Source organism: Paenibacillus sp. JNUCC 34 (assembly GCF_058269055.1).
In genome coordinates this window covers 2,040,931-2,271,616 of the sequence record NZ_CM177770.1, presented here as the reverse complement: position 1 = coordinate 2,271,616, position 230,686 = coordinate 2,040,931, and the positions used below count along the sequence as shown (strand labels likewise).

The window sequence follows — 230,686 nt, the reverse complement described above, 5'->3', positions numbered from 1 at the left end:
TTCACTACCGATTTAGCCGACTTTCGCTGGGCAATCTGAAGTGAGATGTTCACCGCTTCCTCTGCTGTATCAGCAAAATGAACATGTACTCCGTTAGCACGGGCATTATCCGCGAATAAATTTAAGTAATAATCCAAATTCGCTATCGTATGCAGCCGGATTTGCCGCCCCCGTTCCCGCCACGTATCCCAGTTTCCATGATCAGCAGAGGCCTGAAGTTTCCCACTCCGTAACCGCTCCGTCGTAAAACGGACCGCACTGCGGAGAAAATCATTATTGAGTGCCAGTCTGGAGCGCTGTTTCACGCTCATTTTTGTCGATTCAGACGTACTCATGCCCCCTTCACCCCTTCATGTAGAAGCTCGGCTAAATGCATTACTTTGACCTTCTCCCCTCGGTAACGGAGGTTCCCGGCTATATTCATTAAACAGGCCATATCAAGACCCACAAGTACCGATGCCTCGGTCTCAATAATATGATCCACCTTCTCGGTAACCATGGCTCCTGAAATGTCCGCCATTTTGACTGCGAACGTTCCACCGAAGCCGCAGCAGTCCTCAGCGAATGGCAGCGGTACGAACTCCAGACCCTCCACCTTCTTCAGAAGTTCCATCGGTTCGTCCTTTACACCAAGTAGCCGGCTGCCGTGGCAGGATGGATGATAAGTTACCTTGCCCGAGAAAGTAGCGCCAATGTCTGTTACGCCAAGAACTTTGACGAGGAACTGCGAGAATTCATACGTTTTCATTTGTAAATCTTCAGCCTTTTTCAAATAAATCGGGTCACTTTTAAACAAGTTCGGATAATGATGAATCATATAAGTGCATGAGCCCGAAGGCGAAACGACAAAGTCGCTATCTTCAAAGGCATCCAAAATGGTCTTCGCGCTTGTCCGGGCTTCATCCCAATAGCCGCTATTGTAGGCAGGTTGCCCGCAGCACGTCTGTACATCAGGAAACTCCAGTTTGATGCCGTAACGGGCAAGCAGCCGAACCATCGCTTCGGATACCCGTGGGAACATTGCATCACTTAAGCATGTTACAAATAAGGAGATTTTCATTGTGCACCCCGCTTACCACTCAAATTGTAGTCTCTATTTACAAAAAGAAACGGATTCACCTTCCCCATCAGGCGGCTTTCGTTTCTGTTAACGTTTACATCATTATCTTTTAAAAAACCCCCGTGATCGGGGGATTGTGGTTACACCGAAATGATATGGATTCCGCGGTCCGTAAAAGGCGTTGCATCATGTGCAGGCAGACGTCTGTCAGTAATAATCGTATCCACGCGCTGCAAATCTGCGACCTGTGTAAACGCCTGAACACCGAATTTACTTGCATCCGCTAGCAGGATCACCTGATCTGCCATTCCAATCATTTTATGTTTAATTCTAGCCTGAAGCTCATTGGATTCACTTAGCCCTCTCTCCAAATGAACTCCTTTAAAGGAAAGAAAAGCTTTATCCACGTGATAGGATTCCAAAGAGCGCTCAGCTAACGGGCCTACAAAAGATAAGGAACGATGAGCCATTAATCCACCGGTAGAGATAACTTCAATCTTCTCTTTTCCACCTAGCTCAGCCGCTGCCTTGATCGAATTGGTCAGTACCGTTAGTGGAAAATCGGGAATAAGCCTCGCCATATACCATGCTGTGGAGCTTGCATCCAACAGGATCCGCTGATTCGGCTCGATGAGCTTTACCGCCTCCTCTGCAATCCGCTGCTTCTCCTCGGCATGCATAATTTCACGTTCTGTAAAAGGGATTTCGGGTTGAGAACGCCAAGGAATAGGTTGATCTTTAACACTAACCGCGCCACCATGGGAACGGCGAAGACGTCCCGATTCTTCCAACCGATCCAAATCTCGGCGGATGGTCTCCTCCGTTACCCCGCACAGCTGACTCAGCTCGGTGACCCGGATACTTCCTCTTTCATTGACCAACTGCACTATCTTCTCATAACGTTCTGCAACCAACATAAATCACTTCATCCTTACTGTTGTATTTTATGAGTCAAATCTATGACTTGACTAAATTCTCCATATGTTTTTTCCCAGGCTGCCTAAACATCTGAACGCCGAAGCCCCTTCAGCCATCTTAACCAATTCGGGAAATGAATACAAAAGTCCTTTTTCCCCAAAACATATTAGCTTTCCTGCAATAACTACAGTCCATAATGTTCTACTGGAGACGGTATGTAGCGTAGGCGCCGAATCCCCGTCCGACTGAATAATTCTGACGCCGGAATACGCTTCAACTACTACCGGGTAAATGCCGCCGGTACTCCACCGTCAATTGTAAGCATGCAGCCTGTCGTTTTCTCAGATTGGGATGATGCAAAGAACGCAATTCCTTCAGCAATATCTCTTGGATAAATATTTACAAGCAGCGTTGTACGTTTGCGGTAATATTCTTCAAGCTCATCCGGTTCAATACCATAGGCCGCTGCCCGTTCATTACGCCAATTGGAATTCCATATCGCAGATCCTTGAAGGATCGCGTCCGGAAGAACCGTGTTGACACGAATCCCGTACGGACCACCCTCGGCCGCAATGCATCGAGCCAAATGCGCTTCCAGTGCTTTTGCAGAGCTATATGCGGATGCATTCTTGCCGGCATACACAGAGTTTTTCGAACCCACAAACACCATGCTGCCACCGATACTCTGTTGTCTCATGATTTTGAATGCTTCACGCGCTACCAGGAAATATCCTGTTCCGAGCACGTTCATATTTAGATTCCATTCTTTCAATGATGTTTCCTCGAAAGGACTTGATGTTGCCAGTCCCGCATTGTTAACAATGATATCGACACCACCGTAAAAAATAGAGGAAGCTTGATATGCTGCGTAAACCGCATCTTCGTCCGTTACATCCATTTTAACGGCAATCGCCCGATTTTCTCCATATTTCTCGTTTATATCTCCGGCTACCTTATCTGCTCCTTCGAGGTTCAGGTCCGCAAGCACCACATGGGCCCCTTCAGATACGAGCCTTCTTGCCGTTTCACTCCCGATTCCGCCTGCTCCGCCAGTAATAAAAGCAATCTGACGTGAGAATTCAGCTTCCTTCGGAGCAAGTGTCAGTTTATACAGCTCCAGCGGCCAGTACTCCACATTATAAGACTCGTTCTCACTAAGGGACACGAAATCACCAAGAGCTGTTGCACCACGCATAACTGCAATCGCCCGGTGATACAATGCTCCGCTAACTTTGGAGTTCGACCAGCTCTTGCCGGAGTTGACCATACCCACCCCCGGAATCAGTATGACACGTGGAGCAGCTTCGAACATGACATCGCCTTCGTGCTTGTTCCGGTTGAAATAGTCTTCATATTGTTCTTTATATGATGAGATACCTTCAATAAGTATAACTTTGAGACCTTCAATATCGTCGGCATCAGGTGTCCAGTCGATGAATAGAGGAACCATTTTGGTATGTACCAGATGATCTGGACAAGCTGCACCAACCTGAGAGAGCTCGGAAGAATTTTTTCCACCAACAAAAGCCAGTACGTCGTCCTCATCATCAAAAGACAGAATCATTTTCTTGACATCACTTACTGCACCACGGATCGTAGGCATCACCTCTGCAGCAATTCGGCGGCGAACTGCGGCTGGCAGCGGACTCTGCTTTACACCACCAAACAATTGCTCCTGCTCAAATTTTGCTTCAATAAAGGCCTCCGCTTCACTAATTATTTTGATCGTCTGGGCATAACATTCTTCTGATGTATCGCCCCATGTCACAAGGCCGTGTTTCTCCATCAGAACAAGCTCTGCATTTGGATTGGCCAGAACACCTTCAGCAATCATCTTGGATAATGTAAAGCCCGGTCTTACATAAGGAACCCATACAAACCTGTCACCAAAAATTTCTTTGGCCAGTTCTTTACCGTTATCAGCGCAGCATAGACTGATGATGGCGTCGGGATGTGTGTGATCCACATGTTTGAATGGAAGAAATGCATGCAGCAGAGTTTCGATTGAGGCTCTTGGATGTTTGGCATCGATCATGCAGTGAGCCAGGTAAGCTACCATTTCTTCATCTGGCATGGAATCACGTTCGAATAGCGGTTTAATGTCATCCATTCGCAATCCGGTAAAATTACCTGCTTTCATCGAAGCCAGATCTGACCCACTTCCCTTGACGTACATGACTTCAACATCACGTCCACGGAAATCCTTCACCATCGTTTTGCTGGAGGTGTTACCTCCGCCCCAATTGCACACTCTACGGTCTGTACCAATCATATTAGAACGATAAACGAGTTCATCTAACGTGTCTTTTGCCTGATCTGCCTTTGATTTGTCCCACAAGCTTTGAACCATGAAATAATCTCCCCCCCGAATACGTTTAATCTTAGATATAAACGGAAACCCTTATAAGTTGGCACCGTTTTCAACGTGTTGATAACATAATAACATGCCCGTTTATTTTTGAATATATAAAATTCAAAAATAAACGGGCGAAAATGTGAGGGGATTTATTGTTTATGATGAAATAAATGTCTAGTCCAGGCTAAAAGCTTCTTTAAGATCTTCGATTTTGGAATCATCGATATGTTGAACTGGACCCAGAATAAAGGTATCTATGAAGGCCTTGGCGCTGTATTCAGCCACTTCAAGACGATCAAATGCATTGAGCAATGAAGAACCTGTGACGATAATACAATCGTTCTCGGCAATGGCGAGCGGCGTATTCTTCTTGAAACGTGCTGCGGCTTCTTCGGCCTGATGCACAACCATCCCAAACGGAAGCTTTGGCATATCCCTGAGCAGAATATAGCTTTCCGGAATCGTCCTTGAATCAAATCCCGTATCTGTTACGGCGAACGCCATGATATTCGGCGGGTGGGCAATAATAATCGATTCCACATGCGGTTGAGTCTGATAAATGAGCTCGTGGAACTGGACGGAACGGCTCGGCACCTTACCGGCTTCGTGCTTCCCCTCTTTCACACGGACCAAATCACCGGGCTGCAAATACTTCCGGTCATCACCGTAAGGGGTAATTACGAAAGAGCCATCAGACAGGCGCTGTGAGAACGTTCCTTGTGTACTTGTAAACAATCTCTGGTCATAAGCTCTTGAGATCAGTTTGCACATTTCTCTGCGGACTTCCCGCTCTTCGGTTGTGTAAGACTCTGTCTGAAATTTCTCTAACAACAGCTGCGGCTCGTCACGATTTACAGACTGAAGTGTAATCGGTTTGCCAATCCGGTTGGCGTTAATTTCAAGCCTTGCACAGTACTCCAACGTCTCAAAGGCACGAAAAGCCTCAAATAGATTGTTCCCGCCGACGACCACTCCATGATTTTCAAGCATGACGCTGTTAAGTCCTTTAGCAAAAACAGCCGCAATATTCTCACCGAGCTTTTCGCTCCCAGGCAGTGCATATTCCGCCATCCCCACATCACCAACAATAAGCTCCTCGTTCGGAAGAAGCTTCGTATTTGGAATTTTCCTTACAATACTGAATGACACCAACGCCGGTGGATGCGCATGAACTACAGCTTTCAGGTCTGAACGTGTACGATAAATCAGACGGTGGAACGGGTACTCACTTGATGGTTTATGATGACCAACCACTGTGCCATCACCTTTGACACAAACGATATCATTTCGTGTTAATGCACCCTTGTCTACTCCCGCTGGTGTAATCCATATGTCGCCGTTCTCATCTTTAATGGATAAATTACCACCGGATGTGGTAGTCATTCCATAGTCATAAATTCGTTCCATCATCATTAATATTTGGTCCGCAGGATGAAGCAGTTCTGTTTGCATATTCAGCGCCTCCAAAATTAACAAAAGCATTCAAACCACAATATTTTTGTTTGCTTTTGTTTTTTTGTTTTTAAGTTTACTTTATGTTTGTTCATTCGGCAATGATTTATTGCACGCATAGAAAAAAGCTGCCTCTACAACAGAATGCTCTGCTTCAATGACAGCTTTTATGATACCGAAATGACAAAACCCGGTTAGATCAACTTTTAGTTAGCCTGCTCAACTTTTGCAATTCCTTTGACCAATGCATCACGAAATGCAATTTCCTCTTCGTTGACATATCCCTTGAACACGATCTCCGATATATCCTTATGATTAAAAAAGATATTTGAGTCATTTGTTAAGTTACCGTGAGGATAAAAGCATGCAACATAATCCCATCTTTTCAGCGTCTTGGAATCATTCTGCATTCTTCCATATATCATAAGAGTCTGATCCCAATCTTTAAATTTCACAACTGATCCAATCGGCAGAAGATCTTCTTGAATTGGTTCCATACGTCATCAACCTTTCATTAGTTTCTTGCCTACAAAGTACAAAGCCGTAACGAGAAGCGGAATACATACCAAAAATGTTATACATATCACTGCCTTTTCCGCTACAGGTAAACTGGAATCCATGAGATTCGGTATAACGGTGCCCAGAACACCAATGATGGCAATGGCGATCATAATCTGTTTGAATTTGGTTTGCTTATCGCTCAATGACTTCATACTCCTCTCTGATTGTACGAGATCTATTCTACGGTTATTTCTCCGCCGATACCAACCAAACTTGCGCCCGGTCCAAGCGGAATGTGGAATTTCAAGCCGGTCTTTCCCACTTCAGCCGAGGCACCGACCACACCAAGAGAAGCTGATCCGCCAATGATCAATTCATTGTCGGTAAAAGGTATAGGAATCTTAATACCGCCTTCGTATTTATTTAATGTAGCTTCCGCCCCAAGACTAAGAGTACCATCTTTAATCGAAGCCTCTACTTCCGCTTTACCAACACTGACGGACCCTTTTACATAATCATTCTCATAACCCGCTTCCACAATGGCAGCTTCAGCAGAGGCACCATTTATTAGACTAGCTTCGGCGCTTCCGGATATAGCTTTAGTAAACCATCCACCTTCTTTGTTCTCGACCATGCTGCCCTCTACTTTAGCAACGTCAATCATTTTATCCACCGGACTTTTATCACCAGTAGCCTTGGCTGTTCCGCCGACTCCTGCCGAACCTAGTGCCCCTGCTCCGGCCGCCATGACTCCGATACCAGCTCCTGCTGCAGCAGTACCCGTCATCGACGCACCTACCACCTGACCGGAATTGGACTCATCCACAGTACGAAATTTAACAGAAATTTGATTCAGCTCAGTAGATACCGTATGTAAGCATTCTATGAACTTATTCATGGTGATCCGTGCCTGTTGGTATTCTCCGTAAAATCGTTCTCGGGTAATCCCTTCCCATTGTCCCTCCATCTGCTGTATGCTCTGCTGAAGCCGCTGTACAATGTCGCTGCTCTGCTGGCCTGACTGGGAAAATTGCGACGACACTTGATTCAGTTGCTCCGGAGTTACCAAAATACGATTAGACATAGACTAAACGCTCCTTCTTCTGCGTCTCCCAAAATTATCCTGTTCACAGGACATATAACCACATTTTTCTATTTTAAATTTGGATTGAGTTTATAACAATGAATCTCTGGGTCCAATTCGCATCGCCCTCCTGAGACCTGAAATCGGTGCTTTAGTCACAAATTCATCTAACAATGGCATAAACATCATACAAAAGAGCAGCTCTGCTAAGAGCTGCCCAATGAAATCAATCTATTTTATATAAATAAGAACGGTATTAAGAATAACAGCGCGATGGTACTGAGTGCCAATGCGCCCGAAAAAGGGGTACCAAAACCTCCAAAACCAAATCCTGGTCCAAAACCGAATCCCGGTCCAAAACCAGAAATTTCTGCTTTCTTTTTCAAGGCATTCAACTGCTTTTTAGCCTTGTCTGGTTTTGTAGATAGTATATTGACACTCCGAAATGCCTCGTCAAAAAGCAAACCATTTTCATCGATACTTCTCAGTGTTCCTGTTACATGTCTTCCATCATGAAGTACAGCGCAAACCTGACGGCCTACAAAAGGTCTGCAAGAATCTTCTGAAATTGGACTGATTATATGCACCACTCATCCTCCTCACCCGTCGAATTGATTCATTCTATTCTAAAGGGTGAAATGCTGTCAGATACAAACGTCCACTTTTGAAGATTACTTTATGATTTTACGGCATTATCGTGATTTTTCGTAGGCTTTAACCATGAGATTATGATCAATGGCTCCCTGGTAACGGTCCGAAATTACCCCTTGAGCATTCAGAATATAGGTTGTCGGATACGCAACGATCTGATACTGCTCCGTCACCTGCCCTTTCTGATCATACATCGTTGGGAACGTAACACCTACTTCATCAAGGAATGATTTCACATCGTCCGAATTTTTTTCCAAATACGTCATGTTCACTGCTAACACAACGACATCCTTGTCCTTGTATTCTTCATAAAAATCTTGCATATAAGGCATTTCAACTTTACACGGCGGACACCAGGATGCCCAAAAGTTCAACAGAACCGTTTTACCGCGATAATCGGAAAGGTTGATAGTTTCTCCATCTTCAGTCTGAAGTGCGAAGTCAGGCGCACGATTTCCGACCTTAATCCCTATCGGTATCGTTTCATCCGTTTCAACTGTGTTCCCGCTTCCTTGAGTTTGATCCGTCGCTTGCTTATTTAAATAATCAAATATGCCCCAGGCAACCAGACCTGTAAGAATCACAATGGCGATCCAGTTTTTTCTCATCATAGTCACCTCTCTCGCACGTTGTTACCGGTGATCAGCCGTTTTATTCTGTTGTTTGATAAATAACATGTCCAAGATTAATATGGCGAATGCCAGAACGCCAAAGGCTATCTGAACTGAGGTAAAACCAGCCACTACTGTATTACGACCTTCATCAAAGAAAGGAATCAGCACAGAGCCGATACTGTACCACAAGGCGATAGAACCGAATATCCGAATGGAAGCATCATACTTGATCCATGCCCATACAGCCAACACTCCATGAAGAAGAGCATACATAAGCGCCATCTTACCCAAGGATTCATCCCAAAACCATAAAAAGACATGTCTTGCGAAGCCGGCTGCCAAGAAAGCCAGCATTGCTGCTTTCACTAAGAGAACAACAAGAGACCGCTTCTTGTTCAATCGGACACCCACATACGCAAGTGCCAGCGCGGTTCCAAGCCATATTCCTTGATCTCCGCCGGTAAAGTACAGCAGAGACGACGGATGCTGTATCGTCCGAATCGGATCGAATACTATCATGCTGAATTTCCATACGACAAATCCGATAATCAACGCATTCACATAGGTATCCAGCATCCAGCCGGACTCTTCCCGGCCGCGAAGACGAACTTTTAGAACGAGAAAACCCATGACAGCAGATATCAGAAAAACTAAAATATCCGCCCGGATCATCAGTGGACCCAGAGCTATCGTACTCAATTCATCTCCTCCTTAATAAAGGATACCATCCTCATTACCCACTGGGGTATATAAAGATAATAAATAGTTTAGGATAGCATGTCAAATTATCTCTGTACGGTGATTTATCTTTTATCCGAGATTACAAGAATGAATGTTGCTAACGGTCCCAACAGTAACGAAAGCAAAAACCAGTTTAAGCCACTTCTATTTTTACCTTGAGCAAGCCCTGCATTAATTAGAGCGAGTGTACCCCAGCCTACAAAATATCCATTTTCCATTATATATCCCTCCAATCAGCAGTACATTCCATCATCAACTTTTACGTTTGAAGAAACAGTTCGTTTCAACTCTAACTCTAACTATATAATCATATGGCTGAGAAATATCATATATTAATGTAAAAAGGCCGGCATCTGCCGACCTTTTACAAAGAATAACCTTCATATACAATTCCCCAACTCCAAATCCTTATCCGACCATATTCATGGGCAGTTAAAGTTTAGATTCAAAACTCAACACATGCTTTTTAAAAAATGCTTCATATACTCCAATAACATCCGCCATAACCTTTATGTTATCATGTGCATTCCCCACCTCAAGAGAATGTGATCCTCTATTTACTGCGTGTACTTCACTATTCTGAAGTCCTTCAAGTGCTTTGACGCTCTTTTCACTAAAGAGATCGTCCGCTGTACCATAAATGACAGAATTAACTGTGTTTTGAATGTACGGAACCGTTGAATCAAGAGGTGTCAGAAATAGTTGAACGATAGGAGAGCTGGCGTCAACCTCTTCTGCTGCTATCCCTGCTACTACAGTGCCCAAGCTTTTACTCACAAATATAATCTGTTTATATTGATCATTAATCTGATGAATGGCCTTGACCGATTCCTCTACCAAAAGGTGAAGACGTTCGGTTTGAAGCTCGGTTCTTGCACTTTGATAACCATACTCCAACTGAAGAACATCACATTGGTGCTGGAGTGCACCTTGAGTAGCATAATAGAGCAGCGGGAGTTCGCAGGAGTAGTTTTTCCCTGGAAATAAAACGACAAGTGTGGATGAACTCTGGGAGAACAGCCTGTGCTGCACATCTCTCCCCCATACCGATGGTAATGTGATGTATTGGATTTTCATCTTGGTTCCTCCTATACGAACACCTAATTGTTAAAGGAGAAATACTCTCCTCATATTTTTACCGCTTCAAAAGTACACATTTGTTCACCATGTGTTGGCCCCAATTGTTAGTTATGTATAACAATTGAGGTGCAGTTTGATTGAATTGCAGCCCCTTCATCCGTCATTATCCTATTTTCGATATTTTATTTTCACTTCAACATCAAGCTCAAATGTACGATCCCAGGGATAAGTGAACGTCATTTCCGGGTTGTATTTCGGAAAATATCGATTCAACAACAGTTCTATTTCTTCCTGCAAAAGGGGGTTAAGCAGCTTCTCTATGTTTTCCTTGGGCTGTGTAAAGCACCATACATCTTCACCTTGCTGCTTCAATCGATCGTTTACTTTCTGTCTGATATTGCCCTGGTATAAACAATCATCTGTTAATCTCTCCAGGAGAAATGACATGTTCTCCTTTGAACGAAAATGGCTGTAAGCTAAAACGGATAGTTGTCCAGCGATGGTCCCAATTGAATTGGATGCCGTGTTCCAGGCGGAATAAGCCATTAAATGGTCTGAGCCTAATGTGTCGAGTACATATTCTAATAAACATTTGCTGCCGCCATTTGCATAAGTAATATCGAGAAACGCATACGGATGCCCGCTAAATGCTTTTAAATCAACTGTCATTTCTTCCGTTACATTTGGAGGCGCAAGCTCCTCATAAACGACATCTACTTGCTTTTCCGCAGGAAAAGGAGAAACGATCAGAATACAATCACTCTCCTCGATCTCATCTGTAATTAGACAATGGCTGCTGAATATATTTTTCTCGATATTTTCAACTAGTGGCCTATCTTCATACAAAGCGATCAGGTTTGAATCTTTATTCATATAATGAACGTATATTTTGGGCCTTGATCCTTCATATAGATTAGCACAACGTCCAAATAACAGGCTCACTTCTTCATCAGTTCCATTTTTAATCGTTACATATGGTTCAATCTTGGAAGCCTGAATCTCTTTGGCAAGAATCTCCTGCTCTCTCACATGCAAACCGTACTGATGTGAATCCTCTTGGCATAAATCCAAATAACCAATCGTACCATTTCGAACGAGCTCGATACTTGTTTTATTGACGATGTGGTTTCTTTCACGCGCGGTTAAATAATTATCCAGCATTTTTTCCGGTATCCGGCTTGCATAGTCCCTGAAAATATAACCATATTTTTCCGGATTGATATCATTTAAATATGCATATTTACTGTATGAGAAGAGGTTCTCCCAAATCTCCACATTTTTGCTGGATGAAGCAGTGGTCGATAATCTCATAATGACGTTGTAAGCCACAATGGTTAAGCTGGGATTGATTGTCATCATTTTCTCTAAGATTCGAAGCCTATCTAAACAAAACTCAAGGTTGAATTCATCGGAATACTGCCTCGAATGAATTAATCCGCCGTAACACAACATATCAATCGATATAATAGCATAACTCCACTCGGAGGCTCCAGCTATTAAAAAATCTTCAACTGCTTTCAAATCCGCTCTCTGCATGAAATATCCGCAATCTTGCAACGGCAGAATGTCAACCTCGAACTTTTGATAAATCTCTCCAAGACTGTTGCCGAATTTCTGATTGCAAGGACGACCGTCAATTGGCAAAATACCTACTCTCATCTCATGATCCTTTCCTATAAACGATCGATTGCTTCACGGAACTGAGCGATTGCTGATTTGATCGATTCTTCTGATTTTCCGGTCACAACCGCCCCCAGCATAATCCCTTTGACTCCTGTTTGGGCAATAGCCTCGACATCCTCAATACGTATTTTCTTTTGAGAAGGAATAATGATGGGTAGATTGCTTATATGGACCAGCTCTTTATATTTCAATACATCACGGCTGTTGAGATAGGTTCCATATGAATCCGGATGAATGATGGATGCTTCCAAAATATCTACATTCATATGCTGGAACTGTTGTATTTCAGAAGGAAGATACGTGTAATCACAAGCCATCATGCAAGTCAGTTTTTTGCTCGTTAAAACTTCAGGAGGAGTATCGTGCAGATACAAGGACAAGAAATCGAACGGATATTTCGTTATGGTGTCATAATCTTTCAATACATCCTGGGGACTGGCTCCTGCTACAAGGCCAACCGGTACAGGAGACTCATTCAGTATTTTCTCGATTTGTTCTTGTTCTTCGTGAAATGATTTAAACAAAGTTCCACTGGCCCGGTGGGATATATTAATATGAATTTTTACAGCATCTGCACCATTTTCCCAAGCTGCTTTAGCCAAATGATAGCTGTTTTCAGGTAAGCTGGAAATCAATTTCAGTTTTTCGTCCTTTAATTTTTCATATAAAGTTGTCAATTGGATTGACTCCTCTCCTGATTGAAATAAATCCTCAGCACTTCACCGCTTCAAAAGTACACATTTGTTCACCATGTGTTGGCTCTTCACCATATTTATAGTCCGCAGAAATGGTGATTTGACCAAATCCGATCTTCTCCAGCAGAAGGACAAACTCGTATCGGCCATACCAGCTGAGCGGAAATCTCTGCAGCTCGGATTGTACGAACTGACCTTCCTTCCACTTCTCATACTTTAATAGCGATACCATCCGCTGTTCCAGATGATTAACCTCTACAACTTTTTCTTCTAATGTAATCACTTCACCTGCTTCTGTATCCCATGTTCTTGTTGACACAGCATTAGTGTCCCAATTGGTCGGAATAAACAAATCTAATATTAGCCTACCACCCGGCGCAAGATGTTGATAAAAATTGTTAAGAGCTTCAACCGCCGTTTCCCGACCTTCCAATAACTGAAAAGAACCAGCGGGAATAATTATGGCACCATATGATTGTTCCAGCTGAAAATTATGCATTTCATCCTTATACAGTAGAGGCGTTAGTCCCTCATCAGTACATCTACTGCGACAAGAATCAAGCATATCTCCGGAATTGTCCAGTCCATCCACCAGGTTTCCAGACCGTAACAATGGAATTAACACACGACCGGAACCACAGCCAACTTCCAGAATTCTACCCTGTATTACTTTTAGACGTTCCTCATAATACTCCACGTCTCCAAAAGAATGCCCTAACGGTTTACTAAGATCATACACCTCTGTGCAGAGGCTACCATAATGATGCTGCATATTCTCATTCCTTTACTATATATTGTCTTTCAGATCAAGACAATCCCACTTAAACGCCAATTCTTGATGAACTTCACCAGCAATTTCGATTTCTTTTTGGCGAACCATCTTCCCTCCCAAGGCCTCATAAAAATGTATTGCGGGATTGCCTTCCAGCACCCAGACTAACAATGAGGTATATCCCATCGATTTCATCACCTCAAGCATCTGTGTGAAAAGCTGTCTGCCCCAGCCCTTCCCTTGTGCCTCTTGTAATAAATATACCGCGTACAGTTCACCCTCACTATTCCGTTTTTGCTCTCTTTCTGGACCAAAATTCATAAATCCGACTATTCGCTCCATAGGGTCTTCCAGCACTAATATTTCTATATCTGCCGAGGGATTTTCCAGTCTCCACTTCCAACCCTCCAGCCGACTTTCTACCGTCAGAGCATCTAAATAAGCCCCTGATACGATTCCTTTATACGTCGTTTTCCAACTGTTCACATGAACTTGTGCAATTCCCTCTGCATCCGCTGCCGTTGCTTGTCTAATGTTCACTGCTGATCCCCCCATTAGCTTCTTAACTTCTCTTTCCTATCTTGTTATATTATCAAGATACAGGTTGCTGCACCATAATAAGGAACAATTACGAATACAAACACATACAAAAGAGCGCTGCTATCCAGCAGCGCTCAAATTATTTTCGAGCATATTCCCGATCCTACTCGTTATTCGTATTTATTAGTTAGTCCCTCTACATTCAACGAGATTTCTGCAGTACCATCCACCATTTCGCATCAAATCCCGGCATCTGCACCTCCTGCAGTCCGAGATCTGCTTCGTTGATCCATTCTCTGGCAAGCTGGATATAGTTGCTGTGAAACTCAGTGCTGTATCCTATTTTTTCATACCCTGCATAAGTACAGTTATCGAAAATGATGATGCCCTCTTCCTTCAATAACTGATGACAGGTTTCAATGATACTGATAAACTCGCTGTAAACCGCCTGCTTCAGCTCTCCCCGGTTATGATAATCCATAACAGCTTGAAGCATCTGAGGTTCAACAGTCCACCAGTCACTATGAATCGTATCAATTCCTTCACGCTGGGCAATCATGGTCTGTATGATATCATTCAAGGCATGATGAAAAACGATCACATCCATAGATCTCTGGCCACAGTAGTTCAGTATGCGGGCACCATTGTCCTCAATGACCTGGATTTCAATGCTCAACTCCGCAGTTTTATCCCTGAACCCTTCGGTCAAATCCTGATTCAAATTTGCGGTTACGTACCTTGCCCCTTCCTCACCATGAGCATCCAGCGCTTTAGGAATAAAAATCGTATCTCCTGCAGCAATTTCAAATAGCTTGGCATCCTTCGGAACGTTCAAAGCTTCCATCAAATGAACGTAGGAGGATGTATAATACAGTTGAAGCATTTCAGGGTCTGAACGTTCTGCCAATGTAATGGGAGGAGTTATCATTCCGTCTAATCTTCGTTGCAGTTCATCATCAGACAAGCTTGCAATCAGCTCTTTTGTCTCCTCTGAAAACCCTCTCGAAAGCTGATTAATTTTGCTTCGATACATATTAGATTCCGTCAGGTGCATACCAAATTCCTCCTTTTGTCCATCTATGTATTAATTCATTTTATTTTCTAGTCCCGTTATTCAGACCTTCATGAGTTACTACAATATACGTCTGTGAAGGAACCATTAGACTTATCATTCCAGAACACATTCCACTCTGAAGCATTTATGTATCCGCTATCAAGTTAGCTTTTTAAGTAAACCCACTCCTTCGTGAAGATGGTATATTTGCAAAATAATATATCATAACATGGATGAGGTGTCACAAATGATCTGCAACTACAGCTACTTTTCCTGCCAGTTTAACAAACCATTATGACATCCTCTGTCTTATTTTCATGTTAAAATAATTAAACATCATGTCGCCAAGTAAACCGTATGTCTCCTCTGATGAGGAGTGACCCTGAACTTATACTAGAACTTATACCTGAACTTTACTGGAGGAATCTATCATGTCATCAACTTCCCAAACGAGCACGGCCAGCATAAAGATTGCATCGCCAAAAATCCCCAGACAGCTCGAACCTATCTTGCTAGCGGACAGCGGAATAGAGGATGACGCTGCCTTTAGACAAGTCATCTTTCAGGACGAACAAGTTTCATATCTCAATACAAATAAAGTGCTGTTCGATCAGACTGTGTTTCAAAATGTTACGTTTAAACACGTTTCACTAAAACATGTGGAACTGACAGACGTCGTATTTAACCACTGTGATTTGTCCAATGCCGATTTTAGTGATGCTATTATTCACAGAGCTCAGTTTAACCACTGCAAAATACTCGGACTTGATCTCACAGCCGCAACGATTCGAAATACATCCTTTAATCACTGTACCGGAGATTACGCAACTTTACGCTTTGCGAATTTGAAGCAGGTATCCTTCCGTTCCACCTCGCTTCTCAAATCAGATTTCTATCATTCCGAACTGTACAAAGTCGAATTTGATGAAACAATCATCGATCAGGCTCAATTCTCTGGCACGAAATTAGCCGGAATTGACTTAAGCAAAGCGGACTTCCATAACCTGGGCTGTACGCTGGAGGATCTGAAGGGCTGTATTATATCTCCGACACAGGCAGTTCTATTTACAAAAATATTTGGGTTAGTTGTGAAAGAATAACTCTAAACATACTCTTTATCAGCAGTTCATGATCAGTTGATCCAGGGACGTACCGTTCACCAAAGGCTAAGGAATTTCGATTCCTTAGCCTTCTATTTGTATTATATATCCAATCCTTAGAGATATCTTTAGGTCATGACCTTGCATCCCGAGCCCAAGAATGAAGAGTCGCGAACCAAGGATATCCGCATGTTCTCGAGGTATAGCCGTTGTTGATCCGTCAACTTATCGATGTCTGAAAAAAGAGTATGATAGACATTGGAATACAGATGTCTGAAATCCAGGAAAAAATCGACCAAGTGCATCCCTAAAGTATCCCCTTTAGCTTGTGCGTAACCATCCATAAAGGAATCTGTAAACCTTTTAGCAAACTCCCGCCTACCCTCACCAGCCTCAACCGATTGTACAGCATGATATATTGCTACGGCAGCATCATAGGCAAACCAGTGATACTCACTGTCACCGAAGTCCAGAACAGTCAACTGATGCTGCGAGCCAAGTAACAAATTGTGCTGATGCAGATCTCCGTGAATCAAACCGAATTCCTTGTCTGTCGCCGACAGAGTATGCATATGTACATGATATTCCTTCCAGCGCTCTTGAAGTGTAAGGTCCAGCGTCCCCAAATTCCGCCGGAATATTTCATGCTCATGCCATTGACCGCGCGAATGTTTGGGCTTATATCCTACTGCCAAAGCATGTAGAGTCCCCATAGCATGACCCCACTGACGGAATAACTGTGGATTCCACACTTCCGGATCTCTCGATTGGACGTGCCGCCCCTCGGCTTTTTCATAGGTTACAAAACATAGCCCATTCGAGATATCATTCACATACGTCCCTTTGACTTCAATGGGTTTCACAACGTTCATGTTATGCTGTGACAAATAAAGCACCCATTCCATTTCAGACATAATCTGTTCTTGTGAGATTGAGGCGCGGTCAAAGATCTTAACCACCACTGGGTTATCTGGATTGACTTCATACACATTGTTATTGTATCCGCCAAGACACTTTACCCCATTTACGGGACATTTCAAAAGACTGCATATTTCCGGTATCGCAGTAGAATCTACCATATTAGGGTCTCCCCTCCCTATCGACATATACTTGGTTCTATTAGATTGTTATATAATGGATAAGTTGTTGTCAAATCTAACCACCAGTATTGGCATAAAAAAACGCCATGAACATGAATGTTCAGACTTGAACGTACTCATCGTCAACAAGAAGAACATTAAACATCATGATCTCCTTTGTTTTACTTGACAATAATAGATATACTCGATATTATACTGACATAAAGTTAGTGATGGTCTAAAAGTTAGCTATGTCTTACATCATCGTGACCAAATTTAAATATAAGTCAGGAGTCGGTTATAAGTGAAAAGTTATTCATCAATAGGACAAGTTATTCTTAGAGTGGTGTTGGGTATTGTTTTTCTAGCCCACGGTCTGGACAAATTTCAGAGCGGGATCAGTAATATTTCTGGTTTCTTCGAGAGCATTGGTATTCCGGGGTACATGGCTGCCATCGTAGCGGTAATTGAGACTGTCGGAGGTATTGCTCTTATCCTTGGAGCGGGAACCAGAATTGTGTCTTTAGTGTTAACGTTTGTTCTTCTTGTTGCTACTTTTACCGCGAAGATTAGTATGGGATTCCTGGGTGGATACGAGCTCGATCTTGCTCTAATTGCCATTGCCGTCTCACTGGTCTTCACAGGCAGTAATCTGTGGTCTATCGACTCGCTGTTCCGAGCTAAAAAATAACACAAACGTTTAAAGCTGAACATGAAACGTATTTCATACGTTTTGTGTTCAGCTTTTTTATGAGAATGGTTCTGGCTATTCCATACTTCCGTCACTTTCGTTAATGACGATGTCTACACTTTCTTCAAACACATTGGGACACGGAACATTAGTTATTTCCTCGGACTGCCGGACCCAATGACCGATATTACGGTACAATGCTTCATACGACTGATCCAGCACGTCTTCCGGAATATGCTCTGCACTCACAAAGTTGTCTGGTTCCGGTAATTTCATGGTGACTTTCCTCCTGGTAAGTTGGATAATGACTGTTCATAACATCTGTAAAATTACTGTCCGTTTAATTAATATTGTTGATGCCCCGTACTTTTATACAATCTTTCTCATACGAAGAGCCCGCAATCTGCTTATGGACAGACCGCGGGCTTATTCCCAATATACAAAAGACGGAAGCGCAGCATTGGATATGCCACCTCTTCCGTCTTCTATTATTAATGCAACGTACGGTTCAAAAAAGTTCGGGTTCGCTCCACTTTCGGATTATTGAATATTTGATCCGGCGTACCGGACTCAATCACTTCACCATTGTCCATAAATATGACCCGGTCAGCCACATCTCTCGCAAACGCCATTTCATGGGTTACTATTACCATCGTCATATGTTCTTCTGCAATCTGTTTAATAACCTGCAGCACCTCTCCAGTGAGCTCCGGATCCAAAGCCGAGGTCGGTTCATCAAAGAGCAATATGTCAGGATTCATCATCAATGCTCGGGCTATGGCTACGCGCTGCTTCTGGCCTCCGGATAACTTCCCTGGAAAAGCTTCGGCCTTGTCGGCAAGTCCTACCTTTTTGAGCAAAGCAGCACTCTTTTGTCGGACGACCTCATCGGAGTCTTTTTTGACATGTTTAGGTGCTAATTCAAGATTGCGCTGAACGGTAAGATGCGGGAATAAATTAAAGTGCTGAAACACCATCCCCATTCGGGAGGTAATCTGTTTCAACTGCTTGCTGCCGGAATAAACGCCATTTTGAACGAGATACTCATCCTGTACACGAATGGTACCGCCATTGACCTCTTCCAGATAAACGAGACTGCGCAGCATGGTGCTTTTGCCTGACCCTGAAGGACCGATGATTGCGATAACCTCGTTTTTATTTACTTCAAAGGATACGTTTTTCAATACATTCAGATCGCCGAATGATTTTTTCAGATTGGATACTTCGATGATAGCCATTTCTTCGACAGTCCTTCTATTCAAATTTGAACTTGCGTTCAAGGTATTTAAACAATAACGTCAACACTAATGTCATCAATAAATAAATAACACCTGCCACAAAGAAAGGTAACAGTTTGAAATCCCGGTTGACGGCCGTTAGAGCAAAATGCAAGATTTCCGGAACAGCGACCGCATAAAGTAGCGCCGTATCCTTCACCAACGTAATCGATTCATTTGACACCGCCGGGAGGGCAACGCGGAACATTTGCGGAAGAATAATCCGAGTCGTCGTCTGCCAGCGGCTGAGTCCCAGCACCTGTGACGCTTCGTATTGCCCTTTATCGATGGCAAGCAGACCGCCACGGAATATTTCTGCAAAATAAGCAGCGTAGTTTAACGCAAAGGCCAGACTGGCCGCTACAAAGCGATCCATAACGAGATACTCGCCTATAACCGGCAGGATCGGCAGCCCGTAAACAAAAAATACCAATTGCAGCAAAAGCGGCGTTCCCCGCATGACGTAAATAAAAGCATTCGCCAGCCACACGAGTGGTTTGATAGCGCTCTTCACCATTAATGTCAGTCCAAATCCTAAAGGGATAGACACAATAATTGCGATGATAAACAGTAAAATTGTAGCCCTTGCTCCTTCGAGCATAGGGATCGTGATGTCAATAAGATAGTTTATGTCCATTATTTCGATGCTCCCATAACTAAAACATTTATCTGCGTACCTCAAAGAAGACAGACCGCACCTAGCGGTGGCGCCTATTTCAATACTTTATCCTCACCAAACCATTTTTCAGAAATTTTAGCTGCAGTCCCATCTGCATTAAGTTCATCTAAAGCTTTCTGAAGCTCGTTTAAGAGGTCTTCTCTTCCATTCTTGACTCCGATACCATATTCCTCAGGAGCAAGTGACTCTTCGAGCAATGTATAGGTTCCTTCTTCTTTCGCCATATAATACTTCAAGACAACCTCATCGATAACAACGGCATCCAGACGGCCGTTCTTTAAATCACTTAGCGCCAGAACGTTATCTGAGAACTCCGAAATTTTACTGATTTGAGATTTGATCTCATTGGCAGCCAGCGCATCAGCAGCTGAGGAAAGCGACTGAAGTCCTACATTTTTACCTGCCAAATCGCTGATTCCTTTAATATCTGAATCCGCCATAACCGCTACAACCTGACTGTTTTTTAAGTATGGCTTCGTGAACAACACTTTTTCTTTACGTTCATCGGTAATTGTGTAACCGTTCCAGATCAAATCAATCCGGCCACTGCTTAACTCCGATTCTTTCGTCTTCCAGTCGATCGGCTGGAATTTAATCTTGTACCCCATCTTCTCAACTGCAGCACGGGCATAATCGATATCAAACCCGACAATTTCATTCTTCTCATCCCGAAACCCCATAGGCGCGAATTTGTCGTCGATGCCGACAATCAGCTCTTTATCTCCGCTCGCGGAGCTTGCACATCCTACGATGGATAATAACAATACTAAACTCATGAATAATAGCGATAGCTTTCTCATTACAAATGCCCCCTATATACTTGACCAGATCTCATGTTGATCACAGTCTCTTTCTTTCTCGCTTTAATACGTTATCAGAGCTCTATGATACCATATTAGCAGGAAAGAGTCGATACTTTCAGAAAAGAGGACATTTTTCTCTCATAATTCATCCTATTTTAAGGAAACATTAAGGATGATTTCAGCATACCCGGAAACAATGAGGGATAGTACCACATTACAAAGGCCATACAACGAAGAAAGGCGGTATATGAATTGAGAACACAGAACCTATGGATCAAGGGGCTTCTTAGTCTCACCTTGACCCTGGTATTCGCCATGAGCTTCCAGGGAATTTCAAGTGCTGATTCGGCCAACGCTGAATCTGGTACAGCAAGCAACCATACTTCCAAGCACGAGGGAGGAATGCTGAAAGAGCTTGCCACGTTCCTTAAGCTTGAACCAAAAATTATGCATGACAAGTTACAGAGCCAGTCACTCGCTGATATTGCACAAGAACAAGGTATCACCCGTGCCGAACTCAAAACCAAGGTAATGGATCTTATGAAAGCACACGCAGCTTCTCGCCCTACACCTTTGGGAACCAACTTAGATTTCTCTGCTGCAGCTGAAAAGCTTATGGATACCAAAGGCGGGTGGCACCACGGTGGAAAACGGCACCACAGGCGCTTGATGAATGTAGAAGAATTGGCCAAACTGCTGAAGATGACGCCAGATCAACTTAAAGAATCTCTTCAATCCGGAAAATCGCTTGCCAAGCTAGCAGTGGAAAATGGAGTCAATGTGCAGTCGGTCATCGATCAGCAGGTTAAAGCTGTCACGGACCGGCTGGATCGTCATTTAGCAGAAGGAAAGCTTACGAAGGAGCAATACGATGAGCGCAAAGCTAAAGTTAAACAATTTGTTACTGACTTCGTTAACGGTCGGAATATGAAACCGAAAGAAGATCACTTTAGACATCGCAGCATTTCGCAGAACAAGCTTGAGAAGTAAGACCATAATGAAATAAGCTATATGATTCTCGGCTTGAAACTCATACGACAGACAAAAAAACGGCCTGCATAAATGCAGGCCGTTTCATTATTAAGGTGTGTATTGCTGAATAATTTTAACTACGACACCGTCCTCAACGGTAACGTGATATGGGAACCAGCTCATATCAATAATATCCTTCTTATCATAAGCTGACAGGAATTTATCCAGGCTAACTGCTTGATTCCAAAAAATCTCAGCATCTTCCACTCTCCCTGTATGGTCGTACAACTGCAGCAGAACCTCGGCATCATCAGCAACTCGCAAAGTCACCTGCTCTTCTGTATCATTTACAATGTAATAACCATCAGGAGCTTCTGTCATTTCAGGATCCTGCTCGCGTTCACGGAAGATCTCGTTCGCTTCTTCACCTTCATACCACTGAATCGGATCTACGTTCAGATATACATTTCCATCTTTTACTTCTATAGAATTAATGAATACGGCCTCTTGGTTAGAAGCTTTCACAACCGGTTTGTATTCCTCATTGCTCGAAGCCACTCCAACCGTCGTCATCATCATAAATACCAACAGCATTACGGAAGCTAATTTCCAGACTCTTCTTTTCATAATTTCATCTCTCCCTTATGTATAGATTGGAGAACAGACATCTATATAATGATTACCCTTATTACTGGAACTTAAAACCAATTTCTAAGTATGGATCATATTTCTTTGTCGTTCTATATAGCTAGTATATGAAAACTAGAAACAAAAAGGGTTTCATTTCGTCTTTAATTCGTTACAATAATTCAATCTTCTAGACACAAATAACCCGTCTGTCTCTACACATACGTGTTGAAACAGACGGGTTATTACTACAAAAGCTATTCATCTTAAGAGCTTAGGCTATAATTTTACTTATTGAACGCTTCAGTCAATACAGGCACGATCTGGGATTTACGGGAAACGACACCTTTCAAGAATGCCTGGTTATTATTCAGTGTCACATTATAAGCCTTCTCCACTGCCTGAGATTCCTGTCCCAATGCAAGCGCGATAGAGTCGTTGTTCAAAATGTCCGTTACAACGAAAACAAACAAATCCAACTTCTTCTCAGCAATGATTGCGGAGATCGCTTCCTCTAGCTCCGTCTGACGAGAAAGGACATCGTTCGTGTCAACCGCATTAACTTGGGCGATTTCTACCTTTGCTCCACCCATCTGAAATTCTTTTGCATCCAGGGAGATGAGTTGAGCGATGCTCTTGTCGCTTAGATCGGCTCCGGCTTTCAGCATGTCCAATCCGTATGCATCCGCATCAACACCCGCAATTTCAGCCAACTCACGGGCTGCAGCCACATCTTCCTCTGTGCAGGTAGGAGATTTAAAGAGCAAGGAATCAGAAATGATCGCGGACAGCATCAGACCAGCGATTTCTTTAGAGATTGCAACGCCTTTTTCTTTGTAAATTTTATTCAGGATCGTTGCTGTGCATCCAACCGGTTCAGCACGGTAATAAAGCGGATGGCTTGTCTCAAAATTAGCAATACGGTGATGGTCAATGACCTCTACAACGCGCACTTGATCGATATCACTTGCGCTTTGTTGACGCTCATTATGGTCTACCAGAATTACTTCTTTCGCTTCGTTAGCTACCGTCTCAACATAACGCGGAGCCTCCACCTTGAAATAATCAAGCGCGAATCGGGTTTCCCCGTTAATGTCTCCCAAGCGGACTGCTTCCGCTTTAAGACCGAGTTCCTTTTTCAGCTCGGCATACGCTATAGCAGAACAGATTGTATCCGTATCCGGATTTTTGTGTCCAAAGACCAAAGTATTTTCCATAATAATTGCCCTCCGTCGATTGTTATCTTGACTCATGAGAAACTTCTGCTGGTCAAACTCTTATCTGATTATATCGCTAAATTCTTCTTATTCCAATTCATTTACACTGAATTTCAAAAAATCCTTCAAACAAGAACAATTTCTGGCTCCGGTACAAAACCGAATTTCCGATGAACCGCTTCAGTTATCACTTCCATCAAATACACAATGTCGGAAGCCTTAGCCTGATTCTGGTTCAATATCATATTGCCATGATGAGGAGAGATAATCGCTCCCCCATGCTCTGTTCCTTTCAAATTCAGCTGATCCACCAGTGAGCCAGTGGCTACACCATAATCATAATTGTTCTTAAACACAGAACCACATGACGGATAGTCGAAATGGCGTTTGCCAGTCCGATATTTAATAATATCAAGCATAGATTCCGGTGTTGGAATGCCTTTTCCTGCAAGAGCATGAACTTCTCCCAGGAAAAAGGAAAAGAACTGCGGAAGTGATGACGGATGGTTTCCTCTCTCCTTCCAAGCCGGCACCAGGCTAGAGACATACTGGATTTGCTCCTCGGAATGAACAGGAATATTCAGATCAGCCCCGACAATAATCCATGGGTGATGCTGGAAAATAGACTGTTTGTATGCAAAATCACACTCTGCTGAGGGAATGGATTGAACCGACATCGCTCGGGAAGATAAGTCGATATAATAAACGGTATCAATAATATCGCAAATTTGGCGGTGATTGTATTTTGCATTCATATAAATGCCTGCCCCAAGACAACCGGGGAGCAGGAACGTAAAGTCTAACAAATCTGTCCCGCCGCTAAGTCCCATTAAGGAGAGCAGTGACATCGGGGTACCGGCAGATACAAACCACTTATCACCCTTTGTTTTCAGCTCGGTAAATCTCTTGAGAGAGACAAAGACCATCTCCGGATCCGGCTGATCAGGAAATAAAATATTGGATCCCATGCCAAAGGTGTACCAAGGCAACCCTTGCTTCTTGCAATCCTGATACAACGCAGCCAGGTCGTCTGCCGTCTCGGGTAGCGCCACATAATTGGCCGCTCCACCAATGCTATACGTAGAGAAGCTCGACAGCGGTATATTACGCAAGCATAACCGTTCAACAGCGGATGTATGTAAACTCATCGGTGTCATGTCACTCCTCTAAAAATATTTCGTCTTGATTCATCAAGGGTAATTACGATGATCTATCTATATATATTTACGTTTCATAATTATGATGGAAGCTCTTGACCCATGTCAATTCATTCACAGATTGCTTCCCATTAACAAACTAAACAGCCCCTTGAAAAGGGCAACAAGATGCCGACTTCCAAGGGACTGTGTTTCTAACTGTCTGGATTACTTCGGAGTGGATAGAACTCTCAACATCACAACAAATTCTTCTTGTTCCGCGCCCTCGTATTGACTATATTCCTCAAGTGCATTTCCGCATTCACAAGAGATCTGATCCGAGCCATAGTTATCTGTACCGAAAACAAAGATTATTCAAGAAAGTCTTTTAATCGTTTGCTTCGGCTAGGATGTCTTAGTTTACGAAGCGCTTTGGCCTCAATTTGACGGATACGCTCCCGGGTTACCCCAAATACCTGACCCACTTCCTCAAGCGTTCTCGTTCTACCATCCTCAAGTCCAAACCGGAGACGAAGAACATTCTCTTCCCGCTCCGTCAGCGTATCAAGCACTTCTTCCAGCTGTTCTTTCAACAGTTCAAAAGCTGCTGCGTCTGCTGGAGCGAGCGCATCTTGGTCCTCTATAAAGTCGCCCAGATTCGAGTCGCTCTCTTCCCCTACCGGAGTTTCAAGAGAAACCGGTTCCTGAGAAACTTTAAGAATTTCCCGTACTTTTTCGGGGCTGATATCCATCTCTTTACCGATCTCCTCAGGAGTCGGCTCACGCCCAAGATCTTGAAGAAGCTGGCGCGAAATTCTTACAAGTTTATTGATCGTCTCAACCATGTGTACAGGAATACGTATCGTTCGTGCCTGATCAGCGATTGAACGGGTAATTGCCTGCCGGATCCACCATGTGGCATATGTGCTGAATTTAAATCCTTTAGAATAATCAAACTTCTCAACAGCTTTGATCAGACCCATATTACCTTCTTGAATGAGATCAAGGAATTGCATGCCTCGTCCCGCATAACGTCTTGCTATGCTGACAACCAGACGAAGGTTGGCTTCGGCCAATCGGCGCTTCGCTTCTTCATCACCATCATTGATTCTTTTTGCAAGTTCTATTTCCTCATCAGCTGAGAGTAGCGGAACACGTCCAATCTCTTTCAAATACATACGAACCGGATCGCTGATCTTGATGCCTGGAGGAAGCGTAAGATCATCCTGTACCGAAAAATCCTCTGTTGGAGAGCTCGCTGTTTTTTCCGGTTCCACAGCCTCACGTTCCATTGCGAAATCCGCACCGTGACGGTTTTCCATTCTATGCCCCCCTGTTGACATTTCTGATATTTTATGCTAATCTTATTGTAGATTATTATGACTTCAAGACAATAATTGTTTATGCGTCATTCTATCATATTAATACTATGTTTTCAACTTTTAAAAAATGTAAGGACAACAACCGATCTCAATCGAGATCGGTTTTTTTATTGATTAATATGAACCTATGAAACATTAGTATGTTTATATTTTTAATCGCTTACTGATATAGTCATTCATTCCTGTCATTAATCATTTGAGGTTGCTGATTAACTGCTTAGCTTCAGTGTTCAACTGATTTACATCAGGACCTGTTACCGGCTGATCATTGATGTTGTACTTTTGTTTCAGACGTAAAGTGGTCAGTACTCGTTCATCCAACACCTCTTCAGTGATTCGCTTGCTTTTTACAGCTTGAATTAAAGACTTAATTACAGCTTCTTCCTTATCATACTCATGCCCCACCAGAACAATGTTAGTTCCCGCCAATATCGAACGGATGGCTGCCTCACCAATCTCAATCTCGCCCGCTCCCACAGCACCCATCGTCATATCATCAGTAATGACAACCCCCTTAAATCCGAGCTGTTCGCGGAGTAACCCTGTTATGACAGGCTTTGAAAATGAAGCAGGAGTTTTAGGATCGATCTTCGACATAAGCAGGTGGGAGACCATCACAACGTCAGCCCCTTTATCAATTGCATCCTTGAACGGAACCAATTCCAGATTATTCAGACGTTCCAAGTCATGTTCAACTACGGGCAGACCAAAATGGGAATCGACGGACGTATCTCCATGGCCGGGAAAATGCTTCACTGCCGGAACAACACCTGTTTCTTGAATTCCTTTCATGGCGGCGATCCCAAGTCTACCAACCTGTTCGACACTACTGCCAAAGGAACGATCTCCGATGACCGGATTATCCGAATTGCTGTTCACATCAAGCACAGGAGCAAAGGCCATGTTCAAACCGAATCCGAACAGCCTTTTCCCGATTTGACTGCCGATCTCTTGAGCTAGCGCGGGATCATTGTTCTCTCCGACTCTACCGCTCGAAGGCAGCTTTACAAACGGTTCGGGCATTCGAGAGACCCTCCCTCCCTCTTCATCAATACTCATCCACAGCGGAATTGGATTACCGGCATTCGCTTTCTTTAAACTGTTAAAGAGCTCTACCGACTGGCTTGTGCTTTTCATATTGTCCTTGAAAAAAATAAATCCTCCAACATGATATGTATCCAGCAGTTTACGGGAGGAACTGTCCACCGCTGTACCTTCCATACCGACAATAACCAACTGACCTACTTTTTCTTCCAAACTAAGCTCATTCAGCTGTGTAAGCGCAGAATCATTTGAATCGTCAACAGGCTTGTTGGCAACTAGATCTTTCGTCTGTGATTTCCCCTCTTTAACTCCATTTGAAACTATAGGGCCATCACTGGTTTCAGATTTCGGCGGTATCTGTGCTTCGTCTCGAACTGTCTCCGAATTTGCATTACACCCGGCGATCCCAAGAATTAGCAGACACATCAACACACTAATATATATACAACGCTTCATGATACACCTTCCTTTTATGTACCTTATTTGTTGTCCTACTTCTAGAAATATTCTTTGATGTCCTTCCTGACAATAAGAAAAACAGCCTGATAATGCAATTCAGACTGTTTTAGTAACTGATATTCAACTATGATCAGGAAAAAGAGGGCTGATTTTTGATCCATGACATGGCAAGTGTTCCTTCGCCCGTATGAACACCGACAACAGGGATAAACGTCATAATCTCAGTTTTAAGAGACGGATGCAAACCACTCAATTCTTTTTCAATTTCTTTGGCTTCTTCCTCATTGTTTGCATGCATGATACATACCTTTTTAATTTTCTGAATGTCAAACTTAAGTGTTTCCATCATTTTCTGTTTGGCTTTCTTGAAGGTCCGGATTTTCTCTTCGACTACCACTTTACCCTCTTCAAAACGAAGCAGCAAATGAATACGCAGCAGATTACTTAGCAGCAATTGAGTGCCTGACACTCGCCCGCTACTGTGCAGACGATGCAAATTTGCCGGAATAAGATAGAAGGACGTATTTTCTACCATGGTCTCGATCTTTTCCTTAATTTCATGAACCGAATGACCCAGTTTATGCCAGCTTATTCCCGCCATTACCATTTCACGTAGCGGAAACGCGCCGAATCTGGAATCGATCCCAACAGCAGGAACCTCTGCGATTTCTGCTGCCTGCATGGACGTATTTAGAGTACCGCTTAACTCCGAAGAACAGTGAATTGCGATAACATCATCATATTTCTCTTTCAATGACTCATAGAGCTCAATGAATTCGCCAATCGGTGGCTGTGAGCTGCTGACTTTCGATTCATGGCGCATTTTCTCATAGAAATCTTCTGCCGATATATCTATGCTCTCTTTATATATCTCTTGCCCAAGAATAAGGCGTAAAGGAACGATATAAATATGATTCTCTCTGGCAAATTCCGGATCTATGGTGCTTGTGCTGTCAGTTACCCATGCAATGGATCTCATTTCTGATCACGTCTCACTTTCGTGTATTTCAAACATAAGTGTGGCAAGCGATTTATGTTGTTAATAGAAATAATATATCAACCTTACCCCCCATGCAAATGGAAGTAATTATCCATCTACCGTTTCCCCGTGAATATCCATGTTTCTTCTCCTAATCATAAAAAAATGAAGCTGACTCTATGGGTTAATCAAAAGACCCGAGCGCAGCTCCATTATCTTAACAATTTATATTTGTTTAACCGAGTTATAACCGCCTTCACCAAAGGACTGCAGTTCCATAATCCAATGTTCTTCTCTCTTGTTAACAACATCCTTTAAGTTGTAGAACGGATCATTGTTTGGTTTAAACACCTCAAGAATTTCAAACACGAAGGCATCTTCCCCATACTCGTTCCATTCTTGCTGCATACTTTTGTTTATACTTGTTCCCATTTGAAGTTCAAAACGTTTACCGTTAATCGTCTTAAGATTCGGTGTGCCGACTACTAGGATTTTACCGTTTTTCATATTCTTAATCGCATAAACACCGGCTTCAATCTTAATTTCCTTGTACATCTGTTGTAACTCTTCTCTTCGGTTCATAATTCTATTTCCTCCTCATCATAAAGAGTTATGAAATGAGCCAATATTTGCTGCCGTCTGGTTCACGGTCGATAAACCCGTATTCAATCAAAAACCGCCGTACGGTAACATAATCGTCATAAACACCCTTTAAAATCTCATTAACTTCCGATTCTGTATAGGTTTGCCCTGGCTGAAATCGGGTCGCTATTTCACGTAGAACAACGTAGCGCTGCTTTTCCTTCAGTTGAAACTTTGTCAGCTTCCCGTCCGTACCTGACGGAAACAATTTAGTCAAAATTTCCACTCGCTCTTCTTCCGTTACATTGTATCTTTCATCCACCATTTTGGCATTTTTGTGCATAGGCACAAAAGAAGGCGCGTGAGCGTCTTTTTCCTTCAACAATTCCATTAATGTTAACAAAACTTTGGCTTGGCGTTCTTTCTCCTTCAACGCAAACCGGTGGTTCCGAATCGTTGAGGCGCTTCCGATTCCTGTTTCCTTTTGGACCTCCGCATCGCTTTTTCCCTGATAGAACAATTGCAGCAGACGATTTTGGTGATCTGTAAGGCCGGTCAGTTTCTTGTCTAGACCGGTCAGATATTGAAACACAGAGCCATGTTCACGCTCCACATGTAAGGCAATATATCGCTTTGGCTCATAGAGCAGACCGTCGTCTGGATAAATGAGTCCCTTTTCAATCTCTCTGCCGCATAACAAACACACCCATCGATGATCTTCCTCAATAAAACCTTGTTTTAATTCTTCAATTGTAGCATTCCAAAAACGCTCTTGAAGTTCCATGTGACTGACACCTTCCTTCATTGATGATAATTATATAGACACAATATAATTTTGTCTATAGTAACACATCCAAATACGATTTAGTTTTTTTATAGAAACATTATCCTTTCTGAGTGACATGTAACCTGATAGAATAGAGAAGTTGCTGCTGAGAATAGGAGGTACCTACATGCGAATAATGCAACAGTCGGCAAAAGAGTGGCGTGAATGGCCACGCAATATAAAACTCTTTTTTCTAGCCAACGTACTTTACCAGATCGGTACAGGCATGTTCGGCGTCCTATACAATCTATACATAAAAGGTTTAGGTTATCCGGATTCGATGAATGGAACCGTCGTGAGTGTCCAGTCTCTAGCGACCGCCCTCATGTTCATTCCAATCGGATTTTTAGGTGACCGCGGCAGCCGCAAAAAAATCCTGGTGATGGGTGCCTTATTAAGTGGCATCGGCCTTATGGCCAGGTCACTGTTGGAATCTGAATCGAGTTTGCTTAGTCTTGCAGTATTTACAGGACTCTTTTCTTCCTTTTTTCAAGTATTGGCGATTCCATTTCTTGCCGAGAATACAGCAAAATCTGCCCGCATGCGTATATTCAGCTATCATGCTTCGCTCGTCCTCGCTGCGCAAGTGCTGGGAGGTATGGGCGGCGGTTTTTTAGCGGATTTTATACAGCTGTTTGGAGCAGATCATGTGCAAAGTCTAAAAATCGTATTGATGATCGGGGGAGCTTGTACTTTTGCTGCCTTTATTCCACTGTTGTTTACGACCGATTCCAAATTACAAGAAACAGTTGTGCCTGAGCCAGCTGTTATATCTGGGGAAACCCAGTCAAGCAGCGCCCGTGCCGACTTCAAGATTATCGGACAGTTTGCATGCGCACAGCTTCTCATTGGATTAGGCTCAGGTCTGGTCGTTCCGTATCTGAATCTGTACTTCACGAACCGGTTCTCCATATCTTTATCTGCCGTAGGGATTCTTATCTCACTCGGACAAGTTATGACTATCGTGTCTATGTTGATCGGTCCACTACTTGTTAACAAGGTCGGTGCCGTACGGGCCGTAGTCAGCTTTCAGATACTATCCTTGCCGTTTCTGCTACTTACGGGTTTTACGAATATTTTCGGCGTCGCTGCTATCGGCTTCCTCTTCCGTCAGGCGCTCATGAATGCTGCCAACCCGATTCAATCTTCCATTCTGATTGATCGGGTTCCAGACCATCGAAGAGGTATCGCTAATTCATTTACACAGACAGCATTTATGCTTGGATGGGCAACGATGGGACCTGTACAGGCTATGCTCGTTACGAATTATGGGAGCTATTGGGGTTATGCCATTACGTTCTGTATCACCGGTACACTCTATGTGGCCTCGTCACTGCTCTATTACCGGATGTTCCGGGAACGAAAGAAACGGGGCGTCTCTACGCTTCCATCAGCTCTATAGCCAATAAGGGGATGTCCCAAAAGGAGAAGTGACGATGCAGGAATAACCTCCTACACCGTCATTTCTTTATTTTCCGTATCCTTTTTTGATTAAAGTGAGCATACTTCTCGACGAGACGTTTAATTTCTTATCTTGACGTGTATACCGGTCGTTCCGGACTAGGCTCGGCTTGAATCCATCCAAAGGCAAGAAGTAGAATAATGGCTATCATCGCTGCCGGCAGAACCAAGCGCCAAGATTGTGCTAACAACTTCATCGCGGGGTAAGAAAATGCAAGGATCAAAGACGCGATCGCCGAGCTGAACAGGCTAATGCTTGGAGGCATCATGATAAACAAGATATGGAAAAATGATGTAAACATGAGAACCGGGATAAGAAGCGTACCCAAGATAACTACCGGGTGATTTACGATTTCCATCGGTCTACGAGACCAAATTGCCCAAATCAGCGCAATAAAATGAGCTAAAAGCGGTATAGTGAATAAATAACTCGCACCTGGCAGCATCCATGTTGATCCGATAAGAAGCAGAAGGAACAGACACATACCGCTAAGCATCATGTCCACCTCGTTGAATTTCTTGATCACCATGCGGAATAACACAACGTTCACGATCAGAGCAACTAATGTAAAACAAACACTATAAAGAATGGCATCATACGTTGCCCCAGAGAACATGGTCATTTTATGCGCCCAACCAGCAAATATAAGCTGCCATAATCCGTAGGAAAGTCCAACAGAAAGCAGCATAGAACCAATTGTTATCAGAAGCGCAAGCAATGATCCCTTCAGAGTAAGCAACGCTTTACGTGCAAAATAAATAACAAAGAAAAGCCATATTCCCGCAAAAATGACGGAAATAAATACACTCCACGAAGCAGGGTAGTAAATCAAAATCCCAAACAAATTGAAATAAATCTGATTTCCTGATTCCAGATTGGACAAGTCTATATTACCGAAGTGCTTCGCGACGGCCAACGCATTGTCCCCTTGATGCTGCATCGTCTGTAAAGAAACATTATCGACATTATCCATCGGTGTGTGATAAGCAACCCAGCCATCACCGTAGGCGAAATTTAGTCCCGGCAGTCCATTCTCCAGAGCAACCGTCAAATCTGTATCATTCGGTAGCTTCTTATAAAGATCCACCAAAAGTGAATTGCTTACCGGATTCATAACAGCCTTACTATACTCTTCAATCAGACGACCGTTTCCTTCACTGGTCTGAAACATGAAAGACGAACCTTTGGAGCCTCTGGCCTCAAAGTTAGCGACCATTCCTATGCTCTCCCGGTGTTTCAGATCTTGAAAAAACACCTCGGCACCTAGCAGCCCCCTTTCCTCCCCATCCGTCAGCAAGATCCATATGTCATTCTGAAGCTTAGGACCGGCTTGTAAAGCTCTCGCTGTCTCTAGAAGTGCTGCAACACTCACTGAAGCATCGTTCGCTCCCGGACCAGCTGGTACAGAATCATAATGTGACATAAGCAGCAGTGGTTTACCGCCACCAGATCCTTTTATCACTCCCAATATGTTCGTAAGCTCTATATCTGCATCAAAATATTTCGTTTTCAATCGACCATTAAACTCCAGCAACTCCGGATTTAATCCCAAATGCTCCATTTGTTCCATCAGATATACTCTGACTCCATTAATGGCTAGAGATCCTGTAGGGTGAGGGTACTTCGCGATATTTTCTACGTGACGCATTGCCCGCTCTGACGAGAAGACTAAATCAGAGGCTTCTTCGCTCTTGGCTTGAGGCGGTCTCTCTGACCATAAAATCAGAAAAACAGCCAGTATTAAAGTTCCAGCTACGATGAGTGTAAGAATAATCGGCCGACCTTTTCGTGGCTGTTTTCTCGTTACAATCTCCATTTCGGAATCCTACTTCCTAATTTATGAAGTTACTTTCACCTAATGGTGTCAGCCCCCATAGTTTAATTCCAATTTTTACCTCCGTCAAGAACCATAAATATATATATTTTATATTTGCTTTGTTATCGCATTGTTTTCGCTGTGTTAACTTTCAGTTTTCTTTCAGTTGTTCTTAAGAAAGAAATCAGGAATGGTTGATACTATGAATTTCGTACCCGGACACCAAGGTTCCGGCGAGGAAACCAATTGTAATTTTTTTTAGAAAAGAGGTGTGAATTGAATGAATTCAACGTTGAAATATCGACATGAGATGAAATTTTTTGTGAACCAACACCAATATCAGATTATTTCTACACGGCTGAGAAATCTGGTGTCACGTGATCAGCATGCAAGTCCTTCAGGCGAATATCATATCCGCAGCTTATATTTTGATGATATTAACAACAAGGCCCTTCATGAGAAGCTGGGCGGTATTAGAGACCGGGTGAAGTATCGCATCCGAATCTACAATATCGAGGACACCACGATTCATTTCGAAAAGAAGATCAAATTCAGAGACTACATCGCTAAGGTAAAAGAACCTCTCACTAGGGATATGACCGACGAGATTATAGCAGGACAGTTCGAAGGACTAAACGTTCCGGACAAGCCTCTCTTTACGGAGCTTTATTATGAAATGAAACACAATCTGCTGCGTCCGAAGGTCATTGTTGACTATGTTCGCGAACCTTATGTCTGTCATCACGGAAACGTGAGGATCACGTTCGATAAAGAACTGCGGAGTGGCCTGCACTCCACTGAACTGTTTAACAAAAATCTGGATCCTGTTCGGGCGATTGATGAGAATCTCATTATTATGGAAGTTAAATACGACGAATATATACCGGAATATATCAAAGCGGCACTCCAACTGGAAGGCTTGAATAGACAATCCGCAAGCAAGTACGTCATGTGCCGTAAATTTCTAAAATATAACTCTTGGGAGGATTATTAATTCATGGACACCACAACGACCAATAAATCAACCAATTTCTCGGATATTATTAAAAAATCAGTTATGGAAAATTTCGTTTCCGACATCACCATTTCCCAAATTCTAATTACACTTGGTATCGCTTTTGTTATTGCACTCTTCATCTATCTTTTATATAAGCGAGTATTCAGTGGAGTCTTGTATTCCAAAAGTTTTAACGTTTCGTTAATCGGCATGACGATAATTACAGCCATGGTCATTATTGCAATCAACTCTAACCTCGTCTTGTCACTCGGTATGGTCGGCGCATTATCCATTGTTCGATTTAGAACACCGATTAAAGATCCGACTGACCTCATCTTTCTGTTCTGGGCTGCTACGGCCGGCATCGTTACAGGCGCAGGTTTCTACACTTTGGCTATATTAGGTTCTGTCATCATTGGGTTAATCCTGTTCTTCTTCATTAAGAAAGCAACTGTTGATACCCCGTACCTTCTCGTCATTAACTGTGACAATGATTCCAGTGAACAGGAGATTCTCAAGACAATCACGAGTGTAGTCAAACGTTATAACGTGAAGCAAAAAACCGTAACCCCAGGAAACATTGAAATGACACTCGAGGTTCGTCTTCAAGACGAAGAAGGCCGATTTGTAAATCAAATTTCTGAGATGCATGGCGTTAAAAATGCAGTGCTGATCAGCTATAACGGAGACTATGTATCCTAAGACAGGTGGTGTCAGGAAGATGCGATCAAAGCTTAAAGCGATTCTCCTGTTCCTCTGTTGCCTGCTGCTTCTATTTAGCGTAACGGGCTGTGAGCTCACAAGCAGCACTTCGGATACAGCGGAATCAACTGCAGATGGAACAACAAACACTCTTTCCGAGGAGGAACTTGCCGCTAAAGAGGAAGTGTTCCCGAAAGACAAAGTGATTGATGTGAAAATCACGCTGGATGAAGCTGATTTTCAGGACATGCTGGATAATGCCAGCGACGAGGAATTTAAAGAAGCATCCGTTAATTATAACGGTCAGCAGTTTGATCATGTCGGCATTCGTACCAAAGGTAATCTGAGCCTGCGAAGCGTCGTCAATTCAGACTCCGATCGATACAGCTTCAAGATTTCTTTTGACGAATATATTAATCAGCAATTGAATGGTATCAGCAAAATCAATCTGAACAACAACTACAGTGATGCTTCGTATATGCGCGAGTTCTTAACTTATGAACTGGCAGAGACTGTTGGGCTTCCGACACCTGGTTTCTCTTATGTTAATGTATATGTAAATGACGAACTCTGGGGATTTTATCTGGCGATCGAGCAGATTGATGAAGCTTATCTGGCCCGGAATTTCGACACCACGACCGGTGCACTGTACAAAGCTGAAATGATGGGTTCCGGCACTGATCTAATGTGGTATGGAAATGATCCTGATTCCTACACCGGACTCGTCAAGAAATCAAAAAAATCCAATGATAAACTATTGATCAATATGCTGGATGAACTTAACAACGGATCGGATTATGAAAAAGTACTAAATGTAGATAATGTGCTGAAATATGTGGCACTCAACGTGGCAGCTTCCAATATGGACAGTTACATCGGTTCCAATAAACAAAACTACTATTTGTATGAGGATAATGGAATTTTCAATGTCCTACCTTGGGATTACAACATGGCATTTGGTGGTTTTGGAGGCTCAGATCTGCTGATTGATGAACCCACTCAAGGAGCTCTTGCCGAGCGACCGCTCATAGCTAAACTTCTGGAAGTCGATGAGTACAAGGAAAAATATCATCAGATTCTCAGTGATATGATAAATGGATATCTGAAGGAAGAAAATTTCACATCCAGAGTAGAGGAACTTCAAGAGCTGATCTCTTCCCATGTGAAGAACGATCCCAGACCTTTCTTTTCTTACGAAGAGTATGAAAAATCTTTACCCACTCTCACCTCCTTCTCAGCAACCAATGTGGAAAACATTACAAAACAATTGGATGGCACGAGCCCTTCTTCAGGTGACGGCAGCGGAAGCGGTGGCGGTATGGGACCAGGCGACGGTGGAAACCGCGGTATGGGCCGAGGGATGAATAGTGAAGGTGCCGAAGGCAACACCAATACCAATACGGGCAATGCTGCCGGCGCAGACGGTGTGCCAGCAATGAATGGAGCGCCCGATGCTGCTAATGGGCAAGCAGCTCCCCCTACTCCACCAGGTGATATGCCTGAAGGTATGCCGGGAGATATGCCAGCCGATGCTATACCGCAGGTACCGGAAGGTAACAACACAAACAATGCAACACCACAAATACCAGAAGGTAACAATACAAGCAATAATGCGGACAGCAATGTTGATCCAAATGCAGCGAATACACCTAATACTGCTGATACTCAAACTGAGACTCCTAAAACCGGACAGCAGAACAATCGTCAAGGTGGATTTGGCGGTGAAATGAACAATGGTCAAATGGGCGGACAGATGCCGGGAGGCCAAGGCGGCGGTGGCTTTAAACCGGACGGTTTCGGCCGCGAAGGAACTCAGCAGCAGGGCAGCGGTCGTGAAGCACTTTATACAGGAATCGCTATTGTCATACTTCTTTTATCCTGTGTGTTCGTTACGCTCTACAAACGCAAGCGACTATAATCGGATATGAAAATAATAAAAGAACCATCTCTCACACAGCTGTATGAGAGATGGTTCTTAACTGTTTCCTGGCTCCAATCTGCCGAATCTAACAATACATTATAAATCTATCATTATTATACAATACGAATTCCTGATAAGACGACCGGTGTCAGAATCAATACGGTTGCAACCGTTAGACAGCCCCGGGTCACTTTACCAGACAGTTTTCGCTGTGTCTCTGATGAACGATACCAGCCATGAAATTGTAGTTTATTACGATATGCAACGAGAAACAAAAGTAAATTTCCCGCAAGCAAAAAAAGTCCATAAAAATCCTGCCATTGAATCAACATTGATATAATTCGCTGCTCTACTTCCCCTAGAAGCGCTGTAATGATGAACATTATAATCATCATTCGTACTATTTCGAGAGATGCACTCCATAGTTTGGTCATCATTTGCTCCTTTCACATCGGAACACTTTGGGTCTCTTTATTCACTTGAAACCTCTGCAGTCTTGTGTAGTTCATCACTGCCTCTGAGTATATGAGACTCTACTTTCCTGCTAAGCCATAAAAGCACGATTACAACAGCGATTACACCGAGTAACAAAAGCGGTTGTTCCAAAAAGTCTGCAAAGTTAGCTCCTACAAAGGATACACTAAATACCATAATACCCTTGCCTAAAGTAACAGCAAGTAAATAGGATTGAATATGCATCCTTGCTATGCCTGCGGCCATGTTGACCGCTACAAAGGGGCCTACCGGAAGAATTCCAAGTATAAATACATAACTAAACCCGTTACGCTGAATCCACCTCATCCCTTTCTGGACCTTAGGCTTCGAAGCCCATTTATCCAGATAACGAGAGCTAGATATTTTGCGTACCACAAGAAACGTAACCAGACATCCGCTTACCAGACCGAACCAAGAATATATAAACCCAGGCCAGAAGCCATATACCGCAGCGTTGACACCAACAATTAGAGCTGTTGGCAGCGGTGGTATAAACGACTTTAGAAAGGTAAGAAGAATTCCGGGCAAAGGTCCGAATGATCTGAATTTCTCCAGAAACCACTCGAGATTTTCTTCTGTAAATAATGACATGATGTCAGCCACATCAAGCAACCCATTTCACCTACTTTATTATTCAGTTATACATAGTGTAACGGATTAGCGGCGATCATTCATTAAAATTATTTTTACAGAATACCGACCATTATTGATTATTCAATAGAGGCTGAATTTGCTTCATATGATGCTGATCATGCCAGATGAAATCCTTCATGAATACGGCTGCTTGAAATGGATGACCGTCCGCATCCGTATATTCCTTATCATATTGCTCGTCCGACAATGATTGAATGTGGTCTATCAGAGTTTGGCGATATGTCTTTGTTTGCTCTGCCAGCTCTTGAATAGAACAGGTTCGTCCGTATTGCTTAGCCTGTTCGTTAAACACATTATAATCCAGATGTTTAACTGTCAGCTCCTCTCCCTCGTTAACTTTACGAATAGCTTCTTCAAAGAAGTACTGATCCCATTTCATGATATGACTAACGACATCGCGCACAGACCATTTTCCTTCTCCGAGCGGTTGATTCCAAAAATCCTCTTTCTGCTCTTCCAAAACCTCAATAAAATTAATCCATGCCGAGTACTGCTCTATGAGCTGATCTTTCTCATTCATATCCTGCAAGCCTCCATTAATCTTCTTATATAAAAATGTTCTTAATTCATCATCACACCAATCGGATAACATAAGCAATTGTTGAAAAGGATCTCCTTCGATGCCAAGCAGTTTCGCAAATGCCGGTTCCGTTTTCATACCCAACTGTTTGAGAGAAATAATATTTTGACGCGCCTCTTCACCGAGGATTTTTAATATTCGGTGCTCCACCACCATATGTCTAAACCCGTTTTGCAAGATAGTCGGAACTGGCTGAGCAAACAACTCAAAGAGCCAATCTTTATATGTAAATTGTACGACGAGGCTCTCTGCAGCCTCTGCCTTTCCCGGTTCGCAAGAAAATTTTAGAGTAGATATACTTCCTAGACGTTCTGTTATCACTTCTTGGTAATCTTTAAAGTCTGAAACGCAACATATGATATCCAGATCGCTCTCCGGCAGATCAATTCCGATCGGAATCGTTCCAACTAAAATAGGATCAAATTCCCGAAGTCTATCCATGATCTGCAATTCTGCCAACACGTCATACACAGCCTGCTGCCTGTAATTTCCATGCTCTAAATAGGAAAGATCTCTGAAATCTATGAGGGTATTTATAAAATCAACACCTTTCATTTGACCCGTAAATCAGCAGCGGTCTAATCTGTTATCTCTCCGTCCAAGCTGTTCTCACGTATCCAAGCTTCATTCCGACACGTTCCATATTACGATGGCTTGGAGATATAAATGAACACTGACTTACCACCAAACGGCAGCTCTCCCTTGCAGCCTCTGCGATCCGTCTTCTGAGTAATCCTTGCTGCAACCCTTGCCGCCGGTACTCTGGTAACGTGGCGGCAAACGTCAAAGAAGCGACATGCCCCTTGACATACATTACGCCAGCCGCAGCCGGATTATCATGGATATAAGCCATAAAAAATCTCCATCCCGGACGGTCATACAGCACTTCGTTATTTCGTGCTACAGAAGGTATACCCTGCTGAGGCAATCCGGTTCCGATACAGTGAACAGTCGCGTATTTCTCAAACTCATCCCGCTTTAGTGGTTTAATATCGATTGCAGCCCAATGGGATTCATCAGTCAGAGACTCTGGCTTAATATACATAGACGTATGAAAACCGGACTGATACATTCCTTTGTCAGCAAACGCTTTCAATAGTTTCTGGTCGACCAGCGAAGGAACAACTTCAATCTGAAATTTACGATCTCTCGATCGGTAGAAGTGCATTATGTCATCGATGTACGAGATATCTTCAGACCGTATTCCTTTTACTGTGTTAAATGACGACCAAGGCATACTCTTACTGTACAAGCAAACTGCATGGCCTATATGCTTTATTTCAACGCCTTCCGGATTACCGTCCCGTTCCTCAATGGCCTTCATCCGATCTGTCATATAATCAACTTCAGATGACTCGATGTCAACGATTAACGACTCTGACGGGAACGATTGAATCATAAATATATACGCCTCCTTGGTTTAATCATCAACTCTGCCAAATGAATCTATGGTATACCTTCAGAAATATTCCGATAATCACTATTTTAGAACACAGGTTCCCATAATTCAATAGTTGTTTACAACTTCTTCATTCTATAAAAAAAGCACCCTGCCATCATGTTCATGAAAGGCGGGTGCATCTGGAACTTTATTTATTTACCGTTCGTAGGAATATCACATGAGCCGTCTGTGCAAGCACCAGCGGCATTGTCATCATCATTTACGAGAATCAATGGCTTTTCTTCACCATAGGCTTTTTGTAGGGCATCCATAAATACCTCCAACGGTTGAGCCCCTGATACGGCATATTTACCATCCAATACGAAGAATGGAACACCTCGAACCCCAATTCGGTTCGCTGCTTCTTCATCAGCGCGCACTTCTGCGGAAAATGCATCTCCAGCGAGTACGGCGGCTGCCTCATCACGGGATAAACCTATTTCCGCTGCCAAATCAGCCAGAAGCTCTTTATCCTCCAGATTACGTGTTTCTGTAAAGTAAGCTTGGAAAAGCCGCTCGGTCATTTCTTTCATTTTGCCATGCTGTGATGCAAAGTGAATGAGCCGATGGGCGTCAAAGGAGTTCGACGGAAGGATTTTATCCAGATGATATGTAAGTCCCTCTTGGGCAGCCTGTTTTGTAATATTATCGTTAGAAGCCTGCGCCTGTTCGATGCTCATGCCATATTTGGCAGCCAGCAGTTCGTTTATCGATACGCCCGGCTTATAGGAGGCATTCGGATCAAGTTCAAAACTGCGGTAAACAACCTCAACATCTTCTTTATGTGGAAAATGGTTAAGTGCCGTCTCAATACGGCGTTTTCCAATATAACAGAACGGACACATAATATCCGACCAGATCTCAACTTTCATTAAAGACAACCCCCTAAGTTAATAATCGTCACTTACTTATTGTAACTTACGTTCGAGTTTTCCGCAAGTTTTTTACGTATCACGAGAATACAGAAGGAGATCATCCCGACGATTCCAGCCCGCTGCAGACCAAAACCGGCCGCCTGCTGTGTTATCCGCTAAAACCATACATTGACACCTTAATATGCCTCTTTGCTTAAGTTGCTCAAGACAGGATGAAACTAATCCCGACCCAATTCCCTGTCCCCGATATGTACTCTTCACAGCAACATGATACAAGAACCCCCTTCTTCCGTCATGGCCACATAATGCCGTTCCGACAATCTGACCTTCATCCTCACATACAAAGCTCAGGCCCTGATTTCGATCTAAATAAGCTCTGATTGAGGGCTCCGAATCGGATTCACTGATTACAACTCCTGCTGTATTTCTCCATAAATCCAGAATCTGTTCATAGTCTTCGATAACCAGTTCTCTATATAGATGCATTAATTATCCTCCTAAAACCAGTACTTTACTCCGTTCCCACATCAAATGAGATATAAGTACAAGAAAACAGACGGCTAAAGCCGCCTGTTCATTTGTACTTACGCCAATCCATTCCACTATTTTCCAGTAGGTGCTCGAAATCATTATCCAATCGTTTCTGCTCTGCTTTACGTGCTGCTTCCCGCTTGAGACGTTCTTCTTCAAGTCTCTTCGCTTCATCAGCTTTCAGGGAATCAGCCTGGGCTTTTAGGCGTTCAATCACCTGTGGATTTAACAAATCCTTAAGAGTGGCCGGCTTATCTGTAGATTCAGTTCTAGGCGTCTCTTTTCTTCCCTTTTTTTTCGCCATATCGCATCACCTCGGTTCCTCATCATTATAACAGTTTCGACCTTTCACAGCACCCGGTCCTTATGTATCAAGCAAAAGCATAGCTAATATATACCATGATCAGCAGCCCAACTATAAACGAATAGGTTGAAGGGCGCTCATAACCGTGTCCGTGACTCTCAGGAATCAGTTCCTTATACACGATAAACATCATGGCTCCAGCTGCAAATGCTAATCCGTAACCAATCAAAAATTCAATATAACTAGCTGCAAAATAACCAACGACAGCGGAAACAAGCTCCATCATTCCTGTTATGAACACGATCAAAAACGCTTTGAATCTGCTCACTCGGGAGTTAATCAGAAACACTGCTAAGATTAATCCCTCCGGCATATTTTGTGCACCGATCGAGATTGCAACCATGGGTCCCAGTCCAACATTTTCGCTTGCATAACTGAATCCCGTGCTAAGCCCTTCCGGAATGTTATGAAGGAACAAAGCAATAATGACCAGCAATGATGAAGAATCAAAAGACCGTATACGCGACTGGTTCTCCACATCGATGTGGGGAATGTTTTTTTCAATCAGATCCAAGACCACAATACCCAGCAGCAATCCGACTGTAAGCGGTATGATCCCGCCTTCCTGCAAGGATTGAGGCATTAGGCCAAAGGTAGAAGCAGAAACCATAATTCCTGCCGTAAAAGCGATGAGGATATCTTTCCATTTCTCGGACAATGTTTTTACGAATAATAACGGCACCGCTCCAAACACGGTTGCCATGGCTGAAATAAAGCTACCTATGAGAGCCGATTCCATATCATGCTGTCCCCTTTATTTTTCTGTGTTAATCGTCAACTTCTTGATGCTAGGCTATTATTATATAAACATTGATTTACGAATATGAAAATGGGAAGGGCTTCCAACACTACTTATATAAGTTCACCTTATACACTACCTAGACTAAAGTCTAGGTTCTACATTTACCCTCAGACGGAGGACACTTTTTTTAATTCATGATATGCTCACTTTATTGAGTACATATGAAAGGAGATAGTTTACATGATGAAACGGACCATTCTTGCGCCGCTGCTAATCCTACTGGGTGCCTATCTGTTATTCAACCAGGGAGGCACGGTAAGTACAGGATCCATCTTCGCAACGTTTTGGCCTACACTTTTTGTCATTCCACTCGGATTGTTCTTCCATTGGATGTACTTTTCCATGGTTGGTCGCCAAGGGATCGGACTTCTTATTCCGGGTGGAATTTTGCTCACAGCGGGTATTGTCAGCCAAATTGCTTCCTTATTTGATAATTGGGGAACCATGTGGCCGGGATTCATTCTAGCCGTTGCTGCAGGCCTGTTCGAATTTTACTGGTTTGGCTCCCGCAACAAATGGTTGCTCATTCCAATCAATATTTTGACCGTGCTATCGCTATTGTTCTTCGTCGTTTTCTCAATTGGACCGGTTCTGAGTTATTTGTCAATTGTACAGCCTTTGATTGCAATCTTGCTCGTCCTCGGCGGTGCTTGGCTGATCCTAGGACAAAGAAAGCACCGGTAAATTGTTCTTACAACCCAAATCGAGGACATATATTTCCTCAGGCCTGAAATGCAAGATGTGAATGAGTTACTATCTACAAAATACATACAAAACAAACAAAAAAGGAGAGCCCTCTGGCTCTCCTTTTTTGTTGAACTATCAAATTTGCATTATAAGGGCGATCGATGGGACTTGAACCCACGAATGCCGGAGCCACAGACCGGTGCGTTAACCCCTTCGCCACGACCGCCATATCAATCAGTGATTTTTAATTTAACATATGAGTAAGGATTTTTGCAAGTTGTAACTTTTTCCAATACCCTTTTTGCTTACTCGTGCCATAAAACAGCTTCTAATTGTTGCTTGGCTATCGTCATTAAGGGTATAGTCACATTACATCACTTCAACAAAGCACAAAGGCGGTTTAAGCATGATCTATCGATTAACATACTTGTCAGATGATCTCCAAGTTAATGGCTATTTATGCATGCCGACAAACTTTACGCATTACAAAGGTGCTCCTCTGAAACAGTACATACACCAGTCCGTTTCCGATATATCAGAGGTCGAGATATTAGCGTCACCACTGGATATAGATGAAAAGGATACGTCCACTCTTCAAAAAGACAAGCTCCCTCTCCTTATCTATTGCCGTGGAGGCATCGGTAAATATGGTGCCGTCAAGCTAGATTGGCTGCGCCAATTTGCAGCTAAAGGATATTGTGTATTCGCTCCTGCCTATCGCGGAAATGAAGGAAGCCAGGGCCGAGACGAGTTCGGCGGCAGGGATGTCTTGGATGTTTTGTCCGCAATGACCTGGCTATCCAAACTGCCATTTGTAGATACGGAGTCTATGTATATGCTTGGTTTCTCCCGGGGCTCAATTAATGCCGCAAGAGCAGCTGTAGACACTTCAATGATATCCAAGTTGATCCTTTGGAGCGGGGTATCGGACATGATGCTGACATATGAGGAACGCATTGATCTCCGCAGAATGCTGAAAAGAGTGATCGGGGGCACACCAGCAAAATACCCTGAGCGTTACCTTGAGCGATCCCCTCTTCATTTTGCAGATAAAATTCAATGTCCTGTACTTATCGTACATGGTACCCTAGATGAACAAGTCTATGTCCGTCATGGACTTCAAATGTACGAGCGGCTGCTTGAATTAGGAAAGGATGCCAGCTTGCATCTGTATGAAGACCTTGGGCACCACTTTCCTGCTGCCTTGCATGAGACTGCGGTTAACCGAATATTTGATTGGCTGGAGAAGCCTGTTATCTCTTGAGTTAGGTTATAATCCAGTATTTACAGTTTCCATCGTGAATATCTTTCAGCCTGCCCCCGTTGCTCTCAATAATGCGGCGGGATGCAGCGTTATCTTCATCACATGTCAACAGCACCTCCGAGATTTGTTTGTCCTTGGCCATGCCAAGCAACTGTTTCAACAAAAGCTTGCCATAACCTTTTCTTCTCTCTGATGGTCGTATGACATAACCGATATGCCCTCCATGCTCCAACAGCTGGTCGTTTAAGTAATGTCTCAATTTACCGTAGCCAACGGGTATCCCATCGACATATATCCAGTACAAGGTCTGAGGTACATAGCCTTCAGGCAAGTTGATACCTTGTGCCATTTTGTGATTCGTAATAAGTTTCAATTGAAAATCTTCCATTCTCTCACTGTACAGGCTATTTACAAATCCGTTTTGCCCGCTGCCGATTTCAAGGATCATATCATATATATCTCGGCCTTCATCGGTATTCAACGCTCTCAACTCCACTATGTATCACTCCTCCACCTGAAAAATAGAATCTACAATAATAGGCAGATCATCCCGGACCGAGACAGCCCCCAATACGGAACGGGCATGGACGCCGGCTTCGCCGAATACATCCATCAGAAGGTCTGAGTACCCGTTTAACACCTTGTGATGTTCTTCAAAGCTGGATACTGCATTCACGAATCCTTGGATTTTCACAACCCTCTTTACCTTGTCAAGCGATCCAAGAGTTTCCTTAAGTACAGCTAGCACTTCGATCCCAGCCTGACGAGCAAATTCGTATCCCTGTTCCGTCGTAAAAACCTCTCCAAGCTTCCCACGTGGCTGTCCCGCAGGACCTTTCCCCGACACAAACATAAGGCCGTTTACCGTTACAGCGTTTGCGTACTTCGCAGTAGGCCCGCTAGCTTCAGGAAGTGTGATACCGAGTACCGCCAATCGTTCATCGATGGAATCAACCATGCTAACCCCTCCTAATTCCTTGTTATCTGAAATCATTAGCGATACCAAGCTGTCATTTGCGGTACATTGTATCATGAAAAAACTTCTATATGAACAAAAACCTTTTGTCTTACAAATCAAACGTGCCGGCCAAAGAAAAACCTTTGACCGGCACGTTTTTACTTCTGTATTAAATATCAAATGAATAGCTCTTATAGCGTTTCATATTCATGATGGCCTGCCATACATCCGGCGTCTCTGAGCCCGGATACCAATAAGCGAATCCGGCAGTATGCCGATCCTCTACCATGCTATGCTTCACCGACAAAGATCGGGCGTCCTCTGTCCAAATTTTGCGTTGTAATCCGCTACGTGTATACCCTGCCTCATATTGACCAACAACGTCATTCCATACCATTGAAGCTGATTGTTTCCATATACGTTCTCCTTGCTCGATTAAACTGATATCCTCTGATCCGACGACTGGACTAAATCGCCATTCCCGGGTATACAGCGGAAGAGCGATCACTGCTTTCGAAGCTGGAATTTGAGTCAATAGTTTATCCACGGCAGATGATAACCACGGCATTGAAGAAACGGACCCGGCTCTCGGCGAACCTCCCCAATGTTCATCATATCCCATAAGCACCACATAATCGGCGAATTTACCCAAAGCAGCATAATCGAAAGCTGCTGTCCAATCAGTTCCCAGGTCTGGAGAAACGTCAATCGAAGTCACAGCTCCCCGGCGGTGCAGCTCAGTTGATAACTCACGAATAAATGCTGTCAAATTAGAGCGGTCCTCCGGTAGAACATCTTCAAAATCCACGTTAATACCGTTGAGATTATACTTCGTCACATAACCAGCCAGTGTGTTTACCACCGAACGCCTTGAACTGGCATCACTCAGCATTTGATGGGTTACTTCTGCATTCGAACGATTCCCGAGCATCCCCCACACCTTACGGCCGTTAAGCTGAGCCCACTTAAGCAGCTCCTGGTCTGTCCCGTCAGAGACGGTCCCTGTGCTCTCGATATAATACCACCGTGGTACGAGTGTATTCAGGCCCGCTGTCTTGGCATAGGAGATATACTGTTTCGCAGATCCGTTGTACAGCCATCCCATTTGGATACCTGACGCTGATGAGTTATATCCTGCATCCAGAACATCCGATACATTACCGGAACGCAGAACACGGTCCAACAGCATGGCCGTTTCTTCTCTAGTAATAGCATCATATGGACGGAAGTATCCATCACTTCCCTGTATCCAACCTTTTGTTGTAGCAGTTCCCACTTCGGACCGTGCCCAAGACGCCAGGTCCTCCGAATCTTTGTAACGGTCTGCCACAGCCACATCATCACGGCTGCTGTCCAGCTTCATGGCACGGACCATCATTACCGCTGCTTCCTGCCTGGACACAGGATCCATGGGCTTAAATAGCCGCTCTCCTTTACCATTAACAATCCCGAGATTCGTTCCGCTGTGAACCCATCCGTAATACCAAGCCTGGTTCGGAACGTCCCGAAATGCAGGTAGGTCATTCATTACCGGATTCATCCCCAAGAGCCTGCCAAGCATCGCCGTAAACTCTGCTCGTGTAACTTTACCCCGCGGCAGAAAAGCCCCGGCGCCATTTCCGTCTACGATCCCTCTCTTGGCCAAGCGAAGAATAGCTTCTTTCGCATAACTGCCTGAGATATCATTAAATACGGGTTGACTCGGGGCTTGCTTGGCCTCTACTGGAGTGAATCCGCTTGGGATTAACATCAAACACACCATCAGAGACAATATATATTTTTTCACAAGTACGCCTCAATTCTTTCGTCAGATTCATTCACCAGCATATCAGACGAAAGATATTTCAGGCATTAATCATTTCTTGGTAAATCCCCAATTTTTATTACAATGATCTACGGCTTACAGGCGAGAACAATCGTGCCAATCCCGTTGACTTTCAGCATATTATCACATAAATTCTCAACACATTCTTCTCCAAACAACAGATGCCAGGAGCCAAGATCCGGAAGCTTAACTTCTGCTGCTGTTCTGCCGGCATAGTGAAGCACATACAAATGCTTCTCAGGATCTCCGTTCGCATGATCACGAATACTGTAAGCCACCGCATGCTCTGGTGCTTCTTCGAAGAACAGATGATTTCGTATCGCATCAGCATCTTTCATCCGGAAAGCAGGATGTTCCTTGCGAAGCTTGATCAGCTGGCGGATAAACATCGTGCCGTCCTTGTGCTCGGCTGCCTGATCCCAGTTCAGTTGATTTACTTCATCCCCAGATTTATAACTGTTCTCTTCGCCGCCTTTGGTACGGTAATATTCCTGCCCCGCATGAATGAATGAAATCCCCTGGCTGGTCAGGATCATCGATGAAGCCAGTCGGTGCATAGCCCGCCGAAGATCATCGCTTTCCCCTTCGGTGGATAGTACAATTTTATCCCACAGGGTATGATTGTCATGACATTCCACAAAGTTCACCGTTTGATCGGGCTCAACTGCGAATGAAGCAAATTCATCGCTGTAAGTAATACCTGCAACAATTCCTTGCTTCACATGGGATTCGAAGGACTTTCCGGTGCTGATAAATCCTTTCTTGTCATAGACAAAAATATCTCCTTTTACAGCATCCCTGAATCCATCATTAAAATGAGCGATCCTTGGCATTTCCGCAGCTTGAAGCTGATTCGCCCGTTTCTCCTGTGCCAGCTCGGTTTTCATGTTCCAGCCTTCACCGATCATAATGATCGATGGATCGATTTTATCCAACTGTCTGCGGATTTCGTTCATGGTATCTGTATCCATAAGCCCCATGAGATCAAAGCGGAAACCATCAATATGATATTCCTGAACCCAATGCAGTATTGAATCAACAATAAATTTGCGCATCATCGGTCTTTCGGTTGCATTATCATTCCCACATCCGGAGCCGTTAGAGAACTTGCCATCCGCTGTATAGCGAAGATAATAGCCGGGAACCAGCTTCGTAAAGTTCACAAGATACCCGTCATACACATGGTTGTACACCACATCCATAATGACCCGGATCCCTTCATCATGGAACGTCTGGATCATCTGTTTCAACTCTCGGATACGGGCATCCGGCCGGTACGGATCGCTCGCGTAAGATCCTTCTGGTACATTATAGTTCTTCGGATCATATCCCCAGTTATATTGCGGCTCATCCAAGCGAGTCTCGTCTACACTTTCCGTAGCGTAATCATAGGTAGGCAGCAGTTGAACATGTGTCACACCAAGATCCTTGATATGGTTCAGGCCTGTGACCATTTGGTCCGTTCCACGGGTTCCTTTTTCAGTCAGGCCAAGATATTTACCCTTATTCCGTACACCGCTACCAGCATGAATCGTATAATCACGAATATGTAATTCGTAAATAATAGCGTCCACCGCATTCTCAAAACTTGGTTTATCCGAGGTCCACCGATCAGGATGCGTTTCTGTAAGGTGCATAATTGCACCTCGGTCTCCATTTACGCCAACAGCTTTAGCATAAGGGTCAACAGCCTCATTCCATTGGTTGCCGATCCGAACCAGGTATGTATAATACTGTCCCGCCAAATCACCGTCAATCTGAACGGTCCATGTGCCTTTCACATCGCGATTCATAGGGATTTTTTTGCCGGAAGTGCTGTCCCAATCTTCGTAGAGCATGAGAAAGACTTCACTAGATGTAGGAGCCCATAAACGGAACTTTGAGCTAACAAGTGAATAAGTAAGTCCAAGATCTTCACCATCATAATAAAAGGCTTTATCAAACTCCTTAGAGAATACCGAAATTCCTCCGGTTACGGAGAGGTCTCCATAATCAATATTAACATTGCTTTCTTTCTGTACTGACATGCTGTTCACTCCTTATTTACGTTTAAATTTCTTAAGATTGTTGTGTAGCTCATCATCACGAATTGAGCGATCGCCGTATCTGGCTTGTTCATACAGACTGATAAAACCTTCTGACATGGACTCCTCCGCTTCTTTCCATACTTTCAGATCCTGTTCAGTTTCTCTTGGTGTGCGGGATGGCTGCCATTTGTATCCTTCCTGTATTTTACGTGTCAGTATCCTTCTGTATATCTGTCTTATTCTTGCCGCATTATCACCTGACTCATCGTTTCTATGTAAGGACCCGTTTACACGTAGCCTTGTGAGCAAACGTTTGAACAAGTTAATAGCCTTCTCATGCTCAATTTCTATTTCCTCGTCCTCGTAGCCCGATGCTGCTACGTTCTGCGGCGAGCGGGACATCAAACGGTTCAGCCAGGCAGACAATTTTCTGAGCAAGCCTGGAAGAGATTTGGCGAAGCGGTACAGCAGGAATACAATCAAAACTGCAGCCAAAATATAAAAAGCGTAAAATGCCAGCTGCTCTATAAATTTAATCCATGCAGGCGGTGATGATATTTCTTCGGGGAAAGGCATGTTGTTCTCTCCCGAAAGATTCTGCTGAGGAGGCTCACTTTCTTCTGGTGATGTACTCAGAAGACCCGAGATCCAGGACGCGATGCTTCTTCCTAACGCAGTCAGCCATTGCTGCAATTGTGGAAAAAGAACGATCGCACCAATAATCAGCAACATAATAATAATCATCCCTCTATTATGCCTAAGCACACGCTGCTCAATAACTGGGACCTCTGATCCGGGAAGGGTCTGTTCTTCAACAAAATTGCGATTCACAATGAACAAGGTGACGATTAGTGCCGAAGCTCCAGCCAGTGTTAAGATAGATAAAAAAGGCTTAAACGAAACAATAAAACTCAAGACGAAGCTGCTTACGCCATATATGATCAAGCCAATCAAGAAATGTTGTCCCGGAAACATGATGGACCAGCTGATCTGTTCCATTCGAGCTCCCCGATAGCATACAACAATTAAACTGGGAACGGTTACGAGAAGAGCGAGTGAAGTACCGAGCAATGAAATGGATACCACAATAGCTAGCACGCAAGCCCACAATCCTGATTTCAGAAATGTATTTAACTTGAACAGTTGACTGCCTGCAAAACCTGCAGCATATCCAAGAATGAGCACCACCGACCATATAATCATAAATGATTTCGGAAGAAGATACACCATCGGTATGTATAATACCGGAAAAAACAGTAAACATTCAACCATTCCCTGTCCAATAGCTTGAGGCAAATCCTTCAGCATGGATTTCATCATAACACCTCCTTCCTTGATAAACCTGGCTCTTCAAGAAGGGTTACCTGAATTCGATGTCCTTCCTCTTTGAACCGGTTCAACATGGACTGCAAGCGATCGTTCACATATGTGCTTAGCACCAAGATATCATATGATCCCTCCAAACGATAAAGCTCTTGTTCCATATAATCATGAAAAGAGATCGCACGATTTAACTCCAACCTTGCGAGTGATTCATAGATAAGGCTCAGCTGTTCTCTCCCGCCAGATATGGGAATGTCAATGAGTTCATTTGGCTCTTCTTCAAGACTTCCGTTAGAGCCTAAACCTAACTCCATGCCTTGGGACAGAAGATGAGATGCAACACCTGCTGCTAGGCGAATCCCGTGTTCAACAGCTTCTGGTCGAGTTGCCTTACTCCACATGAGTTCATGATCTTCAATGTTCAAATAAAGTTTTATCCGGCAGTCTGCTGTTGCCTCCCGCCTGTGAACCTGCAGAGATCCGCTCCGGGCACTGGCCTTCCAATGAATATTTTTTAAAGGATCACCATCCCGGTATTCCCTGATTCCTGAAATAAGGAACGGATCCTCCACAATCCATCTTCGGACAATTAAATCTCCCATCCAGGTCTGGACCGGCAAACTCATTTCAGATACATCTAACGGCTCAGGATAAACTACCACCTGACCTTGAAGAGGAACGCTCCGTACTACGAAGTTACTTCCCAGAAGATCACCGGAAGTCATCGACACGGTACCCAAACGGTAAATCCCTCGGTGAGCTGCTGTTACGTAATGTTTTCTAACGATCTTTGTCCATGGCATCAGACTGAAAAAGCTTTTGTGGTTCTGGTTATACTGCCCTTCACTGATATCCAGATTCTGTTGTCCCCGAAAGACAAGTCCCATCCGGAATTGAGATTCCACCCGAAGCCAGGGCACAGGAAGAACCTTGCGGTTCTCGATCGTTTCAATCAATTCCAGCGCCTCACCTTCAAAACATGATGAAACCTTAAATGATCGGTTATATGTAATCTTGCTCAGAGCAAAACGCCGAAACAGGCCTGCCTGCATTGAGATGACAACGGCTGCGACAAGAAGTATCCAGTATGCTCCCATATATTTTCCTCCTATGGTAAGATACTGTCTTCTGACGGAACCGGTAACTCCTGCAGAATGCGTAGGATCACCTCTTCTGCAGCTCCCCCTCTGCCGCGAGTACGGGCAGTTCCCCGGAGGAGCATACGATGAGCCCAGGCCGCAGGTACCAACTGCTTAACGTCATCTGGTGTGACGAAATCCCGTCCCTGTAATATTGCCTGTACCTGGGCCGCCTTAAGCAGAGCCTGACAGCCCCTCGGACTAACTCCGGAAGCCACAGATTCATCCTTACGGGTCCGCTCGGCCAGGTCCACGATATATTTCAGCACATCATCGCTAATAAATACTTTGGCAGCAGCCTCTCTCGCATGTAACAGTTCGTGGATAGAAGTTGCAGCTGTAAGCAGCTCAAGCGGCTGTGCCTCTTTAAAGCGCTTTAATATATGCACACTCTCTTCCGAACTTGGATACCCCATGCTCAACTTAAACAGGAAGCGGTCCAACTGGGCCTCCGGAAGCGGGAAAGTGCCTTGTTGTTCCAGCGGATTTTGGGTAGCAATGACAAGAAAAGGATTCTCCAGCATGTGGGTGACACCATCGATACTAATTTGACGTTCCTCCATACACTCAAGCAGGCTGGACTGGGTACGCGGTGTTGCCCGGTTAATTTCATCCGCAAGCAAAATGTGAGTAAACAGTGGACCAGGACGGAACTCAAACTCGGAGCTCTTCTGGTTGAAATAATAAATGCCGCTTAAATCGGACGGCAGCAGGTCGGGTGTAAACTGGACTCTTTTAAACGTGCAATCCACTGATTTTGCTAGCGATTTAGCTAGCAATGTTTTGCCCGTGCCTGGTACATCCTCCAGTAGGACATGGCCTGAAGTTACTAAAGCTATAAACAATTTATCTATCAAATCCTCTTTACCTACAATAACTTTACCGACGCTTGTCCGGACCTGTCCGGCCAACTCGCGAACTGCATTATAATCTGTGATAGGAACCACTCCTTATGTAGATCTGCTGTATATTTATAAAATTCGGCATCTTGCTTAAAAAACCTGTTTATCCGATATCACTAGTTGATACGAAATAAAAAAAACTCCAATTCCATCATGGAACCGGAGCTTTGAGTTAAAGCTTCAGAAGCCAGTTATACACGGCTTCATTAAATTCATCAGGCCGTTCCAAATTTGGAAGATGACCACAATGGGGAAGACAGACCAATTCTGATTGCGAAATACCTTTCTTTAGCATCTGGCAAGTCTTTATATTAAATTTCAGATCGTCACCGGGCTCGATAATAAGCGTTGGCATACGAATTTCTGATAATCGGGCTGCTGCCGGAGGGGATAAACTCTTGTTCAACTTCAAGTCCCATGTGTAGAAAGCTTCGTTAGCCCGAAAAATATCCATAAATCTTTTTCTTCTGTCAGCTTCTTTCGGAATAAAGTACTTCCAGTACCGGTTTCGCTCAAATTGATCCGCAGCCGTATGTATACCTTTTCTTTTAACCGCAACGTAACTCTTAATACTTTCGAGCCGCATTCTAAGAGGTAGCTTGTTTCCATTTACAGCTGGCCCGGCAAGCACTAGCGCTTTGACTCTGTCAGGATACGTAAGAGCAAAATCAATCGCTACACTGCCGCCAAAAGAAGCGCCAATAAGAATCGTTCTCTCAATCATATACTCGTCCAAAATATGCTTTAAATCATCTTCATAAGAAAAAGGTTCCGAAGGAATATCTGTATGTCCATAGCCGCGCTGATCATAAGCAATGACTCTGAAATATTGGGCAAAAAACGAAATCTGTTCTTCCCAAACATCAAGGTTCGTGTGTCCTCCATGCAGAAATACAACGGTTTCTCCCTGACCGCTAACGGTCATTCTGTAATTAATTCCTTGGATGCTGCAAATTTCTGGCGAAATGCTCAAAATCGCTCACTCCATCTTCATCCGAATTATAGTTCTGTCTGCCCTTCGGTTATATTATCCTTTTTCATCCGTTTCTCACGCTCATACTCCCTTCCCTCTACTGGAATATCTATATAATGTTTCACTTCAGGTTGCGGATCGTAGAATGGTTGATGCAGTGCGTTCCATTCCTTATACTCAGGAGAATGGCGCAGTCCGATCGAACGATCATGAATTGCATTCCAACGGATCAGCAATATATATTCATCTTTGTTCTCGATGCATTTATACAGTTCATGGCCTAGGTAACCTTGCATTTTGGAAATAATACCGTACGCGGAACGAAATACACTCTCAAAATCGTTTATAGCTCCTGGCTTGATATACAATGTGGCTGCTTCTAATATCATTTCGAGCCCCCGCTTTCATCTAGAAATATGTTTGTGCAGTATCCATGTATATGCTGATATAATAGGAAAGAATACTGAAACGGGGATGAAACAACATGGCATTTGGCATCTCGAAGCAAGAATTAAAAGAATGGAAAACAGAGGTGAGTCGGGGCGAAATCGCGTATCTGACCCACTATTGGTACGATTCCAGATTTCCAGAATACAAGACGGTAACCAAAGTCGGATGCTCCGATCTGGTACGCCTAAGACAATGGTGTGTGGAACATAACCTCGATCCCAAATATATTCATAACCGCATGCCTTATCCGCACTTTGACCTCATTGGCCCCAAACAGGTCGAGCTCCTTCGTAAGGCTTCTCTGGACAGTCATGTACGTCGATTTAACCTCTGAATGACATGTAGTAAAAACGTTGAAAACCCACCAAGTATCATCTGTAAGGTGATAATACTTGGTGGGTTTCATATATTACATATTATTACTTAAACTCTTCTATTTGTCTATCTTGATTCATTTTTCTCGGGATTGTTTCGTGACTTCGTCTATATCTTTTAACGCTTTGTGAATCCATATTGCAGCAGTCGCCCCATCACCCATCGCTACAGTTGTCTGTTCAGCGTGAACACCAAGATCGCCTGCGATCCATACATTCGTTACGTTGGTCATCTTGGATCTTGGATCAGCCTTTACATGTCTGTTATGCTCAAGCTCCGCTCCGAGCTGCGCTGCTAGTTCAGAATGAACCTTGTTTCCGCCAAAAGAGATAAATCCCCGTTCTGCCGGTAACACCGTCCCGTCCTCCAGCTTTACACCTTGGATCATTCCATCCTCTTGGCACTCTATTTCTGTGATTGTCTTCTCAACATATACTATCCCTTTATTCTTTAACTGCATAAGCAGCTCATCATCAACAGCTGTTTTCTCGTGGTTGATATACGTTAAATCGTCGGTTCTGTCGCGTAGAAGAAGAGCCATGTCTGCACCGGTCTTACCTGCTCCCAGTACGACAGTTTTGCGATTTTGGACTTCGTAACCATCGCAATCCGGACATACGTATACCGTACAGCCTAGCGTTGGCACAAGTCCCGGAACATCCGGAAAGCGATCTGTCAGGCCAGTGGCAAGCAAGATCGTTTTCGCGTTGTATTGTTTACCGCTCTCGCCGATAAGCAAAAATAAACTGTTCTTCGCCTCTGCCTTCTCCACCGTATCATAAGTAAATTGTACACCTACAGACTCAGCCTGCTGTCTCCCCATAGAACGAAGCTCTTCACCAGAGATCCCATCAGGCCAGCCCAATATATTGTGATAATTCCGGCATAATGTCGACCGCCCACTTCCGTTGTCTATCACTAGAATATCGTGGGCACTATAGCGGCCTAATTGTATGGCAGCCTGTAAACCGGCAATCCCTCCGCCGACAATAATACAATCATTCATGGAAATTCACTTCCTTTTGTGAGAATCATTCTGTTTTCAAAACAAGATCATTCTTTACTCCTCCAACTATTCTTTCCATAATTTCATATCCATATAAAAACATCTATCGATGTACCTCATAAAAGACAGACCGCATTTAGCGGTGGTTTAAAATAAAAACGCTAGCGCCAAGGCACTAACGTTCTTAAACTTAATTGAATTATTCATACCTGTTACAGCAACAATTGTCCAACCGCTGCTCCAACAACAACGACAATCCAAGGTGGCGACTTCCAAAACATCAACATAACAAATAGGCCCGCAGCAATGATTAACTCCAATGCGGAGGTAATCGATGATTTCCAAATAGGATCGTACAGTGCAGCGAATAAAATACCTACCACCGCCGCATTCATTCCAGATATAACTCCCTGCAATCTAGCGTTACTTCTAAACCGATTCCAGAAAGGCATAGCCCCTATGACCAACAGGAATCCTGGAAGAAAAACCGCCAGCACAGCCACAACAGCACCTGGTATTCCGTGTATGAGTGTTCCCAAATAACCGGCGAACGTAAACAATGGGCCAGGCACAGCCTGAGTTGCCCCATATCCCGCTATAAAATCCTCTTTACTCATCCAACCGTTCTGCATCATCTCTGTTTCCAATAACGGTAAGACGACATGTCCACCGCCGAATACAAGAGATCCGGTACGGTAGAAGCTATCCACTACAGCGATCCATTCGTTCCCGCTTATCTGACGTACAATAGGAAGCGTTACTAGCAAAATGGAAAACAAAACTAGACAGAAAATCCCCGTCTTCTGTCCAATGCGAAAAGACTTCATTAAACCGGATACCGGCGGCACCTGCTTGAATAGGAACAGTCCAACGATCCCGGCGGTTCCAATGACCGCGACCTGTATCCATGGGGTCTGCCAGAGCAGTACAGCAGCCATCGCACCAAATGCAATGCTTGCCTTGATCCGACCAGCAGCTAATTTGCTGCCCATGCCTGCAACGGCATGTGCCACAACTGCAATCGCGACTAGTTTCAATCCATGAAGCCAGCCGAACACGCTGGCATCCAGGGTATGTATCATATAGGCAAAGGCAATGAGTACCAGCACGGATGGTAAGGTGAATCCAACCCAAGCAATAATTGCACCCCAAATGCCTGCCTGCATGGCACCAATGCCGATTCCAACCTGACTGCTGGCCGGACCGGGAAGAAACTGACATAATGCGACGAGATCGGCGAACGATTTATCATCAATCCATTTTTTACGTGTTACATAAACTTCGTGAAAATATCCAAGGTGCGCAATAGGTCCCCCAAATGAGGTCATCCCTAGCTTTAACGCGGTCCACCAGACACTCCACAATTCACGTCTCTTGCTCGGATTAGAGAAATTCGATTCTAGCTCATCTTGTTGGATTGAGGACATTTCATCCCTCCTGTATCGGTTATTGAACCACAATATAATAAATACTGAACATACGATACAGGTTTGTGTTAACTCTGTGTTAAAAAAAGAGCAGTCGCCTCATAGCGGACTGCTCTCTTTAGACTAATCGTAAATTGTACCTGATCTTCAATAGGTTGTTTCTTCTGATTTCTCCGTCGCGGCAGAAATATATCCCGGTTTTGCCGCACCGAAACCGAATATAAACAACACTATAACTACTCCCGCCAAGATCATCAACGGAACACTCCAGCCGTGTGTAAAATCATGCATGTACCCGATCAGCATGGGACCTACGGCTGCAAGGAGATAACCCATAGACTGGGCCATACCGGACAAGGCCGCTGCTTCATGCGCCGTCCGGGTCCGAAGCGTGAAGAACATCAGCGACAAGCTGAAGTTCGCACCACCGGAAATACCAATCAGAGTTACCCACAGTAAGTTCATCGATTGTATTCCTGATAACAGGCCCACATATCCTATAAACATACATGCAGCAGAGATCAACACCAGAAGGCGCTGATTGGGTCTGCGCCCGGCAAGTACAGGAATAATAAAGGAGAACGGTAAGCTAACAAATTGCAGAATAGAAAGCATCCACCCCGCAGCAGTGTAATCCAGTCCCTGACTATGCAGTATTTCAGGCAGCCAGGAAATATTAACATAGAAGGTGAAGGATTGGAGTCCCATAAACAATGTGATCTGCCAAGCCAGCTTAGACTTCATAACATTTCCGCCCTTCGACACAGAGCTAACTTTGCTAATTGTAGCTCGTCCACGGCGTTGTATAATCCATACGATGCTTGCCAGTACGGACAATACCGACCACACCGCAAGCGATCCCTGCCAGCCCAGTTTCGGCTGTGAAGCCAGAGGTATACTTATTCCTGAGGCAATCGCTGCGAGCATGTTCATCGACATGGAATAGGTTCCGGTCATCAGACCGATGCTGCGCGGGAAGTCCCTCTTGATGAGACTTGGAAGCAGAACGTTGCCTACCGCAATAGCCATGCCGAGGAGTGCCGTTCCCAGCATCAGAGTCCATGGAGATGATATCGAGCGTACCCAGATGCCGACGGTCAATACCATCATACTGAATAGAAGTGCAGATTCAATCCCGAATCTTCTGGCTAATCCGGGTGCGACCGGAGACAGAATCGCAAATGCAAGCAGGGGAAGTGTCGTAAGCATTCCTGCCAATGCATTGGATATACCTGTATCATCACGAATAATACCAATCAACGGACCTACAGATGTAATACCTGCCCGTAAATTAACCGCAACTAAAATAATTCCAACAAAAAGAAGCCACTTGCGTGTCTCCTGTTGTTGGTCAGGGTCTATGGATGAATAACTTGATGACATGATACAAACTCCTCACTCTACATAAATATTAAAAACAAACTTATCACAATTGTAAACTTAACAGCAACCACCTTACAAAGAGGAAAAACCGCATCTTTTCGATGCGGTTCTCCGTTATTGATGCTATTGCTTGGTTTATCGCAGACTCAGAATACGGTCCGAATTAACCAAGCACAAGACGGTCATCAGACAACTTATGTCCGCTGATCTGCTCAAACTCACCCAACAATTGTTCCACTGTCAAGTGCTGTTTGCGTTCCTCGTTCACGTCGAGGATGATCCGCCCCTTGTCCATCATAATCAGACGATTTCCAAGACGTATCGCCTGCTCCATATTGTGCGTTACCATTAGCGTTGTCAGTTTGAGTTCGCGAACAATGTCATCAGTAAGCCGGGTTATTAGCTCTGCGCGAGCAGGATCAAGCGCAGCGGTATGCTCATCCAGCAGCAAAATTCGCGGCTGGGTGAAAGTCGCCATGAGCAGGCTTAATGCCTGACGCTCACCGCCGGACAGCATGCCAACCTTTGCTCTCAAACGGTTTTCCAAGCCGATGCCGAGTCGCATCAGCTGCTCACGGAACATTTTTCGCTTAGCTGTAGTCACGCCTATTCTTAATCCACGAGATTGTCCACGGCGGTAGGCCATCGCCAGATTCTCTTCAATCGTCATATGTGGTGCTGTACCAGCCATTGGATCCTGGAATACCCTCCCAATCCATCGGCTGCGCCGGAATTCCGGCAGGTGACCAATGGAATTCCCATCAATGCTCACCTCGCCTGCGTCAGGCTTCATCACTCCGGAAATGATATTCATCAGTGTGGATTTGCCTGCACCATTACTGCCGATAACGGTTACGAAATCCCCCGGATTTAAATGAAGGTTTATGCCCACGAGAGCAATTTTTTCATCTACCGTACCCGGATTGAACAGCTTGGACACATTATTCAATTGCAACATCAGAGCGCACCTCCCTCTGTCTTGCCTTGAGCTAATAGCTGTGCGGAGCGCTTGCGTGCATGAGACCGCTGTTTCATGGATCTGCGGATTGTTGGGACCACCAGAGCGATAATGACGATGATCGCAGTTATAAGCTTGAGATCTGATGCTTCCAGCCATTCAATTTCGTAAGCCGCGGATACCACAATACGATAAATAATAGAGCCCATTATAACCGCTGCTGTTGTACGGAATACAGAGCCTGTGCCTAAGATGGCTTCTCCAATGATGACGGAGGCCAGACCAATAACAATCATTCCGATCCCTGCGCCGATATCTGCAAAGCTCGACTGCTGAGCAACCACAGCACCGGACAAAGCTACCAACCCATTGGAGAGACTTAAACCCAGTATAGTTGTCGTATCTGTATTCACCCCAAAGCTTCGGATCATCCGTTTGTTGTCACCTGTGGCCCGCAAAGATAAACCCAGATCGGTACGAAAAAATGCATCCAGCAGCAGTTTACCAGCAATCACAATAATAGCCATAAGTAAGATCGGGTCAAGTGTCGAAAATATCGTATTTTCTCCACTTAGAGAAACGTTAGGTTTGCCCAAAATCCTCATGTTAATGGAATAAAGAGCAATCATCATAATAATACCAGACAATAATCCATTGATTTTCCCTTTTGTATGCAGCAGACCCGTACAAGCACCTGCGAGCATCCCTCCGGTGAAAGCACCCAATGTTGCAAGCCAAGGAGAAACTCCGTCTGTGATCAGGATCGCAGCAATCGCGCCACCCATCGTAAAGCTGCCATCAACGGTCAAATCAGGAAAATCCAAAATTCTAAATGTTATATACACGCCAAGTGCCATAAGAGCATATAACAGACCTAATTCGATGGGACCATCCAATTTACTCAGGAATTCAATCATGTCATGCCCTCCTATATGATTAAGCAAGGCGCGGGCATTCATGTCCGCGCCTTACTGCTACTGAATGATGTTATTATCCGGGTCTTTGACTTCCTGTTTCATGGCGTCTGTTACTTCAATTCCGTAATCAGCTGCTGCCTTGACATTCAGAATCAAATCCAATTTATCCGGAATCGTAATTTTCATATCCGCAGGTTTCTTTCCATTCTTCAGTACTTCTACAGCCATTTGACCTACTTGATATCCATGGTCATAATATTTGAATCCTACCGTAGCGAAAGCACCCTTCTCGACCGTGTCCCGGTCACTTGCGAAGAACGGAATTTTGTTGGCTTTAGCCGTTTGGACAATCGTGTCTGCGCCGCTTACAACGTTATTATCGAGAGTAATATAAAAAGCATCCACCTTGCCAACAAGCGATTCCGCAGCTTGTTTTACTTCCGAGGTGTTCGTTACAGCCGCCTTGACCAACTCGATACCATGTTCTTTCAATGCTTCCTCAGCTGTCTTGGACATAACCACAGCGTTCGGTTCCCCTTCATTAATAATGAGGCCGACCTTCTTCACATTAGGAAAATGAGTGCTGATAAATTTCATGAGCTGTTTCGTAGCATCAGGGTTCGTGTCCGATGCTCCGGAGACGTTGCCGCCCGGCTTTTCCAGATCACTCACCAGCTTGGAGTCAAGTGGATCTGTTACCGCCGCAAATAAGACGGGAGTTTCCTTCACTTTATCTGCAATCACCTGAGCCGAAGGTGTAGCAATCGCGATAATCAGGTCATTCTTGGAATCCTTCAGCTTTTGCCCGATTGAAAGGTTATTGGTGGAATCGTTTTGAGCATTGTTGTAGTCCAATTTCAAGGTGTCAGGCTCGGAAATTCCTCCGTCTTTAAGCGCTGCCATAATTCCTTCGCGAGTAGCGTCGAGCGATGGATGCTCAACATATTGCGAAATCGCAATTTTAAACTGCTTCTTATCTGTGTCACCACCGGAACCAGCTGATGGAGTACCTGAATCCGGCTTGCTTCCGCAACCGGCAGCTGTCAGCAATAACACGGACAATGTCAACGATAACCACATTTTTTTCTTCAACGGAAATTAACCCCTCTCTTTATCGAGACATTTGATGATCGACACAAAGCGACACCGCTGAGACGCTTTTATCGACGAAAGTATTAAAGCAAAAAAAATATATGAACAACGGTTTATTATGCATATTCTATATGCAGGTTGCAGGTTACGTCAATTGTGATTTTTGATTAAATAAGGAAAAACATCCTCAGCTCTGCCAAAGATGTTCTCTCATCATTAGAAATTATAATATCATGGTTTATAAAAATGATTTACCTTTAAGTGCTGCGAGCCACGCATCTGCCATTAAAGCGTGCCCTGCCGGTGTGGGATGGACTCCATCCGGGGCATAATACGTCATATCATGCTGTGCACTTGCTGCTGCGAACAACCCGTCTAATGGTACATACAGTGTATTAAACTCACGGGCCAATTCACGCACCGCTTGAATCTTTGGATCCAAATCTTCGCGCCAATGCTTCTTCTCTTCGGTGACAGGAAGCAGGAAAGGCTCCATCAGAATGATTTTTGCACCGGTTTTTTCACGGGTTTGGACCAAAAGCTCTCTGTATCCTTCATAGTAAGCTTGTGTTGAAGTGGGTTCTCCACGGTGATATCTCCAACCTACTTCATTAATACCTACCAGAATCGATACCCATGAAGGGTTCAGATGAATACAATCCTCATCCCAGCGAGACCTTAAATCAACCACACGGTTGCCACTGATCCCGCGGTTAAGAAAGCGCATTCCTTTTTCTGGGTACTTCAAGCCAAGCTTACCAGCAACCATTAATGCATAACCGCTTCCAAGACTATCGGGATCACTGTAATTCCTACCGCAATCGGTAATGCTGTCTCCCTGGAACAATAGTACCTTTTCTTCATCCTTATGTAGCATTTATGCACACTCCTCAAGAAACGAAAAATTCGACTCGAAACGTTAGCCTATTTAATGTTCACTTGTAACATTGGGAGTCCATAAGCTTATCATATACGCTATTCCGTGCTCTTCCAACCCCTCGCGACAAAATATTATTACCTTTAATGTCTGCATAAATACTAGCAAACTTTTTATACATAAAAGTTGACTAAATGACAAGAATTCACTACAATTTTATAGTATGCTCTTAACCGAAATCCCAAAAAGAACAGGTGATCATTCATGACTGAACAACAACAGTCCTATCAAATTTTATTATATTATAAATTCGTCCATATCTCGGATCCCGAAGCCTTCAAGAACGAGCATTTGCAGTACTGCAAGGATCTCGAGCTCAAAGGTCGTATTCTTGTCTCTTCTGAAGGCATTAACGGTACGGTTTCCGGTACGGTTGAACAGACGGAACAGTATATGCGGGACATGAAATCCAATCCACTGTTCGCTGATATGGTATTCAAGATTGACCCATCCGAGGGACATGCATTCCGCAAAATGTTCGTCCGACACCGGGAAGAACTCGTTACATTCCGTGTAGAGGATGAATTAGATCCGAATGTGATTAGCGGTAAACGCCTCTCTCCACAACAATTTTTCGAGCAACTTCAGCAGGACGATGTCGTTGTTCTCGACGGCCGCACGGACTACGAATATGATATCGGTCATTTCAGAAACGCCATCCGTCCGGATGTTGAATCGTTCCGTGAGTTCCCTGAGTGGATTCGTGAGAATATGAGTCAATATAAAGACAAGACAATTCTTACTTACTGTACCGGCGGTATCCGTTGTGAAAAGCTTACCGGGTTCATGTTGAAGGAAGGTTTCCAAGACGTCGCCCAGCTGGACGGTGGAATCGTAACTTACGGTAAAGATCCTGAAATTCAAGGTCGTCTCTTTGACGGTAAATGTTATGTATTTGACGAGCGTATATCCGTTCCGATCAATCATACGGATGAAGATGTTATTGTAGGCAAATGCCATCATTGCGGCGAACCAGCAGACCGCTACATCAACTGTGCCAATGATGCTTGTCATCTGCAGCATATCTGCTGTGAACAATGTGAAGAGCTGCACCAAGGCTTCTGCTCCAATACGTGTGAAGAAACCGTTGCTGCAGGATAATATAGTAACACTTAAACACAAACGGCATGCCGCTTATTAAAGCGAGCATGCCGTTTTGTTATAAACGTCCTGTAGACGATTAATTATCATGAAAGACAGCCAGCTCAGATTCGATGGCAGCTTTGATTTTGTCCACGCATTCTTCAGTTGATTTGCCGAATACGCGTTTACCATTAACCAGAGCATAAGGTCGAAGCTTGCACAGACCGCAAAGGTTCATGCAATCCGCGCGAAGTACCGCAATTTCAGGATACAGTTCTTCTAAATGCTCCAGATCCAAGGCGCTCATCAAGTTGCTGTCGCAAACTTCCACTACAACGATACCCATCATGATTATGATCACCTGAATTCTATTATAGAAATACGTCAGTTTATTATGAGGAATTCAGATGCTTTTGTCAATTTATCTCATGAGACGCTACGAATACGAATCGTTCCTACAATCGCTCTTGCCCCCGAATTTCTTAATTGATTTTTTAACGAGAGAATTTTGGGGACTGACTCTTTGTTATTGTCGATTAATTAGAGTTTAAACACAGCCGGTTTAACACACACCGGTTTGGATTGCTTCGTTGTCTTTCCTGTAAACTGCAGCGTTCCATTCTCAGGGTCAACTGTGAACAGTACAAGATTGTTACCGTCACGGTTCGCCACAATCATAAACTTACCTTCAGGCATCAAAGAGAAATGACGCGGGTGTCCTCCCTCTGTGGAAATATACTGTATCGGGCTTAGCTCACCGGAGCTTGCATCTACAGAAAAGACCACAATACTGTCATGCCCCCGGTTGGAACCGTAAACGGTACGTCCATCTTCTGAAACGGCAATCTCCGCACAATAACTTTCGCCAGTAAAATCAGCAGGTAATGTAGAGATCGTTTGAATTGTCTCCAGTCGTCCCTCTTCTGACACATAATTGAATGCTGTAACCGTTGAATTCAATTCATTAATTACATAAGCGTATTTGCCGCTCGGATGAAAAGCAAGATGGCGCGGACCTGATCCCGCCGTTAGCTGAGTCTCTCCGTGAAACTCAAGCTTGTTCTCAGTTTTATTGATTTGGTATGCGATAATTTTGTCCAGACCCAAGTCCTGAACGAATATGTATTTACCATCGGGACTGAAAAAAGCTGAATGCGCTCTAGGCTGCTGTTCTGCGTCAGCACGGTGTCCTTCGTGGTACTGCTCATCCAATAGTTTATCTGCCACACCGTTGTCATCCAAGGACAATAAACTCACCCGACCTCCGTGATAGCTTGATACGATCAGGTACTTATCTTCCAAATCCCTCTGAATATGACATGTTGAACTACTGCTTCCATGAATGCGGCTTAATTGATTAAGAGTCCCTGTAGAAGGATCGATATCAAACGTCACCACTTCACCGACTTTTCCCCCGTCCTCTGATACCTCTCCAATCGCATATAAACGGTTTGTCACCGTGTCCACATTGAGGAAAGTAGGGTTCTTTATTCCTGAACTTTGATCCAGCAGCTGTAATTCACCACTGTCTTGATCAAATGAATAAACACAAATACCGTTCTCACCCGTTTCTGCATATGAGCCCGTAAATACCAACGTCCGGCTAACCTTTTCTGTATCCATTGTTATACCTCTCCTTTCACACTGCCATCTTGAGATGGGCATGTCCACTTCATTACTCATGTTACACTTCCCGGTTCGAAGAAATCAATCCCACTTCTTCCATATCACCATTCAACCGCGTGGTAGCTATTACTGTTTCTAGCAATAAAAAGACTGCCCGACAGAAATCTGCAGGGCAGCCTTTTACAGTAGTTCATTAACCTTCCAACAAGAGAGATTCCGGATCTTCAAGCAGTTCCTTCACGGTTACAAGGAAACGTACCGCTTCTGCCCCGTCAACGATACGGTGATCGTAGGAAAGTGCGATGTACATCATCGGACGATTCTCAGAACGTTCCGCATCTATGGCCACTGGACGAAGCTGGATCTTATGCATACCCAGAATACCGACTTGAGGGGTGTTCAAAATTGGAGTCGAGAGGAGCGATCCAAACACACCACCGTTGGTAATCGTAAAGGTTCCACCTTGCAGTTCAGACAGAGATAACGTATTACTACGTGCTTTACCTGCGAGATCAACGATCTCCTTCTCGATCTCGGCAAAGCCCAAGCGATCGGCGTCACGAACAACAGGTACAACCAAACCTTCTTTAGCCGAAACTGCAATACCGATATCATAAAATTTCTTAAGAATGATATCCTCGCCATCAATTTCTGCATTCAGCAGCGGATAACGCTTCAATGCTCCTACAACTGCCTTGGTAAAGAAGGACATAAACCCTAAACTTACGTCATGCTTTTCCTTGAAAGCGTCTTTCCGGCGCTTACGAACGTCCAGAATGGCGGTCATATCAACTTCGTTAAATGTAGTCAGCATAGCTGCTGTATGCTGAGCTTCAACTAGACGGTTAGCGATCGTCTGACGGCGACGAGACATACGCTGGCGTTCTGTCGGCTTGGCAGGGTTCTCAGCCGGAGCCGATGAAGCCACTGCCGGTGCTACAGACTTGCTCTCAGTCGCTGCTGCCTTGCTTCCACCATTAGAGTGGTTTTTCACATCTTCATGGTAGATACGACCAATTGGGTCGCGGCCCTGTACCTGGTCCAGATCAATCCCGCGCTCACGCGCTAGTTTACGTGCGGCAGGTGAAGCCGGCGGTGTTGAACCGTCTCCGCTTTCTGCCGGAGGTGCTGGCGATTTAGGCTGCTCTACTGGAGCAGCTTTACTTTCCGCTTGTGCAGGTGTCGGAGTTTCAGCTGCCTTTGGTGCTGCTGGCTCGTTACCTACTCCTTCTTCTGGGGAAATTTGACCGATGACTTCACCGATCGTTACGTTGTCCCCTTCCTGGCGAAGGATTTTTTGCACAACACCGCTTGCCTCCGCACTGATTTCAAGATTGACTTTATCCGTTTCTAACTCGAGCAGAACATCACCGATGTTAACGCTATCCCCTTCTTTAACATGCCATTTAAATATCGTTCCTTCGGTGATAGATTCGCCCATAGCTGGTACAGTTATTTCGTTCACAGCCGCTTACCTCCCCAATGAGATATGTTGATTTATAGTTTTGCGATTCAGGGCAAAAGAAATGATTGTTTGTTGTTCGTACACGTGCACATCCTGATACCCGCTCGCCGGGCTTGAACGTTCCGGACGCCCGCTGTAACGAACCTCAGTACCCTTCGGTGCGATTTCGCGAATTCTCGGTTCCATGTAACTCCATGCACCCATGTTCTGTGGCTCTTCCTGAACCCAGAGGATTTCCTTCACATTCGGATACTGCTTCATAATCCGGGCAATTTCCTCTTTCGGGAACGGATACAATTGCTCTACACGAAGCACATGCAGCCAGGAATGATCCTCATCCTTCTGTTTATCGATCGCTTCTTCCAGATCTACAGCTACTTTACCAGAGCACAGTACGAGACGTTCAACCTTTTTCGGCGATTGTCCAAGTCCAGGTTGCTCAATAACTTCTTGAAAGGAGCCTTCACTGAATGAGGTTACCGGTGATCCTACCCGCGGATTCCGAATTAAGCTCTTCGGAGCCATCAGTACAAGCGGACGGGCATCTTCTGTATTCACGATAGAAGCCTGTCTGCGAAGCAGATGGAAATATTGAGCTGAACTTGTCAGATTTGCAACAGTCCAGTTGTCTTCACCGCCAAGCTGCAGGAATCTTTCAAGTCTGGCACTTGAGTGCTCAGGGCCCTGTCCCTCATAACCGTGCGGAAGCATCATCACGAGACTGGATTTCTGTCTCCATTTGGAGCGTCCGGATGTGATGAACTGGTCAATGATAACCTGGGCACAGTTCGTAAAGTCACCATACTGGGCTTCCCAGATCACCAAAGTTTCAGGAGAGTATACATTATATCCGTACTCAAAGCCCAATACCGAAGCCTCGGAAAGCGGACTGTTGTGTATGGCAAATGAAGCTTTGGCATGTGACAATTGGTGCAATGGACAGAACGTTGTTCCATCAACAGAATCATGCAGAACAAGGTTACGGTGTGCAAACGTAGCACGTTCCGCATCTTGTCCCGTAATTCGAATCGGCTGCCCATCAGCAAGAATGGAGGCAAAAGCCAACGTTTCAGCATGTCCCCAATCTACTTTCTCACCATCTTGAAGCGAAGTGCTGCGGCGTTCAAGAATACGCTGAAGTTTAGGGTAAACTGTAAATCCTTCAGGCCATTGAAGAAGCTCGGCATTTATGGCTCGGAGCGTTTCAGCTGGTACACTTGTGTTAGCCTTCGGCTTGCTGTTGTCGCCGGTCGGGTTCATACTCAGGAGCACATGATCCACTGGCTCTTTCGACTTGACGCTGTCATAAGCATCCTTCAAACCGTTTTGAACTTTTGCCTTTAATTCATCCGCATCTATTTGAGTCATGACTTTTCCACCAACAAGTTTTTTCATATACAGGTTGGCAACGGTGTCATGCTGTTTAACTTTTTGATAAATGAGCGGCTGAGTCGTTTCCGGATCATCTGTCTCGTTATGACCATATCTGCGGTAACCGACGAGGTCAATCAGGAAATCCTTCTTGAACTTGTTGCGGTATTCGCTTGCAAGACGAGCAGCAGCGATACATGCCTCCGGATCATCAGCGTTCACGTGAATAATCGGGATTTCATAACCTTTAGCAAGGTCACTGGCGTAAAATGTGGAACGTGAATCCTTGCCTTCTGTTGTAAAGCCGATACGGTTGTTTACGATGATATGAATCGTACCGCCGTTGCGGAATCCAGGAAGCTTATTGAAGTTGAGCGTCTCTGCTACAATGCCTTCACCAGGGAATGCAGAATCACCATGAATCAGAATCGTCGCTGCTTTGTTAACGTCCTGCTTCGGGTATCCTGGTCTACTGCGGTCTTCTTGGGCTGCACGTGCAAACCCTTCAACAACCGGATTTACAAACTCGAGGTGACTCGGGTTATTCGCAAGTGTAATACGAACATCATGCGCATCTTCTTCCTTAAGGAAGCGATCTGCTCCAAGGTGGTACTTTACGTCGCCGGTCCAACCATAATTAATTCCCATGGATCCTTCAGAAGGCACCAGGTGTTTGTTAGGCGAGTTTAGGAACTCCGAGAAAATTTTGCTGTACGATTTACCCAGAACATGAGCAAGCACATTCAGACGTCCCCGGTGGGCCATGCCCATCAAAATAGATCTGACATCCGCATGGGCCATTTCCCGTACGATCTCATCCAGCATAGGGATGAGTGCATCGTTACCTTCAATAGAGAAGCGTTTTGCACCTACAAACGTGCGATGCAAAAACTCTTCGAATTGCTCTGCTTCAAGCAATCTCTTCAGCAGGTGTTTTTTCTCGTTCCCATTCAACGGTGCAGGGTTGGTGCCTGATTCGGCCTGGCTGTTCAGCCAATTCCGCTCTTCCTCTTCATGTACATGACTGAATTCATAGGCGATCGTTCCTGTATATATCTGATGCAGCCTTTGGATCGCCTCCCACCCATTCTTCACATCGCCGGGAGCTTCTTCCCACACGACTTCTGCAGGCAGGGCTGTCAAATCCGCTTGGCTAAGCTGGTACGTTTCAGGTTGAAGAAGACGGGTGTCTACCTTCGTTCCGATACCAATCGGATCAATGTCTGCGGCAAGATGACCGTAAGTTCTGATGTTCCACACCAGCTTACCGGCATTCACGCCCTTTTTCAGTAAATTGCGGTCAAATGTACCGCCAGTTACCTGCGTATCCGCTTTCTTTTCTTTGTTTGGCAAAGATGGAGGAGATCCCCAGCTGGCAAACAGATCACGGTATGCCGGCTCCACAGATTGTGGATCTTTTAGAAACTTTTCATACTGGTCTTGAATGTACCCTAAATTTGGACCGTGATATTTCTGCCATGGTCCCTCTGTCATTCTGTCAAGGGTCTTCATCGCTGACTCCCTCCGTCAGATTATTTTGATAGTTCATGGACGGAAATTCTTCTTACAAATTCATTATAATACACTTAACCACCATACCGAAAATAGCCTTTTTATATAATAATCATCTCATAAACAGATGAATTTGCGTCTATTTCGTGACGGTTCTGTTATAAAAGAGCAAACACCCCCTTCAACTTTACATTATAAGGATAAATAACCATCAATTAATGTTTATTTACCATTCCATCTGTCTGACAGGAACAGGACCGATGTCCAATCCTAAAAGTTCCATCAACTGCTTCGCGTTGGCTGCAGCATCTCCACCCGAGTTATTGTTAAAGATCAGCCAGCATTCCTTCGTGGAATGTAGCAAAGTGAATAAATTTTGTTTCCATTCTTCCAACTCCTCAGCGCTGTAACGGTACAAATATCGTACCTCACGCCAATTAGCCTCTCCACTTGCATGCCAACCAGAGGCATTACGTCCGTGAAGCCGGATCATTGTTGCATGCCCCTGCGTGGGTTCAAGCACGACCGGAACAGAGCCGATCCCCGCTTCCGGTTCGTCGGCAATGCTGTGAATCCAACCCTCATCCCGCATGAACTGCAGCGTCTTCTCCCTGTATTCTGATACAAACCAGCTCTGATTGCGAAATTCCAGCGCGACCGGAAAGCCGTCCATCCATTCCCGAGTACGCTTTAGAATTTCGACATGCTTTCGCTCGCAGTCAAACCAAGGCGGATACTGGAACAGAACCGTCTTTAGCTTTTCCTGCTGCATTAACACGTTCACAGATTCTTTAAAGACCTCAAACATCGTTTTCATATCCGAATAAGGATTTTTGCCGCGCGAGTGACCTGTCATACCTTGATAGGCTTTGACAATAAAGCCAAAATCATCCGGAGTTTGTGCACTCCATTTGTCCATCCGATCCGGTGCCGGAATCGCATAGAACGAATTATCCATCTCGATAATAGGAAAGTGCCGTGTATATGCCCTCAACTTCTCTGCCGCCTTGGTGCCCTCTTCGTAAAGATCATCATGATCTCCCCAGCCAGACAATCCAATACGGATGCGGTTGCCAATGGATTCCTCTCTCGGCATCATTATCCTCTCCATATCAACTAGGTATTAGAACAACCGTCTTTCGTTATTTACCTTTTTTTTGCGCATTCAAAAGTCAAAGCTTCCAGACGATAGCTCCATTCTCTTCTGCCTTTTTCACAATAATCTCGCACAAACGATGTGTTTCCAGTGCTTCTTCCATAGACGGCTCTTGCCGGACCTCTCCCGTAACACTTTTGAGAAAACGTGTAATGATGTCATCAAACCCGCGCCGCTTCAATACCGGCTCCCAATCTCCAAATGCTCGGTGTTTCTCTTCTCCTTGGCTGAAATGAATTGTAGTATTAAGATCCCGGATCATGTGCTTCTGACCAGAACTGATAACTTCCAACCGCTCTTCCGTAATTCCGTTATCTCGATTCATGAATCCGATGGATGTATAATTATCACCCTCAAGTTTGATCATCACTTGAACCAACATTCCGTCCTGAATCTGTGGAGAAACAGAAACATCACGGACTGGGCCAGGAGACAAATACGAGATTGTATCTACCACATGGATAAAGTCGTCAAAAATGAAACGACGTGCGAAATCCGGTTGATGAATACGGTTTTTTTCCATATAAATATAAGTTCGGTTTTTCATCTCTTTAAGCGCAGACACCATTGGAGCGAACCTTCGGTTGAATCCGGTCATGAGTACACAATTCTTTTGGTGTGCTAGCTCTGTTAAATTCTTGGCTTGTTCGTATGTATATCCAATCGGCTTATCCACATAGACGTGGATGCCCGCATTCAGTAATGTTTCAATGATTGTTGGATGTGATTCTGTCGATGTATGTACAAAAGCCGCATCGATTCCTGTCTGTATCAGCTTCTCGATGGTTTGTGCAGTCTCTGTTATCCGATACTTTGCTTTTACTTGTTCCAGAACAGATTCATTTCTTGTCGAGAGTACCCAATCCACTCCCTGAATTCCCGCCATAACCGGAAGATACGCTTTCTGAGCAATACTCCCAAGTCCAATAATCCCAACTTTCATGTATGACGCCCCCTATTCGCTGTACTAGCATTTTCTTCTATTATAAACAATCATTATAGAAAACAAAAAAACCGTGTTTAAGCACGGTTTTTTTATCTTAATTTCTTGAATTGGTTTTACACACCATTCAGACTGAATACAATGTGTACGAGCATATCCATACGCCGATTCTGTCACGAAGAAGAGGAGTGAAAATATGAGTTTGTTTCTTAGTTATATTTTTCTCGGACTGTCCTTATCCGCGCCGATCGGTCCGATTAACGCCGCCCAGCTGGACAAAGGGTTAAAAAAGGGCTTCTGGCACTCCTGGTTGTTTGGGCTTGGTGCAGTACTGGCAGACATCTTGTACATGGCGCTCGTTTATCTTGGCGTCGTCCATTTTCTAAGCACTCCGTTTATGCAGACCTTTCTATGGCTGTTCGGCGCTTTTGTGCTCATCTACACGGGTGTTGAAAGCGTGCTTAGCGCTGGCAAAGCAACCATCAGCACAGAAAAGAAAGAGGGATCCTTGCTTTCTACTGTATTTTCTGGTTTTCTCATGTCACTTTCCAATCCGATGACCATTTTGTTCTGGCTCGGTATTTACGGTTCTGTGCTTGTTAAGACAGCAGCAGATTATGGGACAGGCGACCTCCTGATATTCAGTATGGCGATTATTCTGGGAGTATTAATCTGGGATTTGACGATGGCCGGTATGGCCAGCATATTCCGCAGATATATGAGCAGCCGTGCCATTTCTATCATTTCCGTTTTATCCGGGCTGTCACTGATTGGGTTCGGTGTTTACTTTGGCATCCGAGCGCTAAAGGTGTTATTCTTCTGACATATTTCTGCTGCTGATTATCTAATAGGCTTAGCACGCAGCTTTGACTGTTTCGACTTTTCGTTATCTTCATTGTTCTTCTCAGTTTTACGCCAAATGGACTGCATGATCAAAACTACCGCTGCAATAACCACTAAAAAAATTAGACTGATCCAAAATCCTGGACGGCTTGTTGCATGAAACAGTGTCCCGCTCACCGCAAGCAGGATGAGGATCATGCCTGTATACCTTTTCGTCTGTCCCCATACAGTCAATTCCAGATTTCGCCCAGCAGAGATAAGAATGAAAAACCAGTTATACAGAAGCATAAGTCCTGCCGCTGTAGTTAAATATTCATAAATTTTCCCGGGCATAAGCAAAGACAGAACAATGGAAAGGATGAGCCCTGAAGCGGTTAAACCCAAAGCGTACATCGGCGTCTTACGTTTAAACATTTTTCTCGAAAACAGCTTTGGCGCGTCATGATCCTCGGATAAAGTCACGAGCATCGTGGTAACTGCATACAAGGATGCAACCATCGTTGAAAAGCCGGCTATAATGAGAACGGCATTGAACACATGAGGCACAAATGGCAGATGGTAAGACTGTAAAGCAATGATAAATGGGCTTTCGGTCGTAGGGAATTTGTTCCAAGGCAACATCGTTAGCGCAAGAGCCAAGGATAAAACGTAAATTACAGCCAGTAGCAAGATCATGACCCGACCTGACTTTGGCGTATCCTTCGGATTTTTGAGCCTGACTGCCATGACTCCCATGACTTCAATTCCGCCAAAAGCGTAGAAAGCAAAAATTAGCGAAGACCACAATCCGAGACCTCCCGTCGGGAAAAATGCCGATGGTGTTGTTGGTACTTTCGGCTGCGTCCCCCCTTTTAACCAGCCCATCAATGCAATAAATGCGATAACCAGAAACATTAGTATGGCTGCTACTTTAACGATAGCAAGTATATTTTCCAGTCGATCAAACCCTTTGTTACCGATCCAAATAACCAATAAACCGAGCACAGCATATATCGCCGCAAATACCCACATCGGAACAGCAGGGAACCAAAAGCGAGTAAAGATGGAAAGGGCCGTCATCTGGCTTCCCATAATTAACACTTCCGAGCACCAATACATCCATCCTGTCGAGAAACCGGCCCATCGCCCGTGGGCTTTTTTTGCATAGGAACGGAATGATCCCTTTTGAGGATCCTCCGCTGTCATTCGTGCTAGTACATCAAACACGATAAATGTCCCTATCGCAGCAAAAATAAATGATATCAATACGGCAGGTCCTCCGAGCTTAATACCAAGACCTGAACCCAGAAAAAATCCAGTGCCTATCGTTGACGCCACTCCTAGAAGAGAGAGCTGCCACCATGTTAACGTTCTTTCCGTTTTATCTCCTGATTGCTTAGACGCTGTCTGGCTGATTGGAATCCCCCCCCATTTTTTCTTCTAAAGGAATTCACCTTTTAAAGATGATTTACCGCTTAAGTGAAGACTGTTCAACTTCATTATGTGCTGGTCGGTTTTTGACTATACAGGCCGTCCCGATTATATTCAAGATTGTCTCACAATGTTTCTTTTATACGCCTTATTCAGTTCAAAGAGTTTATTATCCGCTATCGTGAAAAAAGAAGCGCCCTAGCTAGGTCAATGGACCTTTTAGGACGCCCCTTACACTGCAACCAATCTGACCGATTTATGTTACCGGTCTGGTTTCATCAAATATTGTACTATTTTTTGTTCCTCCGCTCCTTGACCTTGGAACACGGCTTGATAACAAACTTTACCGTCTAACCAGAAGTAGCTGATTATGCTATGATTATTAGAACCTTTAGGTGAGCCAACTAGATTGTATGGTTCTGTACGCAGCACTTCCCGCCCTTGAATAGTTATCGCTTTGAGCTTTATATTATTCCGTTTTTTGTCAATTCCCGTAAAAGAAACCCAGCCGTTCTTTTTCATCTTCTGATACATATCCCCGTTTAACATCTGCTTGAATGAAACGTCTCGGATACCGGAATCAGCTTTATTTTTCTGTTTGTGATCGCCTCGGCTATAATTGACAATAAACAGTTTGCGCATGGAATCCTTATCATTTTCCACATGATTAAAATTCGCTTTTCGGGAAACATAGGAACTGCTGGCGGCAAAATCCCCGGGCAGCTTGCGCGGAAAAGCGGCTTTAAAACCAACCAGTTCCTGAGCGCGCCGGATATCCTCGGTATCATACAAAGAGCTCATGATTTTCCTATGATAATCATTATCTACATGAAGTTTGTTCACCTTCGCATCGGGAAATTTCATGGAAGCGATGATTTTCTCCATTTCATTGCTGGACAAGATGTAGGAGCTTAATTCATAGCTTATGCCTTGATCCTTCCAGATATAATAATATCTTTCAGGCTGTCCCTTCCAGGTGGTCATGCGAATCGTAATTTTATAGCCTTCATCAATGCCGGCTAAGGATAGGGATTCTTTCTCTATAACTTTCCCGCTATCCTCCTGATCGGTTCCGTCTTGCTCTATGCTCAAAATTTGATCATATTGTTTCTGGAGATCAGCGCCTGACTTAATTCTCAAGCTGAAGTTGCCACTACTTTTGCTTATTTTAGTCTCGTACGATAGGCCGACACTTGGTGGCGAAGCATCGAACTGAATGCTCACATCGCTAAAACCATAGCCCTCTGGCAGCAAGGATGGAACTTTAAATTTAAACGGTGCTACCTTCGCCCCTTTTTCAAGGTTATCATATACTCGAAATTCTTCATTCGGAAATAGCATTTCATTCCCGCCATCTTCGGCATGAATCCAAGCGGAAGCTCCAGCTTCGGATACTCGCGCATTGGTCAGCGTTGCAGTACCGATCAAGAGTACGAGAATGACCGCCATCATTGAAAATTTATAAGAACCCTTTTTAAAAGATTGAATCATTCTAATTCTCCTCATCATCTCTTTTTGACTGGTTGATATGTGTTTTTTATTTGGCTGTGTTCGGATATCGCGTCAGGCTTGTTCAACTGATACGAAACCCCTAATACAGCATTTTTTATGTCTATCCATGCAGGAACTGCATTGAACAAGCTTACCGGACTTTGCGGCAGTACCGGCAGCATGAGCCTCAACAATACAATTAGCCATAATGCATGCCTCAATGCTGCACAATTTGCTCGGCTGTCATCGGGTTTTCCCGCCAAATGGCCTTCATGATTTCCCACTCAGATTCCGAAATCTTGGGCATTTTCTCCATCGTTTTTCCTCCCTTCTCATCTCTGATTAACTATTACATATGTAAATATAACCTATTCAAATAACTATTACAATTGTAATTTTAACAAAACTATGAAATTTCACGCCCTGTGGTTTCATATATCAACCGATTGAACATATAAAAAGTAAAAACTGCATAAATGAATCTCTGTTTACGGTTCTGGGGCCATACGAAAAATATGAACAACAACAGCGGTAATAAGAAAAAGGGTATTTCAACAATGTTGAAATACCCTTTTTATGTGACATTATAGCTCACATATTGCTGCTTGTTATTTGTGTTCTTAATGATTTACAACATTTTTTTGATATCTTCCTTAATCGACTCAGCCTGCGGTCCAAATACAACCTGCACCGCACCCTGACCCAGACGCATGACCCCGGAAGCACCCAACTTTTTAAGCTCAGAGTCCTTGACAGCCTTGTCGTCTTTAACCACGAGACGTAAACGTGTTATACAAGCATCGATACTCGTAATGTTCTCAGGTCCGCCGATATTTGCAAGGACTTTAGCCGCTTTTGATTCTCCGGATATAGCAGCAGCGGGATTTCCGACAGACGCATCATCTGCCACCTCGTCGTCATCATCTTCACGACCTGGAGTCTTCAGATTTAACTTTACGATGATGATCCGGAAAAGGAAATAATACAGTACCCCGAAAGCCAGACCAACAGGAATGAGCATCCATGCATTGGTGGACAGCTTCAAATTCACCAGATAATCGATCAAACCGGCCGAGAAGGCGAATCCTAGATGCACATCCAGCAGATACATGATCAGACCCGAAAGACCGGTCAGTATCGCATGTACAACATACAGTACAGGAGCGATAAACATGAACGAAAATTCAAGAGGTTCTGTAATACCTGTCAAGAAAGAAGCGACAGCCGAACCGATAAAGATGGAACCGACCAATTTACGTTTTGAAGGCTTCGCCGTATGAATGAAAGCAAGCGCTGCTGCAGGCATTGCGAACATCATAATCGGGAAGAAACCAGTCATAAACATACCTGCTGATTTGTCTCCAGCAAAGAATCTGTACAAATCACCTTGAAAGATCTCACCCGCAGCGTCCGTAAACGTACCAATTTGGAACCATGCGATTGAGTTAAGCACGTGGTGCAAACCTAATGGAATCAAGAGACGGTTCGCTGTACCGAATAAAAATGCTCCGATACCGCCAAGACTTACAATCCAGTTACCAAAATCTGCAATCACGTTTTGTACCGGGTACCAGATCATACCAATGAGCACCGCTAAAATCATCGTAGAGAAAGCAGTAATGATGGGTACAAACCGTTTTCCAGCAAAGAAGCCGAGCCAATCAGGCATTTTGATATTGTGATATTTACTATACAAATACGCAGACCATATACCCACTAAAATACCGCCGAGCACTCCCATGTTCAGCTTTACATCATCTGCAATAAAAGGCATTTGTAGCGGCACTTGATCCAGCACTTTGATCAGCACCTGATACGATATAAGCGCGGACAATGCGGCAACCGCATCTCCGGCGAAACCGATTGCAACCCCGATTGCAAAGATCAAGGCGAGGTTACCGAAAATGGCTCCCGCTCCTGCATTCAAAAACGGTGTTACATATTGATTCAGGAACCCACCGAGTGCACCTAAAGGGATATCTTCCTGATAGTCGATCAAACCGAGACCTTGTAATATACCTGCCGCAGGCAGTGTAGCCACAGGTAGCATGAGGGACTTACCAAGCTTTTGTAATTTTGCCAGCATGTCAATCATCCTTTCAATTTCAATAATTTAGCATATAACTGAAAACGTTTACATAATGCACCGGGTGAATAACCTTTTTTATCCATTATAGCGGTTACACAAACCTGTCTAAAAATACCCCCTCCTTGATATGGGAAGTTTATTTAACATTTCAAGGCGGCATGTCTCTAGCTGTCATAACCCCGGCAGTCCACAAAAAAAGCCAAGAAGAACGATGACTACTTAAAGTAGTCATACTATCTTCTTGGCTCATGCCCAAATTCATGGTAACACGCCTTAAAACGTATTCATCTGATGTTGATATCTTAATTCAGTACATCAAGATTGTCAACAACAAAAAAACAAATTAAGAATTAAGGGTGATGCTAAGCACAGAATCTGATCCGGCAATCACACTTCCTGTATGTCCTTCAACATCAGAAGCCAACTCATCGGCATTCGTAACAATCACCGGCGTTACAATCGGATATCCTGCAGCCTTAATGGTGTCAATGTCAAACTCGATCAAAGTCTGACCGGCTTTAACCGAATCCCCAACACTGACATGACTCGTATATCCTTCACCCTTCAATCCTACTGTATTAATTCCAATATGGAACAGATACTGCAGTCCTGTAGCCTTCTCCTCAAGCATAACGGCATGCTTGGTTTTGATGACATGCGCAACTGTGCCGTCAAAAGGAGCAACCAGACGTCCTTCCGATGGTTCAATTGCGATACCTTTGCCCATATGTCCTGCGGCAAATGCTTCATCTGGTACTTGTGACAGAGGTACAGCTTGGCCTGTAAGAGGGGCTTTAACCTCGACTTTATTCACAGTTTTCTTTTTCCAACGTTCAAACATTAAAATTCCTCCTTAGCTTGGCTGCTTTGTTGTGTGCGTCCACTAAACAACCGGTACAGGTGCATGGCCAAGAAGCATACTTCAGCTTCCGGAATAAGTCTGCCTAGATCGTTTTCCATGACTTCGGCAAGACGTTTCGCCAGCTCGTATTCACTAGTAAATTTAGTTTTGATCTGATCCGCAAACGGGTTGTCTACATTGATCGACTGGTTTAGTATCCGGTCAACGGAGAACCGCAGATGCATAAGTAGCCGGACATGGTCCATACTACCGTTCTTAAATTCAATCCCGCGTTCATGCTCAATAATATTCACGAGGCGTCCCACCATATTGGAAGCTTTGACAAGCTGACCGACGGGAACATGGCTTATAGCTGAATACACATGATACGTTAAGAAGCCCACCTCGTCCTCCGGTACCTCTATGTTAAAAGCCCGGCCGATCATTTCTGCGGCCTTCGAGGCTATTTCATATTCTCTCGGAAAGCTGATTTTTGTCTCTTCCAGAAACGGATTGATGATATCCATCCCTTTCCGGATGCGGTAGATCGTAAACTGAATATGACTGGGTAACGCAAGATACACTTTGTCATTCAGTTTTCCCGGAAATTCTGTAGTAATGCTGTTCAAGATTTGATCTGTAATTTCGAGCACCTGAGGATCAAAATCCTCCAGCAGATGATGGTACTGACTCCACTGCTCCCGATCCTCCAACTTAAACAGCTTCTCGATGCGGGGATCATCCGAAGTTATCGTACCACCCGCTTTGGTCCCGAAACCGATCCCTTTGCCAAGTATCACATATTCGAGTTCTTTTTTGCCGCCCTGAACCATTACGACATTATTACCGATAACCCGGATGACCTTAAACGTTTCCGTCCCGCTCATTCGCATCCCCCTTTCTTATAAGCTTAAACCGATTTAGGCAGAAGGATTCACTAAAATAGAAAAGCCAAGAAAAGGCCTTAAGAAAAAAGGCTTTCCTTGGCTCATGCCCGCAAACGGTAACACGCCACTTCAATGTGGATAATATAAATCAATCATAATGCATATCAAATACAGCGTCAACTTGTCGTCGTTCAGCAAGCCTATTCATGTTAAACGTGCTGTTATGATCTCCTTCGGTATTCGCAGGAAGATAAAGAGTAAACTTGCTGCCTATTCCTTCCTTGCTCTCAACTGAGATATGACCGCCCAATAATCTCGCAAGCTGCAGGGATATAGACAAGCCCAGACCTGTACCTCCAAATTTGCGTGCTGTAGCCCCATCTCCCTGACGAAATGCTTCAAAGATCGGTTTCAGATTCTCCTCTGATATGCCAATCCCTGTATCCTCGACCGTAAAAGAAATCATCTCTTTCTCTGAACAATAATCGCCTGTATTCATGGAATCCACTTTACCAATAGTCAGCTTAACTGTACCTTCATCGGTAAATTTAATAGCGTTTGACAGCAGATTACGTAATATCTGATGCAGTCTCATCCCGTCACTGTATATGATGTCAGGAACAGTTGAATCCATTTCGATCTCAAAGTTAAGATGTTTACTTTCCGCTGACTTGTCAAAATATCCTCGCATGATTTCTGGAAGCTCCGTCAGATTGACCAAATCCACTTCGATCACCATTTTTCCTGCCTCAACCTTCGACAGATCCAAAATATCATTGATCAAATTCAGCAGTTCGCTGCCTGATTTATGAATAACAGATGCATAGTCTTGTTCTTCCTCCGTCAAATGCCCCTGTTTGTTCTCTGATAGGATCTCGGACAAAATTAGCATACTGTTGAGCGGCGTACGAAGCTCATGTGACATGTTGGCCAGAAACTGGGATTTATACGTCGAACTTTGCTCTACCTGCTCAGCGTATTTTTCCAATTCCTTCGCAGTTTGTTCTGCAGCATCTTTTTGCGCTTCCAGTCGTTCATTCAACACTTGTGATTCGGACGCATGCATTTGAAGTTCCTCCGTCTGCGCCTGAAGCTCTTCTGTCTGTGCCTGCAATTCTTCCGACTGGACCTGCAGCTCTTCATTCAAAGCCTGGGATTCACGGTACAGCTGCTGAATTTCCATTTTATTCAACATGGAATTCAGTGCAACACCGAGCACCTGAAGGAGCTGCTCCAGAAGCTGTCTCTTTTCATCATCCATAGGTTTGAACATCGCCAGTTCGATCACGCTGAGCACTCTGCCCTCAAACATAACAGGTGCAACTACTAAACTGGAGGGCTCTGCATCTCCCAGACCGGACTCAATACGCACATAGTTCGGCGGAATATCGTCAAACTGAATGATCCGCTTCTCAATCATGCACTGACCAACGAGTCCCTCTCCCGGGGAAAAACGATCACGTACCTTGTCCCACGGTTCACCGTCCGGATCAGCAAAGGCTGCGGCTTTAACCAGCTCAGTATCATTTCGGTTAATAAAAAGTGCTGCGTATGGGACGCTCATCACTCCGGCAGCTTTATGAATAAAGAATCGCGATAATGTATCCAACCCGTCTGCGCTTTGCAGTAGTGTAGACATGACGGTAACCTGATCTTTAATCCAAGCTTGACGACTAACATTAGTCAATAGCTTATTCGTATTCTCAGCCAGATCGAGTACTTCATCACGGGTGTTCACCTTGATTCTCCGGCTAAGATTGCCACCATCGGCAACTCCGTCCGCTATACTTGAGATCATCTCGGTTACCTGGCGAATAGGCCTAACAATGCTCTTGGATATAACAATCGCTGCAAGAATTGTAGCTAACGCTACTGCTGCCCAGAGTGAATACATACTGATCAGCAGATTGGTATTGCTATTCTTCATTTCATCGATACGCCGCAAGGTCAGCTGTCTTTCTGCATCACGAAACTCGGTGAACTGGATTCGGATCATATTCATCGCCTGCTGGCCGGGATCATCAATAAAAAATTGCAGTGCTTCTTCATCCTGCCCTGCCTGCTTAATTCGAACCGCTGGCTGACCAGCAACCTCAATCCATTTATTAATGTTATCCTTAATGTTAGACAGGTTGGTCAATTGAGTCTCATTATCTGCGATTAACTGATGTAACTTGTTATAATTCATCTCCCATGTCGACAAGGCCATTTCGAATGGCTCCAGATACACAGGGTCTCCGGTAATGACAAAACCACGCTGTCCGGTCTCCAGTTCAAGCATGTTTTTTTCGATTTCATGGGTAAGACTGTTAACTTCAATATCATGTTGTTCAATGAAATCAGCTTCCTGCTGGAGAGAAGTCAGACGATCGGAAACAGCCCACAGAAACACACCAAGACACAATAGAACAAGCACATATCCAAAAATAATCTTAGTACGGATTTTTATTTTCAGGCTGTTAGGCAAACTGCTAACCTCCCTGTTACTTCGAATTCTTTCTTATACAATATAGTAATTGTAATGAAAATGGTTTACAAGGTAAAACGTGGTCCCTGTCCCTCTTCGTGACTTTTGTCGTAGGCCATCACACACAATTTCAGGACAGAACTCGTCAGAATTCGTGGGATAAAGAATTGTAGCTTCTGAAGCAGATTACTAGGCATTCCTGCATAGAATAAGACAAACTGTCTGAAATATAACGGAAAGGCGGTTGTCTGATATGGTTTATTCATCATTGAGCCGTGCTAACAGTTTCAATCACAGAATCGTATGGAATTTATTACAGCACACCCGAACAACCACCACTGGATCACAATCGGATCTGACTTCATCCATGATTCCTTTAATGAGTTCCCTGTCAATGACCGACCTGGTATTGAATCGCGGACAACGGATCTCCCCCCATTGGCATCCAGATTCCAATGAACTCTGTTATGTCATAAACGGAGAGTTCTCTGTAACAGTTGTTGAGCCACTGTCTGAAAGCCATCAAACGTTCGTGCTTGTTCCCGGCTGTGCTGTTTATATACCTGCTGGATGGTATCATGACATGACGTCACTCAGTGATGATGCCCGTCTACTCTCTATTTATAGCACGAACGAGCCCCACAGCATCGAAGCTTTAGTTGCATGGAGCACGAACAATAAGGAAGAACATAAAATGAATGACTTACCTGTACAACCTGTGTTCAACCTAGGTATACTTCACGAAAAAGCTCCTGAACAACCTTGCACGAACCGAGAATGGAATAAAAAAGACTCAAAAAAAGCAGCTGTTCCTTCCCCGCCCCTCCTCACCATCAAGTCGTGAGGAATAATAAAACCACGATTCACCGCAATGGGCGAATCGTGGTTTTTATGTAAGTCTTCACGAAAACTTATAAAATTTAATTTAATCGATGTAAAATTGCTGTTCCGGACGAATTCTTTTCTTGAGTAATGCAAGATCTGCTTCCAGCCTAACGACAACTTCTTCAACCGCAGTCGGATCAATAACGGGGCGTTCCGGTTCAGGCCGTACTCCTGCTTTCAGATCACGGATGATAATCTGCTGTTCCTGCCACTTATCCATCAGATCGGAGATCGTAGCGTAGAAGCGTTCATAGTCCTTTATAACATCGTCCAGGAACGAATCAACTTCTTCCGCATCATACCCTCGCAATTTATTCGAAAAATCTTTTTCATGGATAGACAAAGCGTCCAGTTGAATGCCCAGCTGTCGGAAAAGCTTCTTTTGTTTATCCAATCGGCGTTTCATGTGTTCATCCATCGTCGTATACCTCCAAATATTGGTACATCACCTAATTCTGGTCGTTCTCCTTTCTTTTTTATATCATATTCAAGGTCGTTATTAAAACCGTTTGACGCTTTTTTGGAGAAAGTTCCAAAATCATTTGAATACCTTGTAATCCATTAACGAATTTGAGAGATTCCTATATCTGAGATGAAAAGAACCGGACCGATAAATCATCGGTACCGGCTTTTCATGAATCCGAATCCTTACGGATATTGGTTGCAAAGAATTCATAAGCCCGGTATTCTTCGCCTTTTTTCTTATCTTTGTATTTCTCACACATTTGCGTAACTTCTTGAAAAAAATAACGTGCCTCTTCATCTGACATATAGAGCGTATTATTGGTCATACTCGCAAAGGTGGGTTTATCCGTGCTTTTGACCTGTTTGAAAAAACGCTCTTTATTTTGTTCATACAACTCTGACAAAAGCTTATAAGTTTCAGACCTCATCATTTCTTGGGCCGAAGGTTCGTTATTGGTGTCTTTCCGCTTGATTTCAATCGTCCCTGAGAAAGGCAAATAGTATTTGGCCACAATGCCATTGATCTCTTTGGTCGATACGATTTGCACCAACCCGATTTTCTCCAGTTTTTTCACATGATAATGAACTTTAGCAGGCACTTCCCCCAGCTCATCAGCTACTTCCTTCACAGTTGCTGCCCGGTTCAATTTATAAAAAGCATTTAATATTTGCAGCCGGTAGGGATCCGAATAAATCTTAATTTCTTCCAGCGTAGTTAGAACTTTCGTTTCCACATCCGAACACCTCGGTTTCACGATTCAACGTATATTATTCCATTATAGGCCGGATAGGAACAAAATACAAAGTTCTGCTAAATGGCACGGAAGCTTTTCTTGCCATAAAGGAAAAATATCGGAATGATTACTAGCAGGCCCATAACCAGATAGAGCATCTGTGGAGAACTATGTTTGGCTGCCAATCCAGTAAGGAAACTGCCAAGAGGCATTGCAGCTGTGCACATCACAGCAAGCAGTGATCCAATACGCCCGAGCATCTCCCGTGGCGTTACTTCCATTAAATAAGTAGAAACAGGAGTACTCGACAATGTAACTGCAAAACCTGTCATGAGGTAGCTTACCGAGGCCACCTCCATCTGGAAGAATGGCAGGACTGCGGGCAGACTCATTAACGCATATCCAGTACCAAGCAGTAATGTACCCGTCAGAATCAACGTGCTTTTTCTAAATTTACTCCCGTAATTACCCATCCAAATTCCGCCGGCAATCATCCCTAACAGAAGAGCGGTCCCCAGCACACTCATTCCTCCGGCTCCACTACCCAACGTTTCCCGTACATATATTGGCTGCAGTACGTTAAGGGGGGTTAAGCAAAAGTTAATAAACGCAGCTAGAAAAGTCGTTGTTAGCAGAAGGGAGTGTTTTCGCATGAAGGACAGTGCATCTTTCATGTCCCTGAGCACACTTTTCGATTGTGGCGGTTGTGAAGTTTCTTGATCTGATACACGTTTTTCATCTGCCTCCGGATTTGGGATAAAACAGATAATGACAGCAGACAAGATAAACGTCAGTGCGTCAATGGCGATCGTACCGGCGATACCAATGATAGCAATAAGAGCTCCAGCAATTGAAATACCGATGAGTTCAAAGGTCTTGCTGACAGAAGAGGAAAAAGAATTACCTGCTAACAGTTTTTCTTTCGGAAGGAGTCTGGGAACAAGTGACACTTCAGCAGGCCGCGAGAAGCATTCCAGTGTTGAGTTCATGAATGTAAACAGAAATAAATGCCATACCTGGATCTGATCCGTTGCGTACATAAAGGCTGTCAGCGTTACAATGATACCTCGACCGGTATACGTGACGATGAGAACTAGTTTTTTCGACCATCGATCCACGAATACACCTGTGAACAAACTAAAGATCAAGCCAGGCAGATAATTAAAAGCAAATAGCGATCCCATTAACAGCTCTGACCCTGTTATTGTATATACCATCCAACTGTAAGCGATGGAATCAACCGAATCCCCAAATCTGGATATGATTTGTGACAACATATACATCATATAAGGTCTGATCTTGATCAACTGCCGTAATCCTTGTTTTTCAATGACGGCTGCGTTTTGCATGTTAGTTCTCCTCTTCAATAAAATATTTATAACGTTAAAATTATTTTAACGTTAATTTTATTTTAACGATTTTTCTTCACATTGCAATAGGCAAAAAAAATAAACCGCCATAAAATTTTTTGGCGGTTTATTTTACAAGACTTACCTAAGGTCCTAAATTAATAAAGCTTGATGTACGATCAAGGTTGTCCTATTACAATTCGTGCTGATGTGCGGGCAGATTCACGACAAGCATCAATCACCCTCATGTTATAAATGGCATCCTCTGAACTATACGGAAGGGGAACGCCATCTAGTACTGCCGCAGCCACCGCATCGGCCTGAAGTGCAAAATGATTATGTGCTCCAAGCTTCTCTTCTCGGGTTCCTTTAGCCGTGTGTATTAATATTTGAGCCTGATCTTCCATTCGCTCCCACCCGAATGCTGATGGCAATTCGATTCTTCCTTCAGTCCCGGAAATCTCCAAACAGCATCGTGAGTAAGTCCACATACCGCATTCAAAGGTCAACCCAAGGCCATGATCGAACTCCAGCAGCCCATGTGCCATCATATCGACTCCATCATGATCTTCGGAATAAGATGCATGTATGGTAATTGCCTTTGGCTCCATCCCATATATCATTCGAGCCGCTGAGATTGGGTAACAACCCACATCATAAATCGAACCTCCACCCATTTCTCTGCTGTACCTTACATTGTTCTTGTCCGCCGCATTGTTGAAGGTAAAGCTGCCATGTATACCGCGGATTTCCCCAATCTCGCCACGATCGATGAGTTCTCGAACGCGCGCATGCTTAGGATGATAACGGTACATAAACGCCTCGGCAAAAACAACCTTATGCTCCCGTGCAGCATCAACCATTTGACGCACATCCACTTCATTAAGAGCAGCAGGCTTCTCACATAATACATGCTTACCAGCCTTCATCGCTTTGATCGACCAAGGCTTGTGCAAATGATTAGGCAGCGGTATATAGACTACATCAATTTCAGGATCACCCAGCAATTCTTCATAGGATCCATAATAGGTCGGAATGTCAAACCGTTCGGCAACTTCAGCAGCTTTTTCCTTATTTCGGCTAGCAATGGCGGCTACTTCACAGCGTTCTGATTTTAGTATGCCAGGTATCGTAGAATTTCTAGCGATTTTTGCTGTACTCATAATACCAAAGCGCAGTTTACTACCCATGAAGTGATCCCTCCTTTGGTCTCCTTAATAATTATCTATTACCGCTTTGTTAAGTATACCTAAACAACGATCAAGATCACTTTTTACTTGTTTCTTGTAAAGCTTGGCTTTTTCGGCACCATCATCGGTAAAATGATAAAGTACGATTTCCTGGAAGTCGACTCTCGGGTCATTGCCCTTCAATTGCTTCGTCCGGTAAAAAACGCCCTCCTGTACCAGCTCATGAAGCGCCCGGTAAATCTCGCTCTGTGGCGGCGAATAACCGTATTTTTTAAATTCTTGCCGCATTTCTTCCAACATCTGATACCCATACCCCCGCTGCTGCTCAACCATCGTAATAAGATAAACTTTAATAAATGCCCTTTGAGCGATCATAAAAGCCATCCTGCCGCCTCCTCCCTTGAAAGTTTGAATTCGCTTTATATACCATTATAAGCCACCGTTTCCCATTTTGCACAACAGGTGAAGCCTCCTCCTTATTAACAGGTTGGTGTATGTAGATAGGGAATAAGTATGGATTTGAGCTGATAGTATCTAAGTATTATGATCGAATGGTTTATTATTGTGAATTTTTCATATGTTGAAATTATATAATATTTAGGTATTCATAAGAAAAAACCGCCTAAAAGGCGGGCGGTTTTGTTGCTTCGTTTTGTGCGTTGCTCAATTAGTTGATTACATTTTCACCGATGTGTTTAATTCTCGTTTGGCTACCGCCTGCTTCCGGCCTCTTCCGCCTGGTACTCCTGCCAACCATTTACCAAATGGTATCAGCGCGAACAACCGCGCGCCCATATAAGCCAACGCTACGCTAATGATCCACGAGGAGATGATCCGGATTAAAGATGACGTTGAAACCATAAGACTCTCATCCAGCAAATAACTGATGCGCAGTGTCAGTAAATGCATAAGGTAAGCACCGAAAGAGTAGAGACCCAGACTGGATAATGCAGCGTTAACAGATCTACCGGCCCTCCGGCATATCCATCCTGCGAGATCATACATCGCCAGAATAGAACTGATAAGGAACAACGCCATCCATGGTCTTAAGAGTGACAGCGAGTAGAACGTAATCCGCGCTCCATCCGCCAGACGGATCTCATTTATTCCTAACATCAGATGAAAACCGAACATGAACACAAATATGGTCCAATACACAGGTCTTGCCCGATGAATCCACTTAGACCACATCTCCGGATTCATTCCGGCAGCAGCTCCCAGAATAAAATAGAACGAGAAATTCAGTGCGTTTCGGTCGGCATAGGTCGTAAATAATTCACTCCATACCGGAATATGAAGTCCGCCCATAATGCGACCAATATCAGGGATGTAAGCTGTCATAACAATAAACAGTACACCGGCTGCAACTAAAAGCGTCACATTGACACGGTGTTTTAACCGGCTGGATATACCGCGTATTATTGAACGGAACACCGGGTAGAGAAGATAAAATTGAAACAGCATGATAATATACCACAGATGTGAACTTGCCTTTCCTGTAATGAGCACACTCCCCAGTTCAGTCCATCCCTCCACAGAATCTAGATGGAGTCTCCCATTAATCGCAACATGAATGATGGTCCAGATGGCAAACGGTATATAAATATCACTAATACGTCTTTTGACGAAGTTACTATATTGAAGTTGTCCCGAGTCATTATAAAATAGAACCATTCCTGTAATAAAAATGAATACAGGAACGGCAAATTTGGTAGCCATAAGCAGTATAGCCATCAAAATGCCGTCAGGCTCTGTCATCCCTTCAGCCACCGAATAATGGGCAATTGAGTGCTGCATAATGACAGCCAGGAACGCCATTCCTCGAAGACGTTCAATTTCCAGTATTCTCTCTTTCCGCATTCCTTCTCTCTCTCTCTCCGATCCTATTTAACTGTCATCCCATTATAAATGAAAGAAAGGCAGTAACGACATACATCATTTATTCCAGAGCTTCCATTTTGCCACTTACAGTAAAAAGTCCGGTTCCTGGCAGGAACCGGACCAATTCATGGGATCAACATATTCAAGTTTCGTTGTACAACCTAGACATTAAGTTATACTCTGGACTTACCTCCCATGTTTCATATGGAACAAAACACTCAGCTTTCATTGCATCAAGCGTACGAGATACTGCTTTATCTAAAGCTTCTCCTACTTCAACATTTCCCCCTGGCATTTCCCACGTATCGGAACGCCAGTGAGTCTTAAGCAATAGAACATTACCTTTTTCATTCATCACTAAAGCAGAAACGGAAACAGTGTGTTTTGGATGTTCATTTTCCATTTAAAATCCTCCATACAAGCAGAATTTATTATCATCGTCATACTACATCTTCGCTCGCGTCCGGTTTGTAGGTATCGCCTGAAGGGGGTCATCGGGCCAGTAATGCTTCGGATAACGCCCTTTCAGATCTTTTTTCACTTCAAAATAACCGCTGCTCCAGAAGCTGGACAAGTCTGAGGTCACCTGAACTGGCCTTTGGGCCGGAGACAGCAGGTGGATGGTTAACGGAACTCTTCCGCCCGCAATACGCGGCGTTTCCGGCAAACCAAACATTTCTTGAAGCCGAACAGCTAAGAAGGGGTTCAATGGATCCTGATAGTCTACAGGTATGGAGGAGCCGCTCGGCACTTTGATATGTGTCGGTGCCTCCTTGTGAAGCTGCTGTCGCTGCTCCCAGGTCAAAAGATTCTCAAGAAGCACTGCTATCTGCAGCCGCTGCAGCGTATGGCGGCTACGGGCACCTTCTAAGTATGGTACCAGCCATTCCTCAAGGGTGTTCATCAGCGCTTCTTCCGAAACGTCCGGCCAATCGGAGTGATGACGTTTCATAAATGACATACGTTGTCTCATCTGGACCGCCTGTTTGTTCCATGAAAGAAGCGACAGACCTTCTTTGCGGATGCCTTCCAGTACCGCTGCTGAAATCTCTTCATCCGTAGGCTGAGCGTAAACCTGCTCTTTAACCATAATGGCTCCGAGTGTTCTCTTTATCCGTGCACGAACAGCGCCTGCCGATGAGTCCCATACTACTTCTTTCATATCAACCATGTTATCACCATGATAACGACTGATAACTTCCGAATCTAACCATGCAGCCAATTGAATACTGCCCTCCGCCCCTTTGTCATCCACCGTAGCTGCAACAATATATTCCGCCCTGCTTAAATGCTGTACCGACTTCAATACGGCACCCCGTCCACTGCAAAGCAAAAAGCTGCCACCTCCGCGATTTTTAGCAATCCGGTCGGGGTAGGCAAAGGAAAGCAGCAGTCCACACATAGTAACGTCCAGCTTGCTCTCTCTATTCAGATGAAGCTGTTGAGACAAATGACGGATCTCCTGGATCAAACGCTTCCTGGTTCCTTCTTTGACGTCCATTCCACCATGTGCTGTTATATGACCCTGTTCCATTAACAACAGCCGTTCGACTCTCGTCCTCACATCACAATCAGCGGCAGCTTCGCTGCTGCTGATGATGTCCCTCTCTTGTAGAAGTACCGCAAGCCTGCAGGCCAATGCACCATGCCCAAACTCTTTGGCCATCAGGAGCATATGAGAGAGTCTAGGATGCATTCCTAGCTCAGCCATCTTGCAACCATGGGATGTGACTGATCCACCAGCATCCAATGCTCCCAGCTGCTGCAACAATTCCCGTCCCTGCTGAAAAACGGCAGAAGGTGGTGTATCCAGCCATGATAGCTCCTCCGGCTCTCTTACTCCCCACGCAGCCAGTTCAAGGGCCAACGGTGCCAGATCGGATTGCCGGATATCCGGGGTGTTCGTTTCGGACAGATGCATGTGCTCCACCTCACTCCATACCCGGTAACATCTCCCAGGCGCAAGTCTACCCGCCCGCCCACGGCGTTGATCGGCTGACGCCTTCGACACCCGGCGGGTAATCAGCTGTGGGAGGCCTGTTCTTGGCGAGAATACTTCCGTTCGCATGAATCCGCTGTCCACAACGATACGGATGCCTTCCAATGTCAAACTACTCTCAGCTATGGAAGTTGACAGCACAATCCTCCGGCACCCACTACTGTCCTGCCGTATCGCTTCGTCCTGCTTGTCTGAAGACAACTGGCCATATAGCTCACGTATGATGATATTTCGAGGTAATCCCGCACTTTCGAGTTCTTGAGCCGTACGACGAATTTCACGCACCCCCGGTAAAAAGACCAGTACATCTCCTTCGCCTTCGGTAAGCGCACGACAAATAACAGCCGCAACCCCCTGTTCCAACGATTGTGATGAAGGTGCAGGCGCATATATGGTCTCGACGGGGTAGGTTCTTCCGGCACATCGAATTACCGGTGCATCACCAAGAAGATCTGCGACCGGTTCAGCTTCCAATGTAGCCGACATGACAAGCAGCTTTAAATCATTGCGAAGCACAGATTGAGTCTCCAGTGCTAATGCCAGTCCTGTATCAGCGTGAATACTTCTTTCGTGAAACTCATCAAAAATAATCATTCCGATGCCTGACAGCTCCGGATCACTTTGCAGCATCCGGGTAAGGATACCTTCGGTAACGACCTCAATCTTCGTCTCCGCGCTTACCCGGCTGTCCATGCGTACACGATACCCGACGGTTTTTCCGACCGGTTCACCGAGGGATGACGCCATATATGAAGCGGCTGAGCGGGCTGCGAGCCTTCGGGGTTCCAGCATAATAATCTTTTTCCCCTCCAGCCATGGTTCATCCAGGAACGCAAGCGGTGTTTGGGTCGTTTTCCCCGCTCCCGGCTCGGCGATCAGAACAGCTGAATCCTGTTCTCGAAACGTCTCTTTTAGCATCGGTAATACTTGTTGAATAGGAAGCTCATTTATGTTCATACATCTATTCCTGTCATTTGGATTTACTAGTGATCAGTGCCGGTAACTTCATTAGTCAGCCGATCTTTTATCTGTGATTCATACTGCAGAAAAGCTCCACTTGTCCCCAATCCTCGCTTCTCCATCAGCATTTGCAATCGCAGGCTCTTCTCATTGAACAGCTTTTTGTGCTGCTCCTTATCCCCTTCACTGCTGCATGCGTTCATGAGGTCAAATAGTCTGACACATTCCTTGCGCAAACTGACCTCCTCCGGCACGAATCCGGCATTTTTCAACATACGGTAGGACATCCGAAGATCCTCTGGAATATGCGACAGATCATCTACGGGTAGCGGCTTGCCTGCATATGCCGAATTATCTAATTCACCTTTTCGGACGGCTTCCTCAATCTTTTGTTCTGCCAACCGGGAAAACATACTCATGGTTGAAGCCTCCTCAATCATTTTTATTTCTATCATAAATGATTACGGTATCAAAAGAAATAAGCCGATAATGCCAAGCTTTTCTTCAGGAACAACAACGAATAGCGAAATTGGAGTAGGCAATGACTTTGCCAGGTTCAAATATTTGCTCTGGTTGGAGAGATAACAACGTTTCCTCCAATAATTTACGAAGACAAAAAAAAAGAAACCGCTGTGGCAGCAGTTTCTTTTTGTAAAAGTGAAGTTTATAACCTCCGATTGAACGGTCGGTTCACCCTCTTCAGTGGAGAAGTGATTCCGCACCATCGATGAAGATTTGAGAGCCTGTAATATGCCGGGATTCATCTGAGGCAAGGAACGCTACCAGATCAGCAACCTCCTCCGGTTTGCCCGGTCCTTTTGCAAGGGGCTGACCGCCTTTCGGATACTCAATCGGAATGACAATCTTATCGAGATCCCCTTGTTTTTTTGTGCTTTGATCAATATTGGTCGAAATAGCACCGGGACAAATGACGTTCACGCGAATCTTAAACTGAGCAAGTTCCAATGCTGCCATTTTAGCAAAGGCGACTTGACCGGCCTTCGTCGTGCTGTAGGCTATCATACCAAAGCCTGTAAACACTCGTGTACCATTGACGGAGCTTGTAATAATAATGCTGCCTTGACCTCTTTTTTTCAAGTGAGGAAGTGCGTACTTGACGGTCAAAAAGGTGCCGTTCAGATTGATGTTCAGCGTCTTCTCCCAGTCCTCCAGCTTCATCTCTTCGATAGGTGCCAGGACTCCGTTTATTCCCGCATTTGCGAACACGATGTCGATGCCACCAAATATTTCTACGGATTCGAGGACAGCTTTTTCTACACGTTCCGGATTCGACGTATCCACATCAAAAGAACGTGCACAGCCCTCACGGATCGCATTCAACTCCTGCTCCACTTCATTCGTACGATCATCCAACAAATCAAACAATGCGACGTTTGCGCCTTCCGTTGCGAGTTTTACAGCTGCCGCTTTGCCAATGCCGGAGCCTGCCCCCGTAACGATTGCCGTTTTCCCTTGAAATCGAACATTTCCATTACTCATCATACCCATCTCCTTTTCCGTAACAATGTGAACTCATCTGTCACAAGATTACCCAAAAGGCGGATGTTTATAATCAAAATTGGATAATTTTTTTGGATCATGCCACTACTTTTACCACACGATTTCGAGAAATGAAGCATCATCCTCAAGTCCGCCCGTGTGGAGTGCATTCATTAATACCTGCACTTGATCATCCGGCACCCATTCACATAGCGGATCCAGATCGATTAATCCATCACTATACATTAATAATCGGTATCCTGTAAGATCATCTAATCTGCATTCATATACATGCGGTTTGCCACCGATCGGTCCACTACGCGTAGACCAGCGCTCTGCTGTTCGGAAGTTGTCTCCGAAACAGGATGACATCTCCATATGCTCGTTAAACAACCGCAACCGAGAATCCCCTTGCCAAGCGAGCCACAACTTCCCTTTTCGTTGAAAGCGGCCAGGCTGCTCAATTCGTCCGCATATATACATCGCTTCACTGCCGAGACGCTGTTTCTCTTGCAGTACCTCCTTCAGCAGCTGGGGCGTGTTGTCTTTCACCTCGAAACGGTCAGACTCTTGAGAAGAGGTTGTTGCAAGTTCTTGCAGTTCACGTTCAAGGTGATGCTGTGAAAGTTCACTGCCCTTTCGGAGCCACGCTAGCAGACCACGGCCCAGGAACCGGGATGCAAAATCCCCCCTGTAGCTCAATCCAACACCGTCGCACAGAACAAAGCTGCACACTCCACCATCTATAGCAAATGCCACATAATCCTGGCCTTTCTCTGAGAGCATGACGGTTTCTGCCGCCCGGCCGTAAGCATACCTGCATGTAAAATCCTGCTCGATGCTTGACACAGGCTGTTCTCCCGACTGCTTGCACTCATAGAAATACGAATCTCGTGATTTTATGCGGCCACCTGTTCTCTGCTCTTCACACGCACTGGAACATTTCATAGGCTCTACCTGACCGGGGTCGCCGCTGACATCTGGAAACCGATGGAGACCAATTCAGCACACGTCCCCGGAAGCATCATTAGTGCACCGGGGCTTAACTGATAATCAGCTTCCACCAACATCTCTCGATAACTTTCAGGCAGCACCGATGTCATCATTTTTAATTTACGGGCGTGCTCATCCTCCAGCGTTGAGTCCGGGAGTATTCCCTTCCAGCGTCTCGGTTCACTCACCGGCTGGCTCATCAGGTGATCAGAGATAAAAATATTCTCAACGAGCACATTTCCGTCAGGTACACTCATACTCATAATCCGCCGGGCGATAGGTTCAGGGTCTTCACCTGTGGCAACACCGTCCGTCATATGACATACCAGCGGTGCCGGACAATCCTGCATATTCGGTATTTCTGCCTGCAATATTCTCTCGGCTTGAAGGAATGCCTTTGCCGAATCTGAAAAACGTATCGGCGTCAGATCCGGCAGTGAACCGATGGCTGCAATCTCATCAATTCCTTTAATCCCGTTCAACAAATCGTATACATCATCACTATACGCGAGTATGGCTATCCGGTAACGGGGGGTAAGACGATTGCCCTTCGTGGAACGGAACACCATCTGCCGGATAGCCAAAGACAGAGCTTCATAGACGACGTCAATCCGTCTACGTCCTTCCATTAGCATATTCATCGAAGCACTAATATCAATTAAGTATATAATGAGCGCTGGTGTGCGCTGCGATGCTTGTATCGTGTAATTCAAGTATAACACCCCTGCATTCCGTTATGTCATAGTTTCGGCATCCAATAACTGCTGTCGTTAAGAAAGTTATTAATGTTATTTAAACGAGCTCTCATTTTGCCTACCGTGTTGTAATAAGCCGCATCTTTTTGATAAATGCTAACAAAATCGTGTGCAAAGTCTTTGACTCTGTCCTTGTTTCCCGCGACCTGGGCATTATAGGCTTGGTTATATATAGCGAGAAGCTCAACAACATTTTGAGCACGCTGCTTTTTTAATTGCTCTGCCTTTGCCGCTTTAATTTTTGCCTGCTCTTTGCGTGCTTCTTCTTTTTTGGCAGCTGCAGCTGCCTTGTCTGCCGCTACCTTAGCAGCCTTGTCTGCTGCTGCCTTAGCTGCTGCATCAGCGGCTGCCTTCTTCTTCTCCTCAAGTTCTGCCAGATGTGCTTCATACTTCGCTTGCTTATCGTATTTTTCCTGGAGAAGTTTCTTCTTTTTGTTCTCCTCAACTTGCGCTAAATACGCTTCATACTTCGCTTGCTTTTCATACTTCTCTTCGAGTTCCGCTTTGTCAGCAGCAAGTTTTTCCTTCTTAGCTTTTTCAGCTGCCAGGGCAGCTGCCTCTACCTTTTTACGTTCCTCTTTCTGCTTGGCTTCTTCTTTGAGGCGAGCCTCTTCGGCTTTCTTTTCCTCAGCTTTCTTCTCTTCCGCTTCCTGCTGCTTGCGGGCGTCTTCCGCCAGCTGGGCTTCCTTGGCTGCAGCCAATCGCGCTTCCTCCTGCTGACGACTTTCCGCTTTAGCTGCCAAAATACTGTTCACGGTAAAAGCGGATCCCGCAAGAATAGCAACAGCGACTGCCGAAGAAATCATAAACTTTTTGGAGCTGATAAGCGCCTGCCAGCCCTGTTTCCCTGGATCGGGCGGATATAATTGTTGTTCAAGCCCCTGAATAGCAGCTGCCAATTCCACCTCAAGCGGACTGTCTTTCTTGACAAAGTGATACGCTGATCGGAATATTTCAAGCGCTCCTAACAGATTTCCTGCACTCTCCAGATCACGTGCTTGATGGAACAGCCGGCCTACCACATTGTCATTTACTTCCCGATTACCGGGAATAATGCCTAACATTTCACTATCAGGCTCTGGGCTGGCGATCGGTTTAGGGGACTCTGCTCCCTCCGATCCAGCAGCAGAAAGTGCTGCAGCGGTCGAGTCCTCCACAATTTCATCAGCAGCTTCTTCCTCAGACAACGTTGAGAGTGCAACCAACCATTCTCCGAAGGTTGGACAGCTGCTCAAGTCCTGGCTATCCCAAGCACGGTTGAATAGATCTGAAATCCCAAGCCCCCAGCGCTGTCCTAATGATTTCTTAAGTAGAAAGTACCGCTCGCATGGAGTCTGCATCTCATGCTGGTCAAAATAACTTTCACCCCATGCCTTAGCTACAATGGCTTGATCGCTCCATCCTAACATTTCAGCGATAATAACGGCACCTGCAAAGCGGTCCGCATATGCACTCCATAATCCGCTGTGCACCGTTCGGTGTGCAGCATAGCCAGGCGATCCTGCAAGCAGCACATCAGGCCGGTCCATCTTGGGACTATAAATCTGCTCAACATCCACAAGTTCAACGGCTGCCGAGCCTTCTGGCAGCTTCACTTCTGAAAAAAACGGAAGCATGACGTTTGGCGCAGACAGGTCACAATGTGCCAGACCGCGCTGCTCCATGCTTGAGCCAATGGCAGCCAGCGCTTTTGCCAACATAAGGCTTTCGCCTCGTCCGAGCGTACGCTGGTCACTGATTACATCGAACCACGTAACCCCATGAATCCATGGCATCACTACGGCGTACAGCAGGTCCGGGTAATCTGCAATCAAGTCTCCGTTTCTTTCGGGAGTGAGCACATCGCGACTGCACACTTTCAAACCGGGAACTTCCCGGTAATTAGCCATATGTTCCGATTGATACACCATTGCTGGAATTCTGAATTTTGGAAAGAACACTTTTAGGGCTTTTGCCTTGTGCAATTCTCCGTTAATGGGCAGCAGTTGATATACGATGCCCTGCCTTCCAGCTTGAGCATAGGCCAATCCTGGGGCGGCAGGATGCTGTCCCACCGTATAGGCCGCTCCGTTTATGATGATTTCATCGCCCGGATTCGGCTGAAAAGTCATGAAGATCCCCCTCTCTTCTTAGTTCAAAATTTAATAGTACTAACTCCTATCAGATAAATTCTCTGGGATTGCAAGAAAACCGGGAGTCAGCTTGAACACCCGGTTTTCTGGTTTATGAACTTATTATATACCAATAAAACCCAATTGAATATTAACGAGATTCGTCCGCCATGCGGAATTTTTGAGCGATCGCCTTCAGCTCTGTGCTGATGCTATCGAGCGTCTGTACAAAAGAGTTCATCAAACGGCTGGCTTCCTGGAACTCCTGGAAGAAGCGCTGCTTCGTCATACCGTCCCATTGACCTTCCATACCGTTTACGGATTGAGTCAGACTGTTAACGATTTGCTGACTCTGTTCACCGCTTTGCTTAAATTGGTTTGCTACTTGTTCAACTTGCTCCGGTGTAATTAAAATGCGTCCTGCCATGTATGTACCTCCTTTGAAATTTCGGTTCCGATTAACAATTGTCATCTTATCCTATGTTGGTAAGATTTACAAAATGTCCTCAGACCTAAATTCCAATTACCCCCAATGACCCAGTAATGAAACTCGTTCCCTCGATAATCTAGCGTATTAATTTGCAATACTCATATTAGAAGGATCGGTAAAAGTCCATCCCTGGCCATTTAAAGCAGCCTGTTTGGCAGAATCGCCGCCATCACTGCTATTCATCCCCACTGCGGCAGCAGCCGAGCTAGGATTGGAAATAACGGAACCGGAAGTACCTGACTCCGGCAAAATGGAGTTTCCTCCTTCTTGCTTGAAAGCCGCAAACAAAGAAGTAGGTGAAACCTCACCTATATTGGCATGCTCGAGAATACTCTGATATTGATGATCAGCTTCCTGAAACTGATCGGCTTTCATTTGCAAATGCTTGCCCATTTGTGCCAAAAGAGCTCCCAAATTCTCTCCAAGCCTCTGGGCAGACTGCCACTCATCAATAACCGCCGCTTTCATTGAAGTTTCCCAGACAAGCGAACTAATTGCCTGATGAAGTTGATTAGTTATGGCAACATACTGTTCGCCGGATTGCTGAAGCTGACGACTTAATGTCCGGAGCAACTCCGGTTCGACAGATATACGCATAGGTCCTCACCTTTCATACGGGTTCCGTTACTGTTTCAGCCACATGAGGAGCATATGATGAAATTGCTCCTTTGTTGCAGGTGCTGCGGTCAGCCAATCCTGATCGCCCTGAAGACTCATACGCAGCAGCCAGTTCATGGACTCATTCACAACAAACGCTGCATTTTGACTCTCCCAGTTATGCCCGTTCCATATTGACAGCTGAAGCTCCCCCGAAGAAACCCGGTTTTTCAAACATTTTGCCAGTGCAATCGAACCTTCAGTATCGCCCGTTAATCTGGCTAACCTGTCACTGATCTCATCACAGTTCATATCGGAAGCACAGGTGTAAATATCCGCAAATTCCTTGCGGCTAAGCAGCAGAGCCGGTATTTCTCCCAGAGACTGATCACTGAGAGCCAACTCTTCTACCAACTTATTACATGTATCTTCAATCGAGCCAAGTTCACTTAACATATAACATCGATCGTTTTCATCACACTTGCAAACTTGTATAACCTGTTCGCCGGTTACGTGCAAATATCCTTCAAACGACTTACCTCTGTTCTCATATCTCAACCAACAGGCACGCTCAGCCAGCCCCGCTATCGCCACACGGGAAAACACATCAGGCGGAATTGACAGTTCTCCGCTTTCCTCACGTATTAAATAGCGCTTTTCGAGAAGCGAATTTTTCGACGCTTCCCACTCATCAGCAATTTCCTCAGTTAAATACCCGCTGAAGGGATCTTCGACCCCGAGCAGACGATCTGAACCGAGAATACCGGCCAAGAAAAAAAACTCCTTAGCATTCAGCGTTACGGTCTCCTGTTTGGAAGCATGAATCGTCAACATTATGAGCCACCTCCCCTCAAACTACAACATGCCATCGGTCACGAATTTCTGTGACCCATTTTTGGGCGTTCCACACCTCATCAAACGGAACTGCGCCTTTAACTCTGGAAAATTTTCGTTTAACGTAGTACCCTTGACCCGATGGTAATATTTTTAGTCCTCCAGGACTATTCGTAGATTCCGAAAAAGGGATTCTAAAGAACGACAAATCGTTCGAATCGAGAGTCCCGAACAAAAATCCGGATTGTGACGCTTTGACGTCGGTGAACCAATCCACACCGTACGTCGGAAAGTCAGCCGGAACGCCGGAAAGCACAACATGTACTTTGCGGTCCCTGCCCAGTCTTACAATCGAAGACAATTGATCTTTTATCGTAAAATCGTTTAATTGCTTGCTCATTACATCCGCATCATCAATCATAAGCAATATGACTGGATCGTCCCCCTCTTTCGTCCGGCTCTGTACTTTCTCGTATAGTCCGGCTATAAGCGGGCCCAGGTCCTCTTCATTCTCAGCATGACCTCTGACATGAGGCAGATGATTAAGTCGACTGAGACCACTGCTGCCATACCGGGTGTCTACTGTATATATTTCAAGTTCCTCGGGCGAGGCATGATACGCGAGTGAAAGCATCCAACTGAGCAAAAATGAGGTTTTTCCACCTTCCATGGGGCTGGCCACAACAAAGTGTGGTCCTTCCTGCAGATTGACCAAAAACGGAGACAGGTCATCCGTCGACAGCCCTACAGGAACCTGGTACTTGGCCGTACAGGCTATCTGTTCGTAAGGCTGATCCATTTTCAGAAGCTCCGAAAGTCCGACCTTCTCTGGCAACGGATCAATAGATGGGGCAATCTCTCCGTTCCAGGAGCTCTTCAGACGGGCAATCAGAACGCGAAGCTCGGCTGAACGTTCTCCTTCATCTTTACCTGTTGCAGGTAGTGCCGTCTGAAACTCCAAAGGCGGTACCTGCCCTTTGACAAGACCTCTTCCCGATGGAAGCTGGCTTGGTACTCGGGACGGGCGACCTACAGCATAGTAATAATCCGCAGGATCTGCAAGTTCAAACGAAACTGCTTGTGATATATTGCTCCGTACTTTTTCAAACATATCAGAAATCCGGTTAGCAGTAATTACAAAAGTTATGCCTAAACTGCCACCTTCGCGGAGTAGATACTCTAGCATATCATTTTCATCCGGATACGTATTGCGAAAATTAAGATAACCGTCGATGACAATCACCAGTTGAGGGACATGAAGTGACATAGCGCGGCGGTAAGCCGAAATTGTCTTCACACCCGCATCTGCAATCAGGTCCTTCCGCTTCGCTGCTGTTTTGGTCAGGAATCGGAATAAACGTTTAATCCGATCCTCCTCTTCAGCTGTCATAATGCCGCCCACTTGCGGCAATCCAGAGAAGTCCCGCATCATTCGTCCCATATCTATAATATACCCATGCCATTGATCAGGGGAATATTTCCTAGCCAGTGACATTAGAAGGGTCTGAACAAAGGTCGTTTTTCCCAACCCTGGCATGCCGTACACCGCCCAATGGCCCTGCTCCATATTTAACTTGAGTGGCCTTTGACATTGGTTTGGAAGATCATCGACCATTCCTACTTGTGCAGTAAGCGTAATATCTCCGTACGCCGACACGGAATAACCATCGGAAGCAGACAGTACCTCATCTAGGTCCAAGCTTTCAGGTAAAGGCGGAAGCCATGGTCCCTGTAGTCTCTCGATTCCTTCTTCCTGTGCTATATCCGCCAGTCGGTCAATAAAGACCTGTAGCTGCTTCGGAACCTCATCATGGTGAACACCGGACGCGCTGACTGGAGCCAGCATCGGTTCCGTCTTTCCGTTCAGACGCACTTCACGAATAACGATCATACCTTCATTATCTTGTTCTTCTACATATGGAGCTCCGCTCCAGGCAAACTGCATTTCTTCAAAAACTTCATCACTGCCAACCTGGAAATATCCGCGTCCCGGCTTATTGATCCATGCCGCATTCGGAATTTTCAGCATATCCCGGCTATCGCCTTCACTTTGAACCCGCAAGCAGATTCGGAATCGTGAGTTGCTCCATATCTTGTCATCAACTACACCAGCCGGCTTTTGTGTAGCCAGAATAAGATGAACCCCAAGAGTTCTGCCAATGGCGGCGATACTAATCAGTTCATCCATAAACTCCGGCTGATCTTTTTTGAGTTGTGCGAACTCGTCAATAATGATAACCAGATGTGGGAGTGGCTCTCCATGTCTGCTGCGAAGAAGCTTGTAATATTCATCGATATGCTGTAGATTGCCAGCATCGTTCAGTATTTTCTGCCTTCGGACCAGTTCAGCCTTTAAGGAAATCTTAGCACGTTCAATCAGATTGTTGTCCAAGTTTGTAATCGTACCCACAACATGAGGCAAATGCAGGAATGTGTTGGACATCCCTCCACCTTTATAATCGATAAGCATGAATGCAAGATCATGCGGATGGAACTCGGCAGCAAGTGAGGCTACAATAGACTGAATGACTTCACTTTTACCTGAGCCGGTCGTACCGGCTATCAGTCCGTGTGGTCCGTGACCTTGTCGCTCAATTTTATCATGTAAATTCAGGTTTATCTTTTTGTTCCCCGCTCGAACCCCCATAGGTACAGGCAGTGTATCCGGATAACGGTTGTTCTGCCAGCGACGTTTCACATCGAGCTCTGACATTTTCTGAATATCCATCATTTCAAACAACGTCAGTACCGAAGGAATGTCGGAGGCTGATGACCGTTTTAAGCGAATAGGCGCCATGTAACGAGCAAGGATCTCCATTTGTTCACGTCTCATTCCGTCAGTTTTAAACGACTGTTGTGAAGCCATACCGTCCTTCTTGATCGTGTAATTCGCCTGCTCCCGCTCAACCTCTACAATCAGTTGACAATGCATCGGAAGGTTTTCTTTGCGGTCCGATAAGATGATCGTTACAGCATCTACCGCTTCACCGTCTTCAAGCAGCATTGGTAAAAGCGGCTCTTCCTCTATTAATGAACTACTGGATAAAATAACGATATATGCCGGTATTTCGATTGATTTGTTGCCATGTTCAGAACGGTTGTTTCTACGCCGGTACAGCTGCATGAAGATTTCGTCTGCGAGTTGATGTGAACTGCTTCGACGATCAGCCAAATACCTCGATGAGCGATCATCATCCCAAGTGTGCGGGAGCCAGCGAAGCCAATCCCAGTCATGGGCCTCCTTCTCTTCATAAAAAGCAGCCACTTTCACTTCATCCGGAGAATGGCGTACCGCAATTTGCGCCATCATTACACGCAGTGTATTCAATACGTTCTCTCTTCCACCAACCACACCGATGACTTTGGATTGGAACAAAGGCAGTGTGATAGAGGCTTCATCAACCGTTTGAAAATCACCGGCAAGCTCCTGTGCAGCTTCAATCAGCGGATCTTTCTCGTATCCGTCTGCTCTCGGAGCTCGAACTTGTATGTGAAAGGGAACAGTTCCCTTGCCAACTCGGACCTCAAGAAAATCGACATCCTCGGGGGATCTTTCCCACAGACTACTGCTTCTGTTCTTAGCGATTTGAAAGCACACGTCAGGGTCCCCGTGAATCTCGAACATAATTTCTACTTGGTTTTGCTGTGCTTCCTTCAACTCTTCACGGTGAAGGTCCAGCTGTGTGCGATATTTGAGGTTTCGTTCAGCCAGCTTCTTCTGGTATGTTTTCTTGTTGCCCAAATACATAAAGAAAGGCAAAGTATAAGATGTCAGCATCATAAATATGGATAACAGCTGAAACATCATATAAGGACTGCGTCCCATTTTCCCGCTCATATTCATGTAGACGTAAAAGCCAATCGTTACCGCCGTCATTACAATAGGTATAATGAGGGAAATAATTGAGAAAGATGGCTTGTTGGGCTCTGAAGGAGGTCTAAGTATCTCCATCTCTTCTTGTTGCAAAGCCGGTTTAATTCGTGGCGAACGCTGATATAAGACGTTCATCGTTTCCTCCCCTTTATCCAGAGCATCATGTAAAATTCACTATGTATTTTGTTGATTCCCGAAGAAATCAAAGGGTTATTTACCCCATTTTAAGTTTCTTGAAACAACATTCTTCGGCCGTACACCGGAGCTTCTTCTTCTGTAGTTGAAAAAGCGCGCTGAAGTCTGACGTATGCGCCTTCTCGAAGTCCGGCTTCAACGACTCCTGAGTTCCCGTCCACCGTAAACCATAATCCTTCCGGAAATTTTGCTTCTAATATATATTGTATTCCGGGACTCGAAGGTTCTTGAAAAAGACGAAGTCCCAGCAGCTCATTCAGCCGAGATACCGAACATTCATCCGGCACCGATATATCAAACCAATCTCCTTCATTGCGTCCACTGATCACAGTAAGAATCATCTGCATTTTCCTGCCCTTCTAAAATATCATAATTCTAGAGTATTCCCTATGAGAGGGCCGAACACCTATATCATAAGATATAAAAATAGGTTACAGTATTGTAACTGTATCACTCCCAACTCTCTCCTGTCAATTTGTGTCATATTTCCTATTTCCTATTTTTTAATTGTTTTGCATACAACTTAAGGACTAAATTTCAGATGAAACAGGGAAATAGTCTTTACTTTCATTTTTCAAAACGAATTATTTCACAAAAAAAGAGAGTTCACAGAAATGTCACTCTCCTAAAATGCTATCTTGATTAATTCTTTCATTTTAAGGTTATTTTAAGATTGGCCGTTTATAATTGCAAATATCATGAAATAAAACTTTTCGTGAGGTGATTTGATGAAAACACTCATTATGTTTCAAAACAAACCGGTACCCGTATATTTTACAACAGATAACAAACAACCGGTACAGAAGGTGTTGAAGCTTTTAATCAGCGCGCTGGACAATAAAATCCACAACGGTAAAAAGGCGCTGCAAAAATGTCTCAATTCCCTCATAAGTATAGAAATCGAGGGCTCTGAGGCAATTCTTCACAGCAAAAGTGAAAACGACTCTCTTGCGCTATCTCTCTTTTAAAAGGGGGATAGCCCTTTTTGTGTACAGCTCTTGGCAGCTGTATAGTTTCTTGGAAATATTCCGCATCAGTACCTTGCATTATTCAGTACCTAATGTTATTCTCTGTATAACAGCTAATGAATAATAATCAGTACCGGTTCATGTTCAATTCTTATCGTGATTGGAGGAAACATTTTTGGATGTCAGTATTCAATTTAAAAAAGGAGTCCTTGAGCTATGTGTGCTTGTGCTCATCAACCGCAAGGACCAATATGGCTATGAACTGGCACAGTCCGTATCCCGTCACATCGAAGTTGCTGAAGGCGCACTTTACCCACTTTTGCGTAGACTTGTTAATGAAGGATACTGTACCACCTATCTTCAGGAATCATCAGAAGGGCCGCCCCGTAAATATTACAGACTGACGGAATATGGGGAGATTTACATGGACGCCATGATTAAAGAATGGCGAGCATTTGTCAGTAACGTAACCAATTTAATAGAGGAAGGACACTAGCATGAATAAAAAACAATTTATATCCATCTTAGAAACGAGACTTTCCCCTCTACATCCGGACGACCGGCATGAGCTTCTCAGTGATGTAGAGTCCCACTTTCAATTTGGCATGCAAAACGGCCGCTCTGAAGAGGAAATTGCCCGCGAACTCGGAGACCCTTTCGAAATGGCGCGTGAGGCGCTTGGAGATCGTTTTACGGATATGCCTATTCAAAAACAAAGCTCACCTTCGGGAGTTGGGCAGCTATTTATTGGGATTGGCCTTTTTTTCTGCGCTTTAGTAGCCGTGCCTTTCCAGATCGGACTGTGGGCAGGCGGGATTGGCATAGCCGCTGGTGCAGTTGCCGCCATACTTAGTCCGGTACTGGTGCTGATAGAATATCTATATAATGGAACCTATTTTCCAGCGAAAATGTTTCTGTCAGTATCCTTTATCGGTGTCGGAATATTGCTCGCCTACCTAGTACGTTGGATTTTCCTGGGGCTATTTGCTATGCTCAAGGGCTATTTACGATGGAATACACGAATGTTGAAAGGAAGAACCGTACAATGAAACATAAATTTCTGTTAGGAACAGCTCTTGTTCTTATATTAATAGGCGTAGTCGGCATGGCCTATCATAAATTCAAATTTGAGGATGAATATCCAGAGCATAAGCAAACCTGGGCCCTTAATCCGGATGAAATCAAGAAGCTGCACATTACAAGCAATTATGATGTGGATATCTCGTTCAGTTCAAGCACGGGTGGAGAAGGGTATGTGGAGTTTCAAGGTAATGTGCATCCGAAGGTCATAGATCGATTGAAGGAGTTGACTGCGGTTGGACCCGAGTTCTCCATAGACTTGACTCCCCCTTCTACCACTCAGTTTCTCAGCGTTAATCTGAAATCACCCAAGGGGAAAATCAATGTAGCACTTCCGAAAGAGACGGAGCTGGAGGATCTCGCGATCTCGACGATGTCAGCTGATATTAAACTTGAAGGAGCTACTTCTAATAACATCGATATTTCCTCCTTATCTGGCAGTATCTATTTAACAAACCTTAAAGCAAATGAATTGAAGCTTGATACCCACTCTGGAGATATTAATGGAGACGATATCAGATCATCCGTTCAAGCATCAAGCCTCTCTGGGGGGATTGATCTTAAACAGATAGAAGGTGCCGCAAATTTAGAGACCTACTCAGGTGATGTAGAGATCAGTCAGCGTGGTGTTTCATCCATTACAGCATCAACTCTCTCGGGAGATATCGAAATCACACCAGATCCGGATTTTAACGGGTTTTATGAGACGAAGACTCTTTCCGGTTCGGTCAATATTCCGGAGTCCCCTAAGGAAAGCAAGCATACCATTAAAGCAGATACCCATTCCGGGGATATCGATATTATGCTTCCTTAAGGAAACACCATAATCATAAAAAACACCTTCCCATTCGGTCGATAAACCGCCAGGAAGGTGTTTTGTTGATTAGTTCATACAATGATCAACCGTACAGTTTACTTCACTTCTTCCCAGTTACTCCACATTTCGCGCGGGTTCAGCACATAGATCCCATCGTCTCGGTACATGAAATGATGCATGATAAATTCGCGACGGATCGTTGCAAAATCTTCATGGTACTGTTTGATGAACTCATTTATTTCTTTCTCACTATATTCTTTACCGAATTCCAACTTCTCGACCAAATGCTCTAGTACAATCAGTTTCTTCTTGTACTGTGCCGGTATTTGACGCAAACTCCCGTCTTTCGCAAAAAAGTTTCTTAGAACGGTTGCCTTTACTGTGGATTCTTTATCTTCCATCGGAATATCCCCTCTCTCCTTCCCGAATATAAACGTCAAGGACGCTTGATGAACCTGCTCAATAAATTCCGGATTCAGGGAAAAATAAATGGTGTTCTTGTCCCTTCGTTCACGGATTAAAGCAGCCTCCCGCAGCTTAGTAGCATGGTGTGTAACCGTAGGCTGTGACAAGCTCAATTTCTCAGCCAAGGCTTGGCCGTTTATTTCTCCTCTATTTAGCAGCATTAAAATTTTCATTCGGTTAGGATCGCCTAGCAGTTTATGGACATTAACAATCTTTTCGAGCTGCATTGAACATCCGCCTCCTTTCCAAGACATCTGATCATGATTAAAAATATCGAAATTCGATGTTTATCTAATTAGATAATAATAAAATTAGATTATCCTGTCAACTTCCTTCGATAACGATGAAATATCATCTGAACTCAACCGTTCAAGGTGGATTTATCTCCATAATTGCGGTAGGATTATTAGTGCTGATTGTTCATGTACGTTTATTTCTAAGGAGGTTCATCATGCAAGATGTTCTAATCATCGGCGCCGGCCCTTGTGGTTTGTCCGCAGCTATCGAATGCGGTAAGCGCGGCCTGTCCTCTGAACTTATTGATAAACACAATGTAGTTCACTCTATTTATCTATATCCGACTCACATGCAATTTTTCAGTACTGCTGAAATGCTTGAGATCGGAAATATCCCATTTGCCATAACCAATGACAAACCCTATCGGGATGAAGCACTCGCATATTACCGCAGAGTCGCCCAGCACTACAACCTTAACCTCTCGCCATACGAAGAAGCTACTTCCATCGAGAAGCTTCCTGACGGATCCTTTCGGGTACATACCCGCAAAAGCAGCGGCGTGGAAAGCTACCGTGAAGCCAAAAATGTCGTCATTTCCACCGGATATTTCGATCATCCGAATTATATCGGCATTCCTGGTGAAGACTTGGAAAAAGTGACTCACTATTTCCGGGAAGCTCACCCCTATGCCGGCATGAAAACAGCGATTATCGGCGGAAGTAATTCAGCCGTAGATGCGGCTATGGAACTGATTCGCGTTGGGGCGGATGTATCGGTCATTTACCGGGGCAAGGAAGTGTCCGAGAATATCAAGCCATGGGTGCGCCCTCAGTTCGAGAGCCTGGTCACTAAAGGAAAGATTAAGGTTTACGTGGAGTCCAGTGTAACTGAGATTCGCGAAACGTCCATTACCATTACCTCTAATGACGGTAATGAGCAATCGATTGATAATGATTTTGTGCTCGCTCTGACTGGCTTCCGACCGGACCGCAAACTACTTGCTTCTTCCGGTGTGGAACTGGACGAAGACATGGAAAAACCGCATTACAATCCGGAGACGATGGAAACGACCGTTCCCGGTCTTTATGTTGCCGGTGTTATTGCATCCGGACGGAATGCAAATGAAGTTTTCATTGAAACCGGACGTTTGCATGGACGTTTAATCGCCGAGCACCTCATGACCAAGTCCTAAACTGCAAATATTATTCGTTTACCAAAGGAGTTGACGTACACCATGGATGTCACCTCACTCATTCTGTTGGCTATGGCCGCACTTGGAATCATCAGCAGCAACTCTCCCATAACCATTGCGATGCTTGTACTGCTGTTTCTTCGGGTTACCGGCTTCCAACAAGCTTTTCCGTGGCTGGAGAAATACGGCCTTACGATCGGTATTATCATTTTAACGATTGGGGTCATGTCTCCCTTAGCCAGCGGAAAAATGAGCCCACAGGTCATTGGTGAGTCCTTTCTCAACTGGAAATCCCTCCTCGCAATCGGCATAGGTATGCTGGTTGCTTATTTAGGCGGGCGCGGAGCTACGCTAATGGGAACTAATCCAACGATCGTTGCCGGCCTATTGATCGGAACGGTCCTTGGTGTCGCTCTGTTCCGCGGTGTTCCGGTAGGACCACTCATTGCGGCCGGTATTTTATCGCTGTTAATTGGCAAGTCATAGCAATCACCTAAAAACAAGAGGCTGTCCCACTTGTGCAGTTCATTGTGCAGTAAGCCTAATGGGATAGCCTCTTGTTTATGTTGTGTATATTTATGGTATGATAACGAACATATTGGAAGTATATCTCTATTTTACCGCCCCACTATATTTGGAAGATTCTTAGGAGGATTAAGCTTGTGCAACAACCCCCTCAAAACAAACACGCTAACCAACCGATTTTTCACTCGCAAAGTCTAATGCTGCTCATTAAACAGCTGAGACCGAAACAATGGACGAAAAATTTACTTATTTTTGCAGCACCACTATTTTCTTTCGAAACGGTAAGTGCATCTTCTCTGATCGATATCATTATCGGATTTTTCCTTCTCTGTTTCGTATCAGGCTGCGTTTATATCGTGAATGACTACATGGATCGAGAGGCTGACCGCAATCATCCGGTGAAACAGCATCGTCCCATGGCTTCAGGAAGACTAAACCCTGCACTGGCCTTGATGTTTGGAGCTTTGCTGCTAACGTCTTCTCTGGTGGTCTCTTATGTGATTAACCCTTTGTTTACCGTGCTTCTTGGATTGTATTTCATAATGAACGTGGGTTATTCTTTACGCTTAAAGCATGTTGTCATTATCGATATAATGATCATTGCTGCAGGATTTGTGCTGCGTGCTATTGCCGGCGGATTAGTCATTCATGTTCCGTTTACACCTTGGTTTTTGTTGTGTACCATGCTTCTTTCTCTCTTTCTCGCGATTGGAAAACGGCGGCATGAACTCGTACTACTTCAAAATGAGAAGGGCTCCCATCGAAAAGTGCTTGATCATTACTCCCTGGAGCTGCTTGATCAATTTAGCGGAATTGTTACAACGGCCACCATCATCAGTTATTCTCTGTTCACCTTTACATCCGGCAGAACGATTCATCTGATGTGGACCATACCGCTTGTTATTTATGGGATGTTCCGGTATCTATATCTTATTCATATTGAAAAGAAGGGCGGCGCACCAGACCGCATCCTCTTTGAAGATATGCACATACTGGTTACCGTGCTCATTTATGTGGGAAGTGTAATCGGGATTTTAGCTTATTTTGAATAATTAAATGATATGAGGTATGTACTAATGACTCAAAAGGTTGCCTTATTTGATGTCGACAAGACTATTATCCAGAAGGATTCGATGTTTCAATTTTTACTGTTTGGCCTGAAAAAAAAGCCTTCTTCGTTTTATCTCATAATTCTGGTCGTGATCTATTCTGTTTTCTATAAGCTCAAATGGATGAAAGCGGAACAGGCAAAAAGCTCTTATTTCCGTTTTATAAAATACATGAATGAACAAGATCTGGAACATTTCTTTAATACGATGATCAAGCCTTATATCTATCCGGAAGCTTTAATGGAAATGAACAACAAAAAAGTGAGCGGCTATCATGTCCTTCTAGTCACAGCTTCCCCCTACGCTTACATGAAGTTTTTTAACCTGTTTGACGAGGTAGATGGGGTGATCGGTACGAATTTGGTCAAACGTGGTGAACAGTTTACCCATATGATTGAAGGAAACAACTGCAAGGGTCAGGAAAAGGTTACTCGCATTAAAAGCTATCTCAAGGAAAAGGGAATCATGATCGACTACGATCAATCCTGCGCATACTCCGATTCCGTCTCAGATATGCCCATGCTGCAATTAGTGAATCAAAAGTACATGATTAATCGTCATAAACATACAGCGGGGTGTGAGGGACTAACATGGAACTTATAAACAAGAAAGGCCATCGCCGCCATACCGGTAAATGGTTGATGGTGGTGTCCGCATTTCTGACCGCAACGGGTCAACTGTTTTGGAAATGGGGCCACAGTGACCTCATTTATATGGCTATCGGATTTGTTTGTTATGGTCTTGGCGCTATTTTTATGATTAAATCATTAGCTCTGGAAAAGCTCTCAGTCGCTTACCCGCTGATGTGTATTAGCTATATTGTTGCTCTGTTTTACGGAGACCTGTTTCTTGGAGAGCCTATTACGATAAAAAAGACGGCGGCTGTTGTCCTTCTCGGGATCGGGGTGACTTTAACCTCTTATGAAAAATGAACCGCTATTGTACGCTCTTTTGCTCGCGATGACCTTATTCGGCTCCCTTGGCAGTGTATTCTTTAAAGGCTACACCTCAAAAAAACAGCTCCTACTGCTGTTCTTCGGGTTTGCGTCTTACGGAATCGGCGCACTATTGAACATATATCTGCTGAAAGAGCTCCCTTATACGATCGTTATGCCAGCTAATGCCTTAACCTTTCTGTGGGCATTGTTGTTCGCTAAAATCATTTTTAAAGAATCGATCGGAATCATCAAGATTGCGGGTGTTGTCTTTATTATCTCAGGTTTACTGCTCTTGATATGGTAAATATTAAATCGGTTAGAGATTGGTGGTTAACATGACTTTTAACAATTATTTTTTTAGGGACAGGAAAGATAATTATACAGCCCTATTTTTATGGATCATCTTTTGTTTGTTTTATATCTTTTTAAATATGCCTTATGTGCAGTACATTAAAGATAACGCGGAGATGTTAGGTACTTACAGTCCGTTTTACGGCGCACCATTTCCGCTGAATCTGTTTAATTTTGATCCATCTATGGAATACGGAAAACAGGCGGCCACGATCATTCATCCGCTTATCAATTTACTTACAGCACCACTGACATACTTATCAAACCACTCCATAGGCAACATGTTATACCTGCTACTGCAATCTGGGATCAATGCACTTACAACGACAATTGTTTATTTTATGCTGCGTAGAAACGGTTCAGATATGTCGGTTTCGCTGCTGTTCTCGGCCTTTTTCGGAGTAAGCTCGTATAGTATCTTTACGTCCTTAATTCCAGACTCCTATTCTTACGCTCAATTTGTAATTGTACTCTCAGCTGCATACTTACAAAAGTGCCGGGAAGAACAGTCTTTCTCAATCATTCCGAATGCCTCTTTTACACTTCTTAATTTCGGGATCACCTCAACGAATGTAGTCACCTTTGCCGGTGCTCTTTTCTTTAGCCTCTTTGACTTCAGAAGCATAAAAGAAACGTTCCGGCGGTTTATGACCATTATGATCAGTGCCCTGCTGATGATCATCGGTTTTACAGCGCTACAATATGTGCTGTTTTCCGGTAAGACATGGTTATCGAATGTTTTTGGCGGACTATCAAATGGCGCTCTAGGTTATGTAACACCATTCTCGTTCGCACACCACGCTAAAGCATTCTATATGCTCGTTGTGAGTCCTGTTCTGACACCAGACGTTGCCTTGATTGACCCAGGAATCGTTGCTTTTGCAACCGATCTTAGCAAGCCTTATCCCTTCTATGTACATATTGTAGGAATTGGCCTGTTCTTGCTTGCAGTGCTTGGATTTATAAAAGGAATTAAGACTCGGGAAACATGGGCTATTGCTACGTATATCTTGTTCGCGTTTGTTCTTCATATCGTTGTTGGATTTGGCCTTACTACATTTCAATATGACTTGTATCTATACGCTGGGCACTATTTGTTTGCTTTCTTTATTCTTGCTGCTGGCTTTGTTTCTAGCATTCGAAATGTGACTGTCAAAAGAATCATGCTCGGCGTGGTCGCCCTCTTCCTGCTCACTACACTGGCCAACAACATCGTAAAGCAGAATGCAACGCTGGACATTATCCAGTCCTCGTATACGGATGTAATTACGCAGCGGGATAAGTAATCGTTTGATGTTTCGTCCTTTCCGCCGCGTTAATCTAACTGGGTTCAGTCGGTGTTGTATATACTGCAACTTTATTCCGTCATATTGCGGCCAGTGACAAAGTGTTGTATACAATACAATAATCCGGATAGGAAATCACTTATATGCCTCTTTCCAAGAGGGATTGTTGTAGAAAATACAGCAATCTGAGCAGGTTCAGACATTCTGCTTCTCCAATGTTGTATAACATGCAACATTACAACACAAAATCAAACGTGCCGGCCAAGAATCATTGGCCGGCACGTTTTTAATTATATTAAACTCTATGAACACTCATGATTTCTATTAAAACTACTAATTAGACAATCCCATCACATTCATTCTAGGACTCCAAATGCTGCACATTATACAGCCTCGCGTAGCTTCCGTTCATTTCCATCAACTCGTTGTGAGTCCCCTTCTCTGTAACCTGCCCGTTCTCCAGCACGACAATCATATCGGCATGAGTAATCGTAGACAAACGGTGAGCAACGATCAATGTCGTCCGGTCCGTCGACAGCGATTGAAGCGCCTGCTGGATCAGATGCTCGGACTCCAAATCCAGAGCTGAAGTAGCTTCATCCAGGACAAGTATATCTGGGTCCTTCAGAAAGACGCGTGCAATCGCGAGTCGCTGTTTCTGTCCACCGGACAACTTCACTCCCCGCTCCCCGACCTCGGTGTCGTATCCCTGCGGCAAGTTGGTTATAAACTCATGCGCATTAGCTGATTTTGCAGCTGCAACGATTTCTTCTTCACTCGCATCAGGATTACCTAACAGAATGTTCTCACGGACGGAACCACTGAACAAAAAGTTGTCCTGCAGCACCATTCCGATGGAGCCGCGCAGGCTATCTAGGGTGATCTCCCGAACATCGTCTCCGTTAATTTTCACACTGCCCTGCTGGACATCGTAAAACCTTGGTATAAGACCGATCAAAGAGGATTTCCCTCCCCCACTCATCCCGACAAAAGCGACTGTCTGACCCTGTTCTATCGTTAGATTAATATCCTTCAGCACCCAACCCGCATCGTCATTATATTGAAACCAGACGCGGTCAAATTCAATCCGGCCAGCGGATGAAAGCTTTTTAGCATGAGGTGCATCCACGATATCATACGGCTCGTCCAGCAGTTCCTTAACACGCTCCAATGAAGCCGTTGCCTGTGTTAACACTGTAGAAGAATTAATAAGTCTGCGTAAAGGTGCATAAAGCCTGTCCAAATATCCGAAAAACGCAACGAACGTACCCAAAGTCAAATCCCCTTGAATGACCCGATAACCCCCATAACCGATAACGAGTATTGGCGCAATGTCCGTCAAGGTATTAATAATGGAGAACGTTAATGCGTTCCATCGTGTCTGGGCCATCGCTTTCTTCAAGAAGTTGCCGTTTATATTTTCGAATTTTTCCTGATCATAACGTTCAAGCGTAAAACTTCGGATGACCGAAATGCCTTGAATTCGCTCATGCAGATAAGCCTGGATTCCCGCAAGCGCCTGCGATCGGTCTTTTGTCAGCTTTTTAAGGCGTTTGTACAGCAGGTTAACCGCAATGGCATACAATGGCAGAACCGAGATCGCAACGAGTGTCAAAACCGGGCTCATCAAGAACATCACAACAAGGACAAATATCAAGGTGAACATATCGAGCCAGATGTTCATCATTCCAACTTCAACGAGGTTCTTCGACTGCTCCACATCGTTAATAAATCGGGATATCGCTTCTCCTACTTTCGTATTCTGATAGTATCTCAGGGACAAACGCTGAAGATGAGCGTATAGACGATTCCGCATATCAAATAAAATACGGCTCGTAATAAAGGAGGAAAAATACTGCCGGAAATATTCTACCGGGCCACGGACAACGATAAATAACACCAAGGTACCACCGAGCACAAGCATGAGCTGGTCCAGCTTCTGCTGCACGTCCATCTGAGAGTTGATGAGAAGATCATCAACCACATATTTCATAATCATTGGGAGAAGCAGCGGAATTGAAAACTTGATCATCCCGATGATGAGTGTCAATATGATCCATTTAAGATAAGGCTTAACGAATGGATAGTAAATTTTCCATGATTTCAAAGGCAATAACGACCCCTTTCTTGTGCATCTTTCTAGCTGCGGCATGTAATAATCACAAGCCAAAGGCTTCACCTTTCATCACCCGAATAAGACCTGCTGTTGACTTTTGCCCGCTTCAATGCTTTATTATCTTTAAACTTACTTTAAAAATGCAGTGCCCAGCAGGAGGATAAACATGAGTACACTATTTGTTACAGAAGCCGTTATGCTCGCAATTTATGGACAACTTCTGGTGCCAACAAAGCCCGTAGAATACATCATTCCTTATAAAACAGTCCTGGAATTATACGAGTTGAAAAGCAGCGACGAGCCGCTCATGCATACCGGTCCGGATGACCAGCATGTCCGTACGAAGATTAATGAGCTCATCCAATATTTCGAAGAGCCGCTCAACAAGAAAAAGATTGACCGAGCCCTTCAGCTACCGTGGGCAAAAAGCCCCTCTATTCCAGTTGGTGAAATGACCATCGTAACCATTCTTAACGCTCTGGACACGGCTCCTTATGGGGAAATGTTTGATCCTGTAGAGACCGAGCTAATCATAGCAGCAAAGCGAATTGAAGCCCCTATACTTACAGATCAGTATGAGTTGATTCAACGTATTATAGATGCATCTATCCCAGTTCAGGTTTATGACATTGATGACTTTGACTTCGCTCTAGAAGAATCAACATAAGATAGTACCCCTTGCTCTTTGAAAAAGCAAGGGGTATTTTACACGAAAAAAATTCCCCTTTCGGGGAATCGCAACGCCAGAAGGTACTACCATCAAACAGAACTTCAGCGTATCTGTTTTTTGATTTTTTCTATTAGATGCACAGAAAGGGTATCCATGATCGGCAGTTTCTCCAAATCATAGTACTTTAGAGATGTTTCACTCTCAGAAGGGAGTTCAATCGCGCTGCGTAGCCCAATTGCAGCGTAAACACCGATGACATAATACACTTCATCTCCGCCTGCATTTTTTTTGAAATACTGTGGACCTGATAACAGGTCGACTAATCGCATATCATCCGCAATAAGGCCGCTCTCTTCCCATAGCTCTCTGGATGCGGCGTCCTCCATAGATTCGCCGGGCTTCATACTGCCAATCGGAAGGCCCCATTCATCCTTCCCCTGACGTTTCAGAAGCAAAATCTCTCCATCACCATTCCGAACGATAACAGCCACTTTGACTCCGACCGTCGTCCTCTTGCCGATGTACTGACGAACATCACGGTGATATACGCTCATCCCGGGAACCTCCTTTCCCCTAGGGTAGCGCGCCACGAGCTCATACACTCGTCAGTTTACTGCGCCTTCTTCTCTATACACATAAGAAATATCATCCAAGGATTCTTCATATTCCACATGAAGATCATATCCCTGTAAATACCACATATCGTGTTCTTCCATGTAAAACGTTACATCCTCAGCCTGCTCCGTAATTCCTGGATCATTCGGCTCTTCTACGGAAATGCCGAGAGAAAAACCGGGATGCAATCCGCCGCCGGAGCTGTAGCGTGGATAGAAGCGAATGAACGTGCCGGCGTTCAGTTCCAGTTCTCTCTTGTACCAACGCGCCGCGTCATTGCTGACCTCTATAATCATGCTAACACACTCTCCTTTGAGTTAGTTGCCTGTTCCCAGGTCTTTTATTTTGTATTGTATATGTATCATAACGCATATCCGAACGGGGTTACAAATCTTTTATGAATGATAAATGAATAAATCAGGCTGCACGGCTTTTTCCGGATATTTCAAAAAATAGGTTTGACATTTTCGGGTTTGCGATGATAAAATTCAGTCCATACGAGGTCTTCTTCAATTAATTGTAAATTCTAACGAAAGGGTGGTTAAAGTGTTCAATCAATTTATTGTTTTTGTTCATCGTCCTATGGACCATAACTCACAACTGAATACTGACGACACCCTGCCGGTAAACCCTCAATTCTGAAGTGTAATCATGGATTGATGTTGAACTGTAAGTATCTCTAACGCACGGTTGCCGTTACTATAACCGCGCGCATGATAAGTTAATGATTGAAGCATATCGTCCGTTTTCGGGATGATATGCTTTTTTGTGTTTAACAGGAGAACTTCATTTAAAATCCGGCATACGAAAGGAAGGGATTATTTTGTTCGCTGTACTAAAAAATTTAGGATGGTTTTTCAAGCTTGAGAAGAAAAGATACCTGATTGGTTTGTTCTTTCTCATCTTTTGCGGCCTGCTTGAACTGCTACCGCCGCTTCTGCTTGGCAACGCCATCGATGATATCGTAACTAGCACGATATCATGGGCATCTCTCTCCAAGTATTTACTGATGATTATGGGAACCGTTGCAGTCATCTATCTCGGTACATACATATGGATGCACCGTATTTTTGGCGGTGCCAACCTTGTGGAACGACTGCTTCGCACACGTTATATGAACCATCTTCTCGGAATGCTTCCACCATTCTTCGAAAAGAACCGTACCGGAGACCTGATGGCAAAAGCAACAAACGACCTTCGTTCCGTTGCTGCAACCGCTGGTTTCGGCATGCTGGTTATGACCGATTCAACGGTCTACCTCATTGTCATTCTTTTCGCTATGGGATTCATCGTCAGCTGGAAGCTGACGCTAGCTGCCATTCTTCCACTTCCTATTATCGCAGTAGGCATGGTTATCTACGGTAAGGCGATCCACAAGCGTTACACTGCCGCTCAGGATGCTTTTGGCGTTATGAACGATCAGGTGTTGGAATCCGTAGCCGGCATCCGTGTTATTCGTGCCTATGTGCAGGAACGCGAAGATCAGCAGCGTTTTCAGGAAATAACAGATGATGTTTACCGCAAAAACCTAGCTGTCGCCAAGGTAGATGCCCTATTCGAGCCCACCATTAACTTCTCCATTGGCTTAAGTTACGTGATTGGCCTTGCTTATGGCGTATATATGGTATTCCAGAATCAAATCACCTTAGGAGATCTCGTATCCTTCAACATGTACCTCGGGATGATGATCTGGCCCATGTTCGCCATCGGAGAACTCATTAATATCATGCAGCGTGGTAACGCTTCGTTGGATCGTGTGAACGACACTTTATCCGTGCCACCTGATGTTGTAGAGCCTGCAGAACCAGTTGATATCGTCTCGCCGGATTCGATCGAACTTAGAGAAGTAACGTTCCGGTATCCGACCTCAACAGTCGATAATCTGAGTGATGTTTCACTTACGCTCCAGAAAGGCCAGACACTCGGAGTTGTCGGACGTACCGGCAGTGGCAAATCAACACTTTTGAAACAGCTATTGCACGAATATCCTACCGGATCGGGAGAAGTTCTCATCTCCGGCGCACCTATTGAAATGCTGTCCAAGGACCGTCTACACAGCTGGATTGGTTATGTTCCCCAAGAGCAAATCCTTTTTTCGAAAACGGTAAGACAAAACATTCAGTTCGGTAAAAAAGATGCCTCAGACGCCGTGATTATGGATGCCATTTCAACAGCAGCTTTTGACCGAGATCTAAATACTCTCTCTGACGGTCTTGACACTCTTGTCGGTGAAAAAGGCGTTGCTCTTTCCGGCGGTCAGAAGCAGCGCGTCTCACTAGCGCGAGCTTTCATTTCCGACCCGGATATATTAATTCTGGACGATGCTCTCTCCGCGGTTGATGCCCGGACAGAGGCAAGAATTATCGAGAATATTCGCTGCAAACGCGCAGGAAAAACGACATTAATATCTACCCACCGCTTATCCGCTGTCCAGCATGCCGATTGGATCGTTGTGCTTGATGATGGACGTATTACTGAGCAGGGTACTCACGAACAGCTGCTGGCAATGAATGGTTGGTACCGTGAGCAATTTGAACGCCAGCAAGTCGAAAACAATCTGACCTCTGAGGAGGTGTCTTAATTGACTCCGACCGATCAAACGATATCGAATGAATCTGGAATTGCCAAAAGGCTTTTCCGGTATGCATTAACTGCTAAAGGAACTTTTATTGCCGCATTGATCATGCTTGCCATTGGTGTGGCGGCTGAACTCGCTGGTCCTTTCATCGCCAAGAACATGATCGACAATCATGTCTTAGGCATTGAGAAACCCTATTACGAAACAACGAGCGCCGAACAGGCTACCTCCTATAACGGCAAGTACTATAAACGAGGGGATCGCTTCAAAGAGGGTGAGTCTCAGGGCCAGGAAGTTCGTATTCTTCAAACCGGAAAAAGCTTTTATTTCATTAATGAACAAGTTGTACGCGCGGAAGGTGAACGTACATTTCGTGACGGGACAATGACGATAACTTATGGGAGTGAAAGCGCTCAGTACCCAGCTGGCAAGCTGTCCACCTCCGAATTGTTCGCATTTTATGAGCCGGAGTTGCCTGGCATTTACAAGCTGGTAGGACTATTTCTGATCGCCATGCTTGTATCCATGATTACGGTGTTTGCCAAAACCTATTGGCTGCAGTCTTCCGCCAACCGTGTTATTCAAAAGCTGCGTACCGATGTGTACGCCCACATTCAGCGACTGCCCGTACATTTCTTTGATAACCTTCCAGCTGGAAAGGTTGTTTCACGGGTAACCAACGATACGGAAGCAGTCAAAGATCTTTTTGTTGCCGTTCTCTCGAACTTCGCGTCCGGCATCATTTATATCACTGGGGTTTACACTGCCCTGTTCCTCCTGGACGTGAAGCTCGGACTGATCAGCTTATTCGTCATTCCAATGCTTATCATATGGACAGTGCTCTATCGTAAATTTGCAACAAAATACAATGTCATTATCCGATCTCGCTTAAGTGAGATCAACGCCATTATCAACGAATCCATTCAAGGAATGCCGATTATTCGTGTTTTTCGCCGTCAAAAAGCAACCCAGGAAGAGTTTGAAGCTTTAAACGAAGATTATATGGCTCATCAGAACAAGATGTTGAATCTGAACTCGCTTACGACTCACAACCTGGTAAACGTGCTTCGCAACATTTCGCTTGTTGTTATCCTGTGGTATTTCGGAGCCGCTTCATTGGATGGCACAGGCATCGTCTCCATCGGAGTGCTGTACGCCTTCGTGGATCTCATGGGCCGGATGTTCCAGCCGATCACCGGTATGGTCAATCAGCTCGCCGCATTGGATTCATCTATTGTATCCGCGAAACGGGTGTTTGAACTGATGGATGAAACGGGCGAACGAGTTACCGACGGCTCTATGCCCCGCTATTTGGGCAATGTGGAGTTCAAGAATGTGTCTTTCGCCTATAAAAAAGACTATGTTCTGAAGGATATTTCTTTCGAAGCGAAACAGGGACAGACGGTTGCTCTCGTAGGACATACGGGATCAGGCAAAAGCTCCATCATCAACCTGCTGTTCCGTTTCTACGATCCCCAGAAAGGGACCATTACCATTGACGGTCAGCCTGTTACTGACATTCCGAAGCAGTGGCTTCGTCAACATATGGGGATCGTTCTACAAGACCCGTATTTGTTCACCGGTACGATCGCTTCCAACGTAAGTCTCGGAGATGCAGAAATCACCCGTGAGCAGGTCAACAAGGCGCTGAATGATGTTGGAGCGGATAGACTGCTTGCACACCTTCCGCAGGGCTTTGATGAACCTGTCATCGAAAAAGGCAGTACGCTTTCCGCTGGGCAGCGGCAGCTGATCTCCTTCGCACGTGCCTTAGCATTTAATCCGGCAATTCTTATCCTGGATGAAGCGACAGCCAATATCGATACAGAAACAGAAGCACTGATTCAAGATGCGCTTGAGGTTCTTAAGAAAGGACGCACCACATTCATCATCGCTCACCGCCTGTCTACCATCCGTAGCGCGGATCAGATTCTCGTCCTCCACCGGGGAGAAATTGTTGAGAAAGGTTCGCATGAAAATCTCATGGAGCTTCGCGGTCGTTACTATAAAATGTACCAGCTTCAGCAAGGATCTGTGCAGCAGCCCAAAGACGACAAAGAAGCAGTCGCTGCAGGTACAGCTGTAAACCTCGCAACTGGTAATGCTTAATACGTATTGAAAAAGGAAGAGGGGTGTCCCAAAGGTCCATTGACCTGGGACACCCCTCTGTCTGTTGTAAGGCTCTACGTGTACGAATCAAAGATTCCTCATTGACACTCCTTTAACCTTGACGTCGTATTGTGACGACACATAAACTTCTACCGATGATTTAGAAATAACCTGTGGGTACATTTTGCCCGGATCAGGCTGAACTACCCTATAGTAGACAATCGCCTGCTTGTCACTTATAAAATCAATCGATGTAACAGCAATTCCGTAACCTGGATTAGGAAGATTGTCTTTTGTAATGACAACTTTATTCACCTTATCGTTGACTTTGACAATTTGAGTCGAAATATCGTCCCCATCCTGCTCTACCTTACCAACGTTATCCTGCTTATGATCTTTAATAAACTGCATTGCCGTATAAGTTAGCTTGGCTGCCTCCATACGGGTTAATTTCTGTTGTGGGTGGAACTTGCCTCCCTTATCCAGCTCAGCAATTTTGGTCAGGAGCAAAAATTGCACAGCACCGCGGTTCTCTTCTTTCATCTCGTTTTCGTCCGCAATATTGATATACATCATAATAACAGGATAGTTCCCCGTCTTCTGAACTGCAGTAGCAAGCAGATTTGCAAAATCCTCACGGGTCATCGACTCGTTCCACTTCATCTCAGCCGAAACTGGCAGACCGTGCTGGGCGGCAATATTAACGGCATCCGCATACCATGCGCCGTCCGGAACGCTGCTGAATGACTTTCCGCTGAAATTCGGTAGCTCTTTAAGTCCTGTGGCCTTTACGACCATTTGAACAGCCTGTGCAGATGTAATCGTTTTGTGGGGAGCAAACTTATCAGCGGTTATGCCCTGAATGATCCCTTTATTCTGTAAAGATTTCGCAATAGTTTGGTTTCCACTATCCTCGATATCCGAGAACGCCGAAACCGAGGCAGACCCTGCGCCAAGAAGCGAAGATGAGATGAGCAAAGCTGATATTATTTTTATAGTTTTTGTCATAACTTACACCTCCTATAATCTCTGACGCAAGGTTCATGGAAATTGTTTCATAAAAATACAATTAAAACAGAGGGCCTTCTTTATCCGCTTCTAATCCTAATTTGACATACATTTCTCTGGAGTAACCCTGCAGCTTCTGTTCCAGAGCCTGAGCTTGATCCTTAAAGGCCGTTAGTTCCCGGATCATCCGCGACCGTCCGGCAGGACTGAATGTTTCGTGAATCCGTTCCTTAAAATAGTCATGAACGATATGATTACGCTGTTTCCATACTTCTTTCAGCTGTAGCGTTTCTTCTTCAGAAAAAGGGAAGTAATGCTGTATTTCCTGAACCAGCTGACCTAGGGAGCTGCTCAGTTTACGTTGATATAATTGTGCAATGTCCTCTTCCGAAGGTACCTTACCCTTCGACAGCTTGATAAGCATCAGCAAGTTCGCAAGCTGCTGCTCCAAGGCCTGTGAGTAGTATACCGCCAATCCGAAATAGGCAAACAGCTCTTTGGAGTGGTCACTGTCCAGCAGTCGTGTCTGTTTCATCATTTCCTCCTGTTAAATAGGCTGCCTTTTCGTGTTCACCTTTCCTACTCTTTATCGTAAAGGAAGATTCATCCTTCATCAACCTGCTTTTCTAATTAACTCCGCAGCATCCTTCGTGAGAGCGACCTTAAGATAAATTATGAGCAGTACAGCTGTATATCCGAATGAAAAAAGAAGCATGTATACGCTGCGGGCTATCCCGCGCTGATCCGAATGCATCATCATATCAATCAGCGGTGATACCGGTGGAAGTAAATATACGAGAATACTGATGCTAGACGGTAGCGAATCAGCAAGCGATAGTCCTGCGATAGACAGTACAATTAGAATTAACATTAGCCCTGCTGCTCTTCCCTGATTCTCGATCCACCCGGACTGAAAAAACAGTGCAACTGCCGCTCCAAGACCTGAAAGTGAAATATGAGCCATGAGAGCAATCACGAAACGTGACCAGCCTACTGGCTCGTCAAACATGCCTGTCAGCATCGGATAGACAACCGTTGCAGTGCTAATGATACTGCATATCAGAACAAGCACAGCATACTGCGTAGCATAAAACACTTTCGCACTTCCGGTATGTAAAATAAGCAGAACATTCTGCCGGCCTTGATCGTGATTGAGAAAATTTGTGCCCAGCCAAGCGCAGCCGATAAACAGCAAAGAAGACGTCACTGCATAACTGTCCATCACCGGGTTTGGCTTGTAGGAATACAAAATCAATACGGATATAATCATGAACGCGATCGGTGGAAAATAACGATTTGATCGAGTATAACTCGCCAGCAAATATCGAAGCAGCGGCCTGCTGATCATCCCTCCACCGCCTCTCTTAAAGCGGGGGGTGCATACTCCAGCCGTTTAGCCTGTTCCTCAGGCAGTGGCTGCAGCGATATCACGGAACCGCCTGCCTTAAGCACATATAGTAAAAAATCATCCGAACTCTCTTTTTTAACCACGGCTTCAGACGGAGATCCTCTTGATATCCAGTACAAGAAACCGCTCATCATCTCCAGATTCCGCATCGCTTCAGGCGAAATGCCATAGAAAGCCAGGCTTGTACCTGCTGCCACTTCACCATTTTCATAAAATGCATCACGGATGATTAACCCTTGCTTCATAACAACAACTCTATCAGCCAATGCTGCGGTCAGCAGCGGTTCGTGTACAGACATCACTATAGCGGTCCCTTGATTTTTGATTTCACCCAGAACCGTGATCATATCATGCTGTGAAGGCTCGTCCAAACCGGACAGCGGCTCATCTAACATTAACAAGTCAGGTGCACCCAACATGGCCTGCATGAGGTTCACCTTTTGCAGCATTCCTTTAGAGAATTGATTCATCCTTCGCTTGGCATGTTGTTGCATTTGGAACAAAGACAGGACACCTTCTATATTGCGAAGTGCTTCCTGTCTGCTCATTCCTTGAATCCTTGCCGCATGAACCAAATATTCTTCAGGGGAAAAGCGCAGACCCGGGAAACGCTCAGGCACGTATCCAATTCGCAGGCTGCTCACACTTACGATTCTCTTTCCGCGGGAAGGAACCGCAAGACCTGCAATCAGGTGCAGAAGAGTACTCTTCCCCGCTCCATTGCTACCGGTAACCGCAACACATTCTCCGCGGCTTATGCGCCAGGAAACATCCCGTATCGCTTCATGCCTACCAAACAATTTACTGACCTTGTCTAATACAATTAATTCCTCCATAGATCCTATTACTCCTAAATCGTCTTTTTAGCTTATTGTACCTTTTTGTTCCAGACAGATACAATACCCATCATTGCCCCGAACTCCATTCGAGCCAGTTGTTTACTTCCATGAGTTCGATAAATTTGACTAGGCGGGGCAAAAGAGGCTCTGCGTCATCCCCGAATTCGGCTCGAATTGCAGCAGCAATATCGGATACGGAGTGATTTCCATCGCACATCGTAGTCACCGCTGCCCCCAAATTATCAAGCTTCACCTGAATAACCGCCGGCTGCTTCAGAAATCGAACGGCTTGGCGTTCGAGCCAGGACTGACGTGGAACAAAAACAATCATATTCCCGTTGCGTTCATCCATAGTCAAACCATCTTTAAGTAAAGGTACCATACTGAGCAGGTTCTGAACTTCTTTGTGTCTTTTGTTTCGATTTCGACCCAATAGGCTCACTCCTGACTATGGGATACAGGTGATTTCTTACTGGCTAAAGTACTCCAAGTTAAGATTATTGTAACAAGCAGGAATATAAGGAACGGTAGCCAGTTGTTTTCGATCAATATGCTGCCTGGAATATTCACATTCATCCAGATTAGCACAGCAATAATGACACCAATCAGCGACTCTCCAGCAATAAGACCGGAAGCCAGCAATGTCCCTGTTTCTACTCTTGCCTTCAGCATTTCTCCGTCTTTACGTGAAATCTTCTCAATGAACCACCGGACAACACCGCCAGTCATAATTGGTGTGCTCACATGGATGGGCAGATAGATGCCGACAGCAACCGTCAGTGAGTTCAGACCAAGGAGTTCAAAGACTACTGCTGATGCCGCCCCAATAAATATCAGTTCCCAGGGAAGATTACCTGCCATGATTCCTTCGACAATAATCCGCATCAGCACGGCTTTTGGTGCCGGGAGGTCCTCCGATCCCAATCCATAACTTTCATTCAGCACCGACAAAATAAAGCCAATAACAAGACCTGAAACGAGTACGCCGATCATCATAGCAACCTGCTGCTTCCATGGTGTACCTCCAACCAAATAACCGGTCTTGAGATCCTGTGAAATATCACCAGAGACTGCAAGTGCAACACATACAATAGCCCCTACAGTCAAAGAAGCAATCATGCCACTCATACCTGTCAAACCAGTCACTTTGAACACAAAGGTTACGACAAGTAGTGTTGCAATCGTCATGCCCGATACCGGAGAAGACGAACTGCCTACAAGTCCGACGATGCGTGAAGCTACCGTCACAAACAGAAACCCAAAGATGGCAATAGCTAAAGCGCCCACAATCCCTACATCGGTTAATGGAGCAAATGCGATGATGACAATCAGCACAGCGATCATAGAGAATACCCATATGCCCGGAATGTCATGATTGGTACGATCCAGCGTCACTTTGCCGCTGTCTTTATTTTGTAAACCTCGCAGCGTCGCCGCAAGTGAGCTGAACAGCATAGGAAGCGTCTTTATAAGCGTTATCAATCCGCCTGCTGCTACTGCCCCTGCACCGATATAACGAATATAATCACTCCAAATCCCCCATGCATCCAATTCGCCAATCGGACTCGCTGACGGGATTACGACCGCATTGCTGCCAGCGCCGATAAATCCGATGACCGGGATGAGGACCAACCACGCTAGAACACCCCCAGCGAGCATCTGTCCGGCAATCCGTGGTCCGATAATATACCCGACACCTAGCAAAGCCGGAAATATATCCATGCCTACTACCACATTTTTAAATCGGAAAATGGTACTTTCGATTTCGGTTCGAAACCATTTGAATCCATCACCCATCGCTTTTACCGCGCCGCCGATCAAGAAGCCGTACACAACCATTTTTGCACTTTTTCCTCCGGTATCCCCGGACATCAACACTTCAGCACAAGCCGTTCCCTCCGGGTAAGGAAGGGTAGCATGCTCATTTACGATGAGCAGTCTGCGCAAAGGAACCATCATGGCCACGCCAAGGAACCCACCAACAAGAACAATAAAGCTGATGGTCGCCATGGAAGGGATATGCCCCCACATATACAAGGCTGGTAACGTGAAAATAGCACCGGCAGCAACTGCTTCACCAGCAGTAGTCATGGTCTGTACGATATTGTTCTCAAGAATCGACTTGCGACGGAAAATCCCTCTTAATACACCAAGAGAGATGACAGCAGCCGGAATGGACGCGCTAACGGTCAAGCCGATTTTTAATCCCAGATAGGCATTCGCTGCTGCAAACACGATGGCTAGAACGATACCTAACACGATCGCAAAAGCAGTCAGTTCGGCCATTGATTTTGAAGCGGGTACGTATGGAACAAATGTTGAAGGGGTGCCATTTCCTTTTGAATCTTGCATCCCGTTCCTCTCCTCTCTTCGTTGAAAAAAATGTGTATGGAACTGGTTAGAAAAGCATCCTTATATTGTCCCTTTCACTCCATTTTCAAACCGGATTTTCGTAAGAAATCAGTCTAATTCAGTCCAATATTGCTTATTTCAACATTAAAAAAACCGCTCAATAGCGAACACTTTCGCTAAAGAACGGTAACATATGTCATTCATTTTTCTAATAGTGAGGTCGATTTTGCTTCCAACTCAACTAATTGTTCTTTAATCCGTGTTTGACTGAAATGCTCACCGATAAACACGACCACATCAGACAGTTGACCTTGGGGATTGATCTTCATGAAATCGGATTCTCGATATGCATATTGGAAAAGGAACCGGCTGACCGTATCGCTAAATGTTAAGATCCCCTTGGCACGGTATATTTCTCTCGGAAGACCGGCTACAAAAGCTTCAAAATCATTGCTGTTGACGGGTCCCTTAAAATAATACGTGAATGACATAACGTGATCATGTGTATGATGTGTATGGTCATGATTGTGCTCGTTATCAGGGGCGTGATTATGATCATGTTCCTTAGAGCATGTATCCCCTTGAAATTGATTAACAGCATTAACAATAGCATCAGCAGCATCTGTCTGATTATCAGAATTTCGATCTTTTGCTATAACCGATACTTCCTCGAGAAGTACATCCGGGTTTACATCACAGCGTACGGCAGGAATCATGGATGCAACAGCGTTCCACCCTCGTACAATCCGGGCCGCCTCCTGCTGTTCTTCTTCGTTAATCCGATCTATTTTGTTTAGGATCAATGTTGAAGCACAACGAATCTGCTCTTGCATCAAACGGTATGTCTTCCCTTTCTGCACTTCATGCAAGTGAAGAAGATGTGCTGAATCCACTACAGTGATCAAATTTTTAACATCAATTTTGATATACAGTGATGCTTCTGCAACTGCATCCAGAATTTCCATAGGATTAGCTGCTCCTGTAGCCTCAATGACGATAACATCAGGCTTCTCGTTCTGAATTAGCAGTGCAATTTCTGAAGTCAAGTCAGCTCGGATTGAACAACATATACAGCCACTTAGCATTTCAGCGGTTGGTACATCCTCTCCAGCAATCATTCCATCTATATTTACTTCGCCGATCTCATTCATCACGATAGCAGGCTTCAAACCTTGCTGTTTCCAGTATGCTATCATTCTCGTTAACAGGGTTGTTTTACCACTGCCTAAAAAACCTGATAATATATATATGGGTGTAACTCCGCTTGTCATATGTAATCGCCCTTTCTGCAACGTTCTATGATAGCGAGTGTACTACACTTAAGCTTCCCTCAGCAAGGAAGCGGTTTGACTTAATGAAAATTCATAAGTTAAAAGATTGGAGTTGTATACATGATGAATTCGGTTGATGAACATCGGCAGCAATCGCCTGAGACAGTATCCTGCATGATTGTTACAGTATCCGATACAAGAACACCCGAAACTGATGAGAGCGGGCAATTAATGAAAACTTCGCTTGAAGAAGCCGGATATAGCGTAGTCAAACATATCATTGTGAAAGATGACTATGATGCTATACGTGAGTTGATCTATGAGGCCTCCAGCAATCCGGGAGTTGAGGCTCTTCTATTGACCGGGGGGACAGGAATCTCCAACCGTGATAGTACTTATGAAGCGGTGTCATCCTTGCTCGACAAAGAATTGAGTGGATTTGGCGAGATTTTCCGCTATTTAAGCTTTGAAGAGATCGGGGCTGCCGCGATCCTGAGCCGTGCCATTGGCGGAACGGTAGGTAACACAGCTGTCTTTTCCATGCCTGGTTCACGTGGAGCTGTCCGGCTTGCGATGGAGCGAATCCTTCTGCCAGAGCTTCGGCATGTCGTACGAGAACTGAACAAGCAGCGATAAAAAGCTAAGCTTACAATAGACAAACATTGAAGTATATAAAAGAGCGAGCACTGAATTAATTTCAGTTGCCCGCCTTATTTCATCTTATTCATTTGGATTTGTCATTGGATCGACGTGGCAGTTTGTTAAGCACATCAGCAGCTACTGTTTTCACCTGCTCCGTGTATTGGTCCTTCTTTATTCCTGCCGATGTATATACCAGCGCGGCCTCACGTTGCGCGAAAATCATATTATCCATTGTTCCGGTTTCGTTCAGTCCGCCAGCACCATATAATTCTTTAATGCCATTAATTCTAGCCTGCTCATCTGTAAAGATGTGTACTGTAATTAACTGGTTGGAGTCAGTATTCATGCGGTATTGGTACGACATGTTTCCAGCGTCATCTTCTGCATACGTTTCATTTGTCAGACGAATACTATGGTCCTTAAATAAATCCTTCATCGTATTCAGAAACTGCCCGTTAAGTCCGGAGCCTTCCGTTTTGGCCTCTTTATTCCCTTCCTGATACGCTTGCATGTTATATTTCTTCATTTCTTCTTTGGCTGCATCTTTCGTGCATCCCATGATTACAACTAGCAAAGAAAATGAAAGCAATCCTATCCCCCATCGATTCACCAAGCTTCATCCATCCTTTCCAGTCACGCAAAGCCTGCATGACGTCTTAGGAATAGAATGCCTGACGGAGAAGCTGATTATTCGACTTCAGATTGTTCGAAGAGAGATATAATACTTCGCCCGGTCGCCCCGCCTTTCAGTATATTGGACAATATTTCCGGAAGCTCATGCACAGGATGCACATGTATCCCGGACTTCAGCGCGGTATCAGGTTTCCATTCACCGGCCAGCTTGTTCCATATTTCCTTACGTGTGTTCATCGGACAAAAGACGGAGTCGATGCCCAAAAGCTTTACGCCTCTCAATAAAAACGGATATACCGTAGCCGCAAAATCACCGCCACCTGTTAAACCTGAGAGTGCAATTGCACCACCGTATTTGACGTGTTTCAACAGACCAGCCAACTGAGTGCCGCCAACCGGATCAATCACAGCAGCCCATTTTTCAGCTGCGAGCGCGCCCTTTGATTCCGCTGACGTTTCGTCCCGCGATATGACCGTATGAGCACCAATCCCTCTCAACCAGTCTCCTTGAGAAGAAATTTTGCCGGTAGATGCGACCACTTCGAATCCTAACTTAGACATAATCGACACCGAGAAGGTCCCTACGCCACCTGACGCACCCGTAACCAGTACCGGTCCATCCGAGGGTTGAACGCCGTTCAGAAGCAGGCTGGCTACCGATAGAGCGGCAGTGAAACCGGCCGTACCAATACCCATCGCTTCTTTATGGCTAAGCCCCTTTGGCAACGGCAGCAGCCAGTCTCCTTTAACTCGTGCGTACTGGCTATATCCTCCTTCATGAGAAACCCCCAGCTCATAGCCGGTACAGAGTACCTCATCACCTTCTTTAAAAGACGGATGAGATGATTCCACTACCGTTCCCGCCAGATCGATCCCCGGAATAAACGGATACCTTCTGACGATCCTTCCTTCCGGAGTGCTAGCAAGGCCATCCTTGTAATTGACACCGCTATACAGAACACGGATGGTTACATCCCCTTCCGGCAGCTGATCCATGCACCAATCTTCTACGCCGCTGCGAAAACCCTGATCATCATTACGGACAACAAACGCCTGAAAAATTGTATCTGCATTCATACTTACACCCCTTTCTTTCATCATTCTATGATAAATACTACTTAATCCCATCGCTATTAAAAATGTCCATTGTCGAAGCTTGTGATTATGTAGGATGATTTGACATCTCCTGCAATTTCCCGAGAAATAATCTTATTATTAATTCACCTTAAAATGACATCCATGCTGGTTGTACACTTAAAAAGCCGCAGGAGTGAATGACTCAAGCGGCTTTATTACGATATTATCCGTCACAGCATTGCCTAGCTTTCTTACCACTGTCGCAGATGCGTTCTAAATCACGATCTGAATTTAATCGTCGTGATTTTCTTCCTGATGTTCTTCCATATACTCTGAGATGAGCTTTTGCTTCATTTCCCATACAGTCTCACTCAGATTGACACGGTAAATCTCCGGGTTGAGCTTTCGCAAATACTCAGGCCAGAACTGGTTCAACTGGCTGTTGTGGTAAACACGAATTTCTTCCAAGGTTGGGAGCTCATAGACCAGTTCTCCCTTGTCGTAAATAGGTGCAAGCATAGGCACAGCATCAAAATCACGCACGTTTTTTCGCATATACGGGTGCAGCGGATTAAAGAGTTTTAACTTTCCGTTTTCCGGTGGCATTTTTTCTTCAGGGAAGCTGATGTAATCAGCAATCGCTTTACCGCTACCCTTAGAAACAATACGATACACTTCTTTTTTCCCTGGAGTCGACACCTTTTCAGGATTTCCGGAGATCTTGATTGTCGGTACCATAACACCATCTACTTCACGTTCTACCAGTTTATATACTCCACCAAGCGCTGGCTGGTCCGCAGCAGTGATAAGCTGTGTGCCTACGCCCCAAGTGTCAATTCGGGCTCCTTGTGCCTTTAGATCGAGGATCGTACCTTCATCCAGATCATTCGATGCAACAATTTGAACATAATCCAGTCCGGCATCATCTAACATTTTACGTGCCTGAATGGACAAGTAAGCCAAATCGCCGCTGTCGAGCCGAATGGCATTCATCCGCTTGCCTTGTGCTTCCAGCTTTTTCGCTGTCATAATGGCATGGGGAACACCGCTCCCCAATGTATCATAAGTATCGACCAAGAGAGTCACCTGATCCGGCATCACCTTGGCAAAAATATCAAAAGCCTCCTGTTCACTGCGGAAGGTTTGAACCCATGAATGCGCATGAGTACCCTTCGTCGGAATTCCGAACTTTTCACCTGCGAGCATATTCGAAGTGGCATGGAATCCGGCTAAATAGGCCGCTCTTGCTCCCCAGACCGCAGCGTCTGCTTCCTGTGCCCGGCGTGTACCAAACTCGAGCAAAATATCATTGCTTGCCACCTGACGGATTCGGGAAGCTTTCGTTGCGATCAACGTTTGAAAGTTCATGAAGTTAAGTATCGCCGTTTCGACAAGCTGGGTTTCAAATATGGTACCTTCTACAGTAATTAAGGGCTCATTCGGAAATACGAGCGCACCTTCTCTCATGGCATGAATACTGCCTCGAAACCGGAAGCGACGCAGTTCATCCAGAAAAGCTTTGTCATAGTTCTCTTCCTGTTTGGAGAGGTAGAAGATGTCTCCTTCTGTGAAATGAAGTCCTTCAATATAGTTTACGATTCGTTCAAGGCCTGCAAATACAGCGTAGCCGTTGCCAAAGGGTAGTTTTCGGAAATAGGCTTCAAATACCGCTTGGGTATGGTGGGAACCATTAATCCAATGTGCATACATCATATTTATTTGATATTTGTCGGTATGCAAAGCCAGTCCTGCTGTCATCATTATGTTCCTCCTCCTGTCATCCGGCCAGACATCCCGGATTCCTCAAGCTGTCATTTATGTTCATTCCGAACGATTTCCGCACCCAGACTGCCTTTAAAATGACCGAGTGCCCATCGGTGACCTTCCGGATTAAAACTTGCAACCGCATCTTCATATATCTTAAGGGAATACCCGCGGTTATATGCGTCAACTGCCGTATGCAGCACACAAATATCTGTACAGACCCCAATTAAATGGACCTCCGTTATGCCACGCTCCCGTAGCTTAATGTCAAGATCTGTTCCACAAAAAGAACTGTAACGGGTCTTATCCATCCAGTAGATAACGTCCTTACGAGATTCGTAAGCTTCCTCAAGCTCACCGTATAAATGACGTCCGCGGGTGTTTCTAATGTTATGAGGAGGAAACAGCTTCACCTCAGGGTGATAAGGATCTCCTTCTTCGTGCAGATCTACAGCCATCACGACAAAATCTCCACGGTCAGCATACTGCTTGGTCAGCTCGGCTACGGTATGCTGAATCTCTACTGCTGGTTCGCCTACAGGAAGACTGCCATCCACAAAATCATTCGTAAAGTCAATAACAATCAACGCTTTCATTCGGTACACTCCCTTTGATTTTAGTCATATCAAGACATCATCAGGTATAAATCGAAAGCAGAGGGGCATGATCTGTAAAACGATACAGCTGGGCAGGACGCTGGGAATATTGATTGGAGTTTAGCGGTTTACCGTTCTCATCCCGCACCTCCTCCAAAATGCCTTGCCGGCTTCGTGTGGAGGTAATCTTACGGATGAAGTTAGGTTCCTTAAATTCCGGTACCACCGTCTGAATAACTTGGTACAGCTCGCTCAGTGTAAAATGTTCGGGTAGAAACTGTTTGGCAATTGTAGTCTGCAGCATTTGATGTTGAATTTTTCGGTAGGCGTCCAAAATGATGTCCCTGTGGTCGAAGGCAAGTTCCAGTTTTTCCAGCGCTTCTTCGATGGTAAACAGTCCTACCTCTTCCGCATCATCAGCAGCCTGCCTGTGTTCAAGCATCCATTCCTCAACGAGAGCATAGAACGCCTGGCTGATTATCCAGCCCCGCGGATCGCGCCCTGGAGTGCTGTAAACGCCGAGATATTCGAGGTGACCGCCGTCCACTCCGGTCTCTTCCTTCAACTCCCGCTTCGCCGCATCATAGATAGACTCACTCTCGCGGCAAAATCCACCAGGCAAGGCCCACATACCTGCACATGGCCATAATCTGCGCCGGATCAGCATGACTTTAAGCTCTCTTATAGGCAGTGTCTTAGTCACCGTCTTACGTTCCCGTTTCGTCAGTGTAAACATAACGATATCTGCAGGAACTCCGTCCGGTGTTCTATATTTCTTCGTATTACTGTTCAATTTCTGTTCGTTATCCGTCATATTCATCACCATTATTATTCATTTTGATAATATCATTATGACATATTGAAATTCGATGTCAAGGTTTTCCTGGATATTTTTTCAGCACTTCCTTTTGGAGAGGCCTGGCTTCTACTTATAGTTTACTATCGTCATTCTCCACTTCGGGCGCTAGGAGTTGAGTTTCAATAGAAAAGGCGCGGAAGATAATCCGCACCTCTCTTATCCGCAGCTGCTCGGCGGTGTGTCTTTGCCTGTCTCTACGTTTACTTTTTGTGAAACCGTATCGTGAATAACAGATACAACCAACTGCAACAAATAGTTAATATCGCTCTGACTCTGCTGAAATTCCACAACGAGCGGAATGCCATCGATCTCATCTTGAAGCTCTTCGATTTCACGCTCGATTTTTGCAACCATGTCATTATTCTGGAAAGTCTCGAAAGCGACAATTTCCTTTTGTTTTTTCTTAATGGTCTTAATTAATTCTTGAACGCGCTCGTGATTGCGGATTTTCTCTTCCGCCTGTTGAAACATCTTCACTTCTTCACTCGTAGAGATTAATCCGGCAAGCTCTTCTGCTTTAGCCATGATATCCTCACGAATAATTAATTCACGAGTATTGAATGTCGGCATCCCATGTTTATTTACACGACCCTGCGCCTGTGTCAAGTTCATCGCCCCAATTCATCATTATGAAAAATATATTGGTTAAACCGCATCCGTAGCCGCAAACGGCTCCGTAATCATATCACCTTTAATGTACCAGGTCATCGGGTCTGTAATTCGCACGTGAACAAAGCTGCCGATCAGATCAGCCGATCCTTCAAAATGAACCAATTTGTTGGAGCGTGTCCGTCCCGACAGCATGGAATCATTGTTCTTACTAACTCCTTCAACAAGCACTTCTACCGTTGCGCCAAGCAGGCGGTCATTACTCTTGCGGCTATACTCATTGATCGCAGCATTCAGGCGCTGAAGACGTTCACTTTTCACTTCCATCGGAACATTGTCCTCCATTACTGCTGCTGGAGTACCCTCACGTGGCGAGTAAATATACGTGTAAGCAAAATCATAGCCTACCTCACGCACCAGGGACAGTGTTTCCTCGAACTGCTCGTCAGTCTCTCCAGGGAAACCAACAATGAAATCGGTAGTCAATACAACGTCCGGAATGGCTTGTTTAATCTTACGAGCAAGCTCCAGATACGTTTCACGTGAGTATTTGCGACTCATCTTCTTGAGCACTTGGCTACTGCCGGATTGCACAGGCAAATGGATATGCTCCACAAGGTTTCCGCCCTTCGCAAGAACCTCAATCAACTGATCATCGAAATCCCTTGGATGAGAAGTAGTGAACCGCACACGCGGAATATCAATCTTATGGATATCGTCCATCAAATTCGCAAAACTGTAAGTAATATCAGTGAAGTCCTTACCATACGCGTTAACGTTCTGACCAAGAAGAGTGATCTCTTTGAAGCCTTGACGTGCAAGCTCACGGACTTCTGCAATCACGTCCTCAGGTCGGCGGCTACGTTCCTTACCCCGTGTGAACGGAACGATACAGTAGGTACAGAACTTGTCACACCCGTACATAATGTTGACCCAACCACGAAGTCCTTCTCGTTTCTTAGGCAAGTTCTCAACAATATCGCCTTCCTTAGACCACACTTCAACAACCATTTCCTTGCTGAAGAGCGCTTCTTGGATGAGATGAGGAAGACGATGGATATTATGTGTACCGAACACCAGGTCTACGAACCCGTGTTTCGACAAAATCCGTTTAACGACCCCTTCTTCCTGTGACATACATCCACAGACACCAAGCAGCATATCTGGTTTCTCGGTCTTCAAATGCTTCAAATGACCCAACTCACCAAACACTTTATCCTCTGCATTCTCACGAATGGCACAGGTATTAAGTAAAATAATGTCGGCTTCCATGCGGTCTTCCGTAGCTTTATAACCCATCTGCTCCAGCATTCCCTTGATCGTCTCGGAATCATGCTCATTCATCTGGCATCCGAATGTGTACACCAGGTAGAATTTCCCTAAACCGATGGTCTTGAATTCTTCCGGTAAAGCCGTATCGTACAGCACCTGAACGTCCTGTTTACCGCGCTGCTTTTCTTGTCTATGGTTAGGCTCCGATAGAATATTGATTTCCCGTCCCCGGATTCGGATTCTCTTACCGTTCTCGTCCTCGGACAAAATTTTGGCATCCGAAAAATCAAAATACTTGGAGTAGTCCTTCTTATCTTTGGACATATACTAGGTCACTCCTTAAAATCCGCTATAAATCGATGTTTATTTCATTATCTACCATGTAGGCACTGCCCCTAATTATATCATGATCTTCCATCCTAAGCTACTATCCTGGGGTGGCCTGTCAACATCATAACACAGCAAAAAAGAGTCAGTCACCGGATAATCCTGTGACTGACTCTTTTATGATTGTATCTTAATCAATGATTTCTGCAGTATCCCCTGTTTTGGCACCAGCGGCATTCGCTTCGTCGGTATCAATGTGCATGTCTAGTGCAAAATTGTCGGAAACGCGCGCAACGACGTTTTCGAGCACTAGGCCGCGTTCTCCACCGAGACGCACTTTAAGCATTTGCTTATCTTGAATGCCCCATTTTTCAGCATCAGAAGTATGGAAGTGAATATGACGCGCAGCCACAATAACACCTTCGTCCACAGTAACTTCACCAGCAGGGCCTTTAATTGTAATACCTGGTGTACCTTCAATGTTGCCGGATTCGCGAACAGGCGCTTTTACGCCAATTGCAAAAGAATCCGTACGGGAAATCTCCAGCTGTGATGCTGGACGAGCAGGTCCCAAAATTCTGACTTTATCGAATTGTCCTTTCGTACCGATCACAGCCACCGTTTCGTTAGCTGCAAATTGCCCAGGTTGGGACAACGGTTTAAACTCGGTCAATTGGTAACCGGGTCCGAACAATGCTTCAATATGTTCTTGAGTTAAATGAATATGGCGGGCCGAAACACCCACAGGTACAGTTTTGTTCATCTGTCTCACTCCTTGTTTTCTCTATAAGCTGTACATGCCAACATCTATTATACTCTCAATTACCCAAAAATAAAAAGGCAGTGCGGTTAATCCGCCTGCCTGAATCTGTCTTATTTGAATTCTGCTACAAGATTGTCAAATTGTTCCCGGGTTAACTGAAGATCCTGATGGGCCAGAGGTGTATCCTTGAATCCGGAAATTTGGTCCTCATAGCTTTTTCGGCTATGATCCTGATAGATCAGCCCTGTGACCAAACCGTCTGTTTCCATCAGTTTCGTCATCGCGCTGATCCGGTTCGAAGAATCATATTCCGGGAAGCTGTCCAGATTAACGATGTTTTCTTTAAACCACTCATAGGTATTCACTTTGTTAAACGTGACGCATGGGCTAAACACATTGATAATAGAGAAGCCCTCATGCTTGATACCTGCCTCGATCAAAGCGGTCAACTGTTTGATATCACTGGAGAAGGACTGTGCAACAAAAGTAGCACCTGCTGAAAGCGCCAGCTCCAGCGGTGATAAAGTCGACTCGATTGAACCTTCTGGTGTGCTCTTGGTAACAAAACCTTCCGCACTACGCGGCGAAGTTTGACCTTTAGTGAGACCGTAGATCTGGTTGTCCATAACAATATACGTAATATTGATGTTTCTGCGGATAGCATGAATCGTGTGTCCCATACCAATCGCAAATCCGTCGCCGTCCCCACCTGAAGCAATTACGGTCAGATCACGATTTGCAAGCTTAACCCCTTGTGCGATTGGCAGTGCCCGTCCATGAATGCTATGCATTCCATATGCATGGATATATCCCGATATCCGGCCCGAACAGCCGATACCTGAAATGACAGCAAGCTGATCCGGCTCAAGGCCGCAGCTGGCTGCTGCACGCTGTATAGCCGCTTGTATAGAGAAGTCGCCGCAGCCAGGGCACCAGTTCGGTTTGACATTATTACGGAAATCTTTAAACGTAGCCATCGTTATACCAGCTCCTTACTGTCGACGTAGACATTTCTGCATTCGTTATAAATAATAGACGGCAGGAACGGGTTACCATCATATTTGAGCACACTGCTAATCTTCTCACGTCCGCCAACGTTGAGCTTGATGAGGTTGGCTAGTTGAGCAGTTGCGTTATTTTCAACAACGATGACCTGTCTTGCTTGGTCGATATACGGTTTAATAGCATCTGTAGGGAACGGATGAAGCAGACGGACAGTAACATGGTTCGTTGTAGTTCCATCGTTTTCAAGCAACTCCCGCGCCTGATCAATTGTTCCACCCGTAGAGCCCATTCCGATAATGAGAAGATCGGGCTTTTCATATGGAGCATCAACCAATATTGGGTTCGTTACTTTTACATGATTCAGCTTGCCGAGACGCTTATCCATCATTTTTTTGCGATTCTCCGCTGACTCTGATGGTCGTCCTGATTCATCGTGCTCAACACCGGTAACATGGTGAATCCCGTTCTTCTCTCCTGGAAGAACACGAGGTGATATCCCGCTGTCTGTAAACTCATATCTCTTAAACAGATTCTTCTCCTCTTGCTCCGGCACGTTGCTTACAAGATTTCCGCGTTCAATCACAACCCGGCTGTAATCCAGCGGTTCACATGACTGCTTACCTAGTGACAGCTGCAAATCCGTTACAACGATAACCGGAACCTGATATTGCTCGGACAAGTTAAAGGCCTCCACCGTATCATAAAAACACTCTTCTATAGAGCTTGGTGCCAGTACGATTTTGGGAATTTCCCCGTGCGTACCATGAATCATCGCGTTGATATCACTCTGCTCCTGCTTCGTTGGCAGACCGGTGCTCGGACCACCGCGTTGTGTATCGACAATAACAACCGGCGTTTCCGTCATGCCGGCAAGACCGATGGCTTCCATCATGAGAGACAGACCTGGCCCTGCAGAAGCTGTCATGGTACGAACACCAGCGTAGTTGGCTCCGATAGCCATCGTTACGGCAGCGATTTCGTCTTCTGTCTGAACTACGGTACCGCCGAATTTAGGCAACTTTTTGATCAAGTATTCCATTATTTCAGAGGCAGGGGTTATCGGGTAAGCGCTCATTAATCGGCAGCCTGCAGCCACGGCACCAAGACCGATTGCATCGTTTCCGATCATAAACAGCTTCTGCTTTCCGTCAGCCGGATTCAGCTTGAACTCATCTAGCGGACCACCTGCAAGCTCAAGTACATAATCTGAGCCCCGTTTCACGGCCTCCAGATTCTTCTCTACGACAGCTGCACCTTTACGTCCGAATTCTTCTTCAACAGCACGATTGAACACATCAAGAGGAAGGCCAAGCAGCGCCCATGATGCACCGGAGGCCACCATATTTTTCATAAGTGAGGTTCCAAGCTCCTCCGCTATGGTTGTTATAGGTACAGCAAATAGCCGGATGTCTGCATCTTCCGGTACTACGGGGTTAAACTTCGCGTCCGCTACGACAACACCACCCGGGCGAAGCTCGTGCGCATTCAGGTCAATACTTTCTTGATCAAATGCAACCAATATATCAAGATCATCCGCAATGGACCGGATCGGTTGTGTGCTAATACGTATTTTATTATTCGTATGTCCACCTTTAATACGGGACGAAAAATGCCGATAACCATAAAGGTAATATCCCAACCGGTTTAAGGATGTCGAAAAAATACGGTCAGTACTTTCGACCCCTTCTCCCTGCTGTCCCCCGATTTTCCAAGATAACTGACTGATCAAGCTCTCCAACTCCTTTTTATTTAAAAGCATCTTACTCATAATAACAGTGTAATTTGATTTCAGTGTAATTTCTTTTAAAATAAGGATTCACTTAATTACGATAAAGTTTATCGGTTTAATAGTGAAATGGCAAGAAATTTTTTCTAGACATAAATCTATTATAAGTTACGAACGCAATCCTTGCTGCATAGGTAGATATTGTTCAAGAAAATTTAACGCATTGTCCGACATCCAGCCTTGCACCAGCTGTTCAGGGTAATGCTTTAATAATGTATTTACCCAATCCTGGTACTTGCTAGGGCTCTCCAGCCCTTCAACCCATTGGTCTATTCCATCAAAGTCAGACCCAAACATCATGTGATGCTCTCCTCCGAGTGAACAAATTCGTTCAACATGAGGCAGCAAGTCCTCCGGTTTGACCGTAGGGGTGTCTCGCCGGATAAACCAGGGGACAAATGTTAGTCCAATCCGGCCATCCATCGCAATAAGTGCGCGAATTTGTTCATCACTCAAGTTACGTGGATGCGGACACACCCCATAGGCGTTGGAGTGGGATGCAATCAGCGGACGGGAGACAAGCTCAGTCAGCTCCCAAAATCCCGCTACAGATAAATGGGATACATCCAAGATGATCCCGAGTTCATTACATAACTGAACCATATCCCTCCCTTTATCTGTCAGACCGCCCCCACGTTTCTCCATCACGCCATCAGCAGCCCAGTTGGCATGATTCCAGGTCAATCCCATCAATCTTACGCCCAGCTCGTAACAGAGGCGAACATAGAACAGATTACCTTCCAGCCCGTCCACTCCCTCAAGAGAAAGAAGCCCCCAACGTTTGCTTCCATTTCGTACTTCTCTTATCTGATCACGCCACTTCAACCCTTCCAGCTTTCCTGTCCCATTCAGTTTGGCGCGGAATATATCAATTTGAGCCATCACGCGTTCAAATGAAGGGCGCCCGTAACGCTCTGACAAAAACACAGCAAATACCTGTAGCGCCACATCGCCTTCTTCCATTGATTCCAACGTCACATCCATATCCGGACTATTGTCAAAAGAAGCCTTAGGATTTCCCCACAGCTTGCTCAGCGCATCACAGTGAAAATCTACAACCTTCATCTACACTATCCCCTCTCTTCTAACCCATAGCAAAAAGCCTGTTTACTTTGATAGGTAAACAGGCTCACCCTCAACATTCCATCATTATCTAGGTTCTACGATCAACTTAATCGCCGTCCGGTCTTCGCCATCAATCACAATATCCGTAAAAGCAGGAATGCAGATCAAGTCCACCCCGCTTGGTGCTACAAATCCCCGGGCAATCGCTACGGCTTTAACAGCCTGGTTCAGTGCTCCCGCCCCAATTGCCTGAAGCTCGGCTCCGCCGCGTTCACGAAGAACTCCAGCCAGTGCACCTGCAACTGAGTTCGGATTGGATTTTGCTGAAACTTTTAATACTTCCATGGTAAGTACCTCCCCTGGGAATGTTGAGTGATGGTTTGCTTCCGTTTATTAGATGTTATTCGTGAGTGGGGAAAAGATTCCTTCTTTTTACCAAACGTTCCTTAATTACTCTTAAACCGTTGCACTTTTTTAATCCATTCTCCATTCATCTTCATACATCCGAATTTTTTGGATTTTTTTTGCTTTGCCAGTCGTATCGTCAAGCTGCACATAAACCGCATGGAAATGCCATTTTCCTTCATCCACTTGGAAGCGGGCTGGAAGCTGGGTCTTGAATTTATAAAGAACTGCATCACGCTGCATCCCCAGCACCCCTTCTTTGGATCCAACCATGCCCGTATCTGTCAGATACGCCGTTCCGTTCGGCAAAATTGTATCGTCGTTGCTCTGCACATGTGTATGTGTACCCACAACGATCGACGCTCGTCCATCCATATGCCAACCCATCGCGATCTTCTCTGATGTGGCTTCTGCATGAAAATCAACCAGAATATGTTTATGCTTCATCCGAAGCTCATCTACAATTTCGTCCGCTGCCCGGAATGGGCAATCTATCGCAGGGAGAAATGTCCGGCCCATCAGATTGACAATAGCGAGCTCCTTGCCATTCGCCTCGATCACCGTATGACCACGCCCTGGGGTTCCTGGAGGAAAGTTAGCAGGCCTTACCATCCGGGATTCATGATCTATGAATTCAAAAATGTCACGATTATCCCATGTGTGATTCCCCATTGTAATCCCATGAATACCCCAGTTGAAAAATTCATTGGCGATGGCGGATGTTATTCCCCGCCCCGATGCTGCGTTCTCGCCGTTTGCTATAATGATATGCGGATTATATTTGGACTTCAATTCCGGCAAAGAAGTTTTAAGAGCCTTCCGGCCAGTGCTGCCAACAATATCGCCTATGAATAAAACGTTGATGCCAATCAACTCCTCTAATCGTAAAAATTTCGGTATGAAAGATAAAAAGTGGCCGGGAAGCGGCCACTTTTTTATCTGGAACTTTATTTCGCGTAATCAACCGCTCGAGTTTCACGGATGACGGTGACCTTGATATGACCAGGGTAATCCAGTTCATTCTCAATCGTCTTCGTAATGTCACGTGCCAAGCGGAAAGCTTCAGCATCATCGATCTTATCTGGCTGTACCATGACACGGACTTCACGTCCGGCTTGAATGGCATACGATTTCTCAACACCTTCAAACGATTCGGTGATAGCTTCCAATTTCTCGAGACGCTTAATGTAAGTCTCCAGTGTTTCTCTACGTGCTCCCGGTCTTGCCGCAGACAATGCGTCAGCTGCACCGACAAGCATAGCGATAACGGAGGTCGCTTCGCAATCGCCGTGGTGGGAAGCAATGCTGTTGATAACCACCGGATGTTCTTTGTATTTCTTCGCCAGCTCCACGCCGATTTCAACGTGCGACCCTTCCACTTCGTGATCCAGCGCTTTACCGATGTCATGCAACAACCCGGCACGTTTCGCCAATGTGATGTCTTCGCCAAGCTCTCCAGCCATAAGACCGGTCAAGTAAGCCACTTCCATGGAATGTTTCAGCACATTTTGTCCATAGCTTGTACGGAATTTCAAGCGGCCCAGAATCTTGATCAGGTCCGGATGCAAACCATGCACACCAACCTCAAAGGTTGCCTGCTCTCCATACTCGCGAATCCGTTCATCCACTTCCTTGCGGGACTTCTCTACCATCTCTTCGATACGAGCCGGATGAATCCGACCGTCCGCCACCAATTTCTCCAAAGCTGTACGAGCAATTTCACGGCGAATCGGATCGAAGCCCGATAGTATAACCGCTTCCGGTGTATCATCGATAATGAGGTCAATCCCTGTAAGGGTTTCAAGTGCACGGATGTTACGGCCTTCACGGCCGATAATCCGGCCCTTCATTTCTTCGTTCGGCAGTGTCACGACGGAAACCGTAGTTTCCGCTACATGATCAGCTGCACAGCGTTGGATGGCAAGCGTGATAATTTCACGCGACTTCTTGTCTGCCTCTTCCTTAGCCTGCTGCTCTAGTTCTTTGATCATCTGCGCGGTTTCGTGGCGAACTTCCTGCTCTACGTTGCTCAAAATGATGCTTCTGGCATCTTCCATGGTCAGATTGGAAATTCGCTCCAATTCTGTCACCTGGTTTTTGTAAATCAAATCAATCTGCTGCTGGGTTTCTTCAATTCGTTTCTCTTTGTTCGCCACTTGTTCTTCTTTTCGTTCCAAAGATTCCAATTTTTTATCCAGCGATTCTTCCTTTTGCAACAATCTGCGTTCCTGTCGTTGAATTTCATTCCGACGTTCGCGAGTGTCTTTTTCAGCCTCGGCCCGAATTTTGTGGACTTCATCCTTAGCTTCGAGTACCGTTTCTTTCTTCAGCGCTTCCGCTTCCTTCTTAGCGTTCTCAACGATCTGAATGGCGGCATGTTCTGCGCTGGAAATTTTAGCTTCTGCAAGGGATTTGCGAATAAAATAACCGAACCCAAAGAATATAGCGGCTACAACGAGAACGATTATGATCCAGATCAGGGTTTCCATCTGTTCACCTCCTCGTTGGTTCCTCCAAGGCATTCCTTGGGAATGTTCAATTGTCATGTCACTCTAGCTTCATTCATACATAAAATTCCGGCAGCTTATTCTGCCGTCAACATTGCGTATGGTGTAACATACGCATAGCCCGCCGATACCGACAGATTACATTTCACTATGAATTGGCGTCTCATGAATCGAATCTTTCATAAAAGTAACTTTTTTGGAAGGAAAAAGGCACCTATAAATGATAAAGATTCATTTTCATTTTAGTATTTAAGAAAAGAAATTGTCAAGGGAAAGCACTTGATTAATGACCATGATCATCCAAAAACAGCACTTTAGAGCCCTAATAAGCAATATTTGTCAATTAAACGCTTCAGGCTCTTCAAGACACTCTTCCGCTTCACGGTCCTCCGCAATCAATTTGTTAATAACTTTGCGTACCTGTTCGCCCGTAAAACCACGGCGCATCAAGAAAGCTCCCGTCTTACGCTTGCGCTCCAGGGCATCTCCTTTAATCTGGTACCATTTCTTCTGTCCCACAGTATAAGCGCTCTGGAATTCATCCTCTTCGCTCACTTCATTCAAAGCATCGGCAATGAGTTCAGTTTGTATCCCTTTCTGACGGAGTTCCTGCCTGACCCACATCCGCCCTTTCTTTTGCCTTGTGATCCGCTGCTCTGCCCACTGTTTGGCATATAATTCATCATCAACTAAACGTTCCTGCTGGAGTCGAATAATCGTTTTCTCTATACCGTCAGCTGTCATTCCCTTTTGGTTAAGACGCTGTGCAATCTCCTGAGCCGTTCGAGGTTTCCGTTCCAAAAATCTCAGTGCTTCAACATAAGCCTGCTGCCGCTCATCTGCAACAACGATCTCCTCCAGCTCTTCCTTCCGGAATATACTCCCCTTCATCATCCGGTATTTGATCATGACATCTTCATGTACCGACATGCTGTATCGACCAAAGGTAATTAGATATCGGTGCTTGGGCTTTCGCAGCATTTCCACAGAGGTGATCATCAAATCCTCACCATTCGGAAAATGAGAGACACCGTTCAATTCTTCTTGCGGTACTGGCTCGTGATTGTATTCCGCTTCCATCATTTCCCCCCTACTCTTCCGCAGTAAACAAGTAGAAGCGCTTGCCGTCCGCACTATACAGACAGCAAGCGCTCTTCTTGAAATACAAAATTCTTAAAACAAATAAATTCATATACTCAAGAAGACCGCTCGGTGATGTATTATGCACCGGCGGTCTTTCAGACACCGCAAATATACGGTGAACTATTCTGCTTTAAACAATTCTTTCTCTTCCAACTCTTCCTTTGCCTTGTCACTTTCGCTTTGAACAGGCACATTTGTAGTCAGATTGCTAGCTTCCCGGATTTTGTTCTCGATAACGTCTGCAATCTCCGGATGTTCCTTCAGGAATTGCTTCGCATTCTCACGGCCCTGTCCCAAACGCTCTCCAGTGAAGGAATACCATGCGCCGCTCTTATCTACAATATCAAGTTCCGTACCGATATCAATCAGGCTTCCTTCTTTCGAAATGCCTTCACCATACATAATATCGATCTCAGCCTGCTTAAACGGAGGAGCAACTTTATTCTTTACAACTTTAACACGTGTGCGGTTACCCACAATGTCATTGCCCATCTTGATGCTCTCAATACGACGGACATCAAGACGAACTGTAGAGTAAAACTTCAATGCACGGCCCCCTGGTGTCGTTTCCGGGTTACCGAACATCACACCGACCTTCTCACGAAGTTGGTTAATGAAAACCGCAATTGTCTTCGATTTGCTAATTGCTCCAGACAATTTACGAAGAGCTTGTGACATCAGACGGGCTTGCAGACCCACGTGAGAGTCACCCATGTCACCTTCGATCTCCGCTTTCGGAACGAGCGCTGCTACCGAGTCAATAACAATAATGTCGACAGCACCACTGCGAACAAGTGCTTCGGCGATTTCTAGAGCCTGTTCTCCCGTATCCGGCTGGGACAACAGAAGCTCGTCAATGTTGACACCTAATTTGTTGGCGTATGACGGGTCCAAAGCATGCTCGGCATCGATAAATGCAGCTTGTCCACCCGCTTTTTGAACTTCAGCTATAGCATGAAGTGCCACCGTTGTCTTACCGGATGATTCCGGTCCATAGACTTCAATGATCCGACCTTTAGGCAGACCGCCTGTTCCTAATGCTATATCCAATGCCAACGATCCGCTTGGCACAATTTCCACTTGCATGTGGGTTGATTCACCCAACTTCATAATTGAACCTTTACCGAACTGTTTCTCTATCTGACGAAGCGCCATATCCAGCGCAGCACGACGATCTGACAATTCTTCCACAACCCTTCAACTGTTGATAGTAATATAATACCTTGTTTTTACACGTTTGCCAAGCCTTTTTTCGAACATACATTCGTTTTTTTTGTTGGACGCTCCCTCCCTCGGCTTCAACCGCGGCAGCTCCCAAAATAGCAAAAACCGCGGCCACATCATCTGATATGCCACGGTTCTTCCGTATACCAATTATACTTCCAGCAAACTTTTGATTCAAGTCTGTTGTTAATTTTTTACTGGAACTCTACTGCCGTAAGTCTGCGCCATAAACGATATAATAGTGCCTTGGTCGCGCGGATCCGCACCATCTCTCTGTTTCCTTTCAAGTGAAGCTCATGAACTTCAGTCTTCTTGCCCCGTTCAGACAACCCGATATACACAAGCCCTACTGGCTTGCGCTCGGCATGCCCTGGACCTGCGACACCTGTCACCGACAAACCGAAGTCACTGTCTGTCACCATCCGGATCTGCTCGGCAAGAACCTCGGCAACTTCAGGTGAAACAGCACCCGGAGCATCTTCGCCATCAAGCAGTTGTTGCGGCACATTGATCAGCTTATGCTTGATCTGGTTCGTATAGCAGACGATTCCGCCAAGCAGCATCGTCGCGCTGCCAGGAATGGATGTGAGGGTCTCCATAACAAGACCGCCCGTACAGCTTTCCGCAGCGCTGAGTGTCCAGCCCCGATCAGCCATCATATCAACAATTACTTGTTCAATCGGAACATCTTCACTCGCATACATATGTTCAGGCACGATGCTTCTTATCTGTTCTTCAAGCTCATTCAGCTTCTCCATAGCCTCTCCCTCGCTGGGAGCCTTTGTAGAAATTCGAACCGTCACTTCTCCTTCTTTTGCATATAGCGCTATAGTTGGATCGGTCTGGGCACTGATCAAATCCGAAAGACGGTCATCTAGCGCAGATTCGCCGATCCCCGCAAATTTAAGCATTTTGGAGTAGAGTGGCAACTCATTCGTAAGTACATGCTGCATGAGCCATGGCATGGCCTGCTGCTCAAACATAGGCATCAGCTCTCGCGGTGGTCCCGGAAGTACGATATAATGAGTTCCTTCATGCGTAACGGCATTACCAACGGCAAGTCCAGTTTCATTCGGTAGCGGTGTTCCCCCATCAATAGCCAGTGCCTGACGCTTGTTGTTCTCTGTCATTTCCTTACCACGGTCCATGAAAAATCGGTCAATGCTATCCATGGCCATCCGATCAATATGTAGTGAAGTACCAATGAATTCCGCCAAAGCATCCTTCGTAATATCATCCTGTGTCGGTCCAAGGCCTCCTGTCAGTACGATGATATCGGCACGGCTGCAGGAAAGCTTCAACGTTTCTTTTATGCGCTCTATGTTGTCACCAACAACGGTCTGGTAGTACACATCAATCCCCATACCCGCCAATTGTTTGGATAAGTATTGTGCATTTGTATTAACAATTTGGCCGAGCAGCAATTCGGTCCCGACCGCAACAATTTCAGCTTTCATACCACGACAACCTCCTGTTTATAACTCTCTATTGATTTTATTACCCCTACCCTGATCTATGTGAAAATGGAAGAAAAAAGCAATAGGATTTCTCCTATTGCTATTATGCCCCAGTACCCCTGAGAAGGTGTTTGTTTTTCACAAAATATTCTGCACCGGAATAGATCGTAATCAATGCTGCCGCCCAAATTGCAATCTGATCAAACGGAATTCCAAAGAACACAAACGGAAAGTTGTTAATCATCAATGCCACAATAGCCACGATCTGAATCACCGTCTTTATCTTGCCCGAGTTCCCTGCGGCTACAACAGCTCCGTCAAGAAGGGCAATTTGACGCAATCCGGTCACAGCAAATTCACGGCTGATAATCACGACCACGATCCAGGACTCCACCTTTCCCATCTCAACCAATGAGATGAGAACAGCAGCCACAAGCAGTTTATCTGCCAGCGGATCCAAAAGTTTGCCGAGATTGGTTACCATATTGTTCTTACGCGCCAGATAACCATCAATTCCATCCGTGCTGGCCGCCAGTATAAAGATCAGCCCAGCGATGAGCTGGTTGTATGGCAGCTTAAAACCGTTCCATACGATCGGATCCGGGTAAAAACTGAAGTCAACCAGCAAAAAAATCATCATTATGGGTATTAGGAAAATCCGGGCCAACGTTATGCGATTCGGTAAATTCATGAAGCAACCTCCCTATATTGGGGTTGAGAGTTTCTAATCTAATTTTATGTACAAAATGTTAAGCGGATGACATTGCTTGCATTCATCCACCACGTAATCTTCTCCGAACTCCTGTAATATCGATTTTCAGTATAATATTAAGGCTGGTCCATGTCAAAAAAAAGAAAAACCTCCTCCTCGCACACGAAGGGAGGCCTAGGCTTATTTCAGGTTGGTGAACTGTAGGTCCAGCGGAAGGTCCGCTTTGCGGAGCAGCTGCATAACCGCCTGAAGATCATTCTTGCTTTTACCTGTAACTCGAATCTGATCTCCTTGTATCTGGCTCTTTACCTTCAGCTTCGAATCACGGATCAGGATATTGATCTTTTTCGAGTTCTCCTGATCAATGCCCTGCTTGAGCGATAGACGCTGTCTAACGGTACCGAGTGAGGCAGGTTCAATTTTACCGTAATCCACATTCTTCAGGGATAATCCCCGTTTCACCATTTTGGATTGTAAAATATCGATAACCGCATTCAACTTGTATTCGTCCTCAGATGCGATGACAAGCGCGTCTTTATCGAGCTTCAGGCTGCTTTTGCTGTCTTTAAAGTCGAAGCGGGTCTCGATCTCACGCTCCGCCTGGTTGATCGCGTTGCTCAATTCCTGCATGTCCATCTTGGACACGATATCAAATGAACTTTCAGAACTCATGGTTATTCCTTCCTTTCGAACTATATGTCCATTCTATTATAGGGTATAACTGAGGTGGAAGTCTAATCCACCGTAATGCAATTGATGCAAAAAGACCTCGTCTTCACCTTAAGGAGAAAACGAAGCCTACGGGCACTAATTGCTCTCGCTGTTGTTTTTTGCAGGTTGACGGAACATATCAAGAACACCCAGGATAATATGGGCAAGCCCGAAACCGAGAATACCGTACCCCCAATTATGTGGAATTAGATAATATCCCAAAAGGCCTACAATCATGCCCAGTCCAATTACAATCCAACTGGCTGTCATCTGACCCCACCTCCTCAGGAATGTGAAAATAGCGGTATGCGAATTCCGCATACCGCTATTAATTTCTCCCGAGAAAGGAAAGACTATTCTCCCTCTGTTTCGGTGCTATCACTGCTGTTCGATCCCGAATCAACCGGCTCAAACATCATACGCGAAGACGATTTACCGTCAGTTACGGTCTGTCCACCTACCGTAATAGTCGTTGCTGGGGAATACCCTGACTTGACGTACATACCTTGACTGTCCATATCAAAGCTTACCGTATCTCCAGCATTCATCATGCCAAACGATAATTTTTCACCAGTCGAGTTATAACCACGGTAAATCTCAACCCAGCTCTGTCCCGTTGCTTTTATTTCTACTTTCACAGGCGTTCCAGCTGGTGCAGCCACTTTAAAGATGGTATTTTTGCCTGATTTACGATCTTCCGTCACGGTGACCTGACCAGGTTGCTCTTCGGCCGGTTTTTCTTCAGGCTCTGTCTCTTCCTCGCCTGTTTCAGTTCCTGGATCGGTTACATTTCCTTCATCAGTACCACCCTCGCCCTGAGCGCCTTCAGGACTCGGTGTAGGAGTCTGATCTCCCCCGCCTTGATCAGCCGGATCATTCTGTGTTGTCGGTGGAGTTGCGTCGCCCGGTGCGGAATTATTAGACTTAACCGCATATAGATAAATAACAGCGATAATCAATATAGGAAATGTCCACATCAATACTGTTGGAAGCCAGCTCATATTCCGATCGGAAGACGCTCGTGCGGCGCGCTTCTGAATAACTGGCTCCATTGTTGCTTCCGGCTGCGGCTTGGGCACATCCTGTTTGTGGCCCTCGAGCAGTTCATCCGGATTTAAACCTACCGCTTCCGCATAGGTTTTGATGAATGCCCGAACATAAAAGCTGCCTGGGAGAACTTTATAGTCCCCTGCCTCGATGGCTTCTAAGTATCGCTTGCGTATTTTTGTCATTTCTTGCACATCATCAAGGCTCATCCCTTTTTGAAGACGTGCCTCCCTCAATTGTTGTCCCAAATCGGACATGCCATCACCTCCTCTTGGAATTTCTGCGGTCATTTACAGATCGTCACTGTATGAACCGGTGAATGTATCATAAACGATTTCTTCACCCGGATTGTTTCGCAATTCAATCAAAATATCAAAATCATCATAAGAATATTCCGATTCCCGCACAAAAATATCGGGATGCTCAATCACTTTGGTGCTCTCCATCGACATAATATCCTGAAGAAGCTGGTAGTGCTTCTCGTTGGAACGAATGGTGCTTACAATTCCGTCAATAATAAACACATTGGAGGGATTCATTTCATCCTCGGATAGCTGACTACGAATCGTTTGTCTCAACAGCGTCGAGGAAACAAACGTCCACCTTTTCATAGCACATACGCTGCCGGCAATAATCGATTCTGTCTTGCCAACGCGCGGCATTCCCCGAAGACCAATAACCTGATTTCCTTCTCTTTTGAACAATTCACCTAAAAAATCAACAAGTAAACCAAGTTCGTCACGGGTAAAGCGAAACGTTTTCTTATCGTCAGAGTCGCGATTGATGTAACGGCCATGACGGACAGCCAAAATATCAACTAGTTTAGGCGGTCTTAAAGCCGTCACCGTTATATTTTCGACTTTATTTAACATTTTACCCATTAATACAATTTTCTCTTCATCATCTGTTTCGAGCAGCATACCTCTCGTCTGACCTTCAACACCGTTGATCGTCAGAATGTTCACTTCCATCATACCGAGCATAGAAGCAATATCACCGAGCAAACCTGGACGGTTCTTATGTATCTTATACTCCATATACCATTGTTTAGATTCCACAAAGACACCTCATCGAACTTCTATCCCATTAACTTTCGACATTTTATACCAATTATGGACATGCCGAAAAAGGTTAAAAAAAATGGGTCACGTTAATGATATATAAAATGAAAATGAAAGGCAAGGATAACTCTGCAACTTTCGAATAAAAAGCCCCCTGTTTAGGGGGCTGCTCCAACTATGCGTTGCTTTTAGCCAGTTTGACCATGAGACGGGCAATCGTGCGGCGCTCTTCCTCATTACCTACATCCCAAAGTTCTTTCAGAGCACGGTTGGAGGAGTTTTGAGGATCGACTTTCTCATCAAGGAAATCGCCGATTTCAAAAGCGAGCTGGGAAATGGTATCTTCGTTCATTCCCGCTTTCTCGGCTTGAACGATACGCTCACCAAGGAATTTTTTCCATGAATCGAAATTCTTGAGTACGGATGACATGATTAAATCCTCCTCTGCTTGTTGGCAATTGAGATTTAAAATGAACAATAATAATATGTCCCCGGACTCCCCCCGCTATAAGTGGAGAAATGCACCATCATGATTAATACAACTGCCTCAGGTCACCCATCCGCCGTTTGGACTGATGACCTGACCCGTAATGTAACCGGACTCCGGCAAAGCCAAGAAGTAAACAAGCGAAGAGATTTCATCCGGCTGCGCAAGGCGTCCCGCCGGAATTTCTTCCTCCAGCATACGAATTTCATCAGCCTCCAAATGACCGAGCATGGACGTATCCACCGCACCCGGAGCAACCGCATTGACTGTCACACCGGAAGGAGCCAGTTCCTTTGCCAGCGCTTTTGTGAACGCATTAAGTCCTCCCTTGCTCGTGGAATATAACACCTCACATGAAGCACCGGAAAGTCCCCATACTGAGGATACATTGATGATCCGCCCGAAACGCTGTGAAACCATCCTCCCCATAAAGGCTTGTGTGCATAAGAATGCACCTTTCAGGTTGACTGACATAACTGTATCCCACTCTTCTTCTGTCACATCCGACAGCAGGCCATAGTGTGAAATCCCCGCGTTGTTGACCAAAATATCAGGCTCCATGCCATGACTCTGCAGCTTCTCTTGCATCCGCAAAATCTGATCCTTATCCTTCAGATCTGCAGAAACCGTCAATACCTTTGATCCATGGCTCATACAGCGGCGTGCAACCTCGTTAGCGGCCTCATGAGAACTCATGTAGTGAATAATGATATTCATGCCGACAGCAGCAAAACGCTCAGCTATCGCCGCTCCAATGCCTCTGCTGGCCCCTGTGATCAATACCGTCATTTCCCCAATCGGTTTCTGAACCTCTCCCTTAAGATTGTTCATTCCGGACTAACAACAAGGGAAACAGAAAGCTGATTCCAATCCACATGTTCCTGCAGTCTGCGGTTAACATCCTCCAGTGAAATGGACTCATATACCGGCAGAATCGAGAACAGATTGCTCCCTCTGAACTGGTATCTTGTAAATTCATGCGCGATGTTCTCTGGGGAATTAAGCATGCGCAGGTAACCGCCCATTTTCTTTTTCCGGGCCCGTTCAAAGTCAGACTGATTAAATCCGTTTTCCTTCAAGCGTTCCACTTCCTCACGAATACGCTGAAGAAGCTGCTCAGGATCTTTCGTGTCACCGCCTGCAGCAGAGAAAGCGTACTGAGGCGAGCTATTGAATTCATGGGAAAAATTGTCCGAAATCAGATCCTCGTCATAAAGTTTCTGATACAGCTCTGTGCTTGAGCCAAACAGCAGATCCAGCATCAACTTGGTTGTCAGATCAAGACGAAGCTGATCTTCACCCGCAAGACCACTACTCTTCTCCTTGAAGCCGAACAGACATTTTGGCAAAGAAACCGCGAGCCGGCTCACCTTACGTTTCTGCGCAACTTCTAGCGGCTCCTGATCGAATAGACGCTCAATGCTCCCCTGCTTCTCGTAATTTTTTCCAGCCTGATTGGCCTTCACCATTGAGATGGTCTCTTCTGGACTCACACCACCGACAACAAACAGCAGCATATTGCTTGGATGATAAAAGGCATTGTAACACGTGTATAAGTCTTCTTTCGTAATCGTTCCAATCGACTTGACGGTTCCCGCAATGTCAATATGCACCGGGTGCACTTTATACATCGCTTCGATCAACCCGAAATAGACGCGCCAGTCTGGATTGTCTTGGTACATATTGATTTCCTGTCCGATGATCCCTTTTTCCTTCTCTACGTTCTGATCTGTAAAATAAGGGTTCTGAACAAAGTCAATCAGTGTCTCCAGATTCGCCATAATGTTCTCTGTTGCAGAGAACAGGTATACCGTCTGATCAAAGCTTGTAAACGCGTTCGCTGAGGCTCCGTTCGACGCAAATTTAGCGAAAATGTCGCCTTCGGGCTCTTCAAACATTTTATGCTCAAGAAAGTGGGCAATGCCGTCAGGAACTCTGACTTCCGACTCGCCCTCTACGCGAAAATGATTGTCTACTGAGCCGTATTTTGTGGCAAACGTTGCGTATGTTTTTTGGAACCCAGGCTTTGGCAGCACATACACGTGCAGTCCATTATCCAGCACTTCATAATACAACGTTTCCTGCAGGTTCTCATAATGAATGCTTTGCACCGTCTATTCCTCCTTTTGACCTTTCAGGAAATAAATCGTATCCAGCGAAAATGCAGATGCGGCACGTGTAACGTCTTCTGTGGAAATATTACCCACCTGCTCCAGAAGTTCCTCCGCAGTACGCTCCTTACCGGACAGCTGACGGTTAAAATCATAGGCAATTAACTCAAAGGCTGAATCCTGCATTTCCTTAATCACATTCCGAATCATAGCCTTGGTCTGTGTCATTTCAATGTCCGATATGACACCTGAGGCCATATCGTCTAACTGTTTCCGAATAATATCAACCGCTTTTTCGTAATTCTGGATTTCGATACCTGATTGAATCGTCGCGATGCCTTTGTGGCCGTCATAACGGGATGATGCGTAATACGCCAAACTTTCCTTCTCCCGGACATTCACAAACAGCTTGGAATGAGGGTATCCACCCAGAATTCCATTGTACATCAAGGCTGCTGCGTAATCTTTATCGCTATACGTAATTTTGCTGCGTAGACCAAGATTCAGCTTACCCTGATTAATATCAAGCTTCTCGACAACCGTCTGTGGTTCGGAAGAGTCCGAACGAACAACGGAGGCCGTATATTCTGCCGTACTAGAGCGACCCATAGCAAAATGCTCTTCGACAAGCTTTTTCACTTCGTCGATGGACGTATCTCCGACAACGTAAAGATCAAATACGGCTTCGTTTAGCCATTTACTGTAGGCTCCATACAGACTTTCCGCCGTAATACCGTCCAGGTCCTTACGCTGACCCAGAGGATGAAGCCGGTAAGGCTCATTTCTGCACATAACCTCAATACAACGCTCGGCCGCATAGCGGATTTTGTCATTCACAATGCTTTCCAGCTTTTTACGTACAGTGTCCCGCTCCGTCTGAACATAAGATGTACGAAATACTCCGTTTTCAAGAGTTGGTGCAGTTAGAGCTTCGCCCAAAAAAGCAAAAGACGATTTCAAAAGGCTCTCTGGACTCTGAACAAAGGAATCGTTGATTGTGTCCATTCGAAAATGAACAATCTGGTGATCTCCGCGTTTATAAACATCAAATCCGAAACCTGCTCCATACAGTTGTTCAAGCCGCTCACGGAAGGCCCGGGTCTCCGGATAGGAAACCGTACCTCTCCGCAGCACAAACGGTGTCAGCGCCGTTGTTGTCACTGTGTTCTCATCCAGTGGACTTCCCGCATACAGCGAAATTGCGAATGTTTTGAAGCGGCGGGTCGGCAGCACATGAATCCGGATACCGCCAGCCGTGCCGTGTTCAAATCCCGTTTTCGTCGTCAAGGTCCAAAACTCCCTTACCACATATATTGATGGTGCACAAAGATGTAATTTAGTTCCATTCTAACCCATCACAAAGTGAAGAAGCAACCGAAGACAAACCCTCGATTGCTCCCTGCGACATTACATACAGAAAATATGCTGTCCTATGGTTTTCACTTGAGGACGGGTCCAGATCCACGCAGAAGTAGCCGTCTTCGGGTTAAAGTAATAGAGACATCCTCCCGAAGGATCCCAGCCGTTCAAGGCCTGAAGAACCGCTTTTTTGGCAGTTTCGTTCGGCTCCAGCCAGATTTGTCCGTCAGCTACAGCTGTGAATGCTCGAGGCTGGAAAATAACGCCTGATGGCGTGTTTGGAAAGCTCGGCGATTTGACACGGTTAAGAATGACAGCAGCAACTGCAACCTGTCCTTCAAACGGTTCACCGCGGGCTTCTCCATAAACAGCATTTGCCATAATCTTCAAATCATTGTCTGACAATCCCATCGGGTTGGCAGAAGAAAGATTGGCTCTCTCTTTCTTTTTGCCTGTGTTACCCTTATTAGCAGCCCAGTTTTCATGAAGTTTAGGCTCTGTTGGACGCCAGTCTTTCGTAGCATTATACAACCGGAGTTTTACCTTTGGACCAACAATACCGTCGACTTTCATACCGAATTCGGATTGAAACCATTTGACAGAACCTCGCGTCTTAGAGCCAAAAACACTATCAATCTTACCGTGATAAAACCCTAGATACTTCAGTCGTCCTTGTAGCTCATATACATCCTCACCGGTAGAACCGAATTTCAGAATAGCCTGGCTAAAAGTCGGCACGGCTTCCTGTGTGAGCGGAGTACGTTCGGTTTTGGATGTGACCTTTGCCTGGGAGAAAATAGACGCCGTTATCAACACCACGGCACCGATAAGTAGCCAAATCTTTGCGTTTTTCATGCTGCGCTCTACCTTTCTCTTGTGATTTAACAGGATCGCTAAAGTTATTATGACAAGCATGCCTGTTTCCTATGCACGACCTTTCAAGAGGAAGTAGATCTGTCACTCACACAATGCAAAAAAGAAACGGTTTCTCCCTCTCCAAGGCAAAACCCGTTTCTAAAATGTAATTAAAATTGTGCTATCACCTACTAAACAAATACCAGTTATACCCAAGGATTTATGTAAGCTGTTCCTCTGATCATTGCTATCAACAGCGTCTTACAACAGACAAAGGGGGCATCCCAGGTCAATAGACCTTTGGGACACCCCCTAATTATAGTTATGAACTGACTCGACTCTGCTGATACTGCTCCATCGACATGAGAACCTCCCGTGGCTTACTGCCCTCGTAAGGACCGATAACCCCTCTGGCTTCCATTGAATCGATCAACCGTGCAGCACGGGTGTACCCAACACGCATACGTCGCTGCAACAAAGATACCGATGCCTGCTTCGCTTCCAAAATAATATTTACAGCCTGATCATACAGTTCATCCAACACCTCATCATCGGAGGTTGAGGATTCATCTATTTCAGGAACAAGAGACTCATCGTATTCCGCCTGCCCTTGATCCCGGACAAAGCCTACAATATTCTCCACTTCCTGATCACTCATAAATGCGCCTTGAACCCGAACGGGCTTGGATGAACCCATTGGCATGAACAGCATATCACCGCGGCCAAGCAGTTTTTCTGCTCCCGCCATATCCAGAATCGTTCTGGAATCGACCTGTGACGATACACCGAACGCGATCCGGGAAGGTATATTCGCCTTGATGACACCTGTAATGACGTCTACAGAAGGACGCTGAGTGGCAATAATCAGATGGATACCCGCTGCACGCGCCATTTGAGCGAGACGGGTTATCGCCTCCTCCACATCATGTGCTGCGACCATCATCAGATCGGCGAGCTCGTCCACGATAACGACAATGTAAGGCAATACCGCTGACGGATTATCTTTCATCAGGTTGTTATAGCCTTCGATATTTCGTGTACCCGATTTGGAAAACAACTCATAGCGTTTTTCCATTTCAACCACGATCTTCTTGAGGGCCAGTGAAGCCCGTTTAGGATCGGTTACCACTGGAGCCATCAGATGAGGAATTCCGTTGTACACATTTAACTCGACCATTTTGGGGTCGACCATTAGAAATTTCACTTCATCCGGCTTGGCTTTATATAGAATGCTAGTGATAATCCCGTTAATACATACCGACTTACCGGAGCCTGTGGCACCGGCTACGAGCAGATGGGGCATCCGGGCAAGATTCCCGACAATCGTCTGTCCAGAAATGTCACGTCCGAAAGCAATGGACAGCTTGGACTGTGCATCCTGGAACATCGGCGTCTCCATTACTTCCCGCATCGTTACTATAGACACCTCATTGTTCGGTACCTCGATACCAATTGCTGATTTGCCTGGTATCGGTGCCTCCATACGGATATCCTTGGCTGCGAGAGCAAGCGCAATGTCATCCGTTAAACTTACAATCCGGCTGACCTTCACTCCGATATCCGGCTGAATCTCATACCGGGTTACAGATGGGCCACGGACAACCTCCAGCACTTTAGCACGGACGCCGAAGCTTTCAAGAGTAGCTTCTAGCTTACGGGCCGTCTGCATGTAGTCATTCTGATCTCCCGGCTTACCGCCATTATTAGGCTTGGAGAGCAGACGGAACGGAGGAAGCTTATAAGGTTTCGGTGGAGGCGGTGGCGGTGTAATAGGAGTGCTCTCTTGGCCCTCCTCTCCTTCAGAAGTTTGTCCCGAAACGGGCTTCGAGGCATGTTCTGCCATTCCCGGTTCCATCTCTCCAGCGCTATCGGGTACAGCATCCGTAGCGGTCTCTTGGAAATGTGAAGAGTCCATTTCATCCGGTTCCTCTTCCTCCACTACACCTTCATGTTTAACCTGCTCGAAGAAATCCCGAATAATGGGTGAGGTCGGAGCCGGTGATTGTATACTCGCTTCCCCTGGCATATCGTAATCGAATGAGTGATCTTTTACCGGATCGATGCCAGGCAAGCCCGCTACTTCCGTGGCAACTGGACCGCCCTTGCCCGAATTCATAACACTGTCCTGAGCCTCTTCTTCTACCTTATTCTTAGATTTAGACCCCTTGTTACCAAATAGTTGGAACAATAGCGGCGATTTTCGTCTGGACAACGACATATCAACATCATCCAGGTCATCACTGTCATCATCTTCATCCTCATACACCGGAAGACTCTGCGGTTTCTTTCGTTCAGCCTTCGAAGCTGAAGCTTTAGCCTTGGTCTGGCGTCCCTGCATTTTCTTCTGTATATGCGCACTTGCATTAACTAAGCGAGTACGAAGCATACGCATAAGATCCACATACGACAGATTTGTGATCAGCATGAAGCTAATGAACAGCATGACAATCATAATAAGACGGGCACCAATGCCACCAAAAAACATAAGCAGGAGAGAAAACTGCAATGCACCTGCATAGCCTCCGCTAATATCCTTTCCCATCACCGGATGGTTTCCGTCCGTTTTACCATGTAAAAGCTCACCTTGTAAATCGCTATGTATCTGGGTAAGTACATTACCCGAGTTCAGTTGCCCAATCGGGGCCAGCTTCGGCTCCAATCCACTAATACTGCTCATCAGTGTCAGGGATAGGACTAGCAGAAGCACCCCTGTTCTACGGCTGTTCCAGCGCTTGGGCCATTTCCGGTGAATCATCACCATTAATCCGTAATAAATTCCGATCAGGGGGATTACAAAATAGTATTTACCCAGCACGTATCCTGACATCTTAGATAAGGAGCGTCCTACCGGTGCCTCTCCAGATAAAGCAATCACCGAGAGTGTCATCAGTATTATTCCATATATTTCATACTTTAGGACTGAGGCAAATACAGCCCTTTTCTTTCGCTTGCGTTTTGCCAAAAGTGTCACCCCCGAAGCCATATTATAACATATATTCCGGTGGCGTACCTATGTTCTGTTTTCAGACTTTAGCCCTATTTTGTTCCAATGACAGGAACGAACGAAATGGTACTGCCAGGAGCATAAAGCGGATCTAAATAATCCCCAAGCTCACAATTTAGCAAGCGTAATATTTTTGCCTTGTTGTCACTCAGCAGTTCGACCTGCAAAAGCTTGCTGCCAATTTGGAGTTCCATCGTTTGAGCCGGTTGATGAAGCTGAGTTTCTTCCATCCAGATTACTTCTTGCGGCATCACGGTGTATAGCGTCATTGGGTAATACCTCCTGCACTAACATTTTTCCGTTCTCCAATCATCCCGTTCAATCTGGCCAAAGCCTGTCCGATTCCGCCCACTTCATTCATTAATCCGTATTTCACAGCGTCTGTACCTGCCACGGCTGTACCGATATCCCGGTTCAACTCACCCGTTTTAAACATCAAATCTTTGAATTGTTCCTCAGTGATTCTGGAATGGGATGTCACAAAACGGACGACACGCTCCTGCATTTTCTCCATATATTCAAAAGTCTGCGGTACCCCTATAACCAGCCCGCTCATCCGGATCGGATGAATCGTCATCGTTGCACTTTCAGCGATGAAAGAATGACTCGAAGCTACTGCAATCGGTACACCGATGCTGTGACCCCCTCCAATGACAACAGTGACGGTCGGTTTCGTTAGCGAGGCTATCATCTCTGCGATAGCAAGACCCGCTTCGACGTCTCCCCCAACCGTATTCAAAATAATGAGCAGGCCTTCAATCCGTGGATTTTGCTCTGCAGCAACCAATTGCGGAATGATATGCTCGTATTTGGTCGTCTTATTTTGCGGCGGCAGTACGATATGTCCTTCAATCTGACCGATTATTGTCATACAAAAAATATTGGACTCACCGCCTGCGGGCACACTGGTTTGCCCCAACTGCTGGATTGTATCGATGACTGTCGGTTTTTTATTGTCTTCCGATGGGATTGCCGGAAGTTCCGTCTCTTCTCCAAATGCTGATCTTCTATCGTTTGAGTTGTTTTCCATATTTACACCCTGCCTTATATCATAGTCATGTTGCACTATAGTGTAGTATGGCAAACATATAGACCGAATTATGCCTTTGCAGAACACCCTCGTCACATTTTGGAGTAATTCACACAATATAAAAAGCCCCTTTCGAGGAAACCGTCCAATATTACCTGCGAAAGGGGCGACTGTGTGCCTGATTATTCTGTTAGTTTGTAAAAGATTAGACTTCCATAATGATCGGAAGAATCATCGGTCTGCGGCGTGTTTGTTCGTAAAGGAAACGTCCCAACGCGTCTTTCACACTTGTTTTAAGTGAAGCCCATTCATTAACATTTTCACTCATTAGCTTCTGCAATGTACTCGAAACGATTCGGTTGCTCTCTTCCAGCAAACCTTCTGATTCACGCACATATACGAAACCACGGGAAATAATATCTGGACCGGATACAATGGATCCGTTTTGTTTGCTAAGAGTAACAACTACAACCAAAATACCATCTTGAGAAAGCAGCTTACGGTCACGGAGCACAATGTTGCCAACATCGCCAACACCCAGTCCGTCGATCAGTACGTTGCCAGCTGTCACTTTACCGGCTTTACGTGCAGAGCCGCCTTGAATCTCAACAATCTCACCCAGATCCGTAATGAAAATATTATCAGGATCAACGCCTACGGATTCAGCAAGCAACGCATGACGACGTTGCATACGGAATTCACCATGAACAGGTATGAAATATTTCGGTCTCATCAGGTTCAGCATAAGTTTAAGTTCTTCTTGACTTCCGTGTCCAGATACGTGAACACCGGAATTGGAACCGCTATAAATAACATCTGCACCGAGACGGAACAGCTCATCAATCGTGCGTCCCACATATTTTTCATTACCTGGTACAGGTGTTGCTGCAATAATAACGGTATCACCAGGTAAAATATCCACTTTACGATGTGTCGAACGGGCCATGCGTGTCAATGCAGACATCGGCTCGCCTTGACTGCCAGTACACAGTACAACCACACGATCGGCAGCCATCTTGTTAACTTCCTCTGGTTCAATTAGCATTCCGTCTGGAATGTGAAGGTATCCCAAGTCGGAAGCGATGGAAACAACATTCACCATACTGCGACCGATAACGGTCACTTTACGACCTGTCGATTCAGCCGCGTTCATCACCTGTTGAATTCGGTGAACATTCGATGCGAATGTTGCAACAACAACACGCTGATCCGCCTTACGGAAAATATCCTCAAGCACGATACCAACGTTTTTCTCAGATGGAGTAAAACCCGGTTTCTCTGCATTCGTGCTGTCTGACAGCAGTGCCAGAACACCTTTGCTTCCGATTTCAGCCATACGCTGCAAATCGGCATACTGATCATTCACTGGAGTATGATCGAATTTAAAGTCACCGGTATGAACTACGCAGCCTTCCGGTGTGTCGATACAAATCCCGACGGAATCCGGAATACTGTGATTTGTTTTGAAAAAAGTAGCTTTGAGCGTGCTGCCAAGCTGGATTTCAGAATCAGCATGAATGAGAATTCGCTTCGTTTCGCCCAGCAAATTCGCTTCCTTCAGCTTGTTCTCTACCAGGCCCAGCGTCAGCTTTGTTCCATATACTGGAACATTCAGATGTTTCAGCACGTACGGCAATCCGCCAATATGGTCTTCGTGGCCGTGAGTCAGCAAAATACCTCTCACTTTATCACGATTTTCAGTCAGATAGGAAATATCAGGAATAACAATATCGATTCCAAGCATGTCCTCTTCCGGGAACTTCAAGCCCGCATCCACGACAACGATGTCATTGGCATACTGAACGACATACATGTTCTTCCCGATTTCACCGACGCCACCCAAGGCGAAAATCGATAGTTTATCGTTATTTATTTTTTTAGACAAATGAATCTAACCCTCCTATAGTTTTGGACGTCCACCAATGTTATATTAAATTTCAAAAATATACCGCACCCAGTCACTTGAATTCATTATACATGAAGAAAAAGTGAAAACACAAGTCACCCACCCAGTAAGGCATAGGATACCCCTATAAAGCGGCGTTTTATAAAAGAAAAACCGCCTTCTTGTGTAAAAAAGGCGATTTTTCGGGATTTATGAGATAAATACATATTATTTGTCTTCGTAACCGTTTGAATTACAAGTCTTCGAGCAATTTTTGGATATATACAGACTCGCTCTCGCTCGGGGAAATCAACGGCAAGCGGACTCCACCTACCTTGTATCCTTTCACTTCAAGAGCATATTTAACAGCAGACGGATTCGGGAGCGGATCCGGGCATTCGAACAATCCTTTGTATAGTGGGAACAACTTCTGATGTAGTTTGGCCGCTTCTTGCACTTGACCTTGGGTATAGGCATCAATCATATCCTTCATCACGGAGCCAGCCACATGACTTGCCACGCTTACAATCCCGTATGCACCTACCGAAAGCGCCGGAAGAGCAGCGGAATCATCGCCTGAATATACGATAAACTGTTCAGGTGCCCCCGCAACAATCTGGGTTACCTGATCCAAGGAGGCACACTCCTTAGTCGCCACAATGTTAGGTATTTCAGCAAGACTCAGTGTTGTTGCAGTACTTAAGCTGATTCCTGTCCGCCCTGGCACATTATACAACATGATCGGAAGCGAGGTTGATTTCGCAATAGCTTCGAAATGCCGATACAGACCTTCCTGATTCGGTTTGTTGTAATAAGGCGCCACGAGAAGAATTCCGTCGACACCGCATTGCTCTGCTTTTTGGGTTAGTTCTATGGAGTGAGCTGTATCATTACTTCCCGTTCCTGCGATGACTTTGCTTCTTCCAGCCACATGCTTAACAACAAACTGGAATAACTTCAGCTTCTCATCCTCGCTTAACGTTGGGGATTCTCCTGTAGTTCCTGCAACCACAAGGGAATCAGACTTCTGATCTACAATTAAATAATCGATCAGCCTTGCAGTCTCGTCCCAATTGATCTCACCATTTGCATCAAAAGGGGTAACCATGGCCGTAATCAATCTTCCGAAATCCACAATGTTTCCTCCTATCTATTTCGGCAAAGCCGAGTAATCGACAAATTTCAACGGTGAAGCTCAAATTTACTATGAAGCGCCCGAAGCGCCTGAACCATATCCTCTTTTTTTACAAGGACCCATATCGTTGTATTTGAATCTGCAGATTGGAGAATTGGAATATCATGCTCGCTGAGAGCTTCCACGATTCTGGCCATGATCCCGGGAACACCGTTAATGCCTCCCCCGATCACAGAAACTTTAGCACAGCCTGAAAGGCTCCTCGGTTTCAGGTTCAATCCCTGTAAAGCCGAGATCGCTTTCTCCGAATCACTATCAAATACAGTATATAGAACACCTGTAGGAGTAACGTTAATAAAGTCAACGCTTATCGAGTTTTCAGCCATTGTTTTAAACACTTTTAACTGAAGACCTTCCGTACGGTCACAATCTACAGAAATCTGTGTAACGTTGTTAACATAAGCCACACCGGTAACAAACCGGTCAATGATTCCCATCTGCACATCATGAAAGCCGTCTGGTTGCGTAACAAGTGTTCCCTCACTATCCGTAAAGGTTGAACGGACTCGAACAGGGATGAGCGATTGCATTGCAATTTCGACCGCGCGCGGATGAATGACTTTTGCTCCTTGATGTGCCATATTACAAATTTCTGTATAGCTCACATGGCTTAGCGATCTGGCATCCTCAACAATTCTAGGATCGGCTGTCAAAATACCGTTCACGTCTGTATAAATATCGACCATTTCTGCCCGTAGCGAAGCGCCCAACGCCGTGGCTGATGTGTCACTGCCACCCCGTCCAAGTGTCGTAAAATCACCGGACTCTGTCTGTCCCTGAAATCCGGTCACAATGACTACCTGGACATTCTCCAGTTCTGCTCGAACCCGATCCGGTCTCACATCCAATATTCGCGCGTTGCCGAACTGATTATCTGTGATAAATCCAGCTTGAGCACCTGTAAGCACAGTCGCTGTAATCCCCTCATGCTGAAGAAGACTGCACAGCGTTGCTGCCGATATGATCTCACCACAGCAGAGCAGCAAGTCTTTTTCCCGGAGTGGAAGGCCGTTACCGTTCTGCTCACTCCAATCTAGAAGTGTATCCGTTGCATAGGGTTCTCCTCGACGCCCCATCGCCGACACGACCACGACCAGCCGATACTGCCTGGCAAGCTCACGGCGAATATGTTCAATGACATGAGTTCTCGCCTGTGGCGAGGATAACGAAGTGCCTCCGAATTTTTGAACCAGAATACGCATGTGTATTCCTCCGTTGTTTATGCCGGAGAACCAAACAAGGCGCCGATGGACTGAAACGGCCAGCTTTAAGCCTGGCCGTTTCGTTTGGAAACGATGATTTCGGCAATTTGCACAGCATTCCAAGCCGCGCCTTTTAGCAGGTTATCCGAGACGATCCACATATTCAGGCCGCGGTTATGTCCTAGATCACGGCGCAAGCGTCCGACAAATACGTCCGGTTTGCCTGCTGCATCCGTTGCAAGGGGATATGCCTGTGAAGCGGGATCGTCAACGAGTGTAACACCCGGAGCGGCTTCAAGCAGCGTCTTTATCTCTTCCAGCTCGTAGTCATTCTTGAATTCAACATACACAGACTCTGAATGACCATGTACAACCGGAATGCGAACGCAGGTAGCCGTAACTTCAATGGATTCGTCGCCCATTATTTTTTTGGTCTCACGGACCATTTTCATTTCTTCCAATGTATATCCGTTATCCGCAAATTTATCGATCTGCGGAATAGCGTTAAACGCGATCTGATGTTTCACCGGAAGCGATCCGACCGGCAGAATGTCCGGTTGAACATCGTTTCCTGCCAGCACTTCCATACTCTGGCGCAGCATTTCCTGAATCGCCTGATTACCTGCACCTGATACAGCCTGATAGGTGGAAACTATGATGCGGGATATACCAAAAGCATCATGCAGCGGCTTCAGCGCAGCTACCATTTGAATCGTAGAACAGTTAGGATTAGCGATAATACCATTATGTTCATCAATCTTCTCCGCATTTACTTCCGGTACGACCAGAACTTTGTCCGGGTCCATGCGGAAAGCGTTCGTGTTATCGATGCATACAGCTCCATGACGTACAGCGTGTGGGGCCAGTTCTTTACTAACATCTCCACCTGCGCTGAACAATGCAATGTCAACGCCTGCAAAACTGTCGGGGGTTGCCTCTTGTACTGTAACATCATGACCTTTGAATTTAACGACCTTCCCTGCGGATCTAGCAGAGGACAGAAGCTTCAGTTCAGCAATCGGAAAATCCCGCTTCTCTAAAAGTCCTAATATCTGTTCTCCAACCGCTCCGGTCGCTCCAACGACGGCCACATTAAACTTTTGCTCGCTCATCTGGTATGTCTCCCCTTCATGATTTAAACTGTCTCTGCTACTGATTCTAAACTTTATGCTGAATGAAACCGTTCAATGATCATAGGCTGCAGCTGTTTCCCCTCAAGGGCTGCATAACAGGTTTCCGGAATAAGTTCCATTCTGGCAACAAGCGAATTCGGTTTCTGCTGTGGATTATCCTGTCCGAAAGGAACAAAATAAATATTTTTCGTAACCAGCAGTTTTGCGATATTTGCAGCATTCAATCCAAGTCCATCGTTCGTCGAAATAGCCAGCACAAGCGGCCGGCAGTTTCTCATTTGCGCTTTGGCTGCCATCAAGACAGGGGTATCCGTCATGGCGTTAGCTAGCTTGCTTGTCGAATTTCCTGTGCAAGGTGCGATGACCAGAACGTCCAGAAGCTTGGAAGGGCCTAATGGTTCCGCCTCAACAATTGTAGAAATAATATCATTACCCGTTATATCTTTCAACTGTTTCTGCCAATTTTCCGATGTGCCGAATCGGGTATCCGTCGTCATGATCGTTCCTGATACGATCGGCACCACATTTGCACCGCCGTCTTTGAAGCGTTTAATTTGCGGCATAACTTCTTCCAGCGTACAGTGTGATCCCGTCAAAGCATAACCTACCGTTTTACCATTCCAATTCATTTACGCATCCCCCCGAATCTTGATTTCCTCTGAAATCAACTCCACTAACGTGTTGGCCATAATAATACCGGCTGTTTTTGGAGCTACGATTCCGGGTAGTCCAGGTGCAAGCATAGCTTTAATGCCTCTTTTCTCGGCATAACGGAAATCACATCCGCCAGGTGCAGAGGCGAGATCGATTATTACAGCCTCACGGGGCATCTTGGATATAATCTGTGCTGTGACAATCATCGTTGGAATCGTATTAAATAGCAGGTCAATATCTGACACTTGAGCACCCAGATCCTTAATTGAAAATGGCTTCCAGCCCATTTCCTCTGCTCTAGCGAAATGATCGCTTTTGCGGACACCCATTTTGATTTTGGCGCCTAATCCCTGCAAACTCCTAGCCATTGTAAATCCAGTCCGTCCCATACCTAACACCATACTGGTCGATCCATGTATCGTAAAATCTGTATTTTGAATGGCCATCATCAGTGCGCCTTCCGCAGTTGGAATAGAGTTATAAATCGCTACATCATCACGCTCCAACAGCTCAACCAGCTTGATGTTATTTTTTTCGCACAGAGCCCTCAAGTAGCTCTTAGCCATGCCCGTATAAACTACTCCGTGTTTCGGCATTGCCTGGATGTGTTCCTCTTCCAGCTTTAAAGGCCCTTCCGCGTACAGTGCGCCGATCCGGCCCTCATCATCACAGCCAACGACGGGCAGCACCAGGACATCAGCCCCCGACAGCAGCTCAGCCGTAAGTGGCTCTCGGGCTACTCCCTGGAAGGAATCCTGCAATTTGTCAAAGCCGGCAATCGATACAGCGGCATCCATCTCGGCACATTTTCGAATAACCTCAATCTGCCGTGCGTCTCCGCCAATAAAGACGGTACGGACTCCTGTCAGCATGCAAGGCTCGCTCCTTTCCCAACCAAGTATAGACCATCTTATGCGGTAGCCTAAACATAGGTGAGCGGAGCAGTCTTGAAACTTCGCCAATATGTTAATCGATCAAAGAACATACAAAAAAACCGTTCCGGAAGTTCCGGAACGGTCCTATAGAATAAACCATTATAACTTCAAACTAAAAGTGTGTGTCTATTTGCCAGTATGTCCGAATCCGCCGGCTCCCCGAACGGTATCCGATAGTTCGTCTACCTGTACAAATTCAACAGACGGCACGGTTTGGAACACCATTTGAGCGATGCGCTCGTTGCGCTCAATCGTAAACGGTTCTTGTCCCAAGTTAATTAGCAGCACTTTAATCTCACCGCGGTAATCAGCGTCAATTGTACCTGGTGTGTTCAGGCATGTAATACCATGTTTAAATGCCAGTCCGCTGCGAGGCCTGATTTGGGCTTCCAATTCACCAGGCATGGCGATGGCAATGCCCGTTGGAATCAGCTTCCGCTCTCCCGGCATCAGTATAACCGGTTCCTCCACAGCAGCATGCAGATCAAAGCCAGCTGCAAGCTCCGACATTTTGACCGGAAGTTTCACATCTTCATTTCCGGGTAATCTGTTAATTTGAACGTAGTGCAACAAATTCGTCCCTCCTAATTTTGTTCAGCGCTTTATCTGAGGACCCAACCATCGCTAGAGCAAACGGGGTTTCAAACATACGGTTTAATACTTTTTGGATATCTTTCATGGTAACTAGCTCAATGCGCTGGATCATTTCGTCCAAGGTGTAGTGACGGCCGAGCATAAGTTCATTTTTGCCAAGTCGGTTCATGCGGCTACCCGTGCTTTCCAAGCTCAGAATAAGACTTCCCTTCAACTGCTCTTTGCCTTTATGCAGCTCTTCTTCTGTCATTCCCTTCACAGCTAGATCCGACAAGATCTCTTTAGTCAGCTCGAGCACATCCTTCGTCTGTTTAGGCGCTGTACCCGCATAGATCGTAAACATACCACTATCCGCATGAGAGCTGTGATAGGAATATACCGAGTAAGCAAGCCCCCGCTTCTCACGAATCTCCTGAAACAGACGCGAGCTCATACCTCCACCAATGGCGTTGTTGAGTAGAACCATTGCATATTGGAGCTCATCTCCGATTGAACTTCCCGGAAAGGAAAGACAGATATGGTTCTGTTCTGTCTTCTTCTTGTGGTAGAGCATTCCGTCCTGAAATACCGGAACTGTTAAATGCTGGCTTGTACCGTTGTTCTTGAAAGCGCCAAAGTGACGCTCCAGCAGTTCAATAACACTATCGTCAATATTCCCAGCTAGGGCAATTACCGTATTCTCAATCGTGTAATGACTGTTCATATACGATCTAAGAGCATCGGAGTCCATCGCTTCGAGACGTTCTTTCGTACCTAAAATCGGATAAGCCAGCGGATGATCCCCGTAAGCGGAAAGAGACATCAGATCATGAACCAGATCATCCGGTGTGTCTTCATACATAGCGATTTCTTCAAGAATTACATTCTTTTCTTTCGTCAGCTCTTCTGGATCAAGTCGCGAATTAAAGAACATATCCGACAACACATCTACAGCAATCGGAAGATGCTCATCCAGCACCTTCGCGTAATAACACGTATATTCTTTCGAAGTAAATGCATTCACATTGCCGCCTATCGCATCGAACTGCTCTGCTATCGCGCGAGCATCAAACCGGTCGGTTCCTTTAAACATCATATGTTCAATAAAATGGGTAATCCCGTTTATATCCAGCGATTCATTGCGAGATCCGGTTTTGACCCAAATCCCGAAGGAGACCGAACGACATGTCGGGATTTGTTCCATAACTACTCTCAGGCCGTTTGACAGCTGTATTTTTTTCACGAAAGGCCCTCCTAACTGCTCCTTAGATTCACTCAATCTATAATAAATGTGATTGATGCCATCCATACATTGTATCAAACTTAAAAGAGTCACTCAACTTCCATAAGGTATAATCCGTTCCGGTGATAAAGTTTCGCTTACTGTACCGATTTGCAGTCCTTTAGCGCGTATCCCCTGGATCATGCCTTTAAGTGCTTTAGAGGACGAGTTGGTAGGATGCATCAAGATCAGGAAGCCAGGCTCAACTTTTTTTGAAATTTTTTGCACGACGGATTCCGGTGAAGGATTCCTCCAATCCACGGTATCAAGTGTCCACATAACGGTTTTCAAGCCGCGTGCTTGTGCAATAGAAACAGTCTGCTGATTAAAATCACCGGATGGAGGAGCGAACCATTTGTTCGTTACACCTAGTTTTTCCTTGAGCAGATCCTGCGTTTTTGCAATTTCCAGCTCTGCACGGCTCCGGCTCAGCTGGCTCATATTCGGATGAGAGTATGCGTGATTCTCGACCTCGTGGCCTCTTTTCAATATTTCAGCAGCCAGCTCCGGGTTTTTCGCCAGCCAGCTTCCGTCCAGAAAAAAAGTCGTTTTAATCTTTTCCTCATCCAGGATGTTTAGCATCGGTTCAATGAATTCGTTGCCCCAAGCGACGTTAATCATCAAAGATACCATCGGTTTATTCGGATTCCCTCGGTAAATCGGATGCTCACCCAGTTGATCCAGTGTTACCTTCGCTGGTATTTGCCGGTAGACGTACGTAATCGGTTCACCCGCTCGTCTCTTTAAATTACGCTTGTACGTTTCCTCCACATGAATCTCCTGGCCGTTATAACCGGGGACAGCTTTCCACACGGAATCCACCTTAGCATCTACGGGCTGAATTCTCGTTTTAACTGCTTCGGCTTCAATCTCATTCAGCAGCTGCACGTCGACAGCTGAGGTCTGCTGCTCTAAGTTTATAGCGCTTTGAGCTTCGTTTAGCTGTTTAATATATTCCCAGGAACCTGCAACCACCGCAATTCCTGACACTGATACGATGCCTATAAGCAGCACCGCCGCCTTCAATCCTTTCATGGACGCATCCATCCCCTTTGTTAGGCTTTGTCCCATTTTATGAGCAGAGGATACGTATTATGTACTTTAATTATCTTGCAATCTACATAACGAACAAATCCCACAAAGGCCAAAAAAAAAGAGCCAGAATAATCATTTCTGCCTCTTTCCTTCATTATAGATCGTGAGTCGGTTTACCCTTACTTCGTTTCAGCCGTCAAAACAGCTTTACGGGAAAGGTTAATCCGGCCTTGCTGATCGATTTCAGTAACCTTAACGGTAATCACATCACCGATCGCAATGACATCCTCCACTTTAGCCACACGCTCAGTGGACAGCTGGGAAATATGAACAAGACCGTCTTTGTTCGGAAGAATTTCTACAAATGCGCCGAATTTCTCAATCCGTTTAACGGTTCCAGTATAAATTTCACCTACAGCCACTTCACGCACAATACCTTCGATAATCGAAAGTGCTTTTTGGTTCATCTCCGCATTGGATGAAGCGATGAATACGCGTCCGTCCTGTTCGATATCGATTTTCACGCCGGTTTCTTCAATAATTTTATTGATGATTTTACCGCCTGCACCGATAACGTCACGGATTTTATCCGGATTAATCTGCATTGTAATGATTTTAGGAGCATATTGAGAAAGAGTTTCTCTTGGCTTCTGGATCACTTCCATCATTTTACCGAGAATGTGCATACGGCCTTCTTTGGCCTGCTCCAAAGCTTCCTGCAAAATATTGCGGTCAATACCGTCAATTTTGATGTCCATTTGGATTGCAGTAACGCCTTCAGCTGTACCTGCCACCTTGAAATCCATATCCCCGAGATGATCTTCCATACCTTGAATATCTGTCAAGATAGAAACATGATCACCGTCTTTGATCAAGCCCATGGCTACACCTGCAACCGGTGCTTTAATCGGCACACCTGCATCCATCATGGCAAGAGTACTTGCGCAAATACTTGCTTGGGATGTCGAGCCGTTGGATTCAATAACCTCGGAAACGAGACGAATCGTGTACGGGAAGTCAACTTCTGAAGGAATAACCTTGGACAATGCACGTTCACCCAAAGCACCGTGTCCGATTTCGCGACGTCCTGGAGCACGCAGAGGACGAGCCTCGCCGACACTGAACGGAGGGAAATTGTAATGATGCATGAAACGCTTCGTTTCTTCCAGATCGATACCATCAAGAATCTGTACGTCACCCAAAGCTCCAAGCGTACAAACGCTAAGCGCTTGTGTTTGACCACGTGTAAACAGACCGGAACCGTGTGTACGCGGCAGAAGGCTTGTATCACATTCGATCGGGCGGATTTCAGACAGACCGCGTCCATCTGGACGAACTTTATCATGCGTAATAAGGCGTCTGACTTCTTCTTTTACGATATCATGCAAAACCTCTTTAACGTCTTTCAAAAGTTCAGGAGTTTCAATGTATTTCTCTTCAAAAACAGTAAAAGCTTCATCGTTAATAACATCGATCGCATCCTGACGAGCATGCTTCTCAGCAATACGAACCGCTTCCACCAAACGTTCAGCAGCAAACTCGCGAACCTCGCGGTTTACGGTTTCATCGACCGCATGAAGTTTCACTTCCATCTTTTCTTTACCTGCGATGCTAACAAGCTCCTCGATCGTAGCTACGATCTTCTTAATCTCATCATGACCGAACATAATCGCCTCGAGCATTACTTCTTCAGGCACTTCGTTCGCTTCAGCTTCCACCATCATAATCGCATCTTTCGTACCGGATACGACAAGATAGACATCACTGATTTCCTGCTCAGCAATGGTCGGATTGATAATGAGTTTTCCGTCAATACGTCCAACAGCTACGCCACCGATCGGCCCGCTAAACGGAACATCGGAAATGCTAAGCGCAGCGGAGGTACCAATCATGGCTGCGATATCAGGAGCACAGTCCTGATCCACACTCATAACTAGATTCAATACCTGAACGTCATTTCGGAAACCTTCTGGAAACAGCGGGCGAATCGGACGGTCTGTCAAACGGCTGGCCAGAATCGCTTTCTGACTCGGTCTACCTTCACGTTTAATAAATCCGCCTGGAATTTTACCTACTGCGTACAATCTTTCTTCATAGTTAACGGTCAGCGGGAAAAAATCCAAATCTTTTGGTTCACTTGAAGCCGTTACCGTACACAGTACAGCCGTATCGCCGTAACGGACCATAACTGCAGCGTTAGCCTGTTTAGCCAATCGGCCTGTCTCCAAGACGAGTGGTCTTCCTCCCAGCTGCATTTCAACACGTTTTTCCATGTAATCCCTCCTCGTGAGGACTTCTTTAATTTTTACCTATCAATTTCAAGTATTGCCTATATTTACGTTCTTCATAAGAAAAACGTCTTATCGACGCATCTCAATGAAGACAGACCGCGTTTAGCGGTTGTTTTTCTTGCGAGATAAGGATGCTGTTTCTCCGAAGTTTAGACTTTCTTATCTCTAAAGAAAAACGTCTTATCGACGCATCTCAATGAAGACAGACCGCGTTTAGCGGTTGTTTTTCTTGCGAGATAAGGATGCTGTTTCTCCGAAGTTTAGACTTTCTTATCTCTAAAGAAAAACGTCTTATCGACGCATTCTCAATGAAGACAGACCGCATTTAGCGGTTGTTTTTCTTGCGAGATAAGGATGCTGTTTCTCCGAAGCTGATACCTTTCTTATCTCTAAAGAAAAACGTCTTATCGACGCATCTCAATGAAGACAGACCGCATTTAGCGGTTGTTTTTCTTGCGAGATAAGGATGCTGTTTCTCCGAAGCTGATACCTTTCTTATCTCTAAAGAAAACCGTCTTATCGACGTATCTCAATGAAGACAGACCGCATTTAGCGGTTGTTTTTCTTGCGAGATAAGGATGCTGTTTCTCCGAAGCTAAGACTTTCTTATCTCTTGAAATACCGCCCTTTAAAAAATCAGGGCGGTTCAGTCGGGTCAGTATCTGGCTGTATATGTAACAGAAAGAACCCAATCTGAGCCCATAACAAGTCGTCAAGAATACAAAGGATAAACCGCATCCCTATAATCTAAAAAGAGCCCAGCTGCACCGCTGTCGTTCCAAGAAGGACAGTGGACAACCAGGCTGCTTTCGTACACCTTATGGATTATTAGCGGCGTAATCCAAGCTTCTCGATCAAAGCGCTGTAACGTTTAACATCCTTGTTTTTCAAGTATGCAAGCAACTTACGGCGTTGGCCGACCATTTTCAACAATCCACGACGGGAGTGATGATCTTTCTTGTGCGTACGCAAGTGGTCAGTCAAGCTCGTAATGTTTTCCGTTAGGATAGCGATTTGCACCTCTGGAGATCCTGTATCGGACTCGTGAGTTTTGTGCTCGTCAATCAGTTGTTGTTTACGTTCTTGAGTCAATGCCATCCTGTTCACCTCCTTCATTATAATCGCCATTGGCCTCGTTACCGACGGTGAGATCGAACAACCAAGCCAAGGTTACGAAAGCCCGTTTACCCGGGCAACCTCTAAGAGTATAGCACACTTTATTTAAAAAAGAAAATGCGATCATCGCAATTTGTCCAAAAAAATGGAATTATCTGTTCAAGATCTCTCTCGTTTTGGCCACATCCCGAGAAATCCCCTCAATCAATTCGTTAACCGAATTGAATTTGAGTTCCTTACGGATAAACTGTACAACATCCACAATCATGGTTTGTCCATAAAGGTCTCCATCAAAGTCAAGCAAATGTACCTCGTAAATGGGCTTGACTATACCGTCATGAAAGGTAGGTTTCAGACCAACACTCATAACGCCAGGGAGCCACTCCTTATCCTTAGAGCACTGGGCCCAAACTGCGTAAACCCCTAAAGCCGGAGTAGCATAATGTGCCTCAAGCTCCAGATTTGCAGTACGAAATCCCAAAGCGCGGCCCCGCTTCTCACCATGAATCACTGTACCGCGAATCCGGTAATTCCGACCAAGCCAGCGGGTAGCATCTTCTATCCGACCGCTAAACAATGCCGCTCGTATGGAAGAACTCCCCACCTTCTCACCGTCCATAAGGAAAGGTGGAACCGTGACAACCTGAATCGTCCCTCTGCTCATCTCATGAAGCATGTCTGCACGGCCGGCACCTTTAAAGCCGAAACGGAAGTCAAAGCCTACCACTGCCGTATGCAGCTGAAGCGGCATGAGCATTTCCGTTACGAAATCCTCCGGACTGACTTGTGAAAAATCCTCATTGAAATCCACCACATAGAGTATATCAACCCCCATTTCGGCAAGCAGCTCCTGCTTGTCCACCTGAGGCGTTAAATAACCTTCATAATTCCCTTTACGCATTACATCCTTCGGATGCGGGTAAAAGGTGATGACTGCCGACGGTATAGACTCTTTGCGTGCTAAATCGACAGCTGTAGAAATAACACTGCCATGACCCAAATGGAGGCCATCAAATTGGCCGATAGCCGCTACCTGCGGAATACCCAGCTCATTTTTCTGTTCCGGGGTTAACGGATAAGATATAGAAACGATTTTCATGTGACTTCTCACCTGCAATTCACTTGGATAGGACATCATTAGTTTTTAGACAGAGAAGACTTTGACCGGAACAACAGCTCCCGTCTCTTCCTGTCTTTGGAATATACCTAGAAACCGGTCCTCTCTGTCATACAACCGGATACATTCCGAGTGATCAACTGGAGGATCTACGGCCCGGGCAGACAACCTCTGTCCCTGTAGAGCCGCATTCTTCTTCTCATCGATAACAGTGTGGGCAGGCAAGTGCACGATAGCTTCATCCACAGGGATCAATCGGGAGCTTAACGTTCCGTCTTCCATAAACTGTTCGATTTGTTCCAGTGTCAAACATTTGGTTGAGGAAATCCCCGCCGATAAGGTTCGCATAAGTTTTGCCATCGTCGAAGGGAGTCCCAGTTTCTTCCCAATATCTACACAGAGTGTACGGATATAAGTTCCCTTGGAGCACAGAACACGAAAAGAAATATCAGTGTAGTTCTCCTGTTCCTCAAAACCCGTCATCTCTATTTCATAAATGTTAACCGTGCGGCTTTTGCGTTCAACTGTCTTCCCTTCACGGGCAAGCTCATACAGTCTTTTGCCATCAACCTTCACTGCTGAATACATAGGCGGCACCTGAGAAATCTCACCCAGAAAGGAACGAAGTGTTTCCTCCGCTTCTACCTTCGTTACATTTACTGTATCCACCGACTCAATTACCGTACCCGTTATATCCTCGGTATCTGTAGAAAGTCCTAATCGGAGAACTGCTCGGTACTCTTTGGGAAGCTCCTGCATGTATTCAACCACACGGGTCGCACGCCCGAGACAAAGAGGCAATACGCCCGTTACCTCAGGGTCCAGTGTCCCCGCGTGACCAATTCTTTTCATTTTGACAAGACGGCGTACTTTAGCGACAACATCATGTGAAGTCCATCCAGCTGGCTTGTGTACCGCCAAAATACCTTCAAGTTCTGTCATAGTGCTTGTCTCACCTGCTCTACTACCTTAGAAATTGTGTCTTCCAAATCTCCTTCGATCCGGCAGCCTGCTGCACGAACATGACCGCCTCCACCAAAGGATTGGGCCAATGCTGCCACGTCCACTTTTCCAGCGGAACGCAGGCTTACCTTGACAGCACCGGTATCTACTTGTTTAAACAAAATCCCAACCTCTACACCTTGAATGTTGCGCGGATAATTAACGATACCTTCCAGATCTTCATTAACAGCTCCGGTATCGATCATATGCTGAGGAGTAACATACACCCAGGCTACCTTTCCGTCTGGTGTAATGTTCAATGTATTCAGCGCATGGACCAGCACCTTCAATTGCGGAAGGGTCATCTCTTCCAGCAGCGACTCCGCAAGCTCCGGTCCATTCACTCCATAGGATAGCAGCTCTGAAGCTATACCCATCACTTTGGGAGACGTATTCGCATAACGGAAGCCGCCTGTGTCCGTTAACAGACCCGTATATATGGCTGTGGCAACTTCAGCATCCCACTCTATATCGAACAAGTTTAACAGGTCAAAAAGAATTTCTGCGGTTGCTGCGGCCTCAGGAAGGACCACGTTGACAGCGCCGTATCGGTTGTTCGTCGGATGATGATCAATGTTTACGATAATTGCATCCTCAGTGAAAAACTGCTTCGTCCGACCAACACGCTCAAAATCGGCACAATCGACACAAATAATGTTACTAAAAGAACGCTGCGGCGGATACTCCGACATGTTGATTAGATCATCGGCATGCCATAAGGATTTCATTCTCTTTGGAATGACCCCTTCGTTCATCATAGTGAATTTTTTGCCCAAACGTGAGAGAAGCCAGCCCACCGCAAGGGTGGAACTGACTGCATCTCCATCGGGCTGAACGTGCGACACTATCAAGTAATCGTCATGCTCCAGCAGAAATTTTTTGGCCTGCTGCAGCTCTTGTTCATAGGTCTGCATTCGCCCTCTCCTTTATAAAACGATCTGTCTAATCTTCTTCGCGCTCGCCGATTTCACCCAGCAGCTTCTCAATCCGGCTACCGTATGCAATGGATTCATCGAACTTGAAGATCAACTCCGGCACATGGCGGAGACGAATTCTTTTGCCAAGTTCTGAACGGAGAAAGCCGCTTGCTTTCTCAAGCCCTTTCAAGGTAGCAGCTTTCTGCTCGTCATCACCGAGTACGCTGAGATATACCTTAGCCTGTGACAAGTCATTCGTCACATCTACCCCGGTTACGGTGATGAAGCCGATTCGAGGATCCTTCATCTCCGTCTGTATAAGCTGACTGAGTTCTTTCTTAATTTGTTCGCTGACGCGTCCTGTTCGGATTTTAGCCATGTCTGATCACCTCTTTACGTTAGCGCTCTACCGTTTCCATGATAAAGGCTTCAATGACGTCTCCTTCTTTGACGTCACTATAGCTTTCCAAGGTAATGCCACATTCATAACCTTGCGCCACTTCTTTAGCATCATCTTTGTAGCGTTTGAGTGAATCGATCTTACCTTCATGAATAACGATGCCGTCACGGATCAGGCGCATTTCGGCGTTACGCGATATTTTACCGGAGGTAACCATACAACCTGCAATCGTGCCCACCTTGCTGACTTTAAAGGTGTTACGCACTTCGGCATGGCCGATGACACTTTCCTTGTAGATCGGATCCAGCATACCTTTCATGGCTTGCTCAATCTCTTCAATCACGTTATAGATAACCCGATGCAAGCGAACATCCACTTTTTCTTGTTCAGCGGTTTGTTTAGCCTGGGTATCCGGACGTACGTTAAAGCCGATCACGATGGCATTGGAAGCAGCAGCCAAAATAACATCTGACTCTGTAATGGCGCCTGCGCCGCTATGAATGATTTTCACGCGAACGCCTTCCACTTCGATTTTATTCAAGGAGCCTTTCAACGCCTCAACGGAACCCTGCACGTCACCTTTGATAATAACGTTAAGATCCTTAATTTCACCATCTTTAATATGTTGAAACAAATCATCAAGTGTGACACGTGTATTTGTGTTCAACTCGGATTGACGCTGTGTGATGGAACGTTTATCGGCAATGGAACGGGCTTTGCGCTCGTCTTCAAACACCATAAACGGATCTCCCGCCCCTGGAACTTCGGTCAAGCCTGTAATTTCAACAGGAGTCGAAGGACCAGCTTCTTTCAGACGGCGTCCCTTGTCGTTAACCATAGCGCGGATACGGCCGAAGCAGTTACCTGCAACAAATGCGTCACCGACTTTAAGTGTACCGTGCTGTACAAGAATCCTTGCCACCGGACCTCTACCTTTATCCAGTTCAGCTTCAATAACGGTACCGCGGGCACGCTTATCCGGGTTCGCTTTGTACTCATTTACTTCAGCTACAAGCAGAATCATCTCAAGGAGGTCCTCAAGACCCATGCGCTGTTTAGCCGAAACGTTGACGAAGATTGTGTCTCCGCCCCACTCTTCCGGTACAAGCTCATACTCAGTTAATTCCTGTTTCACTTTGTCCGGATTCGCTTCAGGCTTATCAATCTTGTTTACTGCTACGATAATTGGCAATCCCGCAGCCTTTGCGTGGTTGATGGCTTCAACCGTTTGAGGCATAACGCCGTCATCCGCCGCAACTACGATAATCGTCATATCTGTAACTTGAGCACCACGAGCACGCATAGCTGTAAACGCTTCGTGACCTGGTGTATCCAAGAATGTAATCTTCTTGCTATTAATTTCAACCTGGTAAGCACCGATGTGCTGGGTAATACCGCCAGCCTCGCCACTGGATACGTTCGCTGAACGAATAGCATCCAAAAGTGTTGTTTTACCATGGTCAACGTGACCCATAATCGTAACGACCGGAGGACGTTCATGCAGATCCGCAGGATCATCAACCTCTTCTACGGTTTCGAAGCGGTCTTCCACAACCGGAATCTTCACTTCAACCTCAACACCGAACTCGCCGGCCAAAAGCAGAATCGTATCAATATCGAGTTCCTGGTTAATTGTGGCCATCACGCCGAGGAAAATCAGCTTCTTAATGACCTCGGAAGCGTCCTTATGAAGCAGCTTCGCCGTTTCACCGACGGTCATGTTGCCACGGACGATAATTTTCTTCGGCGTGTTGTCGATTTTCTCACGAGGCGGCTGCTGGTTCTGGTTCCGACCGCGGTTATTCTTACCTCCGCGATTGTTACGGAAGCCCCCTTGACGGTTGTCGTCAAATTTTTTGGAGCCTGGACGGTTGTTGTTATTATTGTTGTTGTTTCTGTTTCCACCGCGGTTTCCAGCGTTGTTATTGTTGGAATAACCGCCGGTGTTACCGCCTGCACGATTGGAGTCGGAACGTCCTCCTTGAGACTGTCCGCCACCCTGAGGGGAACGAGAGCCTTGAGACTGTCCTCCACCCTGAGGGGAACGAGAGCCTTGGGACTGTCCGCCACCTTGAGGGGAACGAGAGCCTTGGGACTGTCCTCCACCTTGAGGGGAACGAGAGCCTTGGGACTGTCCTCCACCTTGCGAGCGCGCTCCACCCTGTCCTGTTCCTTGCTGAGGACGGGATCCGCCTTGTTGACCAGAGCCCTGTGGGCCTCTGCTACGGTTGTTTTGCTGGTTTCCTTGGGAAGATCCAGAATTGTTGTTGGTTCTCCGGGAATCCTGACTGCCTTGAGAGCGCTGTTGAGAGCCGGATGCATTTGGGGTGTTCTGATTTCTATTGTTCATACCTACCTGCTTTTCCTGTTGTTTTTTAGGCTGTCCTTGTTCCTGTCCTTGACCAGATGGTCTTTGACCTTGATTCCGGCTGCCGTTTTGCCCACTGCGGCTGCCTTCGTTATTTTGTTGAGGAGTGTTTACCTGAGTGCTTTCAGCTGAAGCCGCACTGCTAGCCCCAGAAACTGCTGGCTTGCGGCTGTCGCCTCGTGATGTTTCCGATCCGTCCCTTTTAGCAGCAGCGTTAGACTTGATGTCTTTAAAGAACTGCTCCACCTTGGACACCGTCTCGTTTTCCATAACACTCATATGATTATTAACTGGAACATTCAGACGCTTGAGTATCGTGATAATTTCCTTACTGCTCATGCTCAACGATTTAGCATACTCATATACACGAAGTTTATTGTCTTTGTTTTCCTGTTTACTCAATATACTCCACCTCCGACATTATCCCCACTTGCTTGGAGATCATTTCTGCGAATCCTTGATCCGTCACTGCCAGCACAACCCTTTGCGGTTTACCTACACTTGTGCCCAGTCTTTCCCGGTCAAATCCGATTACCAGAGGGATTTTATAAGTTCCGCATTTATCGCGGAACTTTTTTTTTGTATTATCTGAGGCGTCACCCGCCAGAATGACCATTTTCGCTTCAGAAGACCGGATTACTTTGAGCACGATCTCATCGCCGGTAACCACTTTACCTGCTCGCATGGCAAGACCCAAATGAGAAAGCGCCCTATTCGTCATCGGCACTCTCCTTCGCGGCTAGGAATTCATCTTCTACCTTAATGAAGTCCTGTGCCAGCTGCTCATAAATTTCAGGCTGAACATGATGCTTTAAAGCACGATCAAGCGCTTTGTTTTTGTGTGCAAGCTTAAAGCAGGACAATTTCCCGCACAAATAAGCGCCCCTGCCCGACTTCTTGCCAGTCAGATCAATAAGCACTGTATCATCGGGTGTCTTCACTACACGGATAAGCTGCTTCTTGGACATCATTTCCTGACAAGCCACACATTTACGAAGCGGTATCTTTCTCTGTTTCAAAGCTAACACCCCCCCGTCTGTTTACATTAATCGACGGAGACGGAATCCTGATGCATTTCACCCGAGTGGGTTTTTGGTCTGCCGTATTCCTGTTCCGCCTGGCTCTCGCTCTTAATATCGATTTTCCAGCCTGTCAGTTTAGCCGCAAGTCGGGCGTTCTGACCTTTAATTCCGATGGCCAGAGACAACTGATAGTCGGGAACGATAACGCGAGCCATTTTCTCGTCTTCGTAAACCTGAACTTCCAATACTTTGGAAGGACTCAAAGCATTAGCAACATACTCCTCAACCTGCTCCGAATACCGCACGATGTCGATTTTTTCACCACGAAGCTCATTGACGATCGTCTGCACACGCATACCTTTTGGCCCTACACAAGAGCCGACAGGATCGACCTCCTCGTTGCGGGAGTACACGGCGATTTTGGAACGGAACCCGGCTTCGCGAGCTACGGAACGAATTTCAACCACACCGTCAAAAATTTCAGGAACCTCAAGCTCAAACAGACGCTTCAAGAGACCCGGATGCGTACGGGACAGCATAATCTGAGGTCCCTTTGTCGTGTTCTCAACCTTAGTAATGTACGCCTTGATTCGGTCGCCGTGCTTGAACTTTTCGTTAGGCATGAGCTCGGTGAGCGGCAGAACCGCTTCAATCTTACCCAGGTCAATGTAGATGTTGCGCGGATCTTGACGCTGCAGCGTACCTGTTACGATATCATCTTCCTTATCGATAAAGGCACTGTAGATCAGTCCGCGTTCCGCTTCACGAATACGTTGTGTAACGACCTGCTTGGCAGTTTGTGCTGCAATACGGCCAAAATCTCGCGGGGTTACTTCAATCTCGGCGATATCGTCGATTTGAAAATGCGGGTTAATGTCACGTGCTGCAGGCAGCGAAATTTCTGTGCGAGAATCCAGAACCTCTTCCACGATCAATTTGCGGGCATATACCTTAATAACTCCGGTATTGCGGTTCATATCCACTCGCACATTTTGCGCGGCGTTGAAATTGCGTTTATAGCTGGAAATAAGTGCCGCCTCAATCGCTTCAAACAGCACATCCTTGCTGATACCCTTGTCTCTCTCCAATTCATTCATTGCTTCAATAAAATCCATACTCATTGAAAATCGGTTCCCCCTTTCAAAACTTCCGTCTAAAAAATGATGGCCAATCTGGCACTGGCAACTTTTGCATATGGAATAACATGCTGTTTCTTTCCGACTTTAATGACAAGCTCCTCGTTATCAAAGGATTCCAACCTGCCTTCAAATTCTTTCATTCCATCCACAGCCTCGTAAACCGTAACGAAAACATCTTTACCAACTGATTTGACGACGTCTTCTTTCTTCTTCAATGGACGCTCTGCACCAGGTGAAGAAACTTCAAGAAAGTAAGCGGTCGGAATTGGATCATTCTCGTCCAGCTTTTGGCTCAGATATTCGCTGACCAAACCGCAATCGTCTATATCGATGCCGCCTTCTTTGTCCACAAACACCCGTAGAAACCAATTGCTGCCTTCTTTAACATACTCCACATCTACCAGTTCAAAGCCGTGTTCATCCAAATACGGCTGCACCATTTCTTCCACAGTCGTTTTAATCTTCGGTGTGCTCAAAGAACATAACCTCCAACACTTTCATTTCCTATATACCAAAGAGTAAAGAGTGGGTTGCCCCACTCTTTACACAACGGTTTTATCTCCATGATTACCAAAAAAATTATAACATAGTCTGGCAATAGTGACAAGTATGAGTCCTTGACTGTCAAGTTGTCAAGAGGCCCGCAGAACCCCTTTATTTTCAGCCATTCATTAAAACAATGAGAGCTGGTTGCTCTCCGGCAATCCCCGGAAGCAGCCCATTTGGGTAAGCAGCTCAATCGCTGTCTTACTGGCTTTGGATTTCTGCTGAAAATCTTCAATGGACAGAAACTCTCCGAATTCTCTTGCACCCGCAATATTTCGTGCTGCGTTGTCACCGACACCCTGTAAGGCAGAGAATGGCGGAATTAGTGAATCCCCATCCACGATGAAGCGGAGAGCATCGGAACGATAAAGATCAATACTCTTGAACTTTAAGCCGCGAGCTGACATTTCCAGTGCCATTTCAAGAATTGGAAGCATGCTCTTCTCCTTGGTACTTGCCTGAAATCCTAACTGTTCGATCTCAATAATCCGGCGCCCTATCGCATCATAACCTTGACAACACAACTCGATATCAAAGTCCTCAGCACGAACAGAGAAATAAGTGGCGTAGTATTCAATCGGATGGTAGAGCTTGAAATAGGCGGTACGCACAGCCGAAATAACATAGGCAGCAGCGTGCGCCTTCGGGAACATGTACTGGATTTTCAGACATGAGTCGATATACCACTGAGGTACTTTACATCTCTTCATTTCGTCAATCCATTCCTGTGACAGTCCCTTACCTTTACGAACACTTTCCGTAATCTTAAACGCTAATCCGGCGTCCATACCCGCTTTGTAAATCAGAAACAGCATAATGTCATCGCGACAGCCGATAACGGTCTTGATGTTGCATGTACCGTTCTTAATCAGCTCCTGAGCATTCCCCAGCCATACGCCTGTACCGTGAGACAATCCCGAAATTTGCAAAAGGTCAGCGAAACTTGATGGCTGGGATTCAATCAACATCTGTCTAACAAATTTCGTACCCATCTCGGGAACCCCGTATGTTGCAACAGGTGAGCGGATTTGCTCTGGCGAAACACCGAGTGCATCCGTGGAGTTAAACATACTCATGACCTTCGGATCATTCATCGGGATTGTTGTAGGGTCTACTCCCGTCAAATCCTGAAGCATACGCATCATGGTCGGATCATCATGCCCGAGAATATCAAGCTTGAGCAGATTCGCTTCAAAGGCATGATAATCGAAATGCGTTGTTTTCCACTCCGCATTGACATCGTCGGCCGGAAATTGCACAGGCGTGATCTCTTCAACTTCGATATAATCCGGGACAACTACGATCCCGCCGGGATGCTGGCCTGTGCTCCGCTTGACGCCGGTACAGCCTGACGCAAGCCGGTTCAATTCTGCGCCCCGCCAGAGCTTGTTATTGTGCTCTTCATATTTCTTGGCGAAACCAAATGCCGTCTTCTCTGCCACGGTACCGATGGTGCCGGCACGGAATACGTTCTTCTCGCCGAACATCTCTTTGGTGAAATTATGGGCAAGCGGTTGATATTCACCGGAGAAGTTCAAGTCAATATCGGGAACCTTATCCCCTTTGAAACCTAGGAATGTTTCGAACGGTATATCCTGTCCCTCGCCTTTCATCATGTTTCCGCATTCCGGACAAGCCTTGCCCGGCAAGTCGAATCCGCTTGGCACGCTGCCGTCCAGGAACCATTCGCTGTGCTTACAAGCCGAATCCTTACAAATGTAATGAGCCGGAAGCGGGTTAACCTCTGAGATGCCCAAGAAGGTCGCTACTACAGAAGAGCCTACAGAGCCCCGTGAGCCTACAAGGTATCCATCCTGATTCGATTTCTTAACCAGTTTCTCGGAAATGAGATAGTTCGCAGAGAAACCGTACTTGATGATTGGCTCCAGTTCTTTCTCCAGACGGGCTACAACAACCTCCGGCAGCTCTTCCCCATAAATCGATTTTGCGGTTTCATAACATGTGTTGCGGATTTCCTCATCCGCACCTTCAATAATTGGAGTGAACAGCTTCGACGGGAACAGTTCGAATTCCTCAAACCGATCTGCCAAATCATTCGTATTCTTAACAACGATTTCGAATGCTTTATCTCCACCTAAAAATTCGAACTCCTCCAGCATCTCTTCGGTTGTACGGAAATGAGCATCCGGCTTGCGAATATCCTTCAGTGGGCTAAAACCCGTAATACCGTGAATTGTAATGTCACGGAATAGCTTATGACGCGGCTCGAGGTAATGAACGTTTCCTGTTGCAATAACAGGCTTGTTCAGCTTCTCCCCGATACGGATCACTCGCCCAATGGCCGTCTTCAGCTCATCAGGACTTCCAACAAAACCTTTATCCACAAGGTGCATGTACATCGTTAGCGGCTGCACTTCAAGAACGTCATAGAATTGGGCGATTTCTTCCGCTTCTTCCTCCGTCTTATTGAGAACCGTCTCGAAAAACTCACCCTTCTCACATCCTGACAGCACTAGCAGTCCGTCACGCATCTTCTCCAGCTTGGACTTCGGAATACAAGGCACTTTTTTGAAATGTTCCGTGTGTGACATGGATACCAGCTTGTACAAGTTTTTCTTGCCTACCGGGTTCAATGCGTATATTCCACAGTGAAAAGGTCTCGTGTTAGACAAGTCGTTACCGACATAGTCATTAAGACGATTCAGCATCGTAATCCCCTTCATCTTATCCACATCTGCCAGCAGCCCATTCAAGATGCCAGCAAGTGCAATGGTGTCGTCAATGGCCCGGTGATGGCTTTCCAGCAATACCTTGTACTTATTAGCCAGTGTATTCAAACGGTGGTTCTTCATCCCCGGATGAAGCAATCGTGCCAGCTCGAGCGTATCTAAATATGGATTCTCTAGCGTAGGCATCCCCGCGATCTTTAATGAGGCTTGAATAAAGCCCATATCAAATCTGGCGTTATGAGCGACTATTACAGCATCCCCAACAAACTCAACGAAATCCTTGAGGACTGGCTCCAAATCCGGAGCATCCTTTACCATTTCATCTGTAATATTGGTCAGCTGCTGGATATGATACGGGATTTTTTCGTGAGGATTAACAAAGGTTGCATATCTGTCAATTTCCTTGCCTTCATGCATTTTAACGGCCGCAAGTTCTGTAATTTTATTTCGAGTGATGGATAGACCGGTCGTCTCAATATCGAATACAACGTATGTTGCACTATTCAGCTCAATCGGCTGTGCTTGCTCCACCACATTAACTGCGTCGTTGACAACATTGGCCTCTACACCATACATCATCTTGATGCCATTTTTTCTGGAATGCTTATCGGCATCCGGGTAACACTGAATACCGCCGTGGTCACTGACCGCAATCGCTTTATGACCCCAGTCGGCAGCCGTTTTAATATATTTATCAATCGAAGTTACAGCATCCATCGTGCTCATTGTTGTATGGAGGTGAAATTCCACACGCTTCACAGGCGCATTATCTTTGCGAGACGGCGGAGCTTTTACTTCTATTAGATCCGACGGAATCATCACAAGTTCAGGTACCTGCATAAACCGGTCAAACTCAACCCGGCCGCGCGCCTTCACCCACTTGCCATCCGCCAGGAGATTCAGCACCTTCAGATCATCCTTGGTTTTGGCAAACATCTTCATCTGCAGTGAATCCGTAAAATCAGTAAGGTTAAACATAAAGAGTGTGCTGCCGTTTCGGAGCTCCTTACGGTCAAGGCCGAAAATGGTACCCTGAATCGCAATTTTCTTTTCCTCGTCCTGGATTTCCTGAATCGGTACAGGCTGATCCTTGATGTCATATCCTACCTGTAGTTTGATATCGCCTTCTTCTTCATCTGAATCGTTCTCAACTTCCAGGCTTGTCATAAGTTGCTGGATAACTTCGCGTTCTTCTTCACGCTTCTTCTGCTCGAACTCTTCATAGGCTGCCAACCCATTATCGCCAACACTCATTTTCACCCGAAGAGTAAGCGCAAAGTACTGACTATAGAACCGGGTGATAGCTTCGTCGATCTGCTTCTTTCGTGCAAGCTCCAGAGACATACCATCCGACATCGTGAGCTGCAGCAAACCTTCTTCCACTTCATACTTGGCTCTCGCCATCCATCCATTCACTGATGGAATTTCCCGGTGCACCCATTCCAGGAAAAGGCTCCAGTACTCCTGTACGATGTCCGTTTCACGGATCGTCCCCTGATACCGGAATACAAACTTAACCTTGGCGATATGATTCATTTTCTCTTGTATCCTTAAGCAAAACGTCCGATATACCTCTGACGGTACTAGGGTCTCCTTCAAGATGGTTACCGTCCATTCCTTGCTGGTACGGCTGATCTCCACCTGCTCAATCAAACCGTCTAAAAAATAGGGTTCTATCAAACCTGCCGGGACTTCTCCCTGCTTCATCAGCAGTTCAAACCGTTTTCTCTTCTCTTCCGCTGTGCCCATGGTTCCCTCCCCCTGCTTACGATAAAACAATCAGTCAGACAAGTAGAAACGACATCGTCTTCCTTTGAGAAGGACGATGATGTTTCTGCGAGAAGACTTTCTTATTTTTCAAACGAAAAGCTTCTGAGGCAGCACCCATTCGTCCTGTTGCCCACAGAGCGTCATGCCATCCAGAAGCTTTCCGGAATAATATTTGTTTCGTTATGGTTCAAGCATTCTGATTAACTATTACTCTATCACATTAGTAAGCTCTTGCGAACAGAACGGTATGATTTGCCTCTTCTCCACAAACGAGACAAGTCTTCTTCTGTTCAGACGGTTCAAACGGAATGTTACGGCTAGTAGCGCCGGTTTCCTGCTTTACTGTATCCTCACAAGCCTCAGAACCACACCATCCAGCCAAAGTGAAGCCACGCTTCTCTTCCATACTTTCCTTCATTTCATCCAATGTATCAACAGAATAGAAATGATCTTCACGGAATTCCTTGGCACGGTCATACATCTCCTGATGTACTTGATCTAGCATCGCCTGAGCTTCCTCTACCAGATTCGCTTGTTGTACAATTTTCTTCTCTCCAGTGATTCGGGAAACGAGCACACATACACCGTTCTCCATGTCACGAGGTCCGATTTCTAGACGGACTGGAACACCGCGCATTTCGTACTCGTTAAACTTCCAACCCGGACGCACATCAGTATTATCATCTACACGAACCCGAATTCCTGCTGATTTCAGTTCGCTGAACAACTCATCCGTACGTGCAACAACTGCTTCCCAAGTCTTAGGAGGTCCGATCGGAACCATAATAACTTGCGTTGGAGCAACCTTCGGAGGCAATACCAATCCACGGTCATCCCCGTGAACCATGATCAAAGATCCGATCAAGCGTGTACTTACGCCCCAAGAGGTGGTGTGTGCATACTCAAGCGTATTTTCACGATTCAAATATTGAATTTCAAAAGCTGTGGAGAAGTTGGTTCCCATGAAATGGGATGTACCGGCCTGTACAGCCCGTCCATCTTTCATCATTGCTTCAATGGAATACGTATCCACTGCACCTGCAAACTTCTCGGAAGGTGTCTTCTGGCCTTTAATAACAGGAATCGCCAAGTAGTTCTCCACAAAATCACAGTAAATGTCAAGCATTTGCATCGTTTCCTGACGTGCTTCCTCTTCCGTCTCATGAGCTGTGTGGCCTTCCTGCCATAAAAACTCACTGGTCCGCAAGAACGGAAGTGTCCGTTTCTCCCAACGCACTACGTTAGCCCACTGGTTAATCAGCACCGGAAGATCACGGTAAGACTGAATCCACTTGGAGTACATATGTCCGATCATCGTTTCAGAAGTCGGACGAATCGCCAGACGCTCTTCAAGCTTCTCCCCAGCTGCTTCCGTTACCCAAGGCAGCTCTGGATTAAAGCCCTCCACATGCTCCTTTTCCTTTTGGAAAAAACTTTCCGGAATAAAGAGCGGAAAATACGCATTGCGGTGTCCTGTCTCTTTAAACCGACGGTCTAATTCATCCTTGATATGTTCCCAGATTTCATAACCGTCCGGTTTGAAAACGATACAGCCCCGAACCGGTGAATAATCCATCAAGTCCGCTTTTTTAATAACGTCAATATACCAGCGTGAGAAATCCTCTCCCTGTGGCGTAATTTCAGTTACGAATTGTTTATCCTTAGACATAAGAATACTTGTCCTCCCATAAAAAACATCGATTATGCAGCTTATCAGGCTGAAGTCAGGGTAATACTCCCAAAAAAAATTTACGGCTCCGTGCGGCTGGCGCACCGAGCCGTAAATAATGTTTAACCGTTAATTAAACGTAGTATATCATTATAGGTCACGGCGATCATCAGGAGAAACAACATGGCGAATCCGATAAAATGCACCATACCTTCCCGGTTTGGATCAACCGGCTTGCCACGTAATGCCTCCACTCCAAGAAACACGAGACGGCTTCCGTCAAGTGCAGGTACTGGCAACAGGTTAAATATACCAAGATAAAGGCTGAGTATTGCTGCCCAATAGGTCAACTGCTCAATACCTTGCTTAGCAATCTGTCCGGTAACCTCAAAGGTACGAACCGGACCACCCAAATCGTCCATGGAGAACTTATTAATCAACTGACTAAATCCCTGGAAAATGATGTTTGTCGTATCCACCATCGCTTTTCCTGAACCGGTAATGGTCTCCCCGAGCCCCGCCGAACGACTTGGCAGCTCGGTCACGATACCAACCTTTCCGCCTTCCTGCCCATCCATGGATCGTGGTGTTAACGTTACATTAAACACCTCGTCCCCACGACGAACCGTCCAATCCATCGGCTTGTCCTTGGAAACGGAAATAAGTTCGATCATTTTTTTGTAATCCGCACCTATTGCCGTACCATTGACAGTTTCGATGATGTCGCCTTCCTGAAGGTTCGCTTCATCCGCAGGCATGCCTTTTGTGATCTTTCCGATCTGCACATAAGTCGGGTTTTCCACCGGGATTCCCGCCATTTGAATGTGAAGTGCGAACAAAATGAACGCCAGTATAAAGTTCATCACCGGACCGGCAAAAATGGCAACGGCACGTTGGCCGACCGTCTTACTTCCGAACTGACGATTCTTAGGGGCGATCTGCGTTTCCGTCCCCTTGGTTACCATCATAGCTTGAGGATGAACCTCGTACTGCTGAAACTCTCCATCAACGTCCAGACGTAGGGAAAGACGTTCTTCCAGGTCGATAAACTGAACCTCGCCCCGGATCACATTCTTACGGTTATCCAGCTGATCCAAGTAAATGCGCTTCACCTGATTATCACTATTCAACCTTACAGCAATTGTCTGTCCCGCCTGAATTTCAACCAATTCCGGATCTTCTCCGGCCATTCGGGCGTAGCCTCCGAATGGAAGCAGACGCAATGTGAATTGAGTTTCGTTACGTCTATACGAGAACAGTTTCGGTCCGAAACCGATCGCAAACTCCCGAACCAGAATACCAGCTCGCTTGGCGAAATAATAGTGCCCCCATTCATGCACTGTTACGATGACAAAGAACATTAGCACCGTTAAAAAAACGACCTGCACCATTTCCAAATTGACATCCCCCTTTTCCTCTGAGAACGCAGTATGTCCCTATAGATTATCATTATTCTCTTGTTCATCACAAGAGAATCACATGCTGTCAGCTTTTTTCAGGGAGAATTTCGGATAGCTTCAGAATCCTACAACCGCGCGGCAAGTTCACGCGCCAATTTGTCACTTTCTTCAATTACCTCCAAAGCCGGTTCAGGTGTGTTCTGATGCTCGTTCAGCACTTTTTCGATGATATCCTCAATCTGCAGAAATGAAATTTCTTTCCGCAGAAAACGGGCAACCGCTATTTCATTAGCGGCGTTAAATACCGTTGTTGCCGTCCCACCCATTTTACCACATTCATAAGCAAGCCTTAAACAAGGAAAACGTTCAAAGTCCATTTCACGGAATTGAAGCTTACCGGCTTCTGCAAGAGATAGTGTGGGTGAAGGTGATGGCCACCGTTCCGGATACGTGAGCGCATATTGGATCGGCACCCTCATGTCCGGATTCCCGAGCTGTGCAATAATGCTGGAATCCCGGTACTGCACGAATGAGTGAATGATACTTTCTGGATGAAGCAGTACTTGAATCTGTTCATACGGCAGCCCAAATAGCCAATGCGCCTCGATGACTTCCAGTCCCTTGTTCATCATCGTTGCCGAATCAATGGTTATTTTAGCGCCCATGGACCAGTTCGGATGTTTCAAAGCATCTTCAACCGTTACATTTTTCAGCTGTTCCCGGTTCAAGTCACGGAAGGAACCACCAGATGCGGTTATGGTAATGAACTCAATATCTTCACGCCGTTCGCCGTTCAGACACTGAAAAATCGCCGAATGTTCACTGTCGATCGGAATGAGATCGACACCCTTAGCTTGAGCTAAAGCCGTAACCAGATGTCCTGCCGTAACAAGAGTTTCCTTGTTGGCCAAACCAATCGTTTTGCCTGCCTCTATCGCGGCTAATGTAGACGGTAATCCCATACTACCAACTACAGCAGTAACGACGATATCCGCATCGGTTCCAGCAGCTACCTCAATCAATCCCTCACGGCCATAAAACAGTTGCGTACCTTCAGGAAGAAACGGACGAATACGCTCCGCCAGTTCTTTGGTAGCTACCGAAATTTTTTTCGGTTTAAATTCCTTGCACTGCTGAATCAGCAGATCCACATTGTTTCCTGCCGCTAAACCTTCGATCTGAAACTGATCACGGTATTTCGACACGACATCTAATGTCTGGGTACCGACGGAACCAGTGGAACCTAGCACACTAATTTTCTTCATTCCTGCATCTTTCCTTTCATCAGTAAGGCAGAAGACTCAACATATGTACGAACGGAAATACAACAATCCAGCTGTCGCAACGGTCTAAAATCCCGCCGTGGCCAGGCAAAAGACTACCGGAGTCTTTAATGCCGTATACCCGCTTATAGGCTGATTGTACAAGATCCCCTAGCTGACCGATTACCGCGCTGGCAAGCCCGATCAACAACGCATTACCTATTGGCAGAAGTCCACCGGATAAAAGAGCAAAAATCACCGCAGTGATGACAGCAATAATTACGCCGCCGACCGCACCTTCAATGGTTTTGTTCGGACTGATAGCCGGCCAGAGTTTGTTACGCCCCAGTTTACGGCCAACAAAATAAGCGCCGGCGTCACTTGCCCAAATGGATGCAAGAAGCAGGAATGTCCAAAACAGACCGTGTCCATCCGGTGTATTCCGTGATTCTGCAATATACAAAAAGCCTATTCCGATATAGACTGAGGCCAGAAACAGTAGCGAAACCTGCTGAATTCCAACTCTGTTCTTGCTGAATACGGTAACAAGCAAAAACAGCAGCATCAGAAGCCATACCCCATTCCCTATTGGAAGCGGGAGTGCAATATCCAGCAGATTCCATGGGAACACAAACATCAGTACGCCAAGATAACCAATCACCGCCGTTCCACCGAACGGTGCAACCTTCGTCATCTTAACAAATTCATAATAACCGATCAAAGACATAGCAAGGACGAGAAGATGATACCAAAGGCCGCCCATGAAACATAACCCTAAAAAGACAGCTCCCGCTACAATTCCGGTAATTACTCGCTGTTTCATTACGTTCCATCCTCCATAACTACGTTAGACCGCCGTAGCGTCTTGTTCTGTGTTGATATTCAGCAACAGCTTCGACCAAATGTTCACTAGTAAACTCAGGCCATAAAACGTCGGTAAACACTAATTCGCTGTATGCGAGCTGCCACAACATAAAATTGCTGAGCCGCAGTTCACCGCTCGTTCGGATTAGCAAGTCCGGATCAGGTAGATCGCCCGAAAGAAGCCTTTTGCCTATCAGTTCTTCGGTAATATCCTCAGGCCGAAGAGTCCCCTCGCTAATGTCCCGCCCCAACGCTTTGACACATTCGGTGATCTCCTTGCGGCTGCCATAATTCAACGCAAAATTCAAAACAAGCCCATCATTATTCGCCGTCCTTGCAACCGCTTCTTGCATGGCCTCCAGCGTATGCGAAGGAAGATCTTCCGGATGGCCCATCATCGTTACCCGGACGTTTTTCTCTATCAATTCTTCCAACTCAATCGCCAGAAACTCCTGCGGAAGCTTCATCAGGAAATCGACCTCATCCTTGGGACGCTTCCAGTTTTCCGTTGAAAAAGCATACATCGTCAAAATTTTGATCCCCAAATTATCCGCCGCAATGGTAGCCTTTTTGACAGCCTTCATACCGCTCCGGTGTCCAAAAATACGCGGTAATCCGCGTTTCTTAGCCCAGCGGCCGTTGCCGTCCATAATGATGGCCACATGCTGAGGGATGTTATCCGGAGAGAGCCGGGGCGCCTGCTGACTATTCTCCTGATTCAACCATGATCGAACCCGTTTGATCATTCCAAATTTCCTCCAGGCATCTTTCTGCAAAAAAGAGACAAACCCCACCTTTACCGGAGGGGCCGAAGTCTCTTATACTTCCATGATTTCTTTTTCTTTAGCAACGAGCACTTTGTCGACTTCTGCGATATATTTATCCGTAGCCTTCTGGATATCTTCCTGATGTCTCCGGGACTCATCCTCGGAAATATCGGTTTTCTCCAACTTCTTAATGTCGTCGTTGGCATCCCGGCGAATGTTGCGGATGGCCACTTTCGCTTCCTCGCCGAATTTTTTCGTCATTTTCACAAGATCTGTTCTGCGCTCTTCTGTAAGAGCAGGAATCGACAGTCGAATTTGATTACCATCATTAGCCGGTGTCAGTCCCAGATCAGATTTCATAATAGCCTTCTCAATATCACCGAGCGAAGATTTATCCCAAGGTTGAATCATCAACGTGCGGGAATCCGGTGTCGTGATATTAGCGAGCTGATTAATTGGGGTTGGAGCCCCGTAATATTCCATTTGAATTCGGTCGAGCAGAGATGAACTAGCCCGGCCGGCTCGCAGGGTAGCGAGATCGCGTTTCAATGACAGAATCGCCTTTTCCATGCGTTCTTCTGCATTTTTCTTCACCGCTTGTGGCATTAGTCTACACTCCCTTTAACGATCGTCCCGATCTTCTCGCCAAGAACGACTCGTTTAATATTACCTTGCTCAGTAATTGCAAATACAATAAGCGGAATGTTATTGTCCATGCATAATGAGGATGCTGTGGAATCCATAACACCCAGGTTTTTATTCAACACATCAAGGTAAGTAAGTTGTTCATATTTCTCAGCCGTTTCATCTTTGAATGGATCAGCGGAGTAAACGCCGTCCACTTTGTTTTTCGCCATAAGAATGACTTCGGCTTCTATTTCAGCAGCTCTTAGAGCAGCCGTTGTATCCGTTGAGAAATACGGGTTACCTGTTCCTGCCGCAAAAATAACGACACGCCCTTTTTCCAGGTGACGGATCGCTCTGCGGCGAATGTAAGGCTCAGCGATTTGCTGCATGGAGATTGATGTTTGAACCCGTGTAGGCACACCGATCTGTTCTAGTGCATCCTGGAGAGCTAGTGAGTTCATCACCGTTGCAAGCATCCCCATGTAGTCAGCCGTTGCACGGTCGATACCATTCGCACTGCCGGCGATGCCGCGCCAAATGTTGCCCCCACCGCACACAATCGCTACTTCTACGCCAAGCGCAACAACTTCTTGAACTTGTTCAGCGATGGAAGTAATGGTCTCGGCGTCGATTCCATAACCGTTCTGGCCTGACAGGGATTCCCCGCTGACCTTCAAAATAACTCGTTTAAATACAGGCTGTTCCAAATGATTACCCTCCACTTTAAGACGGCGCCTTTCGAAAGACGCCCGTTTGAAAAACGACAGACAGACGCAAAACACTGCTTGACGGCTTATAAAAATCGGGTAAAAACATCCGTTTCGCAAAGGAAACGTCTATCGACACACCTTCTAGGAAGCAGACCGCCTTTTAGATGAAGTTGAACTCCACAGAAGACAGGCCGCTTTAAGCGGAAGTTTTTCTTGCGATATAGGGAAGCCGTCTCCCAAGGTGTATATACCTTCCTATATCCAAGTAGAAACGACTTCGTAGCCCTTATCAAAGGACGATGATCGTTTCTGCGAGAAATATAAGCCTAGTATAACTAAAATGTTATACTTTCTTATATTTTTAAAAAAGAAGGAACACGAAGTGTTCCACTCTTTTTTAAAGGTATGTTTAGCCTGATTGGCTTATTTATTCACCTGGGACATAACTTCTTCTGCGAAGTTTTCTTGTTTCTTCTCAAGACCTTCACCCAGCTCATAGCGGACAAAACGACGAATGGAGATGTTCTCACCGATCGTGCTGATTTTTTCGTTCAACAGCGTGTTGATTGTCTTGTCTGGATCTTTAATGAAAGACTGATCAAGCAGGCAGTACTCTTCATAGTACTTGTTAATGCGGCCTTCAACCATTTTCTCAACGATTTTTTCAGGCTTACCTTCGTTAAGCGCTTGAGCTTTCAAAATTTCTTTTTCTTTTTCCAGCTCATCAGCAGGAACTTCTTCACGACGAACATATTTCGGGCTTGCTGCAGCGATGTGCATAGCGATATCGCGTGCAAACTCTTTGAATTGATCTGTTTTGCCGACAAAGTCGGTTTCGCAGTTGATTTCAACAAGAACGCCGATGCGTCCGCCGCCGTGGATGTAAGATTCTACAACACCTTCAGTTGCGATACGTCCTGCTTTGCTAGCAGCTGCAGACAAACCTTTTTCGCGAAGAAGCGCGATCGCTTTGTCGATATCACCATTTGTTTCGTCGAGCGCTTTTTTGCAATCAAGCATACCCGCGCCTGTTCTTTCACGAAGCTCTTTTACCGCACTAGCTGATACTGCCATTGAAATTCCCTCCAATTAATTATAATTAACTTTATCATGCTGCGTTTCCAGCATTTTTTCACATTCTGACCTTAAAAAAAGGGTAGTGAGAGGTTATCCACCTACCAACCACCCTTTTCATTTAATTCATTCTTTATACGTACAACCGTAATTAGGCTGTTGTTTCTTCGCCCTGATGAGCTTCCACAACTGCATCGGCCATTTTACCTGTCAGCAATTTAACAGCGCGGATCGCGTCGTCATTACCTGGGATAACATAGTCGATTTCGTCCGGATCACAGTTGGTGTCTACGATACCAACGATTGGGATACCCAATTTGCGTGCTTCTGCAACAGCGATACGCTCTTTACGAGGATCGATGATGAACAGAGCGCTTGGAAGACCCTTCATGTTCTTAATACCGCCCAAGAATTTCTCAAGACGATCTTTCTCTTTGCGGAGAAGGATAACTTCTTTCTTAGGCAATACTTCGAAAGTGCCATCTTCTTCCCACTTCTCCAGCTCTTTCAAACGATTGATACGTTTTTGGATCGTTTCGAAGTTAGTCAGAGTTCCGCCGAGCCAACGTTGGTTGATATAGTACATACCGCAACGTTCTGCTTCTTCTTTAACGGAATCTTGAGCTTGTTTCTTTGTTCCGACGAACAGGATTGTTCCGTTCTCGCCAGCTACGTTTTTCACAAAGTTAAAAGCTTCTTCTACTTTCTTGACCGTTTTTTGCAGGTCAATAATGTAAATACCGTTTCTTTCAGTGAAGATATATTTGTCCATTTTTGGATTCCAACGACGAGTCTGGTGACCGAAGTGAACCCCAGCTTCCAAAAGCTGCTTCATGGAGATAACTGCCATCTTCACACACCTCCTAAGTTTGGTTTTTGTGTGCCCTCCGCCAAGGTCATTTTCCGTTAAGACTTCCAGTCCGGAAGCACCCTTAACGAAATCTCTTAGCGTGTGTTTTAACACCGTCAATTACTATACCATAATCAGAAGACAGATGCAATGCTATTATGACAAGAAAAACCGCCTCCAACCTAACGGCTGTTGGACGGTTTTTCCGTAATTTTTTGAATGATTGAGTTCAGATCCTCACCAGATGTAAAGCTATAGGTTCCTGTTTGTATAAATTTATTAATTTTTTGTGCAGTAGCTTCATCTATAAAAGCTTGTTTATCCTCAATAACCCCCGCTTTATGCAAACCATTCGCTACATCATTCAAATTGCTTCCGCCTGTAATAACATATCGGATTTCAGCTGACTCAGGCTCTTTAGGTGAGGCAGGATCCTTAACAGCTGGTGCAGCAGGTTCCTTCTTCACATCAACCGGCTTCTTAGGTGTTTGTGGTGAATCTGGTTTATCTGTCACCTTCCCACTCTCATTCTTCATCTTTTCTTTCCACTGCTCCTCCGTCATCAACTCTTCGGAGTTATCTACCACTTTCATATCCATTGCTTTTGCTGCTTCCTCAATCTGCTCTGGGGTCCATTGCTTATCCTGCGGCTGTGAAGACGACATGGCTCGCTCTCCCATTAGCATGAGCTGCAGAAGTACGGCACCAACGACGAGGCCGATACCAAGACCCAACATGAAGACACGGTTCTTGATCACGGTGATTCCTCCTGTTTAGCCAATTGTATGATCAACTGCACCTCACCCCGCTGCATTCCAGCAGATTTGGCTATCATATCAATAGATCTACCCGCTTCATACATATCAAACAGCTCGGTGTAACGGCTTTTGATTGAATTGATATGCGTTTGACTCGATTTATCAGCTGCCTCTATCTCTTCTACCGCTTCCGCAGCCTGGGCGGCTGAGATATTAACTGGCACAGACGTTAAGAGCGTCTCCGCCGATCTCAGACGTCCTTCAGTGGATGCAAGCTGTTGTTCCACATCAAGCAATCTATGACGCATTTCATTTAACTGCTCCTGCTGTGCGGTCTGCTTAGCAGCCTGCTCTTGCTTCATCTGTCCAACCAGGTCGAGCAGCTGCTCATTCTCGAGCTGCACTTCTCCCATGTACTGCTCCAAGGTAGACTCCATTTCTTTAACAACTTGCTCACTTTTAACCGTCTCTTCACGACGCTTAGGCAGCATTAAAGCATATAGCACTGCTCCAATGCCCAGGAGTACGATATATATCCATGAGTCCAAAACAATTAACTCCTTTGTGCCAATGATTTGCTCTAAAGGGAAATATCCAGAGTACGACCTTTATACGGATGTTCCGCAGGCCGTTCTGCCGAATGCTCCTTCTGTTCAGAGGAATGTCCCCCATCCTCCGGTGCTTGACGGCTGCCATCATCACGGATGGCAGACTCAGCCGTTTCGCTGACTTCTGTGCTTCGCTGAGCAGCTTGACGGCTTTGCTTCATTTGTTCTCCGGCCAACAATGTCTGATCCTGAGAAGGACGCTGTTGATGCTCTTGCTGAATTTTGCTTGCCTCCGTTGTCCGCGGCACCGCGATTTGCATCTCCACCGATTTCAAACTCAAGTGAAATCACCTCGTCCTATCATGATTAACTTGAACAGAACACCGTGTATTCAGACACCTTGGCTGTCTTACAGCAGAGGAACCATGGCAATATCACCTTCATGATAATAAAAAGAAACCCGCTGTGTCGGATCCTTAATAAACCGGGTATACCGACCAATGACGATCTTGGACCCGCCGTATATCGTTTTTACAATTTCTACTTTGGCTTTACCCGTGTCCTCAAGCATACGTTCAATTTCAAGCATTCTGTCCTTGATTTCATTCTGTTCCGCTGTATTGGACTTCTTGGTGGCATTCAGCTTGATTCGAAGCGCAAGTTTGTCAGGGGAAAGCTGACCGGACGCTGCCAGCTGATTCAGTAAATAGAGTGCTTTATCTGTTTTATCCATGCTCTCCACTTGCCGTTTTAGCTGAGCCCTCAGCTCAGATAGTTCATTACGGAGTTCTGGCAGAACGCCAACCTCAATGACCGTTGCTGTGGACATCGTATTGCCGATTGTGCGTGCAATGACCTTTTCACCGGCCTGAATTACACCTCCAACAATCAGACCCTTAGTACCGTTGCAAATAACATTTTGTCCTGCTCGGATATTGGAATGCATAATGCTCTGAGATACCATTACATCCGCTCCAACAATCACATTGCCATCTTGTACGAAGGCACTTTTCACATTTTGACCGGCTTTTACGTATCCTTTGTTGTAACCGATAATGCCTCCAGATATATCTATTGAGCCTTCCGCATCAAGCTCTGCTCCTTCGACAAAACCTGTCACCCGAATGTCTCCGGCACATTTAATACGGAAACCCGACAGTACATTACCGCGAATGACAACGGTTCCTACAAAATCTATGTTGCCAATACTGTAATCGACATCTCCATTAATCTCGTACACAGGGAAAACATTAATCTTCCCCTTTTCCGTCTTCGTCAAAAGTCCGTCAATGGCAGCATACATAGCCGTCTGTTCAGGATTTACCACAACGTTCTTTCCGATCTTAAAACGCGCCTCTTTACCCGGTTTGCATGGGATCTCTTCACCCGTAACCATCGTTCCCGGCACTCCTGGCGTTGGAGGAATCCGAGTTGCGATCAATTGTCCCTTCTTGACATTGTTCAGACGAATAACTTCCTTATAATCCACCTTGCCGTCATCCGTTTCAAGCGGTCGCAGACTCTGCTGATCTCCCATTTCAATTTTCAACTCAATACGTCCGTTTTGACCGTGAACTGGCTCAGTCCCGATCGCAACCGGGGCTCTGCTATACTGATACTCTTCCGAATGACTGACGATGCGGCTTAAAGTGTCGTGCTGGAGCCCATAACGGATCTGGTGACCTCGAAGAAACTGTTCAAGAGCTTCAATCTTACAGGTAAAATCCTTATCCCAATCTGACATCTGCAAATAGGCAACCGTTTTATCATCCGAAAAGGTGATTTTAAAGTACTTGTCCAATGCATAATCTACAGACAATTCAGGAACCCCCTTCCAAATTGACAAGCGTCAATCGTTCTGCATCAATAAATCCCGATCTTTATCAAGCGTAGCTCTGAGCCTTAGAATCGCTTTGGAATGTAGTTGCGATATTCTCGAGGGAGACAGCGACATGACTTCGGCAATTTCACTGAGCGACAAATCTTCATAATACAGCAAGGAGACGACAGTTCTTTCTTTTTCCGTCAACTTACCAATTCCTTTAACTAGAGCTTCCTGCAAATAAAATTCATGTACTTTATGGTCAGGATTTTTAGCCTTTTCATCCACCAATAGTGACATTCGAGTTTCCGATTCTTCTTCACGGATCGGATCCTCCAGAGAGCTAAGTGTCATCACCGCAACTTCTTGCAGCATATGTCTGAACTCTTTTTCAGAAATTTCAAGGTAGTCACTCATCTCGGAATCACTGACCGTTCGTAAATATTTTTGCTCAAGCTGCTGGTATGCCGATTCGATTTTTTTTGCTTTCTCTCGAACGGAACGCGGGACCCAATCCCCCTGCCGGAGCGAATCCAGAATGGCACCTCGAACTCGCCATGATGCGTAAGTTTCAAACTGCAATCCACGTTTATAATCAAATTTCTCAATGGCATCAATCAGACCCATAACACCATTACTGGCCAGGTCTCCTTTTGATACATTTCGGGGAAGTCCAATTGCCAAACGGCTTGAAACATAGTCAACGATGTGTAAATGATTTTCGATTAGTTTCTTCTTCGCTTCTTGGTCTCCATCTTCCTTCCATGCAACCCATAAATCAACATGGTTGAGGGGAGAAGCTTTGCGCTCGTCCAATTGCCTTCACCATCCTTATTTTTCTGTCAGGTGACGAACGGCCTTGGCCAGTTCTTCGGGATCCTTAGTTGAAACCAGCTTAGGAGGATTTAACGGAACAAATCCGTTTCCTTCTTGATCTTGCTCTGGTTCAGGTTTAATGAGATTCATCAATTCTTTGTCTTCATCTGGCGTCGTCAAATCCAGTCTGTTGCCCAGCTGCTCTTCAGGGGTACTGCCAGAGCGCTCACTTTCCCCGTCAGAGCCTTTAGCAGGTGCGGAGGCAAATGCGAAGACCCATTTAAGCAGGTACGCCAATAAAAACCATACCGCAAATGCAATCAAAGCCCGGTTAAAACTTGTTGACCATAAATTATTCCGTAAAGTAAAAAGAAACGTGAGTATGAACCCGGCAAACCCGGCCCATAGATAAAAACGAAGTTTTTCTATCATAGCTACAATTCCTTTATGCCCTTTTGTACACTACGTATGGTAAATCTACCCGTTGTGCAGTCCAATTCCACAGTTCGTCCGTAATTTCCTCCGGTATCTTCACCAATTAGCGGAATACCCATCTGTTCTAACCCTGCTTTACAAGATTCCACATTTCGGGGCCCAATCCTCATACTGTCACCAGCACCCGCAAATGCAAACATCTGAGCTCCACCAGCCATCTTCGCTACCAGTCTGCTATGGGAAGCTCCCATGTCTTTCAACTTGTTCAGAAGGACTGGAAGCGCCGTATCTGCATACTTGGCCAGGTTCAGTTGGCCTTCTCTAGCGATGGAAGAAGAGGGGAGCATGACATGAGCCATACCTCCAATCTTCAACAGCGGATCGTAAAGAGTCAGCCCCACACATGAGCCTAGACCAGTTGTACGTAAAATTCCGCTGGGACCCGCGACGTTTAAATCCGCCATCGCCACTTTCACTACACTTTGTTCGTCAATCATTCTCTAGAGGCACTCCCAAAGCTTCAAATATTTGAGCAAATGACTGAGGGTCAGGTATTAGGAAAAACTGCCCCTCAACTTCATGATATCCTTCCAAGAACGTCGTGTTGATCAGCAGGGCATCATCCCCCATTTCACCAAACTGCAGGAGACCGTAGCTTAATATCGCTCCCGCCATGTCTATCGCCAATCCAGGTACGGTCGGTGTCATAACCAATTTTGTAAAGTCAGCCAGAGAGGACAAGTATGATCCCGCCAAGATGTTCCCAATCTCACTTATCGCTGATAATTCCATATCAGAAAAATTATTGTCTACCGACACTTCTAGACCAGCCAGACGCTGAAGAAGCTTTTTACCTGCCTCAGGACTCATAATAAAGAACAGATTTCCGGGTGCTTCTCCCTCTACCCGCAAGAAGACAGCAAGTACGATCCTTTCAGCTCCGCCTACACTTTCAGCGATTTCTTCAAAAGAAAGTAGTTGAACCATCGGTACGGCCATATCAACCGGCTTGTTCAAGAGTTGAGAAAGGGCGGTTGCGGCATTGCCTGCCCCGATATTCCCAACCTCTTTGAGGACATCCATTTTGAGGTCCTTATCATACTTGAAAAGTTCCACTGCCTAATCCTCTAAGCCTTCAAGCTGTATAATTTCACTTTTGTTCAGAACTTCAGACAAATTAAGCATAACGAGCAAGCGCTCCTCACCGATTTTTGCAACGCCGTGCAAGTATTTCGCTTTAACGCCGCCGACCACTTCAGGAGGTGTATCAATGCTGTCGCTGTTCAGATCGATGACATCGCTTGCCGAGTCGACGATAAAACCGACCTGCATTTCATTCACCGCTACAATAATGATCCGGGTCTGATCTGTATGCTCAGCCTCTGGCAGACCAAATCGCCCGCGAAGATCAATAACAGGAATGACAACGCCACGCAGGTTTACGACTCCCTTTACGAAAGCGTATGTTTTCGGCACGCGTGTAATCGGCATCAGACGTTCAATGGTCTGTACCTTTTCCACCTCGATGCCGTACTCTTCGCTTCCAAGCTTGAAGACGATCACTTTCATTTCTTCTCCCATGTTAAACCCTCCCTATATGTTCACACCTCAAATCCAGGTGTCCTTAATCAGCCCATAATTACTTGATAAAAGCATTCGGATCTATGATGAGTGCTACTTGTCCATCGCCAAGGATGGTTGCGCCGGAAATACCTTGTATCGAAGGCAGGTATTTACCCAGATTTTTTATGACAATCTCACTCTGACCAATAAAATCATCGATCGCCAAAGCTGCCAAACGGTCACCCTTGCGAATAACGACAATTTCCGTTTCTTCTTCTGACTGTTCATCAAAATCCGGAACATCAAATACACGGCTCAGTGAAATAAGCGGTATGTGAGACTCTCTGAATTGAATCATTCGGCTGCCGTGAACGGTACGGATTTGCCCTTTTTTAATAATTCCTGTTTCCACAATCGATGTCAGCGGAATTGCGAATTTTTCGGAGCCCATCTTAATAAGCATGGCAGCAATAATAGAAAGCGTAAGTGGAAGCTGTACCGAGAAGTTCGTTCCTTTTCCTGGTGTTGAGTAAATCGTAACGTTGCCGCCAAGGGAATTAATTTTTGATTTTACAACATCAAGGCCAACTCCCCGTCCGGACACATCCGAAATTTTCTCGGCTGTACTGAAACCCGGTGCGAACAGAAGCTGATGAGCTTCTTCATCTGACATTGCTGCAGCTTGTTCTTCGGTTACAACGCCTTTATTGATGGCGCTTTTGATGATATTATCCCGGATGATTCCACGACCATCATCTTCGATCTCAATAAATACATTATTTCCGCTGTGAAATGCGCGGAGCTGAACGGTTCCGATTTCCGATTTACCGGCAGCTAACCGATCAGCAATCGGTTCTACACCATGATCAACAGAATTCCGAATCAAGTGAACTAACGGATCCCCGATTTCATCAATAACCGTACGGTCAAGTTCCGTTTCTGCACCGGTAATAATCAAGTCAATTTTTTTATCAAGAGATTTGGCAAGATCCCGGACCATCCGCGGAAAACGGTTAAACACAGTATCTACAGGAACCATCCGCAGTTTCAGAACGATATTTTGAAGGTCGCTGCTGACACGGCTCATATGCTCGACCGTATCGGTCAAATCCTGGTTCTTCGCTTCATTGGCCAGCTGCTCCAAGCGAACACGGTCGATCAACAGCTCACTAAAGAGGTTCATCAGAACATCCAAGCGCTCGATATCAACACGAATCGTTCTTGATGGAACACTGGCGCCATTATTTTTGGCAGCCGTCTTGGGTGTAACTGATTCCTTTGGCTCGACTTTTGACACATCTGCTGCTGCAGGTGCTGGAGTGCTCGCAGCGTTTTCCTTCTCGACTGCTTCAACTGCTGCCGCACTTTGCAATACCATCTGCTGCAGGGATTCATGATCAAGATCCGCAACCGTCACCGAGTCAACCTCTGAAATATTCATAATTTGGCTTTCAAGATCCGCTGCATTTTTTTGAGTGATAAAGTACATGGAGAAGACACTGTCAAACTCACCCTGCTCAATATCCTGAACATCCGGATAAGTCTTAACGATTTCACCGGCTCTTTCCAGCAGTTCAAACACCATATACGCTCTGACAGCCTTGAGCTGACAGTCTTCACGCAGTTGAACCTGAATGTAGAGCACCTTATGACCTTCTGAAATGGATTGATCCAAAACAGAAAATTGGAATTCGTCCAATTCTATACCCGGAGAAACAGGAGCGCTGTTTGCGGATTCTGCAGAAACGGCAGCGGCCGAAGATACTCCGGCTCCTTCACCGCGAACAATCCCTTGAAGTGAAGCTACTATAGAGGAGACATCAGCCTTCCCTTCACCCCCCTGTACGATATCCTGTACCATCGATTCGAGCGCATCCAAGCTTTTAAAAAGGGTGTCAAAAATAAAATCCTGCATTTTCAGCTTTTCGTTCCGAACCAGATCCAGTACATTCTCCATCTGGTGTGTAAGGGATGCGAGATCTTCAAAACCCATGGTGGCCGCCATTCCCTTCAGGGTATGGGCTGACCGGAAGATCACCTGTACAATGCCCAAGTCACTCGGACTGCTTTCTAGTTGAAGCATGTTTTCATTTAATGATTGCAGATGATCATTCGACTCATCAATAAACATGGATAAATACTGATTCATGTCCATTGCGAGACACCTCCTCTATGAGTTCACTTACCGATACTTACTGCTTGAACCAATTCCCCTGCAATTTCTTGCAGCGGCAGAACATAACTTACACAGCCCAACTCCACGGCAGATCGAGGCATTCCATATACAACACAGGTCTCCTCGCTTTCAGCGAATGTTGAAGTGACTCCAGAGTCGTAAAGTTGTTTCATCATTCTCGCTCCGTCACTTCCCATTCCCGTCATTATCACAGCATGCCGTTTCAGGGAAGTAAGAGGCAGGAGAGATTCGAACAACACGTCTACCGAAGGGCGATGTCCATTACATGGTTCATCCCTATGAGTTGTAATGCGGTACTTACCATCCGATTGGGATATCCTCATATGGGTCCCGCCTGGAGCGATATAAGCTGCTCCCGGCTTTAACTCCATCTCATCACAAGCCTCAACGACCTTAAGCGCACTAAACGAATCGAGGCGCTGCGCCAGGGATTTCGTGAAATTCGGAGGCATGTGCTGCACGATCACGATCGGCGCCGGGAAATCACCCGGAATTTTCTCCAGGAAGGTTTTCAGCGCCCTCGGCCCCCCGGTCGAGCACCCGACCGCAACTATTTGAGTGAAGCTTTGATCCATTGAGCGATCCTGTGGGGGAACAATCTTCACTTCTGATTCCCTTCGAACAGGATGGCTTATACGGGGTTCAAACTTTTTGCGCCCAACAAAAGTAGTAACCGCCTTTTCTACAGAAGTGTTGCATAAGCTGTTATTGTTTTGATTTAGTCCGGAATCCGCAGCGCCTGATACCTGCTTCTTCGAATTTGGAAGTCTCGCACGCAGCTGCACATGGTGCTCCCCATGAGAGCCTTTCATATCTTTATGAAATGGCTTGGTGGTTGCGGACGTTCGCTGATCATCTGAACCGAACAGAGGCTGCCGATCGGAAGGCCTTGGCGGAAGAAGAATAGCTTTTGGGATATTCTGTCGCTTCTGCTCTTCTTCCTCCCACAATGCCCTCCGTGCTTTGGCCTGTACCGCTGCATTCAGTTGCTGAAGCAGCTCTTGACCAACCTGCTCAATATCCTGAGCATTTGATATGGAAGGCTTGCGTATAAAATCAAAGGCCCCAAATTCCAGAGCTAATATCGTTTCCCGCATCCCTTGCTCATTAACGCCTGACAGCATAATGACTGCCCGTGGTCCGGCCTCCATAATTGTTCTGAGCGCGTCAAGACCATTCATTTCGGGCATTTCTACATCCATCGTAATGATATCAGGGTTCAGTTCCATGGCTTTCGCTACGGCTTCTCTGCCGTTATTTGCTGTGCCCGTTACTCGAAACCGGTGATCCCGTTCGATCAGATCCGAAATGATTTTTCTCATAAACGGAGAGTCATCTACCACCAGTACACGAAATGGCGTCATTGGAGTCCACCTCAGTTCCCTTATTGTCAAAAAAGAATCATTATGTTCGTTTAAGCCATCTCTGCATAAATCCTTTGATTCCCGTAAGGGGGCCGGATTCCGGCGGAGCTGTCGGAACAGTTAGGTAACGCAGTGCAAGCCGCTGTATATCACGGGACGCTTCACACCTAGGAAAAGCGAGAGTAAACGGAACCTGACGTTTGACGGATTTCACAACATATGGATCGTCCGTAACATATCCCAGCATCTTAATGTCCAAATCCAGAAAACGGTGTGCTGTTAAAAGGATCTTATCCGATGCTTGGCGGGCTTCTGTTTCGTCTCCAGCTCGGTTCACAACCAGAGAAAACGGTACTTCCGGATCACTTCCATGAACTACCTTGATCAAAGCGTAAGCGTCTGTGATGGATGTCGGTTCCGGTGTGGTCACAACCAGGCATTGGTCAGCAGAAGTTATAAATTTCATGTTCTCTTTGGACAATCCGGCGCCTGTATCAAATAAGATGTAATCCATTTCAGATGAGATAAGTTCGATTTGAGATACAAAATAATTCAGATCATCCTCTGATAAGGAGATCATATCGGCAATTCCCGAGCCGCCGGCTATGTATGGAAGCCCTTCTGGTCCATATTGGATGACATCGTGAATGCTCTTTTCTCTTCGTAGTACGTGATACAGGCTAAATCGGGAGGACACTCCCATTAGAACATCAATATTTGCCATGCCGATATCGGCATCAAACACTAGCACCTTCCGCCCCAAACATCTGAGTGTTAGAGCAAAGTTTAGTGTGAAATTGGACTTTCCAACACCACCTTTACCACTCGTAATCGTTATGATTTGGGCTGTTTTTTTCGAGGAACCCGCAGAGCGATTCGGCACTTTAGCAGACACCAGCTGTCTAAGAGATTGTGCCTGATCTGTCATGTCCTCAATTCTCCAAGTAGCATCCGGGAAAGCATCGTTGTGTCAGGCATTAGCAGATCGTCAGGAACATTTTGACCATTCGTCATGTAAGACACCTTTAACGGGTGTGCATTCAACAGATTGAACAGTGGACCACAGCTTCCGGTTTCATCCAGCTTGGTGAAAATCACCTTATCCAGTCCGAATTTGCTGAAGTGATCTGTAATTTCGACCATATCACTGCTTTTGGATGTCAGACTAAGTACAAGATAAGTTTCACTATGATCTGATGGCGCCATTAGACTCTGCAATTCGGAGACCAGAAGTTCGTTGCGGTAATTGCGCCCCGCTGTATCCATCAAAATCAAGTCGCAATCTTCCAGACGATGCATCGCCCGCTGCATATCACCAGGAGACTGTACCACCTCAAGCGGCACATTTAATATGGATGCATATGTTCTTAGTTGATCTACAGCTGAAATGCGATAAGTGTCGGATGTGATAAAGCCTACCTTGCGCTGGTATTTGAACAGTTGCTCTGCCGCCAGCTTGGCTATTGTTGTCGTCTTGCCGACGCCGGTCGGCCCCGCGATATAAACAACCCGGGTAGCTCTCTGTATGCCGCCACCGAAGCGCCCCTCCAAAAATGACTCCATCTGACGATAGATGGATGCACGCAGCTGCTCATCAGATAAAGTCTTATTGCTTGCCACCCATTCATCCATCGCGTTGTTCAGCCAGACTTCCGACAGTTGATCAGATAGATCCTGTCTCATCAACTGATCCCGAATGCTTCCAAGTGACTCCGGAAGCTCCGGATTGATCAGATTTTGACGGGAAAGACGGGCAATCCACTCCTTCATTTCCCGGAGCTCATCAAGCATCTTCTGTTCTGCGCTGCTTCTCGTTTCAGACTGTGACACTGGATCAGTTGAAGCTGGCACCGGAATTGCGGATTCTGCTGATTCACGCTCATATGCGCTGATGAGAGGCTGCTCCGTCAGTTCAGCGGGTTGTTGTCCGCCACCTGCAGCCTGTACTAAAGCTGCGGCAAAATCTACTGCAGCCCGCTCTCGATTGGACATCTGCTCAGGATGAGCAAACGCTTTTTCCGAATCGTCTGGTACACCCAGCTTGTTCGGTCCTACAGGCTGGGTGCTTACGGCTGTCTTCTTATACGCCTGCGGAACTGAACTTCTTGGAACCTGAACCGATGGTGTAGCAGGTTTGTCTTGGTTCGATTTGTCTTCCTTATCTACAGCAGCGATGACTTCGATCTTTTTTTTGGTGAATATCCCCATAAAGCCGCCTACTTTAATCTCTTTCGAGCTGAGAATTACCGCATCACTACCGAGCTCGTTCCGAATGTGCTGCATTGCCTCCGGCATTGTATCGACGATAAATCGTTTCACTCTCATAAGTTCACCACTCCGACGCTCTGAATTTCGACATTAGGCTCAAGCTCGCTGTAAGAGAGTACCGGAATGTCCTGCATACTGCGTTCAATAACCTGCCGTAAATACATCCGGATAGCAGGAGAAGTTAACAGCACAGGCTGCTGACCCATCTGAATCAGCCGGTTTACCTGTTCACTCAGCTTTTGGAAAACACTCTGAGTCGACACGGGGTCCATCGCAATATAGCTCCCCTGATCGGTCTGCTGTACACTTTCCGCAATTTTTTTCTCTAAAGCCGGACCCACCGTAATGACCTGCATGGCCTCTCCTTCCGGAGCATACTGTTGTGTAATCTGGCGTGAGAGAGCTTGTCTAACGTATTCGGTAAGCACATCAGGATCCTTCGAATAATGCCCATAATCAGCAAGACTTTCAAAAATAGTTACCAAATCCCGGATCGAAATTTTCTCCTTTAGCAGCTTAGCCAGTACTTTCTGTACATCCCCGATGGTGAGAACGGAAGGAATAAGCTCATCGACAAGGACAGGGTAGCTTTCTCGAATATTGTCGACCAGCGTTTTTGTTTCCTGGCGTCCAATTAACTCATGAGCATGTCTCTTAATCAACTCGGTCAAATGCGTAGCTACTACAGAAGGCGGATCCACTACCGTATAACCAGCCAATTCTGCCCGCTCCTTCGCGGTCTCATCAATCCACAGTGCAGGAAGACCAAATGCAGGCTCTGTTGTTTCAATACCAGTTACTAACTCGTCCTCGTACCCGGGACTCATGGCAAGATAGTGATTTAATAATAATTCACCACCGCCGACAGCATTCCCTTTAATTTTTATGACGTATTCGTTCGGTTTTAGTTGAATATTGTCGCGAATACGAATGACAGGTACCACAAGTCCTAATTCAAGTGCGCACTGTCTGCGTATCATAATGATCCTATCGAGTAGGTCTCCGCCTTGCTGTGTATCCGCAAGTGGTATAAGCCCATATCCAAACTCGAATTCGATAGGGTCGACTTGAAGCAGATTGATGACGCTCTCTGGACTGCGGACTTCCTCGATCTGCTGTTCCTCCTCCAATTGCTCAACCTCCACCTGCTTCCGTTCCAATTTGCTCTGCATACTTCTTGCAGCAAGGAATAGAAGAACGGCGATCGGGAGTGTTGTGATGAAATGAATTGGAGTGAACAGACCAAGAAACGTCACAGTCACTGCAACTATGTACAAGAGTTTTGGGTATGACAATAGCTGTCCTGTCAAATCATCAGACAAATTACCTTCTGACGAAGCACGTGTGACAATAAGACCTGCAGCCGTCGAAATTAAGAGAGCTGGGATCTGGCTTACCAGACCATCACCGATCGTCAAGATCGAGTATGTGCTCATTGCATCAGGAAAAGACATTCCGTGAATGGAAATACCGATAATAAATCCACCAATCAGGTTGATCAAGAGGATGATGATCGAAGCAATGGCATCACCTTTAACAAATTTACTGGCACCGTCCATGGCGCCGTAAAAGTCAGCCTCTCTTTCTACCTTCCGCCGTCGCTCACGAGCCTGGGTCTCATTTATCATGCCGGCGTTCAAATCAGCATCAATACTCATCTGCTTACCCGGCATTGCATCGAGTGTGAATCTTGCCGCAACTTCGGCAACCCGCTCTGATCCTTTTGTAATAACGATGAATTGAACTACAACGAGGATGAGGAAAACGATGAATCCTATCGCAATCTCTCCCCCGGCAATCCAGCTACCGAAAGTAGCGACAACCTCGCCCGCTTGTCCTTTAGACAAAATAAGCTTTGTTGTAGAGATGTTCAATGACAGTCGGAACAGCGTTGTTATTAACAGCAACGAAGGAAAAATGGAAAACTCGAGCGCTTCCTTCGTATTCATTGCCACGAGTAATATCATAAGCGCCAATGAGATGTTAATAATAAGCAATATGTCCAATAGCCATATAGGAATCGGAAGAATCATCATAAGTACGATGCCGATGACACCCGCTAGAACAGATATTTCTTTTATTTTCACTGCTGTCGGCCTCCGATCCCTAGTTATTTCGCTTTACCTTTTAATTTGTATACATACGCCAGCACTTCGGCTACTGCCTGGAACAGATCACCAGGGATCGTGTCCCCGATTTCCGCTCTTTGGTAAAGTGCACGTGCCAGCGGTTTATTTTCCATTGTAATAACGCCATTTTTCTTGGCGATTTCCTTAATTCGCAGTGCCATATAATCCTGTCCTTTGGCAATAATCTGCGGTGCCTCCATGGAGGATCCATCATACTTTAGCGCTACCGCAAAGTGAGTCGGGTTCGTGATGATTACATCGGCCTTAGGAACTTCCTGCATCATCCGCTGAAGTGCCATGCGACGCTGACGCTCACGAATCTTCCCTTTAATAAGCGGATCGCCTTCTATTTTCTTATACTCATCTTTTATATCTTGCTTTGACATACGAATGTTTTTTGCATGTTCATATATCTTATAAATGTAATCAAATACTCCCAGAATAATCAGTCCGACTGCGATTTTGATTCCAAGGGACAATGTCACGTCAGCCGTAAAATGAAAGATGGCTTCCGGGCTCATTAAAGACAAAGACGACAACCCTTGTCTTGCACCCCAGAGCGAGGTATAGACCAGATAACTGATAATAGTCAGCTTGAAGATCGATTTAAAAAACTCAACCAACGATCGCATCGACGCTATATTTTTAAACCCTTTGATCGGATCAATTTTACTGAATTTCATCTTCAAAGGTTCTCCCGTTAAGAGAAAACCGACCTGTACGTAGTTAATGGCGAGTGCGATAACAAACACAACGATAAACAGTGGGGCAAGCAGCAACAAAATTTGTATTCCGTATTCCCCCAGCAGCATCATCGTATTTTCCTTCGTAACATCCATGGTAAGACGATTCAGATATACGTCTGTAAACAGCCGAACGATGTGATCCCTGATATATCCGCCGAACATCATGAAGCATAAAAAAGCAGCCATCAAAACGGATGAGCCAGACAGTTCTGGACTCTTGGCAATCTGCCCTTTTTTACGGGTGTCCTGCTTTTTTTTAGGCGTAGCCTTTTCAGTCTTTTCACCTGAGAACAGCTGCAGGTCCACACGGTACTTCAAGGTCACACCTACCACTCCTAACTTCATTACGCCGGCTTACTGCCAATCACGCCCAACAGTTTCTGCAGAGCCTCGAACATTTCGGCAAACAAATGTTCAAACAGAGCCACTAGTCCTGGCATAAGCAGCAGAAGCAAAACTAAACCTACGATGATTTTCAAGATGATACCGATAACAAACACGTTAAACTGAGGCGCCGTTCTCGCCAGAAATCCGAGACCGACGTCGGTAAGGAACAGTGCTGCCGCAATGGGCGCAGACATTTGGAGTGCCATTACGAACGAATTGGCAAATGTGGTAATCAGAAACTCAGCCACACTGCCGTCCTGTATTTTGGAGAATACATTGCCTGTAATCGGCATCCACTCATAGCTGTACATAATGGCATCCAGCAGAAAATGATGTCCGTTCATGCTTAGAAATACAAGGAGTGCCAACATGTACTTGAAATTGCCAATAAGCGGTGATGAAACACCAGTAACAGGGTCAATCACATTCGCCATACTGAAGCCGATCTGAATATCGATCAGTGCTCCTGCCGTTTGAACGACCGCCATCATCAAAAAAGCGGTAAATCCAAGAAGCAATCCTACCAGAACCTCCTGAATGATTAGCAGTACGTACGACATATCTTGTGTGACCGTCTGGCCAAGGCCAAAGGTCAGAAACACAAGAACTGAAACCATGAAGGAAATCCCTATTTTATAGGGTGCTGGAACACCACGAGCCGAATAGATCGGCGCCACAACAAAAAATGATGTAATTCGACAAAAAATAAGCATAAAGACAGGAATACTTTGTTCCAACCATTCCATGAACACTCAGCCTATCCGATATATTTGTGGAGATTGCCCAAAATTCCACTAGCAAAATCCACAAGTGTAGTTAATATCCAAGGGCCAAACAGCAGCAGTGTGAGCAGGACGATAATAATTTTGGGTACAAAGGCAAGCGTTTGCTCTTGGATTTGCGTCGTTGCTTGAAAAATACTGATGACTAATCCCACGACCAGCGCGAGCACAAGCATCGGTGAACTTACTTTCAACACGGTATATACCGCTTGTCCTGCTAAACCGATAATAAACTCAGCACTCACGGCGAGTCCTCCTGTATTGAAATACTTGCCGCTACGGATTGAAGCTCATTAACATCGACTTCACAACCATATACCATCCGTCAACTAGAACGAACAGCAAAATTTTAAACGGCAGTGAGATCATGACGGGCGGCAGCATCATCATACCCATAGCCATTAAGACACTCGCTACAACGATATCTATGACTAAGAATGGTATAAAGATCATAAAGCCCATTTGAAAACCGGTCTTAAGTTCGCTAATAGCAAATGACGGCACTAACACCGTTAGCGGAATATCCTGATAGTTGTTCGGTTTTTCCGCTCCGGTGTATTTCATAAACAGCAGCAGATCTTTTTCCCGGGTGTGCGAGAACATAAATTCCTTCATGGGCTCTTGAGCTTTATCAAGCGCCTCCGTTTGAGTGAGCTCTCCCTTGAGATACGGTTGCAGCGCAACATCGTTCATGGTAGAGAAGGTCGGTGCCATAACAAACAGTGTTAAAAATAACGCCAATCCGACTAACACCTGATTCGGAGGTGTCTGTTGTGTGCCTAGAGATGTCCGTACGAAACCTAAAACGATAATAATCCGGGTAAAACTCGTCATCAGGACAAGAATTGCGGGAGCCAAGCTGAGTATCGTAATTAATAGAATTAGAGAAAGTGCACTCGTACTTGGCGTGTCCCCATTGTCCCCGATTTGTATATCGATGTTCGGTATCGGATCCGCCCAGGCCGAAGTGGCCAAGACCAGTCCCATCAGCATAATCACCGTGACAGTAATTGCGATCTTTTTATTCATGAATCTTTATGATCCTCCCGCAGCAATTCTTCCACCTTTTGTTTCCGATTGGGTACGCTGCGAAGCTTGGATTCGAATACCTCATGAAAAGATGATGTATCCTCAAGCTCGATATCCTCAGACGTCTGTTCCTTACGAAACCTGGCCGCAAGCTTACCAATGAACGGCGGCAGCGTTCCCGAATTCAAGCCTTGCTCCTGTTCGAACGAAGCCTGAATCAGAGCAACTTCAGCCGGATCGGAAATTTTGTCAATGAGCGAGACATCTTCACCAACACCGATCAGGTAGATACTGCCTCCCACCTCAACTAGCTGTATGGATTTGTTAGGGCCAACTCCAACCGCACCGAGTGTCCGGATGGAACGGCCCTGCATCCAACTCTGATTTTTCCGGCCCAAAAACCGGATCAGAAGTACAATGGCTGTAACGATAATGGCAAGCACGATAAAAACATATAAAAGTTGAAGATAATACCCCGACGTATCCGATCCTATTCCCTCTGAAGCTGCTATCATAAAAAGACTTCCTTTAGACGCCAAGCGTTTTATTTATAGCTTCGATAACACGATCCGATTGGAAAGGCTTCACGATAAAGTCCTTCGCTCCAGCTTGAATAGCGTCGATAACCATAGCTTGCTGTCCCATAGCGGAGCACATAATAACTTTTGCATTCGGATCAGCCTTTTTGATTTCCTTCAGAGCGGCAATTCCGTCCATTTCAGGCATCGTAATATCCATTGTAATCAGATCCGGACGCAGTTCTTTAAATTTCTCGATCGCCTGAGCTCCATCTTGAGCTTCTCCAACAACCTCAAATCCGTTTTTGGTCAAAATATCCCGGATCATCATTCTCATAAATGCAGCATCGTCCACGATCAGAATTCGGTTAGCCATTGATTAAAAATCCTCCCTAAATTTGTGCTATTGTAATTTTTGTATTCGGTCCCATTGACTTACGATATCCGTAACCCGAACGCCAAAGTTTTCGTCAATAACGACAACTTCACCTTTAGCGACAAGTTTGTGGTTCACAAGGATGTCTACCGGCTCACCGGCAAGCTTGTCCAGCTCAATGATCGATCCTTGAGATAATTCCAGGATATCCTTAATTTGCTTCTGGGTCCTTCCTAATTCTACGGTGACTTTAAGGGGAATGTCCATCAGTAAGTTCAGATTGTTTTCATCAACCTGTGTGTACGGTGCATTTTGCAGGTTAGCGAATTGCACAGGCTGTACATTTACATTACGATTTGGTATTCCACCATACTGCTGCGGTACCTGTGGATAAGGCATCTGCGGCTGCCCGTACGGCATTTGCGGTAATCCGGCTCCGCCCGGCATTCCTTGGTTATACCCATACCCCTGATCCTGCGGATATCCTTGCTGCGGAGGCATTTGCCCCATTGGCTCTTGCTGTTGCATCGGCGCCTGCTCTTGCGGAGGCATTTGCTGAGGTGCTGTCTCCTTTACCGGTTCTTCTATAGTAGTTGCAGGTTCATCAACAGCAGGCTCTTCTGTTCCGTTAATCAGCGTATTAACCATGTCCTTGGCAAACTCGATTGGAAGAAGCTGCATGATCGTTGAATCAATCAGATCACCAATGATGAGCCGGAACGATATTTTAATCAGCGTCTCATCAACAGGCAAGTTGTTTATCCCATCACCACTAGACATATTGAGAATATCGATCCCCGGAGGGGATATGTTTACAAACCTGTTGAAAATCGTAGACATACTCGTTGCAGATGAACCCATCATCTGATTCATCGCTTCCTGAACCGCACTAATATGTATCTCGTTCAGCTCTTCTTCCTGAGGATTTCCCTCTCCACCTAGCATCAGGTCTGCAATAACTTGGGCATCACGGGTCTTAATCACAAGTGAGTTAATCCCCTCAAATCCATCAACATAAGTGACGTGAACCGCCACATGAGGCTTGGGAAACTCTTCTTCAAACTGACTTCTAGAAATAATAGACACCTTTGGTGTTGTAATATCCACTTTCTTACCCAGCAACGTTGAAAGGGCCGTAGCCGCACTGCCAAACGTGATATTACCGATTTCACCTAATGCATCCTGCTCCAATGGTGTCAAAACATCATCAACGCTTACCACCGAAGGAGAGGAGGTTGATGCCATTTCAGTCTGCTTTAAGAGGGCATCAATTTCTTCCTGGGATAAATAATCTTTACTCGTCAAGTTCTTCAGCTCCTTCGCTGATGATTTCGTCGATCTGTACGGCGACCCGGTCCTTCAACGTACCTGGGCTACCTATATATTTCAGCTTATCCCCCAATTTAATGGCCAGGCCATCATGAACGGGTTTATTCAGGGAAATAACATCGCCGACACTCAACCCTAAAAATTCAGAGACCGTAAGCTTGGACTCCCCAAGCTCCGCTATGATCGGCAATTTTGCTTTGCTTACCCGCTGCTTTAATGCATTCACCTCTTCAGGCACCCGAGTCTTCTTCTCGGAAATAAACCATTGATGAGCAGACAGCTTCGACATGATTGGCTCCAGGACAACATGAGGAATACACAGATTAATCATTCCGGTAGTGTCGCCGATCTTGGTGCTTAGCGATATAAGAGCAATGGTCTCGTTCGGCGATACGATTTGCATAAACTGTGGATTCGTCTCAAGCGCCTCCAGACGAGGCGAAATATCCAACACCGTTTTCCAAGCTTCCTGCAAGCTTTCAAAAGCTCTGCTAAAGATCCGCTCTATAATAATCGTCTCAATTTCGGTTAGTGCATTAATTTTTGTCGGAGCATTCCCCGTACCGCCGAGAAGGCGATCTAGCATGGCATAAGCGATATTCGGATGAACCTCAAGCACCATACGTCCAACAAGCGGCTCTGCTTCAAAAATATTGAGGACCGTCATTTTGGGGATTGAGCGGATAAACTCATCATAAGGCAGCTGCTCAACCTGAACGACACTAATTTGTACAAAAGTGCGTAGCTGAGCCGAAAAATAGGTCGTTAAATAACGCGCAAAATTTTCATGTATTCGAGTCAAGCTGCGGATATGATCCTTGGAAAAACGCACCGCTCTCTTAAAGTCATAAGAGCGGATTCTTTTCTGGGTTTCTTCCTTTTTCAGTTCTTCTGCGTCCATTTCGCCGGAAGAGAGAGCGGCCAGCAAGGCATCAATCTCATTTTGCGATAAAACATCAACCATCATCTCACCCCCCTACGTAATCCAAGTTCCCGCCTATAAAGGTGCAACTAACTTATTCGTAATTTCAATATGTATTAATTGTCCGTTAGGCAGTGTTTTGTTAATCTGATCTAACAGTCTTTCTGTAAATTGTTCCGTTGCTTTAGAATCCTTTAAATTCTCTGGCTTGGTGTCAGCCAGTGTCTTGATGATGATTGGTTTGACTTTAATTTCCTTGATTTTGTCAAAATCCTCTTTGGCCTTTTTGTTTCTAAGCTGAAAAGAAAAACTCATAACTGCAATATAATCAGGATCCGCCAGATTTGTCTTCACATCAATGATTTCTGCAGTCACTTCGACAATCTCATCGGCAGAAAGTACTGGCTCTGGGGCCGGCGCGGCAATCGCACCCGATTCGTCCTTGCCAAGCATTTTGTCCGATAGTAAAAATACCGCTAATACGATTAATGTAATGGAGAGCATTATCGTAACTAGCCAGGGAAGCATTTTTTTCATGAAGGTTCCTCCATCTGCTGCACTTTAATGGTAGCTTGATATACTCCGACTTCACGATGATACGTTTTGACAGATGCGATTACTTCCTTCGCTTTCTCCAAAACGATCAACCTTTTACCTGTAGTTAAAGTAATGTAAGTGTCAGGAGTCTCTTCAACCATTTCAATCAAAAGCGCATTTAGCCATATTTGCGAACCATTTAACCTCGTTACCGAAATCATTGAAAGCCTCCTTAATCATTGGGGAGGGCTAAGCCTCCCCTAGTCATTCGTTAACGTTACCGTTTCAAATTGACGACTTCCTGAAGTATTTCATCTGAGGTTGTAATAATTCGGGAGTTTGATTGGAATCCGCGCTGTGCCACGATCATCTCCGTAAACTCGCCTGTCAGATCTACGTTTGACATCTCAAGTTGTCCTGCGATGATCGCGCCTGTACCTGCCTCTACGCTGTTAGCCGGGAACCCTTCGATTTCGCCGTCTGCATCTTCGCCAAGCGCATTTGCAGTAACACGGTACAAGTTTCCGCCTATCTTCTCAAGACCTTCCGGATTCACAACTTTGGCAAGACCGATCTGAATCGGATCATCAGCGTCTCCACCTTGTGTCATGATCGATCCGTCCTGTCCAATAGAGAAGCCCGTTACATCCTCACCGAGAGTAATAATTTCGCCCTCAACATCAAGCACAAACAAGCCGTCGGAAGTGACCAGGTTGCGGTTGCCGTCAATATGAAAATCACCGGCTCTGGTCAGAAAAGGAACTTCTTGTTCTTCAGACATCTTAACCATAAAAAATCCGTCACCGTCGATTCGAAGATCTGTCGGTTTGTTTGTCGTTTGCGCACTGCCTGGTGTGTGAACCGTGTCAATAGAGCCCACTGTAGTACCCAAACCAATTTGCTTGGCATTCACTCCGCCTTGTGTATCCGAAGGAGATGTCGCACCGGAAACCGTCTGACTTAAAATGTCTTTAAACATGACACGACCAGCCTTAAAACCTACCGTATTAACGTTTGCGATGTTGTTACCGATTACGTCCAGCTTAGTCTGGAATCCTCTCATACCGGAAACGCCCGAATACATGGATCTTAACATTGATTTTCCTCCTTATGATTGAGCCGCGTCAGTCGATCGGCGGCCACTTGGCTTCCTTTACGGGCCAGCCAGTTGTTATGAAATAATGACGGCGCTATCGATTTGCGTAAACACATTATCTCTCATCGCCTGATCATCCATTGCGGTTACGACAGTCCGGTTAGGTACATTTACGATTAAAGCCATATTCTTCATTAATATCAGTGATTCTTTACTTCCTTTGGCTGCCGCTTTCTCAATAGCCGAGTGAATTTGAGTGAGCTGATCACCCTTAATCTCAATTCCTCGCTGTTCCAGTCGTTTGGCAGCATGGTTACTAAATTTAAGAAGATTCTCTTCCAAAAACTCCTTAAACTTACCCGGCTGCGCATTGGAAGGCGTTATCGAACTGTTACGATCCCGCTGAAGGGCCGTAGGATGTATATTTCCAGGATAAAGCTGTCCAATGGTCATTCGATCACTCATGGTGTTGCCCCCTCGCTCTCTCCACCGCTTTGCTGAGAAGGCTCTGAAGATTCTGCCGGAGCATCCGGTTCTGTTGAAGGAACTTCTGGTTCTATTTCAGGAGTTTCTTCGGTTTCCGGATTTTCCGTGATTGGACCTTCAGGTTCCGGCACATTATTTTCGATTTGCATAATGTAATCCAATGCCACTTCGTCCTTGCCAATTTTGACATATTGTACTCCGTCACGAATAAGAACGGAATCGACAACTCCACTTTTCACCACGGTCTGCCCGCTATTGCCTTCTGCATATTCAATCCAGCTTACTTTCTTGCCGATCAAGCTTGATACGGTTCCGAGGGATTGCCTCATATCCGTTAATTGGGAAGAGATGTTCATCAACTGCTCCAGAGATGTGAACTGTGCCATCTGTGCAATGAATTCCTTATCTTCCATCGGTGAGAGTGGATCCTGATGCTTTAGCTGCGCAATAAGAATGCTTAAAAACTGATCTTTCCCCAGCGTTTGTCCATCGTCCGTGCCGGCCCTGCTCACATTTCCTTTAGAATAGCTGGGCCAGACATTGCGATTAACATAATCTACAGCCATTTCTATTTCACCTCCCTGCACCTATATTTTTGCAGTAAATGTGCCGCCGTTGCCCTGCTCCTCGTCTGCCTCCCGCTCAGCCAACCATTCATTCCATTCTTCGGTTATGGCTGCTGCTGCGATGGTGTCATCGGATGGTACATCCTTTTCTCTGGAGCGTCGGTTTGAATCCTGTTGACCAGATCCCGGTTGCCGCCCGTCCTGATAGAACTGGGATGATGATGACTGGCTGCTTTGTGTTACCTCCAGCTTCTCCACCTGAAGACCTTGACCTTGAAGTGCGGAGCGTAATTGTGCCATTTGCTGGTCCAACAGTTCCCTTGCATCGGAATTTCGAGTCAAAAACTGGGCGACCAATTGCCCGTTTTGCATGGTGATTTTAATATCTACCTGACCCAAATGTTCAGGATTCAATGATATTCTGGCCTCGGTAAAGCCTTGAAGTTTGACAAACTCCAGCTTGTTCACGACCAAGTTGGTCATTTCCTTAGCAAACTGTTCTACAGGTACCGGCTGCGCCATCGGTTTAACAGGTGCTGTAGTGCCTGATCGAAGTACCAACTGCCCCGCTGTGATCGTATTACTATCCGGTTCCGTCATTAAACTACTCTTGCCCTCAGATGATTCCTCGGTTAAAGTTCCTTCTTTCACTTGACCTGTCACTTTTACAGTGGTCTCCGATGCTTTCGCTGTTTCTGATGCCTGTTTTAAATTGACTGGGAGTTCCTTCTTATCCACAGTAACTGCTTCTTCGCCATCCACCTGGGTTATCACTGGGGATGTGCCTCGGGCCTGATCTTCAGAAGCTTCCTTGGTTGCTCCTTTTCCATTCGCATTCAGTAAAGCCTGAAAGGATTGTAGCAGCTGCACAAGCTGAGGCTTGGACTGTTCACCTGAAGGTAAGCTTTTCATCGTATCACTTAACTGCGTAAGAACATCCTGTACTGCAAAACGTACCGTTTCCGGATTCGAAGCTAGCGGCGATAGAGTCTGAACTTCACCTTCAGTATGCTGTTGCTGGTCTGCCGGTTGCCCCTGACCCTGTACCTCGTTAAGCATTGTTAACGCCTGCATCAACCAGACTTGAATTTCTTCTAGCAGCGAAGGGTCTTTTTTCAACGCCTCTTCAAGCTTCTCAAGATCTTTCAGAAGAAACATAAGAAGTAATCCAAGGTCAAGAGAGTTTTCCTGTTCAAGACTTGATGCTAGGGCATTCAATCCCTTAGAAGCTGCATTTTCACCCTCGGATGGAGCAGGCAAATCTTTCAGCATTTGAACAGATGCGTTTAACATGGAAGCTGCCATATCCTTGACTGGAACAGTAGGCGTTTCTGCATTCGACATTTGATGAACCAAAGTCTGTCCAAACGTATTTCCTTCCGCCTTCGTTCCTGTTGCCATTTTTCCGCTGTCCGCCGTCTTTCCTCCAGATGCTGCTGCGGCATTCTTCGATGTAGCCATGTTTTGAAAAATTAGCGTCATTGTTTTCTCACCTCCTTTCATATAGAAGAAACGTAACAGAAGTGATTATTTGGATCCCATCAGCCGGTTCAGAATTTTTGCTGCTTGTTCCGGGCTTTTGGTGGACATCGCACTTAAAATACGTGCTCGTGTTCCATCATCAACCGTATTTAGAATCGTGATAGTTTTAGATTGACTAATTTTGTAAGTTTGCAGCAGAAGATCGGCTGCTTTATCAGGTGCCATTTGGGAAAATGTTTTGCTCAACTGGGCTTTATCCAGATTGTCCGTCGTTTTTAACGGATCTTTGTCTTTCTTATCCCGGGATTTCTGGGCAGCGATAGCCAGATCTTCCGTCGACTTTGCTTCTTTGAGTATCATCGTAGCGTCAGCTGCTATTTTGGGATCCATCTTTTCCAATATGGCAACCCGTTTCGAACTTTTCATCTCACTAAGCATTAGCACCATTTCTTCTGTTGTCAGATTTTGCATGATTGGTGCCGCTTTGCTTGGGCTCATGTTGGCATACATCTTAGCCAAATCGCGTATTTGCTCAATGTAAGGATCTTCTACTGGTTCTTCGACAGCTGCTGCTGATTGATTTTGGATATCTTCGATCTGTGTCTCGAGCTGATTCACTTTGGTCTCCTCAGCTGTCTTCTGCTCTGACATTTCTTTCAAAGACTGCTCTTTCTCTTCCAGCTGTTTCTTTAATTCCTGGATCGTTGCCTCAACACTTTCTTCTTGATCCTTGATATCCTTCAGCTTTTGTTCTTCAGGTGATAGTTTCGGATCCGGTATCCAATCCTTAACAATCGGTATTTTGTTGGCAACATCCAATACTCCGTTCCGGACATTAACATTGAACAGTGTCAACAGAACTCCGACCATTACAATCGTAAAAATAATCGGTATTAAAAAAAGCAGTATCCGTTCAAATCCCCCGCTTGATTCCTCAGTATCTATCGGCATATCATCCTTACGTGCCACTCTCTATTCCTCCTTTGCGGGCATACCCAGCGGTAGATCAAGCTTAGCGGGCGTTGATGGCAAAGCGAACCGTCGCCATTTCGTCCAGCTCGTTTTGTTCCCGTAGGAGACTTTCTTGCCGGAACTTTTCTTTCGATTTATCTCTGGCCTTAAGCCACACCTTTTCATCCAGCATTTTTTCGGTCAAATGCTCTTGCTTCTTGTTCACGTTGACATGCGCTACCTGGATATCATCCTGTTTCTTCACGATGCATGACTCTAAATATTCCACATATATTCCAATATTCCGAATTTCGGCTACCGGCGCACAACGGCAGGCAGCTTCCTGCTGGGCTTCAAACATTTGCTCCCGCATTTCAAAAAGATCACTCAGACTTTTTTCTTCCGCTTGGAGCTTGCCGATCGCGGACGATAGCATCCATTCCGCTTGTGTCTTCTCATTGCTTTTTAAATCCACAATTTTCTGGAATGCGTAGTGAAATTTCATCTTTCAGTCGTCATCTCCTTGAAAATTCGGATATCAAGCGGTCCTGCACTTCGCTCAATGTCACTTTTTCGTTCACTTTCTGCTTCGTAAACTCCCAGATGCTCTGGATGTATTCTATCGATTCATCAATATCTGGATTTGAACCTCGCTGGTACGCACCAATGTTGATCAAATCCTCCGAATCTTTGTACACGGCCATTAATCTTTTTATGTTCTCTGCCGCTTCGATCTGTTCCTCAGGCGCAATGTCCTTCATCACCCGGCTAATACTTGCGAGGACATCGATTGCAGGAAAATGTCCCTTGTTGGCAATGCTTCGGTTAAGTACGATATGTCCATCCAATATCCCCCGCACCGCATCCGCGATAGGCTCGTTCATATCATCCCCATCTACCAATACGGTGTAAAAAGCAGTAATAGATCCTGTTGGGCCTGTTCCCGCTCTTTCGAGCAACTTCGGCAGATTAGCGAATACCGACGGTGTATACCCGCGCATCGCAGGCGGTTCTCCTACAGCCAGTCCGACTTCACGTTGCGCCATGGCGTACCGTGTTACTGAATCCATCATCAGCATCACGTTCAATCCACGATCCCGGAAATACTCGGCAATTGTCGTCGCAATCAATGCTCCCTTAATCCGAATGAGTGCCGGTTGGTCGGATGTTGCGACGATTACTACGGAACGCTGCAGTCCTTCCGGTCCCAGATCCCGTTCTATAAAATCCAGAACCTCTCTGCCCCGCTCACCGATCAAAGCAATCACGTTCACATCCGCTGAAGTGTTTCTTGCGATCATGCCCATGAGTGTACTTTTACCTACACCTGAGCCGGCGAAGATTCCTACACGCTGGCCTTTACCTATCGTCAGAAGTCCGTCTATCGCCCGGACACCGATACTTATTGGTTCCAGCACCCGCGGTCTGTTTAGTGGGTTTTGCGGTATGTTGTTTGTTGCGCTGTAAGGCATTCTAGCCGGTATGAGTGAACCGTCCAGTGGCTGGCCTAAACCATCCAGCACTTTTCCAAGTAGCTCCGAGCCTACCTGAACGCTAAGGGGCTTACCTGTTCCAACAACATCACATCCCGGTCCGATAGAGTGCAGTTCACCAAGAGGCATGAGCAGCACTTTATTGTCCCGGAACCCTACAACTTCTGCTTGAAGCGGTTTGGACTGTTTACTTGGATAGATATAACAAACCTCTCCGACGCTGGCGTCCGGCCCTTCCGATTCAACCATGAGGCCGATGACTTGTGTGACCTTACCGTTGATCCGAACGGGATCAATATGTTTTAAGTGATCTTTGTAACGGCCGCTGTCAAGCTTCTTCATCTTGATTTCTCCGTTCCTCATCATCGAGTGATATCCGCATCAGCTCTTTCTTGATTTCTGCGAGCTGAGTATCGATCCGCGCGTCTACGCTGCCGAATGAGGAACGAATTACACATCCCCTGTCATTAACCGTTGCATCCGGCAGTATTTGCAGTTCCGCCTGTGAATCCACAGCCATTGCCAATTCCTCTCGGGCAGCATGCACAAATGCGAAATGCGACGGAGAAACGCACAGTGATATAATCCCCTTCTCCCGTTTACGAGTCAGGTTCTTCCTGATAAGCTCCAGCATATAATCAGCTTCCACAGTTAGCTGCCGGTCGAGTACTTTCTCAGCAATTGCACAGCTTAGATCTACCAGAAACGGCTCCGCTTCCTGAATCAGCTCTTCCTTCGCCTCATAGGCTTGCTGAAGAAGTGTTCTTGCTTCTTCAGTCGTCTGTTCCATAATCTCTTTCATTTCCAACTCGGATTTTGCCGTGCCCTCATCGTATCCTTGTCTGAAGCCCTCAGCCTTCAACGCTTCTGCAAGATCCTCATCCTGGCTTCTCCGCTCTTCCCACCAAGCTGCGATTTGAGCCTGAGCATCAGCAATCAGCTTCTCGGCTTCCTCTGAAGCCTCCCGGATTTGCCGTTCCGCGAATTCCTGCGCATCCTTGAGCATTTCTCCCCTAATCTTTTCCGCTTCTATTATGGTCTGATGAACACCTGGTTCAGCAGGCTGTATTACTTCAGCGGCATCCTCTTCTTCGACAGCTGGTGCATAGTGGCGGGCCAAATCCAACTCTTTCAAGACATCCATCGGCATGTATTGGGACGATTTGATCAAGTTAGACAATAATGTCATCTCCTCCGCCGCGAGCGATAATCACTTCGCCAGCCTCCTCAAGTCTCCGGATCGTGCTTACGATACGCGTTTGAGCTTCCTCCACGTCACGCAGCCGTACCGGTCCCATGTATTCCATCTCTTCTCTGAATGTCTCGGCCATTCTTTTGGACATATTGCGGAAAATAACGTCCCTAACTTCCTCACTTGCCACTTTAAGAGCAAGCTGCAAATCTGCGTTATCAATATCACGGATAATCCGCTGAATGGAACGGTTGTCCACGTTAACGATGTCTTCAAAGACAAACATCCGTTTCTTAATTTCTTCAGCAAGCTCTGGATCCTGGATTTCCAGGGCATCCAAGATCGTACGTTCCGTACCACGGTCAACCCCGTTAAGGATTTGAACGATCGATTCGATGCCTCCGGCGCTGGTGTAATCCTGTGTAACCGTGGCTGAAAGTTTCTGCTCCAACACTCTTTCCACCTGTGAGATGACCTCAGGCGAGGTACTATCCATCACAGCCACACGGCGTGCAACTTCAGCCTGCTTTTCTTGTGGAAGCGAAGAGAGAATGGCTGCTGCTTGCTCGAACTGCAGGTAAGAAAGCACAAGCGCAATCGTTTGAGCATTTTCATTTTGGATAAAGTTTAATATCTGGCTTGGATCCGCCTTCCTTGCAAAATCGAATGGCCGTACTTGCAAAGTAGCGGTTAACCGGTTAATGACCTCCATAGCCTTTTGCTGGCCTAGGGCTTTCTCCAATATTTCTTTCGCGTAAGTAATACCACCCTGCGTTATATACTCCTGAGCCAGACAGATCTGATGGAATTCAGACATAATAAGTTCTTTTTCGCCGCTATCTACCTTGCGCACATTGGCTATTTCCAGCGTCAGTTGTTCTATCTCTTCTTCTCTTAAATGCTTGAATATTTGAGCAGACACTTCAGGTCCCAGCGTTATTAATAAAATCGCTGCTTTCTGGCGTCCACTTAACGTTTGGTTATTTCCTCTGGCCAATTGGTTCCACCCCTATTCCTCAGCTAGCCAAGTCCGAAGTAAATTAACGAATTCGTCTGGTTTCTTTTTCGCAAGCGTCTCAAGCTGCTTCCGAACTTGACTCTCATTCGTCACGCTCTCCAAATTAATGGACGGAAATTCTGTTGTTGGTGGAAGTGGGATATCCTCTTCCATCAGGTCCTGCTGCTGTTTCCGTCTACGTATAAAGAAGAATGCGCCCCCTGCCAGCAAGGCAAGTGCAGCGATTCCGATTCCCCACATGAGTGGCTGAGAAAGGAGTGTTTTCGTATTTTCTTCAGTTTTGGCATTAACTACCTGTGAAACGACCGAAACTTTTTTGGCCAATTCATCGTCTGTATATGTAACACCAGAATCAGCAACCGAAGCTCGAACAATATTGACCAAAATGTTCTCAATCGCACCTCTGGTAGCCTCGTCCAAATTACTTTGTCCAGCAGGTGGTTCAACAGAGACATTAATGGTTAAATCTTTGACAGTATATGGACTTGCTATAATGTCACGGGTAATTCGATTCACATCATAGTTAATGGTACTGGAACTTTCCTCCGATTGCGTCTCGCCATTGGCCGAATCACTTGGATATCCAGGCACCTCTTCTTCACCCGTACCTGCAACACCGCCAGAAGGACTGGATGTGCCCGAATAATTCTTTTGAATTTCCTGCACACTGATTTCTATGCCCTTCATTTCTTCTTCGTCGACAGGTTTCACAATATTTTCCTTGCTCTGAATCTGATCAAAGTTTAGCTTGGAAACGACAAGTACGTTCACCTTGTTCGGCCCCATGTATTGGGATAGAAACTGTTGAACATTTTGACGTACATCTTTATCAAACTGTTTCTGAAGCGCAAAGTTCTCTTCGACTTTACCGATCAGACCGCCTTGTCCACCTTTTGCCGTTGCCAGGAGTTCAACCTCATCATTGGTAATCGTGATGTTCTCAATTGGCAAGTTCGGCACAGAAGTTTTGACAAGGTTATAATAACTGTCAATAGCCTCCTGGTTAGGTTGGTAACCCGGTTTAAACTGAAGGACTACAGAGGCCGATGCTTTCTCCCTGTCTGCTGTTGTTGCAAACACACTCTCTTTTGGGAGGTTTAGCAGCACCGTTGCGTCTTTTATGCCGTTCATTTTTTGGAGCATACGCTCTACTTCACCATTCAAAGCATTTACATATTTAACTTCGAACTCATTGTCGGTCATACCTATGGCCGAAGCATTTTGTTCAAATGTCTCAAGTCCGATTGTCCCGTTCTGGATAATCCCTTGAGATCCGACATCAATCTGTACTCGTGTAGAATTTGTACTCGGTACCGAAATACTTGTTCCATCTGGACTGAGTCTATACGATATGCCTTGCGACTCCAGGTGATTAATAATTCCGGCCGCATCGCTTGAATTCAAATCCCTGAATGCAACTTCATATTCCGTTTTGGAAAACAGCATCGTCATCACAACAATCGCAATGAGTATGAATGAAACTGTGGAAATAAGCATAATTTTCTGTTTTTTACTAAATTGATTCCAATACTGGGAGAGCTTCTCCCGATATTGGGCTATTCGTTCGTTCACATTGTCACCCCATCCGAAACTTTGCTAGAAACTTTAGATTTGCGTGCGCATGATCTCTTGATAGGCTTCTACCACTTTGTTTCGGACCTGTGTTGTGAGCTGCACGCTCAGCAAAGCCTGTTGGGCTGATATCATCGCTTGATCCACGTTGACTTCACCTAGCATTAACTTATCTGTCATTACTTGTGATTTCTCTTCCAGAGCAGCTACCGATTGAAGAGCATCTTCAAGATAGGAGCCGAACTGGCCAATGGATTTTGAAGGAGTTGCTTCAACTTCAACCTTAGGAGTGCTTTGTACCTGCAAGGGCTGTATCGAACCGGTATTGAACATCGTATTCTGGATCATGAATATTCCCTCCATATCCCTCTATATGTATCTTTTTTCACTACTTACCAATCTCTAACGCCTTCATCACCATCGCTTTCGAAGCGTTCAATGCAGTCACATTCGCCTCATAAGATCTACTGGCGGAAATCATATCAATCATTTCTTTCGTAATATCCACATTCGGCATGTATACATAACCATCTGCATTAGCATCAGGATGATCCGGATTGTAAACAGGTTTCAAAGGAGATTGATCTTCCTTGATCGCTCCAACCTTCACACCCTGTCCGACTTCACGCCCGCCACCCATCTGTGATTGCAGCATACTTTCAAAGGAGTCTTTCAACGGCTCCATGACAACTACTTTTCGGCGGTATGGAGTAAACTCTCCGTTTTGGATGCTAGCTCGTGTCGTTTCCGCATGCGCAATGTTAGAAGAAATGACGTCCATTCTAAGCCGTTGTGCCGTTAAAGCCGAGGCACTGACACTAAAACTGTTACTGATATTCATCGAACACTATCTCCCCTCTATGGCAGTCCGCATGATTCGAATTTGCTCATTTACCGATTGAACATATGAGTTATATCGAAGCTGGTTTTCCGCAAGAAGAGACATCTCCCGCTCTACGTCGACATTATTCCCATTGTTATTCATGGCGCTTGAATCATCTGTTCTAACTGATATCTCTGGGATTTGGCTCGACGGTCCGATAATAAAGTGTTTCGGATCTGTCCTGTTTCCGGATAATGTCGATTTCACTCCGTTCATTTCCTCCTGCAAAAGACTCTCAAATGCTACATCCGACCTCTTAAAATAGGGGGTGTCCACATTTGCGATATTGTTGGCAAGTACTTGGTTTCTAAGATTTGCCGCATCCAGTCCGCTTTGCAGCCTTTGAAAGCTGCTGTTGCTTAATAAGTTCACCAGCCATACCCCTTCTCTTTAGACATTGCAGACACTTATTCAACACGACCAGTCTAAATCCTCTTTTTTTCGACATCTACAAATAATACATATGCCCTAACCTAGGTCTTAAGTAGAAAAAGACAACATGATGTCACATAAACTAAGTTTCGTGTAGATTGGGACTTTTTTCAATAAGAAAAAAGCCCTATCTTTTACCAAAAAGAAGGGCTTTTTGTTCATTTTTATTATCTTTTTTCCTAATATCTGCAAATATAGTTGGGTATTTTTGTTAATCGTCCCCGGAGCAGCCTAACTAACTAGGTCTATGTCTCGAGGTTGACTATGCTCTATCGGTCCCGAATTACTTTCCGAATTATGAAATCATTTCGACATTTTTTGGTCACTGGCTTCGACATTATAAGATATATTGACTCAAATCACGGTCTTGCGCGATATCAGAGAGCTTCTCTTTGACATACTGTGGCGTAATAACCATGCGTTCCAGTGTTAATTCAGGAGCCTCGAACGATAAGTCCTCCAAAAGCTTCTCCAAAATGGTATGCAATCTGCGCGCTCCGATATTTTCCGTGTTCTGGTTAACAGAAGCTGCGATTTGGGCAATTTCTCGAATGGCCTCAGGAGAAAACTCCACTTCAATGTCTTCTGTCCGAAGTAGATTTACATATTGTTTGGTCAAAGCGTTCTCAGGTTCTGTCAAAATAGACACAAAATCGTCAAGTGATAGGCTGCTCAGCTCAACCCTAATCGGGAATCGGCCCTGCAGCTCGGGAATGAGATCTGACGGCTTGGCAACGTGAAATGCCCCTGCGGCAATGAATAAGACGTAGTCCGTCTTCACAGACCCGTACTTCGTCATGATTGTCGAACCTTCAACGATAGGCAAAATATCACGCTGTACGCCCTCACGGGAGACGTCAGGACCCGATGCGCGCCCTTGACTTGCCACTTTATCAATTTCGTCAATGAAAATAATCCCAGACTGTTCGGCACGTCGTACCGACTCCTGGATCACATCATCCATATCGATTAATTTCGCGGCCTCTTCCTGGATCAGCACTTTACGCGCTTCCTTGATCGCAAGCTTACGCTTCTTGGTCCGCTTTGGCATGAGATTTCCGAACATCTCCTGCATATTCATTCCCATTTGATCATTGCCTTGACCGGCAAACATATCAAACATATTGGGTGCTGTATCTTCCACATCAATCTCAATCATATCTTCCTCAAGATTTCCGGACAGTAACTTAAATCTCACCTGTCTGCGCTTCTCCTTGATCGTACTGTCATTCTCGGCTGGTTCTTCCTGGACATCTTCTGAGCTATTGTTACCGCCGAACAGCATTTCAAACGGATTACGCTGACTCTTTGTCTTGTTAGCAGAGGGTACAAGAATCTGAACAATGCGTTCATTGGCCATTTCTTCAGCCTTATCCTTAACCTTCTCCGTCCGCTCTAGCTTAATCATGCGAATAGCCGTTTCCACTAGATCGCGAACCATGGATTCAACGTCGCGCCCAACATAACCCACTTCCGTAAATTTGGTAGCTTCGACCTTTACAAACGGTGCATTTACAAGTTTTGCGAGCCGTCTTGCAATTTCTGTCTTTCCTACACCTGTAGGACCGATCATCAAAATATTTTTCGGAACGATTTCATCACGTTCCACCTCAGACAGACGGCTCCTGCGATAACGGTTACGAAGCGCAACGGCTACCGATTTCTTTGCCTGCTTCTGTCCCACAATATATTTATCGAGTTCGGCTACAATTTGTCTTGGCGTCATTGTTTCGTTATTCATCGTCATTCCTCCACCCTGAATGGCTGTTCAAAAATCTTGAGATCACAACTCTTCTACGATGATATTCCCGTTAGTATAAACACATACCTCAGAAGCAATTTGCAGTGCTTCTCTTGCAATTTCTCTTGCTTCCATGTGGTTCGCATGCCTCTTTAATGCTCGCCCAGCAGACAACGCAAAATTGCCGCCTGACCCGATTGCTAGAACATCATCATCAGGCTCGATGATTTCGCCTCCACCGGAAATAAGCAGCATTCCTGTCTTGTCCATAACAATCATAAGCGCCTCGAGCTTGCGAAGCACTCGATCCTGACGCCAATCTTTGGCCAATTCTACGGCCGCGCGCTGCAGGTTACCGTGATGCTCCTCCAGCTTTGCTTCAAATTTCTCAAATAGTGTAATTGCATCCGCCACAGAACCGGCAAAACCGGCGACAACTTGTCCCCGGTATAGTCGGCGTACTTTTTTGGCGGTCTGCTTCATAACGACACTTTGCCCGAAGGTTACCTGTCCATCGCCTGCAATAGCGGCTTTACCGTTATGCCGGACTGCACAGATGGTCGTCGCGTGAAAAGTCATTTCCATGATGGCGGACCTCCTTAATACGGATTATTGGATGGTGTTTATATCATTTGAACTGATAAATCCGCGAACCTGATCCAGCGCCCGGTTAGCAAGCGCTTCATTCTTCTCTTTTTTCTTGCGAATGCGGGTTTCAAGACTAGGCAGAAGACCAAAATTCGCATTCATTGGTTGGAAATGTTCAGGGTCTGCATTCGTGATATAGTATGCCATACTTCCAATCGTGGTTTCCTGCGGAAATACCAACCCTTCTTGTCCCTTGGCTGCTCTTGCTGCATTAATACCTGCAATGAGTCCCGAGGCAGCTGACTCCACATAGCCTTCCACTCCGGTCATCTGGCCCGCTAAGTACAAATTAGGACGCGTCTTTACCTGATAAGTCGGTTCCAGAAGTTTTGGTGAGTTCACGAAAGTATTACGGTGCATCACACCATAGCGGACGATCTCCGCATTCTCAAGACCCGGTATCATTGACAACACACGCTTCTGCTCTCCCCATTTCAGATGGGTCTGGAATCCAACCAGGTTATACAACGTTCCCGCTGCATTATCCTGACGAAGCTGCACGACAGCGTAAGGCAGTTTTCCGGTATGTGGATTTACCAGACCAACAGGCTTCATCGGTCCGAACAATGCCGTCTGTTTTCCCCGCTTCATCATGACCTCAATCGGCATGCATCCTTCAAAGTATATTTCCTTTTCGAATTCTTTCAGCTGCGCTACCTCAGCGTTAATCAGCGCGTCATAAAACGCATCGAATTCTTCCTCGGTCATCGGACAGTTCAGATACGCTGCCTCACCCTTATCATACCGGGACGCCAGATATACCTTGCTCATATCAATGGAGTCCTTCTCAATGATTGGAGCCGCTGCATCGTAAAAATAAAAGTAGTCCTCACCCATCAAGCCCCGGATCTCTGCGGATAATGCCGGTGAAGTTAAAGGTCCCGTTGCAATAACAACGATTCCCTCTTCTGGTATATGCTGAATTTCTTCATTTACAACCTCGATTAATGGGTGATTATGAAGTGTATTCGTGATCTCTCCGGAAAAACCGTCACGATCTACAGCAAGGGCTCCCCCTGCCGGAACAGCATTCCGGTCAGCGGAACCGATGACGAGGGAATTCAGCATCCGCATTTCTTCCTTAAGTACACCAACTGCATTACTCATTCCGTTCGCACGGAGTGAGTTACTGCAGACGAGTTCGGCAAATTTATTCGTATGGTGAGCCGGTGTTTTTACGACTGGACGCATTTCATATAGTGTCACGGGTACTCCCCGGCTTGCGATCTGCCAAGCAGCCTCACTTCCTGCGAGTCCTGCACCGATGACGGTAACCCTTTGTATGTCTGTCAAGCTAATAACCCCCTGTATGCCTTACAAATCCTCGGTCTCGTCCTGCTCTTCAACCATTTCCGTATGGTCACATGCCGTGCATTGCAATTTGATGCCCTGCTTGCTCTTCTTCTCGACCATCAGACTGCTGCAATTCGGACATGGCTTGAGTGACGGCTTATCCCATGATACAAAATCACATTCCGGATAACGGTCACATCCATAAAAGACGCGTCCCTTCTTGCTACGCCGTTCAACCACATGCCCCTCTTTACATTTCGGACAAGTTACACCGATGTCTTTCACAATCGGCTTTGTATTCCTGCAATCCGGAAATCCAGAGCAAGCCAGAAACTTACCGAATCTGCCAAGCTTGTATACGAGGTGCTTGCCGCATTTTTCGCAAATCTCATCTGAGACCTCGTCCTCGATCTCAATTTCTTTCATCTCTTCTTCGGCAACTTCCAACCTTTTCTCGAAGGATTCATAGAACACGCCGAGAACCTTGACCCAGTCTTCAGAACCTTCTTCGACATGGTCAAGATCTTCTTCCATGTTAGCTGTAAATTCAACATTCAGAATTTCCGGGAAGAATTGTTCCATCTGTTCGATAATAAGTTCGCCAAGTTCGGTAGGTACGAACTTCTTCTCCTCGATCGCAACATAACCACGTTTTTGGATCGTTTCAAGTGTTGGAGCGTACGTACTAGGACGTCCAATACCGAGTTCCTCCAAGGTACGAACCAGACGCGCCTCTGTGTATCGCGGTGGCGGCTGTGTAAAGTGCTGCTTAGGCTCGATATCTTCTTTAGTCAGAACATCACCTGTATGCAGCTCAGGCAGAAACTTTTCCTCTTCTGTTGTACCATCGTCGTTCCCTTCTACATAAACCTTCATGAAGCCGGGAAAACGAACCTTCGAACCCGTTGCACGGAACACCGTTGGTCCAGCAGAAATATCTACGGAAAGTGTATCCAGTACAGCCGAAGCCATTTGACTTGCGACAAAACGTTCCCAAATCAATTTATAAAGACGAAGCTGATCCCTGCTCAAGAACGGTTTCATACTTTCCGGATCACGAAGGACAGAAGTTGGACGAATCGCTTCGTGCGCATCCTGGGCATTGGCTGCCTTTTTTGAATATTGTCTGGGGCTTTCCGGCACGAAATTCTCACCGTATTTACCCATAATAAACTCTTTACCTTCTTCCTGCGCAGTTGCCGAAATACGGGTAGAGTCAGTACGCATATACGTAATCAAACCAACTGTACCTTCTTTTCCGAGCTCTACACCTTCGTACAGTTGCTGAGCGACAGACATTGTCTTCGCAGCACGGAAACCAAGCTTACGTGCAGCCTCCTGCTGAAGTGAACTCGTCGTAAATGGAGCAGATGGATGACGCTGACGCTCTCTTTCCTTAACATCTCCGACTTCAAACGGAGAATCTTTAATAAGAGAAAGAATTTCGTTAACTTCCTGCTGATTGGTTAGTTCTTTCTTAGCTCCATTCAGCTGCAAAAACTTGGCATCGAACGCAGTGCCCTTCACAGCAAGCTTAGCTGTAATCGTCCAGTATTCTTCAGGAACGAAAGCACTGATTTCATTTTCGCGGTCCATAATAATCTTGACCGCAACGGATTGAACACGTCCGGCCGACAGTCCCTTTTTAACTTTCTTCCATAATAGAGGACTGATTTTGTACCCCACAAGACGATCCAGAATACGTCTTGCCTGCTGTGCGTTTACCAAGTCCATGTTAATTTTGCGGGGCGTTTTGAAGGCGTCTTTTACCGCCGTTTTCGTAATTTCATTAAATACAACCCGAAGGCTTTGAGATTCATCCAGCTCCAAAGCATGGGCTAAATGCCATGCGATGGCCTCCCCCTCACGATCGGGGTCAGCTGCCAGATACACTTTTTTCACCTTTTTGCTGGCATCTTTCAGTTCCTTCAAGACAGAACCTTTTCCGCGGATCGTAATGTATTTTGGATTGAAATCATTTTCGACCTCAACCCCGATTTGGCTTTTCGGCAAATCGCGTATGTGACCCATCGA

227 protein-coding genes and 1 tRNA gene (2 of these 228 running past the window's edge) are annotated in these 230,686 nt (G+C 45.4%); 28 read left to right on the top strand and 200 right to left on the bottom strand.

Annotated features, from left to right (window positions below; genetic code table 11):
- The 18 genes from AC2TF5_RS10745 to AC2TF5_RS10660 all read right to left on the bottom strand — a co-directional run.
- Positions 1 to 335 carry the 5' end (the start) of a LutB/LldF family L-lactate oxidation iron-sulfur protein gene (locus AC2TF5_RS10745; RefSeq protein WP_491302146.1) on the bottom strand. 1,174 nt of this gene lie to the left of the window's left edge, so only the first 335 of its 1,509 coding nucleotides appear in the window; the start codon lies at positions 333 to 335; the stop codon falls past the left edge of the window.
- Entirely contained in the window at positions 332 to 1,060 is a 729-nt protein-coding gene (locus AC2TF5_RS10740; protein WP_491302145.1) for a (Fe-S)-binding protein, read from the bottom strand. Before AC2TF5_RS10740 ends, AC2TF5_RS10745 begins: the two co-directional genes overlap by 4 nt.
- Before the next feature lie 140 nt (positions 1,061 to 1,200).
- Positions 1,201 to 1,977, bottom strand: a complete 777-nt coding sequence (locus AC2TF5_RS10735; RefSeq protein ID WP_491302144.1) for a DeoR/GlpR family DNA-binding transcription regulator — start codon at positions 1,975 to 1,977, stop codon at positions 1,201 to 1,203.
- A 281-nt stretch (positions 1,978 to 2,258) separates the two neighbouring features.
- Positions 2,259 to 4,328, bottom strand: coding sequence for a bifunctional aldolase/short-chain dehydrogenase (locus AC2TF5_RS10730; protein ID WP_491302143.1), 2,070 nt, complete (start codon positions 4,326 to 4,328; stop codon positions 2,259 to 2,261).
- A 180-nt stretch (positions 4,329 to 4,508) separates the two neighbouring features.
- Complete coding sequence (locus AC2TF5_RS10725; RefSeq protein ID WP_491302142.1) at positions 4,509 to 5,786, bottom strand: class II aldolase/adducin family protein; 1,278 nt, start codon at positions 5,784 to 5,786, stop codon at positions 4,509 to 4,511.
- A 206-nt stretch (positions 5,787 to 5,992) separates the two neighbouring features.
- Entirely contained in the window at positions 5,993 to 6,283 is a 291-nt protein-coding gene (locus tag AC2TF5_RS10720) for a DUF4176 domain-containing protein (RefSeq protein ID WP_491302141.1), read from the bottom strand.
- Positions 6,284 to 6,289: 6 nt separating this feature from the next.
- A complete protein-coding gene (locus tag AC2TF5_RS10715) occupies positions 6,290 to 6,499 on the bottom strand; it encodes a hypothetical protein (protein ID WP_491302140.1) in 210 nt (69 codons plus the stop codon).
- Positions 6,500 to 6,522: 23 nt separating this feature from the next.
- The gene (locus AC2TF5_RS10710) at positions 6,523 to 7,371 is read right to left on the bottom strand and encodes a WXG100 family type VII secretion target (RefSeq protein WP_491302139.1); all 849 of its coding nucleotides are present in this window, start codon (positions 7,369 to 7,371) and stop codon (positions 6,523 to 6,525) included.
- A gap of 236 nt (positions 7,372 to 7,607) precedes the next feature.
- The gene (locus AC2TF5_RS10705) at positions 7,608 to 7,958 is read right to left on the bottom strand and encodes a hypothetical protein (protein ID WP_491302138.1); all 351 of its coding nucleotides are present in this window, start codon (positions 7,956 to 7,958) and stop codon (positions 7,608 to 7,610) included.
- A gap of 105 nt (positions 7,959 to 8,063) precedes the next feature.
- Entirely contained in the window at positions 8,064 to 8,633 is a 570-nt protein-coding gene (locus tag AC2TF5_RS10700; RefSeq protein WP_491302137.1) for a TlpA disulfide reductase family protein, read from the bottom strand.
- A gap of 21 nt (positions 8,634 to 8,654) precedes the next feature.
- On the bottom strand, positions 8,655 to 9,335 hold the full coding sequence (locus AC2TF5_RS10695) for a hypothetical protein (protein ID WP_491302136.1): 681 nt from the start codon (positions 9,333 to 9,335) through the stop codon (positions 8,655 to 8,657).
- Between the two features lie 104 nt (positions 9,336 to 9,439).
- Entirely contained in the window at positions 9,440 to 9,595 is a 156-nt protein-coding gene (locus AC2TF5_RS10690) for a hypothetical protein (RefSeq protein WP_491302135.1), read from the bottom strand.
- Between the two features lie 214 nt (positions 9,596 to 9,809).
- Complete coding sequence (locus tag AC2TF5_RS10685; protein WP_491302134.1) at positions 9,810 to 10,454, bottom strand: alpha/beta family hydrolase; 645 nt, start codon at positions 10,452 to 10,454, stop codon at positions 9,810 to 9,812.
- A gap of 171 nt (positions 10,455 to 10,625) precedes the next feature.
- Positions 10,626 to 12,116 (bottom strand): DUF4127 family protein, encoded by a 1,491-nt coding sequence (locus AC2TF5_RS10680; RefSeq protein WP_491302133.1) that lies wholly within the window; start codon positions 12,114 to 12,116, stop codon positions 10,626 to 10,628.
- Between the two features lie 14 nt (positions 12,117 to 12,130).
- On the bottom strand, positions 12,131 to 12,817 hold the full coding sequence (locus tag AC2TF5_RS10675) for a hypothetical protein (RefSeq protein ID WP_491302132.1): 687 nt from the start codon (positions 12,815 to 12,817) through the stop codon (positions 12,131 to 12,133).
- A gap of 34 nt (positions 12,818 to 12,851) precedes the next feature.
- A complete protein-coding gene (locus tag AC2TF5_RS10670) occupies positions 12,852 to 13,607 on the bottom strand; it encodes a class I SAM-dependent methyltransferase (protein ID WP_491302131.1) in 756 nt (251 codons plus the stop codon).
- 15 nt (positions 13,608 to 13,622) lie between these two features.
- Complete coding sequence (locus AC2TF5_RS10665) at positions 13,623 to 14,147, bottom strand: GNAT family N-acetyltransferase (protein ID WP_491302130.1); 525 nt, start codon at positions 14,145 to 14,147, stop codon at positions 13,623 to 13,625.
- 202 nt (positions 14,148 to 14,349) lie between these two features.
- On the bottom strand, positions 14,350 to 15,201 hold the full coding sequence (locus AC2TF5_RS10660) for a hypothetical protein (protein ID WP_491302129.1): 852 nt from the start codon (positions 15,199 to 15,201) through the stop codon (positions 14,350 to 14,352).
- A gap of 431 nt (positions 15,202 to 15,632) precedes the next feature.
- On the opposite strand from AC2TF5_RS10660, the gene AC2TF5_RS10655 reads away from it, so the two are divergent.
- Positions 15,633 to 16,301, top strand: a complete 669-nt coding sequence (locus AC2TF5_RS10655) for a pentapeptide repeat-containing protein (protein WP_491302128.1) — start codon at positions 15,633 to 15,635, stop codon at positions 16,299 to 16,301.
- Positions 16,302 to 16,429: 128 nt separating this feature from the next.
- On the opposite strand, the gene AC2TF5_RS10650 is transcribed toward AC2TF5_RS10655, so the two are convergent.
- Positions 16,430 to 17,380: a phosphotransferase enzyme family protein gene (locus AC2TF5_RS10650; protein ID WP_491302127.1), complete on the bottom strand. Its 951-nt coding sequence runs from the start codon at positions 17,378 to 17,380 to the stop codon at positions 16,430 to 16,432.
- Between the two features lie 304 nt (positions 17,381 to 17,684).
- Between AC2TF5_RS10650 and AC2TF5_RS10645 the strand changes: the two genes are divergently transcribed.
- Positions 17,685 to 18,071, top strand: a complete 387-nt coding sequence (locus AC2TF5_RS10645; protein WP_491302126.1) for a DoxX family protein — start codon at positions 17,685 to 17,687, stop codon at positions 18,069 to 18,071.
- A 75-nt stretch (positions 18,072 to 18,146) separates the two neighbouring features.
- Here AC2TF5_RS10645 and AC2TF5_RS10640 read toward each other — a convergent pair whose 3' ends face one another.
- The 4 genes from AC2TF5_RS10640 to AC2TF5_RS10625 all read right to left on the bottom strand — a co-directional run bounded on the left by AC2TF5_RS10640 (position 18,147) and on the right by AC2TF5_RS10625 (position 20,827).
- Complete coding sequence (locus tag AC2TF5_RS10640; protein WP_491302125.1) at positions 18,147 to 18,347, bottom strand: hypothetical protein; 201 nt, start codon at positions 18,345 to 18,347, stop codon at positions 18,147 to 18,149.
- A gap of 215 nt (positions 18,348 to 18,562) precedes the next feature.
- On the bottom strand, positions 18,563 to 19,309 hold the full coding sequence (locus AC2TF5_RS10635; protein ID WP_491302124.1) for an amino acid ABC transporter ATP-binding protein: 747 nt from the start codon (positions 19,307 to 19,309) through the stop codon (positions 18,563 to 18,565).
- A gap of 16 nt (positions 19,310 to 19,325) precedes the next feature.
- Positions 19,326 to 19,985 (bottom strand): amino acid ABC transporter permease, encoded by a 660-nt coding sequence (locus AC2TF5_RS10630; protein WP_491302123.1) that lies wholly within the window; start codon positions 19,983 to 19,985, stop codon positions 19,326 to 19,328.
- 74 nt (positions 19,986 to 20,059) lie between these two features.
- Positions 20,060 to 20,827, bottom strand: a complete 768-nt coding sequence (locus AC2TF5_RS10625) for an amino acid ABC transporter substrate-binding protein (RefSeq protein ID WP_491302122.1) — start codon at positions 20,825 to 20,827, stop codon at positions 20,060 to 20,062.
- Positions 20,828 to 21,082: 255 nt separating this feature from the next.
- Here AC2TF5_RS10625 and AC2TF5_RS10620 point away from each other — a divergent pair, with 255 nt between their 5' ends.
- Positions 21,083 to 21,820, top strand: coding sequence for a DUF1707 domain-containing protein (locus tag AC2TF5_RS10620; protein WP_491302121.1), 738 nt, complete (start codon positions 21,083 to 21,085; stop codon positions 21,818 to 21,820).
- A 90-nt stretch (positions 21,821 to 21,910) separates the two neighbouring features.
- On the opposite strand, the gene AC2TF5_RS10615 is transcribed toward AC2TF5_RS10620, so the two are convergent.
- From AC2TF5_RS10615 to AC2TF5_RS10580, 8 genes are all read right to left on the bottom strand, one after another.
- Positions 21,911 to 22,429 (bottom strand): hypothetical protein, encoded by a 519-nt coding sequence (locus AC2TF5_RS10615; protein ID WP_491302120.1) that lies wholly within the window; start codon positions 22,427 to 22,429, stop codon positions 21,911 to 21,913.
- 287 nt (positions 22,430 to 22,716) lie between these two features.
- Entirely contained in the window at positions 22,717 to 23,646 is a 930-nt protein-coding gene (locus tag AC2TF5_RS10610) for a manganese-dependent inorganic pyrophosphatase (protein ID WP_491302119.1), read from the bottom strand.
- Between the two features lie 125 nt (positions 23,647 to 23,771).
- Entirely contained in the window at positions 23,772 to 24,794 is a 1,023-nt protein-coding gene (locus tag AC2TF5_RS10605) for a UDP-N-acetylmuramate dehydrogenase (protein ID WP_491302118.1), read from the bottom strand.
- A 359-nt stretch (positions 24,795 to 25,153) separates the two neighbouring features.
- On the bottom strand, positions 25,154 to 26,074 hold the full coding sequence (gene rpoD, locus AC2TF5_RS10600; RefSeq protein ID WP_491302862.1) for an RNA polymerase sigma factor RpoD: 921 nt from the start codon (positions 26,072 to 26,074) through the stop codon (positions 25,154 to 25,156).
- A gap of 282 nt (positions 26,075 to 26,356) precedes the next feature.
- Positions 26,357 to 27,664 carry a beta-N-acetylhexosaminidase gene (gene nagZ / locus AC2TF5_RS10595; RefSeq protein ID WP_491302117.1) on the bottom strand — a complete coding sequence of 436 codons (1,308 nt, stop codon included), beginning with the start codon at positions 27,662 to 27,664 and terminating at the stop codon, positions 26,357 to 26,359.
- 133 nt (positions 27,665 to 27,797) lie between these two features.
- Positions 27,798 to 28,646, bottom strand: coding sequence for a DegV family protein (locus AC2TF5_RS10590; protein WP_491302116.1), 849 nt, complete (start codon positions 28,644 to 28,646; stop codon positions 27,798 to 27,800).
- Between the two features lie 225 nt (positions 28,647 to 28,871).
- The gene (locus AC2TF5_RS10585) at positions 28,872 to 29,228 is read right to left on the bottom strand and encodes a GIY-YIG nuclease family protein (RefSeq protein WP_491302115.1); all 357 of its coding nucleotides are present in this window, start codon (positions 29,226 to 29,228) and stop codon (positions 28,872 to 28,874) included.
- A 28-nt stretch (positions 29,229 to 29,256) separates the two neighbouring features.
- A complete protein-coding gene (locus tag AC2TF5_RS10580; protein WP_491302114.1) occupies positions 29,257 to 30,012 on the bottom strand; it encodes a DUF2087 domain-containing protein in 756 nt (251 codons plus the stop codon).
- A gap of 169 nt (positions 30,013 to 30,181) precedes the next feature.
- Here AC2TF5_RS10580 and AC2TF5_RS10575 point away from each other — a divergent pair, with 169 nt between their 5' ends.
- Positions 30,182 to 31,456, top strand: coding sequence for an MFS transporter (locus tag AC2TF5_RS10575; protein ID WP_491302113.1), 1,275 nt, complete (start codon positions 30,182 to 30,184; stop codon positions 31,454 to 31,456).
- A gap of 127 nt (positions 31,457 to 31,583) precedes the next feature.
- On the opposite strand, the gene AC2TF5_RS10570 is transcribed toward AC2TF5_RS10575, so the two are convergent.
- The gene (locus tag AC2TF5_RS10570) at positions 31,584 to 33,332 is read right to left on the bottom strand and encodes a M28 family peptidase (RefSeq protein ID WP_491302112.1); all 1,749 of its coding nucleotides are present in this window, start codon (positions 33,330 to 33,332) and stop codon (positions 31,584 to 31,586) included.
- Between the two features lie 280 nt (positions 33,333 to 33,612).
- On the opposite strand from AC2TF5_RS10570, the gene AC2TF5_RS10565 reads away from it, so the two are divergent.
- From AC2TF5_RS10565 to AC2TF5_RS10555, 3 genes are read left to right on the top strand one after another with little or no spacing between them, the layout of a single operon-like run.
- Entirely contained in the window at positions 33,613 to 34,326 is a 714-nt protein-coding gene (locus AC2TF5_RS10565) for a polyphosphate polymerase domain-containing protein (RefSeq protein WP_491302111.1), read from the top strand.
- A 3-nt stretch (positions 34,327 to 34,329) separates the two neighbouring features.
- On the top strand, positions 34,330 to 35,031 hold the full coding sequence (locus tag AC2TF5_RS10560; RefSeq protein WP_491302110.1) for a DUF4956 domain-containing protein: 702 nt from the start codon (positions 34,330 to 34,332) through the stop codon (positions 35,029 to 35,031).
- A 19-nt stretch (positions 35,032 to 35,050) separates the two neighbouring features.
- A complete protein-coding gene (locus AC2TF5_RS10555) occupies positions 35,051 to 36,949 on the top strand; it encodes a CotH kinase family protein (protein ID WP_491302109.1) in 1,899 nt (632 codons plus the stop codon).
- Positions 36,950 to 37,065: 116 nt separating this feature from the next.
- Here the strand turns inward: AC2TF5_RS10555 and AC2TF5_RS10550 are convergent, their stop codons facing one another.
- From AC2TF5_RS10550 to AC2TF5_RS10515, 8 genes are all read right to left on the bottom strand, one after another.
- The gene (locus AC2TF5_RS10550; protein WP_491302108.1) at positions 37,066 to 37,389 is read right to left on the bottom strand and encodes a hypothetical protein; all 324 of its coding nucleotides are present in this window, start codon (positions 37,387 to 37,389) and stop codon (positions 37,066 to 37,068) included.
- A gap of 34 nt (positions 37,390 to 37,423) precedes the next feature.
- A complete protein-coding gene (locus tag AC2TF5_RS10545) occupies positions 37,424 to 38,038 on the bottom strand; it encodes a TVP38/TMEM64 family protein (RefSeq protein WP_491302107.1) in 615 nt (204 codons plus the stop codon).
- 112 nt (positions 38,039 to 38,150) lie between these two features.
- The gene (locus AC2TF5_RS10540; protein ID WP_491302106.1) at positions 38,151 to 39,143 is read right to left on the bottom strand and encodes a DUF4269 domain-containing protein; all 993 of its coding nucleotides are present in this window, start codon (positions 39,141 to 39,143) and stop codon (positions 38,151 to 38,153) included.
- A gap of 124 nt (positions 39,144 to 39,267) precedes the next feature.
- Entirely contained in the window at positions 39,268 to 40,080 is an 813-nt protein-coding gene (locus tag AC2TF5_RS10535) for a GNAT family N-acetyltransferase (protein ID WP_491302105.1), read from the bottom strand.
- A gap of 194 nt (positions 40,081 to 40,274) precedes the next feature.
- Positions 40,275 to 40,994 (bottom strand): DsbA family oxidoreductase, encoded by a 720-nt coding sequence (locus AC2TF5_RS10530; RefSeq protein ID WP_491302104.1) that lies wholly within the window; start codon positions 40,992 to 40,994, stop codon positions 40,275 to 40,277.
- A gap of 72 nt (positions 40,995 to 41,066) precedes the next feature.
- Positions 41,067 to 41,483, bottom strand: a complete 417-nt coding sequence (locus AC2TF5_RS10525; RefSeq protein ID WP_491302103.1) for a GNAT family N-acetyltransferase — start codon at positions 41,481 to 41,483, stop codon at positions 41,067 to 41,069.
- Between the two features lie 88 nt (positions 41,484 to 41,571).
- Positions 41,572 to 41,832 (bottom strand): YqkE family protein, encoded by a 261-nt coding sequence (locus AC2TF5_RS10520; protein WP_208919158.1) that lies wholly within the window; start codon positions 41,830 to 41,832, stop codon positions 41,572 to 41,574.
- Between the two features lie 67 nt (positions 41,833 to 41,899).
- On the bottom strand, positions 41,900 to 42,631 hold the full coding sequence (locus AC2TF5_RS10515) for a ZIP family metal transporter (protein ID WP_491302102.1): 732 nt from the start codon (positions 42,629 to 42,631) through the stop codon (positions 41,900 to 41,902).
- Between the two features lie 243 nt (positions 42,632 to 42,874).
- Here AC2TF5_RS10515 and AC2TF5_RS10510 point away from each other — a divergent pair, with 243 nt between their 5' ends.
- The gene (locus AC2TF5_RS10510; RefSeq protein WP_491302101.1) at positions 42,875 to 43,378 is read left to right on the top strand and encodes a hypothetical protein; all 504 of its coding nucleotides are present in this window, start codon (positions 42,875 to 42,877) and stop codon (positions 43,376 to 43,378) included.
- Between the two features lie 156 nt (positions 43,379 to 43,534).
- Here the strand turns inward: AC2TF5_RS10510 and AC2TF5_RS10505 are convergent.
- Positions 43,535 to 43,607, bottom strand: a tRNA-His gene (locus AC2TF5_RS10505).
- Positions 43,608 to 43,787: 180 nt separating this feature from the next.
- Here AC2TF5_RS10505 and AC2TF5_RS10500 point away from each other — a divergent pair.
- Positions 43,788 to 44,645, top strand: a complete 858-nt coding sequence (locus tag AC2TF5_RS10500; RefSeq protein WP_491302100.1) for an alpha/beta hydrolase family protein — start codon at positions 43,788 to 43,790, stop codon at positions 44,643 to 44,645.
- A 1-nt stretch (position 44,646) separates the two neighbouring features.
- Here the strand turns inward: AC2TF5_RS10500 and AC2TF5_RS10495 are convergent, their stop codons facing one another.
- The 9 genes from AC2TF5_RS10495 to AC2TF5_RS10455 form a co-directional block, all read right to left on the bottom strand.
- Entirely contained in the window at positions 44,647 to 45,141 is a 495-nt protein-coding gene (locus tag AC2TF5_RS10495; RefSeq protein ID WP_491302099.1) for a GNAT family N-acetyltransferase, read from the bottom strand.
- 6 nt (positions 45,142 to 45,147) lie between these two features.
- Positions 45,148 to 45,603 carry a RidA family protein gene (locus AC2TF5_RS10490; protein ID WP_491302098.1) on the bottom strand — a complete coding sequence of 152 codons (456 nt, stop codon included), beginning with the start codon at positions 45,601 to 45,603 and terminating at the stop codon, positions 45,148 to 45,150.
- Between the two features lie 169 nt (positions 45,604 to 45,772).
- Positions 45,773 to 47,389: an S-layer homology domain-containing protein gene (locus tag AC2TF5_RS10485; protein WP_491302097.1), complete on the bottom strand. Its 1,617-nt coding sequence runs from the start codon at positions 47,387 to 47,389 to the stop codon at positions 45,773 to 45,775.
- Positions 47,390 to 47,496: 107 nt separating this feature from the next.
- A complete protein-coding gene (pulA, locus tag AC2TF5_RS10480; RefSeq protein WP_491302096.1) occupies positions 47,497 to 49,455 on the bottom strand; it encodes a type I pullulanase in 1,959 nt (652 codons plus the stop codon).
- 12 nt (positions 49,456 to 49,467) lie between these two features.
- Positions 49,468 to 50,775, bottom strand: a complete 1,308-nt coding sequence (locus tag AC2TF5_RS10475) for a DUF4129 domain-containing protein (RefSeq protein ID WP_491302095.1) — start codon at positions 50,773 to 50,775, stop codon at positions 49,468 to 49,470.
- Positions 50,772 to 51,875 carry a DUF58 domain-containing protein gene (locus AC2TF5_RS10470; protein ID WP_491302094.1) on the bottom strand — a complete coding sequence of 368 codons (1,104 nt, stop codon included), beginning with the start codon at positions 51,873 to 51,875 and terminating at the stop codon, positions 50,772 to 50,774. Before AC2TF5_RS10470 ends, AC2TF5_RS10475 begins: the two co-directional genes overlap by 4 nt.
- An 11-nt stretch (positions 51,876 to 51,886) precedes the next feature.
- A complete protein-coding gene (locus AC2TF5_RS10465; protein ID WP_491302093.1) occupies positions 51,887 to 52,864 on the bottom strand; it encodes an AAA family ATPase in 978 nt (325 codons plus the stop codon).
- Between the two features lie 127 nt (positions 52,865 to 52,991).
- Entirely contained in the window at positions 52,992 to 53,792 is an 801-nt protein-coding gene (locus tag AC2TF5_RS10460; RefSeq protein ID WP_491302092.1) for an alpha/beta fold hydrolase, read from the bottom strand.
- Positions 53,793 to 53,818: 26 nt separating this feature from the next.
- The gene (locus AC2TF5_RS10455; protein WP_491302091.1) at positions 53,819 to 54,181 is read right to left on the bottom strand and encodes an antibiotic biosynthesis monooxygenase family protein; all 363 of its coding nucleotides are present in this window, start codon (positions 54,179 to 54,181) and stop codon (positions 53,819 to 53,821) included.
- Positions 54,182 to 54,276: 95 nt separating this feature from the next.
- Between AC2TF5_RS10455 and AC2TF5_RS10450 the strand changes: the two genes are divergently transcribed.
- Positions 54,277 to 54,576, top strand: a complete 300-nt coding sequence (locus AC2TF5_RS10450; protein ID WP_491302090.1) for a hypothetical protein — start codon at positions 54,277 to 54,279, stop codon at positions 54,574 to 54,576.
- A gap of 117 nt (positions 54,577 to 54,693) precedes the next feature.
- On the opposite strand, the gene AC2TF5_RS10445 is transcribed toward AC2TF5_RS10450, so the two are convergent.
- From AC2TF5_RS10445 to AC2TF5_RS10415, 7 genes are all read right to left on the bottom strand, one after another.
- Positions 54,694 to 55,623 (bottom strand): NAD(P)/FAD-dependent oxidoreductase, encoded by a 930-nt coding sequence (locus AC2TF5_RS10445; RefSeq protein ID WP_491302089.1) that lies wholly within the window; start codon positions 55,621 to 55,623, stop codon positions 54,694 to 54,696.
- A 212-nt stretch (positions 55,624 to 55,835) separates the two neighbouring features.
- Positions 55,836 to 57,050: a chromate efflux transporter gene (chrA, locus tag AC2TF5_RS10440; protein WP_491302088.1), complete on the bottom strand. Its 1,215-nt coding sequence runs from the start codon at positions 57,048 to 57,050 to the stop codon at positions 55,836 to 55,838.
- 147 nt (positions 57,051 to 57,197) lie between these two features.
- Positions 57,198 to 58,433: a CynX/NimT family MFS transporter gene (locus AC2TF5_RS10435; protein ID WP_491302087.1), complete on the bottom strand. Its 1,236-nt coding sequence runs from the start codon at positions 58,431 to 58,433 to the stop codon at positions 57,198 to 57,200.
- A gap of 163 nt (positions 58,434 to 58,596) precedes the next feature.
- A complete protein-coding gene (locus tag AC2TF5_RS10430) occupies positions 58,597 to 59,391 on the bottom strand; it encodes an ABC transporter ATP-binding protein (RefSeq protein WP_491302086.1) in 795 nt (264 codons plus the stop codon).
- The gene (locus AC2TF5_RS10425) at positions 59,391 to 60,308 is read right to left on the bottom strand and encodes an ABC transporter permease (protein WP_491302085.1); all 918 of its coding nucleotides are present in this window, start codon (positions 60,306 to 60,308) and stop codon (positions 59,391 to 59,393) included. The genes AC2TF5_RS10430 and AC2TF5_RS10425 overlap by 1 nt, the downstream gene beginning before the upstream one ends.
- A 57-nt stretch (positions 60,309 to 60,365) precedes the next feature.
- Positions 60,366 to 61,400, bottom strand: a complete 1,035-nt coding sequence (locus tag AC2TF5_RS10420; RefSeq protein WP_491302084.1) for an ABC transporter substrate-binding protein — start codon at positions 61,398 to 61,400, stop codon at positions 60,366 to 60,368.
- Between the two features lie 238 nt (positions 61,401 to 61,638).
- The gene (locus AC2TF5_RS10415; protein WP_491302083.1) at positions 61,639 to 62,277 is read right to left on the bottom strand and encodes an SGNH/GDSL hydrolase family protein; all 639 of its coding nucleotides are present in this window, start codon (positions 62,275 to 62,277) and stop codon (positions 61,639 to 61,641) included.
- A gap of 264 nt (positions 62,278 to 62,541) precedes the next feature.
- Here AC2TF5_RS10415 and trhO point away from each other — a divergent pair, with 264 nt between their 5' ends.
- Positions 62,542 to 63,438 carry an oxygen-dependent tRNA uridine(34) hydroxylase TrhO gene (gene trhO, locus AC2TF5_RS10410; RefSeq protein ID WP_491302082.1) on the top strand — a complete coding sequence of 299 codons (897 nt, stop codon included), beginning with the start codon at positions 62,542 to 62,544 and terminating at the stop codon, positions 63,436 to 63,438.
- Positions 63,439 to 63,517: 79 nt separating this feature from the next.
- Here trhO and AC2TF5_RS10405 read toward each other — a convergent pair whose 3' ends face one another.
- The 6 genes from AC2TF5_RS10405 to AC2TF5_RS10380 all read right to left on the bottom strand — a co-directional run bounded on the left by AC2TF5_RS10405 (position 63,518) and on the right by AC2TF5_RS10380 (position 71,493).
- The gene (locus AC2TF5_RS10405) at positions 63,518 to 63,766 is read right to left on the bottom strand and encodes a YuzB family protein (protein WP_491302861.1); all 249 of its coding nucleotides are present in this window, start codon (positions 63,764 to 63,766) and stop codon (positions 63,518 to 63,520) included.
- Between the two features lie 194 nt (positions 63,767 to 63,960).
- Positions 63,961 to 65,043: a lactonase family protein gene (locus AC2TF5_RS10400; RefSeq protein WP_491302081.1), complete on the bottom strand. Its 1,083-nt coding sequence runs from the start codon at positions 65,041 to 65,043 to the stop codon at positions 63,961 to 63,963.
- 196 nt (positions 65,044 to 65,239) lie between these two features.
- Complete coding sequence (odhB, locus tag AC2TF5_RS10395) at positions 65,240 to 66,511, bottom strand: 2-oxoglutarate dehydrogenase complex dihydrolipoyllysine-residue succinyltransferase (protein WP_491302080.1); 1,272 nt, start codon at positions 66,509 to 66,511, stop codon at positions 65,240 to 65,242.
- Between the two features lie 6 nt (positions 66,512 to 66,517).
- On the bottom strand, positions 66,518 to 69,394 hold the full coding sequence (locus AC2TF5_RS10390) for a 2-oxoglutarate dehydrogenase E1 component (RefSeq protein WP_491302079.1): 2,877 nt from the start codon (positions 69,392 to 69,394) through the stop codon (positions 66,518 to 66,520).
- Between the two features lie 226 nt (positions 69,395 to 69,620).
- On the bottom strand, positions 69,621 to 70,490 hold the full coding sequence (locus AC2TF5_RS10385; protein WP_491302860.1) for a DUF72 domain-containing protein: 870 nt from the start codon (positions 70,488 to 70,490) through the stop codon (positions 69,621 to 69,623).
- 76 nt (positions 70,491 to 70,566) lie between these two features.
- Entirely contained in the window at positions 70,567 to 71,493 is a 927-nt protein-coding gene (locus AC2TF5_RS10380; RefSeq protein WP_491302078.1) for a Gfo/Idh/MocA family protein, read from the bottom strand.
- Between the two features lie 196 nt (positions 71,494 to 71,689).
- On the opposite strand from AC2TF5_RS10380, the gene AC2TF5_RS10375 reads away from it, so the two are divergent.
- Positions 71,690 to 72,316: a LysE family transporter gene (locus AC2TF5_RS10375; protein ID WP_491302077.1), complete on the top strand. Its 627-nt coding sequence runs from the start codon at positions 71,690 to 71,692 to the stop codon at positions 72,314 to 72,316.
- 17 nt (positions 72,317 to 72,333) lie between these two features.
- Here the strand turns inward: AC2TF5_RS10375 and AC2TF5_RS10370 are convergent, their stop codons facing one another.
- The 7 genes from AC2TF5_RS10370 to AC2TF5_RS10340 form a co-directional block, all read right to left on the bottom strand.
- The gene (locus AC2TF5_RS10370) at positions 72,334 to 73,731 is read right to left on the bottom strand and encodes an amino acid permease (RefSeq protein WP_491302859.1); all 1,398 of its coding nucleotides are present in this window, start codon (positions 73,729 to 73,731) and stop codon (positions 72,334 to 72,336) included.
- Positions 73,732 to 74,007: 276 nt separating this feature from the next.
- Complete coding sequence (locus AC2TF5_RS10365; RefSeq protein ID WP_491302076.1) at positions 74,008 to 75,237, bottom strand: DUF4367 domain-containing protein; 1,230 nt, start codon at positions 75,235 to 75,237, stop codon at positions 74,008 to 74,010.
- 217 nt (positions 75,238 to 75,454) lie between these two features.
- Complete coding sequence (locus tag AC2TF5_RS10360; protein WP_491302075.1) at positions 75,455 to 75,553, bottom strand: BlaI/MecI/CopY family transcriptional regulator; 99 nt, start codon at positions 75,551 to 75,553, stop codon at positions 75,455 to 75,457.
- A gap of 312 nt (positions 75,554 to 75,865) precedes the next feature.
- Positions 75,866 to 77,323: an N-acetylglucosamine-specific PTS transporter subunit IIBC gene (gene nagE, locus AC2TF5_RS10355; RefSeq protein ID WP_491302074.1), complete on the bottom strand. Its 1,458-nt coding sequence runs from the start codon at positions 77,321 to 77,323 to the stop codon at positions 75,866 to 75,868.
- A gap of 346 nt (positions 77,324 to 77,669) precedes the next feature.
- Positions 77,670 to 78,167 carry a PTS sugar transporter subunit IIA gene (locus AC2TF5_RS10350; protein ID WP_491302073.1) on the bottom strand — a complete coding sequence of 166 codons (498 nt, stop codon included), beginning with the start codon at positions 78,165 to 78,167 and terminating at the stop codon, positions 77,670 to 77,672.
- Positions 78,167 to 79,054 (bottom strand): PRD domain-containing protein, encoded by an 888-nt coding sequence (locus tag AC2TF5_RS10345; protein ID WP_491302072.1) that lies wholly within the window; start codon positions 79,052 to 79,054, stop codon positions 78,167 to 78,169. The genes AC2TF5_RS10350 and AC2TF5_RS10345 overlap by 1 nt, the downstream gene beginning before the upstream one ends.
- A 148-nt stretch (positions 79,055 to 79,202) precedes the next feature.
- Entirely contained in the window at positions 79,203 to 81,521 is a 2,319-nt protein-coding gene (locus AC2TF5_RS10340; protein ID WP_491302071.1) for a CHASE3 domain-containing protein, read from the bottom strand.
- 253 nt (positions 81,522 to 81,774) lie between these two features.
- On the opposite strand from AC2TF5_RS10340, the gene AC2TF5_RS10335 reads away from it, so the two are divergent.
- Positions 81,775 to 82,365 carry a cupin domain-containing protein gene (locus AC2TF5_RS10335; RefSeq protein WP_491302070.1) on the top strand — a complete coding sequence of 197 codons (591 nt, stop codon included), beginning with the start codon at positions 81,775 to 81,777 and terminating at the stop codon, positions 82,363 to 82,365.
- Positions 82,366 to 82,446: 81 nt separating this feature from the next.
- Here AC2TF5_RS10335 and AC2TF5_RS10330 read toward each other — a convergent pair whose 3' ends face one another.
- The 18 genes from AC2TF5_RS10330 to AC2TF5_RS10245 all read right to left on the bottom strand — a co-directional run bounded on the left by AC2TF5_RS10330 (position 82,447) and on the right by AC2TF5_RS10245 (position 102,674).
- On the bottom strand, positions 82,447 to 82,824 hold the full coding sequence (locus AC2TF5_RS10330) for a DivIVA domain-containing protein (RefSeq protein ID WP_491302069.1): 378 nt from the start codon (positions 82,822 to 82,824) through the stop codon (positions 82,447 to 82,449).
- Positions 82,825 to 83,038: 214 nt separating this feature from the next.
- The gene (locus AC2TF5_RS10325; RefSeq protein WP_491302068.1) at positions 83,039 to 83,605 is read right to left on the bottom strand and encodes an ArsR/SmtB family transcription factor; all 567 of its coding nucleotides are present in this window, start codon (positions 83,603 to 83,605) and stop codon (positions 83,039 to 83,041) included.
- 77 nt (positions 83,606 to 83,682) lie between these two features.
- Entirely contained in the window at positions 83,683 to 84,954 is a 1,272-nt protein-coding gene (locus AC2TF5_RS10320; RefSeq protein WP_491302067.1) for an MFS transporter, read from the bottom strand.
- 179 nt (positions 84,955 to 85,133) lie between these two features.
- Positions 85,134 to 86,144 (bottom strand): Gfo/Idh/MocA family protein, encoded by a 1,011-nt coding sequence (locus tag AC2TF5_RS10315; protein ID WP_491302066.1) that lies wholly within the window; start codon positions 86,142 to 86,144, stop codon positions 85,134 to 85,136.
- 24 nt (positions 86,145 to 86,168) lie between these two features.
- Positions 86,169 to 86,528 carry a replication termination protein gene (locus AC2TF5_RS10310; RefSeq protein WP_491302065.1) on the bottom strand — a complete coding sequence of 120 codons (360 nt, stop codon included), beginning with the start codon at positions 86,526 to 86,528 and terminating at the stop codon, positions 86,169 to 86,171.
- 291 nt (positions 86,529 to 86,819) lie between these two features.
- Positions 86,820 to 88,004, bottom strand: a complete 1,185-nt coding sequence (locus AC2TF5_RS10305) for an acyltransferase (RefSeq protein ID WP_491302064.1) — start codon at positions 88,002 to 88,004, stop codon at positions 86,820 to 86,822.
- A gap of 163 nt (positions 88,005 to 88,167) precedes the next feature.
- Positions 88,168 to 88,428: an NUDIX domain-containing protein gene (locus AC2TF5_RS10300; protein ID WP_491302063.1), complete on the bottom strand. Its 261-nt coding sequence runs from the start codon at positions 88,426 to 88,428 to the stop codon at positions 88,168 to 88,170.
- Positions 88,429 to 88,470: 42 nt separating this feature from the next.
- The gene (hrpB, locus tag AC2TF5_RS10295) at positions 88,471 to 90,981 is read right to left on the bottom strand and encodes an ATP-dependent helicase HrpB (RefSeq protein ID WP_491302062.1); all 2,511 of its coding nucleotides are present in this window, start codon (positions 90,979 to 90,981) and stop codon (positions 88,471 to 88,473) included.
- Positions 90,982 to 91,007: 26 nt separating this feature from the next.
- On the bottom strand, positions 91,008 to 91,403 hold the full coding sequence (locus tag AC2TF5_RS10290; protein WP_491302061.1) for a DnaJ family domain-containing protein: 396 nt from the start codon (positions 91,401 to 91,403) through the stop codon (positions 91,008 to 91,010).
- Between the two features lie 280 nt (positions 91,404 to 91,683).
- Entirely contained in the window at positions 91,684 to 92,484 is an 801-nt protein-coding gene (locus AC2TF5_RS10285) for an SDR family oxidoreductase (RefSeq protein ID WP_491302858.1), read from the bottom strand.
- 111 nt (positions 92,485 to 92,595) lie between these two features.
- Positions 92,596 to 93,333 carry a hypothetical protein gene (locus tag AC2TF5_RS10280; protein ID WP_491302060.1) on the bottom strand — a complete coding sequence of 246 codons (738 nt, stop codon included), beginning with the start codon at positions 93,331 to 93,333 and terminating at the stop codon, positions 92,596 to 92,598.
- Positions 93,334 to 93,437: 104 nt separating this feature from the next.
- Positions 93,438 to 94,190 carry a vWA domain-containing protein gene (locus AC2TF5_RS10275; RefSeq protein WP_491302059.1) on the bottom strand — a complete coding sequence of 251 codons (753 nt, stop codon included), beginning with the start codon at positions 94,188 to 94,190 and terminating at the stop codon, positions 93,438 to 93,440.
- A gap of 26 nt (positions 94,191 to 94,216) precedes the next feature.
- Entirely contained in the window at positions 94,217 to 96,343 is a 2,127-nt protein-coding gene (locus tag AC2TF5_RS10270; protein ID WP_491302058.1) for a hypothetical protein, read from the bottom strand.
- Between the two features lie 151 nt (positions 96,344 to 96,494).
- Complete coding sequence (locus AC2TF5_RS10265; protein WP_208919036.1) at positions 96,495 to 96,770, bottom strand: WXG100 family type VII secretion target; 276 nt, start codon at positions 96,768 to 96,770, stop codon at positions 96,495 to 96,497.
- Between the two features lie 147 nt (positions 96,771 to 96,917).
- A complete protein-coding gene (locus AC2TF5_RS10260; RefSeq protein WP_491302057.1) occupies positions 96,918 to 97,430 on the bottom strand; it encodes a WXG100 family type VII secretion target in 513 nt (170 codons plus the stop codon).
- A 27-nt stretch (positions 97,431 to 97,457) separates the two neighbouring features.
- The gene (locus AC2TF5_RS10255; protein WP_491302056.1) at positions 97,458 to 98,264 is read right to left on the bottom strand and encodes a hypothetical protein; all 807 of its coding nucleotides are present in this window, start codon (positions 98,262 to 98,264) and stop codon (positions 97,458 to 97,460) included.
- 16 nt (positions 98,265 to 98,280) lie between these two features.
- Entirely contained in the window at positions 98,281 to 102,273 is a 3,993-nt protein-coding gene (gene essC / locus AC2TF5_RS10250; protein WP_491302055.1) for a type VII secretion protein EssC, read from the bottom strand.
- An 89-nt stretch (positions 102,274 to 102,362) separates the two neighbouring features.
- Positions 102,363 to 102,674, bottom strand: a complete 312-nt coding sequence (locus AC2TF5_RS10245) for a hypothetical protein (protein ID WP_491302857.1) — start codon at positions 102,672 to 102,674, stop codon at positions 102,363 to 102,365.
- 387 nt (positions 102,675 to 103,061) lie between these two features.
- On the opposite strand from AC2TF5_RS10245, the gene AC2TF5_RS10240 reads away from it, so the two are divergent.
- The 4 genes from AC2TF5_RS10240 to AC2TF5_RS10225 all read left to right on the top strand — a co-directional run bounded on the left by AC2TF5_RS10240 (position 103,062) and on the right by AC2TF5_RS10225 (position 105,195).
- The gene (locus tag AC2TF5_RS10240; RefSeq protein ID WP_208919026.1) at positions 103,062 to 103,301 is read left to right on the top strand and encodes a hypothetical protein; all 240 of its coding nucleotides are present in this window, start codon (positions 103,062 to 103,064) and stop codon (positions 103,299 to 103,301) included.
- Between the two features lie 175 nt (positions 103,302 to 103,476).
- Entirely contained in the window at positions 103,477 to 103,797 is a 321-nt protein-coding gene (locus AC2TF5_RS10235; protein ID WP_491302054.1) for a PadR family transcriptional regulator, read from the top strand.
- A 1-nt stretch (position 103,798) separates the two neighbouring features.
- Entirely contained in the window at positions 103,799 to 104,350 is a 552-nt protein-coding gene (locus AC2TF5_RS10230; protein ID WP_491302053.1) for an HAAS signaling domain-containing protein, read from the top strand.
- Positions 104,347 to 105,195: a DUF4097 family beta strand repeat-containing protein gene (locus tag AC2TF5_RS10225; RefSeq protein ID WP_491302052.1), complete on the top strand. Its 849-nt coding sequence runs from the start codon at positions 104,347 to 104,349 to the stop codon at positions 105,193 to 105,195. The genes AC2TF5_RS10230 and AC2TF5_RS10225 overlap by 4 nt, the downstream gene beginning before the upstream one ends.
- Positions 105,196 to 105,293: 98 nt before the next feature.
- Here AC2TF5_RS10225 and AC2TF5_RS10220 read toward each other — a convergent pair whose 3' ends face one another.
- The gene (locus AC2TF5_RS10220; protein WP_491302051.1) at positions 105,294 to 105,890 is read right to left on the bottom strand and encodes a DUF2087 domain-containing protein; all 597 of its coding nucleotides are present in this window, start codon (positions 105,888 to 105,890) and stop codon (positions 105,294 to 105,296) included.
- Positions 105,891 to 106,114: 224 nt separating this feature from the next.
- Here AC2TF5_RS10220 and AC2TF5_RS10215 point away from each other — a divergent pair, with 224 nt between their 5' ends.
- From AC2TF5_RS10215 to AC2TF5_RS10185, 7 genes are all read left to right on the top strand, one after another.
- The gene (locus tag AC2TF5_RS10215; protein ID WP_491302050.1) at positions 106,115 to 107,092 is read left to right on the top strand and encodes a YpdA family putative bacillithiol disulfide reductase; all 978 of its coding nucleotides are present in this window, start codon (positions 106,115 to 106,117) and stop codon (positions 107,090 to 107,092) included.
- Positions 107,093 to 107,134: 42 nt separating this feature from the next.
- Complete coding sequence (locus AC2TF5_RS10210; protein ID WP_491302049.1) at positions 107,135 to 107,578, top strand: DUF441 domain-containing protein; 444 nt, start codon at positions 107,135 to 107,137, stop codon at positions 107,576 to 107,578.
- A 236-nt stretch (positions 107,579 to 107,814) separates the two neighbouring features.
- Entirely contained in the window at positions 107,815 to 108,669 is an 855-nt protein-coding gene (locus tag AC2TF5_RS10205) for a decaprenyl-phosphate phosphoribosyltransferase (protein WP_491302856.1), read from the top strand.
- A 24-nt stretch (positions 108,670 to 108,693) separates the two neighbouring features.
- Complete coding sequence (locus AC2TF5_RS10200; protein ID WP_491302048.1) at positions 108,694 to 109,329, top strand: HAD family hydrolase; 636 nt, start codon at positions 108,694 to 108,696, stop codon at positions 109,327 to 109,329.
- Positions 109,317 to 109,658, top strand: a complete 342-nt coding sequence (locus AC2TF5_RS10195) for an EamA family transporter (RefSeq protein WP_491302047.1) — start codon at positions 109,317 to 109,319, stop codon at positions 109,656 to 109,658. Before AC2TF5_RS10200 ends, AC2TF5_RS10195 begins: the two co-directional genes overlap by 13 nt.
- The gene (locus AC2TF5_RS10190) at positions 109,648 to 109,968 is read left to right on the top strand and encodes an EamA family transporter (protein WP_491302046.1); all 321 of its coding nucleotides are present in this window, start codon (positions 109,648 to 109,650) and stop codon (positions 109,966 to 109,968) included. The genes AC2TF5_RS10195 and AC2TF5_RS10190 overlap by 11 nt, the downstream gene beginning before the upstream one ends.
- 31 nt (positions 109,969 to 109,999) lie before the next feature.
- Positions 110,000 to 111,301, top strand: a complete 1,302-nt coding sequence (locus AC2TF5_RS10185) for a DUF6080 domain-containing protein (RefSeq protein ID WP_491302045.1) — start codon at positions 110,000 to 110,002, stop codon at positions 111,299 to 111,301.
- A gap of 361 nt (positions 111,302 to 111,662) precedes the next feature.
- On the opposite strand, the gene AC2TF5_RS10180 is transcribed toward AC2TF5_RS10185, so the two are convergent.
- Positions 111,663 to 113,408: an ABC transporter ATP-binding protein gene (locus AC2TF5_RS10180; RefSeq protein WP_491302044.1), complete on the bottom strand. Its 1,746-nt coding sequence runs from the start codon at positions 113,406 to 113,408 to the stop codon at positions 111,663 to 111,665.
- Between the two features lie 175 nt (positions 113,409 to 113,583).
- Here AC2TF5_RS10180 and AC2TF5_RS10175 point away from each other — a divergent pair, with 175 nt between their 5' ends.
- Positions 113,584 to 114,084: an ADP-heptose synthase gene (locus AC2TF5_RS10175; protein ID WP_491302043.1), complete on the top strand. Its 501-nt coding sequence runs from the start codon at positions 113,584 to 113,586 to the stop codon at positions 114,082 to 114,084.
- 104 nt (positions 114,085 to 114,188) lie between these two features.
- Here the strand turns inward: AC2TF5_RS10175 and AC2TF5_RS10170 are convergent, their stop codons facing one another.
- Positions 114,189 to 114,641, bottom strand: coding sequence for an NUDIX domain-containing protein (locus AC2TF5_RS10170; RefSeq protein ID WP_491302042.1), 453 nt, complete (start codon positions 114,639 to 114,641; stop codon positions 114,189 to 114,191).
- A 51-nt stretch (positions 114,642 to 114,692) separates the two neighbouring features.
- Positions 114,693 to 114,998 carry a HesB/YadR/YfhF family protein gene (locus AC2TF5_RS10165; RefSeq protein ID WP_491302041.1) on the bottom strand — a complete coding sequence of 102 codons (306 nt, stop codon included), beginning with the start codon at positions 114,996 to 114,998 and terminating at the stop codon, positions 114,693 to 114,695.
- Positions 114,999 to 115,525: 527 nt separating this feature from the next.
- On the opposite strand from AC2TF5_RS10165, the gene AC2TF5_RS10160 reads away from it, so the two are divergent.
- On the top strand, positions 115,526 to 117,283 hold the full coding sequence (locus tag AC2TF5_RS10160; protein WP_491302855.1) for an ABC transporter ATP-binding protein: 1,758 nt from the start codon (positions 115,526 to 115,528) through the stop codon (positions 117,281 to 117,283).
- Entirely contained in the window at positions 117,284 to 119,389 is a 2,106-nt protein-coding gene (locus AC2TF5_RS10155; protein WP_491302040.1) for an ABC transporter ATP-binding protein, read from the top strand.
- Between the two features lie 87 nt (positions 119,390 to 119,476).
- Here the strand turns inward: AC2TF5_RS10155 and AC2TF5_RS10150 are convergent, their stop codons facing one another.
- The 7 genes from AC2TF5_RS10150 to AC2TF5_RS10120 all read right to left on the bottom strand — a co-directional run bounded on the left by AC2TF5_RS10150 (position 119,477) and on the right by AC2TF5_RS10120 (position 126,267).
- Positions 119,477 to 120,397: an S-layer homology domain-containing protein gene (locus AC2TF5_RS10150; protein WP_491302039.1), complete on the bottom strand. Its 921-nt coding sequence runs from the start codon at positions 120,395 to 120,397 to the stop codon at positions 119,477 to 119,479.
- 61 nt (positions 120,398 to 120,458) lie between these two features.
- Positions 120,459 to 120,935 (bottom strand): hypothetical protein, encoded by a 477-nt coding sequence (locus AC2TF5_RS10145; protein WP_244563024.1) that lies wholly within the window; start codon positions 120,933 to 120,935, stop codon positions 120,459 to 120,461.
- A 75-nt stretch (positions 120,936 to 121,010) separates the two neighbouring features.
- Entirely contained in the window at positions 121,011 to 121,745 is a 735-nt protein-coding gene (locus AC2TF5_RS10140) for a hypothetical protein (protein ID WP_491302038.1), read from the bottom strand.
- Positions 121,742 to 122,641, bottom strand: coding sequence for an ABC transporter ATP-binding protein (locus AC2TF5_RS10135; protein ID WP_491302037.1), 900 nt, complete (start codon positions 122,639 to 122,641; stop codon positions 121,742 to 121,744). Before AC2TF5_RS10135 ends, AC2TF5_RS10140 begins: the two co-directional genes overlap by 4 nt.
- 70 nt (positions 122,642 to 122,711) lie before the next feature.
- Positions 122,712 to 123,077: a PqqD family protein gene (locus tag AC2TF5_RS10130; RefSeq protein WP_491302036.1), complete on the bottom strand. Its 366-nt coding sequence runs from the start codon at positions 123,075 to 123,077 to the stop codon at positions 122,712 to 122,714.
- A gap of 5 nt (positions 123,078 to 123,082) precedes the next feature.
- Positions 123,083 to 124,996 carry an OPT family oligopeptide transporter gene (locus tag AC2TF5_RS10125; RefSeq protein WP_491302035.1) on the bottom strand — a complete coding sequence of 638 codons (1,914 nt, stop codon included), beginning with the start codon at positions 124,994 to 124,996 and terminating at the stop codon, positions 123,083 to 123,085.
- A gap of 200 nt (positions 124,997 to 125,196) precedes the next feature.
- Positions 125,197 to 126,267, bottom strand: coding sequence for a CobW family GTP-binding protein (locus AC2TF5_RS10120; RefSeq protein ID WP_491302034.1), 1,071 nt, complete (start codon positions 126,265 to 126,267; stop codon positions 125,197 to 125,199).
- A 123-nt stretch (positions 126,268 to 126,390) separates the two neighbouring features.
- On the opposite strand from AC2TF5_RS10120, the gene AC2TF5_RS10115 reads away from it, so the two are divergent.
- A complete protein-coding gene (locus AC2TF5_RS10115) occupies positions 126,391 to 126,903 on the top strand; it encodes a MogA/MoaB family molybdenum cofactor biosynthesis protein (protein WP_491302854.1) in 513 nt (170 codons plus the stop codon).
- Between the two features lie 88 nt (positions 126,904 to 126,991).
- Here the strand turns inward: AC2TF5_RS10115 and AC2TF5_RS10110 are convergent, their stop codons facing one another.
- The 101 genes from AC2TF5_RS10110 to topA form a co-directional block, all read right to left on the bottom strand.
- On the bottom strand, positions 126,992 to 127,522 hold the full coding sequence (locus AC2TF5_RS10110; RefSeq protein ID WP_491302033.1) for a hypothetical protein: 531 nt from the start codon (positions 127,520 to 127,522) through the stop codon (positions 126,992 to 126,994).
- Positions 127,523 to 127,596: 74 nt separating this feature from the next.
- A complete protein-coding gene (locus AC2TF5_RS10105) occupies positions 127,597 to 128,619 on the bottom strand; it encodes an acrylyl-CoA reductase family protein (protein ID WP_491302032.1) in 1,023 nt (340 codons plus the stop codon).
- Positions 128,620 to 128,910: 291 nt separating this feature from the next.
- Positions 128,911 to 130,380, bottom strand: coding sequence for a nicotinate phosphoribosyltransferase (locus tag AC2TF5_RS10100; RefSeq protein ID WP_491302031.1), 1,470 nt, complete (start codon positions 130,378 to 130,380; stop codon positions 128,911 to 128,913).
- A 50-nt stretch (positions 130,381 to 130,430) separates the two neighbouring features.
- Positions 130,431 to 130,979 carry a cysteine hydrolase family protein gene (locus tag AC2TF5_RS10095; protein WP_491302030.1) on the bottom strand — a complete coding sequence of 183 codons (549 nt, stop codon included), beginning with the start codon at positions 130,977 to 130,979 and terminating at the stop codon, positions 130,431 to 130,433.
- Positions 130,980 to 131,019: 40 nt separating this feature from the next.
- The gene (locus AC2TF5_RS10090; protein ID WP_491302029.1) at positions 131,020 to 131,805 is read right to left on the bottom strand and encodes an NUDIX domain-containing protein; all 786 of its coding nucleotides are present in this window, start codon (positions 131,803 to 131,805) and stop codon (positions 131,020 to 131,022) included.
- Between the two features lie 189 nt (positions 131,806 to 131,994).
- The gene (locus AC2TF5_RS10085) at positions 131,995 to 132,408 is read right to left on the bottom strand and encodes a YlbF/YmcA family competence regulator (protein WP_491302853.1); all 414 of its coding nucleotides are present in this window, start codon (positions 132,406 to 132,408) and stop codon (positions 131,995 to 131,997) included.
- A 75-nt stretch (positions 132,409 to 132,483) separates the two neighbouring features.
- Positions 132,484 to 134,043 carry a tRNA (N6-isopentenyl adenosine(37)-C2)-methylthiotransferase MiaB gene (gene miaB, locus AC2TF5_RS10080; RefSeq protein ID WP_491302028.1) on the bottom strand — a complete coding sequence of 520 codons (1,560 nt, stop codon included), beginning with the start codon at positions 134,041 to 134,043 and terminating at the stop codon, positions 132,484 to 132,486.
- Positions 134,044 to 134,236: 193 nt separating this feature from the next.
- Positions 134,237 to 134,809, bottom strand: coding sequence for a phosphate propanoyltransferase (gene pduL, locus AC2TF5_RS10075; protein WP_491302027.1), 573 nt, complete (start codon positions 134,807 to 134,809; stop codon positions 134,237 to 134,239).
- A gap of 110 nt (positions 134,810 to 134,919) precedes the next feature.
- Positions 134,920 to 135,786, bottom strand: a complete 867-nt coding sequence (locus AC2TF5_RS10070) for a 2-oxoacid:ferredoxin oxidoreductase subunit beta (protein ID WP_491302026.1) — start codon at positions 135,784 to 135,786, stop codon at positions 134,920 to 134,922.
- Between the two features lie 2 nt (positions 135,787 to 135,788).
- A complete protein-coding gene (locus tag AC2TF5_RS10065; RefSeq protein ID WP_491302025.1) occupies positions 135,789 to 137,543 on the bottom strand; it encodes a 2-oxoacid:acceptor oxidoreductase subunit alpha in 1,755 nt (584 codons plus the stop codon).
- A gap of 165 nt (positions 137,544 to 137,708) precedes the next feature.
- On the bottom strand, positions 137,709 to 138,665 hold the full coding sequence (locus tag AC2TF5_RS10060; RefSeq protein WP_491302024.1) for a dipeptidase: 957 nt from the start codon (positions 138,663 to 138,665) through the stop codon (positions 137,709 to 137,711).
- A gap of 84 nt (positions 138,666 to 138,749) precedes the next feature.
- The gene (locus tag AC2TF5_RS10055) at positions 138,750 to 139,010 is read right to left on the bottom strand and encodes a stage V sporulation protein S (RefSeq protein WP_054956146.1); all 261 of its coding nucleotides are present in this window, start codon (positions 139,008 to 139,010) and stop codon (positions 138,750 to 138,752) included.
- Positions 139,011 to 139,139: 129 nt separating this feature from the next.
- Positions 139,140 to 139,934, bottom strand: coding sequence for a TIGR00282 family metallophosphoesterase (locus AC2TF5_RS10050; RefSeq protein ID WP_491302852.1), 795 nt, complete (start codon positions 139,932 to 139,934; stop codon positions 139,140 to 139,142).
- An 83-nt stretch (positions 139,935 to 140,017) separates the two neighbouring features.
- A complete protein-coding gene (rny, locus tag AC2TF5_RS10045) occupies positions 140,018 to 141,559 on the bottom strand; it encodes a ribonuclease Y (RefSeq protein ID WP_208918946.1) in 1,542 nt (513 codons plus the stop codon).
- Between the two features lie 357 nt (positions 141,560 to 141,916).
- Positions 141,917 to 142,657 (bottom strand): regulatory protein RecX, encoded by a 741-nt coding sequence (locus AC2TF5_RS10040; protein ID WP_491302851.1) that lies wholly within the window; start codon positions 142,655 to 142,657, stop codon positions 141,917 to 141,919.
- 183 nt (positions 142,658 to 142,840) lie between these two features.
- Complete coding sequence (gene recA, locus AC2TF5_RS10035) at positions 142,841 to 143,902, bottom strand: recombinase RecA (RefSeq protein WP_491302023.1); 1,062 nt, start codon at positions 143,900 to 143,902, stop codon at positions 142,841 to 142,843.
- A 236-nt stretch (positions 143,903 to 144,138) separates the two neighbouring features.
- Positions 144,139 to 145,401 carry a competence/damage-inducible protein A gene (locus AC2TF5_RS10030; RefSeq protein WP_491302022.1) on the bottom strand — a complete coding sequence of 421 codons (1,263 nt, stop codon included), beginning with the start codon at positions 145,399 to 145,401 and terminating at the stop codon, positions 144,139 to 144,141.
- A gap of 103 nt (positions 145,402 to 145,504) precedes the next feature.
- Positions 145,505 to 146,092, bottom strand: a complete 588-nt coding sequence (gene pgsA, locus AC2TF5_RS10025) for a CDP-diacylglycerol--glycerol-3-phosphate 3-phosphatidyltransferase (protein ID WP_491302021.1) — start codon at positions 146,090 to 146,092, stop codon at positions 145,505 to 145,507.
- A 201-nt stretch (positions 146,093 to 146,293) separates the two neighbouring features.
- The gene (locus AC2TF5_RS10020) at positions 146,294 to 146,785 is read right to left on the bottom strand and encodes a YajQ family cyclic di-GMP-binding protein (RefSeq protein WP_491302020.1); all 492 of its coding nucleotides are present in this window, start codon (positions 146,783 to 146,785) and stop codon (positions 146,294 to 146,296) included.
- A 135-nt stretch (positions 146,786 to 146,920) separates the two neighbouring features.
- Positions 146,921 to 147,094 (bottom strand): hypothetical protein, encoded by a 174-nt coding sequence (locus AC2TF5_RS10015; protein ID WP_491302019.1) that lies wholly within the window; start codon positions 147,092 to 147,094, stop codon positions 146,921 to 146,923.
- A gap of 83 nt (positions 147,095 to 147,177) precedes the next feature.
- A complete protein-coding gene (locus AC2TF5_RS10010) occupies positions 147,178 to 148,128 on the bottom strand; it encodes a helix-turn-helix domain-containing protein (RefSeq protein WP_491302018.1) in 951 nt (316 codons plus the stop codon).
- Between the two features lie 33 nt (positions 148,129 to 148,161).
- Positions 148,162 to 148,929, bottom strand: coding sequence for a DUF3388 domain-containing protein (locus AC2TF5_RS10005; protein WP_491302017.1), 768 nt, complete (start codon positions 148,927 to 148,929; stop codon positions 148,162 to 148,164).
- Positions 148,930 to 149,107: 178 nt separating this feature from the next.
- Positions 149,108 to 149,362 (bottom strand): DUF3243 domain-containing protein, encoded by a 255-nt coding sequence (locus AC2TF5_RS10000; protein ID WP_241929717.1) that lies wholly within the window; start codon positions 149,360 to 149,362, stop codon positions 149,108 to 149,110.
- 117 nt (positions 149,363 to 149,479) lie between these two features.
- Complete coding sequence (gene ymfI / locus AC2TF5_RS09995; RefSeq protein WP_491302016.1) at positions 149,480 to 150,250, bottom strand: elongation factor P 5-aminopentanone reductase; 771 nt, start codon at positions 150,248 to 150,250, stop codon at positions 149,480 to 149,482.
- Positions 150,247 to 151,530, bottom strand: a complete 1,284-nt coding sequence (gene yfmH, locus AC2TF5_RS09990; protein WP_491302015.1) for an EF-P 5-aminopentanol modification-associated protein YfmH — start codon at positions 151,528 to 151,530, stop codon at positions 150,247 to 150,249. Before yfmH ends, ymfI begins: the two co-directional genes overlap by 4 nt.
- A 3-nt stretch (positions 151,531 to 151,533) precedes the next feature.
- Positions 151,534 to 152,817 carry an EF-P 5-aminopentanol modification-associated protein YfmF gene (yfmF, locus tag AC2TF5_RS09985; RefSeq protein WP_491302014.1) on the bottom strand — a complete coding sequence of 428 codons (1,284 nt, stop codon included), beginning with the start codon at positions 152,815 to 152,817 and terminating at the stop codon, positions 151,534 to 151,536.
- A gap of 120 nt (positions 152,818 to 152,937) precedes the next feature.
- The gene (sleB, locus tag AC2TF5_RS09980) at positions 152,938 to 153,744 is read right to left on the bottom strand and encodes a spore cortex-lytic enzyme (RefSeq protein ID WP_491302013.1); all 807 of its coding nucleotides are present in this window, start codon (positions 153,742 to 153,744) and stop codon (positions 152,938 to 152,940) included.
- Between the two features lie 322 nt (positions 153,745 to 154,066).
- Positions 154,067 to 156,727, bottom strand: coding sequence for an FtsK/SpoIIIE family DNA translocase (locus tag AC2TF5_RS09975; protein WP_491302012.1), 2,661 nt, complete (start codon positions 156,725 to 156,727; stop codon positions 154,067 to 154,069).
- A gap of 53 nt (positions 156,728 to 156,780) precedes the next feature.
- Positions 156,781 to 157,017, bottom strand: coding sequence for a YlzJ-like family protein (locus tag AC2TF5_RS09970; RefSeq protein WP_491302011.1), 237 nt, complete (start codon positions 157,015 to 157,017; stop codon positions 156,781 to 156,783).
- Positions 157,014 to 157,778 (bottom strand): ClpP family protease, encoded by a 765-nt coding sequence (locus AC2TF5_RS09965; protein WP_491302010.1) that lies wholly within the window; start codon positions 157,776 to 157,778, stop codon positions 157,014 to 157,016. Before AC2TF5_RS09965 ends, AC2TF5_RS09970 begins: the two co-directional genes overlap by 4 nt.
- Before the next feature lie 205 nt (positions 157,779 to 157,983).
- Positions 157,984 to 159,663, bottom strand: coding sequence for a ribonuclease J (locus AC2TF5_RS09960; RefSeq protein WP_491302009.1), 1,680 nt, complete (start codon positions 159,661 to 159,663; stop codon positions 157,984 to 157,986).
- 253 nt (positions 159,664 to 159,916) lie between these two features.
- Complete coding sequence (gene dapA, locus AC2TF5_RS09955; RefSeq protein ID WP_491302008.1) at positions 159,917 to 160,798, bottom strand: 4-hydroxy-tetrahydrodipicolinate synthase; 882 nt, start codon at positions 160,796 to 160,798, stop codon at positions 159,917 to 159,919.
- Between the two features lie 47 nt (positions 160,799 to 160,845).
- A complete protein-coding gene (gene dapG, locus AC2TF5_RS09950; RefSeq protein ID WP_491302007.1) occupies positions 160,846 to 162,060 on the bottom strand; it encodes an aspartate kinase in 1,215 nt (404 codons plus the stop codon).
- A 65-nt stretch (positions 162,061 to 162,125) separates the two neighbouring features.
- Positions 162,126 to 163,172, bottom strand: a complete 1,047-nt coding sequence (locus AC2TF5_RS09945; protein ID WP_491302006.1) for an aspartate-semialdehyde dehydrogenase — start codon at positions 163,170 to 163,172, stop codon at positions 162,126 to 162,128.
- A 53-nt stretch (positions 163,173 to 163,225) separates the two neighbouring features.
- Positions 163,226 to 163,822 carry a dipicolinate synthase subunit B gene (locus AC2TF5_RS09940; RefSeq protein ID WP_491302005.1) on the bottom strand — a complete coding sequence of 199 codons (597 nt, stop codon included), beginning with the start codon at positions 163,820 to 163,822 and terminating at the stop codon, positions 163,226 to 163,228.
- Positions 163,823 to 164,719, bottom strand: coding sequence for a dipicolinate synthase subunit DpsA (gene dpsA / locus AC2TF5_RS09935; protein ID WP_491302004.1), 897 nt, complete (start codon positions 164,717 to 164,719; stop codon positions 163,823 to 163,825). It lies immediately after the preceding gene.
- Between the two features lie 189 nt (positions 164,720 to 164,908).
- Complete coding sequence (dut, locus tag AC2TF5_RS09930) at positions 164,909 to 165,355, bottom strand: dUTP diphosphatase (protein ID WP_491302003.1); 447 nt, start codon at positions 165,353 to 165,355, stop codon at positions 164,909 to 164,911.
- Positions 165,333 to 166,598: a M16 family metallopeptidase gene (locus AC2TF5_RS09925; protein WP_491302002.1), complete on the bottom strand. Its 1,266-nt coding sequence runs from the start codon at positions 166,596 to 166,598 to the stop codon at positions 165,333 to 165,335. The genes dut and AC2TF5_RS09925 overlap by 23 nt, the downstream gene beginning before the upstream one ends.
- A gap of 93 nt (positions 166,599 to 166,691) precedes the next feature.
- Positions 166,692 to 167,672: a polysaccharide deacetylase family protein gene (locus AC2TF5_RS09920; RefSeq protein ID WP_491302001.1), complete on the bottom strand. Its 981-nt coding sequence runs from the start codon at positions 167,670 to 167,672 to the stop codon at positions 166,692 to 166,694.
- Positions 167,673 to 167,851: 179 nt separating this feature from the next.
- Entirely contained in the window at positions 167,852 to 169,945 is a 2,094-nt protein-coding gene (pnp, locus tag AC2TF5_RS09915) for a polyribonucleotide nucleotidyltransferase (protein ID WP_491302000.1), read from the bottom strand.
- A gap of 846 nt (positions 169,946 to 170,791) precedes the next feature.
- The gene (gene rpsO, locus AC2TF5_RS09910; protein ID WP_023957583.1) at positions 170,792 to 171,061 is read right to left on the bottom strand and encodes a 30S ribosomal protein S15; all 270 of its coding nucleotides are present in this window, start codon (positions 171,059 to 171,061) and stop codon (positions 170,792 to 170,794) included.
- Positions 171,062 to 171,230: 169 nt separating this feature from the next.
- Positions 171,231 to 172,178 carry a bifunctional riboflavin kinase/FAD synthetase gene (locus AC2TF5_RS09905; RefSeq protein WP_491301999.1) on the bottom strand — a complete coding sequence of 316 codons (948 nt, stop codon included), beginning with the start codon at positions 172,176 to 172,178 and terminating at the stop codon, positions 171,231 to 171,233.
- A 45-nt stretch (positions 172,179 to 172,223) separates the two neighbouring features.
- On the bottom strand, positions 172,224 to 173,138 hold the full coding sequence (gene truB / locus AC2TF5_RS09900) for a tRNA pseudouridine(55) synthase TruB (protein WP_491301998.1): 915 nt from the start codon (positions 173,136 to 173,138) through the stop codon (positions 172,224 to 172,226).
- Positions 173,135 to 174,112 (bottom strand): DHH family phosphoesterase, encoded by a 978-nt coding sequence (locus tag AC2TF5_RS09895; protein ID WP_491301997.1) that lies wholly within the window; start codon positions 174,110 to 174,112, stop codon positions 173,135 to 173,137. Before AC2TF5_RS09895 ends, truB begins: the two co-directional genes overlap by 4 nt.
- Before the next feature lie 28 nt (positions 174,113 to 174,140).
- Positions 174,141 to 174,494 (bottom strand): 30S ribosome-binding factor RbfA, encoded by a 354-nt coding sequence (gene rbfA, locus AC2TF5_RS09890; protein ID WP_491301996.1) that lies wholly within the window; start codon positions 174,492 to 174,494, stop codon positions 174,141 to 174,143.
- Between the two features lie 19 nt (positions 174,495 to 174,513).
- The gene (gene infB / locus AC2TF5_RS09885) at positions 174,514 to 177,285 is read right to left on the bottom strand and encodes a translation initiation factor IF-2 (RefSeq protein WP_491301995.1); all 2,772 of its coding nucleotides are present in this window, start codon (positions 177,283 to 177,285) and stop codon (positions 174,514 to 174,516) included.
- The gene (locus tag AC2TF5_RS09880; RefSeq protein ID WP_208918893.1) at positions 177,278 to 177,604 is read right to left on the bottom strand and encodes a L7Ae/L30e/S12e/Gadd45 family ribosomal protein; all 327 of its coding nucleotides are present in this window, start codon (positions 177,602 to 177,604) and stop codon (positions 177,278 to 177,280) included. The genes infB and AC2TF5_RS09880 overlap by 8 nt, the downstream gene beginning before the upstream one ends.
- A complete protein-coding gene (gene rnpM, locus AC2TF5_RS09875; RefSeq protein ID WP_208918892.1) occupies positions 177,594 to 177,902 on the bottom strand; it encodes an RNase P modulator RnpM in 309 nt (102 codons plus the stop codon). Before rnpM ends, AC2TF5_RS09880 begins: the two co-directional genes overlap by 11 nt.
- 26 nt (positions 177,903 to 177,928) lie before the next feature.
- Positions 177,929 to 179,026, bottom strand: a complete 1,098-nt coding sequence (gene nusA / locus AC2TF5_RS09870; protein ID WP_208918891.1) for a transcription termination factor NusA — start codon at positions 179,024 to 179,026, stop codon at positions 177,929 to 177,931.
- 32 nt (positions 179,027 to 179,058) lie between these two features.
- Positions 179,059 to 179,520 carry a ribosome maturation factor RimP gene (rimP, locus tag AC2TF5_RS09865; protein WP_491301994.1) on the bottom strand — a complete coding sequence of 154 codons (462 nt, stop codon included), beginning with the start codon at positions 179,518 to 179,520 and terminating at the stop codon, positions 179,059 to 179,061.
- A gap of 195 nt (positions 179,521 to 179,715) precedes the next feature.
- Positions 179,716 to 184,029 carry a PolC-type DNA polymerase III gene (locus tag AC2TF5_RS09860; RefSeq protein WP_491301993.1) on the bottom strand — a complete coding sequence of 1,438 codons (4,314 nt, stop codon included), beginning with the start codon at positions 184,027 to 184,029 and terminating at the stop codon, positions 179,716 to 179,718.
- A 241-nt stretch (positions 184,030 to 184,270) separates the two neighbouring features.
- Positions 184,271 to 185,719: a proline--tRNA ligase gene (gene proS, locus AC2TF5_RS09855; protein ID WP_491301992.1), complete on the bottom strand. Its 1,449-nt coding sequence runs from the start codon at positions 185,717 to 185,719 to the stop codon at positions 184,271 to 184,273.
- 122 nt (positions 185,720 to 185,841) lie between these two features.
- On the bottom strand, positions 185,842 to 187,110 hold the full coding sequence (gene rseP / locus AC2TF5_RS09850) for an RIP metalloprotease RseP (RefSeq protein WP_491302850.1): 1,269 nt from the start codon (positions 187,108 to 187,110) through the stop codon (positions 185,842 to 185,844).
- 134 nt (positions 187,111 to 187,244) lie between these two features.
- On the bottom strand, positions 187,245 to 188,384 hold the full coding sequence (locus tag AC2TF5_RS09845; RefSeq protein WP_491301991.1) for a 1-deoxy-D-xylulose-5-phosphate reductoisomerase: 1,140 nt from the start codon (positions 188,382 to 188,384) through the stop codon (positions 187,245 to 187,247).
- 19 nt (positions 188,385 to 188,403) lie between these two features.
- Positions 188,404 to 189,204: a phosphatidate cytidylyltransferase gene (locus AC2TF5_RS09840; protein ID WP_491301990.1), complete on the bottom strand. Its 801-nt coding sequence runs from the start codon at positions 189,202 to 189,204 to the stop codon at positions 188,404 to 188,406.
- A gap of 19 nt (positions 189,205 to 189,223) precedes the next feature.
- On the bottom strand, positions 189,224 to 189,991 hold the full coding sequence (uppS, locus tag AC2TF5_RS09835) for an undecaprenyl pyrophosphate synthase (RefSeq protein ID WP_491301989.1): 768 nt from the start codon (positions 189,989 to 189,991) through the stop codon (positions 189,224 to 189,226).
- A gap of 72 nt (positions 189,992 to 190,063) precedes the next feature.
- Positions 190,064 to 190,618, bottom strand: coding sequence for a ribosome recycling factor (gene frr, locus AC2TF5_RS09830; protein WP_491301988.1), 555 nt, complete (start codon positions 190,616 to 190,618; stop codon positions 190,064 to 190,066).
- Positions 190,618 to 191,346 (bottom strand): UMP kinase, encoded by a 729-nt coding sequence (gene pyrH, locus AC2TF5_RS09825; protein WP_208918882.1) that lies wholly within the window; start codon positions 191,344 to 191,346, stop codon positions 190,618 to 190,620. Before pyrH ends, frr begins: the two co-directional genes overlap by 1 nt.
- Before the next feature lie 426 nt (positions 191,347 to 191,772).
- Positions 191,773 to 192,423 (bottom strand): translation elongation factor Ts, encoded by a 651-nt coding sequence (tsf, locus tag AC2TF5_RS09820; RefSeq protein ID WP_491301987.1) that lies wholly within the window; start codon positions 192,421 to 192,423, stop codon positions 191,773 to 191,775.
- A 151-nt stretch (positions 192,424 to 192,574) separates the two neighbouring features.
- A complete protein-coding gene (rpsB, locus tag AC2TF5_RS09815; RefSeq protein ID WP_208918880.1) occupies positions 192,575 to 193,273 on the bottom strand; it encodes a 30S ribosomal protein S2 in 699 nt (232 codons plus the stop codon).
- 182 nt (positions 193,274 to 193,455) lie between these two features.
- Positions 193,456 to 194,031, bottom strand: coding sequence for a hypothetical protein (locus tag AC2TF5_RS09810; RefSeq protein WP_491301986.1), 576 nt, complete (start codon positions 194,029 to 194,031; stop codon positions 193,456 to 193,458).
- On the bottom strand, positions 194,028 to 194,579 hold the full coding sequence (locus AC2TF5_RS09805; RefSeq protein ID WP_491301985.1) for a hypothetical protein: 552 nt from the start codon (positions 194,577 to 194,579) through the stop codon (positions 194,028 to 194,030). Before AC2TF5_RS09805 ends, AC2TF5_RS09810 begins: the two co-directional genes overlap by 4 nt.
- Before the next feature lie 32 nt (positions 194,580 to 194,611).
- Complete coding sequence (locus AC2TF5_RS09800) at positions 194,612 to 194,920, bottom strand: hypothetical protein (protein WP_491301984.1); 309 nt, start codon at positions 194,918 to 194,920, stop codon at positions 194,612 to 194,614.
- A 68-nt stretch (positions 194,921 to 194,988) separates the two neighbouring features.
- Positions 194,989 to 196,398 (bottom strand): flagellar assembly protein A, encoded by a 1,410-nt coding sequence (locus AC2TF5_RS09795; protein WP_491301983.1) that lies wholly within the window; start codon positions 196,396 to 196,398, stop codon positions 194,989 to 194,991.
- 30 nt (positions 196,399 to 196,428) lie between these two features.
- A complete protein-coding gene (locus AC2TF5_RS09790; protein WP_491301982.1) occupies positions 196,429 to 197,217 on the bottom strand; it encodes a FliA/WhiG family RNA polymerase sigma factor in 789 nt (262 codons plus the stop codon).
- Positions 197,218 to 197,232: 15 nt separating this feature from the next.
- Entirely contained in the window at positions 197,233 to 197,649 is a 417-nt protein-coding gene (locus AC2TF5_RS09785; RefSeq protein WP_491301981.1) for a hypothetical protein, read from the bottom strand.
- 2 nt (positions 197,650 to 197,651) lie between these two features.
- Positions 197,652 to 198,149 carry a chemotaxis protein CheD gene (locus AC2TF5_RS09780; protein WP_491301980.1) on the bottom strand — a complete coding sequence of 166 codons (498 nt, stop codon included), beginning with the start codon at positions 198,147 to 198,149 and terminating at the stop codon, positions 197,652 to 197,654.
- Positions 198,142 to 198,768 (bottom strand): chemotaxis protein CheC, encoded by a 627-nt coding sequence (locus tag AC2TF5_RS09775; protein ID WP_491301979.1) that lies wholly within the window; start codon positions 198,766 to 198,768, stop codon positions 198,142 to 198,144. Before AC2TF5_RS09775 ends, AC2TF5_RS09780 begins: the two co-directional genes overlap by 8 nt.
- A gap of 3 nt (positions 198,769 to 198,771) precedes the next feature.
- Positions 198,772 to 199,233, bottom strand: coding sequence for a chemotaxis protein CheW (locus AC2TF5_RS09770; protein ID WP_491301978.1), 462 nt, complete (start codon positions 199,231 to 199,233; stop codon positions 198,772 to 198,774).
- A gap of 58 nt (positions 199,234 to 199,291) precedes the next feature.
- Positions 199,292 to 201,370, bottom strand: a complete 2,079-nt coding sequence (locus AC2TF5_RS09765) for a chemotaxis protein CheA (protein ID WP_491301977.1) — start codon at positions 201,368 to 201,370, stop codon at positions 199,292 to 199,294.
- Positions 201,371 to 201,393: 23 nt separating this feature from the next.
- Entirely contained in the window at positions 201,394 to 202,776 is a 1,383-nt protein-coding gene (locus AC2TF5_RS09760; protein ID WP_491301976.1) for a protein-glutamate methylesterase/protein-glutamine glutaminase, read from the bottom strand.
- A 40-nt stretch (positions 202,777 to 202,816) separates the two neighbouring features.
- A complete protein-coding gene (locus tag AC2TF5_RS09755; protein ID WP_491301975.1) occupies positions 202,817 to 203,704 on the bottom strand; it encodes a MinD/ParA family protein in 888 nt (295 codons plus the stop codon).
- Complete coding sequence (gene flhF, locus AC2TF5_RS09750) at positions 203,701 to 205,101, bottom strand: flagellar biosynthesis GTPase FlhF (protein WP_491301974.1); 1,401 nt, start codon at positions 205,099 to 205,101, stop codon at positions 203,701 to 203,703. The genes AC2TF5_RS09755 and flhF overlap by 4 nt, the downstream gene beginning before the upstream one ends.
- Complete coding sequence (gene flhA, locus AC2TF5_RS09745; protein ID WP_491301973.1) at positions 205,098 to 207,131, bottom strand: flagellar biosynthesis protein FlhA; 2,034 nt, start codon at positions 207,129 to 207,131, stop codon at positions 205,098 to 205,100. The genes flhF and flhA overlap by 4 nt, the downstream gene beginning before the upstream one ends.
- Before the next feature lie 23 nt (positions 207,132 to 207,154).
- Positions 207,155 to 208,264, bottom strand: a complete 1,110-nt coding sequence (flhB, locus tag AC2TF5_RS09740) for a flagellar biosynthesis protein FlhB (RefSeq protein WP_491301972.1) — start codon at positions 208,262 to 208,264, stop codon at positions 207,155 to 207,157.
- Entirely contained in the window at positions 208,264 to 209,052 is a 789-nt protein-coding gene (fliR, locus tag AC2TF5_RS09735) for a flagellar biosynthetic protein FliR (RefSeq protein WP_491301971.1), read from the bottom strand. Before fliR ends, flhB begins: the two co-directional genes overlap by 1 nt.
- An 11-nt stretch (positions 209,053 to 209,063) precedes the next feature.
- A complete protein-coding gene (gene fliQ, locus AC2TF5_RS09730; protein ID WP_491301970.1) occupies positions 209,064 to 209,333 on the bottom strand; it encodes a flagellar biosynthesis protein FliQ in 270 nt (89 codons plus the stop codon).
- Positions 209,334 to 209,364: 31 nt separating this feature from the next.
- A complete protein-coding gene (gene fliP, locus AC2TF5_RS09725) occupies positions 209,365 to 210,117 on the bottom strand; it encodes a flagellar type III secretion system pore protein FliP (RefSeq protein WP_491301969.1) in 753 nt (250 codons plus the stop codon).
- Positions 210,114 to 210,632, bottom strand: coding sequence for a FliO/MopB family protein (locus AC2TF5_RS09720; protein ID WP_491301968.1), 519 nt, complete (start codon positions 210,630 to 210,632; stop codon positions 210,114 to 210,116). The genes fliP and AC2TF5_RS09720 overlap by 4 nt, the downstream gene beginning before the upstream one ends.
- Before the next feature lie 13 nt (positions 210,633 to 210,645).
- Positions 210,646 to 211,011, bottom strand: coding sequence for a response regulator (locus tag AC2TF5_RS09715; RefSeq protein ID WP_491301967.1), 366 nt, complete (start codon positions 211,009 to 211,011; stop codon positions 210,646 to 210,648).
- A gap of 27 nt (positions 211,012 to 211,038) precedes the next feature.
- The gene (fliY, locus tag AC2TF5_RS09710) at positions 211,039 to 212,316 is read right to left on the bottom strand and encodes a flagellar motor switch phosphatase FliY (RefSeq protein ID WP_491301966.1); all 1,278 of its coding nucleotides are present in this window, start codon (positions 212,314 to 212,316) and stop codon (positions 211,039 to 211,041) included.
- Positions 212,306 to 213,304 (bottom strand): flagellar motor switch protein FliM, encoded by a 999-nt coding sequence (fliM, locus tag AC2TF5_RS09705; RefSeq protein WP_491302849.1) that lies wholly within the window; start codon positions 213,302 to 213,304, stop codon positions 212,306 to 212,308. Before fliM ends, fliY begins: the two co-directional genes overlap by 11 nt.
- 33 nt (positions 213,305 to 213,337) lie before the next feature.
- Entirely contained in the window at positions 213,338 to 213,799 is a 462-nt protein-coding gene (locus AC2TF5_RS09700; RefSeq protein ID WP_491301965.1) for a flagellar basal body-associated FliL family protein, read from the bottom strand.
- Positions 213,796 to 214,020 carry a flagellar FlbD family protein gene (locus AC2TF5_RS09695; protein ID WP_491301964.1) on the bottom strand — a complete coding sequence of 75 codons (225 nt, stop codon included), beginning with the start codon at positions 214,018 to 214,020 and terminating at the stop codon, positions 213,796 to 213,798. Before AC2TF5_RS09695 ends, AC2TF5_RS09700 begins: the two co-directional genes overlap by 4 nt.
- A 56-nt stretch (positions 214,021 to 214,076) precedes the next feature.
- On the bottom strand, positions 214,077 to 214,895 hold the full coding sequence (gene flgG, locus AC2TF5_RS09690; RefSeq protein WP_491301963.1) for a flagellar basal body rod protein FlgG: 819 nt from the start codon (positions 214,893 to 214,895) through the stop codon (positions 214,077 to 214,079).
- Between the two features lie 75 nt (positions 214,896 to 214,970).
- Complete coding sequence (locus AC2TF5_RS09685; protein ID WP_491301962.1) at positions 214,971 to 215,360, bottom strand: TIGR02530 family flagellar biosynthesis protein; 390 nt, start codon at positions 215,358 to 215,360, stop codon at positions 214,971 to 214,973.
- Positions 215,357 to 215,947, bottom strand: a complete 591-nt coding sequence (locus AC2TF5_RS09680) for a flagellar hook capping FlgD N-terminal domain-containing protein (protein WP_491301961.1) — start codon at positions 215,945 to 215,947, stop codon at positions 215,357 to 215,359. The genes AC2TF5_RS09685 and AC2TF5_RS09680 overlap by 4 nt, the downstream gene beginning before the upstream one ends.
- A gap of 21 nt (positions 215,948 to 215,968) precedes the next feature.
- A complete protein-coding gene (locus AC2TF5_RS09675) occupies positions 215,969 to 217,429 on the bottom strand; it encodes a flagellar hook-length control protein FliK (protein ID WP_491301960.1) in 1,461 nt (486 codons plus the stop codon).
- A 45-nt stretch (positions 217,430 to 217,474) separates the two neighbouring features.
- Positions 217,475 to 218,398 (bottom strand): MotE family protein, encoded by a 924-nt coding sequence (locus AC2TF5_RS09670; RefSeq protein WP_491301959.1) that lies wholly within the window; start codon positions 218,396 to 218,398, stop codon positions 217,475 to 217,477.
- Positions 218,399 to 218,441: 43 nt separating this feature from the next.
- Positions 218,442 to 218,885: a flagellar export protein FliJ gene (gene fliJ / locus AC2TF5_RS09665; protein ID WP_491301958.1), complete on the bottom strand. Its 444-nt coding sequence runs from the start codon at positions 218,883 to 218,885 to the stop codon at positions 218,442 to 218,444.
- Between the two features lie 10 nt (positions 218,886 to 218,895).
- Complete coding sequence (gene fliI / locus AC2TF5_RS09660) at positions 218,896 to 220,215, bottom strand: flagellar protein export ATPase FliI (RefSeq protein WP_491301957.1); 1,320 nt, start codon at positions 220,213 to 220,215, stop codon at positions 218,896 to 218,898.
- Positions 220,202 to 221,053: a FliH/SctL family protein gene (locus tag AC2TF5_RS09655; RefSeq protein WP_491301956.1), complete on the bottom strand. Its 852-nt coding sequence runs from the start codon at positions 221,051 to 221,053 to the stop codon at positions 220,202 to 220,204. The genes fliI and AC2TF5_RS09655 overlap by 14 nt, the downstream gene beginning before the upstream one ends.
- Positions 221,046 to 222,062 carry a flagellar motor switch protein FliG gene (gene fliG / locus AC2TF5_RS09650; RefSeq protein ID WP_491301955.1) on the bottom strand — a complete coding sequence of 339 codons (1,017 nt, stop codon included), beginning with the start codon at positions 222,060 to 222,062 and terminating at the stop codon, positions 221,046 to 221,048. Before fliG ends, AC2TF5_RS09655 begins: the two co-directional genes overlap by 8 nt.
- 12 nt (positions 222,063 to 222,074) lie before the next feature.
- Positions 222,075 to 223,655 (bottom strand): flagellar basal-body MS-ring/collar protein FliF, encoded by a 1,581-nt coding sequence (gene fliF / locus AC2TF5_RS09645; RefSeq protein WP_491301954.1) that lies wholly within the window; start codon positions 223,653 to 223,655, stop codon positions 222,075 to 222,077.
- 33 nt (positions 223,656 to 223,688) lie between these two features.
- Positions 223,689 to 224,003, bottom strand: coding sequence for a flagellar hook-basal body complex protein FliE (fliE, locus tag AC2TF5_RS09640; protein WP_491301953.1), 315 nt, complete (start codon positions 224,001 to 224,003; stop codon positions 223,689 to 223,691).
- A 40-nt stretch (positions 224,004 to 224,043) separates the two neighbouring features.
- Entirely contained in the window at positions 224,044 to 224,496 is a 453-nt protein-coding gene (flgC, locus tag AC2TF5_RS09635) for a flagellar basal body rod protein FlgC (protein ID WP_491301952.1), read from the bottom strand.
- A gap of 6 nt (positions 224,497 to 224,502) precedes the next feature.
- Positions 224,503 to 224,910 (bottom strand): flagellar basal body rod protein FlgB, encoded by a 408-nt coding sequence (gene flgB, locus AC2TF5_RS09630; RefSeq protein WP_491301951.1) that lies wholly within the window; start codon positions 224,908 to 224,910, stop codon positions 224,503 to 224,505.
- A 397-nt stretch (positions 224,911 to 225,307) separates the two neighbouring features.
- Positions 225,308 to 226,711, bottom strand: coding sequence for an ATP-dependent protease ATPase subunit HslU (hslU, locus tag AC2TF5_RS09625; RefSeq protein ID WP_491301950.1), 1,404 nt, complete (start codon positions 226,709 to 226,711; stop codon positions 225,308 to 225,310).
- 42 nt (positions 226,712 to 226,753) lie between these two features.
- Positions 226,754 to 227,296, bottom strand: a complete 543-nt coding sequence (hslV, locus tag AC2TF5_RS09620) for an ATP-dependent protease subunit HslV (RefSeq protein WP_491301949.1) — start codon at positions 227,294 to 227,296, stop codon at positions 226,754 to 226,756.
- 24 nt (positions 227,297 to 227,320) lie between these two features.
- On the bottom strand, positions 227,321 to 228,652 hold the full coding sequence (gene trmFO / locus AC2TF5_RS09615; protein WP_491301948.1) for an FADH(2)-oxidizing methylenetetrahydrofolate--tRNA-(uracil(54)-C(5))-methyltransferase TrmFO: 1,332 nt from the start codon (positions 228,650 to 228,652) through the stop codon (positions 227,321 to 227,323).
- A 21-nt stretch (positions 228,653 to 228,673) separates the two neighbouring features.
- On the bottom strand, positions 228,674 to 230,686 hold the 3' portion of the coding sequence (gene topA, locus AC2TF5_RS09610; protein WP_491301947.1) for a type I DNA topoisomerase. Its footprint extends 87 nt past the window's final position; only the last 2,013 of its 2,100 coding nucleotides appear in the window; the start codon falls outside the window, past its right edge; it ends in the stop codon at positions 228,674 to 228,676.

Bases quoted from the DNA above. Each gene is read 5' to 3' on its own strand.
- AC2TF5_RS10105 (WP_491302032.1), bottom strand. From the start codon at position 128,619: ATGAATGCAGATACAATTTTTCAGGCGTTTGTTGTCCGTAATGATGAT.
- AC2TF5_RS10690 (WP_491302135.1), bottom strand. From the start codon at position 9,595: ATGGAAAATGGATATTTTGTAGGCTGGGGTACACTCGCTCTAATTAAT.
- flgG (WP_491301963.1), bottom strand. From the start codon at position 214,895: ATGTTAAGATCCATGTATTCGGGCGTTTCCGGTATGAGAGGATTCCAG.
- miaB (WP_491302028.1), bottom strand. From the start codon at position 134,043: ATGTCCAAAGATAAGAAGGACTACTCCAAGTATTTTGATTTTTCGGAT.
- AC2TF5_RS10380 (WP_491302078.1), bottom strand. From the start codon at position 71,493: ATGAAAGTTGGGATTATTGGACTTGGGAGTATTGCTCAGAAAGCGTAT.
- AC2TF5_RS10615 (WP_491302120.1), bottom strand. From the start codon at position 22,429: ATGAAAAGAAGAGTCTGGAAATTAGCTTCCGTAATGCTGTTGGTATTT.
- AC2TF5_RS10630 (WP_491302123.1), bottom strand. From the start codon at position 19,985: ATGGACATAAACTATCTTATTGACATCACGATCCCTATGCTCGAAGGA.
- AC2TF5_RS10715 (WP_491302140.1), bottom strand. From the start codon at position 6,499: ATGAAGTCATTGAGCGATAAGCAAACCAAATTCAAACAGATTATGATC.
- AC2TF5_RS10255 (WP_491302056.1), bottom strand. From the start codon at position 98,264: ATGTTGACGATTCATGCTTCCAAACAGGAGACCGTAACGCTGAATGCT.
- AC2TF5_RS10020 (WP_491302020.1), bottom strand. From the start codon at position 146,785: ATGAGTTCTGAAAGTTCATTTGATATCGTGTCCAAGATGGACATGCAG.
- AC2TF5_RS09785 (WP_491301981.1), bottom strand. From the start codon at position 197,649: ATGATAGAAAAACTTCGTTTTTATCTATGGGCCGGGTTTGCCGGGTTC.
- fliR (WP_491301971.1), bottom strand. From the start codon at position 209,052: ATGGAATGGTTGGAACAAAGTATTCCTGTCTTTATGCTTATTTTTTGT.
- AC2TF5_RS10305 (WP_491302064.1), bottom strand. From the start codon at position 88,004: ATGCGGAAAGAGAGAATACTGGAAATTGAACGTCTTCGAGGAATGGCG.
- AC2TF5_RS10170 (WP_491302042.1), bottom strand. From the start codon at position 114,641: ATGAGCGTATATCACCGTGATGTTCGTCAGTACATCGGCAAGAGGACG.
- AC2TF5_RS10740 (WP_491302145.1), bottom strand. From the start codon at position 1,060: ATGAAAATCTCCTTATTTGTAACATGCTTAAGTGATGCAATGTTCCCA.
- AC2TF5_RS10100 (WP_491302031.1), bottom strand. From the start codon at position 130,380: ATGATGACAGCAGGACTGGCTTTGCATACCGACAAATATCAAATAAAT.
- AC2TF5_RS10550 (WP_491302108.1), bottom strand. From the start codon at position 37,389: ATGATGACCAAACTATGGAGTGCATCTCTCGAAATAGTACGAATGATG.
- uppS (WP_491301989.1), bottom strand. From the start codon at position 189,991: ATGATCAAACGGGTTCGATCATGGTTGAATCAGGAGAATAGTCAGCAG.
- hslV (WP_491301949.1), bottom strand. From the start codon at position 227,296: ATGGAAATGACTTTTCACGCGACGACCATCTGTGCAGTCCGGCATAAC.
- AC2TF5_RS10245 (WP_491302857.1), bottom strand. From the start codon at position 102,674: ATGATTCTTACTGTGATCAGTGGACGCAATGAAGGAGATTGGTTTGAT.
- AC2TF5_RS10095 (WP_491302030.1), bottom strand. From the start codon at position 130,979: ATGAAAGCGTTGATTGTTATTGACTTTACGAATGATTTTGTGGATGGC.
- pulA (WP_491302096.1), bottom strand. From the start codon at position 49,455: ATGTCAGTACAGAAAGAAAGCAATGTTAATATTGATTATGGAGACCTC.
- AC2TF5_RS10125 (WP_491302035.1), bottom strand. From the start codon at position 124,996: ATGCAAGATTCAAAAGGAAATGGCACCCCTTCAACATTTGTTCCATAC.
- AC2TF5_RS10225 (WP_491302052.1), top strand. From the start codon at position 104,347: ATGAAACATAAATTTCTGTTAGGAACAGCTCTTGTTCTTATATTAATA.
- flgC (WP_491301952.1), bottom strand. From the start codon at position 224,496: ATGAATATCAGTAACAGTTTTAGTGTCAGTGCCTCGGCTTTAACGGCA.
- AC2TF5_RS09840 (WP_491301990.1), bottom strand. From the start codon at position 189,204: ATGAAACAGCGAGTAATTACCGGAATTGTAGCGGGAGCTGTCTTTTTA.
- AC2TF5_RS09770 (WP_491301978.1), bottom strand. From the start codon at position 199,233: ATGGGAGAAGAAATGAAAGTGATCGTCTTCAAGCTTGGAAGCGAAGAG.
- rpsB (WP_208918880.1), bottom strand. From the start codon at position 193,273: ATGGCAGTTATCTCCATGAAGCAGCTTTTGGAAGCTGGGGTTCACTTC.
- fliJ (WP_491301958.1), bottom strand. From the start codon at position 218,885: ATGAAATTTCACTACGCATTCCAGAAAATTGTGGATTTAAAAAGCAAT.
- AC2TF5_RS09920 (WP_491302001.1), bottom strand. From the start codon at position 167,672: ATGAAAGGATTGAAGGCGGCGGTGCTGCTTATAGGCATCGTATCAGTG.
- AC2TF5_RS10415 (WP_491302083.1), bottom strand. From the start codon at position 62,277: ATGCTACATAAGGATGAAGAAAAGGTACTATTGTTCCAGGGAGACAGC.
- AC2TF5_RS10700 (WP_491302137.1), bottom strand. From the start codon at position 8,633: ATGATGAGAAAAAACTGGATCGCCATTGTGATTCTTACAGGTCTGGTT.
- AC2TF5_RS10185 (WP_491302045.1), top strand. From the start codon at position 110,000: ATGACTTTTAACAATTATTTTTTTAGGGACAGGAAAGATAATTATACA.
- AC2TF5_RS10260 (WP_491302057.1), bottom strand. From the start codon at position 97,430: ATGCGTATATCTGTCGAACCGGAGTTGCTCCGGACATTAAGTCGTCAG.
- AC2TF5_RS10115 (WP_491302854.1), top strand. From the start codon at position 126,391: ATGAATTCGGTTGATGAACATCGGCAGCAATCGCCTGAGACAGTATCC.
- AC2TF5_RS10290 (WP_491302061.1), bottom strand. From the start codon at position 91,403: ATGAGTATGTTTTCCCGGTTGGCAGAACAAAAGATTGAGGAAGCCGTC.
- AC2TF5_RS10030 (WP_491302022.1), bottom strand. From the start codon at position 145,401: ATGAAAGCTGAAATTGTTGCGGTCGGGACCGAATTGCTGCTCGGCCAA.
- AC2TF5_RS09780 (WP_491301980.1), bottom strand. From the start codon at position 198,149: ATGATTGACGAACAAAGTGTAGTGAAAGTGGCGATGGCGGATTTAAAC.
- AC2TF5_RS10040 (WP_491302851.1), bottom strand. From the start codon at position 142,657: ATGGAAGCGGAATACAATCACGAGCCAGTACCGCAAGAAGAATTGAAC.
- AC2TF5_RS10435 (WP_491302087.1), bottom strand. From the start codon at position 58,433: ATGTCATCAAGTTATTCATCCATAGACCCTGACCAACAACAGGAGACA.
- AC2TF5_RS09755 (WP_491301975.1), bottom strand. From the start codon at position 203,704: ATGACAGATCAGGCACAATCTCTTAGACAGCTGGTGTCTGCTAAAGTG.
- AC2TF5_RS09700 (WP_491301965.1), bottom strand. From the start codon at position 213,799: ATGAAAAAAATGCTTCCCTGGCTAGTTACGATAATGCTCTCCATTACA.
- AC2TF5_RS10710 (WP_491302139.1), bottom strand. From the start codon at position 7,371: ATGTCTAATCGTATTTTGGTAACTCCGGAGCAACTGAATCAAGTGTCG.
- fliP (WP_491301969.1), bottom strand. From the start codon at position 210,117: ATGAATAAAAAGATCGCAATTACTGTCACGGTGATTATGCTGATGGGA.
- AC2TF5_RS09880 (WP_208918893.1), bottom strand. From the start codon at position 177,604: ATGACGAATAGGGCGCTTTCTCATTTGGGTCTTGCCATGCGAGCAGGT.
- hslU (WP_491301950.1), bottom strand. From the start codon at position 226,711: ATGAATAACGAAACAATGACGCCAAGACAAATTGTAGCCGAACTCGAT.
- AC2TF5_RS10200 (WP_491302048.1), top strand. From the start codon at position 108,694: ATGACTCAAAAGGTTGCCTTATTTGATGTCGACAAGACTATTATCCAG.
- AC2TF5_RS10720 (WP_491302141.1), bottom strand. From the start codon at position 6,283: ATGGAACCAATTCAAGAAGATCTTCTGCCGATTGGATCAGTTGTGAAA.
- AC2TF5_RS10730 (WP_491302143.1), bottom strand. From the start codon at position 4,328: ATGGTTCAAAGCTTGTGGGACAAATCAAAGGCAGATCAGGCAAAAGAC.
- ymfI (WP_491302016.1), bottom strand. From the start codon at position 150,250: ATGAACAATCTTAAGGGAGAGGTTCAGAAACCGATTGGGGAAATGACG.
- pduL (WP_491302027.1), bottom strand. From the start codon at position 134,809: ATGAACAAAACTGTACCTGTGGGTGTTTCGGCCCGCCATATTCATTTA.
- AC2TF5_RS10090 (WP_491302029.1), bottom strand. From the start codon at position 131,805: ATGGTGATGAATATGACGGATAACGAACAGAAATTGAACAGTAATACG.
- AC2TF5_RS10315 (WP_491302066.1), bottom strand. From the start codon at position 86,144: ATGGGTAGTAAACTGCGCTTTGGTATTATGAGTACAGCAAAAATCGCT.
- AC2TF5_RS10560 (WP_491302110.1), top strand. From the start codon at position 34,330: ATGGACACCACAACGACCAATAAATCAACCAATTTCTCGGATATTATT.
- AC2TF5_RS10230 (WP_491302053.1), top strand. From the start codon at position 103,799: ATGAATAAAAAACAATTTATATCCATCTTAGAAACGAGACTTTCCCCT.
- AC2TF5_RS10015 (WP_491302019.1), bottom strand. From the start codon at position 147,094: ATGACAGCCAGTTGGATTGTAATTGGACTGGGCATGATTGTAGGCCTT.
- AC2TF5_RS10520 (WP_208919158.1), bottom strand. From the start codon at position 41,832: ATGGCGAAAAAAAAGGGAAGAAAAGAGACGCCTAGAACTGAATCTACA.
- AC2TF5_RS10350 (WP_491302073.1), bottom strand. From the start codon at position 78,167: ATGTTTGAACGTTGGAAAAAGAAAACTGTGAATAAAGTCGAGGTTAAA.
- AC2TF5_RS10300 (WP_491302063.1), bottom strand. From the start codon at position 88,428: ATGGAAAATGAACATCCAAAACACACTGTTTCCGTTTCTGCTTTAGTG.
- flhB (WP_491301972.1), bottom strand. From the start codon at position 208,264: ATGAAGTTAGGAGTGGTAGGTGTGACCTTGAAGTACCGTGTGGACCTG.
- AC2TF5_RS10685 (WP_491302134.1), bottom strand. From the start codon at position 10,454: ATGAAAATCCAATACATCACATTACCATCGGTATGGGGGAGAGATGTG.
- AC2TF5_RS10580 (WP_491302114.1), bottom strand. From the start codon at position 30,012: ATGGAACTTCAAGAGCGTTTTTGGAATGCTACAATTGAAGAATTAAAA.
- AC2TF5_RS10590 (WP_491302116.1), bottom strand. From the start codon at position 28,646: ATGAGATCCATTGCATGGGTAACTGACAGCACAAGCACCATAGATCCG.
- AC2TF5_RS10660 (WP_491302129.1), bottom strand. From the start codon at position 15,201: ATGCACCTGACGGAATCTAATATGTATCGAAGCAAAATTAATCAGCTT.
- AC2TF5_RS10735 (WP_491302144.1), bottom strand. From the start codon at position 1,977: ATGTTGGTTGCAGAACGTTATGAGAAGATAGTGCAGTTGGTCAATGAA.
- AC2TF5_RS10070 (WP_491302026.1), bottom strand. From the start codon at position 135,786: ATGGCTACGTTTAAAGATTTCCGTAATAATGTCAAACCGAACTGGTGC.
- AC2TF5_RS10670 (WP_491302131.1), bottom strand. From the start codon at position 13,607: ATGCAGCATCATTATGGTAGCCTCTGCACAGAGGTGTATGATCTTAGT.
- AC2TF5_RS10375 (WP_491302077.1), top strand. From the start codon at position 71,690: ATGAGTTTGTTTCTTAGTTATATTTTTCTCGGACTGTCCTTATCCGCG.
- AC2TF5_RS10140 (WP_491302038.1), bottom strand. From the start codon at position 121,745: ATGATCAGCAGGCCGCTGCTTCGATATTTGCTGGCGAGTTATACTCGA.
- AC2TF5_RS10390 (WP_491302079.1), bottom strand. From the start codon at position 69,394: ATGAAGACCCTTGACAGAATGACAGAGGGACCATGGCAGAAATATCAC.
- AC2TF5_RS10555 (WP_491302109.1), top strand. From the start codon at position 35,051: ATGCGATCAAAGCTTAAAGCGATTCTCCTGTTCCTCTGTTGCCTGCTG.
- AC2TF5_RS09970 (WP_491302011.1), bottom strand. From the start codon at position 157,017: ATGACGCTATACACCGTGATGCCGCAAGAAGTAATCTGGATGGAAGAA.
- pnp (WP_491302000.1), bottom strand. From the start codon at position 169,945: ATGGAAAAACGTGTTGAAATGCAGCTGGGAGGAAGACCACTCGTCTTG.
- AC2TF5_RS10535 (WP_491302105.1), bottom strand. From the start codon at position 40,080: ATGATTCAATCGTTCCCGTCAGAGTCGTTAATCGTTGACATCGAGTCA.
- AC2TF5_RS10175 (WP_491302043.1), top strand. From the start codon at position 113,584: ATGAGTACACTATTTGTTACAGAAGCCGTTATGCTCGCAATTTATGGA.
- trhO (WP_491302082.1), top strand. From the start codon at position 62,542: ATGACTGAACAACAACAGTCCTATCAAATTTTATTATATTATAAATTC.
- AC2TF5_RS09895 (WP_491301997.1), bottom strand. From the start codon at position 174,112: ATGCAGACCTATGAACAAGAGCTGCAGCAGGCCAAAAAATTTCTGCTG.
- AC2TF5_RS10310 (WP_491302065.1), bottom strand. From the start codon at position 86,528: ATGGCTTTTATGATCGCTCAAAGGGCATTTATTAAAGTTTATCTTATT.
- pgsA (WP_491302021.1), bottom strand. From the start codon at position 146,092: ATGAATTTACCGAATCGCATAACGTTGGCCCGGATTTTCCTAATACCC.
- AC2TF5_RS10515 (WP_491302102.1), bottom strand. From the start codon at position 42,631: ATGGAATCGGCTCTCATAGGTAGCTTTATTTCAGCCATGGCAACCGTG.
- AC2TF5_RS10365 (WP_491302076.1), bottom strand. From the start codon at position 75,237: ATGATTCAATCTTTTAAAAAGGGTTCTTATAAATTTTCAATGATGGCG.
- AC2TF5_RS10570 (WP_491302112.1), bottom strand. From the start codon at position 33,332: ATGGAGATTGTAACGAGAAAACAGCCACGAAAAGGTCGGCCGATTATT.
- AC2TF5_RS10360 (WP_491302075.1), bottom strand. From the start codon at position 75,553: ATGGAGAAAATGCCCAAGATTTCGGAATCTGAGTGGGAAATCATGAAG.
- AC2TF5_RS10655 (WP_491302128.1), top strand. From the start codon at position 15,633: ATGTCATCAACTTCCCAAACGAGCACGGCCAGCATAAAGATTGCATCG.
- AC2TF5_RS10725 (WP_491302142.1), bottom strand. From the start codon at position 5,786: ATGCAAACAGAACTGCTTCATCCTGCGGACCAAATATTAATGATGATG.
- AC2TF5_RS10565 (WP_491302111.1), top strand. From the start codon at position 33,613: ATGAATTCAACGTTGAAATATCGACATGAGATGAAATTTTTTGTGAAC.
- rpsO (WP_023957583.1), bottom strand. From the start codon at position 171,061: ATGGCATTGACTCAAGAACGTAAACAACAACTGATTGACGAGCACAAA.
- AC2TF5_RS10490 (WP_491302098.1), bottom strand. From the start codon at position 45,603: ATGGTTGATTCCATCGATGAACGATTGGCGGTACTCGGTATCACACTT.
- AC2TF5_RS10425 (WP_491302085.1), bottom strand. From the start codon at position 60,308: ATGATTGAATTCCTGAGTAAATTGGATGGTCCCATCGAATTAGGTCTG.
- AC2TF5_RS09860 (WP_491301993.1), bottom strand. From the start codon at position 184,029: ATGGGCACAGCGGAAGAGAAGAGAAAACGGTTTGAACTGCTGATGAAG.
- AC2TF5_RS10085 (WP_491302853.1), bottom strand. From the start codon at position 132,408: ATGCCGACATTCAATACTCGTGAATTAATTATTCGTGAGGATATCATG.
- chrA (WP_491302088.1), bottom strand. From the start codon at position 57,050: ATGTCCTCAATCCAACAAGATGAGCTAGAATCGAATTTCTCTAATCCG.
- AC2TF5_RS10680 (WP_491302133.1), bottom strand. From the start codon at position 12,116: ATGAGAGTAGGTATTTTGCCAATTGACGGTCGTCCTTGCAATCAGAAA.
- AC2TF5_RS10010 (WP_491302018.1), bottom strand. From the start codon at position 148,128: ATGTCCGATTTGGGACAACAATTGAGGGAGGCACGTCTTCAAAAAGGG.
- AC2TF5_RS10135 (WP_491302037.1), bottom strand. From the start codon at position 122,641: ATGGAGGAATTAATTGTATTAGACAAGGTCAGTAAATTGTTTGGTAGG.
- proS (WP_491301992.1), bottom strand. From the start codon at position 185,719: ATGTCTAAGGATAAACAATTCGTAACTGAAATTACGCCACAGGGAGAG.
- AC2TF5_RS09675 (WP_491301960.1), bottom strand. From the start codon at position 217,429: ATGACGCTAATTTTTCAAAACATGGCTACATCGAAGAATGCCGCAGCA.
- rbfA (WP_491301996.1), bottom strand. From the start codon at position 174,494: ATGGCTAAAATCCGAACAGGACGCGTCAGCGAACAAATTAAGAAAGAA.
- AC2TF5_RS09940 (WP_491302005.1), bottom strand. From the start codon at position 163,822: ATGAATTGGAATGGTAAAACGGTAGGTTATGCTTTGACGGGATCACAC.
- AC2TF5_RS10635 (WP_491302124.1), bottom strand. From the start codon at position 19,309: ATGGCTATCATCGAAGTATCCAATCTGAAAAAATCATTCGGCGATCTG.
- AC2TF5_RS10510 (WP_491302101.1), top strand. From the start codon at position 42,875: ATGATGAAACGGACCATTCTTGCGCCGCTGCTAATCCTACTGGGTGCC.
- AC2TF5_RS10525 (WP_491302103.1), bottom strand. From the start codon at position 41,483: ATGCATCTATATAGAGAACTGGTTATCGAAGACTATGAACAGATTCTG.
- sleB (WP_491302013.1), bottom strand. From the start codon at position 153,744: ATGAAAAACGCAAAGATTTGGCTACTTATCGGTGCCGTGGTGTTGATA.
- AC2TF5_RS09680 (WP_491301961.1), bottom strand. From the start codon at position 215,947: ATGGCTGTAGATTATGTTAATCGCAATGTCTGGCCCAGCTATTCTAAA.
- AC2TF5_RS10165 (WP_491302041.1), bottom strand. From the start codon at position 114,998: ATGATTATAGAGGTCAGCAATGACGCGGCGCGTTGGTACAAGAGAGAA.
- frr (WP_491301988.1), bottom strand. From the start codon at position 190,618: ATGCCACAAGCGGTGAAGAAAAATGCAGAAGAACGCATGGAAAAGGCG.
- AC2TF5_RS10215 (WP_491302050.1), top strand. From the start codon at position 106,115: ATGCAAGATGTTCTAATCATCGGCGCCGGCCCTTGTGGTTTGTCCGCA.
- nagE (WP_491302074.1), bottom strand. From the start codon at position 77,323: ATGCTGGCAAAATTACAAAAGCTTGGTAAGTCCCTCATGCTACCTGTG.
- AC2TF5_RS10335 (WP_491302070.1), top strand. From the start codon at position 81,775: ATGGTTTATTCATCATTGAGCCGTGCTAACAGTTTCAATCACAGAATC.
- AC2TF5_RS10640 (WP_491302125.1), bottom strand. From the start codon at position 18,347: ATGAAATTACCGGAACCAGACAACTTTGTGAGTGCAGAGCATATTCCG.
- AC2TF5_RS10000 (WP_241929717.1), bottom strand. From the start codon at position 149,362: ATGTCATCCGTACTCAAGAATTTCGATTCATGGAAAAAATTCCTTGGT.
- rny (WP_208918946.1), bottom strand. From the start codon at position 141,559: ATGGAAACCCTGATCTGGATCATAATCGTTCTCGTTGTAGCCGCTATA.
- AC2TF5_RS10265 (WP_208919036.1), bottom strand. From the start codon at position 96,770: ATGGCAGGACGCATTTTAATTACACCGGAGCAAGTTGAACAAGTAGCA.
- AC2TF5_RS10205 (WP_491302856.1), top strand. From the start codon at position 107,815: ATGCTGCTCATTAAACAGCTGAGACCGAAACAATGGACGAAAAATTTA.
- AC2TF5_RS10270 (WP_491302058.1), bottom strand. From the start codon at position 96,343: ATGACTTTTCAGCCGAATCCGGGCGATGAAATCATCATAAACGGAGCG.
- AC2TF5_RS10385 (WP_491302860.1), bottom strand. From the start codon at position 70,490: ATGCCGAGAGAGGAATCCATTGGCAACCGCATCCGTATTGGATTGTCT.
- AC2TF5_RS09760 (WP_491301976.1), bottom strand. From the start codon at position 202,776: ATGACGCCATTTCGTGTACTGGTGGTAGATGACTCTCCGTTTATGAGA.
- AC2TF5_RS10470 (WP_491302094.1), bottom strand. From the start codon at position 51,875: ATGGGAGCATACTGGATACTTCTTGTCGCAGCCGTTGTCATCTCAATG.
- rpoD (WP_491302862.1), bottom strand. From the start codon at position 26,074: ATGGAACGTGAGGCTGTGGAACCGGAAAAAACAGCGAGCTCTCCAACA.
- essC (WP_491302055.1), bottom strand. From the start codon at position 102,273: ATGAACGTCTTATATCAGCGTTCGCCACGAATTAAACCGGCTTTGCAA.
- AC2TF5_RS09845 (WP_491301991.1), bottom strand. From the start codon at position 188,384: ATGAAGAAAATTAGTGTGCTAGGTTCCACTGGTTCCGTCGGTACCCAG.
- rseP (WP_491302850.1), bottom strand. From the start codon at position 187,110: ATGGTGCAGGTCGTTTTTTTAACGGTGCTAATGTTCTTTGTCATCGTA.
- flhF (WP_491301974.1), bottom strand. From the start codon at position 205,101: ATGAGAGTGAAACGATTTATCGTCGATACAATGCCGGAGGCAATGCAG.
- AC2TF5_RS10060 (WP_491302024.1), bottom strand. From the start codon at position 138,665: ATGAAGGTTGTAGATTTTCACTGTGATGCGCTGAGCAAGCTGTGGGGA.
- AC2TF5_RS10530 (WP_491302104.1), bottom strand. From the start codon at position 40,994: ATGAAAGTTGAGATCTGGTCGGATATTATGTGTCCGTTCTGTTATATT.
- AC2TF5_RS09965 (WP_491302010.1), bottom strand. From the start codon at position 157,778: ATGGAAAACAACTCAAACGATAGAAGATCAGCATTTGGAGAAGAGACG.
- truB (WP_491301998.1), bottom strand. From the start codon at position 173,138: ATGACAGAACTTGAAGGTATTTTGGCGGTACACAAGCCAGCTGGATGG.
- AC2TF5_RS10145 (WP_244563024.1), bottom strand. From the start codon at position 120,935: ATGATGAAACAGACACGACTGCTGGACAGTGACCACTCCAAAGAGCTG.
- AC2TF5_RS10650 (WP_491302127.1), bottom strand. From the start codon at position 17,380: ATGGTAGATTCTACTGCGATACCGGAAATATGCAGTCTTTTGAAATGT.
- AC2TF5_RS09945 (WP_491302006.1), bottom strand. From the start codon at position 163,172: ATGAGCGAGCAAAAGTTTAATGTGGCCGTCGTTGGAGCGACCGGAGCG.
- AC2TF5_RS10285 (WP_491302858.1), bottom strand. From the start codon at position 92,484: ATGAGTAATGGAAATGTTCGATTTCAAGGGAAAACGGCAATCGTTACG.
- AC2TF5_RS10190 (WP_491302046.1), top strand. From the start codon at position 109,648: ATGAAAAATGAACCGCTATTGTACGCTCTTTTGCTCGCGATGACCTTA.
- AC2TF5_RS10450 (WP_491302090.1), top strand. From the start codon at position 54,277: ATGGCATTTGGCATCTCGAAGCAAGAATTAAAAGAATGGAAAACAGAG.
- AC2TF5_RS10455 (WP_491302091.1), bottom strand. From the start codon at position 54,181: ATGATATTAGAAGCAGCCACATTGTATATCAAGCCAGGAGCTATAAAC.
- AC2TF5_RS10195 (WP_491302047.1), top strand. From the start codon at position 109,317: ATGGAACTTATAAACAAGAAAGGCCATCGCCGCCATACCGGTAAATGG.
- AC2TF5_RS09685 (WP_491301962.1), bottom strand. From the start codon at position 215,360: ATGAGTGATCGAATGACCATTGGACAGCTTTATCCTGGAAATATACAT.
- AC2TF5_RS10405 (WP_491302861.1), bottom strand. From the start codon at position 63,766: ATGGGTATCGTTGTAGTGGAAGTTTGCGACAGCAACTTGATGAGCGCC.
- AC2TF5_RS10610 (WP_491302119.1), bottom strand. From the start codon at position 23,646: ATGGAAAATACTTTGGTCTTTGGACACAAAAATCCGGATACGGATACA.
- dapG (WP_491302007.1), bottom strand. From the start codon at position 162,060: ATGCGTATTCTGGTTCAAAAATTCGGAGGCACTTCGTTATCCTCGCCA.
- AC2TF5_RS10210 (WP_491302049.1), top strand. From the start codon at position 107,135: ATGGATGTCACCTCACTCATTCTGTTGGCTATGGCCGCACTTGGAATC.
- AC2TF5_RS09695 (WP_491301964.1), bottom strand. From the start codon at position 214,020: ATGATTTCGGTAACGAGGTTAAATGGTTCGCAAATATGGCTAAATGCG.
- AC2TF5_RS10120 (WP_491302034.1), bottom strand. From the start codon at position 126,267: ATGACAAGCGGAGTTACACCCATATATATATTATCAGGTTTTTTAGGC.
- AC2TF5_RS10475 (WP_491302095.1), bottom strand. From the start codon at position 50,775: ATGATGAAATCCATGCTGAAGGATTTGCCTCAAGCTATTGGACAGGGA.
- AC2TF5_RS09975 (WP_491302012.1), bottom strand. From the start codon at position 156,727: ATGGCTTCGGGGGTGACACTTTTGGCAAAACGCAAGCGAAAGAAAAGG.
- AC2TF5_RS10545 (WP_491302107.1), bottom strand. From the start codon at position 38,038: ATGTCATTATTTACAGAAGAAAATCTCGAGTGGTTTCTGGAGAAATTC.
- hrpB (WP_491302062.1), bottom strand. From the start codon at position 90,981: ATGAACATAAATGAGCTTCCTATTCAACAAGTATTACCGATGCTAAAA.
- nagZ (WP_491302117.1), bottom strand. From the start codon at position 27,664: ATGAAGCGTTGTATATATATTAGTGTGTTGATGTGTCTGCTAATTCTT.
- AC2TF5_RS10625 (WP_491302122.1), bottom strand. From the start codon at position 20,827: ATGAGAAAGCTATCGCTATTATTCATGAGTTTAGTATTGTTATTATCC.
- AC2TF5_RS10055 (WP_054956146.1), bottom strand. From the start codon at position 139,010: ATGGAAGTATTAAAAGTTTCAGCAAAATCCAATCCGAACTCAGTTGCA.
- AC2TF5_RS10220 (WP_491302051.1), bottom strand. From the start codon at position 105,890: ATGCAGCTCGAAAAGATTGTTAATGTCCATAAACTGCTAGGCGATCCT.
- fliM (WP_491302849.1), bottom strand. From the start codon at position 213,304: ATGGTTGATGTTTTATCGCAAAATGAGATTGATGCCTTGCTGGCCGCT.
- fliE (WP_491301953.1), bottom strand. From the start codon at position 224,003: ATGATCCAGAATACGATGTTCAATACCGGTTCGATACAGCCCTTGCAG.
- AC2TF5_RS10320 (WP_491302067.1), bottom strand. From the start codon at position 84,954: ATGCAAAACGCAGCCGTCATTGAAAAACAAGGATTACGGCAGTTGATC.
- AC2TF5_RS10500 (WP_491302100.1), top strand. From the start codon at position 43,788: ATGATCTATCGATTAACATACTTGTCAGATGATCTCCAAGTTAATGGC.
- AC2TF5_RS10575 (WP_491302113.1), top strand. From the start codon at position 30,182: ATGCGAATAATGCAACAGTCGGCAAAAGAGTGGCGTGAATGGCCACGC.
- AC2TF5_RS10400 (WP_491302081.1), bottom strand. From the start codon at position 65,043: ATGGATACAGAAAAGGTTAGCCGGACGTTGGTATTTACGGGCTCATAT.
- AC2TF5_RS10445 (WP_491302089.1), bottom strand. From the start codon at position 55,623: ATGAATGATTGTATTATTGTCGGCGGAGGGATTGCCGGTTTACAGGCT.
- AC2TF5_RS10430 (WP_491302086.1), bottom strand. From the start codon at position 59,391: ATGTTGCAATTGAATAATGTGTCCAAGCTGTTCAATCCGGGTACGGTA.
- AC2TF5_RS09720 (WP_491301968.1), bottom strand. From the start codon at position 210,632: ATGATAGCAGCTTCAGAGGGAATAGGATCGGATACGTCGGGGTATTAT.
- AC2TF5_RS10240 (WP_208919026.1), top strand. From the start codon at position 103,062: ATGAAAACACTCATTATGTTTCAAAACAAACCGGTACCCGTATATTTT.
- AC2TF5_RS09715 (WP_491301967.1), bottom strand. From the start codon at position 211,011: ATGGCTAACCGAATTCTGATCGTGGACGATGCTGCATTTATGAGAATG.
- tsf (WP_491301987.1), bottom strand. From the start codon at position 192,423: ATGGCAGTATCAGCTAGTGCGGTAAAAGAGCTTCGTGAAAGAACAGGC.
- AC2TF5_RS10585 (WP_491302115.1), bottom strand. From the start codon at position 29,228: ATGAACCGAAGAGAAGAGTTACAACAGATGTACAAGGAAATTAAGATT.
- AC2TF5_RS10150 (WP_491302039.1), bottom strand. From the start codon at position 120,397: ATGACAAAAACTATAAAAATAATATCAGCTTTGCTCATCTCATCTTCG.
- AC2TF5_RS10345 (WP_491302072.1), bottom strand. From the start codon at position 79,054: ATGAGCGGGACGGAAACGTTTAAGGTCATCCGGGTTATCGGTAATAAT.
- fliI (WP_491301957.1), bottom strand. From the start codon at position 220,215: ATGAAGAAGCTTGACAGCGGCCGTTACAAAGATCACTTAAAACATATT.
- AC2TF5_RS09905 (WP_491301999.1), bottom strand. From the start codon at position 172,178: ATGAAAATCGTTTCTATATCTTATCCGTTAACCCCGGAACAGAAAAAT.
- AC2TF5_RS10330 (WP_491302069.1), bottom strand. From the start codon at position 82,824: ATGGATGAACACATGAAACGCCGATTGGATAAACAAAAGAAGCTTTTC.
- AC2TF5_RS09765 (WP_491301977.1), bottom strand. From the start codon at position 201,370: ATGGACATGAATCAGTATTTATCCATGTTTATTGATGAGTCGAATGAT.
- nusA (WP_208918891.1), bottom strand. From the start codon at position 179,026: ATGAGTATGGATTTTATTGAAGCAATGAATGAATTGGAGAGAGACAAG.
- AC2TF5_RS10605 (WP_491302118.1), bottom strand. From the start codon at position 24,794: ATGAGTTTACATACATCCGCTGTTGAACGGTTATGCTTGCGTAATATA.
- dpsA (WP_491302004.1), bottom strand. From the start codon at position 164,719: ATGCTGACAGGAGTCCGTACCGTCTTTATTGGCGGAGACGCACGGCAG.